143 protein-coding genes, 1 tRNA gene and 5 pseudogenes (1 of these 149 cut by a window edge) are annotated in these 162,465 nt (G+C 62.4%); 71 read left to right on the top strand and 78 right to left on the bottom strand.

Annotated features, from left to right (window positions below; translation table 11 throughout):
• Positions 1-194 precede the first annotated feature (194 nt).
• The 10 genes from AC0L2P_RS02295 to AC0L2P_RS02250 form a co-directional block, all read right to left on the bottom strand.
• Entirely contained in the window at positions 195-803 is a 609-nt protein-coding gene (locus tag AC0L2P_RS02295) for a hypothetical protein (protein WP_473499631.1), read from the bottom strand.
• Positions 804-806: 3 nt separating this feature from the next.
• A complete protein-coding gene (locus tag AC0L2P_RS02290) occupies positions 807-1,526 on the bottom strand; it encodes a PD-(D/E)XK nuclease family protein (RefSeq protein ID WP_473499630.1) in 720 nt (239 codons plus the stop codon).
• A gap of 550 nt (positions 1,527-2,076) precedes the next feature.
• Complete coding sequence (locus tag AC0L2P_RS02285; RefSeq protein ID WP_473499629.1) at positions 2,077-2,613, bottom strand: helix-turn-helix domain-containing protein; 537 nt, start codon at positions 2,611-2,613, stop codon at positions 2,077-2,079.
• A 394-nt stretch (positions 2,614-3,007) separates the two neighbouring features.
• Positions 3,008-4,603 (bottom strand): phage/plasmid primase, P4 family, encoded by a 1,596-nt coding sequence (locus tag AC0L2P_RS02280; RefSeq protein ID WP_473499628.1) that lies wholly within the window; start codon positions 4,601-4,603, stop codon positions 3,008-3,010.
• The gene (locus AC0L2P_RS02275; protein ID WP_473499627.1) at positions 4,600-5,610 is read right to left on the bottom strand and encodes a PriCT-2 domain-containing protein; all 1,011 of its coding nucleotides are present in this window, start codon (positions 5,608-5,610) and stop codon (positions 4,600-4,602) included. The genes AC0L2P_RS02280 and AC0L2P_RS02275 overlap by 4 nt, the downstream gene beginning before the upstream one ends.
• Positions 5,607-6,032, bottom strand: coding sequence for a ProQ/FINO family protein (locus AC0L2P_RS02270; protein ID WP_473499626.1), 426 nt, complete (start codon positions 6,030-6,032; stop codon positions 5,607-5,609). Before AC0L2P_RS02270 ends, AC0L2P_RS02275 begins: the two co-directional genes overlap by 4 nt.
• Positions 6,033-6,156: 124 nt before the next feature.
• Positions 6,157-6,420 (bottom strand): transcriptional regulator, encoded by a 264-nt coding sequence (locus AC0L2P_RS02265; protein WP_473499625.1) that lies wholly within the window; start codon positions 6,418-6,420, stop codon positions 6,157-6,159.
• A 124-nt stretch (positions 6,421-6,544) separates the two neighbouring features.
• Positions 6,545-7,369, bottom strand: a complete 825-nt coding sequence (locus AC0L2P_RS02260; protein WP_473499624.1) for a hypothetical protein — start codon at positions 7,367-7,369, stop codon at positions 6,545-6,547.
• Between the two features lie 7 nt (positions 7,370-7,376).
• A complete protein-coding gene (locus AC0L2P_RS02255) occupies positions 7,377-8,729 on the bottom strand; it encodes a tyrosine-type recombinase/integrase (protein ID WP_473499623.1) in 1,353 nt (450 codons plus the stop codon).
• Positions 8,730-8,956: 227 nt separating this feature from the next.
• On the bottom strand, positions 8,957-9,595 hold the full coding sequence (locus AC0L2P_RS02250) for a 2-dehydro-3-deoxy-phosphogluconate aldolase (protein WP_473499622.1): 639 nt from the start codon (positions 9,593-9,595) through the stop codon (positions 8,957-8,959).
• 170 nt (positions 9,596-9,765) lie between these two features.
• On the opposite strand from AC0L2P_RS02250, the gene trhO reads away from it, so the two are divergent.
• From trhO to AC0L2P_RS02235, 3 genes are all read left to right on the top strand, one after another.
• Positions 9,766-10,686 (top strand): oxygen-dependent tRNA uridine(34) hydroxylase TrhO, encoded by a 921-nt coding sequence (gene trhO / locus AC0L2P_RS02245; RefSeq protein WP_473499621.1) that lies wholly within the window; start codon positions 9,766-9,768, stop codon positions 10,684-10,686.
• 206 nt (positions 10,687-10,892) lie between these two features.
• Positions 10,893-11,645: a tellurite resistance TerB family protein gene (locus AC0L2P_RS02240; RefSeq protein WP_473499620.1), complete on the top strand. Its 753-nt coding sequence runs from the start codon at positions 10,893-10,895 to the stop codon at positions 11,643-11,645.
• A gap of 212 nt (positions 11,646-11,857) precedes the next feature.
• Complete coding sequence (locus AC0L2P_RS02235) at positions 11,858-12,613, top strand: SDR family oxidoreductase (protein ID WP_473499619.1); 756 nt, start codon at positions 11,858-11,860, stop codon at positions 12,611-12,613.
• Positions 12,614-12,630: 17 nt separating this feature from the next.
• Here the strand turns inward: AC0L2P_RS02235 and AC0L2P_RS02230 are convergent, their stop codons facing one another.
• Positions 12,631-13,011 (bottom strand): YciI family protein, encoded by a 381-nt coding sequence (locus AC0L2P_RS02230; RefSeq protein ID WP_473499618.1) that lies wholly within the window; start codon positions 13,009-13,011, stop codon positions 12,631-12,633.
• A gap of 31 nt (positions 13,012-13,042) precedes the next feature.
• Positions 13,043-14,227: a pyridoxal phosphate-dependent aminotransferase gene (locus tag AC0L2P_RS02225; protein ID WP_473499617.1), complete on the bottom strand. Its 1,185-nt coding sequence runs from the start codon at positions 14,225-14,227 to the stop codon at positions 13,043-13,045.
• 83 nt (positions 14,228-14,310) lie between these two features.
• Here AC0L2P_RS02225 and AC0L2P_RS02220 point away from each other — a divergent pair, with 83 nt between their 5' ends.
• From AC0L2P_RS02220 to denD, 4 genes are all read left to right on the top strand, one after another.
• Positions 14,311-14,997, top strand: coding sequence for a GNAT family N-acetyltransferase (locus tag AC0L2P_RS02220; RefSeq protein WP_473499616.1), 687 nt, complete (start codon positions 14,311-14,313; stop codon positions 14,995-14,997).
• A 115-nt stretch (positions 14,998-15,112) separates the two neighbouring features.
• Positions 15,113-16,096 carry a cation diffusion facilitator family transporter gene (locus AC0L2P_RS02215; protein ID WP_473499615.1) on the top strand — a complete coding sequence of 328 codons (984 nt, stop codon included), beginning with the start codon at positions 15,113-15,115 and terminating at the stop codon, positions 16,094-16,096.
• A gap of 62 nt (positions 16,097-16,158) precedes the next feature.
• Positions 16,159-16,365: a hypothetical protein gene (locus AC0L2P_RS02210; RefSeq protein ID WP_473499614.1), complete on the top strand. Its 207-nt coding sequence runs from the start codon at positions 16,159-16,161 to the stop codon at positions 16,363-16,365.
• 1 nt (position 16,366) lies between these two features.
• Positions 16,367-17,344, top strand: coding sequence for a D-erythronate dehydrogenase (gene denD, locus AC0L2P_RS02205; RefSeq protein WP_473499613.1), 978 nt, complete (start codon positions 16,367-16,369; stop codon positions 17,342-17,344).
• Between the two features lie 25 nt (positions 17,345-17,369).
• Here the strand turns inward: denD and AC0L2P_RS02200 are convergent, their stop codons facing one another.
• The 4 genes from AC0L2P_RS02200 to AC0L2P_RS02185 all read right to left on the bottom strand — a co-directional run bounded on the left by AC0L2P_RS02200 (position 17,370) and on the right by AC0L2P_RS02185 (position 21,370).
• Complete coding sequence (locus AC0L2P_RS02200) at positions 17,370-18,518, bottom strand: nickel/cobalt transporter (protein WP_473499650.1); 1,149 nt, start codon at positions 18,516-18,518, stop codon at positions 17,370-17,372.
• Positions 18,515-19,183 carry a DUF1007 family protein gene (locus AC0L2P_RS02195; RefSeq protein WP_473499612.1) on the bottom strand — a complete coding sequence of 223 codons (669 nt, stop codon included), beginning with the start codon at positions 19,181-19,183 and terminating at the stop codon, positions 18,515-18,517. Before AC0L2P_RS02195 ends, AC0L2P_RS02200 begins: the two co-directional genes overlap by 4 nt.
• 86 nt (positions 19,184-19,269) lie before the next feature.
• Complete coding sequence (locus AC0L2P_RS02190) at positions 19,270-20,169, bottom strand: LysR family transcriptional regulator (RefSeq protein ID WP_473499611.1); 900 nt, start codon at positions 20,167-20,169, stop codon at positions 19,270-19,272.
• 1 nt (position 20,170) lies between these two features.
• Positions 20,171-21,370, bottom strand: a complete 1,200-nt coding sequence (locus AC0L2P_RS02185) for an amidase (RefSeq protein ID WP_473499610.1) — start codon at positions 21,368-21,370, stop codon at positions 20,171-20,173.
• Between the two features lie 565 nt (positions 21,371-21,935).
• On the opposite strand from AC0L2P_RS02185, the gene odc2 reads away from it, so the two are divergent.
• Both odc2 and AC0L2P_RS02175 read left to right on the top strand, forming a co-directional pair.
• Entirely contained in the window at positions 21,936-23,069 is a 1,134-nt protein-coding gene (odc2, locus tag AC0L2P_RS02180) for an ornithine/lysine decarboxylase (RefSeq protein WP_473499609.1), read from the top strand.
• A 149-nt stretch (positions 23,070-23,218) separates the two neighbouring features.
• Positions 23,219-23,890, top strand: coding sequence for a GNAT family N-acetyltransferase (locus AC0L2P_RS02175; RefSeq protein ID WP_473499608.1), 672 nt, complete (start codon positions 23,219-23,221; stop codon positions 23,888-23,890).
• Positions 23,891-23,944: 54 nt separating this feature from the next.
• On the opposite strand, the gene AC0L2P_RS02170 is transcribed toward AC0L2P_RS02175, so the two are convergent.
• A complete protein-coding gene (locus AC0L2P_RS02170) occupies positions 23,945-24,229 on the bottom strand; it encodes an SCP2 sterol-binding domain-containing protein (RefSeq protein ID WP_352448193.1) in 285 nt (94 codons plus the stop codon).
• 286 nt (positions 24,230-24,515) lie between these two features.
• Here AC0L2P_RS02170 and AC0L2P_RS02165 point away from each other — a divergent pair, with 286 nt between their 5' ends.
• The 5 genes from AC0L2P_RS02165 (at position 24,516) to AC0L2P_RS02145 (ending at position 29,484) form a co-directional block, all read left to right on the top strand.
• A complete protein-coding gene (locus AC0L2P_RS02165) occupies positions 24,516-26,312 on the top strand; it encodes a chloride channel protein (RefSeq protein WP_473499607.1) in 1,797 nt (598 codons plus the stop codon).
• A 387-nt stretch (positions 26,313-26,699) separates the two neighbouring features.
• Positions 26,700-26,987, top strand: coding sequence for a hypothetical protein (locus AC0L2P_RS02160; protein ID WP_473499606.1), 288 nt, complete (start codon positions 26,700-26,702; stop codon positions 26,985-26,987).
• 190 nt (positions 26,988-27,177) lie between these two features.
• On the top strand, positions 27,178-27,837 hold the full coding sequence (locus tag AC0L2P_RS02155) for a L,D-transpeptidase (protein WP_473499605.1): 660 nt from the start codon (positions 27,178-27,180) through the stop codon (positions 27,835-27,837).
• A gap of 10 nt (positions 27,838-27,847) precedes the next feature.
• Positions 27,848-28,360, top strand: coding sequence for an OmpA family protein (locus AC0L2P_RS02150; protein WP_473499604.1), 513 nt, complete (start codon positions 27,848-27,850; stop codon positions 28,358-28,360).
• A gap of 599 nt (positions 28,361-28,959) precedes the next feature.
• On the top strand, positions 28,960-29,484 hold the full coding sequence (locus AC0L2P_RS02145) for a sulfocyanin-like copper-binding protein (RefSeq protein ID WP_473499603.1): 525 nt from the start codon (positions 28,960-28,962) through the stop codon (positions 29,482-29,484).
• Between the two features lie 452 nt (positions 29,485-29,936).
• Here AC0L2P_RS02145 and AC0L2P_RS02140 read toward each other — a convergent pair whose 3' ends face one another.
• On the bottom strand, positions 29,937-30,125 hold the full coding sequence (locus tag AC0L2P_RS02140) for a hypothetical protein (protein WP_473499602.1): 189 nt from the start codon (positions 30,123-30,125) through the stop codon (positions 29,937-29,939).
• Between the two features lie 273 nt (positions 30,126-30,398).
• Between AC0L2P_RS02140 and AC0L2P_RS02135 the strand changes: the two genes are divergently transcribed.
• The 3 genes from AC0L2P_RS02135 (at position 30,399) to AC0L2P_RS02125 (ending at position 31,871) form a co-directional block, all read left to right on the top strand.
• On the top strand, positions 30,399-30,818 hold the full coding sequence (locus AC0L2P_RS02135) for an Hsp20/alpha crystallin family protein (RefSeq protein ID WP_473499601.1): 420 nt from the start codon (positions 30,399-30,401) through the stop codon (positions 30,816-30,818).
• The gene (locus tag AC0L2P_RS02130) at positions 30,811-31,275 is read left to right on the top strand and encodes an Hsp20/alpha crystallin family protein (protein WP_473499600.1); all 465 of its coding nucleotides are present in this window, start codon (positions 30,811-30,813) and stop codon (positions 31,273-31,275) included. The genes AC0L2P_RS02135 and AC0L2P_RS02130 overlap by 8 nt, the downstream gene beginning before the upstream one ends.
• A gap of 89 nt (positions 31,276-31,364) precedes the next feature.
• A complete protein-coding gene (locus AC0L2P_RS02125; RefSeq protein WP_473499599.1) occupies positions 31,365-31,871 on the top strand; it encodes a flavodoxin domain-containing protein in 507 nt (168 codons plus the stop codon).
• Positions 31,872-31,900: 29 nt separating this feature from the next.
• On the opposite strand, the gene AC0L2P_RS02120 is transcribed toward AC0L2P_RS02125, so the two are convergent.
• From AC0L2P_RS02120 to AC0L2P_RS02090, 7 genes are all read right to left on the bottom strand, one after another.
• Entirely contained in the window at positions 31,901-32,068 is a 168-nt protein-coding gene (locus tag AC0L2P_RS02120) for a hypothetical protein (RefSeq protein ID WP_473499598.1), read from the bottom strand.
• Positions 32,069-32,740: 672 nt separating this feature from the next.
• Entirely contained in the window at positions 32,741-32,986 is a 246-nt protein-coding gene (locus AC0L2P_RS02115) for a MoaD/ThiS family protein (protein WP_473499597.1), read from the bottom strand.
• 66 nt (positions 32,987-33,052) lie between these two features.
• Entirely contained in the window at positions 33,053-35,317 is a 2,265-nt protein-coding gene (locus tag AC0L2P_RS02110; RefSeq protein ID WP_473499596.1) for a xanthine dehydrogenase family protein molybdopterin-binding subunit, read from the bottom strand.
• Positions 35,318-35,333: 16 nt separating this feature from the next.
• The gene (locus tag AC0L2P_RS02105) at positions 35,334-35,810 is read right to left on the bottom strand and encodes a (2Fe-2S)-binding protein (RefSeq protein ID WP_473499595.1); all 477 of its coding nucleotides are present in this window, start codon (positions 35,808-35,810) and stop codon (positions 35,334-35,336) included.
• Positions 35,810-36,670: an FAD binding domain-containing protein gene (locus AC0L2P_RS02100; protein ID WP_473499594.1), complete on the bottom strand. Its 861-nt coding sequence runs from the start codon at positions 36,668-36,670 to the stop codon at positions 35,810-35,812. The genes AC0L2P_RS02105 and AC0L2P_RS02100 overlap by 1 nt, the downstream gene beginning before the upstream one ends.
• A 137-nt stretch (positions 36,671-36,807) precedes the next feature.
• Positions 36,808-38,451: an MFS transporter gene (locus AC0L2P_RS02095; RefSeq protein ID WP_473499593.1), complete on the bottom strand. Its 1,644-nt coding sequence runs from the start codon at positions 38,449-38,451 to the stop codon at positions 36,808-36,810.
• Positions 38,452-38,644: 193 nt separating this feature from the next.
• On the bottom strand, positions 38,645-39,676 hold the full coding sequence (locus AC0L2P_RS02090; protein WP_473499592.1) for a histone deacetylase family protein: 1,032 nt from the start codon (positions 39,674-39,676) through the stop codon (positions 38,645-38,647).
• Between the two features lie 141 nt (positions 39,677-39,817).
• On the opposite strand from AC0L2P_RS02090, the gene AC0L2P_RS02085 reads away from it, so the two are divergent.
• From AC0L2P_RS02085 to AC0L2P_RS02005, 17 genes are all read left to right on the top strand, one after another.
• Positions 39,818-41,485, top strand: coding sequence for an amidohydrolase (locus AC0L2P_RS02085; RefSeq protein WP_473499591.1), 1,668 nt, complete (start codon positions 39,818-39,820; stop codon positions 41,483-41,485).
• Positions 41,486-41,624: 139 nt separating this feature from the next.
• On the top strand, positions 41,625-42,719 hold the full coding sequence (locus AC0L2P_RS02080; protein WP_473499590.1) for an ABC transporter ATP-binding protein: 1,095 nt from the start codon (positions 41,625-41,627) through the stop codon (positions 42,717-42,719).
• Positions 42,719-43,639: an ABC transporter permease gene (locus tag AC0L2P_RS02075; protein WP_473499589.1), complete on the top strand. Its 921-nt coding sequence runs from the start codon at positions 42,719-42,721 to the stop codon at positions 43,637-43,639. Before AC0L2P_RS02080 ends, AC0L2P_RS02075 begins: the two co-directional genes overlap by 1 nt.
• Complete coding sequence (locus tag AC0L2P_RS02070; RefSeq protein ID WP_473499588.1) at positions 43,632-44,432, top strand: ABC transporter permease; 801 nt, start codon at positions 43,632-43,634, stop codon at positions 44,430-44,432. The genes AC0L2P_RS02075 and AC0L2P_RS02070 overlap by 8 nt, the downstream gene beginning before the upstream one ends.
• 22 nt (positions 44,433-44,454) lie before the next feature.
• A complete protein-coding gene (locus AC0L2P_RS02065) occupies positions 44,455-45,489 on the top strand; it encodes an ABC transporter substrate-binding protein (protein ID WP_473499587.1) in 1,035 nt (344 codons plus the stop codon).
• Positions 45,490-45,597: 108 nt separating this feature from the next.
• Positions 45,598-46,779 carry a serine hydrolase domain-containing protein gene (locus tag AC0L2P_RS02060; RefSeq protein WP_473499586.1) on the top strand — a complete coding sequence of 394 codons (1,182 nt, stop codon included), beginning with the start codon at positions 45,598-45,600 and terminating at the stop codon, positions 46,777-46,779.
• A gap of 111 nt (positions 46,780-46,890) precedes the next feature.
• A complete protein-coding gene (locus AC0L2P_RS02055) occupies positions 46,891-49,203 on the top strand; it encodes a Tex family protein (RefSeq protein ID WP_473499585.1) in 2,313 nt (770 codons plus the stop codon).
• Between the two features lie 239 nt (positions 49,204-49,442).
• Complete coding sequence (locus AC0L2P_RS02050; protein WP_473499584.1) at positions 49,443-50,633, top strand: acyl-CoA dehydrogenase; 1,191 nt, start codon at positions 49,443-49,445, stop codon at positions 50,631-50,633.
• Positions 50,634-51,076: 443 nt separating this feature from the next.
• Entirely contained in the window at positions 51,077-54,448 is a 3,372-nt protein-coding gene (locus AC0L2P_RS02045; RefSeq protein ID WP_473499583.1) for a transglutaminase family protein, read from the top strand.
• A 6-nt stretch (positions 54,449-54,454) separates the two neighbouring features.
• A complete protein-coding gene (locus AC0L2P_RS02040) occupies positions 54,455-56,866 on the top strand; it encodes a circularly permuted type 2 ATP-grasp protein (RefSeq protein ID WP_473499582.1) in 2,412 nt (803 codons plus the stop codon).
• Positions 56,867-56,873: 7 nt separating this feature from the next.
• Positions 56,874-57,758, top strand: a complete 885-nt coding sequence (locus tag AC0L2P_RS02035; protein WP_473499581.1) for a transglutaminase family protein — start codon at positions 56,874-56,876, stop codon at positions 57,756-57,758.
• 110 nt (positions 57,759-57,868) lie between these two features.
• Positions 57,869-58,987: a DNA topoisomerase IB gene (locus tag AC0L2P_RS02030; RefSeq protein ID WP_473499580.1), complete on the top strand. Its 1,119-nt coding sequence runs from the start codon at positions 57,869-57,871 to the stop codon at positions 58,985-58,987.
• 85 nt (positions 58,988-59,072) lie between these two features.
• Entirely contained in the window at positions 59,073-59,447 is a 375-nt protein-coding gene (locus tag AC0L2P_RS02025; RefSeq protein WP_473499579.1) for a YciI family protein, read from the top strand.
• Positions 59,444-60,718 (top strand): RNA polymerase sigma factor, encoded by a 1,275-nt coding sequence (locus AC0L2P_RS02020; protein WP_473499578.1) that lies wholly within the window; start codon positions 59,444-59,446, stop codon positions 60,716-60,718. The genes AC0L2P_RS02025 and AC0L2P_RS02020 overlap by 4 nt, the downstream gene beginning before the upstream one ends.
• 287 nt (positions 60,719-61,005) lie before the next feature.
• Entirely contained in the window at positions 61,006-62,517 is a 1,512-nt protein-coding gene (gene amaB / locus AC0L2P_RS02015; protein WP_473499577.1) for an L-piperidine-6-carboxylate dehydrogenase, read from the top strand.
• A 600-nt stretch (positions 62,518-63,117) separates the two neighbouring features.
• Positions 63,118-63,930, top strand: coding sequence for a nucleotidyltransferase family protein (locus tag AC0L2P_RS02010; protein WP_473499576.1), 813 nt, complete (start codon positions 63,118-63,120; stop codon positions 63,928-63,930).
• Entirely contained in the window at positions 63,923-64,675 is a 753-nt protein-coding gene (locus tag AC0L2P_RS02005) for a metallophosphoesterase family protein (RefSeq protein ID WP_473499575.1), read from the top strand. Before AC0L2P_RS02010 ends, AC0L2P_RS02005 begins: the two co-directional genes overlap by 8 nt.
• Positions 64,676-64,933: 258 nt before the next feature.
• Here the strand turns inward: AC0L2P_RS02005 and AC0L2P_RS02000 are convergent, their stop codons facing one another.
• From AC0L2P_RS02000 to AC0L2P_RS01990, 3 genes are all read right to left on the bottom strand, one after another.
• Positions 64,934-66,547, bottom strand: coding sequence for a DHA2 family efflux MFS transporter permease subunit (locus AC0L2P_RS02000; RefSeq protein ID WP_473499574.1), 1,614 nt, complete (start codon positions 66,545-66,547; stop codon positions 64,934-64,936).
• Entirely contained in the window at positions 66,544-66,846 is a 303-nt protein-coding gene (locus AC0L2P_RS01995; RefSeq protein ID WP_352826547.1) for an HlyD family secretion protein, read from the bottom strand. Before AC0L2P_RS01995 ends, AC0L2P_RS02000 begins: the two co-directional genes overlap by 4 nt.
• Positions 66,847-66,984: 138 nt before the next feature.
• The gene (locus tag AC0L2P_RS01990) at positions 66,985-67,425 is read right to left on the bottom strand and encodes an HlyD family secretion protein (protein ID WP_473499573.1); all 441 of its coding nucleotides are present in this window, start codon (positions 67,423-67,425) and stop codon (positions 66,985-66,987) included.
• Positions 67,426-67,992: 567 nt separating this feature from the next.
• Here AC0L2P_RS01990 and AC0L2P_RS01985 point away from each other — a divergent pair.
• Positions 67,993-68,424 carry a hypothetical protein gene (locus tag AC0L2P_RS01985; RefSeq protein ID WP_473499649.1) on the top strand — a complete coding sequence of 144 codons (432 nt, stop codon included), beginning with the start codon at positions 67,993-67,995 and terminating at the stop codon, positions 68,422-68,424.
• A 291-nt stretch (positions 68,425-68,715) separates the two neighbouring features.
• Here the strand turns inward: AC0L2P_RS01985 and AC0L2P_RS01980 are convergent, their stop codons facing one another.
• The 3 genes from AC0L2P_RS01980 to AC0L2P_RS01970 form a co-directional block, all read right to left on the bottom strand.
• Positions 68,716-69,906: an NADH-quinone oxidoreductase subunit D gene (locus tag AC0L2P_RS01980; RefSeq protein ID WP_473499572.1), complete on the bottom strand. Its 1,191-nt coding sequence runs from the start codon at positions 69,904-69,906 to the stop codon at positions 68,716-68,718.
• Between the two features lie 76 nt (positions 69,907-69,982).
• Positions 69,983-70,408, bottom strand: a complete 426-nt coding sequence (locus tag AC0L2P_RS01975; protein ID WP_473499571.1) for a hypothetical protein — start codon at positions 70,406-70,408, stop codon at positions 69,983-69,985.
• Between the two features lie 143 nt (positions 70,409-70,551).
• Positions 70,552-71,226, bottom strand: a complete 675-nt coding sequence (locus AC0L2P_RS01970; protein ID WP_473499570.1) for a DUF2161 domain-containing phosphodiesterase — start codon at positions 71,224-71,226, stop codon at positions 70,552-70,554.
• Between the two features lie 331 nt (positions 71,227-71,557).
• Here AC0L2P_RS01970 and AC0L2P_RS01965 point away from each other — a divergent pair, with 331 nt between their 5' ends.
• The 7 genes and pseudogenes from AC0L2P_RS01965 to apnL all read left to right on the top strand — a co-directional run bounded on the left by AC0L2P_RS01965 (position 71,558) and on the right by apnL (position 79,885).
• Complete coding sequence (locus tag AC0L2P_RS01965) at positions 71,558-72,385, top strand: phosphogluconate dehydrogenase C-terminal domain-containing protein (RefSeq protein WP_473499569.1); 828 nt, start codon at positions 71,558-71,560, stop codon at positions 72,383-72,385.
• 262 nt (positions 72,386-72,647) lie between these two features.
• Positions 72,648-73,589 carry a substrate-binding domain-containing protein gene (locus AC0L2P_RS01960; protein ID WP_473499568.1) on the top strand — a complete coding sequence of 314 codons (942 nt, stop codon included), beginning with the start codon at positions 72,648-72,650 and terminating at the stop codon, positions 73,587-73,589.
• 113 nt (positions 73,590-73,702) lie between these two features.
• Entirely contained in the window at positions 73,703-74,356 is a 654-nt protein-coding gene (locus AC0L2P_RS01955; protein WP_473499567.1) for a DUF2291 family protein, read from the top strand.
• On the top strand, positions 74,353-75,897 hold the full coding sequence (locus tag AC0L2P_RS01950; RefSeq protein WP_473499566.1) for a sugar ABC transporter ATP-binding protein: 1,545 nt from the start codon (positions 74,353-74,355) through the stop codon (positions 75,895-75,897). Before AC0L2P_RS01955 ends, AC0L2P_RS01950 begins: the two co-directional genes overlap by 4 nt.
• The gene (locus AC0L2P_RS01945; protein WP_473499565.1) at positions 75,894-76,958 is read left to right on the top strand and encodes an ABC transporter permease; all 1,065 of its coding nucleotides are present in this window, start codon (positions 75,894-75,896) and stop codon (positions 76,956-76,958) included. The genes AC0L2P_RS01950 and AC0L2P_RS01945 overlap by 4 nt, the downstream gene beginning before the upstream one ends.
• A 2-nt stretch (positions 76,959-76,960) precedes the next feature.
• On the top strand, positions 76,961-77,995 hold the full coding sequence (locus tag AC0L2P_RS01940; protein ID WP_473499564.1) for a Gfo/Idh/MocA family protein: 1,035 nt from the start codon (positions 76,961-76,963) through the stop codon (positions 77,993-77,995).
• Positions 77,992-79,885 (top strand): annotated as a pseudogene (gene apnL, locus AC0L2P_RS01935) (D-apionate lactonase). Before AC0L2P_RS01940 ends, apnL begins: the two are co-directional and overlap by 4 nt.
• 78 nt (positions 79,886-79,963) lie before the next feature.
• Here apnL and AC0L2P_RS01930 read toward each other — a convergent pair.
• Positions 79,964-81,109 (bottom strand): GlxA family transcriptional regulator, encoded by a 1,146-nt coding sequence (locus tag AC0L2P_RS01930; protein ID WP_473499563.1) that lies wholly within the window; start codon positions 81,107-81,109, stop codon positions 79,964-79,966.
• A 117-nt stretch (positions 81,110-81,226) separates the two neighbouring features.
• Positions 81,227-81,940 carry a transcriptional regulator NanR gene (locus AC0L2P_RS01925; protein ID WP_473499562.1) on the bottom strand — a complete coding sequence of 238 codons (714 nt, stop codon included), beginning with the start codon at positions 81,938-81,940 and terminating at the stop codon, positions 81,227-81,229.
• A gap of 181 nt (positions 81,941-82,121) precedes the next feature.
• Here AC0L2P_RS01925 and oiaX point away from each other — a divergent pair, with 181 nt between their 5' ends.
• The gene (gene oiaX / locus AC0L2P_RS01920) at positions 82,122-83,384 is read left to right on the top strand and encodes a 3-oxo-isoapionate-4-phosphate decarboxylase OiaX (protein ID WP_473499561.1); all 1,263 of its coding nucleotides are present in this window, start codon (positions 82,122-82,124) and stop codon (positions 83,382-83,384) included.
• A gap of 4 nt (positions 83,385-83,388) precedes the next feature.
• Complete coding sequence (locus AC0L2P_RS01915) at positions 83,389-84,723, top strand: four-carbon acid sugar kinase family protein (protein ID WP_473499560.1); 1,335 nt, start codon at positions 83,389-83,391, stop codon at positions 84,721-84,723.
• An 89-nt stretch (positions 84,724-84,812) separates the two neighbouring features.
• Here AC0L2P_RS01915 and AC0L2P_RS01910 read toward each other — a convergent pair whose 3' ends face one another.
• On the bottom strand, positions 84,813-85,265 hold the full coding sequence (locus AC0L2P_RS01910) for a hypothetical protein (RefSeq protein WP_473499559.1): 453 nt from the start codon (positions 85,263-85,265) through the stop codon (positions 84,813-84,815).
• A 356-nt stretch (positions 85,266-85,621) separates the two neighbouring features.
• Between AC0L2P_RS01910 and AC0L2P_RS01905 the strand changes: the two genes are divergently transcribed.
• The 3 genes from AC0L2P_RS01905 (at position 85,622) to AC0L2P_RS01895 (ending at position 89,401) form a co-directional block, all read left to right on the top strand.
• Positions 85,622-87,139 carry a S10 family peptidase gene (locus AC0L2P_RS01905; protein WP_473499558.1) on the top strand — a complete coding sequence of 506 codons (1,518 nt, stop codon included), beginning with the start codon at positions 85,622-85,624 and terminating at the stop codon, positions 87,137-87,139.
• 148 nt (positions 87,140-87,287) lie between these two features.
• Positions 87,288-88,730: a sensor histidine kinase gene (locus AC0L2P_RS01900; protein WP_473499557.1), complete on the top strand. Its 1,443-nt coding sequence runs from the start codon at positions 87,288-87,290 to the stop codon at positions 88,728-88,730.
• A complete protein-coding gene (locus AC0L2P_RS01895) occupies positions 88,727-89,401 on the top strand; it encodes a LuxR C-terminal-related transcriptional regulator (RefSeq protein WP_473499556.1) in 675 nt (224 codons plus the stop codon). The genes AC0L2P_RS01900 and AC0L2P_RS01895 overlap by 4 nt, the downstream gene beginning before the upstream one ends.
• A gap of 39 nt (positions 89,402-89,440) precedes the next feature.
• On the opposite strand, the gene AC0L2P_RS01890 is transcribed toward AC0L2P_RS01895, so the two are convergent.
• Entirely contained in the window at positions 89,441-89,884 is a 444-nt protein-coding gene (locus AC0L2P_RS01890; RefSeq protein ID WP_473499555.1) for a hypothetical protein, read from the bottom strand.
• Between the two features lie 1,049 nt (positions 89,885-90,933).
• On the bottom strand, positions 90,934-91,305 hold the full coding sequence (locus AC0L2P_RS01885; RefSeq protein WP_473499554.1) for a VOC family protein: 372 nt from the start codon (positions 91,303-91,305) through the stop codon (positions 90,934-90,936).
• Positions 91,306-91,541: 236 nt separating this feature from the next.
• Between AC0L2P_RS01885 and AC0L2P_RS01880 the strand changes: the two genes are divergently transcribed.
• Positions 91,542-91,982 carry a DUF2267 domain-containing protein gene (locus AC0L2P_RS01880; RefSeq protein ID WP_473499553.1) on the top strand — a complete coding sequence of 147 codons (441 nt, stop codon included), beginning with the start codon at positions 91,542-91,544 and terminating at the stop codon, positions 91,980-91,982.
• Positions 91,983-92,073: 91 nt separating this feature from the next.
• Here AC0L2P_RS01880 and AC0L2P_RS01875 read toward each other — a convergent pair whose 3' ends face one another.
• The 7 genes from AC0L2P_RS01875 to AC0L2P_RS01845 are packed head-to-tail and all read right to left on the bottom strand — an operon-like array spanning position 92,074 to position 98,993.
• Positions 92,074-92,886, bottom strand: coding sequence for an SDR family NAD(P)-dependent oxidoreductase (locus tag AC0L2P_RS01875; protein ID WP_473499552.1), 813 nt, complete (start codon positions 92,884-92,886; stop codon positions 92,074-92,076).
• Positions 92,883-93,884 carry a sugar phosphate isomerase/epimerase family protein gene (locus tag AC0L2P_RS01870; protein ID WP_473499551.1) on the bottom strand — a complete coding sequence of 334 codons (1,002 nt, stop codon included), beginning with the start codon at positions 93,882-93,884 and terminating at the stop codon, positions 92,883-92,885. The genes AC0L2P_RS01875 and AC0L2P_RS01870 overlap by 4 nt, the downstream gene beginning before the upstream one ends.
• 37 nt (positions 93,885-93,921) lie before the next feature.
• Entirely contained in the window at positions 93,922-94,695 is a 774-nt protein-coding gene (locus AC0L2P_RS01865) for an SDR family NAD(P)-dependent oxidoreductase (protein ID WP_473499550.1), read from the bottom strand.
• Positions 94,696-94,698: 3 nt separating this feature from the next.
• Entirely contained in the window at positions 94,699-95,796 is a 1,098-nt protein-coding gene (locus tag AC0L2P_RS01860) for an ABC transporter ATP-binding protein (RefSeq protein WP_473499549.1), read from the bottom strand.
• A 10-nt stretch (positions 95,797-95,806) separates the two neighbouring features.
• The gene (locus tag AC0L2P_RS01855) at positions 95,807-96,739 is read right to left on the bottom strand and encodes a carbohydrate ABC transporter permease (protein ID WP_473499548.1); all 933 of its coding nucleotides are present in this window, start codon (positions 96,737-96,739) and stop codon (positions 95,807-95,809) included.
• Complete coding sequence (locus AC0L2P_RS01850) at positions 96,732-97,670, bottom strand: carbohydrate ABC transporter permease (RefSeq protein WP_473499547.1); 939 nt, start codon at positions 97,668-97,670, stop codon at positions 96,732-96,734. The genes AC0L2P_RS01855 and AC0L2P_RS01850 overlap by 8 nt, the downstream gene beginning before the upstream one ends.
• A gap of 57 nt (positions 97,671-97,727) precedes the next feature.
• Entirely contained in the window at positions 97,728-98,993 is a 1,266-nt protein-coding gene (locus AC0L2P_RS01845; RefSeq protein WP_473499546.1) for an ABC transporter substrate-binding protein, read from the bottom strand.
• Positions 98,994-99,136: 143 nt separating this feature from the next.
• Between AC0L2P_RS01845 and AC0L2P_RS01840 the strand changes: the two genes are divergently transcribed.
• The 6 genes from AC0L2P_RS01840 to AC0L2P_RS01815 all read left to right on the top strand — a co-directional run bounded on the left by AC0L2P_RS01840 (position 99,137) and on the right by AC0L2P_RS01815 (position 113,828).
• Entirely contained in the window at positions 99,137-100,333 is a 1,197-nt protein-coding gene (locus AC0L2P_RS01840) for an ROK family transcriptional regulator (protein WP_473499545.1), read from the top strand.
• 255 nt (positions 100,334-100,588) lie between these two features.
• On the top strand, positions 100,589-101,326 hold the full coding sequence (locus AC0L2P_RS01835) for a 4'-phosphopantetheinyl transferase family protein (protein ID WP_473499544.1): 738 nt from the start codon (positions 100,589-100,591) through the stop codon (positions 101,324-101,326).
• Positions 101,327-101,546: 220 nt separating this feature from the next.
• On the top strand, positions 101,547-110,765 hold the full coding sequence (locus AC0L2P_RS01830; RefSeq protein WP_473499543.1) for an SDR family NAD(P)-dependent oxidoreductase: 9,219 nt from the start codon (positions 101,547-101,549) through the stop codon (positions 110,763-110,765).
• A gap of 56 nt (positions 110,766-110,821) precedes the next feature.
• Entirely contained in the window at positions 110,822-111,958 is a 1,137-nt protein-coding gene (locus AC0L2P_RS01825; RefSeq protein WP_473499542.1) for an efflux RND transporter periplasmic adaptor subunit, read from the top strand.
• Positions 111,955-113,103 carry an ABC transporter permease gene (locus tag AC0L2P_RS01820; RefSeq protein WP_473499541.1) on the top strand — a complete coding sequence of 383 codons (1,149 nt, stop codon included), beginning with the start codon at positions 111,955-111,957 and terminating at the stop codon, positions 113,101-113,103. Before AC0L2P_RS01825 ends, AC0L2P_RS01820 begins: the two co-directional genes overlap by 4 nt.
• Positions 113,103-113,828, top strand: a complete 726-nt coding sequence (locus AC0L2P_RS01815; protein ID WP_473499540.1) for an ABC transporter ATP-binding protein — start codon at positions 113,103-113,105, stop codon at positions 113,826-113,828. Before AC0L2P_RS01820 ends, AC0L2P_RS01815 begins: the two co-directional genes overlap by 1 nt.
• 115 nt (positions 113,829-113,943) lie before the next feature.
• On the opposite strand, the gene AC0L2P_RS01810 is transcribed toward AC0L2P_RS01815, so the two are convergent.
• Positions 113,944-114,909, bottom strand: a complete 966-nt coding sequence (locus AC0L2P_RS01810; protein WP_473499539.1) for a DMT family transporter — start codon at positions 114,907-114,909, stop codon at positions 113,944-113,946.
• A 229-nt stretch (positions 114,910-115,138) separates the two neighbouring features.
• Here AC0L2P_RS01810 and AC0L2P_RS01805 point away from each other — a divergent pair, with 229 nt between their 5' ends.
• A complete protein-coding gene (locus AC0L2P_RS01805) occupies positions 115,139-116,488 on the top strand; it encodes a PQQ-dependent sugar dehydrogenase (RefSeq protein ID WP_473499538.1) in 1,350 nt (449 codons plus the stop codon).
• Positions 116,489-116,915: 427 nt separating this feature from the next.
• Here the strand turns inward: AC0L2P_RS01805 and AC0L2P_RS01800 are convergent, their stop codons facing one another.
• The 10 genes and pseudogenes from AC0L2P_RS01800 to AC0L2P_RS01755 all read right to left on the bottom strand — a co-directional run bounded on the left by AC0L2P_RS01800 (position 116,916) and on the right by AC0L2P_RS01755 (position 126,772).
• Positions 116,916-117,173 carry a hypothetical protein gene (locus AC0L2P_RS01800; RefSeq protein WP_473499537.1) on the bottom strand — a complete coding sequence of 86 codons (258 nt, stop codon included), beginning with the start codon at positions 117,171-117,173 and terminating at the stop codon, positions 116,916-116,918.
• 509 nt (positions 117,174-117,682) lie between these two features.
• Entirely contained in the window at positions 117,683-118,222 is a 540-nt protein-coding gene (locus AC0L2P_RS01795) for an NADH-quinone oxidoreductase subunit B family protein (protein ID WP_473499536.1), read from the bottom strand.
• Positions 118,223-118,234: 12 nt separating this feature from the next.
• A complete protein-coding gene (locus AC0L2P_RS01790) occupies positions 118,235-119,752 on the bottom strand; it encodes a hydrogenase large subunit (RefSeq protein ID WP_473499535.1) in 1,518 nt (505 codons plus the stop codon).
• Between the two features lie 18 nt (positions 119,753-119,770).
• Positions 119,771-121,222 carry a hydrogenase 4 subunit F gene (locus tag AC0L2P_RS01785; protein WP_473499534.1) on the bottom strand — a complete coding sequence of 484 codons (1,452 nt, stop codon included), beginning with the start codon at positions 121,220-121,222 and terminating at the stop codon, positions 119,771-119,773.
• Positions 121,219-121,881, bottom strand: a complete 663-nt coding sequence (locus tag AC0L2P_RS01780; protein WP_473499533.1) for a hydrogenase-4 component E — start codon at positions 121,879-121,881, stop codon at positions 121,219-121,221. Before AC0L2P_RS01780 ends, AC0L2P_RS01785 begins: the two co-directional genes overlap by 4 nt.
• Positions 121,881-122,837 (bottom strand): respiratory chain complex I subunit 1 family protein, encoded by a 957-nt coding sequence (locus AC0L2P_RS01775; RefSeq protein ID WP_473499532.1) that lies wholly within the window; start codon positions 122,835-122,837, stop codon positions 121,881-121,883. Before AC0L2P_RS01775 ends, AC0L2P_RS01780 begins: the two co-directional genes overlap by 1 nt.
• On the bottom strand, positions 122,828-124,849 hold the full coding sequence (hyfB, locus tag AC0L2P_RS01770; protein WP_473499531.1) for a hydrogenase 4 subunit B: 2,022 nt from the start codon (positions 124,847-124,849) through the stop codon (positions 122,828-122,830). The genes AC0L2P_RS01775 and hyfB overlap by 10 nt, the downstream gene beginning before the upstream one ends.
• Positions 124,846-125,160, bottom strand: coding sequence for a helix-turn-helix domain-containing protein (locus AC0L2P_RS01765; protein ID WP_473499530.1), 315 nt, complete (start codon positions 125,158-125,160; stop codon positions 124,846-124,848). The genes hyfB and AC0L2P_RS01765 overlap by 4 nt, the downstream gene beginning before the upstream one ends.
• Positions 125,161-125,618: 458 nt before the next feature.
• Positions 125,619-126,365, bottom strand: a pseudogene (locus tag AC0L2P_RS01760) (YoaK family protein); the annotation flags it as partial.
• Between the two features lie 136 nt (positions 126,366-126,501).
• Positions 126,502-126,772, bottom strand: a pseudogene (locus AC0L2P_RS01755) (helix-turn-helix domain-containing protein).
• 297 nt (positions 126,773-127,069) lie between these two features.
• On the opposite strand from AC0L2P_RS01755, the pseudogene AC0L2P_RS01750 reads away from it, so the two are divergent.
• Positions 127,070-127,357: pseudogene (locus AC0L2P_RS01750) on the top strand (IS481 family transposase); the annotation flags it as partial.
• 554 nt (positions 127,358-127,911) lie between these two features.
• On the opposite strand, the gene AC0L2P_RS01745 reads toward AC0L2P_RS01750, so the two are convergent.
• Complete coding sequence (locus AC0L2P_RS01745; RefSeq protein WP_473499529.1) at positions 127,912-128,409, bottom strand: hypothetical protein; 498 nt, start codon at positions 128,407-128,409, stop codon at positions 127,912-127,914.
• Between the two features lie 1,025 nt (positions 128,410-129,434).
• Between AC0L2P_RS01745 and AC0L2P_RS01740 the strand changes: the two genes are divergently transcribed.
• Positions 129,435-129,800, top strand: coding sequence for a hypothetical protein (locus AC0L2P_RS01740; protein ID WP_473499528.1), 366 nt, complete (start codon positions 129,435-129,437; stop codon positions 129,798-129,800).
• 303 nt (positions 129,801-130,103) lie between these two features.
• On the opposite strand, the gene AC0L2P_RS01735 is transcribed toward AC0L2P_RS01740, so the two are convergent.
• On the bottom strand, positions 130,104-130,301 hold the full coding sequence (locus tag AC0L2P_RS01735; RefSeq protein ID WP_473499527.1) for a hypothetical protein: 198 nt from the start codon (positions 130,299-130,301) through the stop codon (positions 130,104-130,106).
• Positions 130,302-130,464: 163 nt separating this feature from the next.
• On the opposite strand from AC0L2P_RS01735, the gene AC0L2P_RS01730 reads away from it, so the two are divergent.
• A complete protein-coding gene (locus tag AC0L2P_RS01730) occupies positions 130,465-130,701 on the top strand; it encodes a hypothetical protein (RefSeq protein ID WP_473499526.1) in 237 nt (78 codons plus the stop codon).
• Positions 130,702-131,025: 324 nt separating this feature from the next.
• Positions 131,026-131,742: a pentapeptide repeat-containing protein gene (locus tag AC0L2P_RS01725; RefSeq protein WP_473499525.1), complete on the top strand. Its 717-nt coding sequence runs from the start codon at positions 131,026-131,028 to the stop codon at positions 131,740-131,742.
• A gap of 159 nt (positions 131,743-131,901) precedes the next feature.
• Here AC0L2P_RS01725 and AC0L2P_RS01720 read toward each other — a convergent pair whose 3' ends face one another.
• Together AC0L2P_RS01720 and AC0L2P_RS01715 are read right to left on the bottom strand one after the other, a co-directional pair.
• Positions 131,902-132,216, bottom strand: coding sequence for a hypothetical protein (locus AC0L2P_RS01720; RefSeq protein ID WP_473499524.1), 315 nt, complete (start codon positions 132,214-132,216; stop codon positions 131,902-131,904).
• Between the two features lie 1,270 nt (positions 132,217-133,486).
• Positions 133,487-133,563 (bottom strand) — tRNA-Met (locus AC0L2P_RS01715).
• Between the two features lie 338 nt (positions 133,564-133,901).
• On the opposite strand from AC0L2P_RS01715, the gene AC0L2P_RS01710 reads away from it, so the two are divergent.
• Entirely contained in the window at positions 133,902-134,861 is a 960-nt protein-coding gene (locus tag AC0L2P_RS01710) for a Gfo/Idh/MocA family protein (RefSeq protein ID WP_473499523.1), read from the top strand.
• A 116-nt stretch (positions 134,862-134,977) separates the two neighbouring features.
• On the opposite strand, the gene mnmA is transcribed toward AC0L2P_RS01710, so the two are convergent.
• Positions 134,978-136,168, bottom strand: a complete 1,191-nt coding sequence (mnmA, locus tag AC0L2P_RS01705; protein ID WP_473499522.1) for a tRNA 2-thiouridine(34) synthase MnmA — start codon at positions 136,166-136,168, stop codon at positions 134,978-134,980.
• 261 nt (positions 136,169-136,429) lie between these two features.
• On the opposite strand from mnmA, the gene sciP reads away from it, so the two are divergent.
• Entirely contained in the window at positions 136,430-136,705 is a 276-nt protein-coding gene (sciP, locus tag AC0L2P_RS01700) for a CtrA inhibitor SciP (protein WP_023679563.1), read from the top strand.
• A 57-nt stretch (positions 136,706-136,762) separates the two neighbouring features.
• Here sciP and AC0L2P_RS01695 read toward each other — a convergent pair whose 3' ends face one another.
• The gene (locus AC0L2P_RS01695) at positions 136,763-137,689 is read right to left on the bottom strand and encodes an NADP-dependent oxidoreductase (RefSeq protein WP_473499521.1); all 927 of its coding nucleotides are present in this window, start codon (positions 137,687-137,689) and stop codon (positions 136,763-136,765) included.
• Between the two features lie 92 nt (positions 137,690-137,781).
• Here AC0L2P_RS01695 and AC0L2P_RS01690 point away from each other — a divergent pair, with 92 nt between their 5' ends.
• Positions 137,782-138,177, top strand: coding sequence for a winged helix-turn-helix transcriptional regulator (locus tag AC0L2P_RS01690; RefSeq protein WP_473499520.1), 396 nt, complete (start codon positions 137,782-137,784; stop codon positions 138,175-138,177).
• Positions 138,178-138,240: 63 nt separating this feature from the next.
• On the opposite strand, the gene AC0L2P_RS01685 is transcribed toward AC0L2P_RS01690, so the two are convergent.
• Complete coding sequence (locus tag AC0L2P_RS01685; protein WP_023719275.1) at positions 138,241-138,618, bottom strand: flagellar export protein FliJ; 378 nt, start codon at positions 138,616-138,618, stop codon at positions 138,241-138,243.
• 451 nt (positions 138,619-139,069) lie between these two features.
• On the opposite strand from AC0L2P_RS01685, the gene ctrA reads away from it, so the two are divergent.
• Positions 139,070-139,765 carry a response regulator transcription factor CtrA gene (ctrA, locus tag AC0L2P_RS01680; RefSeq protein WP_006203583.1) on the top strand — a complete coding sequence of 232 codons (696 nt, stop codon included), beginning with the start codon at positions 139,070-139,072 and terminating at the stop codon, positions 139,763-139,765.
• Positions 139,766-139,867: 102 nt separating this feature from the next.
• Here the strand turns inward: ctrA and AC0L2P_RS01675 are convergent, their stop codons facing one another.
• From AC0L2P_RS01675 to AC0L2P_RS01665, 3 genes are all read right to left on the bottom strand, one after another.
• A complete protein-coding gene (locus AC0L2P_RS01675; protein ID WP_352466765.1) occupies positions 139,868-140,236 on the bottom strand; it encodes a response regulator in 369 nt (122 codons plus the stop codon).
• A 240-nt stretch (positions 140,237-140,476) separates the two neighbouring features.
• Positions 140,477-141,106, bottom strand: a complete 630-nt coding sequence (gene chpT, locus AC0L2P_RS01670) for a histidine phosphotransferase ChpT (protein WP_473499519.1) — start codon at positions 141,104-141,106, stop codon at positions 140,477-140,479.
• Between the two features lie 21 nt (positions 141,107-141,127).
• The gene (locus AC0L2P_RS01665) at positions 141,128-141,373 is read right to left on the bottom strand and encodes a hypothetical protein (RefSeq protein WP_473499518.1); all 246 of its coding nucleotides are present in this window, start codon (positions 141,371-141,373) and stop codon (positions 141,128-141,130) included.
• 117 nt (positions 141,374-141,490) lie between these two features.
• On the opposite strand from AC0L2P_RS01665, the gene AC0L2P_RS01660 reads away from it, so the two are divergent.
• Positions 141,491-142,027 carry a DUF1134 domain-containing protein gene (locus tag AC0L2P_RS01660; protein ID WP_473499648.1) on the top strand — a complete coding sequence of 179 codons (537 nt, stop codon included), beginning with the start codon at positions 141,491-141,493 and terminating at the stop codon, positions 142,025-142,027.
• A gap of 147 nt (positions 142,028-142,174) precedes the next feature.
• Entirely contained in the window at positions 142,175-143,338 is a 1,164-nt protein-coding gene (locus tag AC0L2P_RS01655) for a coiled-coil domain-containing protein (protein WP_473499517.1), read from the top strand.
• A gap of 39 nt (positions 143,339-143,377) precedes the next feature.
• Here the strand turns inward: AC0L2P_RS01655 and AC0L2P_RS01650 are convergent, their stop codons facing one another.
• Complete coding sequence (locus AC0L2P_RS01650; RefSeq protein ID WP_473499516.1) at positions 143,378-144,175, bottom strand: TrmH family RNA methyltransferase; 798 nt, start codon at positions 144,173-144,175, stop codon at positions 143,378-143,380.
• Positions 144,176-144,378: 203 nt separating this feature from the next.
• Between AC0L2P_RS01650 and AC0L2P_RS01645 the strand changes: the two genes are divergently transcribed.
• On the top strand, positions 144,379-145,383 hold the full coding sequence (locus AC0L2P_RS01645) for a L,D-transpeptidase (RefSeq protein ID WP_473499515.1): 1,005 nt from the start codon (positions 144,379-144,381) through the stop codon (positions 145,381-145,383).
• Positions 145,384-145,455: 72 nt separating this feature from the next.
• Here the strand turns inward: AC0L2P_RS01645 and AC0L2P_RS01640 are convergent, their stop codons facing one another.
• From AC0L2P_RS01640 to AC0L2P_RS01625, 4 genes are all read right to left on the bottom strand, one after another.
• Positions 145,456-145,794, bottom strand: coding sequence for an ArsR/SmtB family transcription factor (locus AC0L2P_RS01640; protein WP_473499514.1), 339 nt, complete (start codon positions 145,792-145,794; stop codon positions 145,456-145,458).
• A gap of 173 nt (positions 145,795-145,967) precedes the next feature.
• Entirely contained in the window at positions 145,968-146,774 is an 807-nt protein-coding gene (locus AC0L2P_RS01635) for a HugZ family pyridoxamine 5'-phosphate oxidase (protein WP_473499513.1), read from the bottom strand.
• Entirely contained in the window at positions 146,746-147,507 is a 762-nt protein-coding gene (locus AC0L2P_RS01630) for an SDR family NAD(P)-dependent oxidoreductase (RefSeq protein ID WP_473499647.1), read from the bottom strand. Before AC0L2P_RS01630 ends, AC0L2P_RS01635 begins: the two co-directional genes overlap by 29 nt.
• 62 nt (positions 147,508-147,569) lie before the next feature.
• Positions 147,570-148,106: a GNAT family N-acetyltransferase gene (locus AC0L2P_RS01625; RefSeq protein WP_473499511.1), complete on the bottom strand. Its 537-nt coding sequence runs from the start codon at positions 148,104-148,106 to the stop codon at positions 147,570-147,572.
• 271 nt (positions 148,107-148,377) lie between these two features.
• On the opposite strand from AC0L2P_RS01625, the gene AC0L2P_RS01620 reads away from it, so the two are divergent.
• A complete protein-coding gene (locus tag AC0L2P_RS01620) occupies positions 148,378-149,367 on the top strand; it encodes a glutathione S-transferase family protein (RefSeq protein WP_473499509.1) in 990 nt (329 codons plus the stop codon).
• 1 nt (position 149,368) lies between these two features.
• Here AC0L2P_RS01620 and AC0L2P_RS01615 read toward each other — a convergent pair whose 3' ends face one another.
• On the bottom strand, positions 149,369-149,869 hold the full coding sequence (locus tag AC0L2P_RS01615) for an NUDIX domain-containing protein (protein ID WP_473499507.1): 501 nt from the start codon (positions 149,867-149,869) through the stop codon (positions 149,369-149,371).
• Between the two features lie 53 nt (positions 149,870-149,922).
• Between AC0L2P_RS01615 and AC0L2P_RS01610 the strand changes: the two genes are divergently transcribed.
• Positions 149,923-150,870 (top strand): metallophosphoesterase family protein, encoded by a 948-nt coding sequence (locus tag AC0L2P_RS01610; protein WP_473499646.1) that lies wholly within the window; start codon positions 149,923-149,925, stop codon positions 150,868-150,870.
• A gap of 39 nt (positions 150,871-150,909) precedes the next feature.
• On the opposite strand, the gene AC0L2P_RS01605 is transcribed toward AC0L2P_RS01610, so the two are convergent.
• The 4 genes from AC0L2P_RS01605 to leuA form a co-directional block, all read right to left on the bottom strand.
• The gene (locus AC0L2P_RS01605; protein WP_473499505.1) at positions 150,910-151,527 is read right to left on the bottom strand and encodes a hypothetical protein; all 618 of its coding nucleotides are present in this window, start codon (positions 151,525-151,527) and stop codon (positions 150,910-150,912) included.
• A 133-nt stretch (positions 151,528-151,660) separates the two neighbouring features.
• A complete protein-coding gene (locus AC0L2P_RS01600) occupies positions 151,661-152,464 on the bottom strand; it encodes an alpha/beta fold hydrolase (protein ID WP_473499503.1) in 804 nt (267 codons plus the stop codon).
• 132 nt (positions 152,465-152,596) lie between these two features.
• Positions 152,597-154,366, bottom strand: a complete 1,770-nt coding sequence (locus AC0L2P_RS01595; RefSeq protein WP_473499501.1) for a tetratricopeptide repeat protein — start codon at positions 154,364-154,366, stop codon at positions 152,597-152,599.
• Between the two features lie 143 nt (positions 154,367-154,509).
• A complete protein-coding gene (gene leuA / locus AC0L2P_RS01590) occupies positions 154,510-156,246 on the bottom strand; it encodes a 2-isopropylmalate synthase (RefSeq protein ID WP_473499499.1) in 1,737 nt (578 codons plus the stop codon).
• 770 nt (positions 156,247-157,016) lie between these two features.
• On the opposite strand from leuA, the gene AC0L2P_RS01585 reads away from it, so the two are divergent.
• A complete protein-coding gene (locus tag AC0L2P_RS01585; RefSeq protein WP_473499498.1) occupies positions 157,017-158,183 on the top strand; it encodes an ATP-grasp domain-containing protein in 1,167 nt (388 codons plus the stop codon).
• 4 nt (positions 158,184-158,187) lie between these two features.
• On the top strand, positions 158,188-158,964 hold the full coding sequence (locus AC0L2P_RS01580) for an esterase family protein (protein ID WP_473499497.1): 777 nt from the start codon (positions 158,188-158,190) through the stop codon (positions 158,962-158,964).
• 163 nt (positions 158,965-159,127) lie between these two features.
• Here AC0L2P_RS01580 and AC0L2P_RS01575 read toward each other — a convergent pair.
• The 4 genes and pseudogenes from AC0L2P_RS01575 to AC0L2P_RS01560 form a co-directional block, all read right to left on the bottom strand.
• Positions 159,128-160,215, bottom strand: a pseudogene (locus tag AC0L2P_RS01575) (AbrB family transcriptional regulator).
• A 263-nt stretch (positions 160,216-160,478) separates the two neighbouring features.
• Entirely contained in the window at positions 160,479-160,787 is a 309-nt protein-coding gene (locus tag AC0L2P_RS01570; RefSeq protein ID WP_473499496.1) for a putative quinol monooxygenase, read from the bottom strand.
• Between the two features lie 49 nt (positions 160,788-160,836).
• Positions 160,837-161,634, bottom strand: a complete 798-nt coding sequence (locus AC0L2P_RS01565; RefSeq protein ID WP_473499495.1) for an SDR family NAD(P)-dependent oxidoreductase — start codon at positions 161,632-161,634, stop codon at positions 160,837-160,839.
• A gap of 71 nt (positions 161,635-161,705) precedes the next feature.
• Positions 161,706-162,158, bottom strand: a complete 453-nt coding sequence (locus AC0L2P_RS01560; RefSeq protein ID WP_473499494.1) for a DsrE family protein — start codon at positions 162,156-162,158, stop codon at positions 161,706-161,708.
• Positions 162,159-162,259: 101 nt separating this feature from the next.
• Between AC0L2P_RS01560 and AC0L2P_RS01555 the strand changes: the two genes are divergently transcribed.
• Positions 162,260-162,465, top strand: partial view of a hypothetical protein gene (locus AC0L2P_RS01555; protein ID WP_473499493.1) — the beginning only. 898 nt of this gene lie beyond the right edge of the window; 206 of the gene's 1,104 nt are visible here — the first part of the coding sequence; its start codon is at positions 162,260-162,262; its stop codon lies off the right edge, out of view.

Raw genomic sequence — 162,465 nt, 5'->3', positions numbered from 1 at the left:
GCAGAGAACTACCTCGCTGCCCTCAAACTTGTGGCAATTCGCATCTGGCTACGCGGTAATGAGTCTACGTCCTAGTATCGTGGCCTCGGCTTCAGCCGCGGGGAAGCGGCTTCCTCAAAGAAAGGCCAGTGGGTGTGCGCGCAATGCCTCTAACTTTGTAGCAACGGACGGCGAATTGGCGCGCGGCACGCTGGTTAGCTGGTCAGCCGTGAATCTCGAGCTTCCTTCAATAACCGTTCAAAGGTCAGCCTTCCTGCGTGAGCAGTGTCGAGAGCACGATCAAGAAGAGCAAACGCGATATCGAAGTCGTCTTCGGCGACCGCCTCCGCCAAGGAACCTGTTGGCGGCGTACAATCGAAATAGAGCCCGTCGTTCTCATCGAAGGCGAACCCGGCAGTGTCGCCTTTCTCCGCCGCAGAGCGGAACGCCCGCCGCCACGCACTGCGCTTGATCCCGTCGAAGCCCAACCAGATGCACAGTCTGCCGCCCCCAACACCGGCCAGTCTAGCGAGGTGGAAATACGTTTCACCTTCAAGGCCATTGCCACTGTCCCCAGGGCCGAAGCCCATCGCAAACCAGCCCAACTGATCGTCGTCGCTTTGCTTCCATTCGTTAGGCGCAATCCAAATGTCGCTATCAGTTTCATATGAGCCCAGCCAGCCTTTGCGTTCTGCCCATTGCTCCATTCGTTCCGCAATCTGTGTCCAAACCCTTTGTTCGATGGCCTCTATTTGCCGAGCAGTCGCGTCAAGGTCCGCTAAGTTTGAGATGATCAGCCGGTCGAGTTCCGGGTCTTTATTCATGGCTCACCTGAAAGTGTTGATGTGGCTTGAAAACTGGTGAAGGAGATTACCGGCCTCTGATGCGTCAGGCCGATCGCGCACCGCCTTGCTCGCTGCCTTGGCCAATTTGCGCCAAGTGAGATGGGGCACCCCCTCCGGAAGCGCCTGGGATGGTCGAGGGCTTAAAAAAATTAGGGCGGCGCTTTTATTGAAAAGGCGCGCCTTCCTTTGGAGTATCAACTGATAGTCGCTCAGTTGTCGTGGCCTCTCCAAAGCTTCGATCTTTACCTCCATGCCGAGCAGGAAGCGCCGCCCCTCCAGCACTATGTCAATGCGGGTTTCTCGGGCACCCAGCGGACATGCCTCAGTCATGACAGAATAGGGCTCCATCACATCGATCGCGGCGAACGCGGGGTAGCCCAGGCCGACCTCCTCAAGAATGTTTGCCAGGAAGGCCCGAGATAGGCCGCCGAGTTGCTGAGGATCGAGAAGCGTCGCCAGCACGGCAGCGTTTCGAACCTCGTCCTTCTTCAAGCCAGCCATTGCCCACACGTTCAGATGGCGCCCCTTCGTGCGGCTCTGTTCCAGATGGGGACGCAGGGCTTTAACAATCCGACCCAGCCGCTCGGCGCTTGGCAATGCTGACGTCGGACTGACGGGGAGCCGCAGTAGCGGCCCTGCAGCTCTCAAGAACCCGGCGAGACGTTCGGCGTTCACGTCCACACTTGCGACCACTGCCTTCATGCGATTGCATACTCTCGATAAACTCGTGCGCCAGCCGCCGATGGTCAGAGATATCCTGGAAGCGGTAGCCGGCCGTCATTATTCTCGGCCATTGGTGTGACGCCGAACGTTCTCTTAGCGACGATCGATCGCCAACGCTATGCAGCGCCAAAAAGTTGTGTCATGGCACCAGCGATGAGCTTGATGATAGGGCTCAACAGTGGCCAGGCCGCTCCATCTGTCATGCCGTTTATTGATCTCCGTATTGGTGTGCTGGCAGGCACCATCGAGTTCTGAAAGCAATAGGGTACCTGATAGGCACCGCCGAAGAGCATCCGGTGCCGCTGCCAAAAGCGACGAGCAATTAGCGGACGCCGGGGTAAGACGAGTGTGGCCGCCTGCTTCGGGTGCCCAGGCCTTACGTCGACGCTCTTATTGTACAAGAATTGGACAGATTTCATTCGGCCAAGAAGCAGTTGTTTGTTTTTATTAGCCTTTCTATTTCAAACCAATTTCAGTTTACGCCTTAAGACGGCATACTTGTGGACTTTGACGGTTGGCGGGATAAAAATCACCAATCCGCCAGCGGGTCGTCGAATGGTACCGGTTCGCTGTCACCGTCGTGGCGGACTTCCGGCTCTTCAGGTCTTGAAGATGGGGCGGCAGGCGAGGTTCGGGCAGCGAGGCGCTCGCGGCGGCGTCTGGCGAGCTCTTGAGCGGCCGCGGTGGGGGCGTGTTGCTCTCTGGAGGTGTCAGGGGCCTTGGTGATCATATCCTTGAGCAGGAAGTCCAGCGTGGCGCGGGCAGCTGTCGCGTCCGTCGCGGTAGGTCGGGGCGGCAGGCGCAGCCAATGCCGATTCCGAGCGTATCTGTCTTCGTAACTGCGTTCCGCTTCGGCGGCCCGGCTTGCGGTGCGTTCGGCTCGCCCGGTCCGTTCGGCCTGCTTTAGGGACTGTCGCAATGTTGTAACATTATCTCGCATCCACCTGTGCAATGTCATACGGCTGACGCCGAACTCGGCTGCAATGTCCCCAAGCGAATATCCCTGCGCTATAAAGCCTCGCAGCGTCTCAGCCATCTCTGGTTTGAAGAGGCTCGGGCGGCCCATGGTCTCAAAACATGCACCAGCGTTCAGGGTTCTGCAGCCAGTCCATAAGCAACCTGCGCTCGGCTGAGTCCGGCACCTCTTGCAGCCGCGTCGGCACCTGATGCTTCGGATTTGGTTTGCGAACCTTCGGCGCTAGGCACAGGCGAGCTCGGGCCGCTGCGAATTTAATGATCACATTCATGTCGGTCGATCCTTTCGAGCTGTCGATTCCGTCATCTTGAAGGAGGAGCCTGACGCGACTGTACGCGACCTCTGTAGTAGGACGTCTAGGAGCTGTTGTGGCGTGTATGACACCTCTTCTGAGTATCGACGTCGCGCCAGATAAAACGGCGTCCAACGCCGCTCTAGACGGTGCATTATGAGGTTGCGTACAGTCGCGTCATAACCATTGATTTCATTGGTTTTTTCCCGGCGGCAGTCTGCCACCTAAACCGCCTATGGAGCGGACGTTTTGCTTAAGTTTGATCCCTCTGTAGCCACGCCCGGCGTCCGATCGGGACACGGCGACGCCTTTCTGTGCCGTCAGCTTCTCGGCGAAGTCCTTTCTGTTGCCGACATGCTCCCTGCCTTGCCGGGCGTAGTCGTCATAATCGCTGAACAGGTCGGCGCTGGATGTCCATCCGTTGGGGTCGAGCTCGCACTGCTCGGCCAACCAGCGGCCGAATGTGTCTTCTTCTGCAAGGTACGCTTCCGATGCCGCCACGACGGCTTGAGGGGGATTGATCCCCGTTTCCTGCCAGTCGAGGCAGCCTTCGATCAGCCAGTCGAGAATGGCCGGCCACTCGGCTTTCAGCTTTTCCTTCAAGTCCGGATCGCGCTCGGCCTTCGGGATGGTGACCGTGAACGGCACCAGATGCAGACGTCGCCTGATCGCCTCGTCGACCGTCTTGAGCGATGGCTTGTGATTGCCGGCGATGATCAACTTGAACTGCGGAGCGAACTCGAAGAAGTCCTGCCGCATGAAGCGCGCGCTGATCAGGTCGCCGCCGGTGAGCTGCTTGAGCTTGGTCTCGTCCCACTGCCGGCCTTCCTCTGTCTCGGCGGTCGTCACCAGTCGTGCGCCTCGCAGCCCCGCCACATCGGTCGGGTGCTTCTCGTTTCTCGACGCGGCAAAGGTCTCGAACGGCGCGGTGGTGTGGTAGTCACCCAAGATGCCTGCTGCTACGGACAGGAAGACCGACTTGCCGTTGTTGCCGGTACCGTGGAAGAAGGCCAGGGCGTGCTCGATGGTGACGCCGGTCAGCGCGTAACCGCCGAAGCGCTTCAGGAAGTTCTGAAGATCGCGGTCGCCGTCGGTGACGCGCGCTAGGAAAGCCTGGAAGATGGGGAACTCCATCTCGTTGTCTGGCGCGACCGTCGTGATCTTCGTCATGTAGTCGTCGGCGCGGTGCTGGCGCATCGCGCCGGTGCGCAGGTTGACCACGCCGCCCGGAGTGTTGAGCAGCCATAGATCAGCGTCCCACTGGTCAGACGTCGCGGCAAGCCGTCGGTCGGACTGCGCCAGGCGCTCGACCGCTGCAACCGTTTTGGCGCTCGCCAGAACCTTGCCCAGCCGGGCGTCGTCGCAACTGGCGGCAGCACGCCGGCACGTCTCGCGCGCTCGATCGAATGGCTCGCGGGTCTTCTCGGTCCTCCAGCAGCGACCGTCGAAGAGCATCCACTTGCCCCACGCCGCGACGTACCGGTACCTGTCGCGGTGCTCGGCGGCGAAGCTAAGCGCCAACGCCTCGTCGGAGAACGCTGGTGGTCGCGTGTCTTCGTCCGACGCTAGCAGGTCGCCTTCGCCGCCCAGACCGACGCTGGCGCCGACTTCTGCGGCGCGACGTTCAGCCTTCGCGCTGGCCACGGCCTTGTCCAGAGCGCCGACCGGAATGCCGATTTCCCTGGCCGTCTCTATGCGAACCAGATCATACTCGAGACGAGGCAGCAGGGAGAGTTCTTCGACTACCGGACGAAGGTCGGCACCGGTGCGTTGTGTGCCGTTGGTCATTTGCGTGAACCCTTTTTCGCAGCAGCTCGCCGCAGTGCTTCGTCAAGGATGTCGATTGTGGTCGGCCGCTGCGCCGCCCTTGGCGCCGCGAACATGCCCGAGACTTCCGGCTGCATGCGCCAGTCCGGCTTGGCCTTGTCCGCCCAGAAAAACACGGTTCTGGCGCCGGATCGGGCTTCACCCGCGAAGGTGTCCCATTTGTCGTATGTAGCGCCGTCGTAGGTGTCGGACTTCCTCGACCACGTGTCCCACAGCTCAAGACCTTGGGCGCTGCCGTCGGTGGCGTGGTAGAGCGCCGCGCCTATGGCGATCCAGCGATCGTACGTTTCCGGGTAGATGGACATGACGGACATGGCGGCGGTGAGCAACGGCAGTGGTGCGTGCGGGTCGGCCGCCGGCCTGCGCTCGGCGGATTGGTTTCTTATGACCTTCCTAGCCCAGCCGGCGTCGGCACAGATGCGATTGACATAGCCGAGGAGGGCGAAGGCATGCTTTTGCGTCATGAGCGACAGCGCCGAATTAGGCGTCTCGAAAAGCTCCTGGTCCGGCCAGTAATACGGCTTGCCTGTGCCGGGGTGGATCGCATACGCGACGAACTGCTGACCGTTGGCGAGTATCTCGACCTTGTGCTCATTGCCGTCCGGCGAAACGAACGTGTCGGACTTCAACTTCTTGAACGGCGTCTCGGTCCTGTAGACGAAGAGCTCACGCGGCGGCTGTCCTATGCGGGCAATCGTGGGTCCGATGTTGTCGACGCACCAGTCATAGGTCTTCTCGATCAGCCATGGCGAAGGCGTGTCAGCGTCGACCGCCGGCGTGTCTTTGGTCTTCACGCCGACGCCGTGGTGGCTATACATGCGGCTGCCCTGTGGGGTGACGAGAAGGGCGCTGAAATCCATCTTCGGCCAGCCCTTCACGAGGCACTCTTTCGTGTCCGGCTTGATCGGCAGGATGCCATAACCTTGCTCGGCAAGACGCGGGCCATGAGTACGAAAGAAGCCGGTCACGGCGCCAGTTCCATCAGTTCGCGACGGGCTTTTGCTGCCGTTCTAAGCGCCGCCAGACTGTCCTGCAGCTTCGGCGCCTTGGGAGGTTCGATCGGTGCTACCTGATTGGTCTTGGCGGCATGCCGCGCCAGCAGCTTGGCCGCGTAGGCCGCTCCCGCTTCTGTGACGATCCCGCTCGGTTGGCCAGCTAGGTCGATGCGAATGCCGCCCGCCATCTGGCAGCCGCGCAAGTAGCCAGACCCGCCCGCATAGTATTTCAGCCCGAGTGTGACTTCGGTCAGGCCGTGGCCGGCGGACAGCATGTCTTCGCGAATACCGATCTTCAGCGGTTTTCGGAAACGTAGATTGAATGTGTGAGGGTAAAGCTCTTGCCAAGCCGCCACGATATCGCGGGGGGCGGGTTTTGCATCTTCGGTGAACATTGGACAGCCTCGGTCTGGCCGTCGCGTTGACTGAACAGAGAGCTAGAGCTACAAGGTGGCGTTCTAATCTGCACCCCAGATGATCTAACTCGCCGCCCTTGCCTCTCGCGAGGGCGGTTTCATTTCATGCAGCGGATGGGGCGCCGCGCCGCGCATCTTCTGCGGCCTCGCGCGAACGTACCCACTCGGCCTCAGCCTCTGGGCTGATGCGAACCAACTTGCCGGCGGTGTATTCGCGGGGGCCAAGTCCGGCTGCTTTCATGTTGTAATAGGTGGATCGGCTCACCCCATGCCGGCGGCAAAATCCGTTTATCGACGCGTCGCGAAGTGCGGGCTCATAAAGTTCGGTAGCGCGCTGAGCGTGCGACTTCAACGTTTCGGTGTACATTTGACTGCATCCTCTTTTCGGACCTTCCGAGGCGGTGGTTTGTCCGGGCAGGTCGTTGCTGATGCAGCAGTAAGTAGCTAGGTCGGCCCGGGTGGTCATAGGAATAGAACCGGCGCTATTGTTACTAACGCGCGTGCTTTCGCCATTTAGACAGGATTTTGACGATCGCATCCTCGCTGAGGCCGGCCATAGCGGCGACGCGCGAACACGCGCTATGAGCCGACTGATCGTTATGACGAGCTACGAAATTCCGCGTCTCTTTGAACCCGGACATCTGCAACGCCATCACGCTGAGGACGATGACAAAGTCGCGTTTGCTGTTGGTGCCTGGTTTTGGGCCTTTTCGCCCCGATGCTACGCCGTCGAGCCTATTGAGCACGAAGGGAACCAAAGTAGGCGGAACTGGCTTGCCGACGGTAATGAGTTCCTTTGCCATCGCGATTGCCTCACCGTCGACGTCCTGCCCGGCAAAATCCGCCACGCGCAACCGCACTCTCGCATCGGCCTCGACTGCCCGCAGTTCGTCGGGCACACCAGCCGACGACTGCCTCGCTTCATAATTCGCCATTACGCGCTTGTTACGCTCGGTCGTCAGCCCGAGCGCGCTGGCGGGGCCATCACGCAGGGCCTTGTCGTAGAAGGTGTGCACGGCTTCCGCCACTGCGTCCTCGAAGCGGCAGCTCGGTTGCGGAGCGATTGCTGCGTTAAGAATGTTACGCCACGCTACGCCAAGGTAGTGGTTGCTCGCCTCCGGCATCGACCTGAAGAAGCCACCGCTGTGTGGAACGACCGCGCCGGAGAGAATGTGTTGCCAGGACAAGGCAACGATGCTCTCCATGAGCCGCTGGTGCAACTCGGCACGGCCGGCAATTTCCTCAGCCGGATCGCCAATGGCCTCATCGGGCGCTGCGGATTTTATTTTCCTGGGCTTGACGTTGTTGCTGTTCATCGTCCTCTCACCGCGCCCCTATCCGCACGACGTTGTCGCCATCGGCCGGCGGCATCATGGGCACGATCGCCGCGCGTGCCATGTCTTCGAGCCCGTCGACAATCCACCGGCCATAGTGCCGTTCGATCATGGCCACGCTCGTGTCGTGCAGAGCCGCGACCAGCCTGATCGGCAAATTGGCACGGATGCCGCGAACGATGCTGGAGTGGCGAAGGCTGTACATGATGACGTCGGGCATGTCGGTCCGCTCGCGGATCGCCTTCCATGCCTTGGCGGCGTCGGACGATGTCTGCCACGGGCCCCGGCCGGCCCGCTCCCACTTGATGCCGCCGGAAGGCTGGCGATATTGCCAGCGCTCCAGCAGCATGGCGTCGGGGGCCCGGCCCGTCACGATCGGGCGCAAGGCCTCGACGATGGCGGCTTCGACCGGCACAGCGATTGAGCCCGACTTTCCCTTACCCTTGCGGCTGGAGGGCACCATCAAACGCCCTTCCTTCAACTGGGCGTCGCGCACCCTCATCCTGCAAATCTGGCTGAAGCGGGCACCGGTGGCGTTGAGCACCAGCACAAGCCGATAGAGGTCACCATCCCAGCCGAGTTCGTCGTCTACCTGTCGAGCAGCAACCAGCAGCCGGACGATCTGTCCGTCGGTCAGGATCTGGTTTTCCCGTGCGACCTCGACGCTGTCGTCGACGTCGACGTCAGACTTCAGACCGGCATTGACGACCAGCGCCGGGTTAAGCTGCTTTCGCTGGCTATGCAGTGCGGCTTTAAGGTCGTTGACCAGCCGCTGCTTGGTCGTCTCTTTGAGCGCGGCCGGCAAGCCCGCGCGCCACGAGGACAGATGGTCGTCGGTCAGGGTAGACAGCGCCACGCCGGCCAGGGGCGAGGCGGCAACCGCTTCCTGCTTGCCGCGTTTGCCTTGCCCGAGCACGTACCGACCCAAACGCCGGCTTGCGTCAGAGCGAACGGCGCGCGCCCTACGACGCGTGTCGCGGGCATCGCGGGTTACAACGTAAGCGGTGACGACGTCGGCGACGGTGAGCGGTGCCACGTCGGCTGTCGACGGCGGCGTCTCGACAGTAGCAGCGAACGCCCTAGCCGCAGCCTGCGCTTGCCAGAAATCGAGGATGGCCGCGCCGTCTGCGTCGCGGACGTCGTCGGCGACGCCCACTTTCTGCACGAGGTAATCCTGCTCGCCTTTATAGAACCGTGCAACCCAAACGCCGCCGGTCTTCCCCTTACGGTAGCCGACATGCAGGCCGGCTCCGATGGCCGTGTAATAGGGCTTGCCGCGTTGAGCGAGTTTCGCTCTAGCCGTCCTGCTTTCCAGATGCGTATCCCGTACTCGCTTGGCCATAGCCTGCTCCGTTTGTCCAACGATTTGTCCAATATATGCACTTGGACAGGGATGTACAAGCACGGGCTCAGTTGCGCAAAAGCCACGATCTCCAGGACTTTCGTTGGATCAGGCTGGATAAAGCTGGATTGTTTTCAAGCCCTTTTAAGGCGTGAATCGTGGTTCGAGCCCATGAGCGGGAACCAGCTGGCGAACCAGATCGGCGGCAGGCCAGATCGGCGGCGACGCTAGCGGCCGAGCTTGCTTGCCGCGCCTGCCAAGGCTTCGATCTCGTCCCATTTGCCGGCTTTGACCAGATCGTCCGGCGCCACCCAGGAACCGCCGACGCAGATAACGTTGGGCAGGCTGAGATAGTCGGCGGCATTCTTGCCGGTGATACCGCCGGTCGGGCAGAATTTCACGTCGGCAAGCGGCGAGGCGAAGGCCTTGAGCGAGGCGATGCCGCCCGACTGTTCGGCCGGGAAGAATTTCAGGAAGCGCAGGCCGGCTTCGCGCGCGGCCATGACCTCTCCCGGCGTGATGGCGCCGGGCAGCAACGGCACGTCGCTGTCCCTGGCTGCCGCGAGAAGCTCGCGGGTGATGCCGGGGCTGACGATGAACTTCGAACCGGCGGCCGCCGCCTCGCCGAACTGGCGGGCATCCAGGATGGTGCCGGCGCCGACGACGGCGTCTTCGACCTCGCCCGCCACACGGCGGATCGCCTCCAGCGCGTCGGCGGTGCGCAGCGTAATCTCGATCGCCGGCAGGCCGCCGCGGGCCAGCGCCCGGGCCAGCGGCACCGCGTCGGCAACATTGGCGATCTTCAGCACCGGTATGACCTGCTGGCCGTTGAGGAGCGACAGGAGCTTTTCGGTCGTGCTGGGCATTCGTCGTCTCTCCTCTGTTGATCAAGTCGACCGGTTAGCAGAAGGCGGTTTTTCTGTCCACGAAACGGAGCGTGTCGCGATGTCACGCGTGGTGTTCGAAACCCACCCGCGGTCAGACCGCTCCCGGCTCTGCCTTGATCCGGCTGCCATGAGTGTTTAGTGGCTTGGTGATGACACTGCCCAGCCCAGTCTTCCGCGTCGCCGCGCTTTACCGGTTTGCCCGGCTCGACACCTTCGAGGCGCTGCGCGCGCCGCTCGCCGCCTTCTGCTGCGCACGCGGCATCAAAGGCACGCTGCTGTTGGCGCGTGAGGGCATCAACGGCACGGTCGCCGGCAGCGAAACGGCAATCGCCGCGCTCATCGATCATCTCGAATCCATCGAAGGTCTCGCCGGCCTCGAGATCAAATATAGCAGCGCCGCAACGATGCCGTTCCACCGCATGAAGGTGCGGTTGAAGCGCGAGATCGTCACCATGGGCGTGGACAATATCGATCCGGCGGCTGGTGCGGGCACCTATGTCGCGCCGGCCGACTGGAACGCACTGATCTCGGATGCCGGCACCATCGTCATCGACACGCGCAACGCCTACGAGGTGTCGCTCGGCACGTTCAAGGGCGCTGTCGATCCCGCTACCACCAGCTTCCGCGAATTCCCGGCCTGGGTCGAGCAGCATCGGCACGAGCTCGACGGGCGCAAGGTCGCCATGTTCTGCACCGGCGGCATACGCTGCGAAAAGGCGACGGCCTATGTGAAGTCGCTCGGCTTCGAGTATGTGTTCCACCTCAAGGGCGGCATTCTGAAATATCTCGAGGATGTGCCCGCCGAACAGAGCCTCTGGCAAGGCGAATGCTTCGTCTTCGACGAGCGCGTTTCGGTGTCGCACGGGCTGCTCGAAGGCGAGGCCGAACTCTGCCGCGCCTGCCGGCATCCGTTAGTCGCGGAAGACCGGCTGTCGCCGAAATATGCTACCGGCGTCTCATGCCCGCATTGCTTCGATGCCCGTTCAGACGAGGATCGCGCCCGCTACGCCGAGCGCCAGCGCCAGGTCGAGCTGGCGCAAGCGCGCGGCGATTGCCACATCGGAACTTAGATTCACGTTAAGCAACAGAGAAGCGCGGAACGAGGCTGCAGCGCTTTGATTTCCGCGTGAAATCCCAGCAGATGTCGGTTCGAGGTCATGCGTGGCAGCGGCCAAAAAGATGCACCGCGTCATTGTAATGTCAAACTGCGGGACCTAGGTCTTCGACGTCCAAACCTGCCCGCGCACCTTCGGCCGGGCCAATTCTGGAGGCATAGATGTTCGATCCCAAGAAGCTCCTCGACGATCTGCTCGGCTCGCAAGTTCCCGGCACCGGATCGACCGTCCGCGACAAGGCCGGGCAGGCGGTGCAGATGGCCAAGGACAATCCGCTTGCCGCCGGTGCGCTGGCCGCGGTGCTGCTCGGAACCGGCCCAGGCCGTCAGGTCACCGGTGCGGCGGTGAAGCTTGGCGGGTTGGCTGCGATCGGCGGTCTCGCCTACAAGGCCTACCAGAACTACAAAAACGGCAACGCGCCGGCCGAGACACAAGCTGCAGGCGAACCGGAATTGCTGCCGCCGCCGGCCGATACCGCCTTCCACCCGTCGCAAGCGCCGCAGGGCGAAGACGAATTCACGCTGACGCTGGTCAGGGCGATGATCTCGGCGGCGAAGGCCGACGGCCACGTCGATGACGAAGAGCGGCAGAAGATCGCCGGCAAGCTTAGCCTCGCCGGCATCGGCGCCGAAGCGGAGAAATTCCTGATGTCGGAGCTGGAGGCACCGCTCGATCTGGATGTGCTGATCGCCGGCGCCAAGACCGATGCGCAAAAGCTGGAACTCTACACCGCCTCGCGTCTTGCTATCGATCCGGACACGCGGGCCGAACGCGGCTATCTCGACCTGCTTGCCGGCCGCCTCGGCCTGCCGGACGCGCTTGTCGATCATGTCGAGGCGACAGTGACGGCGGCAAAGGTGCCGGCAGCAGCCACGGGCGAGGCAGCCAAGCCGGCCGTCAATTCGCGCTGGTAGAAGCGGACTGCGACACGGCCGTCCGACGTTAGCTTCTCGTTAATCGAGAAAGCGCATGATCTTAGACAGTCGGATCGGCTTTCCTCCTCCCAAGCCCGGTCCGGATCAGGGGCGGTCGCCAATGGCCGCCCTTTTTGTGAGCACAGGCTTTGGGCCGGCTTGCCATGGTTCCCGTCATTTGCGATGGCTCATCCCTTTCAGGGAGTACAGCCATGACCGACCATAAAACCGCCATCGTCACCGGCGCCGGCACGGGCATCGGCAAAAGCGTCGCCACGGCGCTGCTCAAGGCCGGCTGGAACACGGTCTTCTGCGGCCGCCGCAAGCCGGTGCTGGAGGAGGCCATTGACGCGGCCGGGCCGACGCAGGCCAAGGCATTGGCATTCGCCTGCGATATCAGCAAGGCCGATCAGGTCGACGATCTGTTTGAGACGGTGGCCGCGGCTTTCGGGCGGGTCGACCTGCTCTTCAACAATGCCGGCACGAGCTACAAATCGACGTTGATCGACGACATCCCGGTCGACGTGTGGAACGAAATCGTCGGGGTCAATCTCACCGGCTCGTTCCTGTGTGCCCGGGCTGCCTTCGGCGCCATGCGCAGGCAGCAGCCGATGGGCGGCCGCATCATCAACAACGGCTCGGTATCGGCCTATGCGCCACGGCCGGGCTCGGTGCCCTATACGGCGACCAAGCACGCCATCACCGGGCTGACCAAGACACTGGCGCTGGACGGCAGGCCATTCGACATTGCTTGCGGCCAAATCGACATCGGCAACGCGCTGACCGACATGGCGCAAGCGATGACGGTCGGCGTGCCGCAGGCCAACGGCACCATTGCCGCCGAAGCGGTGATGGACGTCGAGCGCGTCGCCGATGCCGTCCTCCATATGGCCAGCCTGCCGCTCGACGCCAACGTGCTGTTCATGACCGTGATGGCGACCAAGATGCCGTTTGTCGGGCGAGGGTAGTCGCAGTCCGTCCTAAATCAGGGCCGCGTGACCGGAAGCGGCACGCCGGGAAGATATAGCGAAATCGGGCGGATTTCGTAGACGGCGGTCGGATTGACGCGGCGAAGATCGCGCGCGATTTCGATAGCGGCGTTACGGTTGGCGCAGTCGACGACATAGAGCCCCAGCAATTGTTCCTTGGTCTCGGCGAAGGGGCCGTCGATAACCATTCCGGTGCCTGGCCCGCGCAAGGTACAGGCGTCTTGTGTCGCGCCGAGCCGCGCCGCCGGCCCAAGGGTGCCTTGCCGGTAGAGCCGATCGTTGATCTGGAGAAGATCGGTCATCAGCGCCGCATCCTGCTCAGGCGTCAGCGCCGTAATCGCTTCTTCCTCGTGATAGGCAAGAATGGCATAGAACATCTGGCGTCTCCTTTCCGTCCGTCGTGCGTTCTCACTTCGCCAGGAACGACTCGATCCGCTCCAGCGCGCGCAGGATGTTCTCCTCGGAATTGGCGTAGGACAGCCTGACATAGCCTTCGCCGAGAACGCCGAAATCGGGGCCGCCGATCAGCGCCACGCCGGCATCCTCGAGCAGCGCCGAGGCGAGCTTTTTGGCCTTCCAGCCGGTTTTGGAGACATTGGGGAAGGCATAGAAGGCACCTTTCGGGGTGATGCAGGAAACGCCGGGCAAGGCATTCAACCCCTCGACCACGACCTTCCTGCGGCGGTCGAAGGCGCGCATCATCTTGTCGACATCGTCCTGCGGGCCGTCGATGGCGGCGATGCCGGCATGCTGGCTCGGCGCGTTGACGCAGGACCAGCAATTGACCGCCAGCTTGCGCACCTTGTCGTAGAGATGCGCGCCCTTGTCGCCGTTCGGCCAGATCGACCACCCCATGCGCCAGCCGGTCATCGCCCAGGTCTTCGACCAGCCGTTGAGCACGATCAGCCGGTCACGGATTTCGGGGAAAGCAAGCAGCGAACAATGCATCTCGCCGTCATAGGTCATCACGTCGTAGATCTCGTCGGAGAGGATGGCGACGTCCGGGTGTGCTTCCAGCCCTTTGACCAGCTTCTCGATTTCGGCTCGCGGGGTGACACCGCCGGTCGGATTGGCCGGCGAGTTGAGGATCAGCAGCCTGGTGTTCGGCGTGATCAGCGCCAGCGTCTCCGCGGCCGAAAAGGCGAAGCCGTTCTCCTCGCGCATCGGCACCGGGACGGGGGCTGCACCGGTGAATTCGATCATCGAGCGGTAGATCGGAAAGCCGGGATCGGGATAGAGAATTTCGGCGCCCGGCTCGCCGAACATCAGGATGGCCGCGAACATGGTCGGCTTGCCTCCGGGCAGGATCATCACCGCTTCCGGCGAGACTTCAACGCCGGTAGTGGCAAGCGTGCGGCGGACCACCGCTTCGCGCGTCGCCAGCAGGCCGTTGGCCGGCGTATAGCCGTGATGGCCGTCGCGCAGCGCCTTGATCGCGGCCTCGACGATATGCTGCGGCGTCTTGAAGTCGGGCTGGCCGATGCCGAGATTGACGATGTCGCGGCCCTGATGGGCAAGTGCTGTGGCGCGTGCGAGCACCGCGAACGCATTTTCCTCGCCGAGGCGATCGAAGGCCGAAATCGTGTGGAGCACTTTTCCCGTCCGTGTGGTTCTTTCAGCGAGCGTGCGTTTTTGTGAGCGTCCGCCCGCAAAAGTCAAACGGATTGGAGTTTTCGGTGTCGGAAAATCTCAAGAATTGGCAACCGCGCCCGCGGCCGGAACGCAAGGTGCTGGAGGGCCGTACTGTCAGGCTGGAGCCGCTCAACGCCGAAAAGCACGGCGACGGCCTATTCGAGGCCTCGTCGGTGGCCGATGCCGGCGGCCGCTTCGCCTGGCTGTTCGACGACCCGCCGCAGACCCGCGCCGCCTTCCAGCCATGGCTGGACAAGGCCGAAGCCAGCGACGACCCGCTGTTCTTCACGGTCATCGACAAGGCCAGCGGCAAGGTCGCCGGGCGCCAGACGCTGATGCGCATCGACGCGGCCTACGGCGTCATCGAGATCGGCAACATCTATTGGGGCCCGCTGATCTCGCGAAAGCCGGCGGCGACGGAAGCGCAGTTCCTGTTCATGAAGTATGTCTTCGACGAGCTCGGCTACCGCCGCTACGAATGGAAATGCAACAACCGCAACGAGCCGTCGAAGCGCGCAGCGGAACGTTTCGGCTTCAAGTTCGAGGGCATTTTCCGTCAGCATCTTGTGGTCAAGGGCGAAAACCGCGATACCGCGTGGTATTCGATCATCGACAAGGAATGGCCTGACCTGCGCAGAGCCTATGAGGCGTGGCTCGATCCGGCTAATTTCGACAGCGATGGCCAGCAGAGGCGGCGGCTTGAGGATTTTCGCGCTGAGTTCGGCGCCTGACCATGATCCCGAAAAGTGGAGGCCGGTTTTCGGATAAGATCATGGTCAAACAAGAAGACAGAGCCTCCATCCCGGTTCTGCCGAGATGGATCAGGCTCTAGCAGGGGCTCATAGGATGGCGCATACCCCCGACCACGCCGCGCAGGGCAACGACCACAGTCACGGTGCCGGGCATGTGCACGGCTCGACCGACAAGAAGCGCGTGCTGATCGCTGCCTGCCTGACCGCCAGCTTCATGGTTGCGGAGACGCTGGGCGCCATCTTCACCGGCTCACTGGCGCTGCTGGCGGATGCCGGCCATATGCTTGCCGATTGCGTCGCGCTCGGCCTTGCCTGGTATGCCTTTCATCTTGCGAGCCGGCCGGCGACCGTGCGCCTCACCTACGGTTTCGGCCGGGTCAAGACGCTGGTTGCCTACACCAACGGCATCGCCATCTTCGCCATCGCGCTGTGGATCGTCTACGAGGCCTGCGGCCGCTTGCAAGCGCCGGCTCCGGTGCTCGGCGGGCCGATGCTGGTCGTGGCGATCGCCGGCCTGCTGGTCAATCTCGGCTCGTTTTACGTGCTGCATGGCGGCGACCGCGGCAGCCTGAACATGCGCGGCGCCATCCTGCATGTGCTCGGCGACCTGCTCGGCTCGGCGGCGGCGATCATCGCGGCGCTGGTGATCCTGGCGACGGGCTGGACGCCCATCGATCCGATCCTGTCCGTTCTTGTCGCGCTGCTGATCCTGTCCACGGCCTGGTCGCTGATGCGCGAAGCCGCCCACGTCCTGCTCGAGGGCGTGCCTGCAAGTCTCGACCGCGACCTGATCGCGAGGGACATCGAAGGCTCGGTCAAGGGCGTGCGCGAGGTGCATCACATGCATGTCTGGTCGCTCGACGGCTCCAGCAACATGGCGACGTTACATGCCTGCCTCAATGACGGCGTCGACGCGCATATGGCGGTCAGCGCGATCAAGAAGCGGCTTGCGGCGGAACATGGCATAGCCCATGCCACCGTCGAACCGGAATTCGGCCACTGCGCCGATAGCCATGAGCATGATGACGAGCACGGGCATGCGCATGACACGGCACCGCACCGCGGCCATTATCACTGACTTCGGGAGTTCCTGGCATTGGCAACGAGCGACATGAACTCCCGCCATCCTGGCGCCGCGTGATGGACCGCGACACCCGCAATGCGGCGATCGGCGCCGCCTGGGTTTTGCTGCTGTTCGGCATCGCAGCCTATTATCTTCCAACCGTGATGGTGGCAGTCGGCAAGGTCTCGACGGTGCTTGCCGGCGTCGTCGCGGCGATGTTCATGGTGGCAATCTTCGTCGTGTTCTGGCTGCGTAGCCGCAGCCAGCGCAAAAAAGGAAAATGACATGCGCATTCTGATTACCGGCGCGGCAGGCATGGTCGGCCGCAAACTCATTGCCAGGCTGGCCAAGGACGGGACGCTTGGCGGCCGCAAGATCGCCGCGCTCGACCTTCACGACATCGTGCCGCCGCAGGCGCCCGCCCTCGAAGGCGTCAGCATCAGCGTCCACACCGGCGACCTTGCCGCGCCGGGCGCGACGGCAAATCTGGTCGCACCGCGGCCCGACGTGATCTTCCATCTCGCCGGCGTGGTGTCGGGTGAGGCGGAGGCCAATTTCGATCTCGGCTACCGCGTCAATCTCGACGGCACAAGGGCGCTGTTCGATGCCGTCCGGCTGGCGGCATTTGCGCCGCGCCTCGTCTTCACCTCGTCGATCGCCGTGTTCGGCGCGCCGTTTCCCGAAATCATTCCGGACGAGTTCCACCCGACGCCGCTGACCTCATACGGCACGCAGAAGCTGATCGGCGAGGCGCTGCTTGCCGACTTTACGCGCCGAGGTTTCTTCGACGGCATCGGCATCAGGCTGCCTACCATCTGCGTCAGGCCGGGAAAGCCGAACAAGGCGGCTTCAGGTTTCTTCTCCGGCATCATCCGCGAGCCGCTGAGCGGCCATGAAGCGATCCTGCCGGTGCCGCGCTCGGTCGTCCACACACATGCCAGCCCGCGTTCGGCGGTGAATTTTTTGATCCATGCGGCTGAAATTGACGGCGCTGCAGTCGGGCCGCGCCGCAACCTGACGATGCCGGGCGTCGCGGTCACTGTCGGCGAGCAGATCGAAGCGCTGGAACGCGTCGCCGGCGCCAAGGCGGCAAAACTGATCCGTGACGAGCCCGACGAGACGATCTGGGCGATCGTCAAGGGCTGGCCGACACGCTTCGAGTCGCGGCGCTCGAGAGAGCTTGGCTTTGCCGCCGAAACAAGCTTCGACGACATCATCCGCGTCCATATCGAGGACGAGTTGGAGGGCAAGATACCTAGCTAAATCGCCCCGATCGGACGCAATGAGGTCAGGCGCCGGTGAGGCTGGCCGAGAGCAGCAGCAGTCCGAACAGGAAGACGAAGGCGGCGCCGCCGATCTCGACGAAGGAATGGATGCGGTTGCCCATGCGGCCGTCGCCGGCGAAATACACCGCCCAGTTCTTGGCGGTCACCGCAAGCGTCGCCAGGGCCGAAACGGTGATTGCGGTGCCGAGCGCCATCGCCAGCACCGACAGGATGCCGCCGAACCACAGGCCGTTGAGCAACGCAAAGCTCAGCACGATCAGCGCGCCGGAACAGGGCCGGATACCGACGGCAGCCACCGCCGACCAGGCCGTGCGCCAATCGAAACGATCGCCGGAAAGCAGCGCCGGGTCGGGCGCGTGCGAATGCCCGCAGGTCTCGCAGACCTCGCCCGCCGCATGGCTGTGGTGATCGTGCGCGGCATGGTGGTGGTCGTAGGGGCCGTGGTCATGATGGTCATGCGCATGGCCGTCATGCTCACGAAGCGCGTGGGAATGTGCCGCATGGGAATGCGCGGAATGTGGTTGGCCTCCATGTGAATGGCCGGCGTGGGCAGCCGAGAGGCTGTAGCCCGGATTTGCGCCGAACTGGCGAAGGATTGCCGGGCCGGCCTTGCGCCACAGCAGCCAGGCGCCGAACAGAGTGACGAAGATATAGCTCATGATTTCGAGGAACCATGCGGCGTCGGTCATCGAGACAGCGGTGCCGCGCAGCGCGAAATAGGCCACCAGCATAACCACGATCGCGGTCAGCGCCTGCAGCAGGGCCGAGACGAAGGACAGCATGATGCCGCGCCGGAGCGCCACTTCGTTAGCCACCATGTAGGACGAGATCACCGCCTTGCCGTGACCGGGGCCGGCGGCGTGGAAAATGCCATATGCAAAGGACAGGCCGATGAGCAGCCACAGCTTGCTGCCGTCCTGGCGCATCGCCTTCATCGCGCTGGCAAGCGCATGATAGAATTCCTGCTGGCGCAGATTGATCCACATCAGGATGTGCGCGAACGGGCCGGTTGTGGTTGGAGCCATGCCGTCATTGGTGCCGATGCCGAGCGAGCTCTGGGCGGAGGCGGAGCCGAGAAAGTGCATCATCACAAAGGCGACGGCCAGAAGACCGAATGCCAGACGCAGGGACGGTTTGGTCACTGGATCTATCCTTCCGGCTGACAGGTCAGTTCAAGCTTGGTGGCAAAGATCTTGCTCATGTCGGTGCCCGTCGGATCGTTGAAGAAGGCCTCGGTCAGGGTCTTCTGGTTCTGGGCGATCGCCTCGTCCGGGTTCGGGCGGACAACCTTGCTGGTGCAGGTCGGCGGCAAGCCGTCGACCTGCAGATTGGCATCCTCGGTGAAATCGATCGCGGTGTAGAAGGTCGGGTCGTAGACGCCGATATCTATCTTGCCGCTAAGTTTGATCGGCGTCTTCGGTTCGGATTCGAACAGGATGATCAACTGGTCATTGTCGAAATTGGCCATCAAATGCGGCGGCGGGGTCATTGCCACGTCCTTGCCGTCGACGGTGACGAGCTGGAAATAGTTGAATTCGGCAAGCGAGGCATGGACGGTGTCGGCAACATCCTTCAACTCCTTGTCGTCGAGCTTCAGGTCGGAATTCTTATCGAACTCCATCATCACCGTGCTCGAAAACAAATCGTCGAAGCGCCAGACATGGCGCAATGCCTTCACAGTTTGGTGATCCGGGCTAAGGACCACTTCGAGGCGGGCCTCGGCAAAGACGTGGGGATGCACCGCAGCCGGTCCGACGGCGGCAAGCGTCGCGGCCAAGGCCGAAGCCAGCATGATTGCTTGCTGTTTCAGGTGCATTCTCGGTCGCGATTCAATCGGCTTCGGTGAATTGCCGACAGTTACCAGAAAGCCGGCGAAAATGGGACCGCAATGCGGCTGAAAGCTCATGCGTTGTCCAGCGTCTTGAACCACTGCACCAGGAAATCGACGAAAACGCGAACTTTTGCAGGCAGATAGCGCCGGTGCGGATAGACGGCGAAGATGCCGCCGCCGGGCAGGATGCGGTCATCCAGCACAGTCACCAGCCGGCCGCTTTCGATATCGGGCGCGGCGATGAAGTCCGGCAGGATGGAAAACCCCAATCCGGCCAGGGCGGCGGCCCTCGCCGTCATCGGACTGTTGACCTCGATCGGACCGGAGACCGAAACGCTCACCGTGTCGCCGCTGTCGCCCTTGAACGGCCAGTTGCTGAGCCAGCGGCCGTTGGTATCGATGATACAAGGCACGCGGGTAAGGTCTTGCGGCCGCACCGGCAGCCCGTGTTCGGCGATCAGTTCGGGAGACGCGCAGAGCCGTACCGAAAACGGCGCCAGGCGCCTGGCGATCAGCGAGGAGTTTTCCAGCCGCGAAATGCGCACCGCCAGATCGAAACCCTCTTCGACCAGATCGACGAAACGGTCGTCGAGCTGAATGTCGAGTATGATGTCGGGATGCTGTTTGGCGAAGTCGATCAGCGATTGGCCTATCGGCGCGTCGGCAAAAGTGCGCGGTGCCGAAAGCTTGATCCTGCCACGCACATCACCGGAGGATTCACGCACCGCATCGGCCAGGCTGTCGACCTCGCGCACGATTTCCGAGGCGCGCCGGTAATAGGTGTGGCCGGCCTCGGTCAGGGAGAACTGCCTGGTGGTGCGGTTGAGCAGCAGCGCGCCGAGTTCGTCCTCCAGCTCGCGCACATATTTCGACAGCAGCGCCTTGGAGCGGCCGATCTTGCGGGCCGCCGCCGAAAAGCCCTCGGCCTCGACCACGTCGATGAAGGCGCGCATGCGGGTCAGCGTATCCATGTCATGCGCCCTCTTGATGGCTTGAAGGGATGCGGGTGGCAAGCGCAATCAACTGCCGGTCGCTGTTCTTCGGGCCGAGCAGCGAAACCCCGAACGGCGCCCCGTCGACGTTGCCGAGCGGCAGCGTGATCTGCGGAAAACCGGACAGGCCGGAAAGACACAGCAGTCTCAGCGCGCGCTCGCGATAGGTCTGCAAATCGTCGAATGACGCGGCCTTGAGCGGCGCGGCACCCGGAGCGGTCGGAAGCACAAGAACGCCGTCATCGCCAAGCAGGTCGGCAAGTTCGATGCGAAACGAAACGCGACGTTCCGTTTCACGTTGCGCGGTTGCCGCGTCGACGGTCGCGCCGTGCTCGAAACGCTCCTTGACACCGGGTCCCAGCATGCGGTCGCCGCCGGCGATCCAGGCGCCGTGATTTTGCCAGGCTTCATAGCCTTGCAGCTTGCGAAAGCACCAATAGAGATCGTCGGTCGAATGCGACAGCGGGCCAACACTGCGCGGCGCGCCCAGCACCGAAGCGACACTGCCGACCATGGCGCGATATTCGTCGGCCTCGTGCGGGCCGAGCACGAGGCCGTCCAGCGCAGCGAGGGCGACGGGGCGTCTCAGGTCGTGGGAGTGCGGACCGTCGCCGAGCAGCACCGTGCCGACCTTTTCGTAGATGACGATGTCGCTGGCGAACCAGCCGAACGTGTCCAGCGAAGGCGCCAGCGGCATGGCGCCATCGAGCGGAATGCGACCGTGCGTCGTCCTGAGGCCAACCAGGCCGCAGAAGCTTGCCGGCGCACGGATCGAGCCGCCGGTGTCGGACCCGGTGGCGATGTCGGCAAGCCCGCCGGCAACCGCCGCGGCAGAACCTGAGGATGAGCCGCCGGTGACGCGGTCGGGTGCCGCCGGATTGACCGGCGACGGGAAATGCTCGTTCAGCCCGAGCAGGGAAAATGCGAGTTCGTCGGTCTGCGTCTTGCCGACGAAGCGCGCACCCGAATCAAGCAGCGCCTGGACTGCCGGCGCGGTCGCCGTGGCAGGCGGAGCCTCCCGGTATTTCTGCGGATTGCCGCAGCCGGTGCGGTAGCCGGCGACGTCGAAGATGTCCTTGACGGCAAGCCGCAAGCCGGCAAGCGGGCCGGATTTCGCATTGGCTACAGGGGTTTGATCAAGGTCGAGAAAAGCGTTCAGCGGGCCGCGAGTGCCTGTCATGCGTTCAATATCCGGATGTGCTTGCCGCAGCATTTCTCTTCTGGTTACCGCAGCATTGTTCGATGCCGCAAATTTTACAACCTGCCATACGATTTTTATTGATTGTGAAATCTTTCGATCTTATATCGCGCTTGCCCAAAGTCGCACGTGCCTGTGGGTGTCCGCCGATCCTCGAATGGTGAGGGCAATCGGTAAGGTAACTGGAGCCAACCCCTCCAGTCGGTTTAGCGGCCAACCGCCAACCGAGGACACCTTGAAGCAACGACGGTGCGGGCCTTTCTGGTGTTCTGCCGGTCGTCCAAAGACCGGGGTTACTGAAGAGGCACACCTTCATTGCCGGCAGTGCGGACGGGTCTCCCATCCAAGCCAAGGCAGACAAAGCGAACCGAGGCCGGGCAAGGCCAAGGTTCACCGCCGCGAGACGGCGCTTCATGGTTCCGGGGTCTCCACCGGCTGGTTCCATGGATTTGACGTCCCGCCTTTGTTTGACCAGCGAGTTCGCGAGGCCGAGAGCCCGCGTCCGCAAGCCTTTGTGCGCGCCGAAAGGCGCTGATGGAGAGACCCGATGGCTACCCAGCGCATCCTTGACTTTCTCGCCACCCGACGTCCGAACGGCCCGTGCCTCGTCGTCGACCTCGATGTCGTGCGCGACAATTTCCGCGCCTTCGAGAAGGCGCTTCCCGATTCCAAGATCTACTATGCGGTGAAAGCAAATCCGGCGCCGGAAATCCTGCGCCTGCTTGCTGCGATGGGCTCGTCCTTCGACACCGCTTCCGTTGCCGAAGTCGAGATGGCGATGGACGCCGGTGCGCCGGCGGACCGCATCTCCTTCGGCAACACCATCAAGAAGGAGCGCGACATCCAGCGCGCGTACCAGCTCGGCATCAAGCTGTTTGCGGTGGACTGCGTCGAGGAGGTCGAGAAGATCGCCCGCGTCGCTCCCGGCGCCCGCGTGTTCTGCCGCGTCCTGACCGACGGTGAGGGCGCCGAATGGCCGCTGTCGCGCAAGTTCGGCTGTGTGCCGGCGATGGCGGTCGACGTGCTGCGCCATGCCAGGGCACTCGGTCTCGACGCTTATGGCGTGTCGTTCCATGTCGGCTCGCAGCAGACCGACCTGACCGCCTGGGACCGCGCGCTGGGCGATGCCAAAAAGGTGTTCGCGACGCTCGCCGAAGAAGGCATCGTGTTGAAGATGGTCAATATGGGCGGCGGCTTTCCGACCCGCTATCTCAGGGATGTGCCGGTTGCGCAGGCCTATGGCCAGGCGATCTTCTCGGCGCTCAGGAAGCATTTCGGCAACGCCATTCCCGAGACGATCATCGAGCCGGGCCGTGGCATGGTCGGCAATGCCGGTGTCATCAAGTCGGAGGTCGTGCTGATCTCGAAGAAGGCCGACAACGACAATGTGCGCTGGGTGTTTCTCGACATCGGCAAGTTCGGCGGTCTCGCCGAGACCATGGACGAGGCGATCCGCTACCCGATCGTCACCGCGCATGACGGCAGCGAGACCGCGCCTTGCGTGCTCGCCGGCCCGACCTGCGATTCGGCCGACGTGATGTACGAGAAGACGCCGTATCCGCTGCCCTTGTCGCTGACCATCGGCGACGAGGTGCTGATCGAGGGCACCGGCGCTTACACCACGACCTACGCCTCGGTCGCCTTCAACGGCTTCGAGCCTCTCCGATCCTACGTGATCTGAAGGCTTCGGCCTTCAGATCACCCGAGGTGGGCGCCTGTCGCCCGCCCGGGCTCGCCTGTGGAACAATCCGCTCGTGAAGGATCGCGGAAATGGACGTTTTGAATTTCATTGTTGAAGGTGCCGCGGGAATCTCCCCCCTTGAGGGGGAGATGGCCACGAAGTGGCCAGAGGGGGTCGTCTCAGCTGCCGCGACCTCCCTTGGGCAAGGTGGCGTTGGCGCTTCGCGCGCGGCGACCCCCTCTGTCGCCTTTGGCGACATCTCCCCCTCGACGGGGGAGAGTGCCGGCGCTTTTGTCATCACCGCCGAAACCGCCGCCGACGCTGGCGCGCGCGAGGCTTTGCTCGATCGCGCCATGGGACCGAAGCGCCGGAAGAAGTCGTCGGAAAAGCTGCGGCGCGGCCGCCGGCCTTCGGAGGGCCTGGCCTTTGTCGCGCGCGATGCGTCGGGCAGTGTTGCTGGCACCGTGCGGCTGTGGGACGTGGTGCTGGGCGAGGGCGGCAAGGCAGCGCTGCTGCTCGGCCCGCTTGCGGTCGACCCGGCGCTGAAAAATGCCGGCATCGGCTCGGCGCTGATGCGCCACGCGGTCACTGAGGCCGAGCGGCTTGGCCATGCGGCGATCCTGCTGGTCGGCGACGCGCGCTATTACGAGCGCTTCGACTTTTCGGCCGCAAAGACCGGCTCGCTGGCAATGCCGGGGCCTTACGAGCGGCACCGCCTGCTGGCGCGGGAACTGGTTGTCGGCGCGCTCGACGGCGCGCAAGGCACGCTGAAAGCGGCCGGGCGCAAACTGAAGGCGCCGAGACTGCCGCTCGCCGCCTGATGCTTTGAATCAAGCCGCCGCCGTCGCGCGGCGGCTTGTCTGGCCCTAACTGGATCAGCCAATCAACTGGCTGAGCGCCATGGCGACGCTCATGTCGCCTTCGACCTTTATCTTGCCGGACATGAAGGCCATGGTCGGGTTGAGATCGCCTGATATCAACGAGTCCAGATCGTCGAGCGACAGCTTTATCGTGCAATCGGCCGGCGCATCGGTGGTCGAGACATCGGCGCCGTCGATGACGATGACGCCGTCGCTGCCGGTGTCGAATTTCACGGAGCGATCGAACCCGGCGCTCGCCACGCGCGACCTGATGTTGTCGGCAATCTCCTGAACGCTCATGGCTGTTCTCCTCGTCTGGTTGCGTTTGTCGCGCCTCGACGCTTCGACTTGGGGCGCTTCGATCTGGGGCGCTTCGACCTGCCGAAGCCGCTTGCCTGGTTTTACAGCCACGGCCGCCGGCGCATATAGCTTCGGGTTGACGTTTACGTCAACGCAGTTCCCCGAGCAGAAGATGGGCTTTATCGCCGCAGCATCACGTCAGGATGACACCTTGCCGGCCGGCATTGTTGCCATGCGGCGACGCCGGGCGTATCAGGCACCCCACGAATATCGGCGAGCCGCCCCGGTGCTTTCCAGAAACGAACCGCCCAGAAACGAACCGCAAGTCTATGCCCGCCGGCTGCGCGCGGTGCTGATCCGATCGATCCCGCTGCTCGAGGCGCGCGGCATCGCCGTCGTCATTCTGGCGGCTTTGGTCGGGGTGATGGCGGGCGCACTGGTCACCGGCATGAGCGAACTGGTGCAGGTGCTGCACGGGCTTATGTTCGGCGTTCAGCCCGGCGGTCGGCTTTCGGCGATGTTTTCGCTGCAAAGACCGGAGCAAGCGCTGATACCGGCGATCGGCGGCGGACTGCTCGGGCTGACGGTGATCTGGCTGAGAAAGCGGAAGTTCCGCACGCCGGTCGATCCGATCGAAGCCAACGCACTTTACGGCGGCCGCATGTCGCTGACCGACACTTTTATCATCGCCGGGCAGACGATGATCTCGAGCGGCTTCGGCGCTTCGGTCGGGCTCGAGGCCGGCTATACGCAGGTAGGTTCGGGCCTGGCGTCGCGGCTGGCGCGCTTCTTCAGGCTACGCCGCAACGACGTCCGCATCCTCGTCGGCTGCGGTGCCGCCGGCGCGATCGCCGCCGCCTTCGACGCGCCGCTGACCGGCGCCTTCTACGGTTTCGAACTGGTCATCGGCATCTACTCGGTCGCCAATGTCGCGCCGGTGATGGCTGCCGCGATCTCGGCCTCGCTGACCGCCGAAATGTTCGGCGGCGTGCCGTTTCCGCTGGAGCTCGCCGGTCTGCCGGCGCTCACAGTCAGCCAGTATTTGCCGTTCATGCTACTCGGGCTTCTGGGCGGCGGTGCTTCCATCGCCATCATGCATCTGGTGAACCTGATCGAGCGCATCTTTGCCCGGCTGTCGATCGACGCCTCGCTGCGCCCCGCCATCGGCGGCGTGATGGTCGGGCTGCTGGGGCTGGTCACGCCGCAGGTCCTGTCCAGCGGCCATGGCGCGCTGCACCGCGAATTCGCGATGAATTACGGGCTTGCCGCGGTGGCAAGCGTCTTCGTGCTGAAGCTGGCGGCGTCGGCGATCTCGCTTGGCTCCGGCTTCCGTGGCGGCCTGTTCTTTGCCTCGCTGTTCCTCGGCGCGCTGCTCGGCAAGATGTTTGCCGGGGCGATGGCATTCGTCTCGCCGGCGACCGGCATCGACCCGGCCGTCGCCGCCGTGGTCGGCATGACCTCGCTCGCCGTCGGCGTCGTCGGCGGCCCGTTGACGATGACCTTCCTGGCGCTGGAATCGACCCGCGACCTGACGCTGACCGGCGTGGTGCTGGCCGCCTCGCTGATGGCGGCGATCCTGGTGCGCGAGACCTTCGGCTATTCCTTCTCGACATGGCGCTTTCACCTGCGCGGCGAGACCATCCGCAGCGCGCATGACGTCGGCTGGATGCGCAGCCTGACGGTCGGCTCGATGATGCGAAAGGATGTCCGCACCATCGACGCCTCGACGACGCTTGCACAATTCCGGAAGCAGGTGCCGCTCGGTGCCTCGCAGCGCGTCATCGCGGTCGACGCCGACCTGCACTATGTCGGCGTGCTGATCGTCGCCGAATTGCACAGCCATTTGTCGGATGACGAGATGCCGGTTAAGTCCTTCGCCAAATTCAGGGATGCGGTGCTGGTGCCGAGCATGAACGTGCAGTCGGCCGCCGAGACCTTCCAACGCGCCGGCGCCGAGGAATTGGCGGTGGTCGAGGATTTCACCGACCGCAAGGTGGTCGGGCTGTTGACCGAAGGCCACCTGATGCGGCGCTATGCCGAGGAACTCGACAAGGCGCGGCGCGATCTGTCGGGGGAGGGATAGGGCGGGGAGAGCAAACGTCTGGATACGAGCCCGACGTTGACCTTCGCAGACGGAATCCTGAATGGCTGCTTTGCGCCTCATCTCGGACCTTGAGCCAGCGTCGCTGTGCGCTCGGAAACGGACTCTCCGCGATCCAGGATCGGCAACTGGATGGACCAGCAAGCCGACGAGGAAGCGCGCCGAGCCGCAGACGCGCTCGGCCGAAATGTCTAGACCTGGTCTGAGGGGTCGGTCCGGTCCTAGCCAATTTCCGCCTGCCGCGCTTCAGGCTGTTGCAAGACATTCAAATTTGAGCTTCCGCACTCATCCTTTGTCGAGAGTATCTCCGTAAGTTTTAGCCGTTCTGAATCGCCTTCGGCGACGAAGACGAGGAAATAGGAGAACGCAATGGCTCGCAATCACGTTGAACGTCTTGGAGAGTTCAGGGAAATCCTAGTCGCGACTCGACGCGAAGGAGTCCGTAACGTGCACCATACTCGCGACGCAATGCGGGCAAGTGGCTTTCAGATCGGCGACAGCGACGGCTCCAGCTACGGAGCCGAGCTGAAGGTGCTCCAGGAGGAAATTGAGGCAGTCGATCGCGCCATCGAAGACGAGAAGCGGTTGGCCTTGGGCATCGAGAGCGCGGCTCAATCCCGCCGACCGACTAAACCGAGAATCGTGAAGGGCACATAGGGTCAGGTACGGCCCCCTGGTGCCCGTCGGGTCGAGCGCCTTCGGTGTCGGGCTCGCCGCCGCCTTGATGCGGCGCTCAAGCAGACGGTCCGCTTTCGGCGGACCGAAGCAACGCAGCATTTTCCACTTTGAGGCTAAATAATTCTCAACTATGGTTCCGCCAGGCTTTAGGCATGGGGGAATATTGCCGATGGTTTTATCACGCAGGGGTGTCGTGCTCGGCGGCCTGGCGCTGGTCGCGGTGGGTGCAACCAGCAATATTGCTCGAGCCGTGGCGGCAAAATCCTTTTTCGCCGGTACCGCCAGCGACAACAATTTTGTCTATCGCAAGACCAACTTCGCCAAGATCGACAAGAGATGGCATCGCCAGATCGTCAAGTATTTCAGCAGCGAGCCGGTCGGCACAGTCGTGGTCGATACCCGCCACCACTTCCTCTACGTCATCATGGAAAACAAGACCGCCATCCGCTACGGCGTCGGCGTAGGCAAGGACGGCTTCAAATGGTACGGCCGCGCGACGATCGACCGCCGCGCGCTGTGGCCGGACTGGGTCCCGCCCCCCGAAATGCGTAAGCGCAGGCCGGAGCTACCCCCCATGATCGCAGGCGGCGCGTTCAACAATCCGCTCGGGCCGCGCGCGCTCTATCTGCACCGCGACGGCGCCGACACCGGCTACCGCCTGCATGGCACGCTTGAGCCATGGAGCATCGGCACCGACGCTTCCAGCGGCTGCATCCGCATGTTCCCGGAAGACATCATCGACCTCTACCAGCGCTGCCCGCTCGGCACCGCGGTGCAGGTCCTCCCGCACATCGCCGACCAGGCGCCCGCTTCCACCACTGTCGAATGATTGGCGCCTCATGAACCGCATGATTGAAAACACGCGCCGGCTGCTCGCCGCCGGCCTGCTGGTGTCGGTCGCATCCTGCTCGACCAGCAACACGCTGGCCCCTCCCACGCCCGACGTCACAAACACGGAGATTGCCGGCTTCCAGAACGTGCAGCCGGGCAGCGAGGAGGATTTTATCCTCAATGTCGGCCGCCGCACCTATTTCACGCAAGGTTCGGCCGCGCTCGATTCTGTCGCCAAGGCCACCCTCGACACCCAGATCGCCTGGTTAACAAAGCATCCGCGCTGGCTGCTCAAGCTGCAGGGTTTCGCCGACGATCCCGGCGCAAGTGAAACGGCGCTGTCGCAGAAGCGCGCCGATGCGGTGATGGACTACCTCGCGGCCGGCGGCATAGACCGCAACCGCATGTGGGCCAAGGGCTACGGCAAGGACAGGCTCGTCCGTGAGTGCCCCGACACCGCCTGCAGGTCGCAGAACCGCCGCGTTGTGTCTAATTTGCGCGATGTGAGGGACGAGTCGTAGGGGGCTGCTGTTCTGCTTGTCACCAAATCAGAGTCTCGCACCCGACGGCGGCAGGGGCTGCTTGGCGTCTATCTCGGTCATTAAGTCAGCTGTGCCACTGCCTTAAAGCGGACGTTACCGACCACCGCGCTGGAGGTCGCGGGTGCGCCAATTGCCGACTTTCCTGGCGCTTCTCCAAAGCCGTCGTTTCGCGCTATGGCCTGTTTCGACCCTTTGCGGAAGCTCGTTCGCCCTCGGCCGGATTCACGTCCATGACCCCGAAGACGACCTTTGGCGCCTCTATGGCGGCCGAACCTCCTTTGCGCGGCTCATCGAGAACCACCGGCTCACCGGCACGAAGGGCCTGCATCATTAATTTCGACTTCATACCCATCAGGCGCTGGCGAAGAGTGGCATCCCTTTCGAATACTCTAGCCTTGCTTCGCGACTCACCCGGAATCAAGCACCCTTAGGCGTAACAGCAGCGCGATCGCGCCGAGACCGGCGGCGGTGATTCAGGGAGCGTCCGGTCGCCTGGGTCATTCATTGATTCGGATCAATGCGTTTCATGGTTCGGACACTTATTCTACTGGCGTCACTCTGGTTAGATGGAACGTTCGATGATGTTCAAACGTAACGCTATTGGAAGGCCACTTTCTATCCGCGCATTTCTGCCGATCGCGGCTTTGGCCATCGGAGTGGCGACGGCGAGTCCATCCCAAGCCGCAGGGACGGTGGTAAACGTATCGCTTTGGGACAAGGGAGTGGAAACGGCTATGGCGACCGACCTCGGGTTTCCCGCGGCCGGCAAGGATATGTCAAAGGTGACGATGGGCATTGCACTTAGCGTGGACACCGTCAAGGCTGGCGAGATAACGTTCGAGGTTCTCAACTCATCGAAGGACACAATCCACGAAATGATCATCACGCGGCTCAGGGATTTGTCGAGGCTGTTTCCATATAACAGCAGCGAGAGTAGGGTGGACGAGGATAAAATGCCGGATATTCTAGGCGAAGTCTCGGAGCTCGATCCGAATAAGACTGCCGCCCTGCGGCTCGATCTAAAGCCGGGCACGTACCTTCTCTTCTGCAACATTCCAGGTCACTTCACATCCGGGATGTGGACGATCTTCACGGTCAAATAGTCGTTCGTGTATGGTGGGCTTCGTGCACGCCGCACACGCGCTTTGGGATTCGACCGAAATCCGGCGTCATAGCGCTTATTCGAAATTCGGCCTTCCATCACGATTGCCCTCCGCGAAAATCGGCACTCGCAAGTCGACGATGACATTTTCTGTGCCCGCAGGACCCTCGGTGCCCCTACCGGAGTATGGGTTGATTCCCCTAGAATTGGGCCATCTGGTGGTGGTCCCGCTGCCTACTCGTTCCGATTGGCGAATAGAAAACCCACCCGAACTGGTCATTCGACGCTGTCACTGGCCTGATGAGGAGCTGACGCGGGTTTTGCCTCGACTGCATCAGGAGCTGACTTCGGTGAGTCAGGAAAGCATTTCCGCTTCGCCCCGTTATAGGACGTTGCACGGTGAATAGATGTTAACGGCAGCAACCTCCGTCTGGGTCGGGGGTTCTACTTTGACTATTGGCCCCGCGAACCCAAATCGGCATCGGTCGGATCGGTAATGGTTTGTACAAGGACAGCAAGTTGCGGGTCGTCGATCAGCTTCGAACTAAAAAGGGGATCGGGGCGGAACCATCCAATGAGCTGTTCGAATTGATTCAGATCAAAGCAACAAAGTGCCATCTGGGCATTCTTCTTCATCGTCATGCGGAGACAAACTGGACATACACCATGGAGAACCGTTCAAGCGAATGGGAGCCAGGCAGGTAAACCAGAATGCCAGTGAAACATGATGAGCGAACCTGCGGCACCACCTAGGCGACTCTGGAGTTAAGCTCAGAGCTGGAAGGTGGGAGCCGCGGGCTCGGTACTCATCGCTCTATGGCGCACCGCCGATGGGCGGTGAAGAGCGGGGAGTGGCCCTGCTGTACATCGAGGGAACCCGAGCGCCTTGCGGCGCGGCTTTCCGAGGAGGAGACAATGATCGCACGAATGCTATTCGGCGCAGATCCTTTCCGCAACATACGCCGCCTCCAAGACGAAGTGAGCCGACAGGAATTCCCGGCGGTGAATGTCTTCGTAAACCAGGACGGCGTCATCATCACCGCCGAACTGCCTGCTGTAAGATCAGAAGACTTGGACATCTTGATTCACAGAGATTCCGTTACGCTCAGCGGAGAGCGGCAAACCGAAACTGAGGAAGCCCGGCGGGGATACCACCGGCGTGAGCGTCGTCGAGGCCGGTTTGTGCGGACTGTGTCATTGCCGTTTGTGGTCGACCCGAACAAGGTTGAAGCGGATCTCGTCAATGGCGTACTGACTCTGGATCTTTCTCGGGCCGAAGAGGACAAGCCCAGGCGCATTCACGTGAAGGCGAGCAAGGAGGCGGGTCATGGCTAAGCCGGAGACCACGAGAGCGGGAACGAAGGGGAGCAGGCAGTCTCAGACCACGCCGACTAGCCAACCGGAGCTGGAGGGCAAGCTGTCCGCGGAGCAGGACGCGGGCGAGCGGACCCATGAGAGGCTGGTCTTCGTGCCATGGGTTGACATCTACGAAACTGAAACGGGCCTCGTCGTCGTTGCGGACCTGCCCGGCGTCAGCCCGGAGGGTTTGGAGGTCACGTTGGAGAAGCGGGTGCTGTCGATCTATGGCCGCGTCGAAGAGGATACGCCCGAGGGCTACAGCCAGGCCTATCGCGAGTATGAGGTCGGCGATTTCGAGCGGCAGTTCACTCTCTCCGGGGATTTCGACATCAATGGAATTGAGGCGAACATGAAGGACGGTGTGCTTCACCTCGCCATTCCGAGAGCTCCGGAGGCAGCGGCAAAGCGGATCGAGGTTAGATCGGTTTCCTGACAGTCGAGGAAGATTGCGCAGACGCCGCGCTCGCCAGCGGCTAGCAGAGGCTACTCCATGACTCGCGCCGGGTTCTCTCGGCAACCGACGTGGGCGTTGAAGGCCAGACGCGGAAAATTGCCGCACGGACGGCAATGCATATTCGCGAGCGCGGGCACCAAGTCGAGCTGCTAGATAGCGCAGCGCTCGCATCCGATTTGAAGCTCGGACACTTCGACGCGTTCGTCATTGCCGCGTCGGTCCACCAGGAGCACCACCAGGAAACCGTCACGAACTTCGTCTTTGCGCATCACGAACTGCTGAACACTAAGCCTTCAGCCCTCATATCCGTCAGTCTGTCGGCGGCGCTGGAAGACCAAAAGACGGAAGCGCAACACTACGTGGATCGCTTCGTCTCCGTGACAGGGTGGCAACCACGCATGACCCTCCTTCTCGGGGGTGCTTTGCGCTTCACCAAGTACGATTACTTTCAGGAGCAGTTCGTCAAATTCGTCGTCATGAAGAGCGGCGATCCGAGCCCCGAGCGCGATCACGAATTCACTGACTGGAACGCACTTGCCAACTTCGCTGATCGATTTGTTGAGATGGCCGGCTAAACAAGAAGGTGCTGGCGTGCCCTTCGAGTCTACTCCGCCTCCTCGTTGCCGGCTCCGTGGAAGAAGGATCGGATTTCCTCCATGTCGACGCTGCCATCTCCGTTCTCGTCGACGGCGTTGAACATGCGTCCGATGAAATTCTGAACCTCGGTCTGCGAAAGCGAACCATCGCCGTCGGCATCCACTATGGCAAACATTATTCGCATCTTTGCGCCATGCATCATTCCGGCGCCCATCCATTGCGGCCTTCCGTCATCGGCCGCCCTTCGGGCAGGCCGTTTCTGTAGTCGCGATGCCAGCGGTCGCCACCTCGACGGTCCGCTCGGGGGCCGCGATCTCCTTGCTGTCTATTCTGAAGCATCTCACTCATCATTTGGCGCATCATTTCGCGCATGGATTCTTGAGTCTGTTCGCTCACTCCGGGCGACTGTTCTGCTCCATGATCCTCTCCCGGTACTACGGGCGCAGGTGTCCCGCTCGTCTGGGCTAGTGCCGGCGAGGCCAACATAGCCAACACCGCGGCAACTGCTGTGGCTTTGCTCGCTCGTGTCATCGTGCTCTCCTTTGGATGTGGATGGTTAGACCGAACGTGTCGGCATCCCAGCCAAACCCGCAGCTCACTTGGTTCCTGGTGAGTTGGCAGATGGGTGCTGCGTCTCGGCCTTGATTGAGCGAAAGCCTGACTGCTTCGGGGCAGGGTTTGCCTTTAAGTTCTCCGAACGGAGGGCAGAGAAGGGTCGAGACTTCAAGCTCCTCATGCAAAACGTCCGCTATCGCCATACCCAGTTGCGAAGCCGCCGGTCGGCTCCCGGCCCCATCAACGACGTTCGAGACCTTGATGCTAGGCGAGGGTGGAGGCAGGTCCCCTATCACCCCCCGGCAAGACGCGGCAGCAGGAAAATCTCCGCCCCTTTCGGCAGTTGCTTCGACCACGTGTCGCGATAGATCGTCCCGTCGATGGCGACGGCGATGCCGCGATCGATGTAGGGCTCGAGGCCGGGATACTGTTCAACCAGCTTCCTGAACAGCTCCCGAATATCCTTTGCCTCGATCTCGACCTTGCTCTTGCCTCCGGCGATCGCGCCGAGCGATCCCCAGAGCGTTACTTCGACCATCAGCGCGAGACCCTCATTGGCGATGGAGCATGATGTTGTCCGAAAACCGCTGCGCACTTTTCGGCATCATGCTTCCCGTTCCGCCTCGAGCGCCGCCAGGATGCGCGGCGGCGACATCGGGATGTGCGTCATGCGCACCCCGACCGCGTTCGACACCGCATTGGCGATCGCCGCCAGCGGCGGCACGATCGAGGTCTCGCCGACGCCGCGCACCCCGTAAGGATGGTTAGGGTTGGGGATCTCGAGGATCTGCGTGTCGATCATCGGCAGGTCCGAGCAGACCGGGATCCGGTAGTCCAGGAAGCCGGGGTTCTGCAGCCGCCCGTCCTTGCCATAGATATACTCCTCGTTGAGCGCCCAGCCGATGCCTTGTGCGGCACCCCCCTGGTACTGCCCCTCGACGTAGGTCGGATGCACCGCCTTGCCGGCATCCTGGACGACGGTGTAGCGCAGCACCCTGGTGGAGCCGGTCTCGGGATCCACCTCGATATCGCAGATATGGGTAGCGAAGGAGACGCCGGCGCCGTCGGCCACGAGCTCGCTGTGGCCGGCTATGGGGCCGCCCGTCTTTCCGGAAGCGGCCGCGATCTCCTTCAGCGACAGCGCTGCAAGGTTGCCGTATTTCTCGCCTTTGGCAATCGCTTGGCCCTTTTCCCAGACCACGTCGTCGACGGGAATGTCCCACATCTGCGCGGCGCGTTCCCGCAACACCTTGATAGCGTTGCGGGCGGCCGAGATCGTCGCCATCGAGGAGGAGAACGTTCCGCGGCTGCCGTCTGTCATGTCGTTGTAGCCGAGGCTGGAGGTATCGGCGACCACCGCCTTGACTTGCTCATAGGGGATACCGAGCTCCTCCGCCGCCACCAGCGACAGCGAGGCGCGCGAGCCGCCCACGTCAACGGTCCCGACGGCGAGCGACACCGAGCCGTCCATGCCGATGTTGAGGTCGGTGCAGGTCTGGCCACCGAAATTGAACCAGAAGCCGCAGGCCATGCCGCGGCCTTGATTCTTGCCGAGCGGCGCCTTCATGTGCGGGTGGTTCTTCACCGCCTCCAGCGTCGGTCCGATGCCGATCGGGCCGTATACCGGGCCGTAGGACGATCGGGTGCCTTCCTGCGCCGCGTTCCTGATCCGGAACTCGACCGGGTCCATGCCGATTTCCTTGGCCAGCTCGTCGACCGCGCTTTCCACCGCAAACGCCGCCATCGGCGCCGACGGCGCGCGATAGGCCGCGGTCTTGGGCCGGTTGACCAGCACTTCGTAGCCGACCGTCTTGACGTTCTCGAGCTTGTAGCAGGCAAAGGCGGTCATGGCGCCGATCTCGGCCCACGTGCCGGCATAGGGGCCGCAGCTATAGCGCAGCGTCGCCTCTGCCGCCGTGATCGTGCCGTCCTTGCGAGCGCCGATCCGAACATCGATCGAGGTGGCGCTGGTCGGGCCGGAGGCGCGGAACACCTCGTCGCGCGTCATCACCAGCTTGACCGGCCGCCCGGCCTTGCGCGACAGCGCCAGCGCCACCGGCTCGGCCCAGACATGGGTCTTGCCGCCGAAACCGCCGCCGATCTCCGACGAGGTGACGCGCAGCTTCGAGGCTTCCATGCCAAGCAGTTGGGCGCAATGCTGGCGGTAGACAAAATGGCCTTGCGTGCAGACCCACAGGTCGGCGGTGCCGTCAGAGCTGACATTGGCCACGCAGGCATGCGGCTCGATGTAACCCTGGTGCGTCTGCTCGGTCTTGAAGGAGCGTTCGACGACGAAATCGGCTTGGCCGAAACCCTGGTGGATGTCGCCATGGCCGAACTGGCTGCGCTTGGTGACATTGGAAGGCTTGACGGGCTTTTGCTCGAGGCCCTCGGTGAAGATGGCGTCATTGACCAGGGGTGCGGAGTGCTTCATCGCCTCGTCGACATCGGTGACATGCGGCAGCACCTCGTAATCGACCTCGATCAGCTTCAGGGCCTGCCTCGCCGTGCGGGCATCGACCGCCGCGACCGCGGCCACGGCATGGCCGTCATAGAGCGCTTTCTTGCGCGCCATGCAGTTGTCGAGGACATCGTACATGGCGGCATCGCCGTCGGTCAGGTCCGGCAGGTCGGCTGCGGTGATTACCGCCTTGACGCCCGGAAGCATCTGCGCCTTCGACGTGTCGATCTTCCTGATCATGGCATGCGCATGGGGGCTTCTGAGAACGCGCCCGACCAGTTGCCCGGCCATGTTGAAGTCGGCGCCGTAGCGTGCGCGGCCCGTCACCTTGTCGACGCCGTCGGGACGGATGGGACGCGTGCCGACCGAGGTGAAACTGCGTCCCGAATAACGCGGATCGAAATTCATCGTCAGGCTCCCTTCATCACGCTTGTTTCATTACGCTGGCGGCGTCCTGGACGGCGCGCACGATCTTGTCATAGCCGGTGCAGCGGCAGAGGTTCCCGGCAAGGCCGAAGCGGATCTCCTCCTCGGTCGGATCGGGGTTCTTCGCCAGAAGGTCCTTCGCCGCGATCAGGAAGCCCGGCGTGCAGATGCCGCATTGAAGTGCGGCGTGCTCGAGGAATTTCTGCTGCAGCGGATGCAGCGTGTCGCCATGCGCCATGCCCTCGATGGTCTGGACGTGCCGGCCCTCGGCCTCGGCGCCGAGCACCAGGCACGAGCACACAAGCCGGTCGTCGAGGATGATGCTGCAGGCGCCGCAGTCGCCGGTGCCGCAGCCTTCCTTGGCGCCCGTCAGCCCCAGGCGATCGCGCAGGACGTCAAGCAGCGTCTCGTCCGGCTGGCAGAGGTACTCGACATTGTCGCCGTTGATTGTCGTTGAGACTGCTACACCAGCCATCATTTGCCTCCTGCGCGTGCATAGGCGGTCGTGGCGGCCCGCTTGGCCAGCACACCCGCGACTTTCCGTCTGAATTCGATGGTGCCGCGCTTGTCGTCGATCGGGCGGCAGGCCCCGGAGCAGACCTTGGCGAGCCTCTGCAGCGTGGCTTCGTCCAGCTTGGAGCCGATGAGAACCTCGGCGGCCTCCTCGACCAGAACCACCGTCGGCGCCACGGCGCCCAGCGCCAGGCGGGCGGATTTTACGCGGCCTTGCTCATCGAGCGTCAGGTTCACGCCGGCGCTTACCACGGCGATGTCCATCTCGGTGCGCGGAATGAAACGAAGATAGGCATCGCCCGAACGCGGCGGACGTTTGTCGAGCAGGATTGCCTCGATGATCTCGCCCTTGGCCAGCGACGTCTTGCCCGGCCCGGTCGGCACCGCTTCCACGGCAATAGTTCGCCTGGTTTCCGGGCCGACGACCACCGCCTTGGCGCCGGCGGCCACCAGCGCCGGCACGCTGTCGGCGGCCGGCGAGGCGTTGCAAAGATTGCCGACGATGGTGCAGCGTCCCTGAACCTGCTTGGAGCCGATCAGCTTGGCCGCTTCGACGACGCCAGGCCATGACTTCTGCAGGGCCGCGTTCTCGCCGAGCACGGCGCAGGGGACCGCGGCACCAATGCTGAAGCCCTCGGCTGTTTCCCTGATTTCACTCAAGCCCTCGATCGCCTTGATGTCGATGATCAGGTCGGGTTCGATGAAGCCGCCTTTCATCCTCACCAAGAGGTCGCTGCCTCCGGCGAGAATGGCGGCCGTGCCGCCTGATCCGGCCAACTGGCCAACGGCATCTTCGATTGAAAGCGGACGTATGTAACGCATCGTCTCCCCTTAGCGGTCGTATCACGGCAACCGATATAAAGCGTCTCTCGACAATGGGCCATCCTGTTCGCGTATTGGCGGATTAGGCCAGGCGCCGCAATTTCATTTACTCGTCCAACTGGGCGCAGCGCTAGCCCCTAATGCTCGATCGGCCCCTTTGGCATCACCAGCGCCGTGCCTGCCGTCGTCGGGCGCTCGATCATGCGGCGGACGCGCGGTGGCTCGTTGCCGCTGTGCAGCGCCCTTATACGCTCGCCGATGACGGCGTCGGCGTTGGTGGCGCGCCTGTTGTGGCGGATATATTCGACCCAGGTCGGCGTGTGGTAGTGCTCGATCCAGATCGAGGGATTTTCGAGGTCGCGCGCCAAGGTCCAGTTGCGGGCGCCGTCGCGGCGGCGAACGCGGCCGCGCTCGGCCATGGTGGCGAGGAATTCCGGCACGTCCTCGTTACGGATGACATATTCGATCATGATGGCGATGGGGCCGCTGCGCGGCTTGAGGTCGAGCGCCAGATGCGGCTCCTGAAAGCGGTTGAGCGGGTCGAGGTTGAGCACAGCCTGCTGCGGCAGCGGCAGCAGCAGGCCGATGGCGCCTCCCGCCAGCATGGCGACGCTGGCCGCCATCAGGGCGACTTCGGCGCCATGCGCGTCGGCAACGACACCCCAGACCCAGCTGCCGAGCGCGATGCCGCCGAAGGTCGCGGTCTGGTAGACCGACAGCACGCGGCCGACCACCCAACGCGGCGTCGACATCTGCACGGTGACGTTGAAGTGCGACAGCGCAGTCACCCAGCAGGCGCCGCCGACCAGCAGGCCGAGCGACGTCTGCCACGCATGATCGCTGACGGCGGCGTTGAAAGCGCAGACGGCGAAACCGGCGAATGCCATGCGCACCATGGTTTCGCTGGACAGCAGCTGCCGCAGCCTGACGCTGGTCAGCGCGCCGCCGACGGCGCCGATGCCGAAGGCGCCGAGCATGATGCCGTAGCTCAAGGCATCGCCCTTGACGACGTCACGCGCGACCAGCGGAAGCAATGCCAGCACCGCGCCGGCGCTGAAGCCGAAAGCCGAGCTCCTGACCAGCACCTTGCCGATATTGGGCGACATGGCGACGTAGCGCAGGCCGGCGCCCATGGCGGCGCCGAGCGTCTCGCGCGGCAAGGTCGATGCCGGCAGTTCCGGCCGCCAGCGGGCCAGCACGACGATGAGACCGACATAGCTCAGCGTGTTGACGGCGAAGGCCGCGGCGGCGCCGGCCGCGGCAACAATGATGCCGCCGATCGCCGGGCCGACGCTGCGCGTCAGGTTGAAGCCCATCGAGTTGAGCGCGATCGCCGCCGGCACCTTGGTGCGAGGCACCATGTCGCCGACCGAAGCCTGCCAGGACGGACTGTTGAGCGCGGTGCCGCTGTCGATCAGGAAGGTGAAGGCAAGCAGCGTCCATGGCGTCATCAGGTCGAGATAGGTGAAGACCGTCAGAAGAGCCGAGACGACGAGCATGAAGATCTGCGCGATCAGCATGATTTTGCGCCGGTTGAAGCTGTCGGCGATGGCGCCGGCCAGCAACGCGAAGAGCATGATCGGCAAGGTGGTAGAGGCCTGGACCAACGCCACCTGGTAGGACGAGGTGGCGATCGTCGTCATCATCCAGGCGGCGCCGACGCCCTGGATGAGGCCACCGAAATTGGAGACGAGGCTGGCGGACCACACCGCCCGGAAGATGCCGTACCGGAACGGCGCCAGCGCCGAGGCGCTTTCGCTGTCCGGTGTGTCGTCGTTCATAAATGCTTTCCCGGGCTCAAATGCGTTTGTTCTTCCGATGAATTCGGCCCCTCAAGCCGAGGATTCAAAAAATAGAACATCACATCGCAAAGGGCGAACGCATTCTCGAGAAAGATCATGGTCCAACAACGAGATAGCGCCGGCCCGACGTAGCGCTTGCCATGCTGACATATGATTTGCGGTCACGGCGGCTCTAGCGGTCCTCGAAGCCGGTCAGCACGCCGACCGCGTTGATGCCGATCTCCTCGACGGCGTAGCCGCCTTCCATGACGAACAGCGTCGGCAGGCCGAGCCTGGCGATGCGGCGTCCGATCCTGGGATAGTCGCCCGTTTTCAGCTTGAACTGGCTGATCGGGTCCTTCTCGAACGTGTCGACGCCGAGTGAAACCACGACGACGTCAGGAGCATAAGCCGAAAGCCTCGTGCAAGCGTCCTCGAGCGAGGCGTTCCACACCTCCCAGCCGGTGCCGAAGGGCATCGGGTAATTGTCGTTGAAGCCTTCGCCGTCGCCCTCGCCGCGTTCGTCGGCATGGCCGAGGAAGAAGGGATATTCGGTCTTCGGATCGCCATGCAGGTTCAGCACCTGCACGTCGCCGCGGCGATAGAAGATCTCCTGGGTGCCGTTGCCGTGGTGATAATCGACGTCGAGGATCGAAACGCGCCCGGCGCCATGGTCGCGAAACCATTGCGCGGCGACGGCGGCGTTGTTGATGAAGCAATAGCCGCCCATGAAGGCTGCCCCGGCATGGTGCCCTGGCGGGCGGCAGAGCGCAAAGGCGGAAGGCTCACCGGCCTTGACCAGGGCGGCGGCGGTCAGCGCGACGTCATAGGACGATTTGATGGCGTCCCACGTGCCCTTGACGAACGTCGCGCCGCCGTCGAAGGAATAGAAACCGAGCAGCGCATCGATGCCTTTCGGTCGCACGTCGCCGCGCAAGCCGCGCGTCGGCCAGGTGAAGGGAATGGCCGAACCGCCGCGGCCCGACGCTTCCCAGAGCGGCCACACGGTCGGCAGGAAATCGATGTAGTCGCCGGCATGCACCTTCCTCGCGGCGGCGAGGTCGTGGATTTCCGGCGGCAGGATCGGACCGAGTTTTTCGCTCTCCACTCGCTCCCTGATGAACTCGGCGCGCGAAGGCTTTTCAAATGCGGGCACGATGGCGCCGGCGATCAATTCGACATTACCGGCATGGCCGGCATGGAGAGGCGAAAAAAAAGTCTTCATGAAATTGTTCCGTGGCGAGACGCGGCGACCCTAGCCGTCCTGCACTGCCTTTCACAAGGCGCTGGGCCAACCAGCCATGGCTTGCTGGCCCGGCAGCCGGTCGTCTAGCCTGCTCCCATCGCAACCGAACCGCGGGTAATCATGAGTTCAAATGCCGACCTGATCGTCACCAATGCCCGCGTGCTGACCATGGACGAAGGCAATCCGACGGCAGAGGCGGTGGCGATAAAGGACGGCAACATCCTGGCGATTGGCGACCGCCGGACCATCGAGGCGCTGAAAGGGCCGGCCACGAAGATCATCGATGCGCAAGGCGGGGCGGTGGTGCCGGGCTTCATCGAAGCGCATATGCATCTTTTCGGCGGCGCGGCCGAACTCGACAATCTGCACCTTCAGGGCGTGCATGGCTTCGAGGCACTGAGCGACGCGATCCGTGCCTACGCGGCGGCACGGCCGAACGCCAAATTGCTGCTTGGGGCCGGCGTCGACTACACCATCCTGTCCAAGGCAGAGCCGGTCACCCGCCATCATCTTGACCGCATCATCGCCGACCGTCCGTTCGCCATGTCGGCTTCCGATCACCACACGATGTGGGCCAACACCAGGGCGCTGGAACTGGCTGGCATCCTGCACGGCAAGCAACTCGGTCCCGGCAACGAGATCGTCATGGGCGCCGACGGCCTCGCGGCCGGCGAATTGCGGGAGGGCGAGGCGTTCGGGCCGATCCTCGAGCTTTCCGGGCAGAATCGTGTACGGCTCGGCCTTGCGACAGGCGGAGAGCCCGAGCCGTACCCCTCCGCTGCCGAAGTCGCGGCCGATCGCGAGCTGATGCATCGCGGGCTGGAATGGTGCGCCCGCCACGGCATCACCTCGATCCACAACATGGACGGCAATCTCTACCAGCTCGAACTGCTTGCCGGACTGGAGCAGCAAGGGCGGCTGCTCTGCCGCACCAAGATACCTTTTCATTTCAAGAACTTCATGACGCTCGATATGCTGGAAAAGGCATCGAGCATGGCCAGCTCCTACCGATCGGAATGGCTGTCGTCCGGCATGGTCAAGATGTTTTACGACGGCGTGCTGGAAGGCTGGACCGCGGTCATGGTCGACGACTATGCCGACCGGCCGGGCTGGCGCGGTGAGCCGCTGTTTACGGCGGAGCATTTCGCCGAGGTGGCGCTGGAGGCCGACCGGCGCGGCCTGCAGATCGCCGTGCATTCGATCGGCGACGGCGCCGTGCGCGCGGTCCTCGACGGTTATGAGGCGGCGCGGCGGAAGAACGGCAGGCGCGACAGCCGGCACCGGGTCGAGCACATCGAGGTCACCACTGCCGCCGACGTGCCGCGCTTCGCCGAACTCGGCGTCATCGCCTCGATGCAGCCGCCGCACCCGCCCGGCGCAATGGACTTCCCGCTGGAGCCGACGCTTTCGCGCATCGGCCGGCAAAGATGGCCGCTCAGCTATGCCTGGCGAACGCTGAAGCAGGCGGGCGCGCATGTCGTCTTCGCTTCCGACTGGCCGGTGTCGCGGGTCGACCCGATGCTGGGCATTCAGGCGGCGGTGCTGCGCAAACCTTGGGCAGAGGACGATCCAGACCAGAGCTTCTCGCTGACCGAGGCGCTTGCCGGCTATACGGTCGAAGGCGCCTATGCCGAATTCATGGAACACCGCAAGGGCCGGCTGAAACCAGGCTATCTGGCCGATCTGGTGGTGCTGTCGGCCGATATCGAAGCAACTGAACCGGGTTTGCTACACAAGGTGCATCCGGTCAGTACCATCTGCGGCGGCAAGATCACTTATCAGGGTTGATGGTGGCGCTGACTATGGCATGGGGCTTGCGTTCTGAACCGAGGTCCAGATGCACGGTTGCCAAGCCGACCGGCATATGCTGACAATCGAATGGGAACTGGATCCGCCAACAAGAGCGGACATGAGAATGGGGTAATGCGTGCCGGATCAACCGGGTAAGAGTGCAATCGAGGTTCGTGGCGTCCGCAAGGTGTTCGGCACCGGGGACGCACAAGTCGCCGCTCTCGACACGGTTTCGGTGTCGATCCGCGAGAACGAGTTCTTCACGCTGCTGGGGCCGTCCGGTTGCGGAAAGACGACGTTGCTGCGGCTGATCGCCGGCTTCGACTTCCCCAGCGAAGGCGAAATCCTGCTGCACGGCGAGGACATCGCGCCGCTGCCGCCGTTCAAGCGGCCGGTCAACACCGTGTTCCAGTCCTATGCGCTGTTCCCGCACATGACGGTGGCCGAGAATATCGGCTTCGGCCTTGAGATGCTGGGCAAGCCGAAAGCCGAAATCAAGGCGCGCGTCGCCGAGATGCTGAGGCTGGTCAAGATGGAGGCGCTGAGTGCCCGCCGCACCAGCCAGATCTCCGGCGGCCAGCAGCAGCGCGTCGCGCTGGCGCGCGCGCTGGCGCCGCAGCCAAAAGTGCTGTTGCTCGACGAGCCGTTGTCGGCGCTCGACTACAAGCTGCGCAAGGAGATGCAGATCGAACTGAAACGGCTGCAGCACCAGACCGGCATCACCTTCATCTTCGTCACCCACGACCAGGAGGAGGCGCTGACCATGTCCGACCGCATCGCGGTGATGTCGGCCGGCAAGATCCTGCAGGTCGGCACGCCCTGGGACATCTATGACAAGCCGGCCGAGCGCTTCGTCGCCGATTTCATCGGCGAAACCAATTTCCTGACCGCAGCTATCACCGGCATCGGCAACGGCAAGGCGCGCGCGACACTTAAATCCGGCGCGACGATTGACGCGACCGTGGCTGAGGGCTTTCAGCCGAAAGCGAATGCCACCCTGGTGGTCAGGCCGGAACACGCAAAGCTGACCGGCGGCAAGGGCGACCTCTCGGGAACCGTCGAAAACATCGTCTATTTCGGCACCGACACGCATATTCATGTCCAACTGGACAGCGGCGAAGCCTTCACCGTGCGCCAGCAGAATACGCGCAGCGCCGGCTGTGGTTTCGAGCGCGGCGACAAGGTCGGCGTCGCGATCGGCAACGACGCCGCGCAAGTGCTGAGGGATTGATGGCGAGCGCGGAGGAAGTCGCCAAGGCGGCCGAACGGCGCGACATCCGCGACCGCTGGCTGCTGTCGGCGCCGGCCCTGCTGATCATCTTCCTGGCAGCGACCGGTCCCTTGCTGATCGTGCTGGTCTATTCGTTCCTGGCGCCCGGCGCTTACGGCGACGTGAAGTGGCAATTCTCGCCGGAGGCCTGGGTATCGGTTTTCATGCAACGCGACATCTTCGACGACACGCTGTCGCTCGCCGCGGCCCATGTCACCATTTTTTGGCGCTCGATCAAGCTTGCCGTCGTGACCACGCTCGCCACCCTGGCGCTTGGTTTTCCGACCGCCTATTTCATGGCAACGCGCAGCGAGAAGACGCGCGATCTCTGGCTGTTCCTGATCACCATACCGTTCTGGACCAACCTGCTGATCCGCACTTTCGCGGTGCTGCAGATCATCCGTAACGAAGGTCTGATCAACACGGTGCTGCTGAAGCTCGGCATCATCTCCGCGCCGATCCAGATACTCTTCACCGACACGGCGATCCTTATCGGCATGGCCTATGTCTATCTGCCGCTGATGGTGCTGCCGATCTATGCCAGCATGGAGAAGCTCGATTTCCGGCTGGTCGAGGCCGGCTACGATCTTTATGCGACACGCTTTCAGGTGCTCAGACGCATCATTTTCCCGCTGGTTAAGCCCGGCGTCATCGCTGGCTCGATCCTCGTCTTCATCCCGGCGCTCGGCGCCTATGTGACGCCCATCTTGCTCGGCGGCGGCAAGACCATGATGCTCTCAAACCTGATCGAGATGCAGTTCGGGCAAGGCCGCAATTGGCCGCTTGGTTCGGCCCTGTCGATCGCCGTCATGATCATCGTCATGGTGGCGCTGCTTGCCTATGTGCGCAATGCCGGTCGGTCGGAGGTGCGTCATGGCTAGAAGCTTCGCAATCAAGCATCAGCCAGGATTCACCGCGATCGCCGCGACCTGCTTCGTCGTGCTCTACCTGCCCATCGTCATACTCGTCGTCTATGCCTTCAATGCCGCGACTTCGACATCCGAATGGGGCGGTTTCTCGCTCAAATGGTTCCAGTCGGCTTGGCAGAATACGCAGGTGATCGACGCCACGCTGCGTTCCTTCCAGATCGGCGCGATCGCGGCAACCCTTGCGACCATCGCCGCGACCATGGCGGCGCTCGCGACAACGCGCACGGCAGCCTATCCGGGCCTGACTTTCAAATATGCGGCGATCAACCAGCCGCTGATGGTGCCGGAGATCGTCACCGGCGTGGCGTTGCTGATCTTCTTTTCGCGCATAAAGATATTCACCGGCTATTCGGGTCTTGGCTATCTAATCGCCGCGCATACGGCGTTCTGCATTCCCTTCGCCTATCTGCCGATCCGGGCGCGGCTGGAGAATATGGACCTGACGCTGGAGCGCGCTGCCGCCGATCTCTACGCGACGCCATGGCGGACGTTCCGTCGCATCACCTTGCCGCTGCTGTGGCCCGGCATTCTGGCCGGACTGATGCTGGCCTTCGTCATCTCGCTCGATGATGTCGTCATCACCGAGTTCGTCAAGTCGGGCGGCCAGGACACCTTGCCAACCTACATGCTCGGCCAGATACGCCGAGGCATAACGCCTGAAATCAACGCGATTTCGACCGTGTTCCTGCTCTTGTCGGTCGGCATCGTGACGTTGTTTTTCTTCATCAGCAGGAAACGGGACTAGGCATGAAAATGGGAGTTAGAACATGAACTGGAAGACAACAGGGACCGCTATCGGGTTGGCGTTGCTCGCCTCGACAAGCGGCGCTTTCGCGGACGGCGTTTTGAACATCTACAATTGGGGCAACTACACCAGCCCCGACGTGATCAAGAAGTTCGAGCAAAAATACAACGTCAAGGTGACCATCACCGACTACGATTCGAACGACACGGCACTGGCCAAGGTCCGCCAGGGCGGCACCGGCTTCGACATCGCGGTACCGTCACAAACCTTCGTGCCGATCTGGATCAAGGAAGGCCTCGTTCAGGAAACCGACCCGGGCAAGATGGAGAACTTCAAGAACGTGGCGCCGGAATGGGCCAATCCCGATTTCGATCCCGGCCGCAAATATTCCGTGCCGTGGGCCTGGGGCACGGTAGGCATCGTGGTGAATACCGATGTCTACAACGGGCCGTCGGACAGTTGGGGCATCATCTTCAACACGCCCGACGAGCTGAAGGGCAAGGTCAACGTCGTGCCGGAAATGAACGACGTCATGTTCGCGGCGACCAAATATGTCGGCGGCGCGCAATGCGCCAGTGACAAGGAAACGCTGAAGAAGGTGCGTGACACGCTGGTTGCCGCGAAGCCGAACTGGATCGCGATGGAATACAATACTATCGAGAAGATGGGCGCCGGCGATTTCAAGGCGACGAGCGACTGGAACGGCTCGGCTCTGCGCCAGCGGCTGGCGAACCCCAAGATCCACTATTTCTATCCCAAGGAAGGTTTTGGTCTCTGGAGCGACAATGTCATGGTCCTGAAGGAAGCCAAGAACGTCGAGAACGCCAAGCTGTTCCAGAACTTCATCATGGATCCGGAAAATGCCGCTGGCCTGTCGGCTTTCCACCGCTATGCCAATGGCATTGCCGGTTCGGACAAGTACATGCCGGCCGACATGAAGGACGCGCCGGAGGTCATTATCCCGGAAGCCGTCAAAGCGCGCGGCGAGCTGCAGACACTGTGTTCCCCGGAGGTGCAGGACATCTACAGCAAGATCTGGACCGAACTGCAGAAGTAACCCGGCCAACCCGGCGGCATTGCCGCCGGGTTTTTCCGGCGATCGGCCCGTGCATGCCATCGCCGCGGCGCTCGCCTAGAACATAAAAAGAATTTGCAAGGAAGCGCCATGGCCGGCAAGACCGCGTTCGAAGCCAGATATGGTTTTGCCCGCAAGGAGGTGCTGCTCGGCAACTGGCGGGAAAGCCCGTTCAGCCGGTGGTCGTTCCAGAATGCCGGCGAGCTGGTGCCGAGCGCTGCCGTGGCGGCGAGGACGGGCAGCAGCGAGGCGCCGGCGCAGGATTTCGGCGGCCTACTTGGTGAAAAGGTCGCGCTTGCAGGCGGCGCGGAGACTGTCGCGGCTTTTCTCAAGCGCTCCGATACCGACGCGCTGACGATCATGAAGGGTGGCAAATTCGTCGGCGACTGGTTCGCGCCGCATATGGAGTTTGGGGCGCGCCACATCGTCTTCTCGATCGGCAAATCGCTGACCGCCATTGTCGCCGGCATATTGGAGAGCGAGGGGGTCTTCGATCCGCAGGCTGCGGTGACCCGCTATCTGCCCGAAGCCGCCGGCTCGGCCTATGGCGATGCCAGTGCGCGGCACGTGCTCGACATGAGTGTCAGCCTCGATTTCGAAGAAGCCTATCTCGATCCGGAAAGCGCCTTCGCCCGCTATCGCCGCGCCATGCTGTGGAATCCGGGCGGCGGCACCGAGAGCCTGGCGACTTTCCTCATGACGCTGCAGGCCCTGGCCGAGCCGCATGGCCAAACGTTCCGCTACCGTTCGCCCAATTCCGACCTGCTCGGCATCCTGCTCGAACGTGCATCAGGCGAGCGCTTCGCCGATCTGATGCGCGAAAAATTATGGGAGCCGCTCGGCGCCGTCAGCGACGCCTCGGTGACGGTCGATATGGAAGGCACGTCGCGTACGGCCGGCGGCATTTCCGTGACGCCGCGCGATCTTGCGCGCGTCGGCGAGATGATGCGGCAAGGCGGCGTGGCCAATTGCCGCCGCGTCGTGCCGGAAGCCTGGGTGCGCGACACGACCGAAACTGGCGGTGACGCCGAGGCCTGGCAACGCGGCACGATGGCGTTCCTGTTTCCGCGTGGCCGTTATCGCAACAAATGGTACCAGACGGGCGCGGCAAGCGGCGCCTTCTGCGGCATCGGCATCCACGGCCAGTGGCTTTACGTCAATCCGAAAGCCGAAATGGTAATCGCAAAGATGTCGTCGCAGCCGCTGCCGGTCGACGATCCGCTCGATCTGGATATGATTTCTTTCTTCGAGGCGCTGAGCCGGATGGTCTGATCCGATCCAAACAGCCGCGCCTTTCCTGTGGACCTCTCGCCGGGTTGAAAATGGCGCAGTTGGCGCAGCAGTGCTCTGCGTCTATGGTCGCTGACCAACGACAGGTACGACATGGCATCCGACATCAAGCGCATCGCAACCATCATAGCCGCCGAGATCGGCGCGCGGCCCGAACAGGCCGCGGCGGCGATCGGCTTGCTCGACGACGGCGCGACCGTGCCGTTCGTGGCGCGCTACCGCAAGGAGGTCACCGGCGGCCTCGACGACACGCAGCTGCGCGACCTTGCCGAGCGTCTCGCCTATCTGCGCGAACTCGACGCGCGCCGCGACACCATCCTTGGTTCGATCCGCGAGCAGGGCAAGCTGACCGAGGAGCTCGAGGCAAAGATCGCTGCGGCCGCTACCAAGGCCGAACTCGAAGACATCTACCTGCCTTACAAGCCGAAGCGCCGGACCAAGGCCGAGATCGCACGCGAGCGCGGGCTCGGGCCTCTGGCTGAAGCTATCCTGGCTGATCGTGCGGCCGTGCCGGCCGAGCTGGCGCTGGCTTACATCAGCAAAGACGTTGCCGACGCCAAGGCGGCGCTCGAGGGCGCGCGCGACATCCTGTCCGAACAGTTCGCCGAGAACGCCGACCTGGTCGGCACATTGCGGACCTACATCAAGGAACGCGCCTTCCTGCGCTCGCGCGTCGTCGACGGCAAGCAGGAGGCCGGCGCGAAATTTTCCGACTATTTCGATCATGTCGAGCGCTGGGCGAGCGTGCCCAGCCATCGCGCGCTGGCCATGCTGCGCGGCCGCAACGAGGAGGTTCTGTCGCTCGACATCGAAGTCGATGCCGATGACGCCTCTCCGGTGAAGCCGGTCGAGCGGATGATCGCCGATGCCTACGCCATCGGCCGCCAGTTGCGGGGAGACCGCTGGCTGATGGAAGTAGCCGGCTGGACCTGGCGCATAAAGCTGTCGCTGCACCTGACGCTCGATCTGATGCGGGATTTGCGCGAGCGGGCCGAGGAGGAGGCGATCCATGTCTTCGCGCGCAATCTGAAGGATTTGTTGCTTGCCGCGCCCGCCGGCTCGCGGCCGACGATGGGGCTCGACCCCGGCATCCGCACCGGGGTCAAGGTGGCGGTGGTGGACGGCACCGGCAAGGTTCTGGCGACGACAACGGTCTATCCGTTCCCGCCGAAGAACGATGTCCGCGGCACGCAGGCCGAACTGGCCAAGCTCATCCGGCTGCACAAGGTCGAGCTGATTTCGATCGGCAACGGCACCGGCAGCCGCGAGACCGAAAGGCTGGTGGCCGACATGCTGGCTGATATGCCTGCCGGGTCCGGGCCGAAGCCGCTCAAGGTGATCGTCAGCGAGGCCGGCGCCTCGGTCTATTCCGCCTCGGCAACGGCGGCGGCGGAATTTCCCGGCCTCGACGTGTCGCTGCGCGGGGCGGTGTCGATCGCGCGGCGCCTGCAGGATCCGCTCGCCGAACTGGTCAAGATCGAGCCGAAGTCGATCGGCGTCGGCCAGTATCAGCACGACGTCGATCAGTATCGCCTCGGCCGCTCGCTGGAAGCGGTGGTCGAGGATGCGGTCAACGCCGTCGGCGTCGACCTCAACACGGCGTCGGCGCCGCTTCTGGCGCGGGTTTCGGGTCTCGGCGCATCGCTGGCCGAGGCGATCGTTGCGCACCGGGACGCGACCGGCCCGTTCGCCAGCCGCCGCGAACTGTTGAAGGTCTCCCGCCTTGGACCCCGCGCGTTCGAGCAATGCGCCGGCTTCCTGCGCATTCCCAACGGCAGCGAACCGCTCGATGCCTCGGCCGTGCACCCGGAGGCCTATGGCGTGGCCAAGAAGATCGTTGCCGCCTGTGGGCGCGACGTAGGCTCTCTGATGGGCGACAGCGCCGCACTCAAGGCGCTCGATCCGCGCGTCTTCGTCGACGAGCGCTTCGGCCTGCCGACGGTGCGCGACATCCTGGCGGAGCTGGAAAAGCCCGGCCGCGATCCGCGCCCCGGCTTCAAGACCGCGACCTTTGCCGATGGCGTCGACGATATCAAGGATCTGAAGCCCGGCATGCAGCTTGAAGGCACCGTCACCAATGTCGCGGCCTTCGGTGCCTTCGTCGATATCGGCGTGCACCAGGACGGATTGGTGCACGTCTCGCAACTGGCGGATCGGTTCGTCAAGGACGCGCACGAGGTGGTCAAGGCCGGCGACGTGGTCAAGGTGCGCGTCGTCGACGTCGACATCAAGCGCAAGCGCATCGGCCTGTCGATGCGGAAGGACGGCGACGGTGGCCCACCGAAGCCGCGCGACAATGGCAGCAGGCCGGTGCCGCGCTCGCCGGCGCCCCAACGCCAGCCAGAGCGGCCGGCGCAGCAGGGCGCGTTCGGCGCAGCTTTGGCCGATGCGTTGAAGCGGAAGTAATTTCGCGAGCCGGGTAGTGGCAGGCCAGAAGGCGGCGCTCGACATTGATGATCTATCACCAATGCTCATGGATCGCCGAAGCTATTTCGTTTGATTTTTTGGGGACGAGAGCCGATAAGCCGCGCGTTTCAAGATTTCTGTTTCGATGCATGTCGTTATCTCCAAGCTGCCGAACACCCTCGGGTCAGGCCCGCGGACAAGCTTTGGGCGACGTGCATGGGTTTGGGAGACCGAGAGCCATGGCCGCCGACAAGAACGCATTCGTCTGGGATGATCCTTTCCTGATCGAGGACCAGCTTTCGGAGGACGAGCGCATGGTGCGCGATGGCGCCGCGGCGTTTGCCGCCGACAAGCTCGCTCCGGACATCGAGGAAGCCTATCTAGAGGAGAAGACCGACGGCGGGATTTTTCGCGAGATGGGCGAGGCGGGTCTGCTCGGCATCACCATCCCCGAGGAATATGGCGGGCTCGGCGCCAGCTATGTCACCTACGGACTGGTCGCACGGGAAGTCGAACGGATCGACTCGGGTTATCGCTCGATGATGAGCGTGCAGTCGTCGCTGGTGATGTATCCGATCCATGCCTACGGCTCGGAAGAGCAGCGCAAGAAATACCTGCCGAAGCTGGCGTCGGGCGAATGGATCGGCTGCTTTGGCCTGACCGAACCTGATGCCGGTTCCGACCCGGGCGGCATGAAGACGCGGGCCGAGAAGACCGCGAACGGCTACAGGATCTCCGGCTCGAAGATGTGGATCTCCAACGCGCCGATCGCCGACGTGTTCGTCGTCTGGGCAAAATCGGCCGCGCATGACAATGAGATTCGCGGCTTTGTGCTGGAAAAGGGCATGAACGGGCTGTCGGCGCCGAAGATCGGAGGGAAACTCAGTCTCCGCGCGTCGATCACCGGCGAAGTGGTGATGGAAGGCGTCGAGGTCGGCGAGGACGCGCTGCTGCCCAATGTCTCGGGCTTGAAGGGGCCGTTCGGCTGCCTCAACCGGGCGCGCTACGGCATTTCCTGGGGCGCCATGGGCGCGGCGGAAGATTGCTGGCACCGCGCCCGCAAGTATGGCCTCGACCGCAAGCAGTTCGGCAGGCCGCTGGCCGGCACGCAGCTTTTCCAGAAGAAGCTCGCCGACATGCAGACCGAGATCGCACTTGGCCTGCAAGGCAGCCTGCGCGTCGGGCGGCTGATGGACGAAGGCAAGATGGCGCCGGAGATGATCTCGCTCGTCAAGCGCAACAATTGCGGCAAGGCGCTCGACATCGCCCGCCAGGCCCGCGACATGCATGGCGGCAATGGCATCCAGATCGGCTACCATGTCATGCGCCACGCCCAGAACCTGGAAACCGTCAACACCTATGAGGGCACGCATGACGTGCATGCGCTGATCCTCGGACGGGCGCAGACCGGGTTGCAGGCGTTCTTTTAGGGTTCAGGTGTCCTCCGCTTCTGGGGAGCCAACCGCTTGGCATCTCGCCTCGCAAGGCCGGAGATAGGCAACTTTCGTCGGTGATGCCACATTTTGTTCTTGCTTTGTGCCGGCAGCTGTGCTACTAATTTGGGTATGGTGCTAATTGGCTCCAACGACCCGCCCGCCGAGGCGGTTTTTCTTTTGCTCTTTTCGACCAAGCATAGAGCGTGCTGCCGATCATCGATATCGGCGGGAAGCGCCGGTGCTAACCGCCGGCCTTCGGCTCTGCATCATTGCAACTCTTGCCGCCACGCTGCGGAATCCCAGGGTCGGCGCTCCGTTTCGTGAAGCCATGAAAGCTGCTTAATTTAGGTGCAGCGCAACATCTCTGCTTGGAGAATGGTCAGCATTCGTGTCAGGGTTCAGCGAACTCCTTTTGAAACGCCGACTTCAGGGGCACTATGGCAATTCTGGCAGCCGTCTATCACCTGACCCACTACAAATACGACCGGCCGGTCGTCTTGGGCCCGCAAGTCATAAGGTTGCAGCCTGCGCCGCATTCCCGCACGAAAGTGCTCAGCCATTCGCTGAAGGTCGGGCCGGCAAACCACTTCGTGAATCTGCAGCAGGACCCTTACGGCAATTTCCTGGCCCGCTTCGTCTTCCCCGAACCGGTGACGGAACTGAAGATCGAGGTCGACCTCGTTGCCGACATGACGGTCTACAATCCGTTCGATTTCTTCGTCGAACCGTCGGCCGAGACGTTTCCGTTCGAATACCCCGAAGAGATCAGGGACGATCTAACCATCTACCGGACGCCGGAACCGGCGGGCCGGCTGTTGGAGGCGTTCCTGAAAACCATCGACCGCCACCCGACCAACACCGTCAATTTTGTCGTTGACCTCAATGCGCGGCTGCAGCGCGAGATCGCGTATATCGTGCGTATGGAAACCGGCGTCTTTTCGCCCGAGGAAACGCTGGCCGCCGGCAAGGGGTCGTGCCGGGATTCGAGCTGGCTCCTGGTACAGATACTGAGGAACCTCGGCATCGCCGCGCGCTTCGTCTCGGGCTACCTGATCCAGCTCAAACCCGACCTCGTCGCGCTTGACGGACCGCCCGGCACTGCGACCGATTTCACTGACCTCCATGCCTGGTGCGAGGTGTATCTGCCGGGGGCCGGCTGGATCGGCTTCGACCCGACCTCCGGCCTGCTCACCGGCGAAAGCCATGTGCCGCTCGCGGCCACGCCGCATTTCCGCAATGCCGCGCCGATTTCCGGCATGGCGAGCTTCGCCAATGTCGAGTTCGGCTTCGACATGCGGGTCGACCGCATCGCCGAGCATCCGCGCATTACCAAGCCGTTCTCCGACGAGAGCTGGCAGGCGCTGGACGCGCTCGGCAACCAAGTCGATGCCGCGCTCCAGGCCGGCGACGTGCGGCTGACCATGGGCGGCGAGCCGACCTTTGTCTCGATCGACGATTTCGAGGCGGCCGAGTGGAACACCGCAGCCGTCGGGCCGACCAAGCGGGAAAAGGCCGATGCGCTGATCCGCCGGCTGCGCGAACGCTTCGCGCCGGGCGGCTTCCTGCATTACGGGCAGGGCAAATGGTACCCCGGCGAAAGCCTGCCGCGCTGGACCTTCTCGCTCTACTGGCGCAGTGACGGCGAGCCGGTGTGGAGTGACCCGTCGCTGATCGCACATGAAAAGAGCGAGGCGGATGTCGGACCGAAGCAGGCCGAAATCCTGCTGACGGCGATCGCCGACGAACTCGGCATCGACAAGACGATGGTCAGCGAAGCCTATGAGGATCCGGCCGAATGGCTGCTCAAGGAAGGCAAGCTGCCTGACAACGTCGATCCTTCCAATTCGAAGCTGGAGGACCCGGAGGAGCGCAGCCGTATGGCGCGGGTGTTCGAACGCGGGCTGACCAAGCCGTCGGGCTATGTGCTGCCGGTCCAGCGCTGGAACAGCCAGGCGTCCGGACCGCGCTGGCGCTCGGAGAAGTGGAAGACGCGGCGCGGCAGACTGTTCCTGGTGCCTGGCGATTCGCCGGTCGGCTACCGCCTGCCGCTCGGCACGCTGCCTTACGTGCCACCGGCACAGTTCCCCTATGTCGTGCCGGTCGATCCATCGCTGCCGCGCGGACCATTGCCGGCGCGTGAGGCGATGTTGCCCGGTTCTGCTTCTTCGCCGGCTGCGGCCGAACTGGAAGGCGCCGACGAAATGGCGCGACGCCAGCAGGCCATCTCCTTCACGGCCGTTACCGGCCAGCAGGACCGCGTCGAACAGGAGATCACCGAGATCGGCGGTGCGGTGCGCACGGCGCTTTCGGTCGAGCCGCGCGATGGACGGCTTTGCGTGTTTATGCCGCCGGTCGAGGCGCTGGAGGACTATCTCGAGCTGGTCGCGGCGGCGGAGAACGCGGCAAAGGCGATCGGCCTGCCGGTGCATATCGAGGGCTACGGTCCGCCGCACGATCCGCGCCTCAATGTCATCCGTGTCGCACCCGATCCCGGCGTCATCGAGGTCAATATCCATCCCGCTGCGAACTGGCAGGATTGCGTGGCGACGACCGCGGCGATCTACGAAGAGGCGCGGCAGACGCGGCTTGGCGCCGACAAGTTCATGATCGATGGCCGCCACACCGGCACCGGCGGCGGCAACCACGTCGTCGTCGGCGGGGCTACGCCCAATGACAGTCCGTTCCTGCGCCGCCCCGACCTGTTGAAGAGCCTGGTGCTGCAATGGCAGCGGCATCCGTCGCTGTCCTATCTGTTCTCTGGCCTGTTCATCGGCCCGACCAGCCAGGCGCCGCGCTTCGACGAGGCACGCCATGATTCGCTCTACGAACTCGAAATCGCGATGGCGCAGGTGCCGCATCCGGACAAGGGCGCGGCACCCCTGCCGTGGCTGGTCGACCGGCTGTTCCGCAACCTTCTGACCGATGTGACGGGCAATACCCATCGCTCGGAAATCTGCATCGACAAGCTGTTTTCGCCGGACGGGCCGACCGGCCGGCTCGGGCTGGTCGAGTTCCGCGGCTTCGAGATGCCGCCCAACGCGCGCATGAGCCTGGCGCAGCAATTGCTGGTGCGCGCCATCATCGCCCGGGCCTGGAAGAACCCGCTCGACGGCCGTTTCGTGCGCTGGGGCACGTCGCTGCACGACCGTTTCATGCTGCCGCATTATGTCTGGGCGGATTTTCTCGATGTGCTGGACGACCTCAAGCTGAATGGCTTTGCGTTCCGTCCGGAATGGTTCGACGCCCAGCTTGAATTCCGCTTCCCGTTCTGCGGCGAGGTTCGGCATGCCGGCATCAAGCTGGAGCTCAGGCAGGCGCTCGAGCCGTGGCACGTGATGGGCGAACAAGGCGCCATCGGCGGCACCGTGCGCTTTGTCGATTCCTCCATCGAACGGCTGCAGGTGAAGACCGAGGGGCTCAACCCGGAGCGTCATGCCGTTGTCTGCAACGGTCGAGTCGTGCCGATGAAGGTGACCGACAACCGCGAGATCGCGGTGGCCGGCGTGCGCTTCAAGGCCTGGCAACCTGCGTCGGGCCTGCATCCGGCGCTCCCGGTCAACACGCCGCTGGTCTTCGATATCTATGACCGCTGGTCGGGCCGCGCGGTCGGTGGCTGCGTCTATCATGTCGCGCATCCCGGCGGGCGCAGCTACGACACGTTCCCGGTCAACGGCAATGAAGCGGAGGCGCGGCGGCTCGCCCGCTTCGAGCTGCGTGGCCATACGCCGTCCAGCTATGTGCTGCGCAACGAAGAAGCCTCTGAAGATTTCCCGATGACCCTTGACCTTCGGCGGCCGCAAAGACTCTGATCAGCCATGGCGAAGGGGAATCACAAAAAGCTGCGCAGCAAGCCGCAGACCCACAGTCTGCTGGAGCACTACCAGCCGATCGACGGCGTCGTCGACGAGATGGTCGATGGTTCGGGCAATCCGCGGCCGGCCTGGCAGCCTTTCATCGAGGCACTGGAGGACCTGGGGCCGGAAAAGCTTGCCCAGCGCTTCGCCCGCGCTGACCAGTACCTGCGCGACGCCGGCGTCTATTACCGCGTCTACGACAAGGCCGGCGCCAATGAGCGAGAATGGCCGCTGGCGCATGTGCCGCTGCTGATCGAGGAGCAGGAATGGGCTGCCATCAGCGCCGGCCTGGTCCAGCGTGCCGATCTGTTCGAGGAGACCATCGCCGACATTTACGGGCCGAACCGGCTGGTCGAGAAAGGCATTCTGCCGGCTGGATTGATCGCGGCCAGCCCCGAATATTTGCGACCGGTCGTCGGCACCAGGCCGGCCAGCGGCCATTTCCTGCATTTCTGCGCCTTCGAGCTCGGCCGTGGCCCGGACGGCCGCTGGTGGGTGCTTGGCGACCGCACACAGGCGCCGTCGGGCGCCGGCTTTGCGCTGGAAAACCGCGTCGCCACCACAAGGGCGCTGTCCGACATCTACGGCGAGATGCATGTGCACCGCCTGGCCGGTTTCTTCCGGCGGTTTCGCGATGCGCTGATCGGCATGGCCAAGCAAGCCGGCGGCCGTGTCGCCATCCTGACGCCAGGACCGCTGAATGAAACCTATTACGAACATGCCTATATCGCCCGCTATCTCGGCATCATGCTGCTCGAGGGCGAGGACCTGATTGTCTCCGGCGACAGGCTGATGGTGCGCACGGTTTCGGGGCTGATGCCGGTCAGCGTCTTGTGGCGGCGGCTTGACGCCGCCTTCGCCGATCCGCTCGAATTGCGGCCGGACTCGCAGATCGGCACGCCGGGGCTGGTCGAAGCGGTTCGGCAAGGGGCGGTTTCGGCCGTCAATGCACTGGGCTCCGGCCTGATGGAGACACGCGCGCTGCTCGCCTTCCTGCCGAAGATTTCGCGCGCCTTGCGCAACGAGGAACTGCTGCTGCCGACGGTCGCGACATGGTGGTGCGGGCAGGAGACGGAGCGCGAGCATGTGCTCGCCAATATCGACCGCATGGTGATCGGCCCGGCATTGTCGACGCGGCTTGCCTTCGAGGACGACGGCTCGACCAAGCTCGGATCAGCGCTGTCGGTCGAGGAACGGGCTGAGCTGGTAGCCCGGATCGAACAGAACGGCGGCGACTTCGTCGGCCAGGAAGCGGTGACGCTGTCGACCACTCCTGTCTATGTCGGCGGCTGGCTGGAGCCGCGGCCGGCAAGCCTGCGCGTCTACCTGGCGCGGACGCCGGAAGGCTGGGCGGTGATGCCGGGCGGCTTTGCCCGTGTCGGCTTTTCGCTCGACCCGACGGCCATAGCCATGCAGCGCGGTGGCCAGGCGGCGGATGTGTGGGTGGTCAGCGACAGGCCGGTGGAGCGCGAGACGCTGCTGCCGCAGGAGCACGACAGCTTCACGCGCACCTTGCCGGGCAGCCTGCCCAGCCGCGCGGCGGAAAACCTGACATGGCTTGGCCGCTACATCGAGCGGTCGGAAGACACGGTGCGCATCCTGCGCGCCTACCATGTGCGGCTGGCCGAGACATCCGATCCCGAGATGCCGCTGCTCGCCGATATCAGCGACTATCTCGCGCCGTTCGGCATCGACGTCGAGACGGCAATCCCGTTGGGGCTGATCGGCACGCTGGACAGCGCGGTCTACAGCGCCGGGCAAATCCGCGACCGCTTCTCGCCCGATGGCTGGCTGGCATTGAAGGATCTGTCGAAGACCATCCATCAATTTGCCGCGACAGTGGCGCCGGGCGACGACGCGACAAGGGCAATGACGGTCATCCTGCGCAAGCTGGCCGGGTTTTCCGGCCTGCTGCACGAGAACATGTACCGCTTTGCCGGCTGGCGTTTCCTGGAAATCGGCCGCAGGCTCGAACGCGGCATCCAGATCGCCCGCACGCTCGCCCGGCTGACCAGAGCCCAGGCGCCGGAGGGCGCGCTCGACATGATGCTGGAGATCGGCGACAGCGTCATGACCCACCGTCGGCAATATCCTGTGCAGGCGGGACGGCGCACGGTGGTCGACCTTCTGGCGCTCGATCCGCTCAACCCGCGCTCGATCCTTTTCCAGCTCGAACGGCTGAAGGCCGAAATCGCGCTGCTGCCCGCTGTCGGCGCTGAAGGCCATATGTCGCCGGCGGCCAAGGAAATCCTGCAGCTCAACACGTCGATCGCCATCAAGGAGCCCTCGGACATGACGGCCAAGGCCCTCGGCGATCTCGCTAATGAAATCGGCGGGCTCTACAACAGCCTCGCCAAAGCCTATTTCGGGTAGAGACGGCATGCTCTACGACATCAGGCTTCACCTGCGTTACGACTATGATGCGGCGGCCGGCGGCGGCCGCCATCAGGTGCGTGTGCTGCCGCCGACCATTCCTGGGGTGCAGCGCGTCATCGCCGCTTCGCTGTCTTTTGTGCCGGCGCCCAGCGAACGTTCCGACTTTTCCGACTTTTTCGGCAACAGTGTCACCTCGATCGCCTTTCGCGACGCGCATGATGCGCTGGCCATCAGGATGAGTGCGCGTGTTTCAGTGTCGCGGCCCGAGCCCGGGCTCGACGTATCGCCGGACATACGCCGCCTGAGGGAAGAACTCGGCGCGGTGCACTCGCTGGCGCCGGCGTCGCCGCATCATTTTCTGGCCGCCAGCGATCATGCCGGCATCGACGCGGCAATCACTGCCTATGCGAAAGGCAGCGCCGGCAGTTCGACGGTCGGCACGGCCATGGCTCTGTGCAACCGCATTCACCGCGATTTCACCTATGACGGCGAGGCGACCACCGTGCAGACGCGGGCCAGCGACGCCTTCGGCCTGAAGCGCGGCGTCTGCCAGGATTTTTCCCACATCATGATCGCCGGCCTGCGCGGCTTGGGCATCCCCGCCGGCTATGTCAGCGGGTTCCTGCGCACCATCCCGCCGCGCGGGAAGCCGCGGCTTGAAGGCGCCGACGCCATGCATGCCTGGGTCAAGGTGTGGTGCGGGCGCGATGCCGGCTGGCAGGAATTCGATCCGACCAATGGCATGCGGGCAAGCAACGACCATATCACGGTCGGCTACGGCCGCGACTACTCCGATGTGGCGCCGATCGTCGGCGTGCTGAAAACCACCGGCGGGCAGGTCGGGGAGCAGGCGGTCGACGTCATTCCGGTGGTGCTCGAAAAGGCATGACGACGCACGTCTTCGTTGCACGGCGACGTCGATAGGCCATTTTGGAACCAAGAGGCGGTGGAACCCGCAGCCGGCAAGCGGCTTATCTACGGAAATTCCGTGGAGAGGACATGCTGGACAAATCCGGGTCGTCGTGTGGCCGATCGGCTGTGAGGAAAGCTGCACCAAGGAACGGGGTGCCGCAGAACGGAGCGCTGGAGAACGGCGCGCAAGCCTCGGCCGTTCGGGCTTCGCTCAACTATGTCAGCGACACTGAACCCGGTATTCGCCGGCTGCGTTCGGGCAAGGGGTTCTCTTACAAAGGACCCGACGGGCGGATTGTCGACGGGGAGGCGCTGGCACGCATCAAGGCGCTCGCCATTCCACCGGCCTGGACGGATGTCTGGATCTCGCCGGATGCCGACGGTCACATCCAGGCAACCGGTCGGGACCAACGCGGGCGCAAGCAATACCGCTATCATCCGCACTGGGCCGAGGAGCGCGACGGCGTCAAATACTCGAGCCTGATCGCCTTCGCCGAAAGCCTGCCCGAACTGCGGCGGCAGATCGACGTCGATTTGCGCCGTCACGGCCTGCCGCTGGAACGCGTCGTCGCGGCTATCGTCTGGCTGCTCGACAACACGATGATCCGTGTCGGCAATGCCGCCTATGCCCGCGAGAACAAGAGTTTTGGGTTGACCACGCTGCGCGACCGCCATGTCGACATCAAGGGCTCGAGCCTGCGTTTCGCCTTCATCGGCAAGTCCGGCAAGGAATGGCGATTGAAGCTCGTCGATCGCCGCATTGCCAAGGTCGTGCGTGGGGCGCAGGACCTGCCGGGGCAGAAGTTGTTCCAGTATCTCGACGAGGATGGAAACAGGCGTCCGGTGCGCTCAGACGACGTCAACCGCTATATCAGGGAAAATGCCGGCGTCGAGTTCAGCTCCAAGCACTTCAGAACCTGGGGCGGCACGATTCATGCCGCGTCGCTGTTTGCGCAAACCGAACGTCCGGAAAGCCAGGCGCAGCAAAAGCGGGTGATGAACAATGTCATCGACAAGGTTGCCGAGCGGCTTGGCAACACACGCGCGGTTTGTCGCCAATGCTACATCCATCCGGAAGTGTTCCGCGCCTGGTCCGAAGGACGGCTGCTTGACGAAATGGCGGATGCCAACAAAGGCAAGCGCTCGATCGCCGGGCTCGACGACGAGGAGGCCCTGGTCTTGAGATGGCTGAAGGCGAGGGAATGACGCCGGAACGGAGCGTATTTTTTTGTCGACGCCATGTCGGCATCGGTCCTAGTGTTTCGTCCTTTGACAGAGAAAAGGACGACCAATGCTCTACGCGATCCTCTGCTATGCCTCTGAAGACGTCGTCTGCTCCTGGAGCAAGGAGCAGGACGATGCAGTCATGGAAAAGCTTATCGGCGTGCAAGAAAAATATGCCCAGGCGGGCCGGCTTGGCCCGGTGGCGCGGCTCTTGCCGACGACCGCGGCGACGACGCTGAGGAAGGTCAAGGGCGAATCGATCGTCATCGACGGCCCGTTTGCCGAAACCAAGGAACAGTTCCTCGGCTTCTACACGCTCGAATGCGCCGACCTCGAGGAGGCCGTCGACTTCGCGCGCGAGCTTTCCGAGGTCAACCCGAGCGGCGGCTCCTACGAAATCCGGCCGGTCTCGCTCTTCAATCCCGCCAAGGTTTCCGCATGACCGAACTCGCCTGGATCAGCACGGCAATCAGCACCGCTCGCCCGCAGGCGATGGGAGCATTGCTGCGCTACTTCCGCGACCTCGACGCCGCGGAGGAAGCATTCCAGGACGCCTGCCTGAGGGCACTGAACAACTGGCCGAAAAACGGCCCGCCGCGCGATCCGGCAGCCTGGCTGATCTTCGTCGGCCGCAACAGCGGCATCGATGCGGTGCGCAAGCGCGCCAAGCAGGCGCCGCTGCCGGAAGAGGACCAGATCTCCGATCTGGAGGATGCCGAGAGCGACGTCGCCGAGCGTCTGGACGGGGCGCATTACCGCGACGATATTTTGCGGCTGCTGTTTATCTGCTGCCATCCCGACCTGCGGGCCACGCAGCAGATCGCGGTGGCGTTGCGCATCGTCTCCGGCCTGACGGTCAAACAGATCGCCCGCGCCTTCCTCGTCGGTGAAAGCGCCATGGAGCAGCGTATCACTCGTGCCAAGGCGCGCATCGCCGACGCCGGGGTGCCGTTCGAGACGCCGGGAGCGGTCGAGCGCTCCGAACGGCTCGCCGTCGTCGCCGCCATGGTCTACCTGATCTTCAACGAAGGCTATTCCAGCAACAGCGGCGAGGCTTCGGCGCGTGCGCCGCTTTCCGAAGAGGCGATCCGGCTGGCCCGCCTGCTGCTCAGGCTGTTTCAGACCGAGCCGGAGATCATGGGGCTGACGGCGCTGTTGCTGCTGCAGCATGCACGCGCGCCGGCCCGCTTCGACGAGAACGGCGAGATCGTGCTGCTCGAAGACCAGGACCGCAGCCTGTGGAGCCGCAAGATGATCGATGAGGGCCTTGCGCTGGTCGATAAGGCGTTGCGCCATCGCAAGCCCGGTCCCTACCAGGTGCAGGCGGCGATCGCCGCAATGCATGCGCGGGCGGAAAAGCCCGAGGATACGGACTGGAACGAGATCGACCTGCTCTATGGCCTGCTCGAGCAGATGCAGCCGTCGCCGGTGGTGACCCTCAACCGCGCCGTCGCGGTCTCTAAGGTGCGCGGACCGGAAGCCGCCCTCGCGATGATCGAGCCGCTGGAGGGAAGGCTTTCCGGCTATTTCCATTTCTTTGGCCTCAAGGGCGGACTGCTAATGCAGCTTGACCGCGGCGAGGAGGCGCGCGTCGCTTTCGACCGCGCCATCGCGCTTGCCAATACGGCCGCCGAGGCAGCGCATATCCGCATGCATATCGACCGGCTGATCAAAGAAAGCGCCGTGCGGGAAACCGCCAAGACGGCACACTAGAGCGCTTCGCAGTTTCACCGAAACGGTGAAGCGCTCTATCTCTTTGTTTTGACGCAATTCCGGACGGAAAACCGTGCACACTTTTCCTGGAATTGCTCTAATTCGCTCTATCTCGTTGGTTCAACAGTCGGACGCAGGCTTGGACCATGCCGGGGTGGCGATTTTTCCCTGAAGCGCGTAATGCCACGCCATGACAGCGCCTGGTGTGCCCGACCGGCAGGGAACCGGTATGGCGAAAAGCTTGGACCGACGCCATATGAGCGACATCTGAAAGGGACGAAACGAAAATGACGATTGCGAAGGAAACGGCCGCGCTTCTGGCGAAACTGGGCGTTGCCGAGGGCGCGCTTACGGGCGGCGATCTCATCGTGCGCAGCCCGGTGACCGGCGAGCAGATCGCCGCGCTGAAGACCATTTCGCCGGCCGACGCGACGACGACCATCGACAATGCCCACAAGGCTTTCCTGGCGTGGCGGCAGGTGCCGGCTCCCAAGCGTGGCGAGCTGGTACGGCTGCTCGGCGACGAATTGCGCGCACACAAGGCCGAGCTTGGCCGGTTGGTATCGATCGAAGTCGGCAAGATCCCGTCCGAGGGTCTTGGCGAAGTGCAGGAGATGATCGACATCTGCGATTTCGCCGTCGGTCTTTCCCGGCAACTGTACGGCCTGACCATCGCCACCGAGCGTCCCGGCCATCGCATGATGGAAACCTGGCATCCGCTCGGCGTCGTCGGCGTCATCTCGGCCTTCAACTTTCCGGTCGCGGTATGGTCGTGGAACGCGGCACTAGCGCTGGTCTGCGGCGACGCGGTGGTGTGGAAGCCGTCCGAGAAGACGCCGTTGACGGCGCTCGCCTGCGAAGCGATCTTCAAGCGTGCAGCAGAACGTTTCGGCGATGCGCCGAACGGGCTGGCGCCGGTTCTGATCGGCGATCGCGCCGTCGGCGAGATCCTGGTCGATCATCCCAAGGTGCCGCTGGTCTCGGCCACCGGCTCGACGCGCATGGGCAGGGACGTCGGCCCACGGCTGGCGAAGCGCTTTGCCCGTGCGGTGCTGGAGCTCGGCGGCAACAATGCCGGCATCGTCTGCCCGACGGCCGATCTCGACATGGCGCTCCGCGCCATCGCCTTCGGCGCCATGGGCACGGCCGGCCAGCGCTGCACGACGCTCAGGCGCCTGTTCGTGCACGAGAGCGTCTACGACCAACTCGTTCCGCGCCTGAAGAAAGCTTATGAAAGCGTCTCGGTCGGCAATCCGCTGGAGACAAGCGCTCTGGTTGGCCCGCTGATCGACAGGGCTGCCTACGAGAACATGCAGAAGGCGCTGGAGGAGGCGGCTTCGCATGGCGGTAAGATAACCGGCGGAATGCGGGTCGAGAACGGTCACCCCGAGGCCTACTATGTCCGTCCGGCGCTGGTCGAGATGCCGCGGCAGGTTTCGCCGGTGACGGAGGAGACCTTCGCGCCGATCCTCTATGTGATGAAATATTCGGACTTCGACGCCGTGCTGGAAGAACACAATGCGGTGGGAGCGGGGCTGTCATCATCGATCTTTACCCGCGACCTGCAGGAATCCGAGCGCTTCCTCAGCGTTGATGGGTCCGACTGCGGTATCGCCAACGTCAACATTGGCACGTCGGGGGCCGAAATCGGCGGTGCCTTCGGTGGCGAGAAGGAGACCGGTGGCGGCCGTGAGAGCGGCTCCGATGCCTGGAAGGCCTATATGCGGCGCGCCACCAATACGGTGAACTATTCCAAGGCGCTGCCGCTTGCGCAGGGCGTGTCGTTCGACATCGATTGAAATGCCAGACCTCTGTCGCGGCGGCGCCAGGCCGCCACGACCGCTTTCGGCTCCCGTTCAGCTGGCCTGCTCGAACTCATAAATGGTGGCTTCGCCTGGCCAAGTGTTCCCCGACGGCAACGCGGAACCAACACCAGTGTTGCTCGTTGAAGAACGCCGATTGGACCGAGATGGTGAGGAACTACAAAAATGGAGAATGGCCTTTTTGCCACGCCGCCTGCAGCTTTCCGGCAAACAGCATCGGTGTGGCCGCGGGCGCTCAAGCGGCTGTTGCGCCGAGTGCGCGGCGCCTCCGACAGCTCGGGAACTATGTTGAAGCCAATCCTTTCCAGACCTGAGGATGATAGCGGGCCTACTCCGCCTCGGCGCGCTTGGGGGTGACCGCGCTGCGATGTTGACGTCAAAAATGACCGCTCATATGTCTTTCTAGGGCTGCCGCCGCAGCCGAGGGCCATGACCGTTTCGAAGGCCTATCACGGCGGTGTGCCCGCCTGATGCAGCAGGCGAGGGTGGCAATGGCGCGCAACGGCGGAACCATCGGGCACGCTTGGCTATTAGATACAGGCGGCTGCTGGTCTGCCGGGCCAGGAGCTGTTGCTTATGATCATCGATCCCCCACCGGAAAGCGCCATCCCGGCATCTGTTCCGTCGGTCGATCCAAAGGCCGCCCCGACGCTTCGCAATGCCGAGGCGGAGGTCTTTTATATCGAAGCGATCCGCGAGCTTGTCGCGACCGGCATCCCCTTTCTCGTCGCCGGCACCTATGCCGTAAGCGCCTATACCGGGATCACCCGGCAGACCAAGGATCTCGACATTTTCTGCAAGGCCGGCGACTGCCCGCGCATCCTCGCCCATTTCAAGCGGATCGGCTATGCCGCCGTGGTCGAGGACGACCGGTGGCTCGGCAAAGTGTTCAAGGGCACACATTTTTTCGACGTCATTTTCGCCTCGATGAACGGCACAATGCCCGTCGACGACCGGTGGCTGGAGCACGCCCGTCAGGGCGAATTGCTGGGCAGCCAGGTTCGGATCATCGGCCCAACCGAGCTTATCTGGTCCAAATGCTTCATCCAGGATCGCGGGCGCCATGATGGCGCCGACGTCGCGCACACCATCCTCAAGGCGCACGATCAGATCGACTGGCAAAGGCTGCTTTCCTATATGGAGGTCCATTGGGAAGTTCTGCTGATGCACCTCTTGAACTTCCGATGGATCTATCCGACCGAGCGGGATTGCGTGCCCGCGTGGATGCTAGATGAGTTGCTTGACCGGCTGGCCAAGCAGCGCGAATTGCCGCCTTCCCGCATGCGGATCTGCCGCGGGCGCATGCTTTCACGAAACGACTATGAGATCGACGTCAAGGAATGGGGCTTTGCCGACGTCGGCGGTGAAGGAGAATATAGTGATGGCTGACGAGCTCAAGACCAGTTCGGCGAAGGGGGAAAACGGCGGGGCGCTCAAGGTCGCCGCCATCGGCGATCTGCATGTCGGCAAGGAGGACCAGGACTCGTACCGCGATCTTTTCGGCGAGATGTCGCGTGAAGCCCAGGTCCTCGTGCTGACGGGCGACCTTACCAATCTCGGCAAGCCTCGGGAGGCCGAAATCCTTGCCGAGGACCTGCGTGCCTGCACGATCCCGGTCGTCGCCGTGCTTGGCAACCACGACTATGAGTCAGGCGCCGTCGAGCAGGTCACCGATATTCTGCGCCAGGCGGGCGTTCACCTGCTCGACGGCGAGGCGACGGAGATTCACGAGGTCGGGTTCGTTGGGGTCAAGGGTTTCGTTGGCGGCTTTGGGTCACGCATGCTCGGCTCCTTCGGTGAACCGGCGATCAAGTCGATGGTGGCGGAAAGCGTGAACGAAGCGATGCGGCTTGAAAACGCGATGCGGCAGGTCCGTGCCAAACGCACGCTTGTCGTTCTGCACTACGCGCCTGTCGTCGAGACGGTCGAAGGCGAACCGCTGGAGATCTTCCCGTTTCTCGGTTCGTCACGTCTGGCCGAGACGATAGACCGGTTTCAAGTCAGTGCGGTTGTGCATGGTCATGCGCATCGCGGCGCCTATGAGGGCCGCACGCCGGGCGGGGCGTCGGTCTATAACGTTGCCATGCATGTCGCCAAGCCGACCGGCCGCCCCTACGCCATGCTCGAAATCTGATACGTGCCGAACGTCCGCTTTGGTGGAACGTCGTTTTCATCCGGGTTGGGAACGGGATCCTCGTCGGGGAGCCTGTCGGGGTCCGGCTCACGCACGGGCTTGGGATCGGGGATGGGAGGCGGCGGCACCGGGGTCGGTGTCGGCTCGGGTGTGGGAATAGTGGCCATCGTAATCATCTCCTGTTGGCGCAGAACAACGCAACGGGTCGGCTGGTTCCCGGCTTGCCCGTTTTTGGAACCACACCGTCGCGCCTGCGGGTCAGCCCATTTCGGGATTCGGCTGGCTGCCGCCCGACTTGCTTGACCGCAGCAGCAGCGCCAGCGGAACCAGCAGGGCCGTCGCCACCGCGCAGTAGCGGAAGACATCGACATAGGCGAGCAGCGTGGCCTGGCGGGCGATCAACTGGCCAAGCCAGCCGATCGCCTGCTGCTTCGCCTCGATCATCGGCGAACCCTGGGCGACGAAATGCTCGGTCGCCTGCCGAAGCACCTGCTGATAGGCGGGCGACGATTGCACGGTGTGGCCAACCAGGTTCGATTGATGGATCTGGGAGCTTTGCGCAATGACGGTGTTGGACAGCGAGACGCCGATGCTGCCGCCGATATTGCGTGCGACGTTGATCAGCGCCGAGGCCTGGTTGGTCTTCTGCGGGGGCAGACCGACATAGGCCGCGGTCGAGATGGGAATGAACAGGAACGGCAGCCCGACCATCAGGAAAACACGGGCAAAGGCAAAGAATCGGAAGCTGGCGTCCGGAGTAAGCGAGGTCATATGCCAAAGGGCCACGGCGACCACCGACATGCCCATCATGATCAGGTATTTGGGCTGCACGATGCTGCCTACGAATCCGGACACCGGCATCAAGATCAGCATGGCGATGCCGCCCGGCATCATCGAAAGGCCCGACAGCGTCGCGGTGTAGGCAAATGTCGTCTGCTGCAGCTGCGGCACGATCTGGGTGGTGCTGAACAGGATGGCACCGACCGCCATCATGACCAGGAAGGCCGTGCCGAACTGGCGCGTGAACAACAGGCGCATGTCGACGACCGGATCGCTGCGACTGATTTCCCATGGGATAAGCAGCAGGAACGCGATCGCGGAAATCACTGCGAAGGTGGTGATGAAATTCGAGGCGAACCAATCGTAGCGCTGGCCCCGGTCGAGGAAGATCTCCAGGCATCCCAAGGCTATCGCCACCAGGACGAAACCGACCCCGTCGATCTTCAGGCCACCCTTCAGCCGTTCCTTGCGTTCGCGTTCGAGTACGTCCGGTTCCACCAACAGCCATTGCACCAGGGCCAGCGACAGGATGCCGAACGGCACGTTGATGAAGAAGATCCAGTGCCAGGAGAAATGGTCGGTCAGCCAGCCGCCGATCGTCGGCCCGACCGTTGGTGCGACGATGACGGCAATGCCGTAAAGCGCGAAGGCCTGCGAGCGCTTTTCAGGCGGAAAGGTGTCGGCAAGGATCGATTGCTCGCTTGGCGCCATGCCGCCGCCGCCGAGGCCCTGAAGGACCCTGAACAGGATGAGTAGTTCCAGGTTGGGCGCCAGTCCGCACAGCAGCGAGGCGACGGTGAAGGTCGCAACGCAGAGCATGTAGTAGCGCTTGCGGCCGATGACATTTGCCAGCCAGCCGCTGACCGGGATGATGACCGAGTTGGCAACGAGATAGGTGGTAATCACCCAGGTGCTTTCGTCCATTCCGGCCGCCAGGCTGCCGGCGATGTTGCGCAGGGCGACATTGGCGATCGAGGTGTCCAGCACCAGCATGAAAGTCGCGATGGAGACGACGACGGCGATGAGCCAGGGATTGTGTGTCCCGGCGGCTGATCGGCTTTCGCCCTGATTTCTGGCGGCTTCGCCGCTCATCGCACCTTGACCGTCGGCACCACCGACAGGCCTGGACCGAGAAGCACGTCCGGCGGCTTGTCGAAGACGATCTTGACCGGCACGCGCTGCACCACCTTGACGTAATTGCCGGTGGCATTTTCGGCCGGCAGGAGGCTGAAGGCGGTGCCGCTGCCGGCCTGGATGCTGTCGACGCGGCCATGGAAGGATTTGTCCGGGTAGGCGTCGATGTCGATGTCGACCGGCTGTCCCTGCCGCATCAGGTCGAGCTGCGTCTCCTTGAAATTGGCCTTCACCCAGACCTCGTCGGGAACGAACATCATCAATACCTGGCCGGGTTGGGCGTAGGTGCCGTTAGCAGCAGAAATGCTCGTTGCCCGACCTGCTGCGGGTGCTGTGATGGTCGTGCGCGACAGCGTCGTGCGGGCTCGCTCCTGGCTGGCCTTGGCCTGCTCGAGCTACGCCTCGGCGCTCCTGGCCTGCGCCTGCAAGACCGAAACCTGGCTTTTTGCCGAGGCGACATTGGCCTCGGCGCTGTCCAGCGCCGCCTGATCCTGACGCAGCGTCGATGCCGCCTGCTGCGCCTGCTGCTGCGTTGCCGTGCCCCTGGCCAGGAGTTCGCGATTGCGTTGATCCTCGGCCTTGGCGAAATCCAGCGCTGCCTTGGCCTGTGCAACCTGCCTCTGGGCAGCGTTCACCTTTGCGTTTTGAGCATCGATCTGGGCGCTGACATTGACGATTTCGGCCTCGGCAGCGGCAACGCCGGCATCGGCCTGCTTCAGGTTTGCCTGATAGTCGCTGTCGTCGATACGCAGAAGGACATCGCCCGCCTGTACACGCTGATTGTCGGTAACCGCCAGCTCGGAAATTCGGCCGGCTATTTGCGCACCGATCGTCACCGTGCGCGCGTCTATGAAGGCGTCGTCGGTCGATTCCTACTGGCGAGCGTTCAGCCACCAGATCGCGCCGCCTGCCGCGACGAGCAACAGCGCTAGCGCGATGGCTGCGGTGGCATAGGGATGGCGCCTGGGAAAGCCGAGCAGACCGGCCTTTCGTTGCGAGGCATTCCCGTCGGGCTTTTCCTGCCGGGGCTCTGCCGATCGCTCGCGAGATTCTCTAGCCGGGGCCGGTTGCTCCCGAGTTTCATTTACAGGCTCGACGTCTTGTTCGAGGCTTTGAGGCTTCGTGTCCAACGGAATTGCTTTCAAGACTGATATTGCAGCCGCCAGAGCGCATGCAAAGCCAAACGGCAAGCTTCCGCAAAAGTTCCTGCGCGGAACGGGTTCGGTTAACGGGTCGATATCGAACCCACCGAGGAGTGCGTGCGCGTTTGGATTCCAGCGCCGTTTCACCGGCCAGATTATCCGTACGCTTCATGTTGCGGCGGTCCGGCCTTGTCAGCGCTCGACGGCGCGATAATTGCTCATATAGGCGTGGGCGAATTCACCTGTCGACAGGAGCCGACCATGAAACATCAAACACTCGACCAACTGCATGCCGTCGCGGAAGTTGAGTCCTTCGCGGCGTATCCGGCGATGACTCGAAACCAGCGGATTGAACGTTGGGCGGAACTTCTCGAACAAAACCCGACGCGATGCCTTGGGGCGCTTCCAGGCACCGAATATATGAACAGGGAAGCGCGCGACAGATCGCGTGGCGCTGGAACGCCGCTCACTGTCGCTTTCGAGGATCCGGTCCTGCGTGCCATGGGCCTCAGCGACGATACCTACGGTGAGGCAAAGCGCTTCTTCGAACTGAGCGACCGGCAGTTGCACCAAATCGTCTGCCATTGCCATGTCGGCGCTACGATGCAAGCGAGATGGGCCGCTGCCAGGGTGCGCGGGATAGTTCGCGGCAACAGATTTGTTGCCTGGCTGAAGGGCTTGATCGTGCATTGAGGCGGTACGAGGAACGGCGGAACACGCGTTCTTTCCGCGCCGTGGAGGGCGCTTCCGAATTTGGAAGGGCTCGTGCCCCGTCAGACCGCGCAGATTGTGAAACTCCTCGACGCTTGGCTGCGCCTTGTCGCGGCCATGCGTCCGTTTTGATGCGAGAATTTGAGTTGGCCTGCCGCAAATGAGGGCCGTCGCCGGACGGGCGTTCGAGCGCCGTCCAGGCCTGCCTGCCTGCGTTGTCTGCTAAGGACGAACGATGCTGCGATCGGGGAAGATCTTGGCGACTTGGCTAAACTAGCGATCGATTTCTCCGAACACGATGTCGAGCGAGCCGATGATCGCGGCAACATCGGCGATCATATGGCCTCGGGACAGGAAATCCATCGCTTGCAGGTGGGCGAAGGAAGGTGCGCGGATCTTGCATCGGTAGGGAACGTTGCCTCCGTCCGACACGAGGTAGACGCCGAACTCACCCTTCGGCGCCTCGACGGCAGTATAGACTTCACCGCCCGGCACGCGAATGCCTTCGGTATAAAGTTTGAAGTGGTGGATCGTCGCTTCCATCGAGCGCTTCATCGTGGCACGCGGCGGCGGCGTGATCTTGCGGTTCGGGATCGCGACCGGCCCCTGACCTTCGGTTGAGCGCAATTTTTCCAAACATTGCCGCATGATCCGGACCGACTGGCGCATTTCCTCCATGCGTACGAGATAGCGGTCGTAGCAGTCGCCATGCTTGCCGACCGGGATATCGAAATCCATCTCCGAATAGCATTCGTATGGCTGCGCCTTGCGCAGATCCCAGGAGGCGCCGGATCCGCGCACCATCACGCCGGAAAAGCCCCAGGCCCAGGCATCATCGAGTCCGATCACGCCGACATCGACATTGCGCTGCTTGAAAATGCGGTTCTCGGTCAACAGCTCTTCGAGATTGTCGCAGACCTTGAGGAACGGCTCGCAGAAGTTCCAGATGTCGTCGAGGAGTTCCGGCGGCAGATCCTGGTGCACGCCGCCGACCCTGAAATAATTCGCGTGCATGCGTGCACCGGACGCGCGCTCATAAAAGACCATCAGCTTCTCGCGTTCGGCGAAACCCCAGAGCGGCGGCGTCAGCGCGCCGATGTCCATGGCTTGCGTGGTGACGTTGAGGAGGTGCGATAACAGCCGGCCGATTTCGCAGAAAAGCACGCGGATGAGCTGGCCGCGTTTCGGAACCGAAATTTCGAGGAGCTTCTCGGCTGCGAGACAGAATGCATGCTCCTGGTTCATTGGCGCGACGTAGTCGAGCCGGTCGAAATAGGGCAAGGCCTGCAGGTAGTTCTTGTACTCGATGAGCTTTTCGGTGCCGCGATGCAGCAGGCCGATGTGGGGATCGGCGCGTTCCACGATCTCGCCGTCGAGTTCGAGCACCAGCCGCAGGACGCCGTGAGCGGAGGGATGTTGTGGCCCGAAATTGATGGTGAAGTTGCGAACTGCAGCCTCGGCCATGACAGTCCTCCGCGATCAGGCGGGCTTCGGTTCCGTGCTGGACCCGGCTTGTCCGCTTTCAGCCGCTTTCAGCCGCTCACGTCGTCGTCTGAATGATCAGCGTCAGCGTGCCGTCGCCGTCGATATTGGCTGCCACGACCTGCGTGGAATTAAGCCCGTTCGCAGCCAGCGCCGATGCCGCCTGCGGCGATGCGTCGATCGAATTTTGCAGGATACGCAAATCCTCGGCGCTGGTCTGGGTGACGACGGCCTCCGCCTGTGCCTTGATTTCAGGAGGCAGATCCTCCATCGCCACGATTGTCACCGCGGTGAAATTCTGGGCGGAGAAGGCTTGGTCAGGTGTAGCCTGGTCGGGAGTGGTCCCTTCGGGCGTGGCTTCCTCTGGCAGGGTTTGCGGCGCAGTCGGCGGGACAGGGGCAAGCTCTGGTCCCACGGCTTGCGCATAGACCGGCGAGGCAAGGGCCAGGGCCGAGAGCGTGGCAATTGTCGTCGATAGGCGCATGGCCGTTCCTTCCGTTTGCTCAGCGGACGATCAATTCGGTGACGACAAAACCATCGTGTCGAAATATGGTTCCGTGACTGAGGTGCTGTCTTGCCGAAGCCGTGATTGTCGCGGAAAGCAGGGCGAAATCGGCGTTGCCTGTCTCAGGCGGCGGTGTGGCTGCGATCGGTCTGCGGCCAGCGCTGCAATGCCTCACGGCCCTGAGCGGTCAGTTCATAGATCCCGCGATCGGTGCGCGCGAACCAGCGATACACGTTGTGCAGCAGGATCTTGGGTGCGTTCGGCAGGTTGGACCTCAAGTCGCGCGGCCGTTTTGGGCCGTCGGCAAGCGCTGCCGCGCATGCCAGTGCCTGCTGGCGATAAGCGGTCATGATCGGCACACGCGAGCCGCCGCCGGCGACAGGATCGCCCTGCCGACGCCGATGTTCGTCGATCAGTTTCGAGCGGCGCCGGGGATCCCGACGCGGAGCCAATGCCGTGGGGCTGAGCAGCACCTGAACCTCGCCGTTCGTTCGCACGCCAAGCAGGCCAAAGCCGAGGCGACGGCAGAGATTGCGGTATCTCACATCGCTCTCGCGGCCCTTGCCACGGGCCGACATGCACGCCGCGAGCCAGACCTCCTCGCTCACCGCCATACGGTCGACGCCCTGGAGGATGAGCTCGAGATTGAACTTCAGCTTCAGCTCGCAGATGACGACGATCGGTGGAGAGTCGGCACTCAGCGCCAGCAGATCGCAGCCGCCGATCTCGCCCTTGACCATGAAGCCCAGGCCTTCGAGGAAAGCCTTGACCGGGCTGTAGAGTGAAATCTCGAGCATGGACTTTGTTCGCTGCGAATCAGCCCGCTGAGCGGCGGTTCAGCGCGATGATCGCTCTTTGCCGTTGAACAGGAGGTAAACGACGGCCAAACAAGTGGTCAGAGCCGCCACGGCCGCTTGCGAAGTTGGTATGCTGGTATAATGTGTACCTGAGGTAGCATGCTCCGCGTAGCTGCGCTGTGCTGGACATCCGGGCGCCCGAGAATTCCAGGGCATCGTCATTGAGCGGCCGCTCTTCGGTTTTTAATCCGCCAGCCGGCGGCAATGTGCATACAAGTCAATAGGATGACGATCGGCAGGGCCGTCGTTGGAAATCAGGAGTAACGGATACATGACAACGATTGCGCTGTTTGGTGCCGGCGGCAAAATGGGTTACCGTCTGTCGACCAATTTTCGCGGATCTCCCTATACGATACGCCATGTCGAGGTCAGCGACGCCGGCCGCGAACGGCTTAAGTCGGGCCTCGGTATCGATGCCGTCAGCGCTGATGAGGCGCTTGATGGCGCCGATGTGGTGATCCTGGCGGTGCCGGACACGCACATCGGCAAGGTCGCGGAAAGCATCGATAGCAAGCTTTTATCAGGCACGATGGTCGTCGTGCTCGACGCCGCGGCACCTTTCGCCGGGCATTTGCCGAAGCGACCGGACCTGACTTATTTCGTCACCCACCCGTGCCATCCGCCGATCTTCAACGACGAGACCGACATGGCGGCCAAGAAGGACTATTTCGGCGGCGTCAAGGCCAAACAGCACATGGTCAGCGCTTTGATGCAGGGACCGGAGGAAGATTTCGCCAAGGGTGAGGCGATCGCAAAGATCATCTGGGCACCGGTTATGCGCTCGCATCGCGTCACGGTCGATCAGATGGCGCTGCTCGAGCCCGGCCTTTCGGAAACGGTATGCGCCTCGCTGCTCGTCGTCATGAAAGAGGCGGTCGACGAGGTGGTGGCGCGCGGGGTCGACAGGCAGGCGGCGCTCGATTTCCTGCTTGGCCATATGAACGTGCTTGGCGCCGTCATCTTCGGCGAAACCAAAGGCGTGTTCTCCGACGCCTGCAACAAAGCGATAGAGTTCGGCAAGCCGGTGCTGATGCGCGACGACTGGAAGCGGGTGTTCGAGCCGGAGGAGATTGCCGCGAGCATTCAGCGCATCACTTGAGGGCAGCGACGCGTTATCCGGAACATGTCACCTGAAATTGTCATTGACTCATTATACCAGCTGGCTTAGCTGTTCGATGGATAGGACCGTCAAGCTTCGCAGCAGGCTCAGGGGCTGGATGAGTGAGGAAGTGGGAAGCGATCCGTCGAGGTGAAGCCGGCAAAGGCTTGTGAATCTGACGCGACCCGCACCTACGGCCGGCTAGCGAAATCGAATGCATATAGCCTTGGGACAAGGCACGGATTTTCAACGGGAGGAATACATGAAACTGACACGCAGAATGACGCTTGCGGCTTTTGCCGGCATGCTGGCGCTTGGCATCGCCGCACCCGCCTATGCGGCGGATTTGATCGCCATCATCACACCCTCGCACGACAATCCGTTCTTCAAGGCGGAAGCTGTCGGCGCGGAGGCCAAGGCCAAGGAACTCGGGTACGAGGCGTTGGTGCTCGTCCATGACGACGACGCCAACAAGCAGTCAGAATTGATCGACACGGCGATCGGCCGCGGCGCCAAGGCGATCATCCTCGACAATGCCGGCGCCGACGCCACCGTCGCCGCGGTGCAGAAGGCCAAGGATGCAGGCGTTCCTTCCTTCCTGATCGATCGCGAAATCAATGCCACCGGCGTTGCCGTCGCGCAGATCGTCTCCAACAATTATCAGGGTGCCCAGCTCGGCGCGCAGGAATTCGTCAAGCTGATGGGCGAGAAGGGTAATTTTGTCGAGCTCGTCGGCAAGGAATCCGACACCAATGCCGGCATCCGCTCCAAGGGTTACCACGACGTCATCGACGACTATCCGGACCTGAAGATGGTGGCGCAGCAGTCGGCCAACTGGAGCCAGACCGAGGCCTATTCAAAGATGGAATCGATCCTCCAGGCCAATCCCGATATCAAGGGCGTGATCTCCGGCAACGACACGATGGCGATGGGCGCCTATGCGGCACTTGCCGCTGCCGGCCGCAAGGACGTGATCGTCGTCGGCTTCGACGGGTCAAACGACGTGCGCGACTCGATCACCTCCGGCGGCATCAAGGCGACAGTCCTGCAGCCGGCCTTCGCGCAGGCGCAGATGGCGGTCGAGCAGGCCAACGACTTCATCAAGAACAAGAAGTCTCCCGCAGAAGAAAAGCAGCTGATGGACTGCGTCCTTGTCAATGGCGACAATGCCGCCAAGCTGGAGACGTTCGCGCTTACCAACTGAGCCGGCGTAACATCAAGCAGCAAGGGACGAGCCGCCGGTTCGTCCCTTGCTTCCATTTCGCCCTTGCTTCCATTTCTCTGGGTGCTCCTGACCGCCATGCCGAACGAACCGACATGTTCAACACGCTGACCCGGCCGATCCTTGTCGCGTCGTTCCTTGCAGCCATAGTCAGCCTGACCGCCTGCAAGATCCTGCCGACGCCGTCAGCGGAAAACGGCGGCACTCGCTCCGCGTTCAATCCCGACAAGATGGTCGAGGACATCTGGGCGGCGAAAGTGATACCCTATCTGCAGCAGAAGGCCGGGCCGTTTCCCGAGGTGCATGCCTTGGCCAAGGCCAATCCCGCCGCTGCCGGGGCCAAATACGGCAACCCGAAAAAGCAGGCGAATTCGCCGTGGACGTTCGCCGTTCGGCTCGAGGGCAAGGTCGTGGCAGCCAACACACAGTCGCGCGCGGCGACGATGGATGTCGATGCCGACGGCGACGGCAAGGCGGACGCGCGGGTGCAGATCGGCCCCGCCATGCGCGGAACCGCACTGCGCGACAGCCTCGATTTCATCCAGTTCAACGATTTCACCAACCAGATCGACTTCGCCCAGTTCGGCAAGGCCTTCAACGCCTATGCCGACAAGACCGTGCTTTCCAAGCTGCCACGCGAGGCACTCGAGGGCCGCAGCGTCAAGATCCTCGGCGCCTATACGCCGGGCAGTGGTCAGGACCTGCCGCTGGTGACGCCGGCGGAGGCAGAGATCGGGCCGAAGCCATGACCGGCGACCATGACGTCATCCTGAAGCTGGAGGATGTCTCGAAAGTCTACTCGGGGACCGTCGCGGTCAAACGTGCGAATTTCGAGGTGCGCAAGGGTGCGGTGAACGTGCTAGTCGGCGAAAACGGGGCCGGCAAATCGACGCTGATGAAGATCATTGCCGGCGTCGAGCAGCCAACGCTCGGGCGCATCCTGCTGGACGGCAAGGAGGTTTCCTTCGCGTCTTCCGGTGACGCGGTGAATCGCGGCATCGGCATGGTTTTCCAGGAGCTGAATCTGTTCGGCAATCTGACGGTCGCCGAAAACATTTTCGCCACCCGCGAGATCACCAATCGCTTGCGCAAGATCGACCGCAAAGAGCAGGAGCGCCGCGCGGCGGAGTTCCTTGAACGGCTGGAGGCCGGCATCCGGCCGGATATGCTGGTCGAGGATCTGCGCATCGGCCAGCAGCAGCTGGTCGAGATCGCCAAGGCGGTTTCGCTCGATGCGCGCATCCTGATCATGGACGAGCCGACCTCGGCGCTCAGCGCGGCGGAGGTCGAGATCCTGTTCAAGGTGATTGCCGACCTCAAGGCACGCGGCGTGGCAATCGTCTACATCTCGCACCGGCTCGAGGAACTGATCCGCATCGGCGATACCATCACGGTGCTGCGCGACGGGCGCATCACCGGCCAGGCGGAGATGAAAGACGTCGACACCCAGTGGATTGTGCGGCAGATGATCGGCTCGGACGCCAAGGACTTCGCCAAGGCCGACGGCCATGTGCCGGGCGCAGAGATATTCCGCGCCGAGGACCTCTGCCTGCCGCGCGTCACCGGCGGACTTGCGGTCGATCATGTCTCGCTCTCGCTGCGCGCCGGCGAGATCCTCGGCATCTACGGCCTGATGGGCGCCGGACGCAGCGAGCTGTTCGATTGCATCATGGGCCGTCACGGCCATTCGACCGGCGCGATATTCATTGACGGCAAAAAAGTGCACGAGCGCGACACGACGCGGCGCATCCGGCGCGGGCTGGCGCTGATTCCCGAAGACCGCCAGCGCGAAGGGCTGGTGTCGATCCTCTCCGTCGCCAACAATCTGACGCTGGCCAGCCTGTCGCGGTTCGTGCGCCTGTTCCACATTCGCGGTGCCGCCGAAAGACAGGCGGTGGCCCGGACGGTGCGCGAACTGGCGATCAAGGTCGCCGATCCGGCGCAGGAAGTCTCGTCGCTATCGGGCGGCAACCAGCAGAAGGTGGTGATCGGCAAGGCGCTGCTCACCGGGCCGAAAGTGCTGCTGATGGACGAACCCAGCCGCGGCATCGACGTCGGCGCCAAGGCCGACGTGTTCCGCACCATGCGCAAGCTGTCGCGCGACGGCCTGGGGATTCTGTTTGCCACCTCGGACCTTGATGAGGTGATGGCGTTGTCCGACCGCATCGCAGTGATGAGCAACGGAAAATTGACCGGCATCTTCGACCGCGCAGAGGCGACGGAGGCCGCGATCGTCGCTGCCTCGGCTTTCGGTCACGGACCGGTCCCGCACGGAGAGCAAGGCGCATGACTGACATTCCAGCCAAGGCGGCGGTCACCTCCATGTCCAGGGGCACGGTCCTGCTGACGCTGATGAAGGCGAGGACGTTTATCGCGCTGATCGCCGTGCTGCTGTTCTTCGCGATAGCTGCCCCCAATTTCCTCTCGGCCGCCAATCTTATCCTGATGTCGAAGCACGTGGCGCTGAACGCATTCCTCGCAATGGGCATGACCTTCGTCATCATCACCGGCGGCATCGACCTGTCGGTCGGCTCGATCGTCGGCCTGTGCGGTATGGTGGCCGGCTATCTCGTGCTGAACGGCATCGACCTGCAGGTCGGCTACAGCATCTATTTCAACGTCTTCGAGATCGCACTGATCACGCTTGCCGTCGGCATATTGATCGGCGCCGTCAATGGCTTGCTGATCACCAGGCTTAACGTTGCGCCGTTCATCGCCACGCTTGGCGTGCTCTATGTGGCGCGTGGCCTGGCGCTGCTGTCGTCCGACGGCCGCACCTTCCCCAATCTCGTCGGCAAACCCGAGCTCGGCACCACCGGGTTCGGCTTTCTTGGCGCCGGCCGGCTGCTCGGCCTGCCGGTTTCGATATGGATTTTGGTCGGCGTAGCATTGGGGGCGGCCTATCTCGCCAAATACACCCCGCTCGGCCGCCATATCTTCGCCGTTGGTGGCAATGAGCGGGCGGCGCGGATCTCGGGTGTCCGCGTCAACATGGTGAAGATGTTCGTCTACATGTTCTCCGGCTTCTGCGCGGCGATCGTCGGGCTGATCATCTCGTCCGAACTGATGGCCTCGCATCCGGCGACCGGAGAGAGCTTCGAGCTCAACGCCATTGCCGCCGCGGTGCTCGGCGGCACCTCGATGTCGGGCGGACGCGGTACCATCGGCGGCACCATTGTCGGCGCCTTCGTTATCGGCATCCTCTCCGACGGGCTGGTGATGATGGGGGTGAGCTCGTTCTGGCAGATGGTAATCAAGGGCCTGGTCATCATCGTTGCCGTCGTCGTCGACCAGGCGCAGCGCCGGCTGCAGAGCCGCGTGACGCTGATGCAGATGGCAAAGGCAGGCTGAGCGTGGCGGAACTGCGGGGAGCGCTGATCGGCTGCGGCTTCTTTGCCGTCAACCAGATGCATGCCTGGCGCGATGTCGAGGGCGCCTCGATTGCCGCCATATGCGACCGCGATCTGGACCGGCTGAAGATCGTCGGCGACCAGTTCGGGATCGCGCGGCGCTATACCGATGCGGCTGCGCTGTTTGCCGGCGAAAGGCTGGACTTCGTCGATATCGCGACCACCGCACCAAGCCACAGAACGCTCGTCGAGATGGCGGCGCAGCACGGTGTTCCGGTAATCTGCCAAAAACCGTTTGCGCCGACGCTGGCCGACGCCAAGGCGATGGTGAAGGCCAGTGCCGACGCCGGCGTGCCTCTGATGGTGCATGAGAATTTTCGCTGGCAGTCGCCGATCCAGGCGGTGCGTACCGTGCTCGACAGCGGCGAAATCGGCACCCCTTTCTTCGGACGGGTCTCGTTCCGCTCGGCCTATGACGTGTTCTCCGGCCAGCCCTATCTGGCGACCGGAAGGCGCTTCATCATCGAGGATCTCGGCATCCACATCCTCGACATCGCCCGCTTTCTGCTGGGCGACGTCTCGACGGTCACCGCGCGAACGGCGCGCGTCAACCCCGGCATAGCCGGCGAAGACGTTGCGACGATGCTGATGGACCACACGAGCGGCGCCACTTCCGTGGTCGACTGCAGCTATGCCAGCAAGCTCGCGACAGAACCTTTCCCCGAGACGCTGATCGAGATCGACGGCAGCGACGGCACGATCCGGTTGGCGCAGGGCTACCAACTCACCGTCACCGGCAGGAGCGGGACCGTCGTCAGCGACGTCTCGCCACCGCTGCTGGCCTGGGCATCGCGACCATGGCACAACATCCAGGAAAGCGTCGTCGCAATCCAGCGGCATTGGGTCAATTGCCTGATCAACGGAACCGAGCCCGCGACCTCGGGCGCGGACAACCTCAAGACCTTAGCGCTGGTCGAGGCAGCGTACGCCGGCGCCGCAAGCCGGGAGCTGGTGCAACTCGACGCCTCGCTGAAATGACAGCCGACGCCTTCCTCCTCTATGGTACACGTGCAGTTGAAGCCGAACCGGTCAGGCTTTGCGCCGGCACGCTGACGGCCGACTTCGTCAACGGCAATCTGCGCACCATCCGGCATGGCAGCACCGAGGTTCTGCGTGCCATCGCCTACATCGTCAGGGATCGCGACTGGGGCACCTACGAGCCGGCGCTCACCAATCTTATTATCGAGCAGGATGCCGAGGCTTTTTCCGTCAATTATTCGGCAAATTGCCGGGCACCGGACGGCAGCCGGCTCGACTTCCGTGCGACCATCAAGGGCTCCGCCAATGGCCAATTGGTCTTCGACGTGAGCGCCTGTCCCGACAGCGATTTCGAAACCAATCGCTGTGGCTTCTGCATCCTGCATCCGATCGCCGGCCTGGCAGGCAGCCAGGTCACGGTCGAGCATACCGATGGCAGCGTGGTCGCGACGCGACTTCCAGAACTGATCGATCCCTGGCAGCCGTTCAAGGATCTGCGGGCGATCACCCACGAGGTCCGGCCGGGCGTCACCGCCGAATGCCGGATGGAGGGCGATGTGTTCGAGATGGAGGACCAGCGCAACTGGTCGGATGCCTCCTACAAGACCTATGTCCGGCCGTTGGCGCTGCCGTGGCCCTATGTGCTGCCTGCCGGCAAGACCTTCCGCCAAACCATCAGCTTGCGGGTAGAGGGCCGCTGCCGTGGCAAGCGCCGAACCGATTCGTGTCACGCTCGGCCAAGCCGGACCGGCGCTGCCGGATATCGGCGTTATCATCTACCCGGACGAGGTCGAGGCGGTGCTGGGCAAGCTGCCGATGCTGTCAGAGCTTGGTCCGCAGCAATTGATGTTCCACTTTGACCCGACGCGCGGTCACGGGCTCGCCGCCTTGCGGTCCTATGCGCGGCTCGCCGCCGCCTATCCGGTCCGGACAACGCTCGAATGTGTCATCGCCGGCGACGGCGATCTCGACGCCGAGCTTTCAGGCGTCGCCGACAAGGTGCGCCAGGCAGGGCTCAGGCTCTCGGCCATTGCCGTCTCACCCTCGGTCGACCGGCAGTCGACGCCGCCGGGCAGCGCGTGGCCGCAATGCCCGCCGCTCGAAGATGTCTATGCCGCGGCGCGGCGCGCCTTTCCCGACACCCGCCTCGGCGGCGGCATGTTCAGCTATTTCACCGAACTCAATCGCAAGTGTGTGCCGGCCGACCCGCTCGATTTCGTCACGCATTGCACCTGCCCGATCGTGCACGCCGCCGACGATCTCAGCGTCATGCAATCGCTGGAAGCATTGCCGTTCATCGCCGCGTCGGTGCGGGCGATCTTCGGGCCAAAACCTTATCGGATCGGGCCGTCGACCATAGCCATGCGCCAGAACCCTTATGGCGGTGCGACCAAGCCCAATCCCGACCGTCAGCGCATCGCCATGGCCGACCGCGGCCCTCGCCATGCCGGGCTGTTCGGGGCCGCATGGACGATCGGCTATGCCGCCCGCGTTGCGCCGGCAGGGCTCGAAATGCTCACGCTCTGCAGCTTCACCGGACCATTCGGCGTACTGGCCTCGTCGGGCGAACCTGTCGAAGAAGGTACACCCCGGCCGATTTTCCACGCGGTGAAAGGACTTTGCGAACTGGCCGGCCATGCGCAAGTGGCGGCGACAACGAGCGATGAGACGCGGGTGCTGGCACTGGCCGGCCGCTCCCAGACAGACAAGATCATCGTCTGGCTGGCGAACCTTGCCCCGGACGATGTTCCGGTCGACCTTTCCGGGCTCGGCTCCGATCAGGGCCTTTTGAAGATCTGGGATGGACGAACGTCACGCCAGATTCAGCGAGACGCGTCGGACCGAGACCGTCTTGTGATGACGCCCTACGCAATCGTCCGGATCGGCTGAAGTCATTTGCCGGGGCTCATGGATAGCCGCACTTCCGTAGCGATTGCCCGCAGCCGCAGCACTTCCCTTGCCGACTTGTCACCGGATTTGCTTTCGAAACTCGCCTGGTGCCATTCCAGTTGTCCTGGAAAAAAGACGGCTAAACGAGGCGACGTCCTGATATCCCACCCGATAGCAAATTTCTGAAACGCTCAGTTTCGTTTCCTCAAGCATGGATTTTGCCGACTCCAGCCGCCGCTCCTGGATCCATTTTCCCGGCGTTGTCTGGAGTTCGTCGACAAATCTGCGAGACAGGGTTCGCGAAGACATGCCCAATTCGGTTGCGAGAAATTTCGGATCGATTTCCGCCATCTTGTCTTTCGAGAGCTCGCGCAGCTTGTTCTCGAATGGGCTGGCCTCGTTCGAAATTTCGTCGAGAGAAAATTCGTAGGGACTCTGGAATTGGCGCGGCGGCGGCAGGACCAGAAGTTTTCGAATGATCCGCTCCTCCTTCGAGAAGCCCAGATCGATCAGCAAAGCCCTGGCGAGTTCGAGTCCGGAAAACCCGCCTCCACATGTGTAAAGGCGGTCCTGGCGAATGAGCAGGCGGGAAGCGTCCCATCGCACCTGCGGGAACCGGCGGCTTGCCTCGGCTTTCAGCCACCAGGATATCGTTGCGCGTTTACCGTCCAATAATCCCGAATTGGCGAGCAGATAACATGCGCCGCAATGTGCTGCGATGATTGCGTCCTGCTGCTGCGCGAGCGCGATCAGCGGTGTTGAATGTTCACTCTCCTCGTCGAGCGAGCGCAGAAGCTCCGGAATCTCGACACCCGGCATCGCAATGAGAATCAAGACATCCATTTTCCGGGATGGTTGAGCCTTCGTCGGGAAGGAAATTCCGGTGCTTGATATGGACGGCGCGCCCCTCGAAACGAACTCACAGGAAAGAACCTGTGAATGGCAGACGTCATTCACAAGTTGAAACATCTCCACAAGCGTCGAGACAACGGCCGAATAGAAATTCGACGGCAGCCAGATCACGACATGCAGGCTCCTGTCAGCCATCGCGGTCCTCCCGGTATCGTTCTCGTCGGATGGCAAGTCTAGCATAGTCTTTGCCAGAATTGCCAATCCGAGAAAAAGCGCGGCGCCTCCTGAACGGCCGTGGACGGCCTTGCTGACGAAAGCGGGCCGCGAAATCCATGGCTGGGAAGATGCAATGCTGAAATCGTTGAAATACATCGGATTCAGACGGCAATATAAAACTGCGCTGGTCCGGGCTCAGGCTGATCTGTGGTCAGTCAGAAGGCCGAGAACAAGGGTCCGAACCGCGACGCCGGTCAGGACCTGCGCTTGATTTCAGTTGCCGGAATTCATCACGTAGAGCGCGCGCGAGCGTTCGAGGTGCTTGATCATCGCCTTCTCGGCGCCATCCGCATCCTTGGCTTCGATGCATCCGACGATCTCTTCGTGCTCGGTCAGCGTGAACTTTTCCTTGCCGGTCCAGATCAGCATTTCAGTGTGGTATTCCTTTAGCCAGCCAAGCATTGCTTCGCTGACGGCGACATAGATCGGGTTGCCGGATACTGCCGCGATCTGGGTGTGGAATTTCATGTCGGCGGATATGAAGGCTTCCGAGTCGCCACGATGGCTGCGCTGTTCTGCGACCGTTGCCCGCAACCGCTGCACGTCCTCTGCGGTGGCCTTTTCAGCGGCTTCCCTGACCATGCCGCGCTCGAAGAAGATGCGCGCGTTCTTGAGGTGCTCGAGCGTGTCCTTCGATGACGACAGGATGATCTTGGCTGCGCCATCGACCTGCTTGATGATCGACTTGGCGGTCAGCTGCAGCACCTTGGCCCGCTCACCATGCGAGATCGCGACCAGCCCCATATTGCTCAACGCCTGCATCGCCTCGCGGATCGCCGGCCTGCCGACCTCGAAGCGCTCCATCAATTCGCGTTCCGACGGCATGTCGTCACCCGGCAGCAATTCGCCGCTGGTGATCAAGCGCTTCAGCCTCAAGAATACTTCGTCGGAAAGCTTGCGCCGGACGATCGGCTCCGAACGGTTCATCGTCGCGAATCACTCCTTTGACCGGCCTATATCTAGCATTTCTGCCGGGAATTCGGGAACGCCTGTCGCCTGCTCGCCCATCCAGCGGGATTGGATAGGGCTTGCAATGCTTATGTACTCATTATACCAGATTAGGAGGGCAAGGAACCTCTTTCGAACCATCCCGGCAAGCCGCGCGAATATGATTGTTCTCACCTATCGCATCGAAACACCCGGCAATATCGAGGCGCTGGCGGCCAAGATCGCAAGCGACCAGTCGACCGGAACCTTCGTCGCGCTGGCCGGCGAGACCGAGGAGCTCAAGGCCAGAGTCGCGGCGCGCCTCCTGGCGATACGGCATCTGCCGGATGCGGATCGGCCGTCTCTTCCCGAAACCGATCCCGAAGCCAGCAATGGCCCGGTCAAGCGCGCCGACGTCGACATCGCGTTTCCGCTGGACGCCATCGGCACCGATCTGTCGGCGCTGATGACCATCGCCATCGGCGGCACGTTTTCGATCAAGGGCCTGTCCGGCATCCGTGTGGTCGACATGAAGCTACCCGAGGAGTACCGGGGCGTGCATCCGGGTCCGCAATTCGGCGTCACGGGCAGCCGCAGGCTGACCGATGTCGCGGATCGTCCGATCATCGGGACCATTGTCAAGCCGGCGCTGGGGCTCCGCCCGCACGAGACCGCCGCGATGGTGCAAGAGCTGATTGCCGCCGGCGTCGACTTCATCAAGGACGACGAGAAACTGATGAGCCCGGCCTATTCGCCGCTGTCGGAGCGGGTGAGGGCAATCATGCCGCTGATCCTCGACCACGAGCAGAAGACCGGCAAGAAGGTCATGTACGCCTTTGGCATCTCACATGCCGATCCAGACGAGATGGTGCGAAACCACGATCTGGTGGCAAAGGCCGGCGGCAATTGCGCCGTGGTCAACATCAATTCGATCGGTTTCGGCGGCATGGCTTACCTTCGAAAACGCTCCAGCCTGGTGCTCCATGCCCACCGCAATGGCTGGGACATTCTCACCCGTCATCCCGGCCTTGGCATGGATTTCAAGGTCTGGCAGCAGTTCTGGCGCCTGCTCGGCGTCGACCAGTTCCAGATCAACGGCATCGCTTCGAAATACTGGGAACCCGACTGGTCCTTCGTCGAATCCTTCAAGGCGGTGACCACGCCGATCTTTTCGTCGGCCGATTGCGCATTGCCGGTCGCCGGCTCCGGCCAGTGGGGCGGGCAGGCGCCTGAAACCTTCCAGCGAACCGGCCGGACGGTCGATCTTCTCTATCTCTGCGGCGGCGGCATCGTCAGCCACCCGGACGGGCCGGGCGCCGGCGTGCGCGCCGTGCAGCAAGCCTGGCAAGCAGCGGTCCAGGACATCCCGTTGGCGGATTATGCCTTGAGCCACGTCGAGCTGGCGCGGTCGATCGAGAAGTTCGGCGGCGGCAAGGCGGCCTGACGCCATGCAAAACCTGCTTCTGAGTTATTACGGCGACGACCTGACCGGCTCGACCGACGTCATGGAGGCGCTCGAGCTCGGTGGGATGCCGACCGTGCTGTTCATGCGCCAGCCGGACGAGGCGCTGCTTTCGAAGTTTGCGCATTGCCGCGCCGTCGGGCTGGCCGGCAGCAGCCGCAGTGAGACGCCGCAGTGGATGGACACGCATCTGCGAGATGCCTTCGCCTGGCTGAAGGCCCTCAACGCCGAGATCTGCCACTACAAGGTCTGCTCGACCTTCGATTCCAGCCCGGCGATCGGCAGCATCGGCCGGGCGATCGAGATCGGCCGCTCGGTTTTCCGGCAAGACGGCGTGCCGCTGGTGGTCGGCGCGCCGCAGCTGAAGCGCTACACCGCCTTCGGTCATCTCTTCGCGGCCTATCGCGAAAAATATTTCCGCATCGACCGCCATCCCGTGATGAGCCGCCATCCGACCACGCCAATGGATGAATCCGACCTGCTGATCCATCTGTCGCGCCAGACCGACCTCAGCTCTGGGCTGGTCCACCTGGCGACGCTGCAGTCTGGGTCGCCGTCGGAAGCATTCGACCGGCTTGTGGAGAATGGCACAGCTATCGTGCTTGTCGATGTCGATAGCCTGGAAACCCAGGCGCTTGCCGGCAACGAGATTTGGCGCGCTCGCAAGCCGGGCGGTTATTTCGTCGTCGGTTCTTCGGGCATCGAATATGCCTTGCTGGCCGAATGGGCATCGAATCGGATCGTGGATGCCAAACCCGCCTTTTCGCCGCCGGGCGCTGCCGACAGGATCGCCGTGGTCTCGGGGAGCTGCTCGCCGACGACGGAACGACAGATCCGGCATGCTCTGGCCGATGGCTTCGACGGGATCGAGCTCGACCCGGTCGAACTGGTTTCCGAGGCTTCGAACGACGCTATTGTGCGCGCGGTTGCAACCGGCCGCTCCAGCCTACGGGCCGGGCGGAGCGTCGTCCTCTACACCGCGCTCGGACCTGCGGCCGACCGCGGTGCTGAAATCGATCGCCGGGAAGGCGCCCGCCATAAGCTCGGCCGCAGCCTTGGCGAGCTTCTGCGCGAACTGACGCTGCAAGAGAAGCTACTGCGCGTGGTCATCGCCGGCGGCGACACATCGAGCCACGCACTTGGCCAGATGGGCATCGACGCGCTGACGGTGCGAATGCCGCTGCCGGCATCGCCGGGCTCGCCGCTTTGTGTGGCGCATTCGCGCATAAAGGCGATTGACGGGCTGGAAATTGCCCTCAAGGGCGGGCAAGTCGGAACCGACCGCTATTTCTCCGCTATTCGCGATGGGATCGGCGGTTGAGAGCAGGGGATATCCGGTCAAAGCGGTGATGCTCAATCGAGATCGAGGATAGTCATTAGCCGGCAAACCAGAAACTTCAGGCGTTCAGATCAGCGGCAACGCAACTCATCCCGGTATCTTGTATGGCCTATCGCCCTGCCTGGACGATACTGACGGGCATAGGCAACACAGGCGTCCACCGTGCTGACACAGAGCGCATCGCGGTTGTTCGGCAGGTTGTTGTCGCCGGCGTAGGCAATCTCGGCAACACGGCCGTCAACCATGCGAATTTGCGTGTTGCAGTAGCCGCCGGGGGCGACGTTGACGGAACCTCCGAGCGCCGGAACGGGGCCAATGGCCACGGTCGGAACCGCAATATTGAGATTGCCGCGTTGAACGACGCGCTGATAGGTCCAGATCTGGCCGGATTTGCCGACATCGGCAGTGGCGGTCGGAAAGCCCGCGCACATTCGAACGTCCGCCTCGCTAAGGCCGACCATCTCTTTGCGGGCCGCCGCCGCCGTGGCGTCCTCCTTAGCAGTGCTCGACGTGTCGTCGGGCATGACGCAGGAAGACAAGATGGCGGCGCTTGCCGGTAGAAGGAGAAGGGCAAGCTTTCTCGTCTTGAAAGATGTCATACCAACTTCGGATTGTACGGGAGCCCCGAATGCCAACCTAGGAAGTGGGCCAATCGAGTCAACCGGCAGAAATTCACGAAGTCGTTTGGTACTTCATTCCGTCGCACTCATCTGCTGCAAGAGATTGAGGCTGCCGCCGTGATCCTCGCGCCCTATCTTCCGCCAGGGGCATCGGATTTCCAAACCCGACCCCTTCTTGTCAGATGTACTGGCGCACGGTGCTGTGACTTTGGTTCGGCCGACGGTGTGCTAGTTTCCAGCCAAATTGCTCCGGAGACGTCATGCCTATCAAGCTGCAAGAAATCGCCCTCGCTCTTCTGCTGTTGGTTGCCGGAGTTGCGGTCGGTCATGCGGAGACGGCCCAGCGGCCGCCGCCCACAGGCGGGGTTCTCTCGCTCCTGCCATCGCCGCAGATTTCCGATCATTCGATCGTCATTGCCGGACGCACGCTCGATTACGAGGCCAAGGCCGGCACGCTGTCATTGCCGTCGGGCAAAGGCGATATCACCGCCGAGATTTTCTATGTCGCCTATGCTCTGCACGCCGGGAAAGAAACGGGACCGGATCCGCGTCGCCCGATCACCTTCGTGTTCAATGGCGGTCCGGGAGCAGCTTCCGCATATCTTCATCTCGGCGCGCTCGGTCCGCGGGTCCTGGCGACGGCGGCCGATGGAAGTTTCCTGCCGCCGCCGCAGAGGCTGCTCGATAACCCCGACACTTGGCTCGACATGACCGACTTGGTCTTTGTGGACCCTGTCGGAACCGGTTACAGCCGTGAAGCGCCCGGCACGGGGGCACACAGCTTCTGGGGCGTCAGCCAGGACGCCGCGTCGATAGGCGCGTTTATCCGGCTCTATCTGGCGCAGACCAAGCGTACGGCATCGCCTGTCTTCTTGGCTGGTGAAAGCTATGGCGGCTTTCGAGCAGCGTTGCTCGCCAGGAAGCTTCAGGAAGACATCGGCATCAGCCCGAGCGGCGTCGTGCTGATTTCGCCGGCGCTCGAATTCACGCTGGTGCGCCCGGACGAGTTCCAGCCGCTCCACTGGGCGCTGGAACTGCCGTCGCTGGCGGCAGTGCGCCTGCACAGCGAAGGCGTTTCCGGCCCGGCTCTGCAGGAGCGGCTGGCCGAAGTCGAACGCTATGCGCTCGGCGATTATCTGGCTGCGCTGACCGGTGGGCTGGAGCAGGGTGGAGGCCTGGCGAGCCAACGTGTCGCCGCAATCACTGGTCTGCCGTTCGATCTCGTCCAGCGGCACTTTGCCCGCATTCCCATAGGGCTCTTCGCCAAGGAGTTTGCGCGGGCAAAGGGCAATGTTCTCAGCGCCTATGACGGCAACATCGCTACAGCGGACGTGGCGCCAGAGAGCCTGGGAGTCGAGGGTCCCGATCCGGTGCTCGATCGAAGCGTGCCGGCGCTCACCTCCGCTTTCGTCGGCTATGTGCGTGATGAATTGAACTTCCGCACGGATATCAGCTATCGGCTTCTCAATCGCGAAGTCAGCGGCAATTGGGACTATGGAACGAGCCCGACGCGTCAGGGCTATGCGGGTGTCATGGGCGACCTTCAGCAGGCGCGCACGCTGAACCCCAGCCTCGGCGTGCTTATTGTCAACGGCTACAGCGATCTGGTGACGCCGTACATGGGCTCGCGCTATCTGCTTAGTCAAATTCCTTCGCTTGCGGGCGCAAGGCCCATTCGCAGCGAGGTGCTGGAAGGCGGGCACATGATGTACCTGAGGCCGGATGGGCGGGCGGCACTGAAGCAGGCTGCGTCCGAGCTTTACCGAACGACGCAATGAGACGGTTTGCGCAAAAAAGCGGCGGATACGCTGTTCGCGCTCTCATCAGGCCCTAGTTCCATCGCGATTGATCGGTTACACACCTAGGATGGCGTCTTTTAGCGACGTTCGACAGCGGATTAGCCGGCTCTCCAGAATTGCGCCACTGGTGCGGCGTTCTGCCGAGCGGGCCATTCGGAATACCAGGCCACACAGGCTGAGAAGCCTCGTCGACCGCTGGAATGAGCTGTCGCTGGCCACGCAGTTCCTGCTCGCGGGTGGCCTATTCTCCCTGTCGGCCATGGTGGTGGTGGGGATTTCCGTCACGAGCCACATAGAAGCCGTGGTCACGCAGAATTCGGCATCGGCTACGGCTCTTTACGTGGACAGCGTTATCGCGCCGCTGCTTCCGGATATGCGTAAGAGCGAAGTCCTCGACGAGAGCGTCGCCCATGCGCTCGATGAAACGCTGGGACAAGGGGCGCTCGGCACAAGGCTCGAATCCTTCAAGCTCTGGCGTCGCGACGGAACCATCCTGTATTCGACCGACAAGACATTGATCGGCAAGCGCTTTGAACCCAGCGAGAATCTCCGGGCGGCATTTGCAGGCCAAATGGTTTCGGAGTTCGACAAGCTTGACGATCCGGACAGCGAGGCCGAAAGAGCCAGCGGCTTGCATCTCCTCGAGATCTACAATCCTGTGCTACAGCCATGGTCGGGGGAAGTGGTAGCCGTTTCGGAATTCTACGAGGTCGCCACTGATTTTGAAAAAAACCTGCGTCAGGCACTCATTCGAACCTGGCTGGACGTTGCTGCCGTCACGGCGGCTTTCTTTCTCGGGCTCTCGGCAATCGTATTCCGTGGCAGCCGCACGATCAGCTTGCAGAGCCGCTCGTTGAAGCAGCGTATTGCCGAGCTTTCCGACCTGCTTGCTCAAAACAGACTGTTGAGGCTGCGGGTGCAGCGTGCCTCGCAGCGCGCCACCGCACTTAACGAACGCTATCTCAGGCGCATTGGTGCGGACTTGCACGATGGTCCCGCGCAACTGGTTGCTCTCGCGGCGCTGAGAATCGACAGCCCCATCATTGCCGATCCCGCTACGCCGCAATCGAAGCGCGCGCAGGAATTGCTTGCCATCAAAGCACATCTGGACGATGCCATGCGCGAGATCAGGAGCATCAGCAAGGGCCTTGTCCTTCCGCATATCGAGCATGCCGAACTGGGTGAAATTCTCCAGCTTGCCGTACAGGCGCACGAAGAACGAACGGGCGTCAAAGTGAGACTATCGATGACCGGCGGCCATAAACCCTTGTCACCGGCGGCCAAGATCTGCATTTTCCGCTTCGTCCAGGAGGCGCTGAACAATGGATTCCGTCATGCCGGAGGTGAAGGTCAGTCGGTCGAGAAACATTTCGACGGCGAACGCGTTTGTATCGAAGTGTCCGACGCCGGCCCCGGCTTTGACCCACAAATCGTGCGTCCCGAGAGGCTGGGGCTCGTTGGGCTGCGCGAGCGGGTGGAAAGCCTCGGGGGCCAGTTTACCGTGACTTCCTCACAAAGTGGCACGATCGTGAAAATGGCTCTCAACATCGTTGAAATGGGGCAGACATGACCGCAGCCATCAAGCTCGCCATCGTCGACGACCATCCGCTGTTCAGGGAAGGCGTTGTGCGCACGCTCGATCAGATCGGCGGGTTCGAGATCGTCGGTGAGGGAAGCAGCAGAGACGATGCTCTGCGGATAATCGAAGACCAGCGGCCCGACATTCTGCTGATGGACATCTCCGTTCCTGGAGGTGGCCTTGGCGTGATCGGACCGGCCCTGGAGCGGTATCCGGCACTGAAAATTGTGATGCTGACCGTTTCGGAAGAAAACCAGCATGTGATGACCGCGTTGCAGAGCGGGGCAAGAGGCTATGTTCTGAAGGGGGTCGGGTCGAGGACGTTGGCTGCGATCCTGCGCACGGTAGCGTCGGGCGAACGATATGTCTGTCCACAATTGTCGGCGCGCCTGTTGGCCGATCTGTCGGCTCAATCAAAAGAGCCGGCGAAAGCTGACGGACTTGCCGAACTCACCAGCCGCGAAAGGGAGATCCTGACGCTGGTTGCCGCGGGACTGAGCAACAAAAGGATCGGGCTTCGGCTGAACCTGCATGAGAAAACGATAAAGCACCACATGACGCGAATCCTGGCTAAGCTCAACGTCAGCAACAGGACCGAAGCGGCGATGAGCTTGCGCGACGCGACTGAACGCCGGAATCCGCCTGTTCGCGATCACGCTTGAGCCGAAATTGCCGCACGGCCCGGCTATGTGAACTGGCCCTCAGTCGATCATTTCAAGCAACCTGTCCCGATCGGAACGCGTCGCCATGCGCCGAATGATGGTGCGGCCCTTGGCATCCCGCATTTCATATTGGCCGCTATCGACGCGCTCGCTGAGGCCGTTCGAATGCATCACGCCAATGCTCGGCCCACTCACCTCGACCCGGTCTCCCGTGGTTGCATTGATAAAGAGTTTTGGCCTGCTGCCCGGGCTGCCCGGGTTTACCGCAGGGGCGGGATCAGGGGGATTGTCGTCCTGCGACTTTGCTTTGCCCTTGCCGGCTCCGGCGTTCGAGTTTGAATTGCTGGAGTTTCCACCGGAATTGCCCGAATTGCCGTTCCCGTTACCATTCCCCCCGTTGCCATTTCCATTCCCGTTGCCGTTCCCGCTGTCTCTGGCCCAGGCAGCCTGCGGGGCGAGCGTCGGCGACAGTGCGTCGAACATGACGCGATAGGGGCTCACAACGAGAACGAAGGTCAAAACGACTACAGAAATGCCGACATGACGTCCTCGTGAAGATCCGGTCCTTCGTCTCCGGGTCGTCATCAATGAACTTGCCAGTCGCATCTCGGAAATCGCCTTAATCATACGGACCTGTCGTGCTGCCTCCTGTTCGAATTCGTGTGATGTTTAAAACAACGGTTTGTATCCGGTAGGTCAAGACCCACCAGTCCCACGAGGGTAACTGGTGGGTCTCGCTGGCGCAGGAAGGGACTATTTACTGCGCAAGTCTTTTGCCTTCGCTTCGTTGCGCCTCTCGGCGCCGACTTCTCATCGTCAGCCAACAATAAATCCAATGGCCGCGATCCCGAAACACAGGCCAAATAACGGAAAAAGCAGCCAACGCGCCTGGTGAACGCTCGGATCCATAGCGGCCTCCTGTAACAGTCGGCATCGCAACGGGCCTCCTCGGAACTCGGTTCCTGAAACTCTCGCGTTTTGGGCTTTTGCGATAGCAGCCTCGGACCAAAGTTTGGCTGTGTTGGCCCTTGGTCGACAGGCCTACAGACTGAAGTCCCTATGCCAGGAGCCACCCTGCATTCGGCAACCTTTGTGTCCACCAGCGGCGCGATCCACCGGTCGCTTCGAATGCTTCGCGTTCCTGGCTCTATGGCGAAGCGACGTTGGTCCACCGCATGTCATTGAAACTCACCAGTACAGATTCATATGCGGATTGAGTCGGATGTCTCCTCCCATTGCGTCCGGCGCGTTCCCCTCTGGAGGTTACAGACCTTCACGCTTGGCCGGGCTAAACAGTCCGGCCTTCTTCTTTTGGTCATTTGCTTCCATCGGTCATCTGTGCAGCGAATTCCATCGATCATCTGTGCAGCGAATTCGCCTGACGACTCCAATTGCGAGGCATCGTAAAATCAATTTGCAAATGCATTGATTTGCTCGTGCACGGCACCGCACGGAGCCTTCGAACTCAGGCGCATTTTTGCGACGCGTCGAGGCATTTTCGCGGCAGCGCGCGATCTTGCCTTACCTCCGCGTCAGCTGCGAGGTGGAAGTTTCTGGACAGACCAGGTGTTGCCGTCGGGATCCTTAAAGAAGACAAATCTGCCCCAGGGAAAATCCTTGATATCGCTGACCTCGATACCTTGAGCGGCCAGGTATCGGTGTGCCTCATCGATATCGGGCACGACCAGTTGCAGGCCCCTTATGGATCCTGGGGGGCTGTCGACGACCCCGTTGCCCATGGCAATCGAACAGGCCGAACCGGGCGGCGTCAATTGCACGAAACGTATCTCGTCGCTTACGGTGTGGTCGTGATCGAGATGAAAGCCGACCTTACCAACATAAAAGGCAATTGCTCTATCGACGTCCGATACGGGGACCGGGACTAGTTCCAGCTTCCAATCCATGACAGCCCTTTCGCAGCTTGATCGGCAAGAGGTGCCCAACACCGTGGGCGACATCCCGCCATCTTCCCAATGCCATTGTCGGCGCGAGCCGCTCAAACAGTCAAGAGATCCAGGGTTCGGTCGGAGACTTCAACGCCGGGTCGGCCTAAGCTCCCCACGCCGGACATTTTCACAGGACCGCGAAACAATTATGTCCGGTCGCCGTTTCGCCCGCAGAACCTTTCGAGGAGGCGACGATGAGCGCAACCGGCTTGGACGTCTTTGACAAAACGCTGCAAATAACAAACATCTGGCTTGACGAGATCATGGCGGATCTTGGTCCGGATCGACACGTCGCCTGGCATACATTAGGCGCCGTTCTGCGAACCCTTCGGGACAGGCTGCAGATCGGACTGGCGGCCAAATTGGGAGCGGAACTGCCGCTGCTCGCGCGCGGCGCCTACTATGATCGCTATCGACCCGCCGACATGCCCGACAAGACACGCTCGCTTGAGGAGTTCCTGCAACACATCGCCGATGAATTGAAATCGACCCGTCCTGTCGATCCCGAGGATGCGGCACGCTCAGTCCTGCGTGTGCTTGCACGACATATCGACCTTGGCCAGTCGGCAAAGGTGCGGGATGCGCTGCCAAAGGAAATCCAGGTCCTCTGGCCCGAAAGCGTGGGCGTCAAGTAGCGGCTAAAGTCAGAGGTTAGTGGAGCACACCGGAACGGACTATGCGCCACGCTAAATGGCGAAGTTCTCAGCCGGGATGGACGCTCGCGGCTTAACCTGGAAAGATCGTGAAACCGCCGTCGACGCGGATGACCTGCCCGTTGATGAAGCGCGCGCGCGGACCGGCGAGGAAGGCCACCGCTTCGGCGATCTCTTCAGGCTCCGCATACCGGTTCAGCGATTTCTTGCTCGAATCCATGCGCTGCGGATCGACCACCCGGCTCGCCTGGAAGCGTGCCGTCTTGGTGGCGCCGGGGCTCACCGCATTGACGCGTACGCCGTCGTCGATCAATTCCTTGGCGAGGCAGCGCGTATAATGGACGACGGCTGCCTTGAGCGTCGAGTAGACCACCTCGGGCGAGCATCCGATATGCGCCGCCGCCGAGGCGATGTTGATCACCGAGCCCGAGCCACGCTTGACCATCGGCGGAACGAACGCCTGGCAGACCAGTATCGTGCCGATGAGGTTATTGTCGGTGAGAACCTTGATGTCGTCGTAGTCGATGTCGAGCGCGTTGTTGGGATTGGGCTTTACGCCCTTGGCGCCGATGTCGCCGCCGGCGCAGTTGACCAAGACGTGCACGTCGCCAAGATCCGCCTCGATCTTCCTCTTCATTTCGGCGACGGCCTGCTTGTCGCCTATATTGCCGGTGACCGCGGTCACCCGCGTTCCATGCTTCTCCAAACCTCGGGCAGAGTCGCCGAGATCCGCGAATTCGCCGTATTGAGATGGCCGGGTCCAATCGAGGTCGTGGACCGCGACGTTTGCGCCAAGTTCGGCCAAGCGGTCGGCCATCACGCGGCCGAGGCCGCGTCCCGAGCCGGTGACGAAGGCCGTCAGGCCGCTGAGTTCTCGGGCAGTCATGCTGATTTCTCCATTGCAATGAAATCGAATTTCTTCATGTTGACGGCGCTGCGCCGGATCATGTCGAGCTCGTACGAAACGAGCGCGCCGTCATCGTCCCGTTCCCACGGCGTGCGGTAGTCGGCGTCGTCCGCAAGGCGGTTCAGGCGCGCAGCACTCAGGCAGGCGGCGAATTCGCGTGCGGTCTTCGGCGCATATCCGTTCCACCAGTCGTCGGTGAGACAGCGAACGTGACGGGCCTCCAGCGCGCCGGGCTCAAGCACGGCCGTCAGCGTGTCGTGGTGCTCGCCCAGGATGGCTGCCAGTTCGGCGAAAGGCACGGCGCCGTCGCCGATCGCGCAGCGGACCAGGCGGTAGCCCTTATCCGTGAACTGGACGCGATAATCCTTGAGGTGAACGTGGCGGACATGCGGCGCTATCCGGCGCGTGAAGGCAAGCGGCGCCTCGCCGACAGGAAAGGTGTTGCCGGTATCGTAGGTGATGCCGACGCCCGGCCCGCCGAATTCGCAGAACGCGACCAGTTCGTCGCTGCCGAAGTCCTGATGGTTCTCGATGCCGAGCACGCGGCCCTCAGCCGCCGCACGCGGCCCCCATTTCGTCAAGGCAGCGCGAATCGTTGCGTTGAACTCGCTCCATTTCGTACCCCACGCATTGCGGTCGCCGCACAGGACGGGCGTCAGTGCGATGCGGATCGTTGTTGCCTCGAGCAGGCGCGCGGCCCGAAAGGCGTTGTCCAGCGGACCTGCCACGAGAAATCCGCCACTAACCACCGGAACGGTGTCCAGCGCGGCCAGACGCCTGCGCAGCGCGACGATCTCGGCGTCCGATAATTCGGTCAACCAGGGCTCGTAGATCTCGAGCGTGCGTGCGCCCAGTTCCTGCGCCAGCGCTATGAAGCCTGCCAGCCCCACGCCGTTCGGATTGTGCCGCGGCGTGCCGCGGCCCTGCAGGCCGAGATAGTAGGTCAGTCCGTAGGGGTTGAGGCCGAGACGAAGCATCAGCTTGGCGGTTCCAATTGAGAGCGGAGAGGTGTCACTAGCGCAGACCGGCATCGACGGTGATGGACTGCTTGGTGATCATGCGGCTGTCGTCTGCGGCCAGGAAGAGCACGGTGCGTGCAATCTCCTCGCCCAGCAGAACGCGTCGGATCAGTTGCCGCTGCACCGTCTGGTCGAGTGTCTCCTGCGTTTTGAACCACAGCTCGCGCTGCCGCTCGGTCATGACGGCGCCAGGTTCGACCGCATTGACGCGGATGTTATCCGGTCCGAACGACCGCGCCAAAGCACGCGTCAGCGCCACCACAGCCCCCTTGGCGGTGGCGTAGGCCACCATCTGGTCCGCTCCGAAACGCCAGGCAATGGAGGAGAAGTTTATGATCGAGCCGAAGCCGAGTTCCTTCATATGCGGATGCACTGCCTGCGCGGCGAAGAAGTGATGTCTCAGATTGACGTCGAAGCTGCGGTCCCAATAGTCAGCCGTCACCTCGTCGATGGGATGGCGCTGATCATTGGCAGCGTTATTCACCAGGACGGCGACCGGACCAATCCGCGCGCGCACGCCTGCTACCGACGCCTGCAGCGCATCGACGTCGGTCACATCGCAATGGAGGTACAAGGGAACCTGCCCGGCGGCAGCGCCGAGCTCGCGCACCAGCGCCTCCGCTGGTTCGTCCTGCACATCGAGAAAGGCTACCCGGGCGCCATTCGAGGCGAAGGCGCGGACCATATCGGCGCCGATGCCGGAGGCGCCGCCGGAGATCAGTACGACCCGATCGGTCAAGCTAGGATAAGTCGCGAATTGTACGGACATCGATTACAGAAGCGCCTTGGTTGTTGGATCGAACAGACAGGCGCGTGACATATCGATGCCGAGCGTTATCGTCTCGCCCATGACGGGAGCGTCGTCCGGCTCGAAACGGCCGGTGATCTCCAGGTCACCCAGCCTGAGCACGGCCAGCGTCTCGGCCCCGGTCGGCTCGACCAGTTCGACCGGCGCCCGCATGGACGCCACAGCAGGTTTGCGCGACTTCAGGTCGGTCGTGAAACGGTAGATATGTTCCGGCCGGATACCGAGCACGACGTCCTTTGGCGCACCGGCGGGCATCGGCGCGGCAAGAGCAAGGCTGGCGTCGCTGCCGTCAGCGGCGCGTACCGAGATGCTGGTTGAGCCCGTGAGCCGGGCGGGGATGAAATTCATCGCCGGCGATCCCATGAAACCGGCAACGAACATGTTGGTTGGCCGGTCGTAGATCCGTTTCGGCGTGTCGAATTGCTGCACCGAGCCCTGGTTCATCACCGCAATGCGGGATGCGAGCGTCATCGCCTCGACCTGATCGTGGGTGACATACACCGTGGTCTTGCCGACGCGATGGTGAAGCTTCTTGATTTCGGTGCGCATGTCGACGCGCAGCTTGGCATCGAGGTTGGACAGGGGCTCGTCGAACAAAAACAACTTCGGGTCGCGAACCAGGGCACGCCCCATCGCAACGCGCTGCCGCTGGCCGCCCGAGAGCTGGCCTGGCCTGCGTTTAAGCAACTGTTCGATCTGCAGGAGTGCGGCAACCCGCTGGACAGCTTCCGCTTGCGCCGCTTTTGGCACGCCGCGGCTTTCCATGCCGAAGGTAATATTCTGGCGCACCGTCATCGTTGGATAGAGGGCGTATGACTGGAACACCATCGCAATGTCGCGGTCCTTGGGTTGCACCGAGTTCACCAGCCGGTCGCCGATCCATATCTCGCCCGACGTGACGGTTTCGAGGCCGGCGATCATGGCGAGCAAGGTTGACTTGCCGCAACCCGACGGGCCGACAAGGGCGACGAATTCTCCGGTCTTGGCCTCGAGATTGATGCCGGCAAGAATCTCGAGCGAACCGTAGCTCTTGTGAAGATTGCGGACCATCAACGCGGACATGGGCGACGCCTCATTTGATGGCGCCCTGGGTGAGGCCGCGCACGAAGTATTTTCCGCCGAACAGATAGATCAGCAGCGGTGGCAACGCGCCAATCAGCACGGCTGCGCTCATCACATCGTAAGCACGTGCGGTCGTGCCGCCGGCGGTAAGCGCGACCAACGCCGCTGTGATCGGCTGCTGCTGGCCCGATGTGAAGACGACGCCGAACAGATACTCGTTCCAGATGCCGGTGAACTGCCAGATGACGGTGACAATCAAGATGGGCGGCGACAGGGGCAGGATGATCTTGCGGAAGATCCGCCAGAAGCCGGCGCCGTCTATGCGTGCCGCCTTGATCAGGTCGTCCGGTATGCTGACGTAGAAATTGCGGCAGAACAGGGTGGTGAACGAGATGCCCTGGACGACGTGGATCAACACCAGCCCATATGTGGAATTGGTCAGGCCGAGCTTGCCGAGCAGGAACGCCCACGGCATCAGCGAAATCTGGCCGGGGATGAATACGCCTAGCAGCATCAGATTGAAGATCAGTTCGGAACCCCTGAAGCGCCATTTGGAGAGGATGTAGCCGTTCATGGCGCCGAGAATGGTCGAGATGATGGTGGCGGGGATCGTCATCGCCAGCGAGTTGAAAAAATTGCGCTTCATCCCCTCGCAGGTACCGCTGACGCAGTAGGATCCCCAGGCCTGCGCCCAAGCGTCGAGGCGGAGACTGCGAGGTACGGAGATGAGGCCGTTGCGGGCAATCTCCGACTGCTCGCGCAATGAGTTGAAGATTACCACCAGCAGCGGCACGAGATAGACCGTCGCGAAAAGCGCCAGCACGGCATAGACAAGGAAGCGGCTCCAGAAATGCCGGCGCGTGGCCGCGGCTTCTTCCGGATCAAAGCCGGCCTGATTGGGCCGGCCCGAATCAAAGCTGGTGTCAGGAGCAATTTCAGCCATTGCGGCCCTCGGCCCGCCGGCGCCAGACGATCCACAGGGAGTACGGCACCAGCACCACCGCGACAGCCGCGAGCATCATCATAGCCGCGGCGGCACCCTCGCCGATTTGGCCGCGCTGGAACATCAGGTCGTAGACATAGATGGCGGGGAAGGTGGTGGACACGCCTGGCCCGCCCCGCGTCAACGCCGCAACCAGGTCGAAGGTCTTGATGGCGAATTGTATCTGAATGACCGCCACCGCCAGGAATATCGGGGCGATGGTTGGCAGGATGACCCTCCGATAGGTCCGGAAAACCGACGCGCCGTCGATTTGCGCGGCTTTGACGAGATCCGGATCGACGGACCGCAGACCGGCTAGGAAAAGTGCCATCGCGAAGCCGGACGACTGCCAGATACCGGTTATGATCACCGCATAGATGGCGGTGTTGCGGTTGGCCGTCAGGGCGAAGCTGAAGTCGGTCCAGCCGAGCCCGCGAACGAAGGCCTGGATACCGTCGACAGGGTTATAGAGCCAACTCCACACCGTACCGGTGACGATGAAGGACACCGCCAGCGGATAGAGAAACATGGTGCGCCAAACCGCCTCGCCGCGGACGCGCTGGTCGATCGCGATCGCGAGCAGCAGGCCAACGGCCATCGAGCCAACGATATAGAAGCCGCTGAACAGGAAGAGATTGGTATAGGCGATGTTCCAGCGCCGGTTTGCCCAGAGCGAAGCGTAATTGTCCAGGCCGACGAACCCATAGGTCGGCAACAGCGACGAATTGGACAGCGAGATGTAGAGCGTCCAGAGCGTGAAGACGAAAACATAGATGAAACTCGCCACTATCGACGGCGCCAGCACCAGAATGGGCACCATCGTGCCCAGGCGCTCGCGCCACGGACGGGCCGCGGCGGCAGCAGCTGGTACAATCAGATCATGGGTCGACATCGGGCTGCTCCGGCGAGGTCTGGCCGGGCGCTTCGCCCCCGGCCATCATCGGCAGCATTACTTCTGCGCTTCGGCCGCATCCGCCATCGCATTGGCCGCGTCCTGCGCACTCATATCCGGCGTTGCTACAAACTCGGTGATGCTATCCATAATTGCGCCGCGGACCTTTTGCGGCACCGTCATGTTGTGCGCCATCGAACGCACGAGCGTGCCAGTGGCGATCGAGGCTTGCAGATCCTTTTGCGAGAGTTGCTGGCAGGGATTGAAGCCGTTCGAAAGATCGACGTCGAGGCGGGCCGGGATGGAGCCTTTGGTCTGATTGAAAATGGTCTGGAACTCGGGCGACAGGATGATACTGGCAAGCAGCTTCTGTCCCTCGATGTAGTCCGGGTCCTTTTGCTTGAAGAACACGACCGAGTCCGAATTCAGGATGAAACCCGGCTTGCCCCAATCGGTCGGCGCCTGGGCGCAGACATAGTCGGTGCCCTGCTTGAAGCCGCCGGCCGTCAGCAGGCCGAGCGTCCAGTCGCCCATGATGTGGAAGGCGGCCTCGCCGCGGCCGACGAGGTGAGACATGGTATCCCAGTCACGCCCATTCATGCCGGGGTCCATGTACTTCGAGGTCATAGTGCGGAACTGCTCGAAGGCCTTGACCATGCCGTCGCTGCGCATGGCATCGACGTCGCCCTCGACGAAAGCTTTCCTGTAGAGATCGAGGTCCTGACCGTACACGACCACTTCGAAAACGGTCGAGTCGGTCCAGTCGGCGGTCGAGTGCGAAATGCAAATCTTGCCGCTGGCCACGATCTTGTCGCAGGCGGCGTTGAATTCCGCCCATGTCTTCGGCATCTCGGTGACGCCCGCATCCTTCATCACCTTCGGCGATGCCCACAGCCAGTTGATGCGGTGGATGTTCATCGGCGCCGCCACCCAGTTGCCGGTCGGCTTCATCACCGGCAGCAATTCGGGAGCGACGACCTTCTCCCAATTTTCCGCCTTCGCCAGGTCGTCGAGATTGGCTGTCATGCCCGTCTCGTTCCATTCGGCGATCTCGGGGCCCTTTAACTGCACCGCGGGAGGCGCGTTGCCGGCGATCACATCGGCACGCAGTTTGGCCAGGGTATTGGCCGTATGGCCAGCGATGGAGGTCTGCTGCCAGGTGCCGCCCTTGGCGGTAAACATCTCGCCGAGCTTGGCGATGGCCTGGGCGTCCGATCCGGTCGCCCATTGATGCAAGAGGTTGGTCTTGGGTTCCGCGAGCGCTGTTCCGGTAATCAAGGTCAAGGCGGCAGCGGCTGCGAAGGCCGTCCTCAGATGTTTCATCGTTTCACTCCCATATGTGATGCACGGTTCGTATCGACCGCTTGTGGCCCGCGATTTGAGGTCGTGGCCGCTGAGATCCAGCAATCTCTGTTCTTTCCAAGATGACATATTTGGGCTATCAGTCAACGTGCTTTGTGCTCATCATGAACAAACCTTCGCTTAGAAATTGGCTGATCGACAGGCCGTCCGCGTCGCCGGAGAGCCTGATCGTCCGATGCCTGCGCGAGCGCGGCGTGCTTTCTGCGTCGCAAATTACCCGCATTACCGGTTTGGCGCGGTCGACCGTTTCAACCGCGCTCAACGGCTTGAGAAAGTCTGGGATGGTGATCGAATCCTCGGCCCATCATGACGCGGCCAGAGGTATTGGCAGGCCTGCCGCAACATTGACGCTCAATCCCGCTGCGGGCACCTGCGTCGGCATCCATCTGGGCCTCGACGAGATGCGATGCGTCGTCGCCGACGTCTCGCATTCTTTCATTGCCGAACAAACTATCCCCATGGACCTGGACTACCAGCCACAGCAGGCAGCCCAGCTCGCCAAGTCAGTAATCGCCCGATGCTATGAAGAGAACGGTCTGCCGATGGCGGGGCTCCTGGGGGTTGGGGTCTCCGTCTCGGGCCCAGTCAGCCGCGACGGAGTGGTGCTGCGGGCGAGTATCGTTCCGACCTGGGCGGGGGTCAACATCCGCGATGTGTTCGGGCCGGTCCTCGAACAGCCGATCTTCGCCGACAATGAGAGCAACTGCTCGGCCATTGCGGAGCTGATGTGGGGTGCGGCCGTCGGCCACGACGAGTTCGTGCTGTTCAAGGTCGATCTGGGCGTCGGCGGGGCCATTGTCCAGCACGGCCGGCTGGTGAGTGGCATAGCGGGCGGCGCCGGCGAATTCGGGCACATCAGCATCGATCCCGGCGGCGACCTTTGCCGGTGCGGCAATCGAGGATGCCTGGAGCTCTATGCCAGCTTTGCCCGGCCGCTCGAGCAGATTTCGCGCATCGTGCGGCGGCCGGTCACGATGGACGACGTGATCATGATGGCCGAGCAGGGCGACGTCAGGGCGCTGCGGATGATCGAGGACACCGCCGAGTTCGCCGGCCGTGGCCTTGGCTTGATCGGTTCGGTGCTCAACCCGCCGCTCATCATCATCGGCGGCCGCATGGCGTTGGCGGGCGACATTCTCCTGGCACCGCTGATCGCGTCATATGAACGCCACACGCTCATCAAGTCCCGCGATGTGGCACCCGCGCTGCGCACACGGATAATCGTTGGCAAGCACACGGAGAACGACGCATTGCTCGGCGCGGTCGGCCTCGTGCTGCGCCACAACAGCAGGCTTCAGTGACCCGGCTTCGCTTCAGCGGTGCCCTGAGGATCGTTGTTCCAAAACGCTGCGCAGCCGCCACACAGCCCAGTCCCTCCGGCGTTTGGACTGGTTCACTCTGGTGGGTTAGCGCGTGGCAATGATGAGCGAGCCAAGAGATGTTATAAGGGCCGCGTGGGTTTATGGTGTTAACGGGTAAGCTTGGGAGTGGTTGTCAATGCCATATTGCTGCAGCAGGCCAAGCTCCACCCCTCGCCCGGTCGGGAAAACTGCAAGATGAAGCAGAGCGGAGTTGCCTTGCTGCACGGTGGTGGGCAGGCGGTGCCGGCCCTCGGGATCGATGTCCATGTGTGGCGGGTCGCCCTCGATACTCCCCTTTCGCAATCGGACATGGCGGTGCTCAATCCAAATGAATTGACCAGGGGCGGCCGGTTTGTTTTCGAGCAGGATCAGCGGCGCCATCTGGCAGCTCATGCCGCCTTACGCCGGGTGCTGTCCATTTACGCCGACGGGGCCCCGGGAGAGCTCGATCTGCGGCAGACCCCACGGGGAAAGCCGTTCCTTGCGGACGGGCGCCTCGCCTTCAACCTTTCGCATTCGGGGGAGCTTGCCCTTGTGGCAGTGGCTGCCGCCGGGCAAGTCGGCGTCGATATCGAACGGGTTGCCTCGAGGAGCGGGGAGATGTCCATCGCCCGTTCTCTGTTCGCGCCCGGCGAAATCGCACAACTTGAGTCACTGGCGCCAGAGGCCCGCCGCCTCATGTTCTGCCGGTTTTGGACTTGTCGCGAAGCCGCGCTCAAAGCTGCCGGCGTCGGCCTCTCCGGAGAGGGACTGGAGATAGGGATGGGCGGCAGCGGCGAGGCCTATATCCTGTCGCCGCCGCTGGAAATGGTTGAACCCCTCAGGCTCATCGAGTTCCGCCCAAGCGCGCACCACGTGGCCGCCGTCGCCTGGAGTGCACGCGATCCTCAGGCTGTCGCACGCCGCTTCGATTTCGACCTGGGATTGCCTTGACGCCCCGGAACCGGATCTCGGTGACCCTGTTGTGGCGACAAGGGATCGAGGGGACGGAGCTTCTTCAAAAGCAGTCAGATCGGCTCAAAAACTAATCAAATTGGCTTAAAAAGTAGTCAGATCGGCTTAAATGACACATTCTGCGACAAAAATGCTAGGCTGGTGAACTTTGCTCTTGGACCTTCCGTTCGGACATGCACTTAAATGCTCCGTGACTTAAATGTGCCGTGGGTTGGGCAACCCACGGTGTATACTAGGCGGGGGTCTGGGCATGAACATTCATCGTGGGGGCGATGCCCCTCGGCAGGTCATTGAGTCAACACAGCCAATCGCAGTTATCGGGATTGGTTGCCGGTTCCCAGGAGGGATCCAGGACGCGGACTCGTACTGGAACTTTCTCCTGGAGAAGAACTGCGGCATTGTGGATATCCCGGCGGACCGCTGGAATGTCGATGCTTTCTATGATCCGGAGCCCGATGCCCGGGGAAAGATGCGGACGCGCTGGGGTGGGTTTCTTGCCAGCGACGTTTTCGGCTTCGACCCGAGTTTCTTCGACATGTCGCCCCGCGAGGTGACAACGATGGATCCGCAGCAGCGCCTGGCTCTGCAAGTGGCCTTCGAGGCCGTGCAGGATTCCGATCTCACATTGGCCGATCTGCGCCGCGGACGCACCGGCGTGTTCATCGGCATCTCGACCAACGATTTCGCGCAGAACCTACGCCGCGGACGTGTTGGCGGCGGCGACATCTTTGCCGGCACCGGTTCGGCGTTCTCGATCGCGGCCAACCGAATATCCCACCGTTTCGATCTGAAGGGGCCGAGTATCGCCGTCGACACGGCGTGCTCGTCGGCGCTCGTTGCCATCGATCAGGCAGTGCGCCACCTGAGCACCGGGACCTGTGAAACGGCGCTCGCCGGCGGCGTCAACTGCATGCTCGATCCGGGGCCGTTCATCGCATTCTCCAGCGCCAACATGCTTTCGCCGACCGGCGGTATCTACACCTTCGACGAAAGGGCGGACGGGTTCGTGCGCGGTGAAGGCTGCGGGTTCGTGTTGCTGAAGCCTCTTGACCGGGCAATTGCCGACGGGGACCGGATCTATGGCGTGATCCGCCATTCGATGGTCAATCAGGACGGGTACACGCCCACCCTGACGTCGCCGAGCGGGGAGGCACAGCAAGCGATGCTGGAGGCGCTTGTGGAAGGCGCTTCCCTCGATCCAGCGGATGTCGACTATGTCGAGGCTCATGGGACCGGCACGTCGGTTGGCGATCCGATCGAGGCGACTGCTATCGGCCGCGTGTTCGGTGTGAATTCACGGTCAAAGCCGGCCTATGTCGGATCGTTCAAGCCCAATCTCGGCCACCTCGAATCGGCGTCCGGCATTGCGGGCTTCATCAAGACAGTGCTGACGGCGGGAAACGGCATCGTTCTGCCGAACAGGAATTTCGAGCGCCCGAATCCGAGCATCCCGTTCGACGCGCTCAACATCGCTGTAGCAACGAAGCCAATGCCGATCGACCATCACGGCCGGCCAGTCCTGGCGGTGGTCAACTCCTTCGGTTTTGGTGGTACCAATGCCTCAATCGCCGTGGAAGGATGGCGTGGGCTATCCGCGAACGCCAACCGCGCGCCAAGGCCGGTCATAGCCGGCCATCCGATAGCCGTCCCGATCTCGGCCGGCAGCACGGCGGGACTGGAACTGTGGGCAGGCCGTCTGGCCGACGCGCTGGAGGAGGGGGGCTCCCTTGCGGAGACGCCGGTCGAAGACATCACCGCCCATTTGAGCAGCGCGCGCGATAACTTCGCCCAACGGGCCGCGCTCATCGTCGAGCCGGAGCGCGCCGCGCTCCAGACCCAGTTGCGCGCCTTGGTTAAGGGAGCCATCGAGCAAAGCGCGGAAGGGCCGACCATCATCACCGGCAGGGCCTCCAACCGTCGGCTCGCCGTCGCCTTCTCGGGCCAGGGCGGCCAGTGGTGGGCCATGGCGCGTCGCCTGTTGAAGGAAGACCGTGCGTTTCGCCGAACCGCCGAGATGTTCGACGAAGTGCTGCGTCCGATAGTCGGCTGGTCGACCGTCGAGGAGATGCTGCGGGATGAGACAAAGACCCGTATCAATGATGCCGACGTTACCCAGGCGTCCATCTTCGCCACCCAGATATCCCTCTACGAGCGCTGGACGAAGATCGGCGTGCGGCCTGAGCTTCTGATCGGCCATAGTTTCGGCGAGGTCGCGGCCACCTACGTTTCAGGTATCATCGATATCGAGACGGCGGCCCGCATTATCGCCAAACGCGGCCTCATACCGCTGAAGAGCGAGCGGCGCGGTGCAATGGCCACGATAGGGCTGACGGTCCAGCAACTCGAACCTTTGCTGCCCGGTGATGAAAGCGTCGTCATTGCCGCCTACAACGGCCCGATCGCGCAGACGATTTCCGGCATGGAGGACGCGGTGCTTGGCGTGCTGGCCAAGGTCGCGGAAGCCTATCCCGATGCGACGGCTCGCCGGATGACCATGGATTTCGGATGGCACAGCGCGCATCTGGAAGACTGCAAGGAATGGTTCCTCGGCCAACTGGGTCCGGTCGCCTGGAAAGGAGGCCGTTTGCCGATCATCTCGACGGTCACCGGCATATTCGAGACGAAATTCGACGCCGACTACTGGTGGGCCAATTTGCGCCAACCCGTCAGCTTTACCAAGGCATTGGATTTCACCCTCGATTTCGGCATCGACACTTTCCTGGAGGTCGGTCCGCACCGCACGCTGACGCCGCTTATCCGAGGCATCGCGCAGGAACGTGGGGCAGACGTCGCCGCAGTGAACTCGCTCGATCGCAAAACCGACGATTTCTGGACGCTGGCGCGGGCTGAGGGCAGCCTGCATGTTGCCGGCGTCGAATTCGACCGGCCGAAATCGTCGAGCGGCCGCGTGGCCGTTCCCAAGCTGCCCTGGAACAACCAGCGCTTGCTGAACATGTCCGAGGAGACCAAGAGTTTCTTGTTCGAGGCGCCTCGGCACGCGCTGCTTGGATGGCGCGACTTCACGGCGGGCCCGTCCTGGACGAACGAAATCACGCTCAGAGGCTTCAAATTCCTGGCCGACCACCGCGTCAGCGGCGATTGCCTGTTCCCGGCCGTCGGTTACATCGAGATCATGGGTGCCGCGCTGCGCGACCATTTCGGATCCGAGTCCGTGGAGCTGCGTGATTTCAAACTGTACGAAGCGCTTTCCATCGCGGAGGACGATGTCATACTGGTTACGACGACGTTCGATCCGGTCGGTAGCAGGCTGCGCATCTCCACGCTCCATAGGGGCTCGGACGACGGCTGGAGGACGCGTGCCGAAGCTTATGGCTTCAGCCACAAATATGAACTTGCACCAGCTCCCGCCGACCTCCTGCTGGATCGCCCGAACCTTGTCGAAAAGACGGAATTCTACCGTCTCGCCGAACGGCACGGGCTTGAATACGGTCCCTATTTCCAGTCGGTGAACGCACTCGACATTGTCGACGACCGCCTGGTTGCCAGGCTGTCGAGCAAGGACCCCAACTTGTCGAAGCAGTATTTCGCCTTCCCCGGATTGCTCGACGCGGTGCTCCAGGCCGGCATCGGTCTGGCTTCGCATCGAGACGGCGTTTGGGTTCCAGGTGAATCGCTGCCGCCGGCTAATGAAGACAAGGCCCAGTATCAGTTGCGCCTGCCAACCGGCGCGCGCAAGATCCTGCTGGGCGCTCCGATGACGCCGGAGGTGATCGTCGACATCCAGCCGGGTCTCGACCCGTACTCGATGCGGTTCAGCGTATTCTCGCCGGAAGGGCAGCCGCTCATCGTTCTCGACAACCTTCAGACAAAGGCGCTGGGCAAGGTCAGGGGCAGCAGGGCCAAGCAGGGTGCTGGCTCGGGCTCCAGCGTTTTCGAGGAGCATTTCGAGAAGCAGGAAGCCAAACCCGCAGCGCCTTCATTGCGTTGCGCCCACTGGTTGGTGGTGGGTGATGGAACGCAGCGTCTCGAAGCGACATTGGCTGAGTTGGTTAGCCGCGGAGCGACGGTCGAGGTAGCAAATCCCGCGCCGTTCCTGAACCTCGATGCAGATGAAGCGCTCGCCACGATCCGGGCATTCATGGCCAAATCGGGTGGGACAGGTGGCATCCTGTTCAGCGCCGCCGGCCCCGAAAAACTCGACGACAAAGCAGGCGGGGACGAGCTTCTCGCCGGGATCACGCCCATCGTCCACCAATTGATCACGCTTGGAAAAGTCATCGACCGGCTGCACAGTTCGTCCGAATCGCGCCCCGAACTGGTTGTCGTCACGTCCGGCAGCCGGCTTGTGCAAGGTGACCAGCCGATGAGCCTTTCAGGCCTGAGTGAGAGCGCCTTGATCGGCATTGCTCGCACAATGGCAAACGAGTTCAAAGGTTTAGGCATCCGCCTTATCGATGCGGATACCACATCGCTGCAGTCGGGGGTGGGCATTTCCGGTGCGGTGCTGGAGGAAACCGCAGAGACGGAATTCGTCCTGCGCGGCGCCGAACGCTACGTCCCGCGGCTGGAGCAACTGGCTTTGCACGAAGTGGCGCCGTTGCGGCGGACGCTGGAGACCGCGCGGGATTCTTCCAACTTCGCCGTTACCATGACGGGGCCTGGCACCATCGACAACATCGTACTGCGCGAAATCGCCGATCCCGAATTGGCTCCGGACGAGGTCATGGTCGAGGTCGCCGCGGTCGGACTGAACTTCCGCGACATCATGGCCGCCACCAGCATCTTGCCGGACGAGTTGGAGAATGACGAGGCATATTGGCGCAATCTCGGGCTGGAGTTCGCCGGCACGGTCCGCAGGGTCGGCGAACGGGTGACCAACCTCAAGCCCGGCGATCGCATCATGGGCATGGGCAAGGGCTACCTCAGACGCTTCGCCAAGATCCGGGCGGATCTTGCCATGCGCGTACCCGACGGCATTGATCTGATCGAGGCCGCGACCCTCCCGACAGCCTTCCTTACCGCTCACTACGCTCTCAAACATATCGGCCGATTGGCACAGGACGAAACTGCGCTGATCCATCTGGCTTCGGGTGGTGTCGGCCTCGCCGCCATCCAGGTCGCGCATGATGTGGGGGCTCGAGTCTTCGGCACCGCAGGCAGCGACACAAAACGCGCCTTCCTGAAGAAATGGGGCGTGGATGAGGTCATGAACTCGCGCGCTCTCGATTTCGCCGACCAGGTGCGTTCCTTGACGCGGGGCCGCGGCGTCGACGTGGTGCTGAACGCGCTGTCTGGTAATGGCATCGACAAGAGCCTGGAGTGCCTGGCGCCCTTCGGCCGGATGGTCGAAATCGGTAAGCGCGATCTCGCCGACGACAAGCCGATCGGGCTTCGCTCGCTTTATCGCAACAACGCCTATTCGGTCATCGACCTCTCGACGCTGCCCGTGGAGAGGGAGAGCCTGTTCAGGCAATTGCTGGCGGAGGTGGAGGCAAAGGTTGCCGCCGGCGTCTACAAGCCGCTGGAGGCGACTCGCTTCCCGGCATCGCGCGCGGCGGAAGCCATGCGCATGCTTTCGCGAGCGCTGCACATCGGCAAGGTGATCGTCACTTTGGACGAACCTTCCGTGGACATCGAACTTGACCTCGGCGCACAGTTCGCCGTCTCCGCTCAGGCTTCCTACCTCGTCACCGGTGGGCTCAAGGGCTTTGGCGTTGCGATCGCCGATTGGCTCAGTCAGAAAGGCGCGGGAACCATCATCCTTGCCAATCGAAGCGGTGTTCCTGATGCCGAAGCGGCTGTCGCCATCGAGATCATGGAGCAACGCGGCACGCGCGTCATTCGCGCCGCGCTGGACGTGACCGATGCTACCGCCGTTGGCAGGCTGATCGGCGAATATGCCGGGGGTGACGCTCCTCTGCGCGGCATCGTGCATGGCGCCGCGGTGATCGAGGACGCTTTCGTCTCGCAGCTCGATGCAGGCAAGATCGACCGCGTGCTGAGGCCGAAGATAGCTGGCGGGTGGAACTTGCATGTCGCCGTTGTCGAACACGATATCCCGCTGGATTTCTTGGTGAATTTCTCTTCGATCGCGCAGGTTATCGGTTCGTCCGGGCAGGCCAACTACACGGCGGCCAACTCTGTTTTGGACGCAATTGCTACCTATCGCAGGGGTCGCAACCTGGCCGGCTCGTCCACCGCTTGGGGCATGATCGCCGGCAGTGGATTCGTTGCCAGGTCGGAAGCAATGACCAATTATCTCGATAGTGTCGGCATCAAGCCGGTTCAGGATTCCGAAGCGGCGGCGGCCCTGTCTTATCTCGTGCGCGCCAGATCGGAGAATCTCGGCTTTGCCAATATCGACTGGGCTGCGATCGCGCGCACGAACCCCGGCGCAGCGACGAATCCGAGGATTTCGCCGCTGCTTGGAGACAGAACCGGAGGGCGGTCTCGTATTCAGGCCGAGCTTGCAGCCGCGCCACGCGAGGCGTGGGACGACCTGCTCGCCGACATGATCCGGCGCGAGGTGGCGAAAGTCCTCAAGGTCGAGGCAAGCGCCTTGGCGGATGACCGCAAGCTCAGTGAGCTCGGTCTCGACTCCCTCTCATCATTCGAACTGAAAAACCGCGTCGAGGCTCAGGTCGAAGTCGACATCCCTGTTGCCAAGTTCCTGCAAGCGCCGACGATCGCAGGACTGTCGCGCCTCGTCGCTTCCGCTTTCGAGGCGAAACTGAAGGCGTCCGCCTTGCAGGTCCTGGCCGCACAATCGAGTTCCGATGGCGTTTCAGCGCAGGAAGCCTTCCGGCCTCTAGGCCGCCAGGTCGATGCGATGATGCTGGATGGACGGCCGATGTCGTCGGCCGTCGCAAAGGCCGACAATCAGATCCTGGTCGAGACGAGTATCGAGCCTGGCGTGTCGCTGGCGGCGCTTGCGACAAGGTTGGCGCGACTGGTCGAGAGACACGATGCGCTCCGGATGACGGGTGCGATGTCGGCGTCCGGCGCCGTAGAGGTCGGCTTCGAGGCGCAACCTGTCATTGAAGTGCTTTCGCCGGGCGGTCGTTTGGGCGATGTGGCACTGCCTGGTCCGCTATGGCGGATCGGCGCATGCCAGCGGCAGGATGGCGGTCACGAGCTGCAAATCCGGGCTCATCGCGCGGCTGCCGACACGTTATCGGTTCATCTTTTGCTCGCGCAGCTTGTGCGAGACGAAGCGGAAGCGGTCGAAGCAGAGCTCAGTTTCACCGACTATGCGCGCCTAGCTCATCCGGTGCCCGGATCGAGCGAGTATCGTCGCGATCTCGCCTACTGGAAGGAAATCCTTCACCATGCGCCGGCTATCGCACCCATCCCCGGCCGTAGTCGTGCCGCGTCTCCCGCCGGTATGGGAACGAACAGGGGCCGTGTCGGATTGCTGGAGATCACGCTTCCCGCAGGAGCATTCGCGTCGAGATCGGAGTTGCCGGCCGCGCGCTTTCTGACCGCCTATGCCAAGGCCTTGGCAAAGCGCCTCTCGCTCCAATCAATCGTCATCGACCGCTGGCATAGCGGGCGCGGGGAGGGAGCACCAAGCGGATTGATAGGCCCCTTGGATGGGTCCTATCCGATTGTCCTGCGAGCCATAAATGAACTGGGTTACGATCTGCTGAGGAAGGCCGAGCGTGCCGACGCAAACGGCCAGGCGCATCGGTCAATGGATACATCGTCCTTGGAATTGGCGCTCGAAGAGGATCTGCGCATTCGCCGTGTTTCGCTGCGCCAATTCGGCTTCGCTTTTCTCGATGGCAGCCAGGTTACGGCGCTCGCCGCCTTGGACCGTCCTCTCGATGCGATCCCCGCATCCACGCACGAGATTCAATTGTCCGCAGCGGCAAGCGAAGCCGGTGTTGTCTGCCGGCTGACCGTGGATCTCGACGTCGTCGAAGAAGCAACGGCGCGGTTGTTACTCGATCAGTTTCTCGACGAGCTTTCGTCCGAACTCGAAACGTCCGGCCGCCTGGTGCCCGCCGCAATGGGCTGGAGGGTGCGCGAGTGGTCCGGCCAGCCGAGTGGAAGCCGGGATGTTGAGCGCTCGCCGCTCGACGGCGTGCCCAACGTCGAAAGAGAGATAGCAGTGACCAGCACGCAATTGGGATTACTGCGTTTCCAGGAACATCGAGACGCGACTTCGCATGCGCGTGCCGCATTCATTGTAAGCAAGGAGTTCAAGATCCGGCCGCAAATGGACGCCGATCGTCTCAGACGAGCGATCGAAACGGTCATGGCGCGCCACGAGGTGATGCGTACCCGGTTTTTCCGCAACGGGGCTGGATACGGCGCGTATCTGGAAAGGACGCCGACCGATTTCTTCAGGGTCGAGCAAGTCGCCGACGAGGCCGAAGCGATGGAGCGCGCAACCGAGCTCGCGCAGGAAGGCATAGATATCGAGGCGCCGATGTTCCGTGTCACGATCATCCGGTTCGGCTCCGAGAGCGACCTTATCGTCGCCAAGGCCCATCATCTGGTCGTTGACGGCTATTCCCTCGGCCTCATCGTCGAGGAGACAGTCAAGGCTTATCTCGGCCTGCCTCTTGATCCGGTGGAAATGAGCATCGACCGGTTCATCCGGGATTTCGACCATGTCGGAAAACCCGGTTCGTTCGAGCGGCGCGACGCATTCCTGCGCAAGGTATTCGTCGAGCCCTTGCCGCAGGTTCCCAATCTCGGGCGTAAGGCGAAAGGTCGGCGGACGAATGTCAATCTGATCGATTGCAGCCTCAGCGACGACGTGACGCTCTCGATAGCCAGCGACCAGCAGGATGCGCTGCGCAAGCGTGCCAGGGCAGCCGGCACGACGGAAACGGCCATGATTATCGCGGCCTTTGCGCAGACCATCGGGGCGCGCGGCGGCGTGGATGACATGGTGATGCAGGTTCCAGCAGCCTTGCGCCACGACCGGCGGCTGGAGAACTATGTCAATTTCGTCGCCTCGGACGTGCCCGTGCGCGTGCGGCTGTCGCGGTTCGAGACAATCGAAGCGTTAGCAGGTTCGCTCGGAGAAGGGATCGAAGAGGCTATCCAGTTCGCGCCCTTCATGGATTCGAACTACTTCGGAGACGTGCATGATGATGTCGTGGCCAAGGGATCCTATACCTCTCTCTTCGTCGCCGGCACCCAAACAGTCGACAGATGGACACGCGCTACCCAGTCGGCCCCGCTTCAAAGGGCCCATGCCAGTGGCGAACTTGATCTCGGCATGTTCAAAGTGACGCCCCTGCCTGACATGCGACGAGAAAAGCCACGTACCAGCGAGATGGATCTGCGCACCTTTCCCACCGCGAACGGTCTCGGTCTGACTTTGATATTCGACCAATTGGGCTATGACCGTACGGAAGCAGAAGATATCCTGAGGGAAGTTATCGAACGGCTGTTGGCCGCGGAACCGGCGGTCGATGCCGCCGAGCAGGCGGCGATATAGCGATGCGTCGATCCAGGGTCAGCGGGGCCGGTGGAAGCCGGTGCAGGTAAAGATACGTGATTCGCTTCATCTTAATCTTGTTTGCCGTTCTGGCGGCAGTCGGGCTCTTTTCCGGCTGGTATATTTGGCCTGCTCAGGTGGAGTCCTATGTCGCCCAGCGAAGGCTGATCGCGCGTGAAATCGCCGGACCCGGCCTTCTCGGTGCAACCAACCAGGTCGTCGTTACGGCACGGATCCAGGCATTCCTGGCCGACGTTCGCGTCGACCGGAATGACGAGGTGAAGACCGGCGATGTCCTCGCCACGCTAAATGCGACCGAAATCGAGTATCAGCTTGCCGCCGCGGTCGCCAACGACCGGGCTGCGACGGAGAGCGTGCGCGAAGCCGAATTGGAGCGCGACCGGCTTGCTATCGCCGCTCGCACTGCACAGGCAGATCTGGATCGCAGAAAAAGCCTGCTCGCCAGCAAATCGATTTCTCAGGCCGAGTTCGACCTCTTCGAAAGTACCCAGAAGCAGGCTGGGGCCGCGTTGGCTCGAGCGACCGTCACCATCGAGCGCGCGAAGGCCCAGGCCGCGGCCGCCTCCGCCGAGGTGGAGCAGATACGGAGCCGCTTCGGCGAAACCTCCATACGCTCGCCTGTCGACGGTGTGGTGGTTTCCCGCAGCCGCACGGTGGGCGACCTGCTTTCTCCGGGCGTCGAACTGATGCAGATCGTCGACCCGACGTCATTGCTGGTCATGGCACGCTTCGACGAATCCGCGATGGGGTCGCTTCGGCCGGGGCAAGTAGCGAAAGTCACCTTCTCATCGGATCCGCAACGCCCCTACGCTGCTTCCATTGCGCGGATCGGCCGGCAAGTCGATCAAGAGACGCGCGAGTTCACCGTCGATCTCAAATTGCGCGAGGTGCCGGCGAACTGGGCTGTCGGTCAGCGTGCAAGCGTCACCATCCAAGCGGAATCGCCGTCACCGGGCATTGCGGTGCCACAGCGGTTCCTGGCGAGGAACCAGGGACGGGTGGGTCTATGGATTGCACATGACGGGCGGGCCTATTGGGCCCCTGTCTCACTGGGCTACTCCAGCGGCACCGATATCGAGATCACGCGCGGCCTAAAGGTCGGCGATGTCGTGCTCAGTCCGACAGGCCGCTTCCAGTACCAGGCAGTTAACCTCCAGGCATTGGGCAGGTGAATCTCGCGGTCAAAGATATTAGGCATAACCTGCTGAGGTTCATCCTGACCGTTTTCGGTGTCGGCCTACTGATGGCGGCGACGATCGGAATGCTGGGCATGTATCGCGGCATCGTCTACGAAGCCTTGATCGTGATCGACGGCATTGGTGCCGACCTCTGGGTCGTCGAAGGGGGAAAGTCCGGACCGTTCGCCGAATCTTCCGCCGTTCCGGCCAATCTCGATCGCCGCGTGGCCGGTGTGGCCGGCGTGGCGGCAACGCGGCGGTTCATCCAATACAACCAGCAGTTCGAAATTGACGGGCTTCCGCTCCGCATGTCGGTCACCGGTGTGGACTATCCAAGCGACAGTGGCAGCTGGATACCGTTGATCGCCGGCCGGTACTTCCAATCAAATCGCTATGAGGCCATAGCCGACAAAACTCTCGGCCTGGTCGTGGGTGACGAGATCCGGCTTGGACGAGATAGCTATACGATTGTCGGCGTGTCGACCGGGCAGGTCGACATGGGCGGCGACGGATTGTTGTTCGTCACCATCCCGGATGCGCAGGTGATCAACCGGCTCCTGCCCAGCGAGGCGGTCCTCCTCAACCGTGCGGCCAAGGGCAAGACGCGTATGGGTCTCGGCGACGAGACCGGAAGTGTCGCTGCGGTCATCGTCGAAACTCTCCCGGGCGCGGACAAGGAGGTCGTGCGTGACTCGATCAAACGCTGGGGCGACGTCGAGGTCCTCACGCAGCAGGACCAAGAAACGCTTCTACTGGACGGCCGCCTCGGCAAGCTCCGCGTCCAGATCCTGGCTTTCACGACGATGACGCTGCTGATCTGCTGCGCCGTCATAGCACTGACCATCTATACGATGACGATCGAGAAGGTCGCGCAGATAGCACTTCTGAAGCTGATCGGCGCCCGTGACCGGGTGATCATCGGCATGATTGCGCAGCAGGCGGGGTTGATCGGCTTTTGCAGCCTCGTTCTGGCCATAGCCATCTCGTTTACGATCTATCCGAGATTTCCAAGAACTGTGCTGATCACCGAATCCGACCTTGGCGTGTTGTCGTTCGTGCTGATGGCACTCAGCCTTGCGGCCAGCTGGTTTGCGATTCGTCGCGCGCTCGCGGTCCGTGCCCAGGAAGTGTTGGCCTGATGTCGAAGCGCCGCCTCGCCACACTGGAGGTTCGGAACGCCAGCAAGATCTACGAGAGCGGGGGCACGCCGGTCACCGCGCTCGCGGCAGGTTCGCTGAGCTTGAGCCCCGGCAGTGTTACCGGCATTGTCGGGCCCAGCGGCTCAGGCAAGACGACGCTGCTGATGATCGCCGGTCTGCTGGAGACACCGACCACGGGAGAGGTCCTGTTCGACGGGAAGGTGATTTCGCGTCCCGGTGCGAAGCTCAACGAGCTACGAGCCTTCAGGCGGACCCATCTTGGCTTTGTGTTTCAGAAGGCGAACTTGATCCCCTTTCTCACGGCCGCCGAGAACATCGCCATCGCCATGCAGGTCAACGATGTCGGTCGGCAGCAGGCGCAGGCGCGAGCGGACCGGCTTCTCGCCGCGTTGGGCATCGAACATCGCGGCTCCAATTATCCTTCCCAACTTTCCGGCGGCGAGCAGCAGCGCGTTTCAATCGCCAGGGCCTTGGCAAACGATCCCACCGTTATTCTGGCCGACGAACCTACCGCCGCACTGGATGGTACACGGGCGGAGATGGTGATGAAGGTTTTCAGGCATCTGGCGGACAGCCGCAATGTCGCGATCTGCGTTGTGACCCACGATACGCGCTGGAAAACTTATTTCGATTCGATGCTCGAGCTCGAGGACGGGCGGGAACGAGCGCCGTCTCCCTTTGGCTTGATGGCTGAACGGCATTAACCAACGGTCGGTGTGGCCAAGGCGCGGTATAGGTCCGGCTTCAATGATCCGGCTTCGCTTCGGGCGGTGCTTTGTTTTTGCGAGCTGCTCGCTGACGCGGCGGTGCTGAGGTTCACTACGCGGCACGCACCGCGCGCTGCCTCGGCTTGATCGCGGTGGCAAGCAGCAGCCCGGCGACGATGAGGGCGGCACCGGCGAGATCGTAGTCCTGCAAGCTTTCGCCAAGGAACAGATAAGCGAGAAGGGCGACGAAGGCAGTCTGCAGATAGAGCAGCATGCTGGCGCGCCCGGCGCCAAGCGTCTCGACGCTACTGTTGTAGAGATAGTACATCAGAGCGCCGCCCGGGCCAGCAACATAGGCGAGGGCCAATAGGCCGTTCGCATGCAGCGCCGAACGATCCCCGGAAACCAGTTCCCAGAGATAAAGCGGCAATGCGGCCAGCGCGCCGGCTCCCAGCAGCAGGACCACCATCGGCAGAAGCTCGATAGCGAATTTGGCGCGGCGCAGCAGCACGGTGTAGAGGCCCCAGCAAAACGCGCTGCCGACGATCCACAACTCGCCAGGATTGAACTGCAGCTGCATCAGCGCGGCAAGGTCGCCCCGCGCCGCAATCACCACCATCCCGGCCAGAGCGACCAGGGCTCCAAGCGTTTTCCAGACACCGAGCGGCTCGCCGAGCACGAAGCGGGCAAGCACCATTGTCATGATCGGCGACAGCGCCATGATGATGCCGGCCGTCGTCGCGTTGGTGTAGTTGAGGCCCGTATAGATCATGCCCTGACACAAGGTCAGCCCGATGGCACCGATGACCAGCACCTCGATCACCCGGGATTGGATCAGCACGAGCATCGCCCCGTGATGACGATGGACGATAGGCAGCAGGATCGCGCAGGCAAGCGTCAGCCGCCAGAAGCACAGTGCCCAAGGCGGCATCTCGGGGGCAACCCACTTGGCGGCAATATAGACGCCGGCCGACAGGAGCCAGCAGAGCGTCGCGAGGGAATAGGCAAGCGAAAGTGATGCGCCCGGTGTCGCCTTCGCTACATTTGGCTGTGCTATCGGCAGCGATTGGATGTCCATCTCCTCCACCGCAGACTTTAGCAGATTTGCAGCGTCTTGCTAAGCAGCCACAACAGCTGTTTCGCCAGCGACAGATATTCGCGTGGTTGCCGCAATCTTCTCGCGCCATATTTGTATCGAGAGCAGATTTGTCGCGAATTCCTGACCTCATGCCAACATTGCAGGAAGAATAAGCCACTGACTTCCGTTTGCACAAAGAGCACGACGCAATCCATGCGGAGGACGTCTGATGCATGCCGGCTTCCGAGGAAGCGTATTCGTAGCGGTGTTGGGAGCCGTCATGGCGAGCTGCGCGGGCATTCCGGCGCAAAAAACCGGGCTGGCGCAAAAAACCGGGGCAATAACCGGCTATGGTCCCAAGCCCACCTTACCGAAACCAAGACCAACGCTGTTCCCGACTGTTAACATCGCCGAGGCGAAAGGCTGGCAGAAAGGAGGTATGCCGACCACGGCGAAGGGGCTGACAGTGAACGCCTTCGCCACCGGCCTCGACCATCCGCGTTGGCTGCATGTGCTTCCGAACGGCGACGTGCTGGTTGCTGAAACCAATGCCCCCGCCAAGCATGACGAAGGCTTCAGTCTTAGAAAGGTGTTCATGGACCTGGCTATGAAGCGGGCCGGTGCCGCGACCAAAAGCGCCAATCGCATCACGCTCCTGCGCGACACCGATGGCGACGGCATTGCGGATGTGCGCACGACGTTCGCGGAAGGCCTCAATTCGCCCTTCGGCATGACGCTGTCCAAAGGCAAGCTCTTTGTCGCGAATACCGACGCGCTCGTCGCTTTCCCCTACTCCAATGGCCAGACCCGGGTCAGCACGTCGCCGGAAAAGATCATCGACTTGCCGGCCGGAGACCTTAACCATCATTGGACTAAGGACGTGATCGCAACGCCGGATGGACGCAAGCTCTATGTCACCGTTGGTTCCAACAGCAACGTTGGAGAAAACGGCATAGCCGCGGAGAAGAACCGCGCCGCTGTCCTTGAAGTGGATCGGTCGACCCGACGCACTCGGGTCTTCGCCTCGGGCCTGCGCAACCCGAACGGGCTCTCCTGGAATCCTGAAACTGGCGAGCTTTGGGTCGCCGTGAACGAGCGTGACGAGATCGGCGACGACCTTGTGCCGGATTACATGACCTCGGTTCGTGACCGCGCTTTCTACGGCTGGCCCTACAGCTACTACGGACAGAACGTCGACGAACGCGCCAAGCCGCCGCGCCCCGATCTCGTGGCGACGGCGGTCAAGCCCGATTACGCGCTGGGTTCGCATACCGCCTCGCTGGGGCTGACCTTCTCCAAAGGCGCACGGCTCGGTCCGGCCTACGGCAACGGCGCCTTCGTCGGCCAGCACGGATCGTGGAATAGAAGCGTGCACAGCGGCTACAAGGTGATCTTCGTGCCGTTCCATGGTGGCAAACCGAGTGGTCCTCCGAAAGATGTGCTCACTGGCTTCATCGGGCGTAATGGCGAGGCGATGGGCCGTCCGGTCGGCGTCGCTACCGATCAGACTGGCGCACTGCTCGTCGCCGACGACGTCGGTAATGTCATCTGGCGGGTCCGCCGAGCGAATGGCCGTTGAGCGCAGGTGCCTTTCTGATTCCGCCCTCACCAGCCTCCGGCTACGGCGCCACGCCGATATGGCTGCATTCGGCTACGGTTTCGATACATATGCCAGGTGACGACATCGCGCCTGCCGCATGTCGGTCGCTGCGGGGCGTTCCATTTTGCGCATGGCTATTCGGGCAAGGGGTGATCCTGTCGAACGCTGTCGGGCAAGCTGCTCGCTGAAGCGATCACCGGTGACGCTTCGCGGCTCGATCTGTTTTCGACCCTAAGCCCACTGCCGTTTCCGGGCGGCACGGCGCTCCATGTGCTCGGCATGCTTCGGTACGCAGTGCGTGACCGCCTCAAACCTTGAGCGCAGGCGGTGGGAACCTCTGACCCACAGGATCAAACCTATGCAGAGACCGAGCGGCGCCACCAAGCGACCAACGGTCCGCAGGCAGCTAATAGATCGATATGATCACAGGATTAACCGTTTCGTAGCCCAGGCGCGGCTCCGATTTGTCTTTCGAAATCGGATTGGAGACGGTTCCGGTTGAACTGCAATCCACCTTTGTTTTCCTGTTTTTCTTGATCGTGCTGCCCGACAGGTTGGCGCAGGCCGACGTTACTGCCGTACTGACCACCATCTTTTTCTCGTGCGCAAGGGCGGCGGTGGATACGGCCATCACAATTGCCGCACAAACAATCGTCAATCTCATTGATTTCCCCCTTAGAGCACCCGCAAAAGTGTGGTCGACTGCCTTGAGACGCCGGCGAAGACGGTGCTAGCGCCTGGCCGGCCCATGCGGCTTCCGACGGCACAAGATTGTAACTACATTAGCTGTGGCGCAAGTAACCATTTCGGACTAGGGAACGGGTTCACCCTTCGACAGAATGGGCTGAGCTGCCGTCGAAAAAGCAGGCGTTTTGACCGTTTCCGCCGCCGAGCGTCTTCTCGAGAGCGATGCAGTCGATCCCGACTGAATGCGGCTTTGCGGGAGGTGGCAGAATAGAGCGACCGCTCTGCTTCGAGCACTACGCTGGGCGGCGGGAGGTCTCTCTGTCTCTGGTCGCCGAGGCTGCGCTCGCGTCCTTCGTACCGGCGGATGCCGAAGAGCGAAAGTAAGCGGCGGTTACTCGCCGCCTGATGCCCTTAAACTCACGGCTACGCATTGGTTGGATCTATGCAGCGAGAAGGCCAACCCTGGCACAGCCTCTATATCGATAGTCACCTTCGGGCAGCACCAGTCTTGGAATTCACGCCCTCAAGCAAGGCGAGCAGGCCTTTCAGAATTTCGATTGGCGGTGGCGGGCAACCTGGAATGTGCAGATCGACAGGCAAGACGTCGGACACTCCGCGCATCACGGCATAGCTGCCGGCGAAACAGCCGCCATTGCCTGCGCAATCTCCCAGTGCGACCACCCATTTTGGGTTGGGTGTTGCGTCGTAGGTCCGCTTCAATGCCTCGCGCATGTTTTTTGTGACCGGCCCGGTGACGAGCAGTACATCGGCATGGCGCGGTGATGCGACGAACCGGATCCCAAAACGCTCAATGTCATAGAAGGCGTTGTTCAGCGCGTGCATCTCAAGTTCGCAGCCGTTGCAGGAACCGGCATCGACCGCCCGGATCGACAGGCTTCGTCCCAATCGTTTGTGAGCAGCCCCGTCGAGCGCGCGTGCGAGTTCGTCGACCGCCGTGCTGCTTGCCAACGGCGGACGCTCGGTGAGAGGGGGGCGTATCAGGCTTTCAAAAAGAAGCTTGCGCATGACAGCGTGCCTTCAGAGATCATGGCCCGAATAAGAGCAGTTGAACGATTTGTTGCACAGCGGAAAGTCGGCAACGATGTTTCCTTCGATCGCCGCTTCAAGGAGCGGCCATTGAAACCATGACGGATCACGCAGATGACAGCGCTCGACCAAGCCGCCCTTGCCAATGCGCAGCCAGGCCAGAATGTCGCCCCGAAAACCTTCGACGAGCGCCATGCCTTCATGCGATCGGTCTGTCTGCGCGAAATTGACGCGGATCGGTCCGTCTGGCGCTTGCCGCAGGATTTGTTCGATCAGGGACAGGCTTTGTTCGACCTCGTGGATGCGAATCCAGACACGGGCGTTCACATCGCCCCCCTGGAGGAGAGGTACGTCGAAGGCGAGTTCGCCATAGGGTGGATAAGCGAGATTGCGTCGGGCATCGAAGTCCCGACCGGAGGCCCGGCCAACGTAGCCTCCGGCGCGATATTGACGAGCGAGTTCCACCTTCAGCCGACCAGTTGCGACAGTCCGATCCTGCAGCGACGCTGTGTTATCGTAGAGCTCGACCAGCGCGGGAAACCGTTGCCTGATCTCTGCGATCAGGGACCTGAGCGCTGTCGTGCCCTCATCGCTCAGGAAGCTTGCCACGCCTCCGGGCACTATGCGGTCGCGCATCAAACGATGACCGAAGGCAGCATCGCTTGCCCGCAATACGCGCTCACGCAGCACCCCACAGTGGGCATGCATGAGCGCGAAGGCGGCATCATTGCAGATAGCGCCGATGTCGCCCAGATGATTGGCCAGACGCTCCAACTCGGCCATGAGCGCTCGCAGCCAGACCGCGCATGGGGGAACCTCGACGCCCAGCGCCGCCTCGACCGCGCGTGCAAAAGCGAGGGAGTATGCCACAGTACTGTCGCCAGAGGTTCTGCCCGCCAGTTTGGCTGCGTGATCGATATCGGACCCCGCCATCAAGCCTTCTATGCCTTTGTGTGTGTATCCGAAGCGCTCCTCCAGCCGGACGACCGTTTCGCCGCTTGCCGTAAATCGAAAATGCCCTGGCTCGATGATGCCGGCATGCACGGGCCCGACCGGGATTTGATGCAGGCTCTCCCCCTCGGCAGGCAGGAAATGGTAGGGCGAGGCTGTCGCAGCAGACGTCCGGACGCGGGTACTCAACGGATAGCTGACACCCCAGTGGCCATGATCAAGCCACCGTCGCGTATCAGGCGCACCTTGTGGCAGGAGTCCGAACAGGTCAGCGGCCGCGCGTTCGAGGCGCAACGCGGGCGGATGCAGCCGGCCAACCGATGGGTAGCGGCCACTGGGGCATTCCAGGCTGACGACGCCGATGTCCCCGGCGCCTTCATCGAGAAGTGCCATGTGGACGGCGCCTGGCTCACCCCATAGGCCGAGCAAGCTCCAGTGGCCTTCGGCCAATTGCTCGACAGCAAAGCGCCATTTTTTCGGAGTGACCACGGCGCGCGACCACGGGAAATGATTTTCGACACGTTGGCCAGCGAGGATGAGATCGATCAGCGCGGGCATGCTCTTTCTCTCCTCTGCTCACCCCAGGATACTTGCGACGTGCTGGAACCATGTGACCAGCGGTGGCGGCAGATAGATGCCGGCGGCAAACACCAACGCCAAGTGGGAATACATCGGAATGTAGGACGCCTCGGCGGGTGCAGTGCTGCCGCGCGGTTCGCCGAAAGCGACGCCGGTTAGTCGAAGCAGCAGGGCGCCGAAAGCGAGCAGAATCCCGAAAACCACCGGCATCGCCAAAAGGGGATGTCTTGCAAATGTCGAACTCACGACCAGGAATTCGCTCATGAAGATGCCGAGCGGAGGGAGGCCGGCAATCGCAACGACGCCGATGACGAGCGCCCAGCCAAGCGCAGGATGTGTTTCCGTCAGTCCCCGGATTTCGGCGATGTTCTGTGTCCCCTTGACCTGGGCAATGTGGCCAACCGTGAAAAAGATCGCCGATTTGGTCAGGCTGTGCATGACCATGTGCAGCAGCCCGGCAAAATTGGCGAGCGGGCCACCCATGCCGAAAGCGAACACGATGATGCCCATGTGCTCGATCGAGGAGTACGCGAACAGGCGTTTTATGTCGCGGCGGCGATAGAGCATGAAGGCCGCGAAAACAAGCGACGTAAGTCCCATCGTGATCATCAATGGCCCAGGTGCGATCGCTTCCGGGCTTGCCGCGAGCAATAGCTTGAAGCGCAGCACGGCATAGAGCGCGACGTTTAACAGCAAGCCTGACAGCACCGCGGAAATCGGCGTTGGACCCTCAGCATGCGCGTCTGGCAGCCAGGCATGCAACGGCGCAAGGCCGACCTTCGTCCCATAGCCCAGCAGCAGAAAGACGAAGGCGACATTGAGCAGAGCCGGATCGAAGCGCGCGGCGTGAGCGATGAGTACCGTCCAGACCATCGCATTCGTTCCCTCGCCGACGATCGGCTGTGCGGCCATGTAGACGAGGATGGTGCCGAACAGTGCCAGCGCAATACCGACGCTTCCCAGAATGAAATATTTCCAGGCGGCCTCCAACGCTTCGTGCGTGCGGTAGATGCCGACCATGAGCACGGTGGTCAGCGTGGCAAGCTCCACCGCCACCCACATCAAGCCAATATTGTTCGACACGAACGCCAGGTTCATGCCGAACATCATGACCTGGTACATTGCGTGATAAAACCGCAAGTTCGGGGCTGTCAGCCGCCCGGTCTCCAGTTCGTGGGCAATGTAGGAAGCGCTGAAGACGCTGGTGGTGAAGCCGACGAATGTGTTGAGCACGATGAAGACGATGTTGAGATCATCGACGAGCAGATACTGTCCGGGCTGTGGGCGGTCGGTGACAAGAAGCGACAGTGCGGCGAGCAAGGTTAGGAAGCTCGCAGCGACATTGAGGCCCGCCGATATCCGGTATTTCGGCAGCGCCGCCAGAAGTGCGGCCGCGAAGACCGGTATCAGCAAGATGGCGGCCACCGCGTCGAGGGAAAACGCGGTCAACGGTGTTCTCCCCTGTAGTCTTCGAGCGCGCCGACATCCACCGAGTCGAACCTCTCGCGGATGCGGAACAGGAAGACGCCGATGACGATGAAGGCGATAAGGATCGAGAAGGCGACACTGATCTCGACGACCAGGGGCATGCCCTTGGCCCCCGTAGCGGCGAGGACCAGACCGTTCTCGAGCGACATGAATCCGACAACTTGGCTGACGGCGTTGCGGCGGGTGACCATCACCAGCAGCCCCAGCAAAATGATGGACAGCGCGAAAGCCAGGTCCTCGCGGGCGAGGGGATCAGCCTCGGGAGTGACGCGCAGCATCAGGACCATGGACAGGGCCACCAGGCCTATCCCCGCAAGCATCGTCGTTCCGATGCCGACGGCGGTCTCGACGTCACGATGGATACCGAGCCGCTGAATGATGCGATGAAGCCCTACAGGAATGACGATCGCCTTGAAGACGAGGGCTATCGCCGCCGTGACGTAGAGATGATGCGCGTCCTGGATATATGCCTGCCAAGCTACGGACAGGGCCAGCACGATTGCATGAAGGGCAAAAACGTTGATCAGCGCAAAGAGGCGATCCTGATACAGCATCATGAAACTGACCAGCACCAGGCCGCCGGCGAGCAGGTGAGCAATGTCGAAGGTGAGGCCGTTCATCAGAGGCTCCGTGAGACGAACAGCAGGAGCGTGCCGAGCAGGGCCAGCATCAGCGCCGCCCCGAGGAAATCCGGGACGCGGAAGATGCGCATCTTGGCGATGGCAGTCTCAAAAACGGCGAGGAGAACGCCACAGACGGCAAGCTTGCCGACATAGGCGACGACACCCGGAGCAAGGGATTCCAGTCCTGCCCCGGCGCTCGCCAGTCCCCAAGGTAGGAAGACGCAGGAAATCAGCGACACATAGAGCAGAAGCTTGAGGAAGGCGGCAAACTCGATCATCGCCAAATGGCGACCAGAATACTCCAGCACCATCGCCTCATGAACCATGGTGAGTTCCAGATGGGTCGATGGGTTGTCCACGGGTATGCGGGCGTTTTCGGCGATCGCCACCATCACGAGGGCGATGAGCGACATCCCGAGCGATACCCGCAGGCCAACCTCCGGCGATCCCATGAAGGCGGCGACTGTCGAGAGTTGCGTCGCGCCGGCGACGAGCGCCAGGCTAAACACGATGAGCAGCATGGCGGGTTCGGCCAGCGAAGCGATCATCACCTCGCGGCTCGAGCCGATGCCGCCGAAGCTCGTGCCGACGTCCATGCCTGCCAACGCCAGGAAGAACCGGGCGCTTCCCAGCAGTGCGACAATGGCTATGAGATCGGCGGTCCAACTGAATGTGAGGCCGGCGGCGAATGTCGGGATGAGCGCCGCGCCGACCCAGGTGGTGGCAAAGATCAGATAGGGCGTCACGCGAAACAGCCAGGATGCATTGTCCGCCAGAACGACTTCCTTGCGCATCAGCCGCAAGAGATCGCGGTAAGGTTGGATCAGGGAAGGACCCTGGCGGCGCAAGAGCCGTGCCTTCACCTTGCGCACGAATCCGGTCAGGAGCGGCGCCAGCAAAAGGACCAGCGCCATCTGTGCGCCTTGAACGGCCAACTCGAGAATCACGGCCATAGTGCGAGCACCAGGAGCAGGGCAATGAGAAAGAGAAAGACGAGGGTCAGGTAGCGCCTGATCGTCAGGAACTGCAGATGGTTGAGGTGGTCGGTCGCAAAATCGATGGCCTTGGCGATCGGCTGATAGAGCGCCTCCCAGATCACGTCATGCATTTCGACGTTCAAACGAGCCGGACCGGTCTCGCCTGGCGGCGGCATTTCGACGGTTTCCCTTGCACGAAATACGAACGCGCCGAAGACGCGGCGGATAGGTTGCGCGAAGCTGACGGCCGTGTACTGCGAGCTTGGGATCACATCCGGGAAGCCGCAACCCCAGGCGGGACCCCGACGGAGTGCATGTGATGCAAAGCGATGGATCACATATGCCGCAGCGGATGCGGAAAAGGCGATGAACAGGAACACCAACAGGCCGTTGTAGGAACTGCGGCTCGCTGCAATCGGCACGATAGACAGCCAGGGCTGCGCCATCTGCACAGGCATCCGGCTGCCAATCAGTGGCAGTGTCACCGATGGAAGGCCGTCTATGACAAGACCCGGCAGAATACCGGCCAGGAGACAAAGGGCAGCGAGGATGAACATTGCCGCTAACGAGTAGCGATCGACTTCATGCGCATGCTCCGCTGCCGAGGTCCGTGGCCGGCCCAGAAATGTAATCCCGAACGCCTTTACGAAGCAGGCCGCGGCCAGTGCCGCCGACAGCGCCAGCAGACCGCCAACTGCGGGCACCATGACCTTCAGTCCCCATTGTGGCAGATCGGGGCTCTGCAATATGGCCTGAAAGGCCAGCCATTCGGAGACGAAGCCGTTGAAGGGTGGAAGCGCCGAGATCGCGACGCAACCGACCAGAAAGGCAAAACTTGTAAAGGGCATGCGATGGATGAGACCGCCCAGCTTCTCCATATCCCGTTCTCCGGTTGCCGTCAGCACGGCACCCGCGCCGAAAAACAGCAAGCTCTTGAAAAAGGAATGGTTGAGGACGTGGAACAGCGCGGCGGTGAGCGCCAGCGCTGCAGCCGATGGCATGGCGTTCGCCTTGAAAGCGAGCGCGAGACCAAGGCTCACGAAGATAACGCCGATGTTTTCAATGGTGCTATAGGCAAGCAGTCGCTTCAGGTCGTTTTCCATCAGGGCGTAGAGGATGCCGAGAACCGCCGTCAGGCCGCCAAGGAAAAGCACGGCAACGCCCGACCACCATGCCGGCTCACCGAGCAGATCGAAAATAACGCGTATAAAGCCATAGACTGCGACCTTGGTCATCACGCCGCTCATGAGAGCCGAGACGTGGCTTGGCGCGGCCGGATGAGCGAGTGGCAGCCATACGTGCAGCGGGACGAGTCCAGCCTTGGAGCCGGCGCCCAGCAGCATGAGAACCAGGACGAAAGCAGCAGCGAACGGGGTGGGGTCGGCGGCTCGCATCGCGTCGAACGTATAGGTTCCATCGGATCCGGCGAGCAGGCCGAACGCAAGCAGCAGCGTGAATGTGCCGAAGCTCGCCATCACGAGATAGATGTAGCCCGCCCGTGCATTGTCCTGCTCGCGATGGTGCGCCATGACGAGCGCCCAGGAGGCGAGCGACATGAATTCCCAAGAAAGCAGGAAAGTGAAGGCGTCGTCGGCCACCATGACAAGGTTCATTCCGGCTAGGAAAGCCGGGAAGAACGGCAGGACCCGATGCGGCACAGACTCATGCCTGCCGTATCCGAGGCCATAAAGACTGGCCATGGAGCCGCCGAAGTTGACGACGATGAGGAAGAAGGTCGAGAGCGCATCCAAACGGAAATGAGCTCCAATCCATGGCAATCCAAGAGGCAATACCACAGTCGACGGGGTGACGGGATTGTCGGCGATGCGGCTCGCGAGAATGATGAGCACGGCCGCCGATATAGCCAGCGTCAAGCCGTAGATCAGGCGTGTTCCCGAGTCCGATCTGCGGCTTTCCGCAATCGCAAGCACCGCAGTCCCCAGGAGCGCAGCAACGCCCCACAGGAGGACCGCGGCCCCCGAAATCACGCCACGCTCCTCACGGGGACTTTGGCATCCGTATCGACCCCGCCCAGAATTTTGGCGGGATCAAAATCCGTTTTCAGTCGCACGCCGCGCCCGCCGATTTGGCTGGAGGCACCTTCAGCGATCAATTCCACGCCGGCGAGGTCAAGTGCCCCGATCAGCTTCATGAGAGAATCGACGTTACCCCGAATAATCGACTCGCTGGCTTCCATGCGTTGAATTGTCGGCACGGAAAGACCGGACAATTCGGCAAGCCTGCGCTGGTCGATGCCAAGGAGCGCCCTCGCGGCACGCAACTGTGGAGCAGTTATCACGGTCGCATCCCCCTTTTGATCAGCTTTGAGATATTATCTCTACGCCTTGCAGCATATATTAAAATGCGGCGCATTCAATTAATGATGCGTGACGCATCTGTCTTGAAGTTGTAGAAAACCCGGCGATATGTCCCCCGCCTCGAACCAAAGCATGCGACCATTCTCGCCGCCAGCCATCTCGGATTGTACGTGATGGGGCTGGCAATGGGCCTTGTCTCGGCCGGCCATTCGATTGGAGCCGCCGCGGGCGCGTTCCTAGGGCGGCTATCTCTTCGACCTCACTCCACGTTACGAGTGGTATGGCTGAGTTCGCTTGCTCTTGCCGTTGGGGCCGGTCTCATCGTGTTCGTGCTTCAGGATCAGCCCAACAGATAGCTGCCGAAATCCAGGAACAGCGCCTTCGCGAATGTGCTGCCAAATCTGGCATGCGGCAAAGCTCTGTCGCGCTACTGCCATAGCCGCCTCATGCGAACGGAGACGTCCTCCAGGACTGGCATGGAGGCCAGCACGAGGAGAATGGCCGCGAGAAATAACGTCGCCGCGAAGCCGACATGCTTGAAACCCACGGCGCCGATGACGCCGCCGGCAAAGAACAATGCCACAAGCGACGCAAGCAGCCTCAGCTTTCTTCGATCGGCCTTCACGAACAGTTCGTCCGAGTCACTCCCCGAGATGTTCCAATAAAGCAGCTTGCCGAGCTCGATGCCCATGTCAGTCACCAGGCCAGTGACATGCGTTGTCCGGATTCTGGCTTCCGACAGCTTGGTGATGATGGCGTTCTGCAAGCCCATAATGAAGCAAAGCAGCATCACCGTCATCGGCACAAACAGAGCTTCATGACGCGCAAGATGGCTGCCGAGCAGGCCGAAGCAGATCAGCAGAACCGCTTCCAGGGCAAGCGGGAACGCGTACTCGCCCTGCAGACCCTGCCGCCTTCCCCAGTTGACCAGCACCGCTGAGCAGGCGGCGCCTGCGATAAACGACAACAAGGCGCCCAATCCGGAAAGCGCCAGTCCGACATTGCCGAGTGCCAGGTGATCAGCCATCGACGAAACGATGCCTGACATGTGGGATGTGTACTGTTGGACCGCCAGAAAGCCGCCAGCATTGGCGGCTCCTGCGATGAACGTCAGAAAGCGAGCGAGGTGCCGGTCGGCTCTTTCGCTACGCTCTTTTCCGGTCAGCCGGTGCAGATACAGGATCATGAGCGAACCTTGCCTTTCTATGCGGGAAAGCGGGACCGCAAGCTGACATGTCGGGAGAGATTCATTGGGTGTTTCGGGAAGAAAAGGAAGACGAAAGACGGTGAATGCGTGGCGCCGAGGGCGTGCTTTGTATGATCTACTTTGGCACGCCCAACAGCGTATCTGGATGCCGGAACCTGACGCCAGGGCCGCCATCGTCGCTACGCATATGTTCGCTGAGAAGGTCGACACCGGCGCGGTTCAGCGCATCGATCACTTTCACCAAACTATCGACAACGCCTCGCACATTGCCTTGGCTGGCTTCCATCGTTGGATCGTCGGCAGCGAGAGGCCTGCCATTTCCGTCAGGGTTTCTGGTCGATGTTGAGAAGGGCGCGGGCAGTACGGAGCTGGGAAGCGGTGATCATCGAGGCATCAGTGTCTGAATATGAGAAAATGATAGTCTCCATAGCATCATTGATATACTAAATATCAATACAGAGCGAAAAAAATGATCTGACTTTGGCAGAGAGAACCTTGGCGATTATCGTGTCCGCGTGAACTCAACGCTACAGACCTTTTCAGGATCCGACCGGGACCTGGACCGTCAATGATGCTCGTACCGGGCGGCCCGCCGAGATGGGCAGCCGAACCACCGTTGGAATGAACCAGAACGATGCCGAGGAACTCGCCGATCTCCTCAACGGGCTGAATGCACAAAGGCCGAGCTCTACAGAGGTTCTTCAAGAGCCTATCAAGCCCTCCCCGAGCTGGAATATCCCTTCCATGACAAGGACATTCTCGTCACCGCCTGCGGCCGCATCTGCATGCACAGGAAGAAGATCAACATCTCCACCGTGCTCGCTGGCCAGAGGCTCGGAATCACCGAAGTCGACGACGGCATTTGGCTCGTCTCCTTCATGCACTATGATCTGGGATATATCGACGTGGAACAGAGGACCTTGCAGACCATCGACAACCCGTTCGGCACGAGGTTGTCACCCATGTGTTAGGTACAAACTGTTACCCATGTCTCCGGGCCGTACATGTGGAATTTGGTAGCGGGAGAGGGATACCGTCAATACAGGTCCGCCACCGAATTCGTTTGCTAGCTCGACTTCTTTGCCCTCTCGATCGCGTTCCGAGTCTTGAGCGTGCTGCCGATCGACCAATCTGACCATGTTCAACGACTCAGCGAGGTCGAACGTGCATACCGTTTCCCGTGAAGAGCTGTACACGCGAGTTTAGTCGAAGCCGTTGATCAAGGTGGCCGCAGACTACGGGATCACGGGACTGCGCTGAGGAAGACGTGTAACCGGCACCGCATTCCCAACGCCTCCGCTCGGCTATTGAAGGCTTCGCGCCTCCGTCGGTTGCTTCCCGGCCCCACGGCGCAACAGAAACTGCCGAGGCTCTAATCGACGCTGGATGACAGTTCCGTGGCAGGTCAGGGCGATTCCAACCGATCTATAAGCAGCGTCTGGAGACAGCCCTTCAGCATCGGAATCTTGTAACCGCTTACTCGAAAGGAAGGCGCATCTGTGAATCTCGCAGAGCGTGCCGGAAGTTACTCACCCGCCGTATTAGCGTTAATCAGGCGCTCCAGAGTAGCGAAGTCCTTAAGATCTCGGTAGGGCGTCACATCAAGGTCTGCCGGCACCTTGCTAAGCTTCTCTTCGTCGATGGGTTTTTCGTTCAGTTTCATCAACGATTGGTATGTTTTCCACGAAACGCCGGCGGCTTTGACGGCATCGCGTTCAGCGCGAACTGCTATTTGATGCGCATGAAGGTAATGAAGCCCAAGCTTGTCCAGAAGAGCCTTTTCCACGACCTCATGCGTCAGCAAAAATGGTGCGAGCCGCACCCTACGGCCTTTCCAAGGGATTGTTCGTGGCAGATGCCGGTCGATGTAAATCATGCCTCCGTCTTTGCTGTAGCCTGCAATGTATGGGATGTCGAAGCCGTGGTTCACTTCCACCCGACGGTGCAAGGCCAGGACAACATCGCCGAGCACCGCGTCGTCGATATCCTCGGAGCTGTGTCGGACTTCATCTTCGAGTTTCATTGTGATTCCCATGGCCTGTCTAGGCAGTCTGTGCCGCTCGGAACTGGGTGACCTAGATTGGTTCCTCACGTTGTAGGTTTGCACACTACTCTAGTCGCCGAAATCGCGGTCCTAGCCAGCGTGCCTAATTGTGTCGTTGGCCGAAGTCGTACGTGCGCCGTGTCAAACGGCATCCAAAACGATCCCCGATCGGCCGAAGAAGAGTTGCGATGGGAACCATCGCAGAAATCTACAGTGCAGGAGCGACGGGCTTGGAACCTTTGGCGCAGCGAACGCGAACGCCTTTGTTTCTTCAAGAGGCAAACGCCGGCCAATATTGAAACGGCGGGTCAGGAGACGCCGAGCTGATAGATGCCGTATCTTTGAACATTGGCGACGCATCTTGCCCTGGCAATGCATAGTTTGTTGCTTGCCCGCACAAAGTGCTCGAGCGGCGACGCGCCTTCAAGGGCGACTGCGCCGTTCAGGCCTGTCCGGGCTGTCCTGGGAGACACAGCGCCACCCGTCGCTATCGCGAGATCGCCGGTGTTGGATTTGCCTTTCGTTGGTGAACAACCCGGTGGCCGGTTCGGTACGCGCAGCAAACTCCCCCTCCGATTGCTGCATTGATCGGTGGCACCGATCGCAGCCCGCTTCTGACGCCCGATACTGCCGCATTAAACGCAGAAGCCTACCGAGATCCCAATTTGGCTTTTGCCCCAGCACAGGGGAAGACTGATAATTTTTCTCGCCCTTACCGGCGCCGCGATCGAGATACTGCAGGGCATGCAAATAATAAGTCGCGACATGGATATCTTCGACTGGTTTGCCGATTGTGTGGGCATCGCGTGCGGACTCGCGATTGCAAGCTGGACAACGAAATTAGCTGACGGTTTCTCCTAGAGGTCACATCCTGGAAAGTACGGGCTGGCCGCGCAAAGTACTTGCGCGGTGAAGAGGATTTGCGGCACGCTTCGCTACAGGATTGCCGCGAGGAGGATGGGATGGCCGTAGCTAAGAAGGACCGGAGGCCGGAACTTAGACGCATGAAATACCTCATCGCCTCGCTGTTCGGCGCCTTGCTGCTGTTCGGTTTCATCGCCTTGGCTGGCGCTGGCCACGGCTGGATCGCGGGCGCGTTGAGTTGCCTGCCACTAGCTGCGGTCTCGTTTGCCGCTTGGCTCAACGCACTGCGCGCTATACCTTCACTCCATATCGCTAGCGGGCTGCTTGTTACCGCATGCGTCGTGCTCGTAGGCACGGCGTATGGAACGCTATCAGATGGCGCGCGCTACTTCCTTGATTATTGGCGCCTGCAAGGTCCCCTGGCCGGGCCGGTTATCGCCCTCATCTATTTCAACTGGGTCTTCGCGTGCGGGCTCACGTGGTGGCGTCGCCGCGCAGAGACTTAGCTATGCGTCGCCCTGGCGGGAACCCACTAGAGAGGACCGACGAGCAAGAAGACCATCGCTCGGCAATCGCAAGCTCCGGTTCCGTCCTGGCATCTCTTTCTGGGTCATATTGTCGGTGATGAGCCGTCGCGGGCATTGCATGATTTCGCCTCGCGTCCACCCGACCTCAAGCATGCAACCTACGATGGCCCGGATCCCCGGCCCCATGGCCTCTTGGCAGTCTATCTCGCGATCGGCATATTCGCCCTGTCGTCTTGGCGGCGTGATCATCGTCGCTCCGTAGAGATACGCTTCGCCGGCACGCTACTCGATGATCTTCACAACCACGTTTTCACCGCTTGCTTCTGCGAGCGCGTAGTCGACGCTAGCGTTATAGTCCGCTTTTGGGCTGGCGATGAGATAGTAGATGAAGTGGGCTTCGTCCAGCGACAGGTCTTTCGGATCGACTGGTATCTCAAAACCGAGATAGGCGAACAGACCGCGGAATAGGCACGCGTCCAACGCGCTCGCTTCCTGGGGAAGCTGGCCGGTGGCGCTCCTCGACCTGCCGCGATTGAAATGACGCCTTTATCGATAAGGGCCGGTTATCGTCGCCGCATGCCCTGGACCGTTACAGCGACGGTGGATTGCATTATACCGGCCTTAGTCTTGAGGGGTTTGGGAAGTGATCACGAACATCATCGACAAGCGTGCGCGCCCATATCGATGGAAGTCGGTTACAGTGATCGTTGAAGCGACCTGGCACGACAACACGGTCCGGGACAGCGATCTGGTGCCCAAAACAGACGGGGAAATTGATCAGCGCGAACGCATCACCCTGGCTGAGGCCGTCCAATGGGCGAACAGCCTGCCTGGATCCGTGACCCTATTCATCTACGATGAGGGGGCTATCTTAATGTGAAAGAAGGCCACCGGGCTTCGGCTGTTCAGTCCTAGCGGACCCTTCGAGCACTTCCGGTCCGAGCAGACGACCTACGGATACAGCGTCGGTGAATTGCATGATACCTTTGCGCTCGCAACCAGGGAGTGGGGGAATGGACGACGAGTCTTTCAGGGCCCTTATCGAATCTCACCGGCATACTCAGCGGATGATCGGGCGGCTTGAGTTCCTTATCGGGATCATCTTCTGAGAATGCGCTAACTGTGACGGCGGTGGTCACCGTGGCTCGTGTGTCAGCAGATGTGGTAAGGTTGAGTGTCGGCGAGTAGCAGAGGTCCAGCAACAATGACTTTGAGGCGAACCAGAGCTTACGGCGCATCCGGCTTGGTTCTAGCGGTTTGCACTGTGTTTGCTTGGCAGAACGCCACTGCTGCTCAGAATTGCGACGCAGCCGCGACGCCTGGCGTCAATTGGCGCGAGTGTAACAAGAAGCTTCTCATCCTAGAAGGACAGGACCTGAGCGGGGCGAACCTGTTCGGTGTTGATTTCACTTCGACCGACCTCAGGAACAGCAATCTCCTTGAGGCAAATCTTGAGAAGGCAACGCTTGTGCGTGCTTCCCTGGCCGGCTCGACCGCCAAAGGCGCCCGGTTCGACAGAATCGAGGCCTACAGGACCGACTTCAGCCGTATGGACGCGCAGGGCGCTGTGTTTGCGAGCGCGGAAATGCAGCGCTCGAATTTTCAGGACGCCAATCTGACCAATGTTGATTTCACAAAGGCGGAATTGGGGCGTGCGCAGTTCCATGAGGCCGATATCAGCGGCAGCCGCTTCTCGTTTGCCAATCTCGCACGGGCGGACTTCCGAGGAGCGACGCTCACCGCGCCGGTAGACTTTGACCGCGCTTTTTTCTTTCTGACCCGTATCGAGGGCGTCGACCTTTCCAATTCGACGGATCTGTCCCAGTGGCAGCTCAACATGGCTTGCGGAGACGCCCGGACCGAGTTGCCTTCCGGCTTGACGAGGCCTGAAGATTGGCCCTGTCAATTCCAGCAGGAATAATTGTCGCAAACGAACTGCGGCAATGCTGCACCCGACAGGATTCGAACCTGTAACTTCTGCCTTCGGAGGGCGCAGATCCTCCGCCAAAGTGGCACGTTTCTGCGGTATTGCTATTGGCGAAATCGCGGCCGAAGGTATTTGTGCCCCTTCCGTTCACCGCTACCGGTTCAATCGAACCGGTATCTGTCCGAATAAATCAAAGTCATTGAGACGCGCTGCAAGCTCGTCGAGCTCAATATTTGAGCGCCTGTCCGGAAAATGGGTGACGGCGTCGAACTGGTGCTCGATCGACTTCGCCGCGATACTCGCAGCGAAGCCTCCAACCGAGACGACGAGCGTCAGGTTTTCGATAGGCGAGTGGCATAACGCCTCTCCTTCCACAATGGTAGGAGCGCGGCGCTCGATGCGAACCTGCAAGCCTGTCAACACGCCTGCGATGATCAGCCCTCCCGCCGTCACTTCGTCGCCGGTCACAAACACCCGGTCCAGTACCGGGCGACAGCACTTGATAGGCCGCGGCATCTTGGGGGCTTAACGGATTGTGTCCACCTATTTTAGGGAATGGTGCGTTCTCGCGCTGCTGAAGGCGGCGGAGCGGGAAGCGGGTGACATTCTCATGGACCGGTTAGTCAAGAACGACGTAGAGTAGATGAGCTTTGCCAGGTCACGACGTGGCAAGCGGTGGAATCTTGCCCCTGAAGCGGAAAAAATGCGCGATGTCGAAGCGGAAGGCCGGGCCATTAAGGACGCCAGGTCAACGGCCGAAGCTACGGCAGGGTTCGCCAAGGCCATAGGCGCGGCGATCGAAATGTGTGGCTGCCAGATATAACAAGGCAGCCGCAGCACATTTAGTTGATTGCCGTTGTAACGTCGACCTCCATACAACGGCGAGCGGGCCGCCGTCCCCAGCTATCTCTGTGCAGGACGCGCGCGGACGATCCGGCGCACCCGAAGGGCTGGGGAGAGCTCGTCGCACGCCTACGGGGCTCTTATCTACCCCGCCGCTTAAGCTCCTTTTGCTGGCGGAACTTCGCTTCCTTTTCGATAAAGTCGGCTCCTCCAGCTTGAATTGCCTCCCAGACAAAGTCGTGAAAGCGGAAGGGGTAATGATCTTGGTGATGAGTGCCGCCCGGGCTCGTCGCCAGACCCTTTTCCAACAGTAGCGACATTGCGGGGCTGTGAACGTAGGTGAAGATTGACGGCGTTTTCTTCTGCAAGGCTTCGGCGACGTAGTGCAGTTCCTCACCGGACAGGCTATCGAGGCGCGCCAGGATAATCTCCCGTTTGTCCTTATTAGCCTTCTCCGCGATCAGCTTTCTTCTTCTCGGTCTCCTCCCGTTTCGCCTTCCTGGATGCCAGCCAACCGCGCAAGCTGGTGATCTCCTGTCCCGCCATGCTGCTGATGGCGATGGCGCTGAAGAAGACCCCCACGCAGATCGTCACCCCGCTCCAAAATGGCTCTAGTACTACCCACTGGTAGTGGCCCGCGACCAGTATCCCCCATGCACCAATGGCTATTCCAGCGACCACTCGTGTCGGGAGGCTCAATGCGTTGAGCCACTCGAGTCAGGAAGAAAGCTCATGTCCAACGCCCCCGAATTGCCAAAAGCATCATAGCGTTTTTGAGTCAGGTTACAGAGCGGCCGACTTCGAGGGCGATCGTTACCCGGAGCGTTACCCCTGCGACGCAAATGTAAAACCCGCCATCAGGCGGGTCTAAATTATAAAGCGATTTCAGCGTTTATGGTAGCGGGAGAGGGACTTGAACCCCCGACCCCAGGATTATGATTCCCGTGCTCTAACCAACTGAGCTACCCCGCCAGGGCGGCGAAGGCCCGAAATCCAGCTTAAATCGGCAGGCATATCGGCGCGTTCGCCAAGGTCGCGCGGATATAAGGTTGCGAGGCCAAGCCTGTCAAGCATCGAAGTGGCTGCCGCGCCGGCATATTGCCGGCGCCTAAGGCGCATCGCGTTCGACCGGTTCATGCGATGCGCTTTAGATTCTGGTTTGATGCATGTCGTTATCGCGAAACCCGCTGCACACTTTTGCGCGACATGCATAAAGCTTTGCCGGGCAGACATTTGGGCGCACAGGCCGGGGTTGAGTTCAGCGAGGCACGTCGTTATGTCTCGGCCACGAAAGCCATGGTCAGGAACTGATGAACCCGCGCATTGCAGTCCTCGGTTGCGGATACTGGGGCAGCAACCACATCCGCACCCTCAAGGCGCTCGGCGCGCTGCACGCGGTTTCGGACGTCAACCCTGCGCGTGCGGAGGGTTTTGCCAGCGAGCAGGATTGCCTGGCGATTGAGCCGGAGGCGCTGTTTGCCCGCGACGACATCGATGCCATCGTCATGGCGCTGCCGCCGCAGTTCCATGCCGACATGGCGGTACGCGCCGTGCTCGGCGGCAAGGACGTGCTGGTCGAGAAGCCGATCGCGCTGACGGTGGCCGATGCCGAACGCTCCGTGCAGGCGGCTGCCGATAATGGCCGTGTCTTCATGGTCGGCCATGTGCTGCGCTTCCATCCCGCCTTCGAGATGCTGAAGGCGCTGATCGACAATGGCGAACTCGGCGAAGTCCGCTACATCCACTCGCATCGGCTCGGCCTCGGCAAGTTCCACACCGAAAACGACGCGTTGTGGGATCTGGCGCCGCACGATCTGTCGATGATCCTGGCAATCACCGGCACCGAGCCGGTCGAGGTGCGCGGCGAAGGCGCTGCCCTTCTCGACAATCTCAGCGACTTTGCGCATCTGCACATGCGTTTTCCCAACGGCCTGCGCGGCCATCTGTTCGCCTCGCGGCTCAACCCTTACCGCGAGCGGCGGCTGACCGTTGTCGGCACCAAGGCGATGGCGGTGTTCGACGATGTCGAGCCATGGGAGCGCAAGCTTGCCGTTTACCGCCACGCGGTGTGGCAGGACAGCGGCCAATGGGCGTTCACCGCCAACGAGCCTTCCTATGTCGCGGTCGGTGAGGGCATGCCGCTGACGCGCGAGCTCGAGCATTTCATCCACTGCATCGAGACGCGGGCCGAACCGCGGACCAGCGGCGAGGAAGCCATCAGGGTGCTGCGCATCCTGACCGCCGGCACCGTCGCCCACACCAGGCCCTAGAGCGGTTCATCGTCTCCCGGAAACGCCGAACCGCTCTATTTCTTTGTTTCTGTGCAATTCCGGACGGAAAACCGTTCCACACTTTTCCTGGAATTGCTCTAGGCGAAAAACGCCGTCTATTCGGCGGGAACCCGCGCCGGCTGGACGGCAAGCCGCGTCAGCATCGCCTCGGCTTCGGCGCCGCGCTCGGAGCGCTCGATGAAGCCGCCGCCGAACACACGCGCGTCGTTGCCGTCGTCGGAATAGAGCACGCACGCCTGACCGGGCGCAATGCCGGATTCGCCGTCGACCAGCTCCACCGAAGTGATGCCGGCGCGGTGATGCAGCACGGCCGGGCGCGGCGGCCGCGTCGAGCGCACCTTGGCGAAAAGCTCAAGCCCAGCCGCCGGGATATCGGCCAGCGGGCCATCGCCCAGCCAGTTCATGTTGCGCAAGAAGATCTTGTGCGTCTCCAGCGCCTCGCGCGGGCCGACGACAACACGGGCCCGGTCGGCGTCGAGATGGACGACGTAGAGCGGCTCGCCGGAGGCGATGCCGATGCCGCGGCGCTGACCGACGGTGTAGCGCAAAATGCCCTCGTGGCGGCCAAGCACGCGCCCGTCTATATGGACGATGTCGCCCGGATTGGCGGCAGCCGGCTTCAGCTTGGCGATGATGTCGGAATATTTGCCCTGCGGCACGAAGCAGATATCCTGGCTGTCCTGCTTGGCCGCAACCGTCAGTCCCATCTCCCCGGCGATGGCGCGAACCTCAGGCTTCGACAGGCCGCCGAGCGGAAAACGCAGATAGTCGATCTGCGCCTGGGTGGTGGCGAACAGGAAGTAGCTCTGGTCGCGGTCGGCGTCGACCGGCCGGTAAAGCGCGCGGTGGTCGCCGTTTGCGCCGGAACGGATGTAGTGGCCGGTGGCGAGCGCGTCGGCGCCGAGTTCCTTGGCGGTCGCAAGAAGGTCGGCGAATTTCACCGTCTGATTGCAGGAAACGCAAGGGATCGGCGTTTCGCCGGCGACATAGCTCTCGGCGAACGGATCGATCACCGCCTTGCGGAAGCGTTCCTCGTAATCGAGGACGTAGTGTGGGATACCGAGCGTCTCGGAGACGCGGCGGGCATCGTCGATGTCCTGGCCGGCACAGCATGAGCCGGCCCGGTGCGTTGCCGCGCCGTGGTCGTAAAGCTGGAGCGTGACGCCGACGACGTCGTAGCCCTCGCGCTTCAGCAGACCGGCAACGACCGACGAATCGACACCGCCCGACATGGCGACGACGACGCGGGTGTGTTCGGGGCGTCCGGGAAGGTCGAGGCTGTTCATGTTTCTTTCGTTCTGCGCGGCGCTTCAATGCCAATGGCCGGAATATAGGTCAAGCGTCTCGGCCGCGCCAGCTTTGCAGGCCGGCGCATTTTTTCCAGCCGGGTTCAACGCGCTTGCCGGCAGATGTTTCAAATGCCGATGAAAAGACTAACGCCGCGTTCATGATCCTTACCTATCCATTAGGGTCTGCTTAGGCAAATTTTAAAGCTGTGGCGGTAATGTGGTGGGGATTGGGTCTTTGAGTTTTTTGTAGAGAGTACGATGACCGATCTAATTAGACCGCGAGTCAAATATGTTATCGGGCCAGACGGCAGCCCACTTACCATCGCCGATCTGCCGCCGACAAACACACGTCGCTGGGTTATCCGGCGTAAGGCGGAAGTGGTGGCGGCGGTGCGTGGCGGGCTTTTGAGCCTCGAAGAGGCGTGCCAGCGCTACAAGCTCACCACCGAGGAATTCCTGTCCTGGCAAGCGTCGATCGACGAATACGGCCTTGCCGGGCTGCGCACCACGCGCATCCAGCAATACCGGCATTAGGCCGGTAAGGGCGCCGATCCGCGCCCTTACGTTTGCGAGGGGCGACGATCTGGAATTTCAGACCGTCAGCACCACCTTGCCGATCGGCCTGTTGGCGAGAAGGGCATGGGCGGCACCGGCCTGTTCGAGCGGAAACGCCTTTGCCACGTGGACGGCCAGCTTTTTCGCGTCGATCAATTTGCCGAGCTCCACCAGAGCGGCACGGTCGGGCACCACGGACATGCGCTCGACGCGGATGCCTCGCGTCCCGGCCTTTGCTTTGGTGGCATCGCTGACATCGAGCAGCGACACCAGAACGCCGCCGGCCTTGAGCACTTCCAGCGATTGCTCCGCATGCTCGCCGCCGAACGGGTCCAGAACCAGATCGATGTCGCGGGCCTTCCGGGTGAAATCATCCCTTGTGTAGTCGATCACCTCGTCGGCGCCGAGCGAGCGGACGAAATCGAGCTTTTCCGCGCTGGCGGTTGCGACGACGTAAGCGCTGTGCGCCTTGGCGATCTGCACCGCCAGATGGCCGACGCCGCCGGCTCCGGCGTGGATCAGCACGCGCTTGCCAGAATCGAGCCGGCCATGGCGGACAAGGCCTTGCCACGCCGTCAGGCCGGCCAGCGGCAGCGCGGCGGCTTGCGCGTGATCCATGCCTTCAGGTTTCGGCGCAAGCTCATCGGCCGGGACAGCGGCGAGTTCGGCGTAGGCTGCCGCCTGTTTGGGAAAGCGCGTCATGCCGAACACGGCATCACCGACCTTGAGGCCGGAGACGCCGGAGCCCAGCGCCTCGACAATTCCCGAAACGTCCCAGCCAAGGACAAAAGGCGGCTCGCCAAGCAGCGGATAGTGGCCGCCGCGCACCGCGCCGTCGACCGGATTGATGCCGGCCGCCTCGATGCGGACGAGCACTTCGCCGGCGTCGGGTGATGGCGCTGGGCGATCGGCAATGACGAGGACGTCCGGTCCGCCGAAGGAATTCTGGATAATGGCACGCATGGAAGGCACTCCTGCTGGTTTCATGTGCCACTATCACTTGGATAGTTACATTCTCTTGTCTAGTATGTACCTTTGAGATATATACGCACCTGATGGATAGCGAAGATTGTTTCCCTTCTGGTTATGACGCGTTCCGACGGACGTGCCCGTCGCACGCCGTGCTCGAGACGCTCGCCAGCAAATGGGTCTACCTGGTGATCTGTGCGTTGCGTCGGGGCCGGCTCCGCAACGGCGAATTGGCGCGCAAGCTCGAAGGCATCACGCCGAAAATGCTGACGCAGACGCTGCGTATCTTGGAACGCGACGGCCTTGTGCGGCGGGAGGTTTTCCCGGTCATTCCGCCGCGTGTCGAATATGAGCTGACCGAACTTGGCCAGAACCTGGCAGGACTGCTCAATCAGATCAGAGCCTGGTCGGAGCAGCATGTGCCCGACATTAAGAATGCGCGCGCACGGGCGGCGGAACAGCAGGAAGATCTGGGTGCCTGAGGCGGCACCGTTCGGGTGCTCAGCAATGGCGCGCAAGCGCGGCGCGCGTTAAAAGCCTTGTTTTCAGCCGATCATGGCGCTGCGGCCGCCGGCTTCCGTGTCGCGCGCCTTGGTGTCGCGCGATTCGAGCATCTCGGCCTTGGAAAGCTCCGCTTCGGCTTCGCTCAGCAATGATTCGGCGACATTTCGCTGCTGGGCGAGGTCGCTTTGCGAATTTCTGAGGTTGTCGCGGCGCAGACGTGCCGCCTTGGCGAAGGTCGGATAGGCAAAATGATTGATGTCGGTGATGCCGGCCTTCTTCTCCTCTGCGGCGATCTGAAGTTCCAGTTCGACGGCCATGCGCTCGAATTCGGCGATCATCATGTCGAGCTGCAGCAGTTGCCGCCGCTTCTCGCTCACCTGAAATTGCTTCAGCCGAACGAGGTTTTCACGTGACTTCATGATTCGGTACTCCCGGAAACGCACACCTGCACATATCGCCCAATCCACCCGGCAAGGCCCAGGCTTGACCCGTTTCCACCGGCTTTCCCTGAACTATGGGAAACAAACTCCTAAAGTTTTTTGCCGGCGGTAACCATTCGTTTACGGGCATTGTTAATCATACCGCTCAGGACTTAAGGGCGGGTAAAAATTCTGCTTCTCGTCGCGAAACCCGGCCAACGAGTCCGAAGAGTCACTTAGTCTGGCTTTTTAATGTGCCGCATTAACGGTTTGGTTCTGTGATTCGTTATTGGATTCAATAAGGTGTAGAAAGGGGTTAAAAAATCTGATACCGTGATGGACGGGGAATTAGGTTTTATTAACCATTCGATGGCAGCCTCTGCTCAGGGCAATCACTGCTCCGGTCCTGGACGGATCGTGAAATGGTCCGGCAGCAGAAAAGGGGAATGAAATGCGCGTTCTGCTGATAGAAGACGACAGTGCAACCGCACAAAGCATCGAGCTGATGCTGAAATCGGAAAGTTTCAACGTCTATACGACCGACCTTGGCGAAGAGGGCGTCGATCTAGGCAAGCTTTACGATTACGACATCATTCTCCTCGACCTCAATCTCCCCGACATGTCGGGCTATGAAGTTTTGAGAACACTTCGCCTCTCCAAGGTGAAGACGCCGATCCTGATCCTCTCCGGCATGGCCGGCATCGAAGACAAGGTGCGCGGCCTCGGCTTCGGCGCCGACGATTACATGACCAAGCCCTTCCATAAGGACGAACTGGTCGCCCGCATCCACGCCATCGTGCGGCGTTCCAAGGGCCATGCCCAGTCGGTCATCACCACTGGCGACCTGGTGGTCAATCTCGATGCCAAGACCGTTGAAGTCGGTGGCCAGCGCGTGCATCTGACCGGCAAGGAATATCAGATGCTGGAACTGCTGTCGCTGCGCAAGGGCACCACGCTGACCAAGGAAATGTTCCTCAACCATCTCTATGGCGGCATGGACGAGCCGGAGCTGAAGATCATCGACGTTTTCATCTGCAAGCTGCGCAAGAAGCTCGACGCCGCGTCCGGCGGGCAGAATTACATCGAGACCGTCTGGGGCCGCGGCTATGTGCTGCGTGAGCCGGAAGATATCAGGGTCAGTGCCTGAACTAGGGGCGTGACCTCAAAGTGCGCGCCGGTTTTCGGAAAAGAAACGGCAAAACAACAACATAGAGCCGGTCCGATTTTCATCGGAATGCAACAGCTCTGATCAGGCGGCAATCTTCAGGGCGCGGAAGCACTCGAGCAATTGCGGCCGGTTGAACGGCTTCAGCAGATAGCCCTGGGCGCCGGCGCGCTTTGCTCGCATGATCGCCCCGACGTCGACCTCGACCAGCGAAATCAAAACTTGCGGCAATACCGGGCTTTCCATGGCGCGCACGCGGCGGATGAGGTCCTGCGCCTGCATGTCCGGCAAGGCGCCGTCGACGACGATGATATCAGGCATGTCGGCCGCGCACATCTCGATCGCCTCATGGCCGCTGGCGGCTTCGATCACCATCATGCCGGAACCGCCCAGGATACGCCGTGCAACCTTCCTGATGACGCTCGAATTGTCGACAAACATGCAGCGTTTCATTCCCGGACCCTCTTTGCCATGTGGCGAACCGGCAGCGTCGTGGCATCTGCCAGGGAACATAGGCCGGGTCTGGTAAAGAAGCCGAAAAGCCGTTAGGTAAAATTTTCCTGAAGTGTCTTTTAGCGAAATCTTCTTTCGCAATGCTTCACGCAATCAAAACTGCAAACCCGCCTCACAGATATTGAGACGGTGCCGTAAATATCACTTGAAGAAAATACTTTTCCGCTCTTTCAGAGAACTTCAAGCTGCAGAAAGGACGATCTCGTCGGCGGTCGCATGGATCGATATCGTCATATTGGCTTCGCGGGCCAGGAGCAGCGTGTAATAGGGCTGCACCGAATGCGCGTCGATCGGCTCTTCCGGCCTGTGGCCGGAATGCAATTCCAGGAATTTGGGCGGCACGCGCAGCATCGGGCCGCTCGCCGCGAGCGCAAAGCGCGGCTCGGTCTCGAGGTTCTCCAGCGTGACCGCCAGCCTGCCGCCGCGCGGAATGGCGGCGTTGGCGACGAGGATGAGGTTGAGCAGCAGCTTGACCTTGTTCTTGGGCAAGAGCGCGCGTGTGCCGTTCCAGACCAGTTCCGGCTTCTCGTTCTTCAGGAAGGCGATGGCCACGGCCTCGGCGTCCCCGGTGTCGATCAGCATGCCGGCGGAACCGGCGGCGCCGAAGGCGATGCGGGCGAATTGCAGGCGGGCGGAGGCGTTTTTGGCGCTTTGGCGGATCAGCTTCATGGCGTCTTCGTCGGCGCCGCCCTCGTCGAGCAGCTCAAGCCCGTTGTTTATGGCGCCGACCGGCGAAATGATGTCGTGGCAGACCCGGCTGCACAGCAGCGCTGCCAAATCGGGTGCGGAAAGGGTGAAAAGCTCGGCCATCGGCAAAAGTCCCTGCAAATTTCACAATACAATGACCGGGCGATCATGATCACGCCTGTCCACACGAATCACGCTCTCTCCCAAGCATTCTGAATACACAGCGCTAATGCGTGCAGCAACAAATCCAAAATAATGATTGTCGAAAATGGTGTGTTCACGCAGCAGGGTGCTGCGCGGGCGATGCGAAACAGCCTTCGAACCGCCATCTTCATGTGAGAGTTTAATGGTTGAAAAAGGATTACGGCATAGTTTGCCCCTAACAGTCATCCTTAACGGCCGCCAAAGAGCCGTACGGGTGCGAGGCGTCGGCGAAAGTGCTCCCTGACGGAGATTGGAAGCATGGTTTCCCGATTCTACGACCGGACTTTTTTCCGTGTCATCTCAATGACGATCGCCCTCATCGGCCTTGTCGCCTTTTCGACATCGGCCGCGCGGGCGCAGGAATACACCGCCCAGGAGATCGTCGATTCCGGTCATAAATTCTTCGGCGCGACATCGGGTGGGCTTGCCACGGTCGTCGAGAAGATTTTCGCCACCTATGGCCTGCCGAACGGCTATCTGCTCGGCGAAGAGGGGTCCGGGGCGCTGATCGGTGGCCTGACCTATGGCGAAGGCACGCTCTATACCAAGAATGCCGGCGATCACAAAGTGTTCTGGCAAGGACCGTCGCTCGGCTGGGATTTCGGCGGCGAGGGCTCGCGCGTCATGATGCTGGTCTATAATCTCGACGATGTGAGCAGCCTCTATAACCGCTTTGGCGGCGTCGCCGGCTCCGCCTATGTCGTCGCCGGCGTCGGTTTCAACGTGCTGAAGAACAACAATGTGCTGCTCGTGCCGATCCGTACCGGCGTCGGCGCCCGTCTCGGCGTCAATCTCGGCTACCTCAAGCTCACCCAGCGCGCGACCTGGAATCCGTTCTGACCGGCATGACCGGGCCACTGCGATTGGGCCTGTGATCCCGCGGTCCGAGCTTTGCCGCGGCATACCCTTGCCGTGGCGCCGGATTTCCGTCATGCGAAGATGGCAAAGTCGAGCTTTGGCGGTTGCCATGCATAACGGATAATCATCTTGGTCCAGTCGATCCTGTTCTTTGTCCTCGGCTTTCTCTGCGCGGGCTTTCTGGCGCTGATGATTGCCCCGGCCGTCTGGCGGCGCGCGGTGGCGCTGACGCGCAAGCGCGTCGAGGGCTCGATGCCGTTGACGCTGGCCGAGATCCAGGCGGACAAGGATCGCGTTCGCGCCGAGTTCGCCGTTTCGGTGCGCCGGCTTGAAATGACCGTCAAATCATTGCGCGAGAAGGCCGCCGAACAGCTGGTCGAGATCGGCCGCGACCGCGAAGCCCTGAAGGAATTGGCGGCCGAGCGGCAGGACAAGAACCGCGTCGTCGCCGATCTTACAGCCAGGGGCGAGGAGCTTCGCAAGCGCGATGAGCAGCTGCAGCAGCTGTCGGAGCGGCTTGCGGAGACCGAGCGCGCGCTCGAAAGGCGCGGGCTCGAACTGCGAAAATTGGAGCACATGTATGACGACGCCAGTTTTTCATCCAGCAGCCGACAAATCGAGCTGGTGGCGCGCGAATCCGAGCTGCAGAAGCTGGCAAGCGACATTTCGCTGCTGCGCGGCCAGCGCAAGGAGGCGGACAGGCGCAGCCACGAATTGGCAGCCGAAAGCAAGGTTTTGCGGGACGCGCTGAAGGCCGAGAAGAAAAGAACCGGCGACCTGGAAAAGAAGGTCGACCGCCTGCTCGCCACGCTGGCCGATCGCGAGGACAGGCTGGAGCGCCGCGAGAAGGAACTGGTGCGCCTTCGCGAAAAGCCGAAAGGCGCTGAAAGGGCGCCGGCGGTGGGCCTTGCCGGCGTGCCAGGCAGCCACGTCAATGCGACCGCCAACGGCGACATCAAAAAGGCGACCACCAAGCTCGATGCCGACCGCGAGCGGCTGGAGGCCAGGCTGACGTCGCTGGCACGCGAGAACAGGCGGCTCAAGACAGATCTTGCTGCCGTCGAAACGTCGAAATCGCAGGCCGGAGGCCATACCGGCAGCGCCAGCGCCGCATTGCGCGAAGAGATGAACGGTCTGGCGGCGCAAGTCGTGGCTTTGACGGCAAAGCTCGACGGGCCGGATTCGCCGATCGCCCGGGCGCTTGCAGCGCCTGAGAGTACGCGGCCGGGGACCGGCGGACGCAGCCTTGCCGATCGGGTGCGGGCGCTGCAGAAGGCCGCTTCGACCGACTGAGATTCCGCAGCCCGAGCGGCGGGACGCCTCCGCTCTAAATTAGGCTCCGGAAAAGTGATGCAGCGCGATGGCTGAGGCGGCGGCGACGTTCAGGCTGTCGAAACCTTGCGCCATACCGATCCGCAGCGTCTGCAGGCGGGCAAGCAGGCTTTGCGGCAGGCCTTCGCCCTCGGTGCCGAGATAGAGCGCCAACCGCTCGTTTCTCTTGGCGTCGCGAATGTCGGTCTGCCCGCGCGGCGACAAGGCGAACTGGCTGAAGCCTTGCCGGTCGAGCATTGCGGTGCAGCCGGCGGCGTCGGCAAAGCAGGCGACGGGGACTTTCAAGGCGGCGCCCACCGAGACGCGGATTGCCTTGCGGTACAGCGGATCGCAGCAGGTCGGATCGAGAAGCACGGCATCCGCGCCAAAGGCGGCGGCATTGCGGAAGATCGAGCCCATATTGTCATGATTGGCGATGCCGACCAGCACCACGATCAGCGCGCGGGCGGGCAGTGCGCCGAGCAAGGCCTCAGCGGAGATCGCCGTGCCCTTGCGGCCGATCGCCAATATGCCGCGATGCATGTGGAATCCGGCGATCCTGTCCATGATTTCGCCGGATGCGACATAGATCGGAAGCCCGGCAGGCGCCTTGCGCAGGACGTCATCGAGGCCGGCCAGCCGGTTTTCGAGCACCAGCACCGATTCTGCCTCGAAGCGCCGGGCGGCGAGCAGCGTGTCGAGCACCACCTTGCCTTCGGCCACGAAACGGCCTTGCCGGCCGGCAAGATCGCGTTCCCGGATGTCGAGATAGGCGGCGACGCGGGGATCGTGCGGGTCGTCTATGCGGATCGGATTCATGGCTTCCTCGGCGGACCATGGCGTCGGCCGCGAATCGGGAGTGGGTTCGGAAGGCGCGATGCCGGATCCGAAGCTCGGACCGTATCTCAGCCTCCAAATGGATGCACGCCGCTTCAATGCAGAATTTCGATGGGCAAAGGAACCACATAGGGCCGTGACGCGTCATAGAAGCGGGCTCCTGCTGCGGTCCTGGGAGGACATCGATGATCAGGCTCCTCCTCGTCTTTGCCGCCACGCTTGCCCTCGCATGCGGCGTGGCTCGCGCGGCCAAGCTCGATCCAGCCACCGTCAATCAGGCCCAGTTCACTATCGGCGAGCCGAAGCGTGTCGATCCGATGCTGCTGAAGGCGCAGATCCTTCTGGATCGCGCCCGCTTCTCGCCGGGCCTTATCGACGGTCGCCTTTCCCAGAACTTCGCCAAGGCCGTCGCTGCGTTTCAGGCGGCAAACGGACTTCCGCCCGACGGCAAGCTCAGTCCACAGACCTGGAGCAAACTCATCGCAAGCTCCGCCAAACCGGTGCTGGTGACCTATGAGGTGATGCGCAGGGACGTGCGCGGACCCTTCACCAGGCGTATTCCGGCTCGCTTGGAGAGGATGGCCCGCTTGCGGCGGCTCGGCTATCGCAATGCGGTGGAGAGATTGGCCGAGCGCTTCCATATCAGCGAACAATTGCTGAGAATGCTCAATCCGGGCACCAGGTTCAGGAAGCCCGGCACGACCTTGGTGGTGCCTGATGTCGGCAGAGGCGATCCTCCCGCCGGCGTTGTTGCCGTCGAGGTCGACAAGGCCGCTCGCCTGGTGCGTGTGCTCGACCGTGCCGGCAAATGGTTGGCGGTCTACCCCGCCTCGATTGGCAGCGAGGAGAAGCCGGCGCCAAGCGGCACGGCGGAGGTCAGGCGCGTGGTTCACAACCCTACCTATCACTACGATCCGGACTTCGCTTTCAAGGGGGTCAAGACCAAGCGGCCCTTCACCGTCGCTGCCGGGCCGAACAATCCCGTGGGATCGATCTGGATCGATCTCTCCATCGAAAGCTACGGCATCCACGGCACGCCGGAACCAGGCAAGATCGGCACGACCTTTTCGCATGGCTGCATCCGGTTGACCAATTGGGATGCCGAAGACCTTGCCTCCGCGGTGCAGTCGGGCACCAAGGTCGAGTTCAAGGACGAGATTGCGCAGGCCGCCGACGAGCGCGTTCAGTAGCAAGGCTAACTTTGTAGCAAAGCGGACTTGGCAGCAAAGCGGATTTGGCGGGGCGCTCTCCGCCCCGGACGCTCACGTCCCGGCGCGACGCAGCCGGTGGGCCATCTTTGACAGTTCACCTTCACCGAAAATGCCGTCCAGCATGTGCAACAATTGGCGCACCGCGTCCGACTTGCAGGAATAATAGATCATTTGCCGGTCGCGGCGGGTCTCGACAAGATCGGAAGCCCTGAGCTTGGCCAGATGCTGTGACAAAGCGGATTGGCTGAGCGACACTTTCTCGGCAATGGCGCCGACCGACATTTCGCCCTCGGCCAGATAGCTCATGATCAACAAACGTTTTTCGTTGCCCATCAGCGTCAGAAACGCAGCCGCGGTTCCGGCGTTTGCGACTAGCTTGTTCGAGACCATAGATCCCCCATGCCTTCTTGCTCATCCGCCGCTATGGGGGCAATAGCGTCGGATTCCATAGACTTTTCCTGTAGATGCACGCCAGCGATTCAGCGTCACTCGCAAAGGTAAAACATTTCGCTCAAATCTCAAGGCTTGCTTTCCATGCAAGCCGATTAACTGTGCGGCTGTGATTAATTTGCCGATCGGGCAGCCTTTGCCATGTCGACCAGGACAGGCCTGAGGTCGCGCGCCGCTCTCAGCGGCTCGGGGAAGAAAACCCTACAGACATTGTCGCCCGATACGAGATCCATCCCGTCGGCGTCGAACCCGGTGACGATCCAGCCGTCACTCTCGGCCCCGCCGAAATGACTTGCGTAAAGGGCAATCGCATCGAGATGGCCGGCGTTCATGTGGTCGAGTGCCGATTGCTCGCCGGCGGCAAGCTCGTCGACGATTCCTCCCGTCGCGACCAGATCGGTGCGGTCGAGCAGATAGGCCTTGCCGAAGCCGCCGTTCAGGCTGGCGCGCTCCGGTTCGAGCCGGAAGATCGAGAAGTCGCCGAGCCCGGCATAGAGTTTTGCCTTGGGATTGCGATTGAGGTAGCGCCGCTCGGCGCGGGCGTGTTCGTTCCATCCGCGTTCGAGCCGCTCGGCGCGGCAGACGAGCGTCAATCGCGGATGCGCCAGCGGATCGCTCTTGCCCGGTTCGCCGACGAGCAACGAGCAGCGCGGGTCGGCAAGGATGGCGCCGGTATGGGCGGACAGCATCGACACCAGGATCAATGGCGTGCCGTCGATGTCGGTGGCGACGCCGACCCGGCTGGCCAGCGGCGAACCGGTTCCTGGCTCGAGCACCGCCAGCGCGCCGAAACGGGCGCTGCGGATCAGCGTCTTTGCCAGCCTGATCGCCTCGGCGTCGGTCGCGCGGATCACGTCTTTCCGGGGTTCGTCCAAAGCACCACCGTCGCGTTTATTTCGGCGCCACGCGGATGGCGCCATCGAGGCGAATGGTCTCGCCGTTGAGCATCTGGTTCTCGATGATGTGCAAGACAAGTGCCGCATATTCCGAAGGCTCGCCCAAACGGGAAGGGAAGGGCACAGCGGCGCCGAGCGAATCCTGCACCTCCTGCGGCATGCCGGCCATCATCGGCGTTCTGAAGATGCCGGGCGCGATGGTGCAGATGCGAATGCCGGAGCGGGCGAGATCGCGCGCCACCGGCAGCGTCATGCCGACGACGCCGGCCTTGGACGCGGAATAGGCCGCCTGGCCGATCTGGCCGTCATAGGCCGCGACGGATGCGGTGTTGACGATGACGCCGCGCTCGCCGCCCTGCAGCGGTTCGAGCCTGGCGGTGCGGTCGGCGGCCAGGCGGATCATGTTGAAGGTGCCGATCAGATTGACCTCGATCACCTTGCGGTATTGATCGAGCGGATGCGGTCCGTCCTTGCCGATCGTCTTCATGCCGATAACGATGCCGGCGCAATTGACCAGGATGCGCGGTGCGCCAAGCTTCGCTGCCACTTCCGCGACTGCGGCGGCACCGCTCTCGGCGTCGCCCACATCGCATCGGACGGCGATGCCGCCGATGTCGGCCGCCACCTTGGCCGCCCGCTCGATGCCGAGATCGAGGACGGCAACCCTCGCGCCGCCGGCGGCAAGAGCGCGCGCCGTCGCCTCGCCAAGGCCGGAGCCGCCACCGGTGACGATCGCAATCTGGCCGTTCGGGTTCATCTCGACGTCCTCCTCCATGCCCAGACTATGCTGCAATGCCGCTGTGCGACAGCGCCGGCATGTCACGCCATCGCGGCGATGTGCTCGGCAATCCTCGCCTGGTCGGCGTGGCAAACCTCGCCCGCCAGCCTTGCCACCGCGCCCGGCACGATCTCGTGCGCCAAAAGCCGGTCGGGATCGACCGGACGCGGCATCGAGACCTGCCCGCGCGGCAGCCTCCTGAAGCCGAGCGGGCCGTAATAGGGTTCGTCGCCGACCAGCATCACGGCCGGCGCGCCGGTCTTGGCGGCGGCCTCCAGCGCGATTGCTACCAGCCGGCGGCCGATGCCGAGATTTTTGAAGGCCGGCCGCACGGCGAGCGGCCCGAGCATCAGCGCGCGGCCGGCACCGGCGGCGATGCGCGTCATCCGTACCGAGGCGACGACGATTGCGCCATCGACGGCCACGAAGGACAAAGCGCGTTCGTGCGGGCCAGTTTGGCGGATCTTGTAGGCGGCAAGCACGAAACGGCCCGGCCCGAAGGCCTCGTCGTTGATGGCTTCGATTTCAGCATCATGCGCCGGAGTTTCCGGCAGGTATTTCACGTCGGCAAGGCTCATGGTCTTTGCGTTCCGGTATACGAGGAAAGGTTTGCTGCAAGCGGCAGCGTTCGCCAGTCAGCGCTTCATCAAGCGCGGGCGCTCTTTCGTCGTCGGTCGAACCGGATCACGGCAAAGTCGAACATGCGGATTGTCCGCTAGCACCAATTTTCTACCGCCGCAATCGGCAGCCGCACTCGACGACGCAGCCGTTGACGATCTGTTCAGCGTCGCGGCTTTCCGTAGGGCCGCCTGGTGCCCTACATCAAGCAGGAACGCGAAAGGACATTTCATGGGATTGCTAGTCGAAGGCCAATGGCAGGACCGCTGGTACGATACCGGGGAGAGCGGCGGCAAATTCGTGCGGGCGCAGTCGCAGTGGGGCGACTGGGTGACCCGCGACGGCGCACCGGCCGAAGGGCGAAAACGCGGCTTCAAGGCCGAGCCCGGCCGCTACCACCTCTATGTCTCGCTCGCCTGCCCGTGGGCGCATCGGACGCTGATCTTTCGCGTGCTCAAAAAACTCGAGGATGTGATTTCCATTTCGGTCGTCCATCATTTCATGGGCGCCGACGGCTGGACGTTCCTGGCCGAGGACGGAGCCACGGGCGACACGCTCTACGGCCTCGATTTCCTGCACCAGATCTACACCAGGGCCGATCCGGGCTATTCGGGCCGGGTCACCGTTCCCGTGCTGTGGGACAAACGCGAACAGACCATCGTTTCCAACGAATCCTCCGAGATCATTCGCATGCTCAATTCGGCCTTCGACGAATGGGGCGATGCAAAGCTCGATTTCTATCCGCAACCGTTGCGCGGCGAGATCGATGCGATCAATGCGCTGGTCTATCCCGCGGTCAACAATGGCGTTTACCGTGCCGGCTTCGCCACCACGCAGGCAGCCTACGAGGAGGCATTCGGTGAATTGTTTTCGGCGCTCGACATGCTGGAGGACCGCCTGTCAAAGCAGCGCTATCTCGTCGGCGGCCGTATCACAGAGGCGGATTGGCGGCTGTTCACGACACTGGTCCGCTTCGACCCGGTCTATGTCGGCCATTTCAAATGCAATCTGCGCCGCATCGCCGACTATCCGAACCTGTCGAATTACCTGCGCGACCTCTACCAGGTGCCGGGCGTCGCCGACACGGTGAATTTGCACCACATCAAGTCGCATTATTACGGCAGCCACGAGACCATCAACCCGACGCGCATCGTGCCGGTCGGGCCAGAGCTCGAGTATGGCGCGCCGCACGACCGCGACAGGTTCAGGAAGGCGGCGTGACCTACCAGTAGGGCGACACCGCAGCGCCACCAAAAATCTCCGCAATCCGCCGCAGCGTCGCCGGCGTCGTTCCCTCGGGCAGGCGGTCGAGCGAGAAGAAACCGGCTTCGGCGATCTCGCGGTCGGGCAGTTTCGGCGTTGTCTGGCTGAACTCTTCAACCAGATAAAGGCCGACATGATCGCGGCGGCTGGCGCGGCGGTTGAAATGCAGCGATTTCAGCACCGGCGGTCCGGTCAGCGCGATGTTGCCTTCCTCGAACAGTTCGCGCGTTAGCGCCTCGGTCATCGTCTCGCCCAACTCGACGCCACCGCCAGGCAGGTGCCAGCCAGGAACATAGGTGTGGCGGATGAGGAAGACGGAATTGGAGGCTCGGTCGTGGATCAGGCCGCGCACGCCGAGCGTCATCGGCCGCCGCAGCACGAAATACAGGTGAAACAGCCTTGCCCTGAGGCTCGGCCATCCGGTCTGGCGCAAGGCTTGCTCCGGATCCGGCGTCGTCATCGTCCGCGAAACCGTGAGTGGAAAGCCGCGCGCGCCTCGCCTATGAAGAAAAGATGTTCAGGCTCGCGCATATTTCCGATGTCCATCTGGGGCCGCTTCCCGATGTAACCTATCGCGATCTCGCCTCCAAGCGCGTGGTCGGCTACGTCAACTGGCAGCGCAATCGCCGCCGCCACATGCACGACGCCGTCATCGACACGATCGTCGCCGACATGAAGGCCAGTGGGCCGGACCATCTCGCCATCACCGGCGACCTGGTCAATCTGGCGCTCGACGGTGAGCTCGAGATGGCCAAGCACTGGCTGGAGACTCTGGGCTCGCCCAACGACGTGTCCGTGGTGCCGGGAAACCATGATGCGTATGTGCCGGGCGCCTTCGACAAGACCTGCCGGTCCTGGGCGGCGTGGATGACCGGCGACGGCGTCAATACGCCGGTCGACCGCAACACCTTTCCGTATCTGCGGGTACGCGGCGATGTTGCGTTGATCGGCGTCTCGACAGCGCGTGCCACGGCTCCGTTCATGGCGAACGGCTTCTTTCTGGAAGGCCAGGCGGAAAGGCTGCGCGAATTGCTCGACTCCACAGGCAAGCGCGGCCTGTTCCGGGTGATCATGATCCACCATCCGCCGGTGCGCGGCGCCGTTTCGCAGAACAAGCGGCTGTTCGGCATCTCGCGCTTCAACAAGGTTCTTCACCGGCATGGTGCCGAGCTTGTGCTGCACGGCCATTCGCATGTGCCTTCGCTCTTCTTTATCGGCGCCCGCAAGACCAAAAAAATCCCGGTGATCGGGGTCGCCGCCGCCGGGCAGGCCCCCGGCAGTTCGCATGCGCCGGCGCAATACAACCTCCTCGACATCGACGGTGAAAAGGACAATTGGCGGATCAGGCTGACGCGCCGCGGCCTGACCGGGCCGGCATTGCCGCCCAGCGACCTGCAGACGCTGGAGCTTGGCGTCGAGGCCGAGGCGTCGATGGCTAGAGCAATTCCGGGAAAAGTGTGAAACGGTTTTCCGTGCGGAATTGCGTGGAAACAAAGAGCTCTAGAAGCTGATTTTCATCGCGACGATGCGGTCCCAGAACAGCACGAGCGAAATCGCCAGGCCGACCAGGGCGCCGGCGGCGATCAGGCCGAGGCCCGAGAAGAACGCCGACCAGCCGTTGGCGCGCGCGGCGATTCGCAGCGGCGGCTCGGCCTCCGCCACCAGGGCGCGTTTCAGGCCGGCGACGGCCTGCTCGATGCCACCTTCCATCATTTTCTGGCGTTCGACGACGCGCTCGGCGACGTAGCGCGTCACCTGGTCGGCCACGACCTTCATGTCGGTCGACTCGGCGAGGACGACGCGACCGATGCGCGTGTCCTTGAGAAACCGATAGGTGCGGCGGTCGCGTCCCATGGCGACATGGCTGACCGCGTCGATCCACAGCCGCGGCTGCAGGCCGGACGAGACGGCGAAGTCGAAACTGTCCATGTCGGTGGGCACGTCGGCGAAGACCGGCGCGAGTTCGGCGGCAAGCAGATCGAGCCGCATGCGATGCGCTTCGCGCATGTCGACGACGACGTCATCGCGGTCGGCAAAGGCGTTCTTGACGTCGCGAATGGCATCGGACAGTTTTCGCGACTGATCACTCTGGGTGATGTTTTCGCCTGCGTCCTTCATCGGCGTCGCCTCGCGGGTTTGGTTAACACCGAATTAACACAGCCGCCGGCAAAATGCACTTGCGAGATCGATGGGCCTGCAAGGGTTCGGTGGAGGAGCACCAGCGCCGCGGCCGTCCCTGCGCCAAGACCGATCAGCTCGCCGCAGCGGCGAATCCCGGACGAAGTCGCCTGCCGCGGCGCCGCATATTGCGACGGACGGCCTCGACGACCAGGCCGGGCGCCTCCTCGACCAGCATGTGGCCGGCTTCCGGCACGTGGTGCAGATGAAAATGCTTCGGCAGGCCGTTGGTCTGGTTAACCGGCAGCACCGCGTCATCGATTCCCCAAACCACCATCACCGGCATGTTCAGGATTTCGAGCCGTTCGCGCGGGATGACGCCCTGCCGATCATCCCTGGTCATGGCGGCTGCCATCTCGACCAGTTTCGGCAACTGGCCCGAACGTCGGCGCATTTCGCCAAGGATGTCGATCCTGTGCTGCAAGGGCCGGCTTTGCGGCCCTGACATGGCGGCGAGACAGGCGCGGATATCATCCTCGGCGGCAGCGGCGGCGTAGCGGCGCAGCAGCGGTCCATTGATCTCAGGACCGAAGCCGCCCGGCGCCAGCAGCGTCAGCGAGGCTATTCTTTCCGGCTCGCTCAATGCCATCAGGGCGGCCACCGCTCCGCCCATCGAATGGCCGACGAGATGGGCCCGCTTTATCCCGCGATCCGAAAAGTCGGCAAGGACGGCTTTGGCCGCTACCTTGGCCGGACCGCCGCCGGGAAAGTCGAGCGACAGCCCATGTCCCGGCAGGTCATAGGCCAACGTCCGCGCGGCCGCAGCTAGGGGTGCCGCAACGTCGCGCCAGTCGTCATGGCAGCCACCGAAGCCATGCAGCAAGACAATCGTGGTCGGGCCGGTGCCGCGTTCGGCGGCGTAAAGGGAACGGGTCATGCAGCTTTTGCGGTTTATGCCGGGATCGATCTTTTTGTTGAAATCAGTCGCCAGGCCAATCCTGCGTGAATTGCTCCGTGTCCATGGCGATGGCCGGTAAAGGCTTTGGGATCACCTCGTCACACCCGGGAGTCAGCTCGCGCCGCCAAGCCCTGCGGCGCGCAGGGCCTCCACCAGCCGGTTGGTCAGATCGGCGGGGTATCTTCGCTCGACAAAGGTTGCGCGCGGATCGGCTGCGAATTTCGGGAATTTGGTGGTCAGTTCCTGCAGCAGCCTGCTCGCCAGCTTCTCGCGGCCGGCGGCTTTGGCACCGATCAGCCGCGCCGCCAGATAATGCGATTTCATTTCCGTCGTCCGCAAACCGTCGCTGGCCAGTGTCGCCTTGTTCATGTCGCCCATCATGAACTCTCCGGCGAAAAGCCCGTAATCCCACCATGTCGGATGGGCGCTGGCAATGTCCACGGCGTGAGCAAGGATCGGGGTGCCCTCGCTGTAGCTGCCGGCGAAAACCAGCCCGTAGCCATAGGCGGCGGCCATTGCGAGATCGTAGGGATTGAGCTCATAGGCCTTGCGCATCCAGCGGATCGATTCCGCGGAATCGCCCATGCGCGAATTGAGATAACCAAGGGCGCGGTGCGCATAGGGGCTGGTCGGGCCCATCTGGATGGCGCGATGGGCAAACGTCATCGCTTTGTCGATCGTCGCGTCGGCGGGGTAGGGATAGTGGTCGGTGACCGCTTCTAGATGCAAGGAAGCGAGTTCCGAATAGACGAGCGACGACTTCGCCTCCCGATTGGCAAGATCTTCGAGGCAACGGTAGGCGGCTTCATGCGTCTGGGCATTCTGGTCGAGATAATATTTGCCGTTGAGCACCAGACACGCCGTCAGCCCGGTCTGGATGCCGCTCTGCTCGATGTAGTTGTAGATCGTGCCCGAGGCGGGAAGAGCCGAGCTCAAAATGCCGGAGATCTGGTCCTCGATGGCGGTGTTGGCGCTGTCGCCGGCGGTCAGGTTGCGTGACAGCAGCACGCGGCCGGTCGCCACGCTTTGCAGCTCGAGCATAACGTCGCCGCTGCGCGGCCCGGGCAGGACGTCGAATACGAAGCTGGCGGCGTCGGTCACCGGATCGGGCGGGCTGTCGGCATCACGGCCGATGAAATTGATGGTATCGAAGCCGCTAAGGCCGGCGCGCAGCGATGCGGCGACACGGCGAGCGACATCGCTGTCGGCCTTGATGGCGATGTAAACCTGCGGGAGGTTTTCAATCGGAGACGCTGCTATGATGCTGCCGGTCGCCACCGCGGTCTCGACCGCCGCGTCGCCGCCGGTCAGCAACACCACACCGCCCTGGCGAAGGATCAGCACACCCAGCATGAGGATGACCAGCACGATCGCCAGCCAGAAGAACTGCAAATGGCGCTGCAGCGAAGGTGCAGCGGGGGTAAGGGCTGGAACGCTCAGCAATGCAGCCGGATGGGCCCGGTTGCTGGCATCCTCCGGCGATGCGGGCGGCTCCGGCTTGCTCTCCGCCTTGGCGTCCACCTCCGCCGGCAAGCGAATGGCATTGAGTTCGTAGGATGGAACATAGCCGCCGCGCGGAATGGCGATGCGGACCGGTTCGGCAACGCCCTCGTTGGCGAAATACTGCTGCAGCAGCTCGCGCAGCCTGCCGGCCTGCACTCGCACCACCGCATCGGTCGACGGGTCGAAATCGCCGTCCTTGCCGAAGACATCCATCGCTATGGAGAAGCCTTTGAGCCTATCGGCTTCGCCTGCCTGCTCGCGCTCGACCAGGTAGCGGAGCAGCTTGCGCGCGCGCTCGGATCGTCCGAACGTTTCGCTGGCAAGCAGTCGCTCCAACGTTTCGCGCACTGCGGGGGCGGCAGGCGTGGTATGCTGCAAGTGTCGATCCCTTCGAATTCGGCACAGGTTGAGGTACAATCATATAGCGCTGGCGCCGTCATACAAGCATCTGCTTATGGTGCGATAGCGTACCCACCGGATAAATATCCGGTGGGCTGATGGCGCGAGCCCGGTAGTCTCGGCTAGCTGTCCTTCCGGCCGACGATGCGGTTGGCGGCCGAAACCACGGCTTCGAGCGAGGCGGCGACGATGTTGGTGTTGATGCCGGCGCCGAACAGCTTGCCGCCGGGATGTTCCATCTCGACATAGGAAATGGCCGAGGCATTCGAACCGCGCTGCATGGAATGCTCGGAATAATCGAGCACCGACATCGGCACTCCGACATGGCGCGACAGCGCATCGACGAAGCCGTCGATCGGGCCGGTGCCGGTGCCTGATATGGTCACCTCCTTGCCTTTGTCGAGGATCACCGCTTCGACCACGCGCCGGCCCTTGGCCTCGGTGTCGGGGTAGGTGTGGTGGTCGAGGAACTTCAGCCGCGCCCCGGGCTGGTCGACATAGGTCTCGAGAAAGCGCTCGTAGATTCGCCTGGCCGGCACCTCCTTGCCTTCGGCGTCGGTGATCGCCTGGATGGCCTGGCTGAACTCGATCTGCAGGTTGCGCGGCAGGTTGAGGCCGTAATCCGCATGCAGCACATAGGCGATACCGCCCTTGCCGGACTGCGAGTTGATGCGGATGATGGCTTCATAGCTGCGGCCGACATCGGCCGGGTCGATCGGCAGATAGGGCACCTCCCAATGCGGCGTGTTGGCCTTGCGCAGCGCCTTCATGCCCTTGTTGATGGCGTCCTGGTGCGAGCCGGAAAAGGCGGTGTAGACGAGCTCGCCGACATAGGGATGGCGCTCGGGGATCTTCAGCTGGTTGGAGTATTCGTAGACGTCCTTCATGCGGTTGATGTCGGAGCAATCGAGCCCGGGATCGACGCCTTGCGTGTACATGTTGAGCGCCAGCGTGACGATGTCGACATTGCCGGTGCGCTCGCCATTGCCGAACAGCGTGCCTTCGACGCGATCGGCGCCCGCCATCAGGCCGAGCTCGGTGGTGGCGATGCCGGTGCCGCGGTCATTGTGCGGATGCAGCGAGATCAACAGGTTCTCGCGATTGTCGAGGTTTCGGCACATCCATTCGATGCGGTCGGCATAGATGTTGGGCGTCGACATCTCGACCGTGGAGGGCAGGTTGATGATCAGCTTGTTGTCCGCCGTCGGCCTGACGATCTCGGTGACGGCATTGCAGATCTCGAGCGCCACTTCGAGCTCGGTGCCGGTAAAACTCTCCGGCGAATATTCGAAACGGTAGCCGCCGCCGGCCTTGGCCGCCATGTCGGTGATCATTTTGGCCGCATCGGTGGCGATCCGCTTGATGCCGGCGACGTCCTTCTCGAAGACGACGCGGCGCTGCAGCTCGCTGGTCGAGTTGTAGAAATGGACGATCGGATTGGTGGCGCCCTTGAGCGCCTCGAAAGTGCGGGTGATCAGTTCCGGCCGGCACTGCACCAGCACCTGCAGCGAGACGTCGGCGGGCACGTTGCCCTGTTCGATGCACCAGCGGGCGAAATCGAAGTCGGTCTGCGAGGCCGACGGAAAGCCGATCTCGATCTCCTTGAAACCCATGTCGAGCAGCAGGGCGAACATGCGTGCCTTGCGTTCCTGGCCCATCGGATCGATCAGCGCCTGGTTGCCGTCGCGCAGGTCGACCGAGCACCAGATCGGCGCCTTGTCGATCACTTTCGAGGGCCAGGTGCGATCGGCAAGACCGACGGTCGGATAGGGCTGGTATTTGCTGGCGGCATCCGCCATGCCCTTCGCGGGCCTGGCGGTTTCCTCTACATTCAGACGGATATCTTCTCGTGCGTTCATCGTTTTCTCCCGGCGGCTCGCGGATCCAGCTTTAGGCGGATTGGTGGCGAGCGGCGCCTTACCAGAATTTCGTTCGCTTGATGTGACGTGCCAATTTCTAGACTGGCCAAGGAGCGTGCGCGTGAGCGGCGAATTCGACCGCCGGGCGCTCCTTCAGCGAACCCGGCGATCGCCGATAAGGCCGAGAAGCAGCAGGGTTGAGGCAAGCGCGCGAACGGTCTGGCCGGCAATGCCGGTCGAACGGGACGCAAAAGAGGTGGCGCGCGGGCTCATGGCGGATTTCATACAGGAGCGGGCAAAGCGAGGCAAGTGGGGGGCCTCGCTGCCACAGAAGCTGCCGATCCAGCCTCAAGACCGGGGTTCCTCGCCCCCGCGAAGCGGGGAGAGGTGGCCGCAAAGCGGCCGGAGAGGGGGCCTTCGTAGGGCGCAGTCCCCTCTCCGTCTCGGCTTCGCCGAGCCATCTCTCCCCACTTTCGTGGGGCGAGGAACCCAAGCTGGAATGAAGGGGCGGCGCTGACATGAAGTGATTTTTCCTGATCATAGCAACTTTGTTCTTGCTTTGTGCCGGCAGCTATGCTACTAATTTGGGTATGGTGCTAATTGGCTCCAACGACCCGCCGCCAAGGCGGGTTTTTTAATTCACGGTTTTGGCGTCACCTTTCGCGGACCCAGCCGCTCACCTGATCCAGTTGCTCTTCCCCGAGCCCGGCAAATGCGCCAGAGTCGATTGTCGGCGGGGGGCGATGGCTCGCCGCCGGGAGGGATCGTCCATGAACTTCGTGTTCTTCTCGCCGCATTTTCCAGCCAACGGCGCCGATTTCTGCGACCGGCTGAAGAAGGCTGGCGCCACCGTGCTCGGCATTGGCGACGCGCCGTTCGATGCGCTGGACGGCAAATTGAAGGCAGCCCTTTCGGAATATTACCGCATCGACGACATGGAGGAGTACGAGCCGGTGTTCCGGGCGATCGGCCATTTCATCCACAAATGGGGCCGCGTCGACCGGTTCGAATCGCTCAACGAGCATTGGCTGGAGCTGGAAGCCAATATCCGCACCGACTTCAACATCTTCGGCACCAAGCTCGACTTCGTGAAGAATTTGAAACGCAAGAGCCGCATGCGGGCGTTCTTCCGCAAGAGCGGCGTCGAAACCATCGCGCAACGCAAATGCTCCGACCGCGCCGGCGCCATGACCTTCATCCGCCGCGTCGGCTATCCCGTCGTGGTGAAGCCGGATTCCGGCTCCGGCGCCTCGAACACGTTCAAAATCTCCAACGCCGGCGAACTCGACCGGTTCTTCAGGGACAAGCCGGAAGGCGTCAGCTTCGTCATGGAGCAATTCATCGAAGGGCTGGTGGTGACCTATGACGGGCTGGTCAACCGCGACGGCGAGGTGGTGCTGGCCGCCAGCCACCGCTACGACCAGAGCGTCATGGAGGTGGTCAACCGCGACCGCCATATGAGCTATGTCTGTTTTCCCGAGATCAGCCCGGCGGTCGAGGAGGCCGGCAGGAAAATCCTCAAGGCGTTCGACGTGCGCGAGCGCTTCTTCCACATCGAGCTGTTCGAAACCAGGGACGACCGGGTCATCGCGCTGGAGGTCAACATGCGGCCGCCTGGCGCCTGGATGACCGATGCCATCAACTACACCTTCGATATCGATGTCTATGCCGCCTGGGCCGACATGGTGGTCAAGGACGCCGCCGGCGGCCCTTACAGGGGCAAGTATTTCACCGCCTATGCCAGCCGCAAACGGCACCTCAACTATGTGCACAGCCATGCCGACGTGCTAGCCGCCCATGGCCACATGATCGTCCATCATCACGCCATCGAGGAGGTTTTCAGCCGCGCCATGGGAAACTACGCCTATCAGCTGCGCTCCACGGACCCGAAGGCGCTGCGCCGGGCAGTCAACTACATCCATGCGGAAAAGGCGTGAGGCGATGGACGTTTCCTATCACAAGGGTTTTGCCCGCAACCTCGGCCGCGACATGGAATACAAGCGCTACGGCCATGCCGGCCGACCCGTGGTTGTGTTCCCGACTTCGCAAGGGCGGTTCTACCAGTTCGAGGATTCCGGCGCTGTCTCGGCTCTCGCCGAGTTCGTCGACACCGGTCGCATCCAGTTGTTTACGCTGGACGGCATCGATGCGGAATCCTTCTTCGACCGCCATGCCGAGCCGGCCCATCGCATCGCTCGGCATGAAGCGTATTTCCGCTACGTGCGCGAGGAGGCGCTGCCGGAACTCCTGTCCGTCGCATCCGAGGCCAATGGCGGGCGTACGCTGAAGCCGCTGTTTTGCGGCTGCTCGATGGGCGGCTATCATTCGTCGAATTTCGTCTTCCGCTTTCCGGAACTGGCCAGCGGCGTCATCGCACTGTCGGGCGTATACTCGACCCACGACTTCTTCGGCAACGCGCTCGAGGGCCAGATTTTCTTCAACTCCCCGCTGGACTACCTGCCGGGTATCGTCGATCCGGGCCTGCTTGTCAGGCTGAAGGCGCTGCGGCTGATCTTCTGCTGCGGGCAGGGTGCCTGGGAGGAACGGATGCTGGCCGATACGCAGGCGCTGGAACAGATCCTCCGTGACAAGTCGATTCCGGCCTGGGTCGACTATTGGGGCGGCGATGTCGCCCATGACTGGCCGTGGTGGCACAAGCAACTGGTCTATTTCTTCGCCCGCTGGCTGGACGACGACCTGATGCACCGGCTGGATTAGGGTGTTGGTGATGCCGGCCCGCAAACGATGGTTTGCCGCAGGCGGCGGCATTTGGCACGTCCGGATTGCCGTCGACGGCAACAGTTTCAACGGCGAGGGCGATATGGTCTTCACGCTGGACGGCGAGCGCATATCGAGCCTGGTGATCGGCTGCCGAGCCGTCTCACTCCCGCAGGCTTCTCGCCACCAGCCGCGCCACGCTTGGGCCGACCAGAAGCACGATCAGGAAGCGTGCCGATTGCAGCGCCATGCGAAGGATAAGTCGACATGCTGCGCGGCGGCGGCGATGATGGCGACGCTGTCCATGCCGCCGGGGCTGGTCGCCAGATAGGCGGTCAGCGGATCGATGCCGAGCAGGCGGCTGATCAGGAAGGCGAGGCCGCCGCAAAAGACGATCAGGGCAATGATCGAGCCGACGATCTGCGGCAGCGCGCGGGCCGCGTGGCGCAAAATGGCCCTGGTGAAATTCAGGCCGATGCTCCAGCCGATCATCGTATAGCTCAAGGCGAGCAGCCAGGGCGGCAGCTGCATGGTCACGCCGAGCCCGAGATGGATCACGGTGCCGAAAATGAAGGTGCCGAGGAAAAACGGCGACGGTAGCCGGAAAAGCTTTCCGGCGAGGCCGCCGACCAGCGCCACGCCGAATGTTGCGGCCAAGCCTTGCGGGTCGACCGGCGGGAACCAGACGATGGCCGGCACCTCGATGCCCGACGTGTCGACCCAAAGCTTGGCCGCCAGGGCCGCCGTCATCGAGACGCAGATGACGCGCAGATATAGCATGAAGGCGACGAGGCGCTGGTCGGCGCCGAAGGCACCGGCCATCAGCACCATGGCGGTGGCGGCGCCCGGCGACGAGCCCCAGACCGCGGTGGTGCCGGGCAGGATGCGCCAGCGGCTGATCAGCCAGCCGAGCAGGCTGGATGCCGCGACCGTCGCCATCACGACGCCAAGGAACAGCGGCCATTCCTTGTAGAACACGGGAAAGATATCGGCCGAGATCGAACTGGCGACCAGGCAGCCGACGACCGCCTGGGCTGAGCCGAACAGAACCCGCGGCACGCGCACCGTGGCCCCGCTGGTGCCGGCCGCGATGGCCGCCAGCATCGGTCCGATCAAGAGCGCGGCGGGCAGGGCGGCGAATTCCAGCGCGCCGGCAACCAGCACCGAGATCACCACCAGGACCGGCCACTGCCAAGCCTTGTGGATCCGCGCCAGGTGCCCGATGGCCGGCGGGTTCGGGGAAGAATCCATAGATCGGCTCTTAGACCGGTCGCGGAAAAATGCGAACCCTTTTTGCGAGGGAAAAGGGCTTAATGGCACCAACCATCCGTAGCGATCCTTCTCGCCCCCTCTGTCCTGCCGGACATCTCCCCCTCTAGTGGGGAGATTGGATGTCACGTCGGCCTTCGCCAATCTCCAAGGAAGCGCTCTCGGCGAAGCTGCCAATCTCCCCACTTGAGGGTGAAATGGCCGGCAGGCCAGAGAGGGGGGCGCTGTCCCGCGGGCCTCTCCCTTTATCCCGCCTTCACCGCCGGCAAGCCGAACCCGCCAACAGGATGCGTCTCCACCTGGAACTCGAAGCCGGCGATGATCGGCCTTGCCTTGGCGATGGCCGCCTGGACTTCGGGCAGCTGCAGCGAAGCCTTATGGCTTTCGGCGTCGGTCCACACTTCGGTCACCCAGATCGCGTCGGCGTCGGCCGGGTCGGTGGCGATGATGTAGTTCAGGCAGCCGGGCATGGCGCCGGTGCTGGCGAGCAGGATATCCATCATTGCGTCACGCTGGCCGCGCGTCGCCCGCATCTTACCGATCAGTCCGTACATTCGCTTCGCTCCGTTGAGATGACGCAACCAGGAGTATGCAGTTCGCCGGCTACGGCATCAACTGGCCGCCATTGACCTCGATCACCTGGCCGATGATGTAGCCGCTCAGCAGATCGGAGGAGAGGAACAGATAGGCGCCGACGCAGTCCTCGGCGGAACCGGCGCGGCCCTGCGGGATGGTGGCGATCATGCCTTTCATCTGGTCGTCGGTCGAGTAGCGCTCGTGGAAAGGTGTCGCGATCGTGCCGGGCGCCACCGCGTTGACGCGGATGTTGAAACCGATCAGCTCCTTGGCCATGCCGCGCGTGATATTGGAGACGAAGGCCTTGGCCGAGCCGTAAAGGCCGGCGCCGCCACCGGCGCCGTTGCGCGCGGCGATCGAGGAGGTGTTGACGATGAATCCGCCCTGCCGCTTCAGCCATGGGATCGCCTTGCGCGACGCTGTCAGCACGGAACGCGCGTTGAGGTCCATCACCGCGTCGTAATGCGCCTCGGTCTGCTCGGCATAGGGTACGCGGCCGAGCATGCCGCCGGCATTGTTGACGAGGCCGTCGAGTCGGCCGAAATGTTGCGCACTGTCCTCGACGACGCGCTCGACATCGGCGGGGATCGAGAAATCGCCCTGGACGAGGAACACGTCGCCGCCGCCGTTGCGAATGGTCGCGGCCAGGTTTTCGGCTGCCGTCCGGCTGGAATTATAGTGCAGCGCGACGCGGCATTTCTGCGCGGCGTAGGCAAGTGCAAGCGCCGCGCCGATGCCGGTCGAGGCGCCGGTGACCAGCACCGCCTTTCCGGCAAGGTCGGGGATGACCAGAGAGGGGCTGACAAGGGTGGTGGTGGCTGGCACGTCTATTCCTCCGTGGTCTCTGCCTGCTCTTCGTAGGCCCTTGCAGTCCTCGCGTTCAAGTCGGTAAAAGCCTATGGTCTGAGATAGGCGTAGCCTTGGCGTTGCAATTCGGCGAGCTTGACGACGCCGCCTCGGTCGGCGGCATGGAAGCCGTCGAGCAGGTCGGCTAGGCCGATGTCCATGCCATGCATGGTGTTGGCGCAAGCGTGCGGGCTGAGCCCATCCTGGACAAGGCCGGCGAACCGCCCGGAAATGGCGGCGGATATGCCCTTCGATTTGAAGGCGGCAAGTGCCGGGCCGTGCACGACAAGCGCGATGTCGACCTTGCCGTCGGTGCCTTCGAAGTGGTTCTTGATATTGCCGAGCACGAAATTGACCTTGTCGAGGTCGCTGAGGTGATAGGCGACCTTTTGCCTTTCCTCTTCGACGGGCTTGACTTCAACGGCTGCCGCCTTGGTGGGGCGCAGCCCGAAAAGCCCGGCGGCCCCGGCGAGACCGACGCGGAAAATATCGCGGCGTCGCATGGCTTCATCTCCCATGTATCCGGGCCGCGCAAATTGCGTGGCCTCGGCCTCGATCCTAGCATAAATTGACGCCACGTCTTGTCGGGGCAATGGAGGGTAGCATGACGTCGAGGACCATGAAGGGGACCATTGTGGGCGCCGGAGTTGGGCTTGCCTTGCTAGCCGCCGTCGCCGGCACTGCTTTCGCCGACGATACGCTCAAACTCACCGAGCTCAGCCCCGACGGCAAGGACGCCTGCTTCGGCCGCGTCTACGACGCCGCGCATCTCAAGTCGCATCCGCACCAGAAGGTAACGCGCATCTTCTT

The organism is Mesorhizobium sp. WSM4836 (assembly GCF_055811815.1).
Note: the sequence above shows the minus strand (reverse complement) of the source record. Positions and strands in the feature narration are given on the sequence as shown.

Coding starts and splice junctions, on each gene's coding strand:
- AC0L2P_RS02295 (WP_473499631.1), bottom strand. CDS start 803: ATGAATAAAGACCCGGAACTCGACCGGCTGATCATCTCAAACTTAGCG.
- AC0L2P_RS02290 (WP_473499630.1), bottom strand. CDS start 1,526: ATGAAGGCAGTGGTCGCAAGTGTGGACGTGAACGCCGAACGTCTCGCC.
- AC0L2P_RS02285 (WP_473499629.1), bottom strand. CDS start 2,613: ATGGGCCGCCCGAGCCTCTTCAAACCAGAGATGGCTGAGACGCTGCGA.
- AC0L2P_RS02280 (WP_473499628.1), bottom strand. CDS start 4,603: ATGACCAACGGCACACAACGCACCGGTGCCGACCTTCGTCCGGTAGTC.
- AC0L2P_RS02270 (WP_473499626.1), bottom strand. CDS start 6,032: ATGTTCACCGAAGATGCAAAACCCGCCCCCCGCGATATCGTGGCGGCT.
- AC0L2P_RS02265 (WP_473499625.1), bottom strand. CDS start 6,420: ATGTACACCGAAACGTTGAAGTCGCACGCTCAGCGCGCTACCGAACTT.
- AC0L2P_RS02260 (WP_473499624.1), bottom strand. CDS start 7,369: ATGAACAGCAACAACGTCAAGCCCAGGAAAATAAAATCCGCAGCGCCC.
- AC0L2P_RS02255 (WP_473499623.1), bottom strand. CDS start 8,729: ATGGCCAAGCGAGTACGGGATACGCATCTGGAAAGCAGGACGGCTAGA.
- AC0L2P_RS02250 (WP_473499622.1), bottom strand. CDS start 9,595: ATGCCCAGCACGACCGAAAAGCTCCTGTCGCTCCTCAACGGCCAGCAG.
- trhO (WP_473499621.1), top strand. CDS start 9,766: ATGACACTGCCCAGCCCAGTCTTCCGCGTCGCCGCGCTTTACCGGTTT.
- AC0L2P_RS02240 (WP_473499620.1), top strand. CDS start 10,893: ATGTTCGATCCCAAGAAGCTCCTCGACGATCTGCTCGGCTCGCAAGTT.
- AC0L2P_RS02235 (WP_473499619.1), top strand. CDS start 11,858: ATGACCGACCATAAAACCGCCATCGTCACCGGCGCCGGCACGGGCATC.
- AC0L2P_RS02230 (WP_473499618.1), bottom strand. CDS start 13,011: ATGTTCTATGCCATTCTTGCCTATCACGAGGAAGAAGCGATTACGGCG.
- AC0L2P_RS02215 (WP_473499615.1), top strand. CDS start 15,113: ATGGCGCATACCCCCGACCACGCCGCGCAGGGCAACGACCACAGTCAC.
- AC0L2P_RS02210 (WP_473499614.1), top strand. CDS start 16,159: ATGGACCGCGACACCCGCAATGCGGCGATCGGCGCCGCCTGGGTTTTG.
- denD (WP_473499613.1), top strand. CDS start 16,367: ATGCGCATTCTGATTACCGGCGCGGCAGGCATGGTCGGCCGCAAACTC.
- AC0L2P_RS02195 (WP_473499612.1), bottom strand. CDS start 19,183: ATGCACCTGAAACAGCAAGCAATCATGCTGGCTTCGGCCTTGGCCGCG.
- AC0L2P_RS02190 (WP_473499611.1), bottom strand. CDS start 20,169: ATGGATACGCTGACCCGCATGCGCGCCTTCATCGACGTGGTCGAGGCC.
- AC0L2P_RS02185 (WP_473499610.1), bottom strand. CDS start 21,370: ATGACAGGCACTCGCGGCCCGCTGAACGCTTTTCTCGACCTTGATCAA.
- odc2 (WP_473499609.1), top strand. CDS start 21,936: ATGGCTACCCAGCGCATCCTTGACTTTCTCGCCACCCGACGTCCGAAC.
- AC0L2P_RS02175 (WP_473499608.1), top strand. CDS start 23,219: ATGGCCACGAAGTGGCCAGAGGGGGTCGTCTCAGCTGCCGCGACCTCC.
- AC0L2P_RS02170 (WP_352448193.1), bottom strand. CDS start 24,229: ATGAGCGTTCAGGAGATTGCCGACAACATCAGGTCGCGCGTGGCGAGC.
- AC0L2P_RS02160 (WP_473499606.1), top strand. CDS start 26,700: ATGGCTCGCAATCACGTTGAACGTCTTGGAGAGTTCAGGGAAATCCTA.
- AC0L2P_RS02155 (WP_473499605.1), top strand. CDS start 27,178: ATGGTTTTATCACGCAGGGGTGTCGTGCTCGGCGGCCTGGCGCTGGTC.
- AC0L2P_RS02150 (WP_473499604.1), top strand. CDS start 27,848: ATGAACCGCATGATTGAAAACACGCGCCGGCTGCTCGCCGCCGGCCTG.
- AC0L2P_RS02145 (WP_473499603.1), top strand. CDS start 28,960: ATGATGTTCAAACGTAACGCTATTGGAAGGCCACTTTCTATCCGCGCA.
- AC0L2P_RS02140 (WP_473499602.1), bottom strand. CDS start 30,125: ATGACGATGAAGAAGAATGCCCAGATGGCACTTTGTTGCTTTGATCTG.
- AC0L2P_RS02135 (WP_473499601.1), top strand. CDS start 30,399: ATGATCGCACGAATGCTATTCGGCGCAGATCCTTTCCGCAACATACGC.
- AC0L2P_RS02130 (WP_473499600.1), top strand. CDS start 30,811: ATGGCTAAGCCGGAGACCACGAGAGCGGGAACGAAGGGGAGCAGGCAG.
- AC0L2P_RS02120 (WP_473499598.1), bottom strand. CDS start 32,068: ATGTTTGCCATAGTGGATGCCGACGGCGATGGTTCGCTTTCGCAGACC.
- AC0L2P_RS02115 (WP_473499597.1), bottom strand. CDS start 32,986: ATGGTCGAAGTAACGCTCTGGGGATCGCTCGGCGCGATCGCCGGAGGC.
- AC0L2P_RS02110 (WP_473499596.1), bottom strand. CDS start 35,317: ATGAATTTCGATCCGCGTTATTCGGGACGCAGTTTCACCTCGGTCGGC.
- AC0L2P_RS02105 (WP_473499595.1), bottom strand. CDS start 35,810: ATGGCTGGTGTAGCAGTCTCAACGACAATCAACGGCGACAATGTCGAG.
- AC0L2P_RS02100 (WP_473499594.1), bottom strand. CDS start 36,670: ATGCGTTACATACGTCCGCTTTCAATCGAAGATGCCGTTGGCCAGTTG.
- AC0L2P_RS02095 (WP_473499593.1), bottom strand. CDS start 38,451: ATGAACGACGACACACCGGACAGCGAAAGCGCCTCGGCGCTGGCGCCG.
- AC0L2P_RS02090 (WP_473499592.1), bottom strand. CDS start 39,676: ATGAAGACTTTTTTTTCGCCTCTCCATGCCGGCCATGCCGGTAATGTC.
- AC0L2P_RS02085 (WP_473499591.1), top strand. CDS start 39,818: ATGAGTTCAAATGCCGACCTGATCGTCACCAATGCCCGCGTGCTGACC.
- AC0L2P_RS02075 (WP_473499589.1), top strand. CDS start 42,719: ATGGCGAGCGCGGAGGAAGTCGCCAAGGCGGCCGAACGGCGCGACATC.
- AC0L2P_RS02070 (WP_473499588.1), top strand. CDS start 43,632: ATGGCTAGAAGCTTCGCAATCAAGCATCAGCCAGGATTCACCGCGATC.
- AC0L2P_RS02065 (WP_473499587.1), top strand. CDS start 44,455: ATGAACTGGAAGACAACAGGGACCGCTATCGGGTTGGCGTTGCTCGCC.
- AC0L2P_RS02060 (WP_473499586.1), top strand. CDS start 45,598: ATGGCCGGCAAGACCGCGTTCGAAGCCAGATATGGTTTTGCCCGCAAG.
- AC0L2P_RS02055 (WP_473499585.1), top strand. CDS start 46,891: ATGGCATCCGACATCAAGCGCATCGCAACCATCATAGCCGCCGAGATC.
- AC0L2P_RS02050 (WP_473499584.1), top strand. CDS start 49,443: ATGGCCGCCGACAAGAACGCATTCGTCTGGGATGATCCTTTCCTGATC.
- AC0L2P_RS02045 (WP_473499583.1), top strand. CDS start 51,077: ATGGCAATTCTGGCAGCCGTCTATCACCTGACCCACTACAAATACGAC.
- AC0L2P_RS02040 (WP_473499582.1), top strand. CDS start 54,455: ATGGCGAAGGGGAATCACAAAAAGCTGCGCAGCAAGCCGCAGACCCAC.
- AC0L2P_RS02035 (WP_473499581.1), top strand. CDS start 56,874: ATGCTCTACGACATCAGGCTTCACCTGCGTTACGACTATGATGCGGCG.
- AC0L2P_RS02030 (WP_473499580.1), top strand. CDS start 57,869: ATGCTGGACAAATCCGGGTCGTCGTGTGGCCGATCGGCTGTGAGGAAA.
- AC0L2P_RS02025 (WP_473499579.1), top strand. CDS start 59,073: ATGCTCTACGCGATCCTCTGCTATGCCTCTGAAGACGTCGTCTGCTCC.
- AC0L2P_RS02020 (WP_473499578.1), top strand. CDS start 59,444: ATGACCGAACTCGCCTGGATCAGCACGGCAATCAGCACCGCTCGCCCG.
- amaB (WP_473499577.1), top strand. CDS start 61,006: ATGACGATTGCGAAGGAAACGGCCGCGCTTCTGGCGAAACTGGGCGTT.
- AC0L2P_RS02010 (WP_473499576.1), top strand. CDS start 63,118: ATGATCATCGATCCCCCACCGGAAAGCGCCATCCCGGCATCTGTTCCG.
- AC0L2P_RS02005 (WP_473499575.1), top strand. CDS start 63,923: ATGGCTGACGAGCTCAAGACCAGTTCGGCGAAGGGGGAAAACGGCGGG.
- AC0L2P_RS02000 (WP_473499574.1), bottom strand. CDS start 66,547: ATGAGCGGCGAAGCCGCCAGAAATCAGGGCGAAAGCCGATCAGCCGCC.
- AC0L2P_RS01995 (WP_352826547.1), bottom strand. CDS start 66,846: ATGTTCGTTCCCGACGAGGTCTGGGTGAAGGCCAATTTCAAGGAGACG.
- AC0L2P_RS01985 (WP_473499649.1), top strand. CDS start 67,993: ATGAAACATCAAACACTCGACCAACTGCATGCCGTCGCGGAAGTTGAG.
- AC0L2P_RS01980 (WP_473499572.1), bottom strand. CDS start 69,906: ATGGCCGAGGCTGCAGTTCGCAACTTCACCATCAATTTCGGGCCACAA.
- AC0L2P_RS01975 (WP_473499571.1), bottom strand. CDS start 70,408: ATGCGCCTATCGACGACAATTGCCACGCTCTCGGCCCTGGCCCTTGCC.
- AC0L2P_RS01970 (WP_473499570.1), bottom strand. CDS start 71,226: ATGCTCGAGATTTCACTCTACAGCCCGGTCAAGGCTTTCCTCGAAGGC.
- AC0L2P_RS01965 (WP_473499569.1), top strand. CDS start 71,558: ATGACAACGATTGCGCTGTTTGGTGCCGGCGGCAAAATGGGTTACCGT.
- AC0L2P_RS01960 (WP_473499568.1), top strand. CDS start 72,648: ATGAAACTGACACGCAGAATGACGCTTGCGGCTTTTGCCGGCATGCTG.
- AC0L2P_RS01955 (WP_473499567.1), top strand. CDS start 73,703: ATGTTCAACACGCTGACCCGGCCGATCCTTGTCGCGTCGTTCCTTGCA.
- AC0L2P_RS01950 (WP_473499566.1), top strand. CDS start 74,353: ATGACCGGCGACCATGACGTCATCCTGAAGCTGGAGGATGTCTCGAAA.
- AC0L2P_RS01945 (WP_473499565.1), top strand. CDS start 75,894: ATGACTGACATTCCAGCCAAGGCGGCGGTCACCTCCATGTCCAGGGGC.
- AC0L2P_RS01930 (WP_473499563.1), bottom strand. CDS start 81,109: ATGTATTTCAACGATTTCAGCATTGCATCTTCCCAGCCATGGATTTCG.
- AC0L2P_RS01925 (WP_473499562.1), bottom strand. CDS start 81,940: ATGAACCGTTCGGAGCCGATCGTCCGGCGCAAGCTTTCCGACGAAGTA.
- oiaX (WP_473499561.1), top strand. CDS start 82,122: ATGATTGTTCTCACCTATCGCATCGAAACACCCGGCAATATCGAGGCG.
- AC0L2P_RS01915 (WP_473499560.1), top strand. CDS start 83,389: ATGCAAAACCTGCTTCTGAGTTATTACGGCGACGACCTGACCGGCTCG.
- AC0L2P_RS01910 (WP_473499559.1), bottom strand. CDS start 85,265: ATGCCCGACGACACGTCGAGCACTGCTAAGGAGGACGCCACGGCGGCG.
- AC0L2P_RS01905 (WP_473499558.1), top strand. CDS start 85,622: ATGCCTATCAAGCTGCAAGAAATCGCCCTCGCTCTTCTGCTGTTGGTT.
- AC0L2P_RS01895 (WP_473499556.1), top strand. CDS start 88,727: ATGACCGCAGCCATCAAGCTCGCCATCGTCGACGACCATCCGCTGTTC.
- AC0L2P_RS01890 (WP_473499555.1), bottom strand. CDS start 89,884: ATGTTCGACGCACTGTCGCCGACGCTCGCCCCGCAGGCTGCCTGGGCC.
- AC0L2P_RS01885 (WP_473499554.1), bottom strand. CDS start 91,305: ATGGATTGGAAGCTGGAACTAGTCCCGGTCCCCGTATCGGACGTCGAT.
- AC0L2P_RS01880 (WP_473499553.1), top strand. CDS start 91,542: ATGAGCGCAACCGGCTTGGACGTCTTTGACAAAACGCTGCAAATAACA.
- AC0L2P_RS01875 (WP_473499552.1), bottom strand. CDS start 92,886: ATGACTGCCCGAGAACTCAGCGGCCTGACGGCCTTCGTCACCGGCTCG.
- AC0L2P_RS01870 (WP_473499551.1), bottom strand. CDS start 93,884: ATGCTTCGTCTCGGCCTCAACCCCTACGGACTGACCTACTATCTCGGC.
- AC0L2P_RS01865 (WP_473499550.1), bottom strand. CDS start 94,695: ATGTCCGTACAATTCGCGACTTATCCTAGCTTGACCGATCGGGTCGTA.
- AC0L2P_RS01860 (WP_473499549.1), bottom strand. CDS start 95,796: ATGTCCGCGTTGATGGTCCGCAATCTTCACAAGAGCTACGGTTCGCTC.
- AC0L2P_RS01855 (WP_473499548.1), bottom strand. CDS start 96,739: ATGGCTGAAATTGCTCCTGACACCAGCTTTGATTCGGGCCGGCCCAAT.
- AC0L2P_RS01850 (WP_473499547.1), bottom strand. CDS start 97,670: ATGTCGACCCATGATCTGATTGTACCAGCTGCTGCCGCCGCGGCCCGT.
- AC0L2P_RS01845 (WP_473499546.1), bottom strand. CDS start 98,993: ATGAAACATCTGAGGACGGCCTTCGCAGCCGCTGCCGCCTTGACCTTG.
- AC0L2P_RS01840 (WP_473499545.1), top strand. CDS start 99,137: ATGAACAAACCTTCGCTTAGAAATTGGCTGATCGACAGGCCGTCCGCG.
- AC0L2P_RS01835 (WP_473499544.1), top strand. CDS start 100,589: ATGAAGCAGAGCGGAGTTGCCTTGCTGCACGGTGGTGGGCAGGCGGTG.
- AC0L2P_RS01830 (WP_473499543.1), top strand. CDS start 101,547: ATGTGCCGTGGGTTGGGCAACCCACGGTGTATACTAGGCGGGGGTCTG.
- AC0L2P_RS01815 (WP_473499540.1), top strand. CDS start 113,103: ATGTCGAAGCGCCGCCTCGCCACACTGGAGGTTCGGAACGCCAGCAAG.
- AC0L2P_RS01810 (WP_473499539.1), bottom strand. CDS start 114,909: ATGGACATCCAATCGCTGCCGATAGCACAGCCAAATGTAGCGAAGGCG.
- AC0L2P_RS01805 (WP_473499538.1), top strand. CDS start 115,139: ATGCATGCCGGCTTCCGAGGAAGCGTATTCGTAGCGGTGTTGGGAGCC.
- AC0L2P_RS01800 (WP_473499537.1), bottom strand. CDS start 117,173: ATGAGATTGACGATTGTTTGTGCGGCAATTGTGATGGCCGTATCCACC.
- AC0L2P_RS01795 (WP_473499536.1), bottom strand. CDS start 118,222: ATGCGCAAGCTTCTTTTTGAAAGCCTGATACGCCCCCCTCTCACCGAG.
- AC0L2P_RS01790 (WP_473499535.1), bottom strand. CDS start 119,752: ATGCCCGCGCTGATCGATCTCATCCTCGCTGGCCAACGTGTCGAAAAT.
- AC0L2P_RS01780 (WP_473499533.1), bottom strand. CDS start 121,881: ATGAACGGCCTCACCTTCGACATTGCTCACCTGCTCGCCGGCGGCCTG.
- AC0L2P_RS01775 (WP_473499532.1), bottom strand. CDS start 122,837: ATGGCCGTGATTCTCGAGTTGGCCGTTCAAGGCGCACAGATGGCGCTG.
- AC0L2P_RS01745 (WP_473499529.1), bottom strand. CDS start 128,409: ATGAAACTCGAAGATGAAGTCCGACACAGCTCCGAGGATATCGACGAC.
- AC0L2P_RS01740 (WP_473499528.1), top strand. CDS start 129,435: ATGAAATACCTCATCGCCTCGCTGTTCGGCGCCTTGCTGCTGTTCGGT.
- AC0L2P_RS01725 (WP_473499525.1), top strand. CDS start 131,026: ATGACTTTGAGGCGAACCAGAGCTTACGGCGCATCCGGCTTGGTTCTA.
- AC0L2P_RS01710 (WP_473499523.1), top strand. CDS start 133,902: ATGAACCCGCGCATTGCAGTCCTCGGTTGCGGATACTGGGGCAGCAAC.
- mnmA (WP_473499522.1), bottom strand. CDS start 136,168: ATGAACAGCCTCGACCTTCCCGGACGCCCCGAACACACCCGCGTCGTC.
- sciP (WP_023679563.1), top strand. CDS start 136,430: ATGACCGATCTAATTAGACCGCGAGTCAAATATGTTATCGGGCCAGAC.
- AC0L2P_RS01695 (WP_473499521.1), bottom strand. CDS start 137,689: ATGCGTGCCATTATCCAGAATTCCTTCGGCGGACCGGACGTCCTCGTC.
- AC0L2P_RS01690 (WP_473499520.1), top strand. CDS start 137,782: ATGGATAGCGAAGATTGTTTCCCTTCTGGTTATGACGCGTTCCGACGG.
- AC0L2P_RS01685 (WP_023719275.1), bottom strand. CDS start 138,618: ATGAAGTCACGTGAAAACCTCGTTCGGCTGAAGCAATTTCAGGTGAGC.
- ctrA (WP_006203583.1), top strand. CDS start 139,070: ATGCGCGTTCTGCTGATAGAAGACGACAGTGCAACCGCACAAAGCATC.
- AC0L2P_RS01675 (WP_352466765.1), bottom strand. CDS start 140,236: ATGAAACGCTGCATGTTTGTCGACAATTCGAGCGTCATCAGGAAGGTT.
- chpT (WP_473499519.1), bottom strand. CDS start 141,106: ATGGCCGAGCTTTTCACCCTTTCCGCACCCGATTTGGCAGCGCTGCTG.
- AC0L2P_RS01665 (WP_473499518.1), bottom strand. CDS start 141,373: ATGACTGTTAGGGGCAAACTATGCCGTAATCCTTTTTCAACCATTAAA.
- AC0L2P_RS01660 (WP_473499648.1), top strand. CDS start 141,491: ATGACGATCGCCCTCATCGGCCTTGTCGCCTTTTCGACATCGGCCGCG.
- AC0L2P_RS01650 (WP_473499516.1), bottom strand. CDS start 144,175: ATGAATCCGATCCGCATAGACGACCCGCACGATCCCCGCGTCGCCGCC.
- AC0L2P_RS01645 (WP_473499515.1), top strand. CDS start 144,379: ATGATCAGGCTCCTCCTCGTCTTTGCCGCCACGCTTGCCCTCGCATGC.
- AC0L2P_RS01640 (WP_473499514.1), bottom strand. CDS start 145,794: ATGGTCTCGAACAAGCTAGTCGCAAACGCCGGAACCGCGGCTGCGTTT.
- AC0L2P_RS01635 (WP_473499513.1), bottom strand. CDS start 146,774: ATGGCGCCATCCGCGTGGCGCCGAAATAAACGCGACGGTGGTGCTTTG.
- AC0L2P_RS01630 (WP_473499647.1), bottom strand. CDS start 147,507: ATGAACCCGAACGGCCAGATTGCGATCGTCACCGGTGGCGGCTCCGGC.
- AC0L2P_RS01625 (WP_473499511.1), bottom strand. CDS start 148,106: ATGAGCCTTGCCGACGTGAAATACCTGCCGGAAACTCCGGCGCATGAT.
- AC0L2P_RS01620 (WP_473499509.1), top strand. CDS start 148,378: ATGGGATTGCTAGTCGAAGGCCAATGGCAGGACCGCTGGTACGATACC.
- AC0L2P_RS01615 (WP_473499507.1), bottom strand. CDS start 149,869: ATGACGACGCCGGATCCGGAGCAAGCCTTGCGCCAGACCGGATGGCCG.
- AC0L2P_RS01610 (WP_473499646.1), top strand. CDS start 149,923: ATGTTCAGGCTCGCGCATATTTCCGATGTCCATCTGGGGCCGCTTCCC.
- AC0L2P_RS01605 (WP_473499505.1), bottom strand. CDS start 151,527: ATGAAGGACGCAGGCGAAAACATCACCCAGAGTGATCAGTCGCGAAAA.
- AC0L2P_RS01600 (WP_473499503.1), bottom strand. CDS start 152,464: ATGACCCGTTCCCTTTACGCCGCCGAACGCGGCACCGGCCCGACCACG.
- leuA (WP_473499499.1), bottom strand. CDS start 156,246: ATGAACGCACGAGAAGATATCCGTCTGAATGTAGAGGAAACCGCCAGG.
- AC0L2P_RS01585 (WP_473499498.1), top strand. CDS start 157,017: ATGAACTTCGTGTTCTTCTCGCCGCATTTTCCAGCCAACGGCGCCGAT.
- AC0L2P_RS01580 (WP_473499497.1), top strand. CDS start 158,188: ATGGACGTTTCCTATCACAAGGGTTTTGCCCGCAACCTCGGCCGCGAC.
- AC0L2P_RS01570 (WP_473499496.1), bottom strand. CDS start 160,787: ATGTACGGACTGATCGGTAAGATGCGGGCGACGCGCGGCCAGCGTGAC.
- AC0L2P_RS01560 (WP_473499494.1), bottom strand. CDS start 162,158: ATGCGACGCCGCGATATTTTCCGCGTCGGTCTCGCCGGGGCCGCCGGG.